General features: G+C 37.3%; 183 protein-coding genes, 2 tRNA genes and 2 riboswitches (2 of these 187 only partly in view). Of the genes, 96 read left to right on the top strand and 89 right to left on the bottom strand.

What is annotated here, in order from left to right; translation table 11 throughout:
• The 3 genes in view from AAY42_RS08900 to AAY42_RS08890 are tightly spaced (at most 7 nt apart) and all read left to right on the top strand, a layout consistent with a single transcriptional unit that may run on beyond the window.
• Positions 1-2,383: the final stretch of a T9SS type B sorting domain-containing protein gene (locus AAY42_RS08900; RefSeq protein WP_055394335.1), read on the top strand. The gene continues 4,292 nt to the left of window position 1, outside the view; 2,383 of the gene's 6,675 nt are visible here — the last part of the coding sequence; the start codon falls outside the window, past its left edge; it ends in the stop codon at positions 2,381-2,383.
• A 7-nt stretch (positions 2,384-2,390) separates the two neighbouring features.
• Complete coding sequence (locus AAY42_RS08895; protein WP_055394333.1) at positions 2,391-3,383, top strand: PorP/SprF family type IX secretion system membrane protein; 993 nt, start codon at positions 2,391-2,393, stop codon at positions 3,381-3,383.
• Position 3,384: 1 nt separating this feature from the next.
• A complete protein-coding gene (locus tag AAY42_RS08890; protein ID WP_055394331.1) occupies positions 3,385-5,331 on the top strand; it encodes an OmpA family protein in 1,947 nt (648 codons plus the stop codon).
• 6 nt (positions 5,332-5,337) lie between these two features.
• Here AAY42_RS08890 and AAY42_RS08885 read toward each other — a convergent pair whose 3' ends face one another.
• On the bottom strand, positions 5,338-6,588 hold the full coding sequence (locus AAY42_RS08885; RefSeq protein WP_055394329.1) for an NRAMP family divalent metal transporter: 1,251 nt from the start codon (positions 6,586-6,588) through the stop codon (positions 5,338-5,340).
• A 91-nt stretch (positions 6,589-6,679) separates the two neighbouring features.
• On the opposite strand from AAY42_RS08885, the gene AAY42_RS08880 reads away from it, so the two are divergent.
• The 15 genes from AAY42_RS08880 to AAY42_RS08810 all read left to right on the top strand — a co-directional run bounded on the left by AAY42_RS08880 (position 6,680) and on the right by AAY42_RS08810 (position 26,950).
• Positions 6,680-7,699: an alpha/beta hydrolase gene (locus tag AAY42_RS08880; RefSeq protein WP_055394327.1), complete on the top strand. Its 1,020-nt coding sequence runs from the start codon at positions 6,680-6,682 to the stop codon at positions 7,697-7,699.
• Between the two features lie 104 nt (positions 7,700-7,803).
• Positions 7,804-8,631, top strand: a complete 828-nt coding sequence (locus AAY42_RS08875; RefSeq protein ID WP_055394325.1) for a zinc metalloprotease — start codon at positions 7,804-7,806, stop codon at positions 8,629-8,631.
• Between the two features lie 284 nt (positions 8,632-8,915).
• The gene (locus AAY42_RS08870; RefSeq protein WP_055394323.1) at positions 8,916-9,560 is read left to right on the top strand and encodes an RNA polymerase sigma factor; all 645 of its coding nucleotides are present in this window, start codon (positions 8,916-8,918) and stop codon (positions 9,558-9,560) included.
• Positions 9,561-9,691: 131 nt separating this feature from the next.
• A complete protein-coding gene (locus AAY42_RS08865) occupies positions 9,692-10,750 on the top strand; it encodes a FecR family protein (protein ID WP_055394321.1) in 1,059 nt (352 codons plus the stop codon).
• 134 nt (positions 10,751-10,884) lie between these two features.
• Complete coding sequence (locus AAY42_RS08860; protein WP_055394319.1) at positions 10,885-14,223, top strand: TonB-dependent receptor; 3,339 nt, start codon at positions 10,885-10,887, stop codon at positions 14,221-14,223.
• Between the two features lie 12 nt (positions 14,224-14,235).
• Positions 14,236-15,639 carry a RagB/SusD family nutrient uptake outer membrane protein gene (locus AAY42_RS08855; protein WP_055394318.1) on the top strand — a complete coding sequence of 468 codons (1,404 nt, stop codon included), beginning with the start codon at positions 14,236-14,238 and terminating at the stop codon, positions 15,637-15,639.
• 159 nt (positions 15,640-15,798) lie between these two features.
• A complete protein-coding gene (locus tag AAY42_RS08850) occupies positions 15,799-16,953 on the top strand; it encodes a dipeptidase (protein ID WP_139063700.1) in 1,155 nt (384 codons plus the stop codon).
• 51 nt (positions 16,954-17,004) lie between these two features.
• On the top strand, positions 17,005-19,005 hold the full coding sequence (locus tag AAY42_RS08845; RefSeq protein ID WP_055394316.1) for an amidohydrolase family protein: 2,001 nt from the start codon (positions 17,005-17,007) through the stop codon (positions 19,003-19,005).
• 14 nt (positions 19,006-19,019) lie between these two features.
• Positions 19,020-20,141: an FG-GAP repeat domain-containing protein gene (locus tag AAY42_RS08840; protein WP_082433380.1), complete on the top strand. Its 1,122-nt coding sequence runs from the start codon at positions 19,020-19,022 to the stop codon at positions 20,139-20,141.
• Between the two features lie 23 nt (positions 20,142-20,164).
• Entirely contained in the window at positions 20,165-22,207 is a 2,043-nt protein-coding gene (locus AAY42_RS08835; RefSeq protein ID WP_175288743.1) for an amidohydrolase family protein, read from the top strand.
• A 2-nt stretch (positions 22,208-22,209) separates the two neighbouring features.
• Positions 22,210-22,686: a RidA family protein gene (locus AAY42_RS08830; protein ID WP_082433378.1), complete on the top strand. Its 477-nt coding sequence runs from the start codon at positions 22,210-22,212 to the stop codon at positions 22,684-22,686.
• A 31-nt stretch (positions 22,687-22,717) separates the two neighbouring features.
• Positions 22,718-23,608 (top strand): BPSS1187 family protein, encoded by an 891-nt coding sequence (locus AAY42_RS08825; RefSeq protein ID WP_055394311.1) that lies wholly within the window; start codon positions 22,718-22,720, stop codon positions 23,606-23,608.
• Between the two features lie 74 nt (positions 23,609-23,682).
• A complete protein-coding gene (locus AAY42_RS08820) occupies positions 23,683-24,486 on the top strand; it encodes an aspartate/glutamate racemase family protein (RefSeq protein WP_082433376.1) in 804 nt (267 codons plus the stop codon).
• A gap of 2 nt (positions 24,487-24,488) precedes the next feature.
• Positions 24,489-25,940, top strand: coding sequence for an SLC13 family permease (locus tag AAY42_RS08815; RefSeq protein WP_055394309.1), 1,452 nt, complete (start codon positions 24,489-24,491; stop codon positions 25,938-25,940).
• A 68-nt stretch (positions 25,941-26,008) separates the two neighbouring features.
• Positions 26,009-26,950, top strand: a complete 942-nt coding sequence (locus tag AAY42_RS08810; protein WP_055394307.1) for a pyridoxal-phosphate dependent enzyme — start codon at positions 26,009-26,011, stop codon at positions 26,948-26,950.
• A gap of 7 nt (positions 26,951-26,957) precedes the next feature.
• On the opposite strand, the gene AAY42_RS08805 is transcribed toward AAY42_RS08810, so the two are convergent.
• Genes AAY42_RS08805 through AAY42_RS08795 form a run of 3 tightly spaced genes read right to left on the bottom strand, consistent with a single transcriptional unit; the run spans position 26,958 to position 32,588 of the window.
• A complete protein-coding gene (locus AAY42_RS08805) occupies positions 26,958-29,240 on the bottom strand; it encodes a heparinase II/III family protein (RefSeq protein WP_055397813.1) in 2,283 nt (760 codons plus the stop codon).
• Between the two features lie 38 nt (positions 29,241-29,278).
• A complete protein-coding gene (locus AAY42_RS08800) occupies positions 29,279-31,588 on the bottom strand; it encodes a chondroitinase-B domain-containing protein (protein WP_055394305.1) in 2,310 nt (769 codons plus the stop codon).
• 49 nt (positions 31,589-31,637) lie between these two features.
• Positions 31,638-32,588, bottom strand: coding sequence for a sugar phosphate isomerase/epimerase family protein (locus AAY42_RS08795; protein WP_055394303.1), 951 nt, complete (start codon positions 32,586-32,588; stop codon positions 31,638-31,640).
• 256 nt (positions 32,589-32,844) lie between these two features.
• Here AAY42_RS08795 and AAY42_RS08790 point away from each other — a divergent pair, with 256 nt between their 5' ends.
• The 4 genes from AAY42_RS08790 to AAY42_RS08775 all read left to right on the top strand — a co-directional run bounded on the left by AAY42_RS08790 (position 32,845) and on the right by AAY42_RS08775 (position 38,152).
• Positions 32,845-33,444, top strand: a complete 600-nt coding sequence (locus tag AAY42_RS08790) for a TetR/AcrR family transcriptional regulator (protein ID WP_055394301.1) — start codon at positions 32,845-32,847, stop codon at positions 33,442-33,444.
• Between the two features lie 188 nt (positions 33,445-33,632).
• Complete coding sequence (locus AAY42_RS08785; protein ID WP_055394299.1) at positions 33,633-36,011, top strand: efflux RND transporter permease subunit; 2,379 nt, start codon at positions 33,633-33,635, stop codon at positions 36,009-36,011.
• A gap of 28 nt (positions 36,012-36,039) precedes the next feature.
• The gene (locus AAY42_RS08780) at positions 36,040-36,822 is read left to right on the top strand and encodes an outer membrane lipoprotein-sorting protein (RefSeq protein ID WP_055394297.1); all 783 of its coding nucleotides are present in this window, start codon (positions 36,040-36,042) and stop codon (positions 36,820-36,822) included.
• 124 nt (positions 36,823-36,946) lie between these two features.
• The gene (locus AAY42_RS08775) at positions 36,947-38,152 is read left to right on the top strand and encodes a hypothetical protein (RefSeq protein WP_139063697.1); all 1,206 of its coding nucleotides are present in this window, start codon (positions 36,947-36,949) and stop codon (positions 38,150-38,152) included.
• Positions 38,153-38,250: 98 nt separating this feature from the next.
• Here AAY42_RS08775 and AAY42_RS08770 read toward each other — a convergent pair whose 3' ends face one another.
• The 27 genes from AAY42_RS08770 to AAY42_RS08640 form a co-directional block, all read right to left on the bottom strand.
• Positions 38,251-39,144 (bottom strand): 3-keto-disaccharide hydrolase, encoded by an 894-nt coding sequence (locus tag AAY42_RS08770; protein WP_055394293.1) that lies wholly within the window; start codon positions 39,142-39,144, stop codon positions 38,251-38,253.
• A gap of 6 nt (positions 39,145-39,150) precedes the next feature.
• Entirely contained in the window at positions 39,151-40,002 is an 852-nt protein-coding gene (locus AAY42_RS08765; RefSeq protein ID WP_055397812.1) for an alpha/beta hydrolase, read from the bottom strand.
• Between the two features lie 42 nt (positions 40,003-40,044).
• Positions 40,045-40,608: a DUF5946 family protein gene (locus tag AAY42_RS08760; RefSeq protein ID WP_055394291.1), complete on the bottom strand. Its 564-nt coding sequence runs from the start codon at positions 40,606-40,608 to the stop codon at positions 40,045-40,047.
• Positions 40,609-40,722: 114 nt separating this feature from the next.
• Positions 40,723-41,913, bottom strand: coding sequence for a DUF4861 family protein (locus AAY42_RS08755; RefSeq protein WP_055394289.1), 1,191 nt, complete (start codon positions 41,911-41,913; stop codon positions 40,723-40,725).
• 5 nt (positions 41,914-41,918) lie between these two features.
• Positions 41,919-42,713 carry a gluconate 5-dehydrogenase gene (locus tag AAY42_RS08750; RefSeq protein WP_055394287.1) on the bottom strand — a complete coding sequence of 265 codons (795 nt, stop codon included), beginning with the start codon at positions 42,711-42,713 and terminating at the stop codon, positions 41,919-41,921.
• Between the two features lie 4 nt (positions 42,714-42,717).
• Positions 42,718-43,557 carry a 5-dehydro-4-deoxy-D-glucuronate isomerase gene (gene kduI, locus AAY42_RS08745; protein ID WP_055394285.1) on the bottom strand — a complete coding sequence of 280 codons (840 nt, stop codon included), beginning with the start codon at positions 43,555-43,557 and terminating at the stop codon, positions 42,718-42,720.
• A 28-nt stretch (positions 43,558-43,585) separates the two neighbouring features.
• Positions 43,586-44,344: a DUF6250 domain-containing protein gene (locus tag AAY42_RS08740; RefSeq protein ID WP_055394283.1), complete on the bottom strand. Its 759-nt coding sequence runs from the start codon at positions 44,342-44,344 to the stop codon at positions 43,586-43,588.
• 106 nt (positions 44,345-44,450) lie between these two features.
• Positions 44,451-46,865, bottom strand: coding sequence for a glycoside hydrolase family 3 N-terminal domain-containing protein (locus AAY42_RS08735; protein ID WP_055397810.1), 2,415 nt, complete (start codon positions 46,863-46,865; stop codon positions 44,451-44,453).
• Positions 46,866-46,917: 52 nt separating this feature from the next.
• Complete coding sequence (locus AAY42_RS08730) at positions 46,918-48,726, bottom strand: arylsulfatase (RefSeq protein ID WP_082433568.1); 1,809 nt, start codon at positions 48,724-48,726, stop codon at positions 46,918-46,920.
• Positions 48,727-48,945: 219 nt separating this feature from the next.
• The gene (locus AAY42_RS08725; RefSeq protein WP_055394282.1) at positions 48,946-50,475 is read right to left on the bottom strand and encodes a glycosyl hydrolase family 28 protein; all 1,530 of its coding nucleotides are present in this window, start codon (positions 50,473-50,475) and stop codon (positions 48,946-48,948) included.
• Positions 50,476-50,505: 30 nt separating this feature from the next.
• Positions 50,506-53,250, bottom strand: coding sequence for an endo-acting ulvan lysase-like protein (locus tag AAY42_RS08720; protein WP_055394280.1), 2,745 nt, complete (start codon positions 53,248-53,250; stop codon positions 50,506-50,508).
• Between the two features lie 115 nt (positions 53,251-53,365).
• Positions 53,366-54,094 carry an SGNH/GDSL hydrolase family protein gene (locus tag AAY42_RS08715; protein ID WP_055394278.1) on the bottom strand — a complete coding sequence of 243 codons (729 nt, stop codon included), beginning with the start codon at positions 54,092-54,094 and terminating at the stop codon, positions 53,366-53,368.
• Complete coding sequence (locus tag AAY42_RS08710; RefSeq protein WP_055394276.1) at positions 54,091-55,797, bottom strand: FAD-dependent oxidoreductase; 1,707 nt, start codon at positions 55,795-55,797, stop codon at positions 54,091-54,093. Before AAY42_RS08710 ends, AAY42_RS08715 begins: the two co-directional genes overlap by 4 nt.
• 30 nt (positions 55,798-55,827) lie before the next feature.
• Positions 55,828-57,960, bottom strand: coding sequence for a right-handed parallel beta-helix repeat-containing protein (locus AAY42_RS08705; protein ID WP_055394274.1), 2,133 nt, complete (start codon positions 57,958-57,960; stop codon positions 55,828-55,830).
• A gap of 9 nt (positions 57,961-57,969) precedes the next feature.
• A complete protein-coding gene (locus AAY42_RS08700) occupies positions 57,970-58,221 on the bottom strand; it encodes a hypothetical protein (protein WP_055394272.1) in 252 nt (83 codons plus the stop codon).
• Positions 58,205-60,316 (bottom strand): hypothetical protein, encoded by a 2,112-nt coding sequence (locus AAY42_RS08695; RefSeq protein ID WP_055394270.1) that lies wholly within the window; start codon positions 60,314-60,316, stop codon positions 58,205-58,207. The genes AAY42_RS08700 and AAY42_RS08695 overlap by 17 nt, the downstream gene beginning before the upstream one ends.
• A 129-nt stretch (positions 60,317-60,445) precedes the next feature.
• Positions 60,446-62,413 (bottom strand): hypothetical protein, encoded by a 1,968-nt coding sequence (locus AAY42_RS08690; protein ID WP_055394268.1) that lies wholly within the window; start codon positions 62,411-62,413, stop codon positions 60,446-60,448.
• Between the two features lie 4 nt (positions 62,414-62,417).
• Complete coding sequence (locus AAY42_RS08685) at positions 62,418-64,718, bottom strand: heparinase II/III family protein (RefSeq protein ID WP_055394266.1); 2,301 nt, start codon at positions 64,716-64,718, stop codon at positions 62,418-62,420.
• 240 nt (positions 64,719-64,958) lie between these two features.
• Positions 64,959-66,929 carry an alpha-L-fucosidase gene (locus AAY42_RS08680; protein WP_185112166.1) on the bottom strand — a complete coding sequence of 657 codons (1,971 nt, stop codon included), beginning with the start codon at positions 66,927-66,929 and terminating at the stop codon, positions 64,959-64,961.
• A 28-nt stretch (positions 66,930-66,957) separates the two neighbouring features.
• A complete protein-coding gene (locus AAY42_RS08675) occupies positions 66,958-69,759 on the bottom strand; it encodes a heparinase II/III domain-containing protein (RefSeq protein ID WP_082433566.1) in 2,802 nt (933 codons plus the stop codon).
• Positions 69,760-69,787: 28 nt separating this feature from the next.
• A complete protein-coding gene (locus AAY42_RS08670; protein ID WP_055394264.1) occupies positions 69,788-71,770 on the bottom strand; it encodes a glycoside hydrolase family 97 protein in 1,983 nt (660 codons plus the stop codon).
• Position 71,771: 1 nt separating this feature from the next.
• Positions 71,772-72,593 carry an alpha/beta hydrolase gene (locus AAY42_RS08665; RefSeq protein ID WP_055394262.1) on the bottom strand — a complete coding sequence of 274 codons (822 nt, stop codon included), beginning with the start codon at positions 72,591-72,593 and terminating at the stop codon, positions 71,772-71,774.
• On the bottom strand, positions 72,590-73,921 hold the full coding sequence (locus AAY42_RS08660; protein WP_055394260.1) for a sugar porter family MFS transporter: 1,332 nt from the start codon (positions 73,919-73,921) through the stop codon (positions 72,590-72,592). Before AAY42_RS08660 ends, AAY42_RS08665 begins: the two co-directional genes overlap by 4 nt.
• Positions 73,922-73,944: 23 nt before the next feature.
• Entirely contained in the window at positions 73,945-75,069 is a 1,125-nt protein-coding gene (locus tag AAY42_RS08655; RefSeq protein WP_055394258.1) for a glycoside hydrolase family protein, read from the bottom strand.
• Positions 75,069-76,814, bottom strand: coding sequence for an alpha-L-fucosidase (locus tag AAY42_RS08650; RefSeq protein ID WP_055397802.1), 1,746 nt, complete (start codon positions 76,812-76,814; stop codon positions 75,069-75,071). Before AAY42_RS08650 ends, AAY42_RS08655 begins: the two co-directional genes overlap by 1 nt.
• Before the next feature lie 74 nt (positions 76,815-76,888).
• Positions 76,889-77,767, bottom strand: coding sequence for a hypothetical protein (locus tag AAY42_RS08645; RefSeq protein ID WP_139063695.1), 879 nt, complete (start codon positions 77,765-77,767; stop codon positions 76,889-76,891).
• A gap of 3 nt (positions 77,768-77,770) precedes the next feature.
• On the bottom strand, positions 77,771-78,991 hold the full coding sequence (locus tag AAY42_RS08640) for a glycoside hydrolase family 88 protein (RefSeq protein WP_055394254.1): 1,221 nt from the start codon (positions 78,989-78,991) through the stop codon (positions 77,771-77,773).
• An 803-nt stretch (positions 78,992-79,794) separates the two neighbouring features.
• Here AAY42_RS08640 and AAY42_RS08635 point away from each other — a divergent pair.
• Together AAY42_RS08635 and AAY42_RS08630 are read left to right on the top strand one after the other, a co-directional pair.
• Positions 79,795-83,034, top strand: a complete 3,240-nt coding sequence (locus tag AAY42_RS08635) for a SusC/RagA family TonB-linked outer membrane protein (RefSeq protein WP_055394251.1) — start codon at positions 79,795-79,797, stop codon at positions 83,032-83,034.
• A gap of 23 nt (positions 83,035-83,057) precedes the next feature.
• Positions 83,058-84,842 carry a RagB/SusD family nutrient uptake outer membrane protein gene (locus AAY42_RS08630; protein ID WP_055394248.1) on the top strand — a complete coding sequence of 595 codons (1,785 nt, stop codon included), beginning with the start codon at positions 83,058-83,060 and terminating at the stop codon, positions 84,840-84,842.
• Between the two features lie 275 nt (positions 84,843-85,117).
• Here AAY42_RS08630 and AAY42_RS08625 read toward each other — a convergent pair whose 3' ends face one another.
• From AAY42_RS08625 to mutS, 17 genes are all read right to left on the bottom strand, one after another.
• Entirely contained in the window at positions 85,118-89,308 is a 4,191-nt protein-coding gene (locus AAY42_RS08625; protein WP_055394246.1) for a hybrid sensor histidine kinase/response regulator transcription factor, read from the bottom strand.
• A 289-nt stretch (positions 89,309-89,597) separates the two neighbouring features.
• Entirely contained in the window at positions 89,598-90,149 is a 552-nt protein-coding gene (locus tag AAY42_RS08620) for a GNAT family N-acetyltransferase (RefSeq protein ID WP_055394244.1), read from the bottom strand.
• A 201-nt stretch (positions 90,150-90,350) separates the two neighbouring features.
• Positions 90,351-91,067, bottom strand: a complete 717-nt coding sequence (locus AAY42_RS08610) for a DJ-1/PfpI family protein (protein ID WP_245625605.1) — start codon at positions 91,065-91,067, stop codon at positions 90,351-90,353.
• A 347-nt stretch (positions 91,068-91,414) separates the two neighbouring features.
• On the bottom strand, positions 91,415-91,936 hold the full coding sequence (locus tag AAY42_RS08605) for a GNAT family N-acetyltransferase (protein ID WP_055394240.1): 522 nt from the start codon (positions 91,934-91,936) through the stop codon (positions 91,415-91,417).
• Between the two features lie 149 nt (positions 91,937-92,085).
• Positions 92,086-92,640, bottom strand: coding sequence for a dihydrofolate reductase family protein (locus AAY42_RS08600; protein ID WP_055394237.1), 555 nt, complete (start codon positions 92,638-92,640; stop codon positions 92,086-92,088).
• 125 nt (positions 92,641-92,765) lie between these two features.
• Entirely contained in the window at positions 92,766-93,218 is a 453-nt protein-coding gene (locus tag AAY42_RS08595) for a DoxX family protein (RefSeq protein ID WP_055394235.1), read from the bottom strand.
• A gap of 62 nt (positions 93,219-93,280) precedes the next feature.
• Complete coding sequence (locus AAY42_RS08590; protein WP_055394233.1) at positions 93,281-93,847, bottom strand: Crp/Fnr family transcriptional regulator; 567 nt, start codon at positions 93,845-93,847, stop codon at positions 93,281-93,283.
• A 125-nt stretch (positions 93,848-93,972) separates the two neighbouring features.
• The gene (locus AAY42_RS08585) at positions 93,973-94,446 is read right to left on the bottom strand and encodes an SRPBCC family protein (RefSeq protein ID WP_055394232.1); all 474 of its coding nucleotides are present in this window, start codon (positions 94,444-94,446) and stop codon (positions 93,973-93,975) included.
• A 155-nt stretch (positions 94,447-94,601) separates the two neighbouring features.
• On the bottom strand, positions 94,602-95,489 hold the full coding sequence (locus AAY42_RS08580) for a PhzF family phenazine biosynthesis protein (RefSeq protein WP_055394230.1): 888 nt from the start codon (positions 95,487-95,489) through the stop codon (positions 94,602-94,604).
• A gap of 57 nt (positions 95,490-95,546) precedes the next feature.
• Positions 95,547-96,074: a sigma-70 family RNA polymerase sigma factor gene (locus AAY42_RS08575; RefSeq protein WP_055394228.1), complete on the bottom strand. Its 528-nt coding sequence runs from the start codon at positions 96,072-96,074 to the stop codon at positions 95,547-95,549.
• Positions 96,075-96,189: 115 nt separating this feature from the next.
• Positions 96,190-96,807 carry a hypothetical protein gene (locus AAY42_RS08570; protein ID WP_139063693.1) on the bottom strand — a complete coding sequence of 206 codons (618 nt, stop codon included), beginning with the start codon at positions 96,805-96,807 and terminating at the stop codon, positions 96,190-96,192.
• Between the two features lie 190 nt (positions 96,808-96,997).
• A complete protein-coding gene (locus tag AAY42_RS08565; RefSeq protein WP_055394224.1) occupies positions 96,998-97,621 on the bottom strand; it encodes a hypothetical protein in 624 nt (207 codons plus the stop codon).
• Positions 97,622-97,928: 307 nt separating this feature from the next.
• Positions 97,929-99,752 carry a glycoside hydrolase family 2 TIM barrel-domain containing protein gene (locus AAY42_RS08560; protein ID WP_101956442.1) on the bottom strand — a complete coding sequence of 608 codons (1,824 nt, stop codon included), beginning with the start codon at positions 99,750-99,752 and terminating at the stop codon, positions 97,929-97,931.
• Between the two features lie 129 nt (positions 99,753-99,881).
• A complete protein-coding gene (locus AAY42_RS08555) occupies positions 99,882-100,967 on the bottom strand; it encodes a hypothetical protein (RefSeq protein ID WP_139063691.1) in 1,086 nt (361 codons plus the stop codon).
• 149 nt (positions 100,968-101,116) lie between these two features.
• Positions 101,117-101,201 (bottom strand) — tRNA-Leu (locus AAY42_RS08550).
• Between the two features lie 46 nt (positions 101,202-101,247).
• A tRNA-Gly gene (locus tag AAY42_RS08545) sits at positions 101,248-101,320 on the bottom strand.
• A gap of 121 nt (positions 101,321-101,441) precedes the next feature.
• Complete coding sequence (mutS, locus tag AAY42_RS08540) at positions 101,442-104,024, bottom strand: DNA mismatch repair protein MutS (RefSeq protein WP_055397790.1); 2,583 nt, start codon at positions 104,022-104,024, stop codon at positions 101,442-101,444.
• Between the two features lie 151 nt (positions 104,025-104,175).
• Here mutS and AAY42_RS08535 point away from each other — a divergent pair, with 151 nt between their 5' ends.
• Positions 104,176-104,724, top strand: coding sequence for an RNA methyltransferase (locus AAY42_RS08535; RefSeq protein ID WP_055394221.1), 549 nt, complete (start codon positions 104,176-104,178; stop codon positions 104,722-104,724).
• A 105-nt stretch (positions 104,725-104,829) separates the two neighbouring features.
• On the opposite strand, the gene folK is transcribed toward AAY42_RS08535, so the two are convergent.
• Positions 104,830-105,975, bottom strand: coding sequence for a 2-amino-4-hydroxy-6-hydroxymethyldihydropteridine diphosphokinase (gene folK / locus AAY42_RS08530; RefSeq protein ID WP_055394219.1), 1,146 nt, complete (start codon positions 105,973-105,975; stop codon positions 104,830-104,832).
• Positions 105,976-106,045: 70 nt separating this feature from the next.
• Between folK and sppA the strand changes: the two genes are divergently transcribed.
• Genes sppA through AAY42_RS08515 form a run of 3 tightly spaced genes read left to right on the top strand, consistent with a single transcriptional unit; the run spans position 106,046 to position 111,248 of the window.
• The gene (gene sppA / locus AAY42_RS08525) at positions 106,046-107,806 is read left to right on the top strand and encodes a signal peptide peptidase SppA (RefSeq protein ID WP_055394218.1); all 1,761 of its coding nucleotides are present in this window, start codon (positions 106,046-106,048) and stop codon (positions 107,804-107,806) included.
• Between the two features lie 4 nt (positions 107,807-107,810).
• A complete protein-coding gene (locus AAY42_RS08520; protein WP_055394216.1) occupies positions 107,811-108,518 on the top strand; it encodes a queuosine precursor transporter in 708 nt (235 codons plus the stop codon).
• A 36-nt stretch (positions 108,519-108,554) separates the two neighbouring features.
• Positions 108,555-111,248, top strand: coding sequence for an AsmA-like C-terminal region-containing protein (locus AAY42_RS08515; protein ID WP_055394214.1), 2,694 nt, complete (start codon positions 108,555-108,557; stop codon positions 111,246-111,248).
• A 70-nt stretch (positions 111,249-111,318) separates the two neighbouring features.
• Here AAY42_RS08515 and AAY42_RS08510 read toward each other — a convergent pair whose 3' ends face one another.
• The 3 genes from AAY42_RS08510 to AAY42_RS08500 form a co-directional block, all read right to left on the bottom strand.
• Positions 111,319-111,735, bottom strand: coding sequence for a carbohydrate-binding protein (locus AAY42_RS08510; protein ID WP_055394212.1), 417 nt, complete (start codon positions 111,733-111,735; stop codon positions 111,319-111,321).
• Between the two features lie 163 nt (positions 111,736-111,898).
• Positions 111,899-112,657 carry a flavodoxin family protein gene (locus AAY42_RS08505; protein ID WP_055394210.1) on the bottom strand — a complete coding sequence of 253 codons (759 nt, stop codon included), beginning with the start codon at positions 112,655-112,657 and terminating at the stop codon, positions 111,899-111,901.
• 133 nt (positions 112,658-112,790) lie between these two features.
• A complete protein-coding gene (locus AAY42_RS08500; protein WP_055394208.1) occupies positions 112,791-113,585 on the bottom strand; it encodes a DUF2797 domain-containing protein in 795 nt (264 codons plus the stop codon).
• Between the two features lie 98 nt (positions 113,586-113,683).
• Here AAY42_RS08500 and AAY42_RS08495 point away from each other — a divergent pair, with 98 nt between their 5' ends.
• Together AAY42_RS08495 and AAY42_RS08490 are read left to right on the top strand one after the other, a co-directional pair.
• Complete coding sequence (locus AAY42_RS08495) at positions 113,684-115,210, top strand: GH3 auxin-responsive promoter family protein (RefSeq protein WP_055394207.1); 1,527 nt, start codon at positions 113,684-113,686, stop codon at positions 115,208-115,210.
• A gap of 183 nt (positions 115,211-115,393) precedes the next feature.
• On the top strand, positions 115,394-115,933 hold the full coding sequence (locus AAY42_RS08490; RefSeq protein WP_055394205.1) for a dienelactone hydrolase family protein: 540 nt from the start codon (positions 115,394-115,396) through the stop codon (positions 115,931-115,933).
• Between the two features lies 1 nt (position 115,934).
• Here AAY42_RS08490 and clpX read toward each other — a convergent pair whose 3' ends face one another.
• The 6 genes from clpX to AAY42_RS08460 form a co-directional block, all read right to left on the bottom strand.
• Positions 115,935-117,170 (bottom strand): ATP-dependent Clp protease ATP-binding subunit ClpX, encoded by a 1,236-nt coding sequence (clpX, locus tag AAY42_RS08485; RefSeq protein ID WP_055394203.1) that lies wholly within the window; start codon positions 117,168-117,170, stop codon positions 115,935-115,937.
• A 93-nt stretch (positions 117,171-117,263) separates the two neighbouring features.
• Complete coding sequence (gene clpP, locus AAY42_RS08480; RefSeq protein WP_055394201.1) at positions 117,264-117,944, bottom strand: ATP-dependent Clp endopeptidase proteolytic subunit ClpP; 681 nt, start codon at positions 117,942-117,944, stop codon at positions 117,264-117,266.
• A 90-nt stretch (positions 117,945-118,034) separates the two neighbouring features.
• A complete protein-coding gene (gene tig, locus AAY42_RS08475) occupies positions 118,035-119,357 on the bottom strand; it encodes a trigger factor (protein WP_055394199.1) in 1,323 nt (440 codons plus the stop codon).
• Positions 119,358-119,450: 93 nt separating this feature from the next.
• Positions 119,451-119,801 carry a phage holin family protein gene (locus AAY42_RS08470; protein ID WP_055394198.1) on the bottom strand — a complete coding sequence of 117 codons (351 nt, stop codon included), beginning with the start codon at positions 119,799-119,801 and terminating at the stop codon, positions 119,451-119,453.
• Between the two features lie 45 nt (positions 119,802-119,846).
• The gene (locus AAY42_RS08465) at positions 119,847-120,617 is read right to left on the bottom strand and encodes an alpha/beta fold hydrolase (RefSeq protein WP_055394195.1); all 771 of its coding nucleotides are present in this window, start codon (positions 120,615-120,617) and stop codon (positions 119,847-119,849) included.
• On the bottom strand, positions 120,617-121,333 hold the full coding sequence (locus tag AAY42_RS08460) for a pyridoxine 5'-phosphate synthase (protein WP_055394193.1): 717 nt from the start codon (positions 121,331-121,333) through the stop codon (positions 120,617-120,619). The genes AAY42_RS08465 and AAY42_RS08460 overlap by 1 nt, the downstream gene beginning before the upstream one ends.
• Positions 121,334-121,418: 85 nt before the next feature.
• Here AAY42_RS08460 and AAY42_RS08455 point away from each other — a divergent pair, with 85 nt between their 5' ends.
• The 8 genes from AAY42_RS08455 (at position 121,419) to murI (ending at position 129,504) form a co-directional block, all read left to right on the top strand.
• Entirely contained in the window at positions 121,419-122,075 is a 657-nt protein-coding gene (locus AAY42_RS08455; protein ID WP_055394191.1) for a CBS domain-containing protein, read from the top strand.
• Position 122,076: 1 nt separating this feature from the next.
• Positions 122,077-122,958 (top strand): NAD kinase, encoded by an 882-nt coding sequence (locus tag AAY42_RS08450; protein ID WP_055394189.1) that lies wholly within the window; start codon positions 122,077-122,079, stop codon positions 122,956-122,958.
• 112 nt (positions 122,959-123,070) lie between these two features.
• On the top strand, positions 123,071-123,754 hold the full coding sequence (gene porG / locus AAY42_RS08445) for a type IX secretion system protein PorG (protein WP_055394187.1): 684 nt from the start codon (positions 123,071-123,073) through the stop codon (positions 123,752-123,754).
• A complete protein-coding gene (locus AAY42_RS08440) occupies positions 123,755-124,495 on the top strand; it encodes an isoprenyl transferase (RefSeq protein WP_055394185.1) in 741 nt (246 codons plus the stop codon).
• Positions 124,467-127,139 carry a BamA/OMP85 family outer membrane protein gene (locus tag AAY42_RS08435; protein WP_055394183.1) on the top strand — a complete coding sequence of 891 codons (2,673 nt, stop codon included), beginning with the start codon at positions 124,467-124,469 and terminating at the stop codon, positions 127,137-127,139. Before AAY42_RS08440 ends, AAY42_RS08435 begins: the two co-directional genes overlap by 29 nt.
• 101 nt (positions 127,140-127,240) lie before the next feature.
• A complete protein-coding gene (locus AAY42_RS08430; protein ID WP_055394181.1) occupies positions 127,241-128,077 on the top strand; it encodes an OmpH/Skp family outer membrane protein in 837 nt (278 codons plus the stop codon).
• 44 nt (positions 128,078-128,121) lie between these two features.
• Entirely contained in the window at positions 128,122-128,631 is a 510-nt protein-coding gene (locus AAY42_RS08425) for an OmpH/Skp family outer membrane protein (protein WP_055394179.1), read from the top strand.
• Between the two features lie 90 nt (positions 128,632-128,721).
• Positions 128,722-129,504 (top strand): glutamate racemase, encoded by a 783-nt coding sequence (gene murI, locus AAY42_RS08420; RefSeq protein ID WP_055394177.1) that lies wholly within the window; start codon positions 128,722-128,724, stop codon positions 129,502-129,504.
• Between the two features lie 43 nt (positions 129,505-129,547).
• On the opposite strand, the gene AAY42_RS08415 is transcribed toward murI, so the two are convergent.
• From AAY42_RS08415 to AAY42_RS08405, 3 genes are all read right to left on the bottom strand, one after another.
• Positions 129,548-130,813, bottom strand: a complete 1,266-nt coding sequence (locus AAY42_RS08415) for a Kelch repeat-containing protein (RefSeq protein WP_055394173.1) — start codon at positions 130,811-130,813, stop codon at positions 129,548-129,550.
• A gap of 199 nt (positions 130,814-131,012) precedes the next feature.
• Positions 131,013-131,510, bottom strand: a complete 498-nt coding sequence (locus AAY42_RS08410) for a dihydrofolate reductase (RefSeq protein ID WP_055394171.1) — start codon at positions 131,508-131,510, stop codon at positions 131,013-131,015.
• Positions 131,510-131,896, bottom strand: a complete 387-nt coding sequence (locus tag AAY42_RS08405) for a 2TM domain-containing protein (protein ID WP_055397788.1) — start codon at positions 131,894-131,896, stop codon at positions 131,510-131,512. The genes AAY42_RS08410 and AAY42_RS08405 overlap by 1 nt, the downstream gene beginning before the upstream one ends.
• A gap of 54 nt (positions 131,897-131,950) precedes the next feature.
• On the opposite strand from AAY42_RS08405, the gene AAY42_RS08400 reads away from it, so the two are divergent.
• Entirely contained in the window at positions 131,951-133,030 is a 1,080-nt protein-coding gene (locus AAY42_RS08400; RefSeq protein WP_055394169.1) for an aminotransferase class V-fold PLP-dependent enzyme, read from the top strand.
• A 164-nt stretch (positions 133,031-133,194) separates the two neighbouring features.
• Positions 133,195-133,491 (top strand): isoamylase early set domain-containing protein, encoded by a 297-nt coding sequence (locus tag AAY42_RS08395; RefSeq protein WP_055394167.1) that lies wholly within the window; start codon positions 133,195-133,197, stop codon positions 133,489-133,491.
• 24 nt (positions 133,492-133,515) lie between these two features.
• Here the strand turns inward: AAY42_RS08395 and AAY42_RS08390 are convergent, their stop codons facing one another.
• The 5 genes from AAY42_RS08390 to AAY42_RS08370 are packed head-to-tail and all read right to left on the bottom strand — an operon-like array spanning position 133,516 to position 138,204.
• Positions 133,516-133,797 carry a DUF427 domain-containing protein gene (locus tag AAY42_RS08390; RefSeq protein WP_055394165.1) on the bottom strand — a complete coding sequence of 94 codons (282 nt, stop codon included), beginning with the start codon at positions 133,795-133,797 and terminating at the stop codon, positions 133,516-133,518.
• Between the two features lie 3 nt (positions 133,798-133,800).
• Positions 133,801-134,769 carry an L-histidine N(alpha)-methyltransferase gene (egtD, locus tag AAY42_RS08385; RefSeq protein ID WP_055394163.1) on the bottom strand — a complete coding sequence of 323 codons (969 nt, stop codon included), beginning with the start codon at positions 134,767-134,769 and terminating at the stop codon, positions 133,801-133,803.
• Positions 134,770-134,785: 16 nt separating this feature from the next.
• Positions 134,786-135,946 carry an ergothioneine biosynthesis protein EgtB gene (gene egtB, locus AAY42_RS08380; protein ID WP_055394161.1) on the bottom strand — a complete coding sequence of 387 codons (1,161 nt, stop codon included), beginning with the start codon at positions 135,944-135,946 and terminating at the stop codon, positions 134,786-134,788.
• Between the two features lie 37 nt (positions 135,947-135,983).
• Positions 135,984-137,477: a sensor histidine kinase gene (locus AAY42_RS08375; protein WP_055397786.1), complete on the bottom strand. Its 1,494-nt coding sequence runs from the start codon at positions 137,475-137,477 to the stop codon at positions 135,984-135,986.
• A 13-nt stretch (positions 137,478-137,490) separates the two neighbouring features.
• A complete protein-coding gene (locus AAY42_RS08370; RefSeq protein WP_055394159.1) occupies positions 137,491-138,204 on the bottom strand; it encodes a response regulator transcription factor in 714 nt (237 codons plus the stop codon).
• Positions 138,205-138,432: 228 nt separating this feature from the next.
• On the opposite strand from AAY42_RS08370, the gene AAY42_RS08365 reads away from it, so the two are divergent.
• Complete coding sequence (locus tag AAY42_RS08365) at positions 138,433-140,172, top strand: hypothetical protein (RefSeq protein ID WP_245625604.1); 1,740 nt, start codon at positions 138,433-138,435, stop codon at positions 140,170-140,172.
• A 122-nt stretch (positions 140,173-140,294) separates the two neighbouring features.
• Here AAY42_RS08365 and AAY42_RS08360 read toward each other — a convergent pair whose 3' ends face one another.
• From AAY42_RS08360 to AAY42_RS08335, 6 genes are all read right to left on the bottom strand, one after another.
• Positions 140,295-141,677 carry a M1 aminopeptidase family protein gene (locus AAY42_RS08360; RefSeq protein WP_055394157.1) on the bottom strand — a complete coding sequence of 461 codons (1,383 nt, stop codon included), beginning with the start codon at positions 141,675-141,677 and terminating at the stop codon, positions 140,295-140,297.
• Positions 141,678-141,783: 106 nt separating this feature from the next.
• Positions 141,784-142,608, bottom strand: a complete 825-nt coding sequence (locus tag AAY42_RS08355; protein WP_055394155.1) for a thymidylate synthase — start codon at positions 142,606-142,608, stop codon at positions 141,784-141,786.
• A 186-nt stretch (positions 142,609-142,794) separates the two neighbouring features.
• Entirely contained in the window at positions 142,795-144,258 is a 1,464-nt protein-coding gene (locus AAY42_RS08350) for a NupC/NupG family nucleoside CNT transporter (protein WP_055394153.1), read from the bottom strand.
• 9 nt (positions 144,259-144,267) lie between these two features.
• Positions 144,268-144,900, bottom strand: coding sequence for a bifunctional nuclease family protein (locus tag AAY42_RS08345; protein ID WP_055394151.1), 633 nt, complete (start codon positions 144,898-144,900; stop codon positions 144,268-144,270).
• Between the two features lie 90 nt (positions 144,901-144,990).
• Entirely contained in the window at positions 144,991-145,959 is a 969-nt protein-coding gene (locus tag AAY42_RS08340; protein WP_055394149.1) for an electron transfer flavoprotein subunit alpha/FixB family protein, read from the bottom strand.
• Positions 145,960-145,979: 20 nt separating this feature from the next.
• Positions 145,980-146,726 (bottom strand): electron transfer flavoprotein subunit beta/FixA family protein, encoded by a 747-nt coding sequence (locus tag AAY42_RS08335; protein ID WP_055394147.1) that lies wholly within the window; start codon positions 146,724-146,726, stop codon positions 145,980-145,982.
• A gap of 171 nt (positions 146,727-146,897) precedes the next feature.
• On the opposite strand from AAY42_RS08335, the gene AAY42_RS08330 reads away from it, so the two are divergent.
• The 4 genes from AAY42_RS08330 (at position 146,898) to AAY42_RS08315 (ending at position 153,610) form a co-directional block, all read left to right on the top strand.
• Complete coding sequence (locus AAY42_RS08330; protein ID WP_055394144.1) at positions 146,898-147,875, top strand: pyruvate dehydrogenase complex E1 component subunit beta; 978 nt, start codon at positions 146,898-146,900, stop codon at positions 147,873-147,875.
• A 158-nt stretch (positions 147,876-148,033) separates the two neighbouring features.
• Positions 148,034-150,529, top strand: coding sequence for a DUF5686 and carboxypeptidase-like regulatory domain-containing protein (locus tag AAY42_RS08325; RefSeq protein WP_055394141.1), 2,496 nt, complete (start codon positions 148,034-148,036; stop codon positions 150,527-150,529).
• A gap of 73 nt (positions 150,530-150,602) precedes the next feature.
• Positions 150,603-151,130, top strand: a complete 528-nt coding sequence (locus AAY42_RS08320; RefSeq protein WP_055394139.1) for an inorganic diphosphatase — start codon at positions 150,603-150,605, stop codon at positions 151,128-151,130.
• Between the two features lie 113 nt (positions 151,131-151,243).
• On the top strand, positions 151,244-153,610 hold the full coding sequence (locus AAY42_RS08315; protein ID WP_055394136.1) for a sodium-translocating pyrophosphatase: 2,367 nt from the start codon (positions 151,244-151,246) through the stop codon (positions 153,608-153,610).
• A gap of 59 nt (positions 153,611-153,669) precedes the next feature.
• Here the strand turns inward: AAY42_RS08315 and AAY42_RS08310 are convergent, their stop codons facing one another.
• The 3 genes from AAY42_RS08310 to AAY42_RS08300 all read right to left on the bottom strand — a co-directional run bounded on the left by AAY42_RS08310 (position 153,670) and on the right by AAY42_RS08300 (position 157,486).
• Positions 153,670-155,790, bottom strand: a complete 2,121-nt coding sequence (locus AAY42_RS08310; protein ID WP_055394134.1) for a pyrroloquinoline quinone-dependent dehydrogenase — start codon at positions 155,788-155,790, stop codon at positions 153,670-153,672.
• Between the two features lie 210 nt (positions 155,791-156,000).
• Positions 156,001-156,705, bottom strand: a complete 705-nt coding sequence (locus AAY42_RS08305; RefSeq protein WP_055394132.1) for a TonB family protein — start codon at positions 156,703-156,705, stop codon at positions 156,001-156,003.
• A 163-nt stretch (positions 156,706-156,868) separates the two neighbouring features.
• Positions 156,869-157,486: a deoxynucleoside kinase gene (locus AAY42_RS08300; RefSeq protein ID WP_055394130.1), complete on the bottom strand. Its 618-nt coding sequence runs from the start codon at positions 157,484-157,486 to the stop codon at positions 156,869-156,871.
• A 211-nt stretch (positions 157,487-157,697) separates the two neighbouring features.
• On the opposite strand from AAY42_RS08300, the gene AAY42_RS08295 reads away from it, so the two are divergent.
• The 19 genes from AAY42_RS08295 to AAY42_RS08205 all read left to right on the top strand — a co-directional run bounded on the left by AAY42_RS08295 (position 157,698) and on the right by AAY42_RS08205 (position 185,324).
• On the top strand, positions 157,698-158,603 hold the full coding sequence (locus tag AAY42_RS08295) for a GLPGLI family protein (RefSeq protein WP_055394128.1): 906 nt from the start codon (positions 157,698-157,700) through the stop codon (positions 158,601-158,603).
• Positions 158,603-161,290, top strand: a complete 2,688-nt coding sequence (locus AAY42_RS08290; RefSeq protein ID WP_055394126.1) for a carboxypeptidase-like regulatory domain-containing protein — start codon at positions 158,603-158,605, stop codon at positions 161,288-161,290. The genes AAY42_RS08295 and AAY42_RS08290 overlap by 1 nt, the downstream gene beginning before the upstream one ends.
• 170 nt (positions 161,291-161,460) lie before the next feature.
• Entirely contained in the window at positions 161,461-162,717 is a 1,257-nt protein-coding gene (metK, locus tag AAY42_RS08285) for a methionine adenosyltransferase (RefSeq protein ID WP_055394124.1), read from the top strand.
• A gap of 74 nt (positions 162,718-162,791) precedes the next feature.
• A riboswitch (SAM riboswitch) is annotated at positions 162,792-162,900 on the top strand.
• Between the two features lie 181 nt (positions 162,901-163,081).
• Positions 163,082-164,374, top strand: coding sequence for an O-acetylhomoserine aminocarboxypropyltransferase/cysteine synthase family protein (locus AAY42_RS08280; RefSeq protein ID WP_055394122.1), 1,293 nt, complete (start codon positions 163,082-163,084; stop codon positions 164,372-164,374).
• Positions 164,375-164,455: 81 nt separating this feature from the next.
• Positions 164,456-167,842 carry a bifunctional aspartate kinase/homoserine dehydrogenase I gene (thrA, locus tag AAY42_RS08275; protein ID WP_055394120.1) on the top strand — a complete coding sequence of 1,129 codons (3,387 nt, stop codon included), beginning with the start codon at positions 164,456-164,458 and terminating at the stop codon, positions 167,840-167,842.
• The gene (locus AAY42_RS08270; RefSeq protein ID WP_055394118.1) at positions 167,842-169,011 is read left to right on the top strand and encodes a trans-sulfuration enzyme family protein; all 1,170 of its coding nucleotides are present in this window, start codon (positions 167,842-167,844) and stop codon (positions 169,009-169,011) included. Before thrA ends, AAY42_RS08270 begins: the two co-directional genes overlap by 1 nt.
• Positions 169,012-169,070: 59 nt before the next feature.
• A complete protein-coding gene (locus AAY42_RS08265; protein WP_055394116.1) occupies positions 169,071-169,481 on the top strand; it encodes an RrF2 family transcriptional regulator in 411 nt (136 codons plus the stop codon).
• 179 nt (positions 169,482-169,660) lie between these two features.
• Positions 169,661-170,284, top strand: a complete 624-nt coding sequence (locus AAY42_RS08260; protein ID WP_055394115.1) for a phosphoadenosine phosphosulfate reductase domain-containing protein — start codon at positions 169,661-169,663, stop codon at positions 170,282-170,284.
• A 4-nt stretch (positions 170,285-170,288) separates the two neighbouring features.
• The gene (locus AAY42_RS08255) at positions 170,289-172,379 is read left to right on the top strand and encodes a HEPN domain-containing protein (protein ID WP_055397782.1); all 2,091 of its coding nucleotides are present in this window, start codon (positions 170,289-170,291) and stop codon (positions 172,377-172,379) included.
• Complete coding sequence (gene cobA / locus AAY42_RS08250) at positions 172,372-173,148, top strand: uroporphyrinogen-III C-methyltransferase (RefSeq protein WP_101956469.1); 777 nt, start codon at positions 172,372-172,374, stop codon at positions 173,146-173,148. The genes AAY42_RS08255 and cobA overlap by 8 nt, the downstream gene beginning before the upstream one ends.
• Before the next feature lies 1 nt (position 173,149).
• Positions 173,150-174,211 carry an NAD(P)/FAD-dependent oxidoreductase gene (locus AAY42_RS08245; protein ID WP_055394113.1) on the top strand — a complete coding sequence of 354 codons (1,062 nt, stop codon included), beginning with the start codon at positions 173,150-173,152 and terminating at the stop codon, positions 174,209-174,211.
• A 143-nt stretch (positions 174,212-174,354) separates the two neighbouring features.
• Positions 174,355-174,456: riboswitch (SAM riboswitch) on the top strand.
• A 77-nt stretch (positions 174,457-174,533) separates the two neighbouring features.
• Positions 174,534-175,535 (top strand): homocysteine S-methyltransferase family protein, encoded by a 1,002-nt coding sequence (locus tag AAY42_RS08240; protein ID WP_055394111.1) that lies wholly within the window; start codon positions 174,534-174,536, stop codon positions 175,533-175,535.
• A 14-nt stretch (positions 175,536-175,549) separates the two neighbouring features.
• Positions 175,550-178,252, top strand: coding sequence for a methionine synthase (metH, locus tag AAY42_RS08235; protein ID WP_055394109.1), 2,703 nt, complete (start codon positions 175,550-175,552; stop codon positions 178,250-178,252).
• Positions 178,253-178,255: 3 nt separating this feature from the next.
• Positions 178,256-179,209, top strand: coding sequence for a methylenetetrahydrofolate reductase [NAD(P)H] (gene metF / locus AAY42_RS08230; RefSeq protein WP_055394107.1), 954 nt, complete (start codon positions 178,256-178,258; stop codon positions 179,207-179,209).
• 19 nt (positions 179,210-179,228) lie between these two features.
• Complete coding sequence (locus tag AAY42_RS08225) at positions 179,229-180,329, top strand: acyloxyacyl hydrolase (protein WP_055394105.1); 1,101 nt, start codon at positions 179,229-179,231, stop codon at positions 180,327-180,329.
• Complete coding sequence (locus AAY42_RS08220) at positions 180,326-181,078, top strand: head GIN domain-containing protein (protein WP_055394103.1); 753 nt, start codon at positions 180,326-180,328, stop codon at positions 181,076-181,078. Before AAY42_RS08225 ends, AAY42_RS08220 begins: the two co-directional genes overlap by 4 nt.
• Positions 181,079-181,123: 45 nt before the next feature.
• Positions 181,124-182,179, top strand: coding sequence for a serine hydrolase domain-containing protein (locus AAY42_RS08215; RefSeq protein ID WP_055394101.1), 1,056 nt, complete (start codon positions 181,124-181,126; stop codon positions 182,177-182,179).
• A gap of 47 nt (positions 182,180-182,226) precedes the next feature.
• Entirely contained in the window at positions 182,227-182,931 is a 705-nt protein-coding gene (locus AAY42_RS08210) for a helix-turn-helix transcriptional regulator (RefSeq protein WP_055394099.1), read from the top strand.
• Between the two features lie 65 nt (positions 182,932-182,996).
• Positions 182,997-185,324 (top strand): outer membrane beta-barrel family protein, encoded by a 2,328-nt coding sequence (locus tag AAY42_RS08205; protein WP_139063689.1) that lies wholly within the window; start codon positions 182,997-182,999, stop codon positions 185,322-185,324.
• Here the strand turns inward: AAY42_RS08205 and gldA are convergent.
• Complete coding sequence (gldA, locus tag AAY42_RS08200; protein WP_055394095.1) at positions 185,321-186,214, bottom strand: gliding motility-associated ABC transporter ATP-binding subunit GldA; 894 nt, start codon at positions 186,212-186,214, stop codon at positions 185,321-185,323. The two genes, AAY42_RS08205 and gldA, sit on opposite strands and share 4 nt — an antisense overlap.
• A 353-nt stretch (positions 186,215-186,567) precedes the next feature.
• On the opposite strand from gldA, the gene AAY42_RS08195 reads away from it, so the two are divergent.
• The 5 genes from AAY42_RS08195 (at position 186,568) to AAY42_RS08175 (ending at position 191,300) form a co-directional block, all read left to right on the top strand.
• Positions 186,568-187,395: a prephenate dehydratase gene (locus AAY42_RS08195; RefSeq protein WP_055394092.1), complete on the top strand. Its 828-nt coding sequence runs from the start codon at positions 186,568-186,570 to the stop codon at positions 187,393-187,395.
• Complete coding sequence (locus AAY42_RS08190; RefSeq protein ID WP_055394090.1) at positions 187,395-188,537, top strand: pyridoxal phosphate-dependent aminotransferase; 1,143 nt, start codon at positions 187,395-187,397, stop codon at positions 188,535-188,537. The genes AAY42_RS08195 and AAY42_RS08190 overlap by 1 nt, the downstream gene beginning before the upstream one ends.
• 3 nt (positions 188,538-188,540) lie before the next feature.
• Positions 188,541-189,401 (top strand): prephenate dehydrogenase, encoded by an 861-nt coding sequence (locus AAY42_RS08185; protein WP_055394088.1) that lies wholly within the window; start codon positions 188,541-188,543, stop codon positions 189,399-189,401.
• Positions 189,402-189,410: 9 nt separating this feature from the next.
• Entirely contained in the window at positions 189,411-190,493 is a 1,083-nt protein-coding gene (locus AAY42_RS08180; RefSeq protein ID WP_055394086.1) for a bifunctional 3-deoxy-7-phosphoheptulonate synthase/chorismate mutase type II, read from the top strand.
• Between the two features lie 132 nt (positions 190,494-190,625).
• Positions 190,626-191,300 (top strand): head GIN domain-containing protein, encoded by a 675-nt coding sequence (locus tag AAY42_RS08175; protein ID WP_055394084.1) that lies wholly within the window; start codon positions 190,626-190,628, stop codon positions 191,298-191,300.
• A 71-nt stretch (positions 191,301-191,371) separates the two neighbouring features.
• On the opposite strand, the gene AAY42_RS08170 is transcribed toward AAY42_RS08175, so the two are convergent.
• Positions 191,372-191,812 carry a hypothetical protein gene (locus AAY42_RS08170; protein ID WP_055394083.1) on the bottom strand — a complete coding sequence of 147 codons (441 nt, stop codon included), beginning with the start codon at positions 191,810-191,812 and terminating at the stop codon, positions 191,372-191,374.
• A gap of 117 nt (positions 191,813-191,929) precedes the next feature.
• Entirely contained in the window at positions 191,930-192,370 is a 441-nt protein-coding gene (locus AAY42_RS08165; protein ID WP_055394081.1) for a hypothetical protein, read from the bottom strand.
• 96 nt (positions 192,371-192,466) lie between these two features.
• On the opposite strand from AAY42_RS08165, the gene rsgA reads away from it, so the two are divergent.
• The 13 genes from rsgA (at position 192,467) to AAY42_RS08100 (ending at position 207,547) form a co-directional block, all read left to right on the top strand.
• The gene (gene rsgA, locus AAY42_RS08160; protein WP_055394079.1) at positions 192,467-193,417 is read left to right on the top strand and encodes a ribosome small subunit-dependent GTPase A; all 951 of its coding nucleotides are present in this window, start codon (positions 192,467-192,469) and stop codon (positions 193,415-193,417) included.
• Complete coding sequence (gene dtd, locus AAY42_RS08155; protein WP_055394077.1) at positions 193,418-193,870, top strand: D-aminoacyl-tRNA deacylase; 453 nt, start codon at positions 193,418-193,420, stop codon at positions 193,868-193,870.
• 80 nt (positions 193,871-193,950) lie between these two features.
• Positions 193,951-195,861, top strand: coding sequence for a DUF3857 domain-containing transglutaminase family protein (locus tag AAY42_RS08150; RefSeq protein WP_055394075.1), 1,911 nt, complete (start codon positions 193,951-193,953; stop codon positions 195,859-195,861).
• 11 nt (positions 195,862-195,872) lie between these two features.
• Positions 195,873-197,894 carry a DUF3857 domain-containing protein gene (locus AAY42_RS08145; protein ID WP_055394073.1) on the top strand — a complete coding sequence of 674 codons (2,022 nt, stop codon included), beginning with the start codon at positions 195,873-195,875 and terminating at the stop codon, positions 197,892-197,894.
• A 54-nt stretch (positions 197,895-197,948) separates the two neighbouring features.
• On the top strand, positions 197,949-199,973 hold the full coding sequence (locus AAY42_RS08140) for a DUF3857 domain-containing protein (protein ID WP_055394071.1): 2,025 nt from the start codon (positions 197,949-197,951) through the stop codon (positions 199,971-199,973).
• A gap of 40 nt (positions 199,974-200,013) precedes the next feature.
• A complete protein-coding gene (locus tag AAY42_RS08135) occupies positions 200,014-200,340 on the top strand; it encodes a nucleotide pyrophosphohydrolase (protein WP_055394069.1) in 327 nt (108 codons plus the stop codon).
• Positions 200,341-200,392: 52 nt separating this feature from the next.
• Positions 200,393-201,622 carry a 3-phosphoshikimate 1-carboxyvinyltransferase gene (locus AAY42_RS08130; protein ID WP_055394067.1) on the top strand — a complete coding sequence of 410 codons (1,230 nt, stop codon included), beginning with the start codon at positions 200,393-200,395 and terminating at the stop codon, positions 201,620-201,622.
• A gap of 85 nt (positions 201,623-201,707) precedes the next feature.
• Positions 201,708-202,757 (top strand): tRNA preQ1(34) S-adenosylmethionine ribosyltransferase-isomerase QueA, encoded by a 1,050-nt coding sequence (gene queA, locus AAY42_RS08125; protein WP_055394065.1) that lies wholly within the window; start codon positions 201,708-201,710, stop codon positions 202,755-202,757.
• An 81-nt stretch (positions 202,758-202,838) separates the two neighbouring features.
• Positions 202,839-203,882, top strand: coding sequence for a dual-specificity RNA methyltransferase RlmN (rlmN, locus tag AAY42_RS08120; RefSeq protein WP_055394063.1), 1,044 nt, complete (start codon positions 202,839-202,841; stop codon positions 203,880-203,882).
• A 98-nt stretch (positions 203,883-203,980) separates the two neighbouring features.
• Positions 203,981-204,958: a polyprenyl synthetase family protein gene (locus AAY42_RS08115; RefSeq protein WP_055394061.1), complete on the top strand. Its 978-nt coding sequence runs from the start codon at positions 203,981-203,983 to the stop codon at positions 204,956-204,958.
• A gap of 129 nt (positions 204,959-205,087) precedes the next feature.
• A complete protein-coding gene (locus AAY42_RS08110; RefSeq protein ID WP_055394058.1) occupies positions 205,088-205,657 on the top strand; it encodes an RNA polymerase sigma factor in 570 nt (189 codons plus the stop codon).
• Between the two features lie 11 nt (positions 205,658-205,668).
• A complete protein-coding gene (locus AAY42_RS08105) occupies positions 205,669-206,382 on the top strand; it encodes a hypothetical protein (RefSeq protein ID WP_055394057.1) in 714 nt (237 codons plus the stop codon).
• Positions 206,383-206,476: 94 nt separating this feature from the next.
• Positions 206,477-207,547 carry a hypothetical protein gene (locus tag AAY42_RS08100; protein WP_055394054.1) on the top strand — a complete coding sequence of 357 codons (1,071 nt, stop codon included), beginning with the start codon at positions 206,477-206,479 and terminating at the stop codon, positions 207,545-207,547.
• A 54-nt stretch (positions 207,548-207,601) separates the two neighbouring features.
• Here the strand turns inward: AAY42_RS08100 and AAY42_RS17945 are convergent, their stop codons facing one another.
• The gene (locus AAY42_RS17945) at positions 207,602-207,838 is read right to left on the bottom strand and encodes a zinc-ribbon domain-containing protein (RefSeq protein ID WP_082433366.1); all 237 of its coding nucleotides are present in this window, start codon (positions 207,836-207,838) and stop codon (positions 207,602-207,604) included.
• Between the two features lie 85 nt (positions 207,839-207,923).
• Positions 207,924-209,021, bottom strand: coding sequence for a leucine-rich repeat domain-containing protein (locus tag AAY42_RS08095; protein ID WP_055394052.1), 1,098 nt, complete (start codon positions 209,019-209,021; stop codon positions 207,924-207,926).
• A 283-nt stretch (positions 209,022-209,304) separates the two neighbouring features.
• Here AAY42_RS08095 and dnaG point away from each other — a divergent pair, with 283 nt between their 5' ends.
• Complete coding sequence (gene dnaG / locus AAY42_RS08090; RefSeq protein WP_055394050.1) at positions 209,305-211,278, top strand: DNA primase; 1,974 nt, start codon at positions 209,305-209,307, stop codon at positions 211,276-211,278.
• A 55-nt stretch (positions 211,279-211,333) separates the two neighbouring features.
• On the opposite strand, the gene AAY42_RS08085 is transcribed toward dnaG, so the two are convergent.
• Together AAY42_RS08085 and nadE are read right to left on the bottom strand one after the other, a co-directional pair.
• Positions 211,334-211,963 carry a response regulator gene (locus AAY42_RS08085; RefSeq protein ID WP_055394048.1) on the bottom strand — a complete coding sequence of 210 codons (630 nt, stop codon included), beginning with the start codon at positions 211,961-211,963 and terminating at the stop codon, positions 211,334-211,336.
• A gap of 161 nt (positions 211,964-212,124) precedes the next feature.
• A complete protein-coding gene (gene nadE, locus AAY42_RS08080; protein ID WP_055394046.1) occupies positions 212,125-212,913 on the bottom strand; it encodes an NAD(+) synthase in 789 nt (262 codons plus the stop codon).
• Between the two features lie 66 nt (positions 212,914-212,979).
• On the opposite strand from nadE, the gene gldB reads away from it, so the two are divergent.
• Positions 212,980-213,969: a gliding motility lipoprotein GldB gene (gene gldB, locus AAY42_RS08075; RefSeq protein ID WP_055394044.1), complete on the top strand. Its 990-nt coding sequence runs from the start codon at positions 212,980-212,982 to the stop codon at positions 213,967-213,969.
• On the top strand, positions 213,969-214,304 hold the full coding sequence (gldC, locus tag AAY42_RS08070) for a gliding motility protein GldC (RefSeq protein WP_055394043.1): 336 nt from the start codon (positions 213,969-213,971) through the stop codon (positions 214,302-214,304). The genes gldB and gldC overlap by 1 nt, the downstream gene beginning before the upstream one ends.
• Before the next feature lie 821 nt (positions 214,305-215,125).
• Here the strand turns inward: gldC and AAY42_RS08060 are convergent.
• The 5 genes from AAY42_RS08060 to AAY42_RS08040 form a co-directional block, all read right to left on the bottom strand.
• Complete coding sequence (locus AAY42_RS08060; protein ID WP_055394038.1) at positions 215,126-215,620, bottom strand: hypothetical protein; 495 nt, start codon at positions 215,618-215,620, stop codon at positions 215,126-215,128.
• 87 nt (positions 215,621-215,707) lie between these two features.
• The gene (locus AAY42_RS08055; RefSeq protein ID WP_055394035.1) at positions 215,708-216,139 is read right to left on the bottom strand and encodes a hypothetical protein; all 432 of its coding nucleotides are present in this window, start codon (positions 216,137-216,139) and stop codon (positions 215,708-215,710) included.
• Between the two features lie 135 nt (positions 216,140-216,274).
• Positions 216,275-216,652, bottom strand: a complete 378-nt coding sequence (locus tag AAY42_RS08050; protein WP_055394033.1) for a DUF2200 domain-containing protein — start codon at positions 216,650-216,652, stop codon at positions 216,275-216,277.
• A gap of 154 nt (positions 216,653-216,806) precedes the next feature.
• A complete protein-coding gene (locus AAY42_RS08045) occupies positions 216,807-217,343 on the bottom strand; it encodes a hypothetical protein (RefSeq protein ID WP_055394031.1) in 537 nt (178 codons plus the stop codon).
• 145 nt (positions 217,344-217,488) lie between these two features.
• Positions 217,489-217,935 carry a hypothetical protein gene (locus tag AAY42_RS08040; protein ID WP_055394029.1) on the bottom strand — a complete coding sequence of 149 codons (447 nt, stop codon included), beginning with the start codon at positions 217,933-217,935 and terminating at the stop codon, positions 217,489-217,491.
• Positions 217,936-218,021: 86 nt separating this feature from the next.
• Between AAY42_RS08040 and AAY42_RS08035 the strand changes: the two genes are divergently transcribed.
• Positions 218,022-218,399, top strand: coding sequence for a hypothetical protein (locus AAY42_RS08035; protein WP_055394027.1), 378 nt, complete (start codon positions 218,022-218,024; stop codon positions 218,397-218,399).
• A 15-nt stretch (positions 218,400-218,414) separates the two neighbouring features.
• Here the strand turns inward: AAY42_RS08035 and yihA are convergent, their stop codons facing one another.
• Together yihA and AAY42_RS08025 are read right to left on the bottom strand one after the other, a co-directional pair.
• The gene (yihA, locus tag AAY42_RS08030) at positions 218,415-219,023 is read right to left on the bottom strand and encodes a ribosome biogenesis GTP-binding protein YihA/YsxC (RefSeq protein ID WP_055394025.1); all 609 of its coding nucleotides are present in this window, start codon (positions 219,021-219,023) and stop codon (positions 218,415-218,417) included.
• A gap of 4 nt (positions 219,024-219,027) precedes the next feature.
• Positions 219,028-219,792 carry an alpha/beta fold hydrolase gene (locus tag AAY42_RS08025; protein ID WP_055394023.1) on the bottom strand — a complete coding sequence of 255 codons (765 nt, stop codon included), beginning with the start codon at positions 219,790-219,792 and terminating at the stop codon, positions 219,028-219,030.
• Between the two features lie 266 nt (positions 219,793-220,058).
• On the opposite strand from AAY42_RS08025, the gene AAY42_RS08020 reads away from it, so the two are divergent.
• The 10 genes in view from AAY42_RS08020 to murC are tightly spaced (at most 15 nt apart) and all read left to right on the top strand, a layout consistent with a single transcriptional unit that may run on beyond the window.
• Positions 220,059-220,514 carry a division/cell wall cluster transcriptional repressor MraZ gene (locus tag AAY42_RS08020; protein WP_055394021.1) on the top strand — a complete coding sequence of 152 codons (456 nt, stop codon included), beginning with the start codon at positions 220,059-220,061 and terminating at the stop codon, positions 220,512-220,514.
• Complete coding sequence (rsmH, locus tag AAY42_RS08015; RefSeq protein WP_055394019.1) at positions 220,507-221,409, top strand: 16S rRNA (cytosine(1402)-N(4))-methyltransferase RsmH; 903 nt, start codon at positions 220,507-220,509, stop codon at positions 221,407-221,409. The genes AAY42_RS08020 and rsmH overlap by 8 nt, the downstream gene beginning before the upstream one ends.
• Positions 221,410-221,424: 15 nt before the next feature.
• Positions 221,425-221,742, top strand: coding sequence for an FtsL-like putative cell division protein (locus AAY42_RS08010; RefSeq protein WP_055394017.1), 318 nt, complete (start codon positions 221,425-221,427; stop codon positions 221,740-221,742).
• Positions 221,742-223,751, top strand: coding sequence for a penicillin-binding protein (locus tag AAY42_RS08005; protein WP_055394015.1), 2,010 nt, complete (start codon positions 221,742-221,744; stop codon positions 223,749-223,751). The genes AAY42_RS08010 and AAY42_RS08005 overlap by 1 nt, the downstream gene beginning before the upstream one ends.
• Positions 223,748-225,211: a UDP-N-acetylmuramoyl-L-alanyl-D-glutamate--2,6-diaminopimelate ligase gene (locus tag AAY42_RS08000; protein WP_055394012.1), complete on the top strand. Its 1,464-nt coding sequence runs from the start codon at positions 223,748-223,750 to the stop codon at positions 225,209-225,211. The genes AAY42_RS08005 and AAY42_RS08000 overlap by 4 nt, the downstream gene beginning before the upstream one ends.
• Positions 225,212-225,219: 8 nt before the next feature.
• A complete protein-coding gene (gene mraY / locus AAY42_RS07995) occupies positions 225,220-226,440 on the top strand; it encodes a phospho-N-acetylmuramoyl-pentapeptide-transferase (protein ID WP_055394010.1) in 1,221 nt (406 codons plus the stop codon).
• Entirely contained in the window at positions 226,441-227,775 is a 1,335-nt protein-coding gene (gene murD / locus AAY42_RS07990; RefSeq protein ID WP_055394008.1) for a UDP-N-acetylmuramoyl-L-alanine--D-glutamate ligase, read from the top strand.
• A 4-nt stretch (positions 227,776-227,779) separates the two neighbouring features.
• Positions 227,780-228,985, top strand: coding sequence for an FtsW/RodA/SpoVE family cell cycle protein (locus AAY42_RS07985; protein WP_055394006.1), 1,206 nt, complete (start codon positions 227,780-227,782; stop codon positions 228,983-228,985).
• Entirely contained in the window at positions 228,972-230,060 is a 1,089-nt protein-coding gene (gene murG, locus AAY42_RS07980; protein ID WP_055394004.1) for an undecaprenyldiphospho-muramoylpentapeptide beta-N-acetylglucosaminyltransferase, read from the top strand. Before AAY42_RS07985 ends, murG begins: the two co-directional genes overlap by 14 nt.
• A protein-coding gene (gene murC, locus AAY42_RS07975) for a UDP-N-acetylmuramate--L-alanine ligase (RefSeq protein WP_055394002.1) crosses the window boundary here: on the top strand, positions 230,057-230,686 show its 5' portion. 723 nt of this gene lie beyond the right edge of the window; 630 of the gene's 1,353 nt are visible here — the first part of the coding sequence; it begins with the start codon at positions 230,057-230,059; the stop codon falls past the right edge of the window. Before murG ends, murC begins: the two co-directional genes overlap by 4 nt.

Raw genomic sequence — 230,686 nt, 5'->3', positions numbered from 1 at the left:
CGGTACACTTTCTTTTGATGGTACAGATAATGAAATTGAGACAATTTCCATTTCTCTATTGAATGACAATATTATAGAAACTCCGGAAACCTTTCTTGTGCAATTATCCTCGCCATCAAATATATCGGTTACTTTTACAGATAATGAAGGCTCGGCCTCAATTAGTGACGATGATAGTTGTGCTGCAGGTAATAGTGCGCCAGTGCTGGATGGTTTGGTCTTGACAACTTTCTGTGATGCGTTTGTTCAAGATTTAGATGATTATACTAATAGCTCAATACCTTTAGGATCAGACTTAAGATGGAGTACCAATTCAGATACAGATGCAACAGCAGATTACTTGCCAACGAGTACGGTCAGTTCTGCAGGTACGTATTACGGATTTTTCTATGATGCCTTGAATGATTGTGCCAGTCCAACCCTTAGTGTTACCTTAATACAAAACGTAACACCTTCTGCAGGAACTCCAACTAATACTGCTGCCTGTAATGATTCAGGGGAGGGAATTAGCATAATAGATTTGGATGACCAATTAACAGGCGCAGATGGAGGTAACTGGTCATTGGCAAGTAGTCCGGGAGGAGCATCAATAACAATCAATGTAAATAATGTAGATTTTAATGGGCAACCTTTAGGTGATTATGTATTTACCTATACAACTTCCAGTGCGGTAGCTCCCTGTGTTAATCAAACGGTTGATTTAACCATTACTGTAATAGATTGTGCAATTCCATGTGATGCAGGTACCACAGCACCTAGCTTGGATACCACTGAACCCACTGAATTTTGTGATTCAATAGCTGCAGATTTAAATGAATATGTAACCAATACAGCTCCGGCAGGAAGTGTACTCACATGGAGTACCAATCCAGATCCGTTAGAAACTATTGCGCATAGGAGTAATATGATAACAGGACCAGGGTCTTATTTTGGTTTCTTTTACGACGAAACCAATAATTGCGCAAGCCCTACTCTTGAGGTAACTATAACCTTGAATAGGACTCCCACAATAGATAGTGCCACAGGGGATTCACGCTGTGGAGAAGGTATTTTGACTTTAATGGCAACGGTTAGTGACGGAGGAACCTTAAATTGGTATGATAGTGCTAATGGAGGAACTGTTTTAGGGACAGGAGAATCTTTTGATACTCCTTCAATTACTGAAACAACTTCATTTTTTGTTGAAGCCACTGCAAATGGCTGTGCTTCAGAAAGAGTAGAAGTTGCTGCTACAATAAATGATGAGTCCTCACCCGGGGTTCCAACCAATACGGTAGCTTGCAATGTAACAGGCAATGGAGGACCTACCCTTGTTGATTTGGATACTACGCTTACAGGTGCAGATTCTGGAATCTGGGCAATAATTACAGACCCAAGCAACGGAACATTAGTTATAGGTTCCGATAACAATGTTGATTTTGAAGGTCTACCGGATGGTAGTTATGTGTTTGAATATACCACAAATGGAGCCACGGCTCCCTGTGTTAATAGTTCAGTACAAATTACCATTTCAGTAAGTGATTGTTTTAGTGACTCTGATGGTGATGGTCTCTCTGATAGTGAGGAAAATATTTTAGGAACAGATCCCAATGATATCGATACCGATGGTGATGGTTTAACAGATGGTGAAGAAGTTCTTGGGCAGGATGATCCAAGTACAACCGCAATCCCGGATGGGTCTACCAATCCTTTGGATGGTTGTGATCCTTTCTTGACGATTGCCTGCAACCCGGAAGATATAGATTTGGCCATTACCAAAGAGGTAGATAACGATGCGCCTTTATTGGAAAGCAATATCACATTTACTATTACCTTGGAAAATACAACCATGGACAGGGTTTTGGATATTATTGTCAATGATTTGATAGGAGCTGGATTTGAATATGTTACTCATACGGCTTCAAAAGGGGTATATGATCAAACTACAGGAGTTTGGTCAATTTCGGAATTAACATCAGAAGAAATCATTACTCTAGATATTACCGTTACAGTGTTAGTTCCAGGAGAACTCCAAAATACAGCTACAATTGTAAGTTCATTTCCAAATGATGGGGTTGAATCCAATAATACAGATATAGTTTCAATTCGAGTGAGTGAAAGCCCTTGCAAGGATCCTGGAACCATTTGTAATATCTTTTCACCGAATGGGGATGGCATAAACGATACTTTGGTGTTTATCGATCCGAATAATGAGTATTCAAATAATAATTTCCAAGTGTTTGACCGCTATGGGAATAGCGTATTTGAAATGCAAGGCTATGATAGTACTTGGGATGGTACTGGAAGCAATGGTGATTTACCAAAAGGGACATACTTTTATATTATGGATCTTAACGGAGATGGTTCTGAAATTGAAAAAGGTTGGATTCAAATTATAAGATAAGTTGAGTATGCCAAATAAAATTGGTTTAAAGTTATATAGAACATTCATACTACTATTTTTAGGTATTGTAGGAGTTTGTTGCGCCCAAAAAGAACCCCAGTACACCCAATACATGTACAATATTGGCAGTTTTAACCCCGCTTATGTAGGGACTGTGGAAAGTCCTGAAATAGCAGGCCTTTATAGGGCACAATGGATAGACATTCCCGGTGCACCAAGAACCATGCGTTTTGGTGCGAACATTCCTTTTTCGAACGAAAAAATGGGTCTTGGGTTTAATGTGGTTCATGATGAGTTGGGACCATCAGGGCAAACATATATTGATATTTCGTATTCCTATCAGATTAATCTCTCCGATATTACCAAACTCTCCTTTGGAATGGTTGCAGGGGGTTCGCTCTTAAATTTGGATTATTCTGAAGGTACCGTTGTAAATCCATCTGACCCGATAATACTAGGTGAAAATCTAAGTAATTTTTACCCCACTGTAGGTGCTGGAATTTTTCTTTATGAAGACGATTGGTATATGGGGCTTTCAATCCCTAATTTTTTAACCAACGGTCTTTATAATGATGAAGTGGCAACTGTGGTTGAAGACAATATACAGTTCAATGCAATAGGGGGTTACGTTTTTGAATTGTCTGAAAGAACAAAATTTAAACCAGCTTTTTTAATCAACTACCTTCAAGGTTCACCGGTCAATGTAAATTTATCCGCTAATTTTCAGTTTATCGATGCACTTACAATAGGTGCTTCATACCGATTTGACAATGCAATTAGTGGTTTGGCAGGGGTACAGGTATCCAATGCCTTGTTTTTAGGGTATTCATATGATTACAATACAAATGGACTGGGAGAATTTAGCGGAGGCTCACATGAGGCAATATTGAAATTTTACATTGGACGAGGTGGTTTTGGAAGCGGAAGCTCCAAAACAAAAAGTAAGGACAAGAATTTAAAAGGTAAACCAAAACAGATAGATTCTCCAAGATTTTTCTAATATGGAAAAGGCAAAAAGAATAAGTATTACAGTATTGATTTCCTTTTTTGGTATGGTCATTTGTTTTGCCCAAAGTAAAAAGTCAAAGGGAGACAATTACTTTTTTCAATACGACTATCAGAAGGCGATAAATGCATATGAATCTGATTTGACAAAAGGCACAATTTCAAATCAACAATTTGTGAATTTGGCTGACGCTTACTTTCATGTCAATAATTTTGAGAAGGCTTCGGAAATTTATTTATCAGTATACAACAAAGATACTGTGATTGGCAACCATAGACTTAATAAATTATTGGAGAGCTTATCAAAAACTGCCAATAAGGAGCGTTTAGAAACATTTTTGCAAAGTATGTCTTCAAGGTTTCAAAAAGAATTTTTGGAAAATTTTGAGTTTAACACTCAATTGTTGGAGAACAATAGAGCTATTGACCAAATGGATTTTCAAATCTTCAATTTAAATGGGAATAGTCCCCAATCTGATTTTTCACCTTCGTTTTATGGAGAAAAGTTGTTGTTTTCAAGTGGTAGGTCGCAGATTTCCAAGAGAAGATACGCTCCTGCAGGTGAAGGATATTTAAATATTTATGAGGCCGGTATACAGGCCAATGGTCAAATATTGACGGCGCAACCTTTTTCTGAAATTAGCAGTTCTAACTTTCATAAAGCAACACCTTATTATTCCCAAGAGTTGCGAAGTTTTTTTTATGTGATGTCAAACACGGAAGATGGTGAATTGTCTTTTGATGACAATGGAAAAAATGCCTTGGCAATAGGAATGCAAATTAAAGATGGTAGATTTCAGTTGTTGCTCAAAGATTTGAGTACTTCTTTTTACTACCCATTTTATGACCAAAAAACGGAAAGACTGTATTTTTCCGCAAATTTTGAAGAAGGTTTTGGTGGTACGGACATTTACTATGTGCATACCAACCGGGGTCAGATTATGTCAGCTCCAATCAATCTGGGTCCAAGAATAAATTCAGCAGGGAATGAAATTGCCCCATATATTTTTGAAAACAGTTTCTACTTTTCTTCGGATGTTTTTTATGGATTAGGTGGAATGGATATTTATAAGTCGAACGTTGAAGGGGATACGTTTAGCATACCGGTTAACCTTGGAAAAGGGGTAAATTCTTCAGATGACGACTTTGGTTTGATCATACGGAATGATGGAGACGGTCTTTTGGGATATATTTCTTCAAATAGGCCTGGAGGAAAAGGGAAAGATGATTTATATGGATTTAAGGTTGATAAAAAACCAGGTCTTAAAACCTTAACATTCAAAGGAAAAGTAATAAAGGCCTATGGAAATTCTGATGTTGTGGACAAAGTGGCCGTTCGGTTATGGGATTCAAACATGGCGCTATTGGCAGAAACCTATTCGGATGATAATGGAAATTACAGACTTGAAATTCCTTGGGTAAAAGAATTGGTGTTAGAGTCTTACAAAGACCGATATTCCTCAGTTACCAAAAAATTCTCGGAAGAGGAACTTAAAGGTGTTGAAAATATAAATTATAACATTGAAATTTCGGCGTATGAAGATTTAGTGGAAAAGAAAGAGGGTCAGGCCGTGGTAAAACTTAAAAAATTCTTCTTTGGGAGAAGTCGTGCCCAACTTACTCCAGAAATAGAAACAGAATTGGATAAAGTTGTTGCCTTTGTGAAAGATTTTCCATCTGTACAACTTCGAATAGAAACGTATACGGATAGCAGGGGAGGCAGCAGTACTAATTTTAGGTTAACCCAAGACCGTTCGGATGCGATTAAAAACTACTTAGTCCAAAACGGAGTTTCATCTTCCAATATTCTGTATTCCGTTGGCTATGGCGAAAACAAGATTATAAATAATTGTACGAATGGTGTTTTCTGTTTGGAAATGCTGCATCAACAAAACCAGAGGTCATTAATAGTAATTCTTAATGACAATATTCTTTTTGAATAAATCAATTCAAAAAATAATCCAGCAATAGTATAAGGCAAAAAGGGATAGAAAGACTATTCCCAAATACGTCAATATTCGTAAACCAATTTTTGGCCTATGTTCCTCAGGTATATCATTACCAAGTACTGTTTTTAAATTCATCCATCCTATAAGCGGTGCCATTACAAAGGAAACAAAGGTAGCCAAAGCAACAAGGGTGCCCATATTTGCGCTGAATTGCAGGATTACGAACCAATTTAATACAGCCATAAGTATAACAACAATAGCAAAGAAATTCTTGTTTTGAAATGCTATTTTCTGTGGAAAAAGTTTTTTTAGGACATCAATACTAACCCTTGAAACTGCATCATGGGCAGTCATACATGTGCTGAACATTGTTGCAAAAGCAGCTACGGCTATAAGTATGTAAGCCCATTTGCCAATATTGACGGTAAAAAGGTTTACAACTTGATCGGCAAAAACAACAGCATTGCCACTAAGTTCTGTGCCGGTTCCGTATAAGGTCATCCACCCAATAATCAAAAACAAAACAGCAAGAAGAGCGGTAAGAAAGTAGCCAAGATTGAACTCTTGAAGTGCTAGCTTTAACGTTGGTTTTTCCTTCATGGTTTTGGTGTTTTCAATACTCCAAAGACTAACCCATCCAGATGCTTCAACTGCTGTAGGCATCCAACCCATAAGGCCTATTAAGAAAAGTACTCCGACCTCATTAAAAATTTCAGGACGTTGAAAAGAATCTGCACCCGGAACCTGCCCCTTTTGTAGAACCACCACAGTAGTTATTATTAAGCTTACAAATAAAATGGAAATAACGGCTTTTAATGAGTTTTCCAAGAATTTATACCTACCGATTATAAGTACCGAACTTATAAAAACAAAAACACCGAGAGCAACAGTACTCAAACCAATACTTGAAATTTGAAATAAATTCATCAAGAGTCCAGCAGTCACCACATAGAGGGCTGCCAAAAGTGTGAATATGGACACAATGGTGACCATGGCATAAATCCAAAGGTATTTTTTTCCCAAGTTTAAATACCCTTGGATAAGGCTTTTTTCTGTAACAGCTGTGTAACGAATTCCAAATTCAAAAAATGGATATTTTAAAATGTTTGCCAGCAGTATGGGAATAATCATTACCCACCCGTATTGAGCTCCAGCTTTTGTTGAAAGTACCAAATGGGAGGTGCCAATGGCCATGCAGGCAAACAACAATCCAGGGCCTAGGTTTTTTAATAGAGTTTTGAGTTTTGACATAAAAGCTAGAAGTACGGCCAACTAAAATAGTATATTTATATAATTTCTTAAGAAATTATACTTTAAATAAGAATTACGTTAAAATATTTAATTGAAAATCCGCTCTAAAATTGGGAAAGGACTATTGGTATCAATTCTTGTAATTGTGCTGGTTTATTCCTTCGGTCCCAAGGTAGATAAACCACTTTTAAATGTAGAATTGCCAAAGGTTCCTTCTGATTTGATTCAATTAGAAGAATGGGTCAATACCAAGGAAACTGCAGTTGCCAATATAAAACCGAATAATGAGTCACAGATAATATGGTCTGATAGTATCCCGACAAAAACTGAATACAGCATTGTTTATTTACATGGGTGGTCTGCAAGTAAAATGGAAGGCAATCCAATTCATATTGAAACTGCAAAGCATTTTGGTTGTAATTTGTATTTACCTCGTTTGGCTGGGCATGGTTTGGATGAGGAAAAGGCCATGCTAAATTTAACTGCGGACCAGGTTTTGAATTCTGCGAAAGAAGCTATAGCAGTTGCAAAACAGCTTGGTGATAAAGTGATTATAATGGCAACATCAACAGGGGGAACATTGGCATTGTACCTTGCTGGTGGTGATGCGGATATTGCTTCAATTTTATTGTATTCGCCCAACATTGAGATATATGATAAAAACGCCAAGCTTCTAACCGGCCCATGGGGTTTACAATTGGCAAAAGCGGTTAAAAAGAGTGACTATCATGAATTTGAAGCCAGTGCGGAAAAGAAGAAATATTGGACCACCAAGTATAGAGTGGAAGCCTTGACTCACTTACAGGCTTTGGTTGATAATACGATGATTTCGGAAACTTTTCAAAAAGTGGACCAACCCGTTTTTCTGGGGTATTTTTATAAAAATGATTCCATTCAGGATAATGTGGTTTCGGTACCCGTAATGCTTAAAATGTACAATGAATTGGGAACAGATGCCTCATTAAAGCGAAAAAAAGCTTTTCCAGATGTTGGAGATCATGTGATGACTTCTTCAATAACATCAAAAGATTTAGAATCCGTACAGCAAGAAACAAATCGTTTTTTAGAAGAAGTTTTAAAACTTAAAAGCTCCGAACGCGTTTTTAATTAAATCAAGTCTTTGGGGAACAAGCATATTTCACATGTAAATAGTGTCTATAAAATCCCATCTTTTTACTTCTTATAATAGTATACTCAAATACTGATTTGTAAAAGATGAAATTTCCATATAGTTTGGGTTGGCAAAGCAAACGATTTTTAAAACTTGTTTTGATTTTAGTATTTCTTTCTGGATGTTCGGAAAGTCCCAACGACCCTACAAATATTGACCCTGAAGTTATTATTGAAGAAGAGGAGGAAGAGGGCTATTCTACAATAGAACTGAATCTAAGGGTTCATTTAATGCAAGATATAACCATGGTTCACCCTACGGGATGGATAATGGAGAGTTGGGTTACTCCAGAAGATGTTACAAAAACTATTATGCCCGAATTAAATTCTATTTGGGAGAAGGCTGGGGTTCATTGGAATGTGGAATCCATTATTGAAGAAAACGTAGTTAAGGGCGAAACCTATCAAGAATCTTTGGTTTTTATAGTCAATGCGGTAAGGAATTCCAATGGAAATTCCGACCCGGAACGTTTGCCACACTTATACTCATTAATGCAACCAGAGCACAGGAGCACGGAAGAACAATTGGAAAAGAACTTATTTCATATCTATTTATTTCCATTTATTGGGAATACTTCCCAAGGGAATGCAATGTCAGGTTTTGGTTACCATAGTGTTGTGGGTACCTATACAAATAAGCATAATGGTGGCGGTGTTCCTGAAAAAACATTATTGACCGAAAGTCAAAGCTATTTCAATAGAGGGTCCTTATCCAGAACTATAGCACATGAAATTGGACATGTCTTGAATTTGAACCATAATGAATGTAATGATAGATGTCTTATGGGAGGTATAAATTCAGATGGTTATTTGCTTACGGAAGGTCAAATAATCACTTCACGAATAGAGGCCGTAGGACGCTCGTTCGATTAAAAGTTCTTTGCGTTGTAGATTTTCAGAAAATCTACAAAACCCGTAAGAATTTAGCCTTTTTATTTTGATTTAAAAATCGCACAAAAATTAAATCTATATTATCATATGTTTAATATAAAGTATTTTTTATGTGTATATTTTTAGATACAACGATTTTTCGTGTGTATTTTAACGAAAAACATATTTTTCATTGAAAATATAATAATCTTGTCTACGAAACATAGAAATTTTACTTAAAATATATAGAAACTAGCTACAATTATTAACCCTTTTAATTCTAATTTATGCAAAAAGATAGTGAACTGGCACTTGCCTCAGATACTAATTTTAGCATTCCTGAAAAATTAGATGAGCTAGTATCCGAAATAGGCAAGAACAAAATGTTTGTTGTAAAAAGTTCGGAAACAATTATATGGGAAAATTTAAAAAATGGAGATGAGACTGCACTTGGGGAGCTTTACAAGCTACATATAGACGCATTATTTTCATATGGAATAGTTCATTCGCAAGACAGGGGTTATGTCATGGATTGTATTCATGATTTGTTTGTGGATTTATACAAGTATAGAAAGAGCCTATCAAAAACAGATAATGTAAAATATTATCTATTCAAGTCGCTTAAGCGAAAAATCAATAAAAAATATCACCGAAAAATTATTCCGGTTTCCATGGAATATGATTTTCTGCTAAACGATACACTGAAGAACTATACCAAATCACATGAAGAAGAGATAATTAATGACGAACGTAGTTCTGAAAAGAGCGCAATGCTGTCAAATGCATTGAACACCTTAACTAAAAAGCAAAGAAAAGGGCTATATCTCAGATTTAATCAGCAAAGAACTTATGAGGAAATATCTGAGATAATGGGTGTTTCCGTACAGAGCGCAAGAACTACAATTTATAGGGCTTTAAAAACATTGAGATAACCGCATCTGTCATGTTGATTAATACAAAAACACAAAATATTTGTCTATATAATTCCCAATTCCCCCTTACTGTTTATGATGCTGAATTTGAAGTTAAAATCTAAAAAGCATCAAATTATTCAACATAAAATATGAAAGAAAAAAATCCTAATAAAATAAAGTTTTTACCCATTACGGAAGAGGAAAAAAAGGATTTGGAGGATAAAATTTTCGTTTCAATACAAAAACGAAAATCAAGGAAAAGAAAAACCCGATACCTCATCGGAGTAGCCGCTTCAATAGCGCTGGTTGTTGGTGTTGGATTTCTTTTTTATGAGACTCCCACAAAAGCACCCTCAATTATAGATTTTGTGAATGCATCCAGTGGGGTGGAATCTAAATCTGATAAGGTGGTTTTAATGTTGGGAGAACAGGATAGCTTAAAAATAGACGAAGAAATTACCACGATACACTATTCCAGTACGGGACAGAATGTAACTATTGGATCTACCAAAACCATAAATCAAGAGATAACTGAGGATGCCAAGATGGTATACAATACATTGCTTGTACCTTATGGAAAGCGATCGAAGATTGAGCTTTCAGATGGTAGTATGGTGTGGCTAAACTCAGGGTCGAGAATGGTGTACCCGGCAGTTTTTAATGGAGATAAAAGAGAGGTATATATTGAGGGAGAAGCGATTTTTGAGGTTGCACATAGGAAGAGCCAACCCTTTATCGTAATATCCCAAGATCAAGAAATTGAGGTTTTGGGTACTGTGTTTGGTGTCACCAATTACTTAGATGAGAACTCAATAAATACGGTGCTTAAGAGTGGTAGTGTACAAATTAGCTATCACAATAATTCATCTTCATCAATAGAGACGGATAAAATGAAGATATCACCCGGAACAAAGGCCAGTTACAACAAGAATACTAAAAGCATTATTTCTGAAAAGGTGAATGTGGATACTTATTTCTCATGGAGAGAAGGATTTCTGGTATTTAATAAAAATAACCTTGAATTTATAATGAAAAGAATTTCAAGATACTACAATGTTGAAGTTAACATTGAAGATGAGGTCTTGACCACAGAAACCTTTTCGGGTTATTTGGATTTGAACGAGGATATAGAAAAAGTAATAGAGAGCATAAAACAGAGTACGAACATGGATTATGAGCTCAAGGAAAATGAAATAATAATCAATTAAACCCAATAAAGTCTATGAAGTAAATTATTTGAGTTAGTAGTTAGTGAAAAGCCAGAAGATGCTCCAACATCTTCTGGCAATTAAAATCAACATTGCTGTATTGTACAGCAACATTAAATAACCAAAACAAAAATATGAAAAATACCTTACGCGTCGGAATTCTAACGATTATGAGAATATTTCTATTGTTTATCGGTGTTGGACTTTCATCAGTTTATGCAAACTCTGTATTGGCACAAAACAAAATACAGATAGATGTAAAAGACATCTCTGTGCAGGAATTTTTTGAAGAAATTCAAAGCAAGAGTAACTATGTCTTTTTTTACAAGGATGATGTTTTAAATACCAATAAGAAAATCTCATTGAAACTTAAAAATGCAAAAATGGCAACTGTATTGAACAGGGCATTTTTAAACACGGATCTAAGCTACAAGATTATTGGTAAGCAAGTAGTCGTAAAAAAAACACCGGATGAATCTTCCATTGATTCTTTAGAGGAAAATGAAATGGCCCTCCAGCAGACTGTAAGTGGAAAAATCAGTGACTCCAATGGAGAGCCCTTGCCTGGGGTAAATGTACTCGTTAAAGGAACCACTACCGGTACGCAGGCAGATTTTGATGGTAATTATAGTATCAATGCTTCAGATGGAGCCGTATTGGTTTTTTCTTATCTAGGAATGCTGTCCCAAGAAATTGCGGTGGGTAATCAAACCACAATAAATGTAATACTTAAAGAAGATGTAGCTTCTTTAGAAGAAGTTGTTGTTGTGGCATATGGTACCACAACCAAAGAATCAATCACAGGTTCTGTAGGAGTCGTAAAAAGCGAAACTTTTGAACAAGCTCCTGTTTCAACTTTTGAACAAGCCTTAAGAGGAAGCACGGCGGGTTTGCAGGCAACTGCAGTAGATGGCGCACCCGGAGGAAATACCCAAGTAAGAATAAGGGGTATAGGTTCGATTAATGCATCCAGCGAACCTTTGTATGTTATCGATGGGATTCCAATCCAAGCAGGAAGTATTGGAACCATTGATAATGATGGGAACAGCACAAATGTAATGGCTGCCATTAACCCTAACGATATTGAATCCATATCCGTGCTAAAAGATGCAGCTTCAACTGCAATTTATGGTTCAAGAGGGGCGAACGGTGTTATTTTGATTACTACAAAATCAGGGAAATCCGGAAAACCAAAAATCACGTTTAAGGCACTGACTGGTTTTAATTCACAAGCATATAATAACATCCTAAAACCATTAAATGCAGCACAGTATACAGAGTTGTATTTAGAAGGATACATCAATAGGGGGGATACACCTGCAGAGGCGCAAGCTAGATTTGATGCAACCTTTCAGCAATTGATAGATCCTACTACTGGGGAGCCAACGGATACCAATTGGTTGGATGCCATTACAAGAACAGGAATAACCCAGAGTTATGACCTAAGCGCAAGTGGAGGAACAGACAAATTGAAGTACTTCTTTTCAGGAGCCTATTTTGATCAAGAAAACTATATTATAGGGTCAGGATTCAAAAGACTAAGTGCGCGTAGCAATGTAGAATTTAAGGCAACGGACTATTTAACAGTATCTAATAATATATCCGTATCCAACCTTACATCAAATACCTTTTTTGATGGAGGGTCTTTTAACAATCCTTTTAAAAATTCATTGGAACTTTCCCCACTCATTCCCATTTATGATGAACAGGGTAGGTTCAACGGAGATCATGCCAATTATTTTCCCCTTGGTGGAGCAAACCCAGTGGGTAGTTTAAGTGGAGATGATTTATGGGAAAACAAACAAATACGTGTTATTGACAATTTTGCAATATCAATAAATCCAATAAAAGATTTAACCTTTCGTTCGCAATGGAATTTCGATTTACTTTCACTAAACGAATCTAGATACCAAAACCCAAGATATGGAGGAGGGAGAAATGCAGGAGGTTCTGCATATGAAGCACAAACAGCAATTAGAACATGGGTGGGTACCCAAACTTTGGATTACAATATAACATTTGGGTCTGCACACAACCTAAGCTTATTGGCAGGTTATGAGGCGCAAAAAACGACAAGTGAACGGTTTAGTGCTTCTGGGACACAGTTTCCCAACGAAAGCTTGAGAACATTAAACAGCGCATCGGCAGAATTTGCTATTAGTGGTTCAAAATCTGAATATACTTTCGCGTCTGTATTTTCAAGGGCAAATTATAACTATGATAACAAATATTTTCTTTCTGCCAGCATTAGACGTGATGGGTCATCAAGATTTGCACCTGATAATAGATGGGGAACATTTTATTCCGTAGGGGGAAGTTGGGTAGCATCAAATGAAAGTTTCTTAAATGATATTTCTTTTTTGGATTTACTTAAAGTAAGAAGTTCATGGGGTGTTATTGGAAACGCGGGAATTGGCAATAATGCATATCAAGGATTTTACAATTATGGACAAGATTATGACGGAAGTCCTGGTGGATTCCCCGCTCAGATAGAAAGTGAACAGTTAGGATGGGAGACTCAAGAAAATTTTAATATAGGTCTGGATTTTAGCATTTTCTCTAAAGTAAGTGGTACAGTGGAATATTTTAAGCGGACATCTTCCGATTTGATATTGAATGTACCTATCTCACGTACAACAGGATTTACAAATCTCACCCAAAATTTTGGTGATATGACCAATTCTGGTCTAGAACTGAGTTTAAATGTAGATGTTATCAATAATGAAGATTTTTCATGGAATGTTGGTTTCAATACCACATTTTTGAAAAATGAAATCACAAAACTTGAGTCGGACTTTAACTCAGGAGCATACCGAAGGGAAGTAGGTCAAGATTTTCAATCGTTTTATTTATTTAATTGGGCGGGCGTAAATCCAGATAATGGAGACCCACAGTGGTATACCGATGCTACCAAAACAACAATTACGAACGATTTGAGCGAAGCTGAACGGTTTTTTGATGGTAAGACGGCAACTCCAGACTTTTTTGGAGGTTTTAATACACTTCTTACCTACAAAGGAATCAGTTTGAGCGCTAATTTTATTTACTCTTATGGAAATCACATATTTGATGCTAGAGCTCGTGGTAGTCTAGCAGATGGTAGGTTAACACCAAGAAGTACGGCAACATTCATTTACGACAATAGATGGGTGCCTGGTAAAACGGATGCATTGGCACCAAAATTCATTTGGGGCGGTAGTCCTGGCAGTGGAGAATCCAATAACTCCAGATGGCTATATGATGGCAGTTATCTAAGATTAAGAGATTTGACTGTGGCCTATGATTTCCCAGAAGAAATTACCTCAAAATTAAATCTAAGTTCCATAAGGATTTTTGCTAGGGGAACCAATATACTGACGTTCGTAAAAGAGGATATTCTTTACATTGATCCTGAGCAAGCCATTAATGGTAGCTATACTGGCCAAACACCAGCACTGAAGACAATAGCTCTTGGTTTAGATATTCAACTTTAAAATTTGAAAGAAATGAAAAAATATATAATAGCACTATTGACAGTAGTTTCATTCACTATTTTGTCTTGCTCAGAATCTTTTTTAGAACTTCCACTGCAGCAAGCTGTAGAGAATTCCGAGGCTTTAACAAATCTCGAAGACTTTGAATCTTCCATAACAGGTTTGTACAATGAAATTTCTGGTTCGGAGTATTATGGACGCTACATGCTTTTAATTCCAGATGTCATGGCGGATGATGTTAAACAAAATGCGCAGGCCAACAGAATTGAGGATTACGCAGAGCATATTGTTAGAGTTTCAGATGGTGATGCAAATAGTTTGTGGACCACAATGTATGCAGGAATAAATGGGGCAAATGCAATTATCAATTCTGAAGTAGTTGTACCAGATGCAGTACAAGATGAACAGAATCATATTATAGGTGAAGCTTACGCATTAAGAGGTTTAATTTATTTCGATATGGTTCGATTTTTTGCGCAGCACTATACATTTACTGCCGATGCCAGTCATTTGGGAGTTCCAATTGTATTGGAATTTGATTCTACTGGGGAACCATCCAGAAATTCTGTCAACGAAGTTTATAATCAGGTGATTTCAGATATGACTATGGCAATTTCATTAATGGATAGCGATTCCAGAAGTGGAAATTCCAACACATTGTCTTCAACATCTGTAAAAGCATTATTGGCAAGGGTATACTTGTACAAGGAAGATTGGAGCAATGCCGAAGCTATGGCAACAGATGTAATAGGTTCAGGTGAATATAACTTGGTTTCAAACGCTAATTATTATGATTTGTGGACCAATGATAACAGTTCGGAATCCATTTTTGAAATATCGATGACCGAAGCTGATAATGTTGGAGGTGGAGGTCTGGCTGGATTATATCTGCCCGAAATATTTGGAGATTACTTGCCTTCTAACGATGTAGTTTCTTTATATGAAACTGAAGATGCAAGATTAAGCACTTTTGAAGAAGATCCCCTACTCATAGGCGAATTTGCCCCATATAGGATGATTAAATACCCAGATATCAATGGTTTTGACAATGTTAAGGTTATTCGTTTGGCTGAAGTGTATCTCATAAGAGCAGAAGCTAGGGCGGAATTAGGAACAAATGTTGCCGGAGCCCAAGATGATTTAGATGCGGTGCACCAACGCGCAGTTGCGGCAGCAGCTGATAATGCGGATACTGGAGATGCTCTGGATGATGCCATTTTTCTGGAAAGAAGATTGGAATTGGCATTTGAAGGACAAAGACTGTGGGATTTAATGCGGAAGAAAATGGATGTTGTGCGTACCAATTGTACATCTCAAACATGTTTGATTCCATATGCTAGTGAAACGGTTATACTACCAATACCACAAAATGAAACGGATGTTAATCCGAATATCGAACAAAATCCTGGATATTAATTCCATGGATAGAAGTGTTGATAAGAATACATTGAAGAAACTTTTAAAAGTTTCTTCAATGTATTTCAAAAATGTTTATATATATGTAAATCCAATAAATGACACTATGGATTTTCGCTCAAAAGAACAGAGTAATGCTAATGATAACTTCGCATAGTTTTGGAAAAAAATCGTAGAAATCTTACAAAATTGTTGTCCCTAGGGCTTTTGTTTCCAGGACAGATTGCCTATTCTCTAACTTCAATCTTGGAATCAATACCAACAGGGAATGGGGAAAGCTTATTGGAAACATCATTATCCAAACTTCAGGATAGTACTATTGACGAGCTTTATAAAAAGGCTGTAGTAATAGATGGATTGATCATTCCAAGAGGTTGGAACAAAGAATCTTTTGAGGCTCTTGCGCAGTCTGGTTATACCGGTTTTAGTGCGTCTTTGCCATCAAGCAATCTAAAGGTGGCCATGGAAGCCTTGGCCGATTGGAGGAACCGGATAGAGGAGCATGGGGATAAGCTAATATATGCGAATGAAGCAGAAGACTTTGTTCAGGCAAAGAAAGAAAATAAGACAGCTGTTTTATTGGGCTTTCAAAATGCCACTATGGTGGAGAAATCTGTGGAGAATGTTGATACACTTTACAATGCTGGAACACGTTGGATACAATTGAGTTACAATCAACGGAATCTTTTGGGGGACGGATGTACCGAACGCACCAATGCTGGGTTATCAGATTTTGGTGTTGAGGTAGTTGAACGCATGAACGAATTGGGCATAATTGTAGATTTATCCCATTGCGGAAGACAAACTACCAATGATGGTATAAAATTTAGCAAAGCAGGAGTTTCTTTCAATCATACCATGTGCGAAGCCCTTTATAAAAATCATCCACGTTCCAAAACCGATGAACAGATCAGGGCTATGGCGGACAAGGGAGGTATGATGGGTATTATCTGCTTGGGCTATATGATTGGTCCTGACCCAGGAGGTAAAACAACTTTGGAAACGTATGTGGACCATATTGATCATGCGGTTAAGATTGCTGGAATTGATCATGTAGGTGTAGCGGCAGATTTTGCAATTCAGGGATTGGAAGCTACTGGTGCTACCCGAGAAAATTGGTATGTACCACGTTTAACCCGATTTAAACCCTCGTATCAAGTACGTTGGAAGCCGTGGATTCCGGAATTGGAGAGTCCGAAACGCTATTTGCATGTAGCACGGGTCTTGGACAAAAGAGGGTATAGTACTGGGGATATTGAAAAAATATTGGGTCAGAACTGGCTGCGGTATTATCGGGAAACCCTAAAATCCTAATGCTCCCACATTAGATATCGGTATACAAGTTAAGAACACTTTTATTTGATCATGAAAAACGGTATTATCAGTTCATTTTTGGTTGTGATTTTTGCCATTGGTTGCAAAAAGGCATATAAGTCTGAGGTAAACAGCTCTGAAAAAGTCCTGTATGAGGTTGTTTTTCGGGAAAATCTGGCTGGGAAATATGAAAAATGGCCAACTGGGGAGAACAGTTTTGAATTTTACTATACGTATACAGATAGAGGTCGTGGCCCGGAGTATTCGGAGAAAATTACGTTGAACGACCAAAACTTTATTTCAAAACAGACTATAAAAGGTGTCAATTACCGAAAAGTACCTGTAGATGAGAAATTTTCCACTGGAAACAGTGCTGCAACCTGGTCCAATCCGAAAGAATCCACCCAAGGAGATTTTTATGGTAGCGAACTCTATTTTCGGTATGATGGCTCCCCTGCGGTCTATGAAATTCTTGCCCGCTTGTTGATTACCTCGCCCGACAAAAAAGTGGAGCTATATCCAAGAGGTTTAGCAGAACTTGTTGAGATATTCCCCCAAACACTTTCGGACAGTATATCACTTGATTTGTTGATGATTAAAGGGTTGGACATGAATCCTACATATTTGTGGATGGATGGCAATGAAATGGTTGCCAGCATTTCTGGAAATCTGCATGTGATTCGTGAAGATTACAAGGAAAAACGAACAGCACTCAAAAAACTACAGGACAGTGTTGAGGATGTTTATTTGATGGACATCACTCAAAAACTAACCGTACCCATCAACAAGGTGGTTATTCAAAACGTAAATGTTTTTACCTCGGAAGGAAAGCTATTGCCCAACCAAGACGTCTTTGTTGACGGGGAAACCATTGAGGCCGTACGTCCGTCAGCACAAAAAAAGATACCTGAGAATACCCGAATCATTAAAGGTGAAGGCAAGACCTTAATGCCCGGCATGTTTGATATGCATACGCATAACAGCAAGTTCAGGGGCTTGTTGCACGTGGCTGGTGGTATAACCTCCGTTCGCGACTTGGCAAACAACAAGCAGCTCAAAACACTGAGTGACCAGTTCAATGCCAACGAGATTATCGGCCCGCGTATCGTGACCTTCTGTGGCATCATTGACGGACCGGGGCCCTATGCCAACCAGCGCAATGTGATCAACAATCTTGAAGAAGGCCTTGCTGAAATTCAAGTGTATAAAGATTTGGGCTATGACCAAATCAAATTGTACAGCTCAATCAAGCCGGAATGGGTCAAGCCAATGGCTGATAAAGCACATGAACTGGGCATGCGTGTATGTGGGCACATTCCATCCTTCATGACCGCCTCACAGGCCATTGACCAGGGGTATGATGAAATTCAGCATATGAATATGTTGTTCCTTAATTTTCTGTCGGATACCATCGATACCCGAACGCCCTTGCGGTTTACCATGGTGGCCCAACATGGGGCCAATCTCGATTTAACTTCCAAGGAATATCTTGATTTTGTCGATTTACTCAAAAAAAATGACATTTTGATAGATCCTACGATCTCTATATTCGAGAACATGTTCGTTTCTCAAAAAGGACAACCCAGCCCTACCTATAATACAATTATGAATAGGTTGCCGATTATCAACCAGCGTGCATTTTATGCAGGCGGACTTCCCAAAAACGAGGAGACCGCCCCTTTGTACAAAAGGAGTCATGATAATATGCTAAACGTGGTCCATGACCTTTTCCAAAAAGGGGTTGATATTGTTCCAGGCACTGACGGCCTGCCTGGGTTTTTGTACCACCGGGAATTGGAACTCTACGAGAAGTCGGGTATTCCTGCGTCAGAAGTTCTAAAACTGGCCACAATAACATCTGCGAAGCTTACGGGCGTATCGGAAGAATATGGCTCCATTGTGGCAGGTAAAAAAGCGGATCTCATTCTAATTGATGGAAATCCAGTGGATACTATTAGCGATATAAGAAATGTAGAATGGACAATGAAGGGTGGAAACCTTTATTATGCCAAGGAATTGTACGAATCAATGGGAATTCAACACTTTAATTGATGTAAATAGACACTATGAAACTTAAGATATTTTTCCTGTTTTCCCTTTCAATGCTTATTGCGAACAGTCAGACCAAAGACTTTTTTGCCAGTGGCAGGTTGATTTTGGGAACCTATAAGGAACGCACCGCTTCCATTGGATTGGGTGATATTGACAACGACGGGGATATAGATGTTTTAGTGGCCAACGGAAGGCACTGGCCGGGTCAAAACCGTATTTTTTTAAATGATGGGAGAGGAATTTTTACAGTTTCAAAAATTTTGGGTGATGAACAAGAAACCAGTTATTCAACGGAACTAGCCGATTTTGATAATGATGGCGATCTGGACGTGGCTGTTGGTAATGATATGGCTCCCAATTACATTTTTATAAATGATGGAAAAGGGAATTTTACTAAAGCTTCTAGTTTTGGAAAAAAGTATGACCACACAAGAAATATTGTAACAGCCGACCTTGACAACGATGGCGACATAGACATTTTGATTACAAACCGAAGTAGTGAGAACGAAATATGTTTGAATGATGGTACTGGAACATTTTCTACTTCCATTGGTTTTGGAAATAAGGAAGACTCAACCATTGACGTAGAAGTAGCCGATATGGATGGTGATGGTGACCTCGATCTTGTTTTGGCCAATAGAGATGACCAACCCAACTTTGTATACTTCAATGATGGGAATTTGAAATTCACAAAAAAAGTACCCTACGGAACAGGTACCGATATTACAAGGTCTGTTGCCATAGCGGATATGGACAAAGATGGATTCTTGGATATCGTTACCGCAAACATTGGAGAGCCCAATGTCATTTATTTTGGCAATAAGGACCAAACCTACGAAAGGAAAGTAACGTTCGATTCCAGTTCCGATAAATCATATTCCATAAGTGTAGGTGATTTGAACATGGATGGCAATACAGATATTGTAATAGGGAATTTCGCCGCTCCCAACACGTTTTTTATAAATACTGACAATGGTGGTAAATGGGAAAAAAATACATTAAGCAATAAAGAATTCAATACTTATGACATAACGATTCATGATTTAAACGGGGACAAAAAGCCTGACATTATGGAAAGCAATTCAGATGAACTAAATCTCTTTTATTTTAACCGGTATACACCTAAGTTTCCTTGAAAAATCAAATGAAAAACATGAAAATGAATAGTATATATTCTCGATTTGTCATTTTTGGAATTGTAGCATTGTCACTTTTTAGCTCCTGTATTTCAGAGCCTTCGCGATGGGATGATATCAATGAAGAAGGAGCATTTTTGGTTTTCAGACGACAATCAAGCATTGGAGAGGAGACCTATAGTATTACATCCACTAAAGATTCCATCATTGTAAAATCCCTACAAGGAGAAAACGAAAGAGGTCGAATTACTGGTGTGGTATCCGAATTACGTTTGTCCAAGGACTTGATTCCTTTTTATTACAATAATCAACGAATAGCGAATGATGACACTACCAATATTTTGAAAGTGGAACGTTCTGCTGATAAGATTTCGGTTTGGGAGAAAGACTTCGATGTTGTAACCAAGGAAATTACAACAGATTATTTTCCATTGCATAGCAATATTCCTGCGGGTATAGAAATCATGCTTTATCACTATTATTTTGAGCATGGCGAGAAAAACATACCTACACTTCCAAGAGGCGAGGTATCCATTACACATACAGGCAAGGATACTATAAACATAAAAGGTGGGGAAATTGTTTTAGACCGCTATGTTACCGAAGGGATTAACTGGGGAGGAAGAACCGTTTGGTTAGATGAATCAAAGAACCTCATTGCCCTGGTAAAGGCCAATACACAGATTCGTGAAATGATCAGAAAGGGGTATGAGGAAGCCTTGCCCACTTTTATTGCCGGAAATGTTACGGAACAAATAGATCAGCTGTCCGATTATACCGAAGCACTAAAGGGCCCTGATTATCCGGTAATAGCTTTGGTTGGGGGTGATATACTTGATGGCTTAAGTGAGCATATCAAAAAAGATATGATTCTTATTATTGAGGATGGCAGGATAAAAGAAATAGGAAAAAAAGGAGTCATAAAAATACCCGAAGGAGCTAAGATAATCGATGTAAAAGGCAAAACATTGATGCCAGGTTTGTGGGATATGCATGCGCATTCCAATCAAGTGCAATGGGCTCCAGCTTATTTAGCAGGTGGGGTTACAACAATTAGAGACAATGGCAACGAGTTAGAATTTGCAACAGCCTTTAGGGATGCCATTACAAAAGATGGAGCAATGGGTCCCGATATTCTCCTGGCAGGTATGACAGACGGGCCTGGTATAAGAGGAAATGGTGTTATTAGGGCTAGATCTGTTGAAGAGGCAAAAAAGGTAGTAGAACTGTACCATAAAAATGGATACAAACAAATTAAAATATATTCTTCCGTTGAATCAGAAATAGTCCCTGTACTTTCTGATGAAGCCCACAAGAGGGGAATGACTGTGACAGGACATGTTCCCAGAGCCATAGGAAATGCAAAGATAGCTATTGAAGGTGGTATGGATATGTTAAGTCATCGTTCTTTAATTTTGTCCATACTTTTTCCGGATGTAGATAAAATAGCTCAGAGTAGACTGTATTTGGGGAACCATGATGTAAGTCAAGAACGGATAGATAAAGCCATCAAATTTCTTCTAAAACATAAAACAGTATTGGACCCAACTGTTGCTTTGGAAGTTGTAAGGTACCTTCCAAAGGGTACACCTGGGGAAGTCGTAGAACCTGATATAGGAAGAATTGCTTATGAGTTATTTGAGGGAAAACGATTTAGAAGCGGAGTTTCTCCTGAAAGGGCAGAAAGTGCTAAGGCTGATTATACTAAAGGCATGGAAATATTAGGTCAGTTCTATAAAGCTGGAATACCAATAGTGGCTGGAACGGATAATATTGTTCCTGTGTTTGGATTGTATCTAGAGATAGAAACCTATCAAAAGTTGGGTGGGCTTACTCCTCTGGAAGCTATTAAAACAGCTACAATTATTCCTGCAAAGGCAATGGGAATGGATTCGGAAACAGGAACTTTGGAAATAGGAAAAGAAGCTGACATTGCAATTTTAGAGAAAAACCCTCTTGAAGATATTACTAATTTAAGAACAGTATCAGCGGTGATTACAAATGGAAATTATTATGAAAGTGAGCCATTATGGAAAGCTGCAGACTTTAAACCAAATCGACCTTAAAAATGAGCGATAAAAATTATGACCCAGAAGCCCGATTAAAAACATTGAATATTGAGCTTCCCGCAGCACCTAATCCCGTGGCCAACTATGTTAATGGAGTACGAACGGGAAACCTTATATTCTTGGCCGGAAAAGGACCAAGATACGCAAATGGGGTAGAGATTACTGGAAAATTGGGAGATGATATTTCCATAGAAAAAGGGTATGAAGGAGCTCGATTGACCGCCATTAACCAGATAGCTGTGCTTAAAGAAATGCTCGGCGATTTAAAAAAGGTAAAACGCATAGTTAAAGTACTGGCTTTTGTTAATTCGACTCCTGATTTTATAGAACAACCCAAGGTCATCAATGGCTTTTCAGACTTAATGGTTGAGGTTTTTGGTGAAAAAGGAATCCATGCTAGGGCTGCTATTGGTGTGGCCACATTGCCAAGAGCGCAGGCGGTTGAAGTGGAATGTGTTGTAGAGGTAGAAGCTTGATAAAGTTAACTTAACCTATTGAACAAGGGCAATGAAGTACTATTTTCTTTTATTGATTTTTATGTGGCTTTTGCCCATCAGTTCTATTGCTCAAGAGGATACGTTATTTCCCAGTCCGAATATTGTTTTGAACGTTAAACCTTCAAAAACGGATTCAAGGATTAAAAATGCGGACACGCCCCATTTTATAGCCTATAATCCAACTATTAAACAAGGAAAACTACTGCTTTTTTTACCAGGAACGAATGGTATTGCTTTAAAAGGGCCAAAGCAATTGTTTTACACGGCTATTCAACAAGGATATTCGGTAATCAATCTTTCGTACATAAACACTCCGGCAATAGCACGAATATGCAAGGAGGGTAATTTAGTGCAAAATTCCAATTGTGCCGAAGAATTTAGAAATAGGAGGGTATATGGGGATACAATTTTTTCACTTATCGATGATAAACCGTATGATGCTATTGTAAATCGTCTTACCAAGCTTTTAATATACCTTTCTAAGAATGATAAAGAAGGAAATTGGAGCCGTTATTTGGAAAATGGTAAGCCAGGGTGGCAAGAAATTGCACTTGCAGGCCAGTCCCAAGGTGGTGGAATGTCAGCATTTATTGCAAAGACCCACCTTGTTGCCAGAGTCATTGATTTTTCTGGCGGATGGGATTATTCGGCAAAAAATAAAATAGCAGACTGGTATTCAAAAAGTAGCGTGACACCCATGGATCGTTGGTATGGCACCTACCACGTAAAAGAACCAATGGCGGCAACAATACTCAAAACGTATAAAGCAATGAATATTCCAGATAAAAATATTTATGCTTTAGATTTGGAGGTGCCTATTGGAAAAAGAGCACATTCAAATGGGGTTAGAAATATAGGGTATGCTAATGAATGGATTGAACTGCTTGGGAAAGGCAATTGATGTCTTGACTATTTCAGTTTTAATTAGGTAACCATCGTTAAAGAATTATAACGCCATTTTTAGAATATCGGTTTATGAAAAAATACTTTTTTTGCCTTTTGATTTTAGGCTATGTATCATGTAAACAGTCAATAACCAACACAACTGAAAAAAAGATAGGTTTAGAGACGGATAATGAAAAAATGAACGTATTGGGGTTGATTGGTGGAACTTCATGGCATTCAACAATAGATTATTACAGTATGATAAACCAATCTGTAAATAATCATTTTGGAAATAATACAAACCCTCCTTTGTTGGTTTACACACTTAATCAGGCCGAAGTCCATCGGTTCCAAAAAGAAAATAAATGGGATTCCATTGCACATATGCTGGTGAATGCAGGTCTAAACCTGAATAAAGCAGGCGCAAATGCAGTACTTTTTTGTGCCAATACCCCGCACAAGGTGTTTGATGCCGTTCAACAAAACCTCGATGTCCCTGTAATCCATATAGCAGATGCCACGGCAAATGAGATTCGTGAAAAGGGACTGAAGAAGGTATTTTTTATTGGAACCAAGTATAGTATGGAAGAAACTTTTATCACTAAACGCATTGAAGAAAATGGCATTGAAATTATAGTTCCCAAAGAGCAAGAGGTTATTGGTGAATTGCACAGAATTATCCATGAGGAGCTTACCTACGGTAAAATAGTTGAACAATCAAAGGAATATGTGCTGAACATTATCAAAAGCTCAATCGACCAAGGAGCAGAGGGTGTAGTTTTGGGATGCACGGAATTTCCTCTAATGATTTTTCCAGAAGACCTAGATGTACCTATTTTTAATACGACGGAAATTCATTCGAAAGCGGGGGTGGATTTCATTTTAAAAAATTAACTATGCAAATTTCAAAACAGTTTATAGGTCGAATTCTTGGACCTCTTTCTTTTTTTTATATTCTGTTTTTTTTTCATCCCGAAGGGCTAAATACTTCTTCAAATGCTGTGTTGGCAACTGTTGCATGGGTGGCAATTTGGTGGGTTACCGAAGCTGTTTCTATTTATGTGACCGCTTTACTGCCGCTAATACTTTTTCCATTGACTGGTGGATTGGACCTCACCACAACGGCGACTTCGTACGGTCATAAATACATTTTCCTGTACATGGGTGGATTCGTTTTGGCCATCGCCATTGAAAAATGGAACCTTCACAAAAGGATTGCATTATCAATCATCAATGTTATCGGTACAAATGTTATCAATATCATTCTTGGTTTTATGCTAGCCACGGCCTTTTTGTCCATGTGGATTTCCAATACGGCGGCTACCGTAATAATTTTACCAATAGCTATGGCGATTGTCTCCCAACTGAACGATAATCCTGCAACCGTTGAAAATGAAAATAAAATTTTTGGAAAAGCTTTAATGTTGTCCATAGCCTATAGTGCATCTATCGGGGGTATAGCAACATTAATAGGAACACCGACCAACCTAGTTTTGGCTGGGGTGGTGGAAACAACTTTTGGAAAAGAAATAACCTTTTCCGAATGGTTTGGTTTGGGCTTTCCAATTGCTGCCCTGTTATTGTTTTTGTGTTGGTGCTATTTAACACGCTTTGCTTTTAAATTTAAACAAAAGGAATTTCCGGGTGGGAGAGAAGAGATTTCCAAAAGGCTGAAAGCATTGGGTAAAATGACTTTTGAGGAAAAAATGGTGTCAGCGGTGTTCGCGCTTACCGCCTTTGCATGGATATCAAGGTCCTTTTTGCTCAAAAAGTTCATCCCAGCCATTGACGATACCATCATTGCCATGTGTTCCGTAATTATACTTTTTTTACTTCCTTCAGGTGAGAAAAATAAAAAACTGATTCTATGGAAAGATGCCGTGAAATTACCTTGGGGAATTTTACTCTTATTTGGTGGCGGTTTGGCTTTGGCCCTCGGATTTGAATCCAGTGGATTGGCCGAGTGGATTGGAGGAAAATTAACAGCACTGGAAACATTGCCATTTGTATTGCTGTTACTTATTTTGATAGCTATTGTAAATTTCTTGACCGAGCTTACCTCAAATATTGCAACTACCGCTATATTACTTCCGGTATTGGTTTCATTGGCCCCAGTACTTGGTGTACATCCCTATTATTTAATGATTGGGGCTACCCTAGCAGCATCTTGCGCCTTTATGCTTCCTGTGGCAACACCACCCAACGCTGTTGTTTTTGGCTCGGGCTATTTGGAAATGGATGATATGGTCAAAAAAGGGTTTTGGTTGAATATTATATCTATCCTAATTTTAACTGTAGTGGTATATTTTGTACTTCCATTGGTTTGGGATTTGGAAGCGCCGCTATAATAACAAAGCGAGTCCCTATCTTTATACTATAGTCTTTGTTTTAAAATAAACTAGAAGGCCTTCAGATTATGCATAAAAAAGACCTTATCAAAGCTCACAAAAGAATTGGGCCCTACATTCATAATACCCCGGTCCTTAGTTCCAAGTTGATCAATGAAATTGCTGAGGCCTCCCTTTTTTTTAAATGTGAGAATTTTCAAAAAATGGGAGCATTCAAGATGAGAGGGGCGACCAATGCAATCATGCAATTGTCAAAAGAGCAGAGAACCAAAGGTGTAGTAACGCATTCTTCAGGTAATTTTGCCCAAGCACTTTCTTTGGCTGCTAAAAGTTTGGAAGTAAAAGCATACATTGTTATGCCTTCCAATGCACCACAAGTCAAAAAAGATGCGGTAAAAGGTTATGGGGGAGAAATAATTATATGCGAACCAACGCTTAAAGCCAGAGAAGCTGCAGCGTTGGAAATTGAGCAAAGCAAAGGAGCTACCTTTTTGCACCCTTCCAACGATATGGATGTTATTTTAGGGCAGGGAACGGCGGCAAAAGAACTATTGGAGGAGTATCCAGATTTGGAGAGTATTTTTACACCCGTAGGTGGGGGTGGTTTAATAGCAGGTACTGCTTTAGCAGGAAAATACTTTGGAAATGGTTGTAAGGTAATTGGAGGTGAACCCTTTGAAGTAGATGATGCGTACCGGTCTTTACAAAGCGGCGTTATCGAATCAAATAGGGCTATGAATACAATTGCTGATGGACTTAAAACCCAGTTGGGAGATGTAAATTTTCCGATTATTCAGGAAGATGTTGAAAGAATAATTCGTGTAACGGAAAAAGAAATTGTTGAGTCCATGCGATTGATTTGGGAGCGTATGAAAATTGTTTGCGAACCTTCTTCAGCGGTTGCCTTAGCCGCCTTGTTAAAGGAAAAGGAATTCTTTACGAACAAAAAGATAGGAATCATTATCTCTGGAGGAAATGTGGATTTGGGCAATCTTCCTTTCTTCTTATGACCAAAAATCAGTTACGTATAAATTGGATAACAACTTGACCACCCGGTTTAAGGATTCTTTTTTCTTTCTCAATTTCAAAACTGGCAGATGAAATGGAAATTGCTTTATTCCCAATGTTGGATATCGTCATACCATTGCTTGTGATGTTAATGTAGACATCACCGATTTCATTGAATTCAATCTGCCATTCGTCCTTGGTAATTTTTGAAACATTCAAACAATATGAGGCGTCAGCCTTAGAAAGTGTGCTTGGATTTTTTCCTTCTAGTTCCCAATTTTCGGAATTGATGCTCCAGTCACCGACGCTTAAATTTTCATTGGTTTCATCTATTCGATTGCTATATCCTTTATAGGGATAAATGACCGTGGCAAAGCTGAAATTTTTCTGATTTTCTTTGGATACTACAGACCACTGCTTGCCTCGTGCCCCTGAACTCTCCACTTTATCCGCTGGGTTTAGCTGAAGAATGTCACATCCGCTTGCATCATTAAAAGTGGAGCGGATGAGATTAGCTCCTTGTTCTGTGGTATAATGTCCTTGCCATACTTGTTTGTAGATATGTGATGCGTCAGATTCAAAGTTATCTTTAATGATCCATAAATCATCTTTAACGAAAATCACTTGCCTAGAGTAAGAGACACCCACATTTTCAAATCCGTCATGGCTGCCAACAAAAAGGTCAAAATCAGTATTGCTTTCCCAGGTTATTGTTTTTGGGTTTGGTAGTTCTGCGAATTTTCCAAAGCCACTTCCCCCTTTGTTGGAGGTCCATTGTTTTCCTTGGAGTTCATTATCCACTAAGGCCACATTTTTGACCATAGAGTTCTTAAAAAGTTCAAAATCCTTTAAGGAGTAGCGCACTTGATAATTTGGCAAAATCACCTGTCCATTTGCAATAGCTTGTATGCCCAACATATCCCCATGTTGATGATCTGGTTTATCTGGATCTAGTCCTGCGCTTATGGTCATGACCTTATCATTTTTGTTCCACCCTTGCCGCATTATATAATAATGGGTGTCAGGAAATAATAAAGAACCATAATCCGGTTTTTCTTTGTCTATATTTTCCAACAGATCCAATTGCTTTTTTTGTAAAAACCAATACATGCTATCATCTACATGATTATCTGCAAAGTAGCCCAGTTCAGGGTCTTCAAAGAGCAGGTAGCCCAATGTCATCACACCGGCAATTTCATTCTTTTCTCCCCATGGTATTTCGGTATCGTCCTGAAGCACCGGAGCAGTTTTATCGGGATATGCAATTTTAGCCAATGTGGTGAACAGTGATTGTAATTTTTCTTCCCAAACAAGGCCAACCTCAATCCCACTAATTTTAGCTAGTTGATAGACATAAAAATAATTGTTGATATCACTCATATGGTAATGCACAGAGCGTTCAAATTGAAAACCATCGTCATTGATTTCTCTCAAAAGATGCTCCTCCAACCGTTTCATGGCTCTTTCAAACCATTTGTCCGTTCCTTTGAAATCACGAAGTAAAATGGATAACATGGCGAGCGCCGACATGCCTCTTGTTTGGTGATTTCCGGAATTAAATTTAGCATTGCGCTCGTACAAATGTTCCCCGTGTTGTAGCAAAGTAGCTATGGTGTATAACTGATCTTGGTATGAATACTCCTTTTCACCCAAAAACATAGTATGGATTCGGAGCCAATTTAAAATACGGTATCCAGATCTGAATACCTCATAGACCCCATTTCCATCTTTAATTTTTTCGTAAGCACCAATGGAAAGGGCGTGGTTCAGGGAGCGCATCTGCTTTTCAAAATATGAAATATACTTTGGGTCTTTTCCATCATTAAAATACAGAAATGCGATATCCACCATTTTATGTTGCCTTGCCAAATGGCGTAAAGCATAGGCATTTACCGCTTCCCCATTTAGATAATTAAATGGCAGGGCCCATTGTGTGGAATCTTGGTATTTACCCATGTGATGCAAGGCTCTATTTTTATGGCTATTTTGATTTTTATAGATTCCATTGTACAAAACAAATCGGTCATCAACGGTTTGCCAATCATAAAAAAAACGCTCTGAAAACTTCGCTCTTAGGTATAGCGCTAGTTTCTCTGTAGTGAATTCACCTTGTTTTACCAGCTGACTTTTTACATCATCCTTTAAATAATGGGATAGTTTTTCAATCGAGACTACTTTATCACTGGGAAAGTCCTGGGCAAGAACGTTTGTTTGCGCCATTGCTCCAAGAAGCAAGTATACCAGCATCGACCTTAAAGAATAAGGTCGTTTAATCTTATTTTTTGAAAGCATATGAATATGTGACTTTTGATTTCTGATTGAAATTTGAATCAATACATCAATTTCAACTTTAAGTTTTCCTCAACAACCAATTTTCCTGAATTACGGATTTCATTATCCGAATGTGTATTGTTTTTGGCGCCCCATAAAAGTGCAACCAGTTTAACAGGATTATTGGTAAAGGTGTTTTTTGAAATATCAACATTGATTATTCCATAAGTGTTCAATAAAATGCCGTTGTCTTCCTTGGCACCACAATTTGAGAAAGTACTATTACTTACCATTAATGTTCCACCAACCGTTGACTCGTCATACCCGCCTCGGTAATAGTCTATAACATTTTTGCGTATGTTATCAAATTGGCAATTCTCAATGGTCACATTTTCTGCATTATAATCACCTTTATCATCGGTTTCGGCAGATAGTTCTATTCCATTTTCACAGTTTTTCAATGTAGAACCAACAAATGAAATATATTCTGAAAATGATAATTTATAGCCTTTCAGGACATAATCAAAATTACTTATTTCACAATTTGATACCTTAAGATTGTATAGGCTCGACATATTTTTCTTGAGGCTTGCAAAGGCATATTGGGTGTCTTCCCCTTTCAATGCAAGATTGCTCAGAGTCAGTTCTCCTTTCGGATTCATTTCAAAGGCGGGGGTTTCCGCTCCACCAGAATAAATGATGGTTGCCTTGTTGTTTTCATCTTTGGATTGAATCGTTATCTTTTTATCAATTGGAATGGATTTTTCAATCTGATATGTTCCTGCTTCCAAGGATATGATACTTCCTTCATCAGCCTCAGCTATTTTGGAAGCTAAATCATCATTTTGTGATACCATGGATAAGGTCTTTGTATCAGTTGTATTGTTAATAGAATACCAATCAGTTCCATATTTTGATTTGTCTAGAATTTTAGAATCGACCACATCTTTATTTACAACTGCTCCAACAGCATTTTTGTCCGCTCTTGAATTTCCAAATAGATCTTTATCAATAGTCTCAAATTCAAAACCAACAAATACATCTTCCTGAATATCATTCGATGGAACCATGATATTTTCGGTTAAGGAGTTCATTTCAAAAGAAATGGGTTTTAGCCCATCCAATGTATTAAATGTTGTTCCTTGGTTATTTATAATATTGTTTTTAAAGTTGATTCCCTCAATCTTATCATGTGCAACCACGGGGCTTTCATCGCCAATTGTATTATAGATAAGGTTGTTGGCTACAGTACTTCGTATGGGTACCGCAGAACGAATTTCAGAAGCGGGAAGCACATCTTTTTGACTAAGATTAGATCCTACTCCAAACTGCAATGGAGATTTGCAGTTAATCCATGAATTATGGGCTACAACAACATCTGTTACCTGTTTGTATCTATTTAACGAAGATTTTGGTATGCCGTTCATTACGGCCAGCGGACTTCTGAAATTTTGTCCTTTTAGATTTAGCAGATAGTTATTTGTAATCCAATGCCCCGTACCAATAATTCTAATACCGCCTATGTTCTCATTGTCTTCATCGCCTATAAAATAGTTGCCATCGATAGTGCAATAGTTACCATGTCTTGTCACTAAAGAGCCTTCAGATTTGTAAAAAACATTGCCTCTGAATTCATTGTAATTGGCCTTGCTAGAGATGATTTCAACCTCTCCGTTACAGTGCTCAAAAAGATTGTTGGCCACCAAAGTGTGGCTTGGAGTCATTGAAGTGGAACTTGTACCAATTTGTATGGTCTCTGCGCTCGCTCCACCTTTTGGAGGTCTTGGACCAAAATGGTTATTAACTATTTGATGATAATTTTTGATGCTTTCATTTCCGTCAAGATCCACTCTAACAGTCGGCCCACGATTGGATTTTCCGGCAATATAGCAATGATCTAGTGTATTGTTCCTTCCATGAAATAGAACCCATAAATCGGTTTGGTTTCGTTGTAATTTATTAAAACCCTCAATAACGCAGTTTGTAACTTGGCAATTATTGGCTTTGTTTTCATCAATTTTGAACTCAATTACCGAGAAGGAAGGAGAATAACCATTTTTGAAATATAGACCGTCTACAATCAGATGTTCACCACCAAACTTTAAGTCTGATTTTCCTTGAATAATTACTTCACCGGGAGTTTCTGCCTTTAAAGTTATTGGATTATTGGAAGTTCCTTTTCCAACAAATCGGATTTGCAAATCATTCCATACACCATTTGCCATAACAATTTTACTGCCAGGACTGGCATTTGCAATTGCTTCTTCCAATTCTGCAGGAGTGCTGACCTTTACTGAGCTATTGTTAATAGGCTCTTTACAGGCAATAAACAAATAAGCGAGTAGTGCAAAAATTAAATGTTTTTTCATAAAGCGGTATAGTGTTTTTTGATTGAGTTAATATTAGTTATCAAGACAGTTAGGCCTGTTCCCACAAAGTTTGAACGGCGTTAAGGTCTTTCTTCATGGCATCAAATACCACTTTTTTATCTACAGTAATTTTTGACAATCCTTTTTCGGCACCACCTAACGGATATTCAAGGTGTAGGGAAACGGGTGGTTGTAGACCATATTTTTTCAGTAACCTAAAATAGGTTATAAAATCTACCATACCCTCTCCAATAGGGGTGTTTAAGGCTTTCAATTTTCCATTGACCTTCCCCCATTTAAAATCCTTTAGAACAATCACTTTAATATGAGGCTGCAAAAGTTTTAAACCGTTTTGCCATGAATAACCACCTTCGGCGATTGCATGTCTAATATCATATTGAGTCCCAAAATGGTTGGAATCTGCTGTTTCCAATATTTTTTTTATCTCCCAAAAAGCAGATCCAACATCTGTACCAGCATGGTTCTGATAACAACCAATAATATTGTTTTGCTTATTGAGTTCGCCAAGTTTTTTTATTTCCTCTTGATAAAACTCTAAAGAGGCATCCATGGTTTTGCCTTCTTGATATTTGAACCAATGTGATCGGTAAAATTCAACTCCTGATTTAGCAGCCGTTTCAATGATATCCACATCCAAAGGATTGTCCACACTTTCAATACTGGTGGTAATCATTTTACAGGAAGAACCACCAGTTTTTATATTATTTATGGCTTTTGGCAGGTCGGTTTTTACCAATTCCGGAAGCACGTGTCCTTTAGGACGTACGGTTAAATCAACTCCAGAAAACCCCATTTCAGAAGCCATCTCTCCAGTAGTTTTATAGTCCAAAAATTGAAGGTGTTTGGAAAAAATACTAATGTTTAGTTTGTTGTTACTGTCTTCACTTTGTAACCATGAATTAAAGGGGAAAGTAAAGAAAGGGGCAGCGCTTGCTGAGGCAGTAATTTTTTTGACAAAATCTCTACGGGTAGAGTCCATAAGGAAAGGTTTAAAAAATTGGTTAACCAATTTTGGATAACGAATATAGGGAATAAATGTGACAACACTGAAATTGGTTAACCAATTTTTTTATCGAATTTCGAGGAATGTAAAAAGAGAATAAAAAAAACAAGGAAATGTAAATTTCTGAAAAACAATAGTTTAATTAATACTATTACTTTAAAATGTTAATTTTGATGAAAAACAACGATAGGCTTTTGTTTTACTAGACGACTGGTCATATCTTTGACGGCAGATGGAGGTTAAAACTATTAAAGGTGAATTAAAATGTGACACTCTTTTGGAAAAAGGAATGCAAATTCTTTGGTCTAAAGGGTATAATGCTACCAGTGTTAATGATATAGTACAGGCAGCGGGTGTCCCAAAGGGTTCGTTTTATTTCTACTTTAAGAGTAAAGAAGATTTTGTGGTAAAAGCTATCGGCAAGTATTTTGAAATCATGTGTCCGCCAGCTTTGGAAATTCTTGATGACAAATCGGTTTCTCCCAAACAACGAATCTTGAATTTTTATGAGTACCGAACTAAAGTTGTAAAGGAACATTTTAACTGTAAAATGGGATGTTTGGCATCCAACCTGTCAAATGAAATGGCCGAGCATAATGAAGAAATTAGGAAGGCGATCCAAAAGAAGACTGAAGCATTGAATGAGCATATTGCTTCGGTAATTCGAGAAGCACAGGAAGCTGGTGAAATTGATGACAAGATTAATGCAATTGATTTGGCTGCGTTTATTGAAGATGCAGGTAGGGGTGCTATGGTATCAATGAAGGAACAAAATAGTTCTTACCCGGTTGATAATTTTACAGCCATGATACGAAGGCTTATTGTGAAATAATTTTTTTTAATGAATTTAATAGATGACCAGTCATCTATTAAATAGCCAATATTTTGAATATATAATAATATTTACTGTAAAAACAATAGTTGACCAGACAACTAGTAAAAAATAATAATTAAAACCTTGTCCAATTAAAACAATCCAAATCGTCTCAAAAAAGAAACCTATTAATAAACCTTAAATAAATGAACGCAATCCAAAAGACAAAGAATGCAACAAATGCATTTGCCAGAAACTGGGCCAATTTTGTAATTAAATATAAATGGCCTGTTCTATTATTGACCATTTTATTGGCCGTGGGACTTGGCTCCCAAGGGAAAATGGAATTTGATGGAGATTATCATGTTTTTTTTAGTGAATCCAATCCAGAACTTGAGGCATTTGATGCACTACAGGAAAAATATACCAAGGATGATAATATCATTTTAGTCCTAGCTCCTAAAAACGGCAATGTTTTTACTAGGGAAAACCTCATTGCCATAGAAGAATTGACAGCAGATGCATGGAATACCCCTTATTCGTCTCGAGTAGATGCCGTAACCAATTTTCAGCACACAAGCGCAAATGCGGATGATCTTTACGTTGACGACCTTTCCTATGATTCAGCAAGTAAAACAGATGCAGAAATTCTGGAAATCCGTGAAAAAGCACTTAAGGAACCGCTCTTGGTTCATAGGATTATAAATGAGGAAGGAAGTGTAACCGCCATAAATGTTACGGTACGTTTACCTGGTGAAAATAGTGCTGCAGAAATTCCTGAGGTAACGATAGCTACCCGAGAAATGATATCCAAATTTAAGGAAAGCCACCCTCAATTTGATGTCTATACAACAGGATTGGTTCCATTAAACACTGCATTTTTTGAAGCATCACAGCGAGATTTAATGCTTACGCTATTGATGCTGTTAATCGTTGTGGTCGTAACATTTGTATTGACCCGAAATATTTTTGCCACCATTGCAACCTTGATTGTGGTACTATTCTCGATTATGAGTGCGGTAGGATTTATTGGCTTGAATGGAATCAAATTAACACCACCTTCAGCCGTTTTTCCAACAATGATATTAACGTTGGCGGTAGCGGACAGTATCCATATACTTATCACCTATCTTCAAAAGGTTCGTAAGGATGGATTGGAAAAAAAGGAGGCGTTGGTTGAATCCATGCGATTGAACTTTATGCCCGTATTCATTACCAGCTTAACAACCGTAATTGGATTTTTGACCCTGAATTATGGGGATGTACCACCGTTTTGGGATTTAGGAAATATCGTTGCCTTTGGTATGTGCATGGCTTTTTTATTTTCTACTACCACCTTACCAGCCTTGATGGCCATTTTTCCAATTTGGAAATCCAAAAAAGTGCGTGAACAAAGAGAAGAAAAGATGGGGTGGTATACCAAGTTGGGAATGTACGTTGTAAAACAACCGGTTAGGCTTACTATAATTTCAATTGTAGTTATTGCTGTATTGACCTTTTTGGCAGGGAAAAATGTGTTTAACGATGAATTTGTTGAATATTTTGATACGACGGTTCAATTTAGACAAGACAGTGATTTTATAAACGAAAACCTAACCGGGTTTTACAATGTTGAATTATCAGTTGGAAGTGGAGAAAGTGGAGGAATCAATAATCCCGAATACCTACAAAAACTTACCGAATTTGAAGATTGGCTGGAAGATCAACCAGAAGTAGTGCATGTCAATGCATTTAGTGAAGTTGCTCGGAGGGTAAATCGATCTATGCATGGAGATGATGAAACTTTTTACAGGGTTCCTAAGAATAGGGAAGAGGCTGCGCAATATCTTTTATTGTATGAACTTTCGCTTCCCTTTGGTTTGGATTTGAACAACCAGATAAATGTGGACAAATCAGAATCCAGAGTTACCGTAACCCTTGAAAACAATTCTAGTGCGGAAATGATAGCATTTGCCGAAAGATCGGAAAAATGGTTGAAAGACAATGCGCCAGAATCCATGCATGCCCTTGCGGTAAGCCCTACCCTAATGTTTTCCAAACTGGGTTTTAGACAGGCTGATAGCATGGTAAAGGGAAATATTATTGCACTTATCCTTATTTCACTAGTACTGATGATAGCCTTAAAGAATTTGAAGTTGGGATTATTGAGTATTATTCCAAATGTTACCCCTGTCCTAGTTGGATTTGGTCTTTGGTACCTGCTTAAGGGAACCATCAATACTGGGATGGTAATTGTTTTTGGAATGACTTTGGGAATTATTGTGGACGACACCGTTCACTTTATGAGCAAATTTTTAAGAGCACGAAGAGAGATGGGATACGATGCGAAGGCAGCAATCATTTATGCCTTTGAAACTGTGGGCAAAGCCTTAGTAACAACAACGGTAGTGCTATTGGCAGGTTTTACCGTATTGTCCACTTCCTCTTTTGCCCTAAATAGCTATATGGCACGAATAACTGTAATCATTATTATAGCTGCATTAATTATTGATTTTATCCTCTTGCCTTCATTATTGATTTTGGTCAGCAAAGAAAAAGAGAAGGCTGTGAAAATATCCAAAGCTCAGGTACAATTGGACAAATAAAAATTACAAACACAAACAATTATACAAAATGAAAAGAATAAAGTTTTTTACCCCAATAACAGCTTTAATGCTAGCAATTACAGGTGTTAACGCACAATCAAATGAAGAACGGGGGTTACAGATTGCAAAAGCGGCTGAAAAAGCAGATGAAGGATTTGGAAGCTCAATAGTGGATTTAAAAATGACACTCAAAAATAAGAATGGACAAACGAGTGAGCGTTTTTTAACCAATCGCACATTGGAATTGATAGAGGATGGTGACAAATCTTTAATCGTTTTTGAAAGCCCAAAAGATGTAAAAGGAACCGCAACCTTGACATATACCCACAAAATAGGGGCAGACGATCAATGGCTGTACCTGCCCTCTATTAAAAGGGTGAAAAGAATATCATCAAACAACAAATCGGGCCCTTTTGTGGGAAGTGAGTTTGCCTACGAAGATCTGTCTTCCCAAGAGATAGAGAAATATGCATATAAATTTCTTAAAGAAGAAGGAGATTTGTTACACGTTGAGCAAGATCCTGTAGACCCTAAATCTGGTTACACAAGGAGGATTGTAACGTATAACAAGAACAAGGGATACCGTCTAGAGAAAATTGAATTTTATGACAGAAAGAACGCATTGTTAAAAACGTTGACGTATAGTGATTACAAGCTGTATAAAGACAAATTTTGGAGAGCTGCGACATTTAAAATGGTCAACCATCAAAGTAATAAAGAAACCCTATTAAAGTTTGGGGAATATAATTTTGGTGCGGAATTGGCGGAAGAGGATTTTACCGAAGTAGCATTAAAAAGGGCAGGGAGTTAGCCTGCATCACATTGTCATATAATATCAAAGCCGGGGTATATCTATTGCTAGCTTTTAGGTGTGATAGTGTAAAGCTTGCACATACCTCGGCCTTGATTTTCAACCACACTTCAATTGATTAAGAATGAGTAGACCACATATTTTTTTGGTTATATTTTGCATGTTGGCAGTCTTGCTGCGGGCTCAAAATGAAGAAAAACCCAAGGTCATCCATGAGCTTGAGTTCGAATTGGAAGCAGAATACCGCTATTTTATGAGCGAAGCACAGTTTACTGGACAACTAGATCATTATCCTTCCTTTGCCATACGCCCAGAATACGAAGTAGCATGGAATGAGGGTTATGAAAGTATAAATTTTACAGGGTTTTTAAGAGTGGACCGTGATGATGAACGCACCCATTGGGATATTCGTGAACTGTATTACCAAAAGGCCAAAAACAACTGGGAGTTTAGCGTTGGGTTAAAGAAAGTATACTGGGGTGTTGCAGAAAGTAACCATTTGGTGGATATTATAAATCAGACTGATGCCGTTGAAACCTTTGATGGCGAGGAAAAATTGGGACAACCAATGGTGCAATACAGTTACATCACCAATAAAATCGGAACTTTTGATTTTTTCTATTTGCCCTTTAATCGAAAGCGAACTTTTCCAGGGGAGAAGGGAAGATTGCGTTTTGGGACCGTTATTGATGCGGATGATATTGGCTATCAAAGTGGTGCTGAAGAATGGAGACAAGATGTAGCTATTCGCTGGAAGCATTATTTTGGGGTTTTTGATGTGGGTCTTTCACATTTTTATGGTACTGGGCGTGAACCACTTTTCATTTTTGACCAGTTTGGAAATATTGAGTCATTTTATCCGGTAATTCATCAGACTGGATTGGATGTACAGATAACACACAACGCTTTTCTGTGGAAATTGGAAAGTATCTATAGAAATACCGATGCCCAAGATTTTATGGCACTTGTTGCTGGATTAGAATATACTTTTAGCAATATTGATGGGAACGGATTGGATATTGGTTTGTTAACCGAATATCTGTATGATGAAAGGGATGAACTTTCTTTAAATGCTTTGCAGAACGATATTTTCTTCGGGAGTAGATTGGCGTTTAACGATATTCAGGATACCTCTATATTAATTGGGGGGGTGGCCGATCTGGAATCCAGTAGTAAGATTTTTAGCTTGGAAGCATCAAGGCGCTTTGGATCCAATTGGCGGGCTGAGATAGAAGCAAGGATATTTAGCGCTATTGGGGATGAAGAATTGATTCTGGGAAATTTTAGAGAGGATAGTTTTTTACGGCTGACTATTTCCCGTTTTTTTTAGCTGCTCTAGGGACAAAGATAAATTCATAAAGAGGCCAGATTCAAACCTGGCCTCTTATAAAAGATTATAGTATACTTGCCCTAATTATTTGCGAGTATTTATCTCAGTTGCTTTGCAAAGGCCTTAGGAAGTTTATCCACCTTGGCTATTTTTAAGTTTTTATAAAACACCTCTGCAGCTTCAGACTGAATTTGTATTTTTCCCTTTGTCAGGGAAGTTGGAGTACCTTCTTCATCAAATTGAACTGAATTTTCCAAGACCATAACTACTTTACCATTTACAATATGGTAGGCTTTGTCTCCAATACAAATGAGTTCCAATAAGTTCCATTCATCATTTGGTTTTTCGTAATTGATGCTTTTTTTACATCTACCGCCTGGGCCACTTTTAAAGGTCTTGATTTCGCCATTTGGGTCATAGGCCCACAATTCTTTTCCATTTTCATCAACCTTTGAAGCTCTGATGTCCATAGCTACACCTGCCAAAGGATGAAAATCACCACAATCACTCTCTTGAACCTGCATTTCTGGAGCTTTCATCCATACGTTCCAAAACTGACCATGGGGTTCTTGGCAGTGGTACAAAATGCCACTATCCCTTTTGTCTTCCAATCGGGGCTCCCATTGTTTGGTGCCCCATTTGAATTCAGTGCTAAAATGATAATTTTCAAACTCTGATTTAGTGCTCAATCCGGCATATATTTGACCTGTGATATGGAGTACCTGTTCCCCGTCCATTTCTTTTACGGAAAATACATTTAAGGGGTCTTTACCCAATCCAATGGGCGTACCTTTCATGCCATTTCCTTTCTCATATCCTTCCAATTCTACAGAATAATGCGGAACTCCCATAAATATGTCCCATTTGCTCAAATCCTTATCCAGTAATAATTCCCAATCGGTTTCTATTGATTTGTTAACGGATTCAGTTTTAAGTGCTGTACATGCTAAAAAGATTACTCCCAAAGCAGAAAAAATGTATTTGGTTTTCATATTAGATTAATTTATGTTGATTGTTCTTTGCATCCATTTTTGGGCCATAACGGGCCATGTTTCAGCGGCAAGATTTCCTTTGCGCAATCCGTATCCATGACCACCATTTGGTAGCATATGCAGTTCCACCGATTTTTTATGGTCCCGAAGGGCCTTTGTCATTACGAGCGCGCTGTTTCCATGACGATCATCAATTGTTCCGAATATAAAAAATGGTGGGGTATCAATATTCAAGTTTAATTCTGGGGAGATACTCTTGTTCTCGCCTAAATCTAAATAGGCAGGATAGATGAGCATTGAAAAATCTGGTTTGGGGGACTCATTGTCAATTTCATCTATTTTGTCGTAAGAGTTCTTGGTGTAATTGGTAGAAGCTCTTGCACATAAGTTTCCTCCTGCGGAAAAACCGATGACCCCTATCTTTTCCCGACCAATATGATATTTTTCGGAGTTAGCACGTACAATTCGTATGGCTCTTTGAATATCGTTCAAGGCACCCTTTTCATTATTTGGAACACGATAGGATAGAACAAATGCTGTATATCCTAATTCGGCCAACCATTCGGCAACCTCGTATCCTTCCTTGTCAATTGCCAATATAGCATAACCTCCACCAGGGCAAACGATTATTCCAGTCCCTAAGTTATTTGCAGTTTTTGGTTCGTAAACAAGCAACTCTGGGTTAGTGACATCGGTAATCCGTATTACATTTCCAGAAGTGTTGTCCACTTGTTTTGGTGCATGTTTTGCCTCTTCTTCATTGGGTACTGCATCAGGCCACAAATAAATTCTTTCTGTGCTCTGTGAAGACATCATTTGTGAAAACGAAAAAAGAAAACCAAGCAAAAATAGTTTCATGATTTTTTTTTCTATTAGGATTGAATTCATCATTTTACCCAATTATAATTGCTCTATTATTCTTAATTGTTTTTTGTTTTTATTGATAAATCCTATTGCAATCGTATCGACTAACTCATGGTGGTCACTCCAAGACTGATATACTTCCAAAGCCCATTTTTTAATCATTCGTTGACATTCAATTTCGCTTTTTGAGTTGCTCAAAACATCCGTTGTCGTAATTTTCCCTCGCTGTAAAATTGGTGGGGGCTTTAAGAATTCATTAGTTCTATTGATTTTATATTTGTTCAGGTAATTACTTAGTATTGGTGATAAATCATAATTCCAGATAACCTTGTAATCAAGCATTAAGTGCTGCCTTGTTAAATGAAAATGATTGTTCCATCTCCCATGAATTTCCGAATGTTGAAGTGTATGGGCATCTACACTCAAAAATCTATACAAATGATTTTCAATCTGGGTATAGTTTATTAATTGAAACCCCAGATTGAAAATTTCAATACATTCATGTACTCCACGAGTTGTTCCTGCTCCACAAAACTGACATGCACCTCGCTCCTCGAGGCTAATGCCATTTTTCTCCGCCATGTCTATATAATCTTTCATTGTCGTTTCAAAATAAAAGATTTTTCTTTATGATGTACTGGGTTTAAATAAACATGCCCACTTGTTGCTAAATCTTGATTGATCAAAAAATTAATATTCAATCTTGCCCAAACTTTACAGTTTATTAATTTCTAATGGGTTGTTTATTTTTTTTGCAAAATTGGATAGATATGCATTCCACTCAGATTTTGTAGTGAATTGGTCACTTTCTTTCCAGCTAAAACCTGAATAATACACTACTTTGCCATTAGTGGTATTTAGATGGGCGTAAAGATTGCTTAAATCGTTGATGTTGGTTTCATATTTTTCAAACCCAACAACTGCGCCTTCATCAATTACAATACCCTGTCCTAATTCTGAACCTTCATGTGGCTCCCAGTAACTTGCCCATCCTTGTTCCATGTCTACGCTGGTCGTTCCATCTTTTTCATGCAAGGTCAATCCAACAGAAATGGTATCTGTTCCCGCCAATTCAATCTCAAACCTTGAAAGATTACTTCCATAATCCAAAGAAATGTGCTTTGTTTCGGATATTGTATTTCCATCTGCATCCCAATCTGCATAATCAAGAACAAAACTAGTCCTGATTGGGCCAGTGGAGATTGTTTTCCAGCTAGTGAAGTTTTTGGAAAAATAGTATGATGAATCAACTTTAACAGCAGTGCCTCCCACACCGCGACTTGCTCCAACATGAAAGTTGTCAAGTCCTTCACCATCATCTTCATGATAACTGCCACTGGTTTCCAGTTCTTTTTTGTACCATTTGTTGATAATGGGATAATCCACCTTTTTGAGCCAGGCATCTACACCGCTGGAAAGTGTTCCTCCCGGGATACTATCCTCTATCATTTTTTGGGCGGTTGGTCCAAACATTCTAAATGCAACCCGGTTGTTTTCCCATGCATAGTCATCAGTACGTTCTGGAACAAATCTTGAATAGCAATGCGGATCGGTATCCGTTTCCAAAATTTTCTCTTTTAAAACAACTTCAAATATCTTTTCTGAATTTGCTTTGATACTGGGTTGAAACAATAATACATCATCAATGCCATCACCGTCACTATCGCTAATTTGCGAAATCACTTCTTTCTTTGTTGCGGCATCTATGACAGCAAAAATTTTCGAGGCCTCAACCATTGGATCACTATCCTCAACAAGTTCTTTTAAATTAATTTCAACGGTCTCAAAAGAACGGTCCATGTCCAAACTATTTTTTACCACAAACTGTGGAGGGGTCTTTTCGGAACATCCTACTATTAAAAGTGCTAAGACTGTTAAAAGCGATAGTTTTGGATAATGTATCATGATTCTTATTTTTCGTTTGATGGTTTTCCTATGGTTGCTAAAATTCCTCCGTCAACATATAAAATATGTCCGTTTACAAAATCACTTGCTCTTGAAGCTAAAAATATGGCAGCTCCTCCCAAGTCATTTGGGTCACCCCATTTTGCGGCCGGAGTTCTATTTACAATAAATTCATTGAACGGATGTCCGTCTACACGGATAGGAGCGGTTTGCGATGTGGCAAAATAACCTGGACCTATCCCATTTACCTGAATATTGTGTTTTGCCCACTCCGTTGCCATGTTTTGGGTAAGCATCTTTAAACCACCTTTGGCTGCAGCATAGGCACCAACAGTGTTTCTGCCCAACTCACTCATCATGGAGCAAATGTTGATGATTTTCCCTTGTTTTCTGGCAATCATGCTTTTTACAACATGTTTGGAAACAATGAAAGGACTCACCAAATCTACATCGATGACCTCCTTAAAATCCGCAACTTCCATTTCTTCCAAGGGAGTTCTCTTAATAATCCCAGCATTGTTTACCAGAATATCTATTGCCCCAACTTCAGATTGTATTTTTTGAATGGCTTCAGCCACTTCTTCTTCCTTGGTTACATTGAATTTGTATCCATGGGCTATGATGCCTTCAGCTTGGTAATACTTTAGGGCATCATCAATTTTTTGCTGTGATGAATTACCGTTTACAATAATGGTTGCTCCTGCCTGCCCAAGTCCTTTGGCCATTGCCATTCCCAATCCATGGGTGCTTCCGGTGACCAATGCAACTTTTCCACTAAGATTGAATAGTTCAATTCCCATACTATTACCTTAAATCGGTTATTTTGGCTGTATCCATATCTCCATAATCCATGTTTTCGCCTGCCATTCCCCAAATAAAGGTATAGTTTGATGTTCCAGAACCACAGTGAATGGACCACGGAGGTGAAATAACGGCTTGATGGTTTTGCATCCAGATATGTCTCGTTTCCTGGGGTTGTCCCATAAAATGGCAAACGGATTGTCCTTCTGGAACATCTAAATAAAAATATACTTCCATTCTACGATCATGCACGTGGGCCGGCATGGTATTCCAAACACTTCCGGTTTTTAGTTCTGTCATTCCCATCTGTAACTGACATGTGGTAACAATGCCACCAATGATCATTTGACTTACGGTTCTATCATTTGAAGTTTCCAATGATCCCAGCTCCAACTTATTGGCCTCCGCAAGACTCACTTTTTTTGTTGGATAGGAAGTATGTGCAGGTGCAGAGTTGATATAAAATTTTGCTGGTTTGTTAGGGTCATGGCTTTTAAAGATTACTTCTTTGGCCCCCATACCAATATATAAAGCATCTTTATGACCAATTTGATGGGTTGTACCATCAATCTCTATACTTCCACTATCTCCCACATTTATAATCCCCATTTCTCTACGTTCCAAGAAAAAATCGGCTTTTAAAGGATCAATAGTTTCTAATTTTAGAGGTTTTTCAGGTACTGCCGACCCAGCAATGTAACGGTCATAATGGGTGTACGTAAATGTAATGGCTCCAACAGTCATTAAATCATCAATCAAAAATTCCTCTCTAAGCGCAGTTGTGTCATATTTTTTAACGGCTTCAGGACTTGAAGCGTAGCGTGTCTGATATGTTGTTGACATTGTAATTTGTTTATGTTTGTTGTTTGTATTAATTCTTGGTAATCAATTCAGATACTTTGAAATTATCTATAGTCATGTGATTGTTTACAGTTCTAAAACCAAAATAACCAGAGGTATATGGACTCTCATCATCATAATCAACCATTAAAATACCGTTTCTATAATATTGAATAATATTGTTGAAGGCAATTATTTTAATATGATAAACTTGATTGGGTGACAATAAAAAATTAGGGTTTGTAAAATCATGTTCTGGAAGCAATGGCCTTTCTCCGTTACCTACATATCTTCTAAAGCGGGTTTTTGAATTATTATGTCCACCAACTCCCATGTAGTAGAGCCTAAGGCTATCGTAATTTGAGAATTTACCACCTCGTTCCAAGGATTTTTCGAATAAATTCTCTGGATGCTCCATATCTTTTGCCATCCAGAAGCAGTTCATATCGGAAACACGGTCATTTGGGCCACCATTTTTTATGATGAAGGTGTCATATTCAATCATTATGGCCCCGTTTAATTTTTTGTTGAACCACATTGTGCAACCGGAGGCATCATCAATCTCCAATTTTTCATTTTTGATTTCTGCTTTTCCACCTTCCCTTTGTTCAATGACCCAATTATCCAAATCACTGCCAAAATCATCCTGATGAATCAATTTTGAACTTACCTTAACCGTATCGTTTATTTGGATGACATTCTTGTGTTGAGCACATGAAGGAAACAACATCATCCCAAAAAATAATAATGGAAATACGGAAATATAAACTTGTGTTAAACGTGTTTTCATTTTAAATGAATGGATTTTAACTCCTATATGCAATTTTATAAATAGTCTGTAATACGACTATAAATCATGGTTCTTATTTGATAAACGATGATTCATTAAAGAGGCATTATTTCATAATCTCAAATTTATCGCTAAGATGGATGTTTTCAGAAGAACTTCCGACCAATACTTTGAAGGTTCCTGGTTCAACGGTCCAGTTCATATTTTTATCCAACAAAACCAAATCCTCAGGCTGTAAGCTAAAGCGTATTGTTTTTGTCTCTTTGGGTAAAAGATGAACGCGTTCAAATCCACGCAGTTGGGATTCATAAGTGGTTACGCTACTTACTTCGTCTTTTATGTAAAGTTGCACAATTTCATCACCTTCACGTTTCCCCGTGTTCGTTACATTAAATGAAACCTGGATTTCCGCCTGTGAATTTAACTTTTTTGGAGTTACCGCCAGATTGGAATATTCAAAAGTTGTATAACTGAGGCCATGACCAAAAGGGTATAATGAACCCATAACCCGAGTAGTGATGTTTGCATTGGGGCCAGATTTTGGTTGCCCCCCGTGAGAACCGGGTTTAAAGGGGAAATTTAGCGGAATCTGCCCTACGGATTTTGGAAAGGTCACCGAAAGTTTTCCTCCCGGATTATAGTCTCCAAATAGGGTTTCAGCAACAATTTCACCAGCCGTTGGACTCGGAAACCAAGCATCCAAAATGGCTAGTACAAATTTGTTTTCCCAGTTTAAAGTTAGAGGGCGTCCATTTATAAGAACCATGACCACGGGTTTTCCAGTTGCATATAAGGCTTGTAAAAGTTGTAATTGCCTACCAGGTAAATTCAGACTTGTACGTGACATGGTTTCCCCAACCCGCTTATCATCCTCTCCCATCACAGCAATAATAATATCAGATTGTTTTGCTTTTTCAACGGCAGCATCAATATCGGCTTGTTCTTTTTTGGACAAAGGGTAGGGGATAATTTCGGATTCCGGCCAGTTTGGATCTATTATATCACACCCTTTTTCATAGGATACCTGAATTTTTTCAGCTCCATAGTTCTTTATTCCCTCATAAATGGAAACTGCAGGATTTTCCGCAGGACCATATCTACTATACATAAAGCTGACTTCTTTTGCCAATGGACCTGTAACCAAAATATTTTTGGTTTTAGAGACATCCAATGGAAGCAGGTTGTTCTCATTTTTCAATAGCACCAATGATTCGCGGTTGATCTGTCTTTCAAAATCCTTGTCCGCATCTGTATGGACCAATTTGTCCGCTGCCGAAGTATCCTCAACATAGGGATGATCAAACAAACCCAATTTGAACTTTACCCTTAAAATATCCTCCACACGCGAATCAATAGTTTTCATGGATAGCCTTCCTTCCTCAACCAGTTCGCGCAAAGGCTCTATATAAGACTCTGGAGTTCTAAAAGTTGTTCTGATATTGAGCCCAGCCTCAACAACTTGTCTCACGGCTTCCTTATAATCTTCTGCAACATTGTGTTTTGATTCTAAATATTCAACCGCCTCACTATCTGAAACCACGTAGCCCTCAAAACCATACTGTTCCCTTAATAATTCAGTCAAGAAATATTGACTTCCAGTAACCGGAATACCGTCATAATCATTGTAGCTGCTCATAATTCCGAGAGGTTTGGCTTCTTGAATAACCCGTTTGAAAGGGTAGAGATGAAGTTGGTGCATTTCTCTAGGTGCTACATGTGGGTCGGTTCTGGCCTCACCATCACGTGCTCCTTTTGGTACGCTGTATACAGCAAAATGCTTTAAGGTCGAGGCCACTCCTTGGGATTGGATGCCAAGAGTCATCTGTTTTCCCATTTCCGCAATATGAAAGGGATCTTCGCCATAGCATTCAACCGTTCTTCCCCATCGCGGGTCTCTTGCAATATCCAAAATTGGAGCATATACATTGGTATACCCCAAAGCTTTGGCTTCCCTGCCAGCTATTTGGCCTGCTCTATAAACTAATTCCTTGTTCCAAGTACTACCAATGCCAATCGGCGCGGGGAGGGGAGTGGCTTTTTTATGACAAAGACCATGTATTCCTTCGTTGGTAAAATCCACGGGAATACCGAGACGCGTTTCTTCAACAAACCATTTTTGAACGGTATTGATGGCTTCAGCATGCGTGCTAAAGGGATAAGAATATGTTGTATGCGTCTTTTCCTGGTTCCAAATGGTGTTTAAATGTTCATCAATATTGCCAATACCATCTTTCCAAATTTTTGATTTCCAAGCTGCCGTGGGCAATTCATCCTCCAGCACCCTGGCATACCCATAAAGGGTGGCCATTTGACAGGTTTTTTCATTTAGGGTCATTTGAGATATAAGATCCGAAACACGGGATTCTATAGTTTGTGATGGATCTTCATAAATGTCCTTTTTTCCATTTTTATTAAAATCGATCCAGTCTTTATGATAGATTTTAGTAGTTTTTTCCGTTTCATTTCCAAGGGATAAAAGAAAAAAACTAGTTAAAAGCAATGTTATTTTTTTGCTGGTCATATAATGATACGTTCTTTTGATATTAAACAATTTAAAATAGTATTTGCTGGCACTATAACTTTTTAATTTCTGCAAAATAAGCACCCAGTTCGGTTTTGTCTTCCAATACAAACCACGTTTGAAGATTAGTATTTCCCGCTTTTAGTTTGACTGTAAATTCAACAAATTCTGCATTTGGGTCTACAGTTTTGGAAAGCATAATGTTTTGAATTTCAATTCTGGCTTGCTGAATATGCAATGCTTTACTTTTTTTACTTTCGCTAACACTGGTACCAGGAATTGCAGGGCGTATAGGGGCTTTTGCATTCAGGGCTAAATGCGTTTCTTCTGGCCAGCGACGCAGTTTAATGCTATACGTTCCATTTTCAGCAACTTTCAACATCCAATAACCGTTGTCTTTATATCCTTGACGTATATGTCGCTGATGCCAGGGACTTGCCTCCGCATCTGTATGCCAATCATGACAGTACAGTTTTGTCGGATTTTCGGCTTCATGACCTATAATTATATAGGGCTGATCTTTATAACTTGGGGATATTTCCTCCCACCATTGATTATAGGCATCCTTAAATTCTCTGATTTTTTCAGGATGGGCGTCGGCAATATTGGTTCGTTGCTCTGGATCTGTTTTTAGATTGTACAGTTCCACACCATCAATTAGCCGCCAATTTCCTTGCATGAGGGATGTTCTTCTCCAGGGTTCTGGAATTTCTGTTCTTTGCGAATTGGTAATAACAATTCTATCCTTAAAATCCTGATTATCTCCATTAATCAACGGAACCAAACTTTTACCATCAAACTTTGTTTGTGGGTCAATATTTAGATTGCACAAATCAACTAAGGTTGGAAGAATATCATAATGTGCTGTCAATTCATCAATGTCTTTTCCTGTTGAAATATTACCATTCTTCCAATGCATAAATAGAGGAACACGATGTCCTCCTTCGTATTTACTTGCTTTTATTCCTCGCATTCCGGCATTAAATCCTTTGGAAACAAAACCATCCAATCGATGTCCCTCTACCTTTGCTCCCTGAGCGGTTCCATTATCCGTTGTAAAAATTAGGATGGTGTTGTCCATGAGACCAACCTCGTTTAAATAAGCTTCCAACTGTCCAAGGTTTTCATCAATATTGGCAATCATTCCATAAAATGCGGGGTGATGTATTTTTTCATTGTTTCTGTAGGGGTCCGTATACTTGTCTTCCACAAAATAGGGCGAGTGGGCAGTATTTGTGGAAAGGTAACAGAAAAACGGTTTTTCTTTATTTCCCTCAATAAATTTGATTGCTTCTGAAAACCAAATATCCGTGCAGTACCCCTTGAATTTTTCCAGTTTGCCATTGTGTAAGTAGGTATCATCAAAGTAATCATTGTCAAAAAAGTCCATGGTTTGTTCAATACCTCCACCTCCATGTACCAATACTTCATCAAACCCTTTATCTTGGGGTCTAAATGGATAGTTGTCACCCAAATGCCATTTTCCGAAGATTCCGGTAGCATAACCATTTTCTTTAAAGATGTCCGCCATTGTGGTTTCACGTTCCAGTAGTAGGGAACGGCCATTTACTGTATGCCAGACGCCCGTTCTATTGGAATGATGTCCGGTAAGCAAAGCTGCTCTGGTTGGGGCACAGGTAGGACTAACATGGTAATCGGTGAACCGGACACTTTTGGCATGCAGGGCATCTATATTTGGTGTTTTTATATTAGGATTGCCCAAGGCCGCAATATCTCCATATCCTTGATCATCCACCAAGATTAAAATGACGTTGGGTTTGCTATCATTCCTTGTCGTTTTTTCTTCTTTGCAAGCACCTAGGACGATGAGCGAAAAAATTACACAAACGTTAACCTTCATAGCATATTTTTTCATTTCTAAAGCATTCATGGTTTTTGGTAAAAGGTTTCATATCCCAGTTCATCTTTCATGGGCTGTATTATTGTTTTATAGGGTTTTCGGATTGATTTTTTTCCTTTTTGTACCTGGATTTATACATGTCAAACGCCTTTAGCGGATAATGAATTTAGGTTGTGAAATTTATAGGCTTTCATCATTGACTTACTTCTAAATTATGGGTTACTTGATTTCAATCTTATTCACAAATTCGTTAATCGTTACTTGCTCTTTTATCACCTTTTTGCCATCCAATACAACATTGTCAAAAACTATTCCCTCTATAGTGTGCGTTTCATCATATCCGGTCAACTCCATGCTTGCATGATTCCTAATGATGTATGGTTTCCAATCAGACCCATCTTGAAATCCGGTAAGTGTGGTATCAATAGGTGCAGAAACGGCCATTATATCTTTGAAAGTTACATTTCGAACATTGCCACGCTCTTCAGTTTCTGTCCAACGGGTTTTACCTATCCAAACAGAAATTAATCTACGAGCTTCCTCTATTCTAATGTTTTGAAAAGTTATATCGCTAATAACGGCATCATCGCAATGGTAAACACGCAGTGCCGTTTCACGTCCCACATCATGGATTACATCACAATCCTCAAATAAAACGTTACTAACATTCTCTCGAACTTCAGCGCCAATACTCAGCGAATGTGCCAATTCGTTCCAAATTACACACTTGCGGGCATGAATATTTTTTACTTTTCCGCGACCTTCAAATGATTTTACAACCACAGCATCATCCAATGTCCTGAAAAAGCAATTTTCAACCAGTACATCTCGGCTGTTAGAAATATCCACACCATCAGAATTTCCTCGCCAACCCAGTATTTTAATATTATCAACATGTATGTTATCAGAGGCTTGCAACGGTATTGTCCAATGGCTAGGGTCCCTTATAATTACCCCTTCAAGGTTTACATCATTGGATTTTTGGGCAAATATGGTGTATCGTCTTTTCGGTCTAGGTATGGCAGATTGATCAATAATTCCCCTACCTCGGATGGTAATATGGTTTCCTTCTATAAAAAAAGTTGGTGGATTTCTTTTTCTACCTCGTAATTCAACTTCTTTCTCTTCAGAATCCATTCCAGCTTTTATATAAGCTCCACCTGCTATATAAACCGTGGTGTTATCTTTAACCTTTACACTTTTAACATCATGGACTCCAGGTCCAAAATATATAATGTTAGGATCATTAGGGTCTGGAATATTGTCCTCAAAAGGGTTTGCAAAAATGTGTAAGGATTCATACCAATCGCCATTTATTTCTAGGGTTAAATTACCTGGGGTTTCTACTGTAAATGAAATTGTATTGCCTTCAATGGTTGGTTCTATTCCAAACGAAGTTGGTAATATTTTCACCGAATTTACGACTTCGGGATAGGTTACTTTCACCTCTGTTCTCTCGTTCATATCAAATGACGCAAATGAGGCCAGTCCAAATTCGCTTCGTGAATGGTTGAGACGTGGAATTGGTTCACGTGCTGGAATTTTGAAGTTGTAAACCGGTACTTCTTTGCCCTCAACCGCTACTTTAAAGTCTTGTGAAAGTTCTATACCGTCAGGAGCAGGATATACTTTAACATGATGTGAAGTATTTCCTTTTTGTGTTTCTTTCTTACATGAAAACAGAATACATATTCCTGTAACTAAAGTTACAGCTACTTTACTTAGATTAGGTTTTAGAATGAGATTCATAAGACTTTCATTTTTTTGGTTAAAACCTATTTAGTTTAATATGATTTCCCTGATTTCCCCAGCATCATATTTCTTTTCATGATTTTTATCCGAAATAACTACGGGAACCTGATTATGCAATAAAATTTTATCTTCCTTTTTCTCCAAAACAACATTGCCTTTTATCTCTGTAGCTATTGAAATGCCATTGGCTTCAAGCTGGGTCCCATTTCCTAAAAACAGAACAAAATCACCATTTTTTTCATTCCCTATCAGCGCATAAGTTCCATTGGTGGACATGTTTTCAAAACTTGCTGTTTTAGCTCCCTCTGATGAAAAGATAAAATCTTGCCTTCCGGATTTATGGGTAATGTGTAGTCCGGCAAAAGCTTTATTGCCATTATCATCATCAAATCCTTCAATAGATGAAATACTTTTTCCCTCGCTGGAGGTAAAAGGTTCATACACCGAAATGAAGGGGTGTTCCCAAGCCTCTCCATGTTGACGGGCAGTAAATGTTAGGTAGGGTTGTTTGTCTACCTCATAAGGTAACCCATGATTACCTCGAAACGCTTTATTTGGTGGTGACTTAATGGAGAATACCTCACGCCCATCCGTGCCTTTCATCCATAGGTTCATAAACACATCTTCTTTTCCTTCAGGGAAATCTATTTTCCACTCCACTTGATAATCTTCAGAGGTACGTTTCGATTTTTTGTCCCACATATAATCCAAGGCATACAAATGCCCCCCTGCAAAGCCCATTTCTTCAGTTGGGGATAACATTAAAGGACTTCCGCTAGCATCCATAACCTTCATGGATTGCCCTAAATTGTGGTAGTAGTAATCGTGAAATTTATCTCCTTTTCGTTTTTTACGGGAACGAAATACATCAATATAATATCCTGAGGTTTCGCCTGTTTTTACCGTGCTAACCAATCGATTTTGGTCACTTTGGGTTTCTGGTTCTAAAAAAAAGACATCTGAATAGGTGATATTTGGATAGTAGCCCTCCTTTTGCCCGGATTTTGGGTATTCTGCTATTAAATCAAAGGCATGATAACTTAACATTTCGGTATAGGAAGAGGCACCATCTACCATAACTGTATTGTGCGCTGGGAATTGCGAATAGTACTCGAGATAAATTGGCTGAAGGTAACCTGCTCCTTTTCCAGGGTCGGCTCCTTGTACAAAACCTTTTCCATACAATTCCATATTGATGCCATTGGCGTGCATGTGATTACCAAGTGAGCCATTCAATGAAACCATCATACCGTTTTTACCTTCACCTATGCGCTGCACATGCCAACTCACGTTTGGTGCATAGAAGGTTTGCGTGATATAATCACTTAAATTCCCTTTTCCATACTTAGCGTTGAGCTCCAATGGTTTACTTGCAAAGAATGAACCTATATCAGATTTAGGCTTTCTACTACGATTTGATTGTTGAGCATCTTGATTAAATAAACGATATAGCCCAGTAAACTCTTTTTCCAATGCTTGGTCATTATTCTTTTGTGCTGTACGAATCATATCGCTTATGGCTCCCGTACTTAGCGATCCATAATTGCTGTCTCCAAAAGCGACGGTCTGCCCATTAGGAAAGAGATATTGAGGTAATACGCTAACAGCCTTTTTCATTACTGGCATGTAAGGCAGAATGTTATGATCAAACGTATTGTCAAAATCATTGATAAAGTGAGTCAAATCTCTTGTTACCCCAAATGAATACCCTGGACACTCTGCCCAAACCCCATTGCTTTTATCATATCCATAGTCCATGAATTTAGTCATTGACCACTGTCTTGGTGATGTGACATTCAAAATATAATTGATATAATACTCGCGTCCTTTTTCATCTTCATAGAATTTGTTGTCCCGTAAAACCATAGCTGCTTTAAGGATGATTTTTGCCTGATGGAGATTCCAGTTATTTTGAGGGACTCCATTTTTAATAATCTGGTCGGTCCACTTTTTTATGGTTATATCATAGGTTTCAATTTTATCTGGGTGGTTTAGTTCGATGTATTGATGCAAAAAGTCATAAAGTTCAGATGCATAAATTAAAGTGCTTTCGTGAATAACCTGAAAACACTCCAACCCAACCAAGGTTTGAATATGCCCATTGAGCAAATCAATGGGCTCATTTCGATAGTACATGCCCATCATGTAGGTATCAAAAATATCGAAGGCAAACTTTGCAAAACGTTCATCTTCTTCAAGCCAATACAAAAATGCTGCGTCACGGGCCAACCCCATAATCTTTTGGTTATGCCGATGAATTTGCCCTCCGGTTTTAGACTGGTCTACCCACTCCAACGGATTTCCTTCCTTGGTCTTGTTACGAAGATAAAGTCCCCGCTCGTCATCCATGTATGGAAGAATGTCTTCTAAATCTGGCATGGCATAATTGGTGGTATAATCGCGAGACCCTGTAAAGCGAACTGTAGGAACGGGTGCTTCACCGTCGGCATGCGAATAATTAATACCATTAATGTAAACGTTGGTGGCTTTTGTTTTCCAGTACATCATAAGGCGGGAGACCATCCATTCTGGATTTGTTGCATGACGCTCTACATGTTCATCAATACGCTTGTGAATTCCAGAAAGTACTTCTTGTGCCCAAGCTTCTTTTTTTATGGTCTTTTCTAAATCTTTTTTGCCTTTTTGGGAAATGTACAAACGGGGGTATCCCTGCTCAAGATTTTTTGGTAATGGGATAGTATTGCTTTTTTGAGCATAAGATGCACTTCCCATAAAAATAAAAATGGTGATTGCTATAAGTTTTTTCATCATACCTTGCGTTTGTTATAAATTACCTAGGGCCTGATTGGTTGTAAATGATTTTTTTTATTCACTATAATTTAAATTTTATTGAAGTCTAGTTTGATTTGTTACCGCTTATAATCCACTATTCATCTTCAAAATATTCAAGTATCAATCTAGAAAGTACAGCGGGATAATTATCACCAACACTGGTGCCTTTATTTTTTGTGCCAGCTCCGTTGGTTATGGAATCCCCAAAACACACAATTTTCTTTCCTGCTTTCAATAATTTGTTTTCCTTTAAACAATGAAATACCAATTCTCCAATAAAGTGATAGCCTAAAACTGTAGGGTGTACCCCATCCCGAACTTTACTGTTCATTGAGTTTCTGAAAAACAAATCTTTATTATGTTTGGGGAGATTCATTTCACTGAAAACCTTATACAGATCTAAATGTTTCAATTCGTGTTTTTTCGCAATCCTAACCGTTATTTGCCGCACGGTATCTAATTTTACATTGGGCACTTCAGTAAACATTTTCCTATCATGTCTTTCAAAGAGGTAAACCGAATCTACTGGTGGTGGTGATATCAACAATATTGCAGCCCCTTTATCACTTATTTTTTGAACGATCTTCTGCAGATTATCCTCATAAGTTTTATAGGGAATCATCTTTTTGGAATTCAACATATCATTGGTACCCACCATTAAAATGACCAAATCTGGTGCTTGTTGCAAAACATCAGTATCTAAACGTTTCAATAGATTTACTGTGCTATTGCCACCTACACCAGCATTTACAACTTGCGCATGTATGTTTGAAATGCCAAGGAAACCTACAAAAAAAAGAAGAATGCATGTTTTCTGTTTCATTCCGAAATTTTTTCTAGCTGTGGCTCGTATTCTAAAATTTGACCATCTTCCCGGAGTTGCCTACTCAATGATTCAAAAGGAATATCATACATACTCTTATCTTCCTCAAGCGCCATTCCTGCCAAGGTTCCGGCACTTTGACCAAGAATCATAAAAACCGGTTCCATACGGATTGAACCATAAGCTATATGGGAACTGGAAACAGCAACGGGCACAATTAGATTTTTACATTCTTCCTTTTTTGGTAGTATGGTGCCTAAATGGATTTGATAAGAGGCGTCTGCGTCAACACCCAAATCTCCTTCATTTTGAACATACCCCTCTTTAGTAATATAACGTTGTACATTGTGGGAGTCCATGGTATATGAACCCATGCCAATTGGTTTAGTTACTTCCTTTTTTCCCAGGATTTCATTTTCGGTCATTACAAAATCACCAACCATACGCCTAGCTTCGCGAACGTAAATCTGATAAGGCCAATGATTGTTATCTATAAATTCATCTTTGGCAAGTCCCCACTTTTTGATATTTACCCTTAATCGTTCTGGAACACTTTCATCATGTCCCCAGAAATAGAGTAATCCTTTGTGATAACTTATATGTTCATCTAGAATTTCTTTTCTTTTTTCATAGGATGCTTCTGGGTATTCATAATTCATCCCAATATTATCTGAACTAAAGGGACCTACATTATTTACATCCCTTTTTTTATTGGGTATTTTTCCTCCACCGAACATGGATGTTCTTCCCCCTCTAAAAATACGTCTCAACAGCTCATATTGTGCAGGGTCATAATTTTCCGGTTTTTCAAAGGGAACAATATTTCCTTCAGCATTGGTGGTACATAAGCGATAATTATAGGCCTGTACACGATGGTCTCCAGTTCCATTTTCACCGGGATTTTCAGTTGAGATTCTAGGAAGTACCCCGCTAGTGGAATCTCCAGGAATTACATACGGACTGATATTTAGTTGTTGAAAATTGTGACTGTGGTGATACTCGCCTTTTTGAACCCCATTCCATTGTTCATTGTAAACACTATTCGCTTCACGACCCACATGATAATTTACTTTGGCTGCTGCCATCAAATCACCTTCGTAAGTGGCGTCTATAAAGACCTTTCCTTTGTATTTTTCACCATCCAGCATGGTAATGGATATAATTTTGCCATCTTTTAGTTCAACTCCTGATTCTCTATTGAGCCATTTGTTGCGAAGTACCTTGATCTTATTCTCTTTGACCATATTTTCAAAGATTTTTTCCGCAACATGTGGTTCAAAAGTCCACATGGTTTTTAAACTATCATCAATAGCGGTAGTTCCTTGACCTTCATTACCATATTCATTCCTTGGTTGCCAATTCCAGGCGCTTTTATCCTGATAATGCTCATAGACACGTTGATAAAATTCTTTTGAAATCCCTCCAATAACACTTTTATTGCCCAAATCCGTAAATCCAAGTCCGCTTGTTGACAGACCTCCAATATGTTTTTCAGGACAAACTATTAAAACGGATTTGTCCATTCGTTTTAATTGTACTGCAGTAGCAATTGCTGCTGAAGTTCCGCCATAGATGATAACATCTGCATCAAGGGATTCTTTTTTTTCAGATGGAGCGCACCCTAATTGCAATAAAAATGAGAACAAAACAAATACTATTATTTGATTGAGTTTAATTTTCACAATATGTATTGGTTTTTTCATTATCCGTATAGTTTATAAATCCTAGCAAAATTATCGAGGCCCTGTTTGACCGAGTGGAAATGGTTTGAAGCCTATTTTCAATGCAGGACTGTCATCCGGTAAACTAAAATCTCCGTTTTCAGAATCTGCAAAGCCAGGATCTGCAATTATAGAATTTTGGTCATTACCAAGTGTTTTCCACTCTTCCCAACTCATAACTGCTTCGTTAGGTTCGTAAATCCGGCTTGGAAAACGGTTCTGCGCACCCAAAACCTTACCAGTTGTTGACCATACCAAATTGCTATCGGCCACAAAACCATCTCTTTGTTCCACCATATACTCATAACCCCCAGCATAAATAGGTGTGCCATCACTGAGCAAAATATTATTCTTTAATATATACGCCGTATGTGGTTGAATTTTTGCCATCATGATGACACTAGTATCGGCAAAAGCGAAAATATTATTACTAACAATATTGTCCTTACCATAGTGCTGATTAAAACAAGCATGGCGACAACGATAGGCCAGATTATTTTCAACCAGTATGTTGGTGGTGCCCTCGTCACAATAAATGGCCCAACCTCCATATTTTCCAGCCCAGATATCATGAAATTCATTATTGCGAATAATGGTTCCTGTTTGATTTCCTAAAGTATAAATACCGCCCAAATCACTAAGTACAGAACCATCGCCATTCGTTAGCTTACCGATATGATGAATATGATTGTATTCAAAAATATTGCCAGTAGCAAGTGCTGGCCCGTAGCCCCAAGTCCATCCGGTGGAAATTCCAGAATAATAAAAATCATAGATTTCGTTATGATGGATGTGGTTATCTGGGCTTTGTCCTATCCAAATACCAACGGCGCAATGAAAGTATTTACCGCCATCGTAAATACGACAATCTGCTATTTCATTATTACTGGTTGCATCGGTTGGTTTTTCCAATACGGGAGGTAATTCTCCTCCAATATCTTCAGCTGCGACTTTTCCTTTTGGACGTATTTTAGGACCGATTAAAAACCCACCAGCCCCCAAATCGTGAATGTCACATCCCAGAATTCTGTTATTTGAACATCCAAGTGAAATTTCAATTCCATAGTTGCCAATAGCTGTAACTTCACATTCCTCAAAAAGACAATTTTTTGCACCCGTTAAAAACACGGCCCCATCCATTCTAATGTCAGCTTGTCCATAACCGGATTCTTCAACATCTCTGGGTAAAATCCAAGTGGTATGACTAAAAGTCAATCCTTTAAACTGAACATGTTCAACCAATTTATTGTTAGCTGCATCACCTTCTAAGCGAAGCACATTGATCAATGAAGGAATTGTTGCCACAACCTCCGTCTCTCCCTCCAACGGAAAATAGTACAGTTTTTTATCCTGTCTGTCTAGATACCATTCACCCGGCTTATCCAGCATAACACGACCTCCCTCTAGATAGTAATCGTCATCTGCTTCAATGGCCCTACCACTTTTTTTTGTTGAGACAATCTTTTTGTTTTGTCTATCAATCCTGTCAATGGGCATATGATACTCTAACCATTTGTTAAATACCACGGCCACTCCATCATCTACGCCTTCTAAGTAATGTTCATCTTCTTCAGTGTATAAAAAATCATAAGTGCTGCGTCGCCTTACTTCCTTAGTGTCAGCTCCCTGATTCATTGGCACCTTTAAATAACCACTATTAGGAGTTCTTGCTTGAATTGCACGATGGCTGTTTACCCATAACTGTTCAAACGGGGCATATCCTTTAATTTTGGAAACATCTGAAACCAGCACACTATGACCATTAAGTTCGGCTTTTGTCCATTCACTAATCTGTAGTCCACCACTAAGTATTGGCTTTTCATTTTCATGAGCACGGTAAGTAATCGGAAATTCCTCAGTTCCAGAATCTTCAGCGCTTAGAACGAAAGGTTTAGAAAGCTGGTAAGTACCTCCTTGAAGGTATACGTTCACAGGTTTATTAAGTTCTCCTTTCTGTTTGATTTCCCTTATGGTGTTGCGTACTTTTTCTAAAGTGGCAAATGGACTTTGAATACTTGTTCCGTTTTGGGAGTCGCTACCATCTGGTGAGACGTAGAAAGCTATTTCATTGGATGGATACCTATCATTATCGCAAGACGATACTATAAAGGCCAATCCGGCGATCAATATTAATATGTATTTCATAATTTTAGTTTAGTCTTTACCTGCAATAGTTACATTCAAATCGGCAAAATCAATCGCTTTCATCCAATCCACATGTCCTACCCTGTTGGTCCAAATCGGATTGATGTTTTGAAGCATCGCCGTTTCAGTATACTTTTTCCAATAGTCTCTTGCTTTCAATAGTTGGGAGACCGTTTTATTCTGATAGTTCTTATTTTTTGTTTTCCTATATAAGGCTAACTGAGTTGCCCAATTATGACAAGTTTTATTGAACTGAAGCATTTTTTGCTATAATAATATCTTTATCTATATCTGTAAGGTGTTCTCTCCAGGAAAACTCCTTGTCAAATTGATGAGGCATTACCGCTACGTTATACCTTTCAACCAACTCTACCATGTTGTTCCAATATATTTTCCCATTTTCAAGAATCTCAACTGCCTTGGTTTGTCCTTCAACATCTTTGCCTGTCCTGAAACTTTCCAAGGCTACACCAGCCCGTATTTTTGAAGCAAAATAATGTCCGTAGTTAGCCCAAAATTCAAGATCTGTCAATTCAATTTCCAAGTCTGCGGAAACTTCATTTTTTCTTTGGGCCTTTAAAATTTCCAATATTCTTGCAGACTGATTTTCTGTTTTTTCAGCTAATTCCAGTGGATTAACTTGAGTTTCTTTATCATAGTTACCAACAACAAAATCACGAATATTCACATAGGTAGAATCCAGAACATTGCGGGAGATGAACTTATCAATATCAATGAACTTTCCGTTATTTGTTTTAAACCCCTCTGAATAAATAGTTGCATCCCAGGTACTTCCAAAAAAGGAGGCAAGACGGTTCGGGTTCTTTGAAGCCAGTTTCCAAGCCTCTACTAGTTCCGTACCATCATCTAAACCAAACTTATCGGCGAATGCCATGGAGAAATAGTCATCCGAGGTTTGTCGGTCGTACAAAAGATTTCCCCATACCTTATAAAAAAGCCACTGCCTTTGAAAAGCGTAATCCCATGTACGGTATTCTTCTTTTGTTATAAAATCCTTTGCCGGAATGTAAGTTTCTGAACCAATTATGCAACCTCCAACATATTTTTGACTATTCAAATCCAAAAATTCCCTGATAAAATCTGGGTCTCCCCAACGCATCACGAAGAAATCTTCATTCCTCATAGTCCAAACTGCTTTGTACTTTTCGGAATACGGCTCCCAGTATGTGTCTGTTAACATTCCGCCATGGACGATCGACAACTTTGGAGAAGAATGGGCATGAGACCAGTTGAACTTAAATTCAATCCAGACATCATCATCCATTCCCATATTTTCCACTGCATTTCGTGTCAATTTCTCCGCTGAAGTGCTGACCGTTCCACTATTTTCTTTACCCGCAGAAAGTGGTGCCCTATATATGAGCCTTGCCTTTCGGTTTGCTGCCTTTAAGCCAGCTATCATTGTTCTATTGGCCCAATCACTCCTTTCTTTGGATGTCATTCCTCCCATGCGCTCACCCAGAGTAATTCCGATACCTGTTAGGTCTTCATACGTATTGATTGTCTGGGTCACTACCTCACGCGTGTAATCTTCTACGTCCTGATTGTTTTCTCCCTCTCCAAAGTGATTTTTTCCTTTTTCAGAAGAGTAACTCCCAACATTATATTCTTTCGCAAACTCCTCCGGTAGGAAGATATTCCAGTTGACAATGTAAGTATCAATACCTCGGTCTTTTGCCATCTTGAAAAGATGCTTCCAGAACGTCTCCCATTCTGCCATTTCTTCATCATTGAAAGGTGATGCCTTTGGAAACGAAGTAGATTTAACCATATACATATAGGGATGCATGTTCCAAAGTGTAAGGGCATTGAATTTATTTTCAACCATCATATCCAGAAATGTTTCCCAGAATTTCAAGTCTTTACAAGTCTCGGTGTGTACTGAAAGGTTTTCTCCACTGCGGTAAGAATACCATGGCAAGTTGAATTTGATAGCTCTAAAGTCATGATGTGCAGTTACGGATTTAGCTTCAAGATTCCCCCAATTTTTACCATTAGATAATTGCTCTTCAATATGCAATAAACCATAGAGTAGTCCTCGGTTACATTCAGATGAAATTTTGTAACCATCACCTGACTTAATCAAGTCAAATCCATCGTTTTTCTCCGAATCTAAATCTTTCTGGGGGACAATAACGAGAACGATATCAGCCTCCTTTTCATTACTGGAGAACCGAATCTTACCTTCATTTTTGGCTAGTTGAGTGTTTATCTTTTCAATGCCATAGCTTACCTCATCTTGAATATTTTGGTCGGCATAAATAGTTATATCAATTGGTTTTTCATTACAACCAAGTAAAGAAATCAGAAATAATAGGATTATTGGGTATTTCATGATTTGAATGTTTTTTTGTTTATTCCTTTGCCTTTTAATTCGGCTTTATCCAAGTAATAACCTATTTGCGATAAAGAGACCATTTTAATCATTGATCATTACTGGTAAATGGTTTATTCCTCTAAATATTTATAAAATCGGCGTGTATTTGACCGTAATTGAACCTTCTTTGATTGGTTCTGTAAAATCAACTCCAATTCTGTATGCAGGGGCACCTTCTCTTAAATGTTTGACAGGTACAAGCTCATCCCTAATTTTTAAAGCTCCTGTGTCACTAGAAACTGCTGCTTTTAATTTTTGATTTCCCTCGTGTAAGACGACTGTATTTGCATTAATGATTTCATATTCGGATAGTGTCATTATTGCTGTTCCAAATGCAACCGCCTCTGTTGAGGAAAACTCATCTATTATGGAAACAGCACCCACACCAGACTTATCATTTTCCATGGTTCTAATCAACTTTGTTAGTGATGGAACCTCATAGGCTGATTTTATATCCATCACTACTCTGTCTAGATTTTCTGTGAACTTGGTAGCTGTTATTGTTCCCTCAAATTCCCTACCATTGGATTGGAGTGTATGATTGATTCTTGGCACTGGATGGCCCCACGAGCTTCGCGCCGGGTTATCAGGAGCAAATGCCCCGGCAATGTAAGATGGGGCTCCAATATCTCCAGACATGATTTGGTCATCCAGCACAATGGTATATGTTCCCACATCACTGTGGTTATGGTTTTCCGAATTATGTCCAGCCTTAATGGCTATGGATAATGGAATGTTCTGCTTGCCACGAGAAATTACCATCCCAACATCATCAAAATAAGTGTAATCCTGTAACTCGGATGCTGGTTGAACATCCTTTTTAGTTTTATCCACCAAAGCTTCATACTCCCATTCAATTAATTGAAAAGCTGCTGAAAACGAATCATGGGTTTTTCGTTTTCCAGAATCTACAGGCATACCTGCCCCATATTTTCTTGCCGACATATTATAAGCAAAACCACCATCATTCGAAACCTTGGAAACACCATCGGAAAATGGTGCACAAATACCCGTGTGAATTTGGTAAGTTTCTGGGAAGTTGCCCACATTCTTCAATTTTTCAGGATTACCAGCATCGAATAGGTTAATTCTGCCATCGGTATAATCATGTAAAATTTGAGCCAAATAGAGATAGTGCCCAAAACCATAATTCCAATATCCTGCCCCTTCAGAACAATAACCATCTTCGCCAAAACCGGATAGGTAATGTTTCATGCTATTAAGTGCAGAGCCCACTGCTTCCAGTCTTTCATCCTCATTAGTAGACGTTGCAATGGCAACAAACATAGATCCACTTGTGCACACCGAATTCCAATTGCTTGTACTCTTGATCCATCTATTGTTTATATCGTTCTTTTTACATGAGGTTAAATACGTATCCACAATGCGCCATTTTAGCTGCTCTGTAATTTTTTCATTTACATTCTTCGACAGCTTTTCTCCCACTAAAACTTGGGCCAAAGCCAAATCAGAACCAAATCTTCTAGCGCCAAGATCTATGGAGACACGTCTGCCTTCCAAAACTCCATTTTCATTGTCATCATGGTTTGGGTGCAACCATGATTTCATATCCATGATCGCATTTAGGTAGGTGTTTATTTGCGATAGAAACCTTCCCTTGTTTTCAATACATTCGGCGAGAATAAAATGTTCCAACCGTTCCATGGTTCTATAATACCTAGGTTTATAAATTCCTCTGTTTCCTTCAAGATTGGCTCTTCTGTAAATGGAATCTGCAATAGGTACCTCAGGTTTTTCATCCAATTCGGAAAGCGCAAGTTTTAGATAATTTTTGCCAGATGCCATGGCAGCAATCTTATTCCAATATGTTCTATCTGAAATGGGCGGTGCGGGTTGAAACGCTTCTTTGGGCAACACTGCTTTTAGCATTTCGATTTGCTCACTGGAAGGGTAAATAATATCTTTTGTGGCAGAAGCGAAATATTTATTGATATCCAGAAGATCCTTGTCTAGCTTGATACAGCTTAATAGTATGGTTGCCAATATTAGGTTTCCAAGGACGATACAAATTATTTTACCCCATTTGTTCCTCATGTTGCTATTTTTTGGTCAGCTGTATTAAAAGTAAATTGTTAGATGGATTGAATTGGCCATTTTTAACAGCACCATTTACTAGTGCTTTTGTATCCCCTTTCGGAGTGTGGAACCGAAATTTGGTATTGAATTGCCCTTGAAAAGTCACTTTTGGGTTTGTTCCAAAATCTTCAATTAAGGTTGTGTATTTTGAAAGTGCATGGGTTAAAACTTGATTGTCCCTCCTTAAATAACTACCATGACCAACAAATAATTCCTTGATATCGTTAAGGTTTGTTTTATCTACACCTTCATCAAATTTTAATACCGTCAGGTAGGCATCAGTTTCCCAACCATTCATGGTATTGGCGCTATTTCTGTGTTTTAATCGCCCATCTGCCAATAGATTGAAGTACATTTCCGTGGTTTTACCATTTTGTGTTATGGAAACTCCTAAAAAATCTTTGCCGTCAAAACGTTCTATAACTGGAAGGTTGTTTTTGTTCTTCTCATTTTCCAATATAATGGCGGAAATAAACTTTGTTCTTGCCGTTTTTTCAAAATGACTGATGGACCAATAGGGTTCCCTATTTTCAGGATGATGGTCTTCATAGCCCAATTTTTCGGTTAAACGCATGTGTTCGGGGAAGTCATGAGGTCGTTCTCCCCCTGGAGGAAAAGTTTCCGGATAAAGAGGACGAACTAGAACTTTGGCATCTTCATCTGTAATGGTAAGATCTATACCTCCTTTTAATTCGGACTCCCCATTATAATGTAGTAACCATTCAAATTGCCCAGGTTCGTGTGCCAACAAATCATCAATAACCAGAATAACATCTCCAACCCAAATAAAACTTCGGTAATTACGAGCCAAAATTTGTGAATAAGGGCCTGTTGCATTGGCTAATAGGTATTTAAAATCTTCCCCTTCAATTAGGTTGTGTAGTGAACCAGAATTGACCACTCCAAAATAGGGGTCATTTCTGTTTTGGGCTTTTCCATCAAAGAAAACTACATTGTGTGCCTCACTCTGGCAATAGTATTCGGTATATAATGGATTCAAATAACTGGCATTCCCTGAATCTATGATTAGATTTTTCCCATTGTGGAATAAAATATAGGATCCTGCATCGGCATGGGCATGATTCCAAGAAAATCCTGATTTTACAGCTAACATAGTTGCATTATTGTCCCATGAATTACGCATTGTGGCCCAACCCATGTCTTGGTAAAGATGGGATTTAGGTCTATTTGGTAAATAATTGGAATCAAGAGAAGGCAAGTCTGGTCTTAATGCTAAAGCAACTGGCGAATTAGAGTTTCCTGATTCAATAGTATTTGCATGATTGATATACCATGCATATTGTTTATTTTGATAACCCAAGTTCCAGAGCAAGGTTAGTATGCGACCACCATTGGCTCTAATATTAGAATCACCAAAATTGACCGCCAAATTTCTTTTACCTTCAACATAATATGTTGTATTCATAAAAAAGTCACCTACCTTATCTAAAATGGGAGATTTATAGATAGGTTCGTCAGGCCATACATTACTAAACCCATTTAAAAATAATAAGTATTGTGATGTTGCATAAGAAGCATAATTAATACTTTCATAAAACCCGCCATCCCTGTCAAAAGTAGATGGTTTGTTTTGTAGTACGCTCCCAGAAAAATTAATCCATTCAATTGCCGATTCCTCAATATCCTTTGCCCATTTTATTGCTTCGGGTATTTCGTCCCTCACGGCTAAAGAAGCAAAGCCTGCCATATAAACGCAAGCACTCCACCAGTTGTGTCCCATAGTATCAAATGTGTGATAACTGGTATCTGGGTTTAACCAATCTTCTCTTGCAGGATTGATTCCCAATCGAATAATATCTTGAGCAATTTGTTGCTGCTCTGTTTCTGATAGATAGCTATAAATACAGTCGAACCCCATTGCAATATCATAGCTGGTGTGGGAGGTGCCCAATCCACCTTGCCATGGGGGGGTCCTTCCCAATAACGCCTTGCCTTCCCAAGTTTTTCTAGATGTATAATTAAGAAGAACCTCTTTTGTTTTACGTGCAAACTTTTCATCACCGGTCATTCTATAGACCAATCCTAATAGGAGACAATCCCCTGACTTTAGTTTATCTTTTTTAAGTAAGCTCTTAGCCTTTTTGTACTGTTCATTCCACTGATTTTTTATGGATTCACTGTTCTTTATTTGCTCCTTTAGGCGCGAGATATTTTCGTTAGTATATAAAAGATATTTTCGCTCTTGTGCATTTGTAACAAAGACAGAAAACACGCAAATGGTAAGTAGTATCCTCAATTTCATTTTTAAAAAAATAGTGTAGATTCATACTCCATAAATAGCTGTTCTTCAGAATATTTAGGAGACATCTCGATTGATTGCTCAATTATAGGGCTATTTCTTAGAAAAGATTATAAACCATAATTCATTATCTATAAATTATGGTTTATTGGAAGTGATGGTGAATTGATTTCAAAATATGTGAAATATTTTTAAAGCTTTAATTGCTCCAAAAAAGGTTCTTTACATCTGAAACTACGTCTTCTATAAAGCTTTTTCAATGGCTTCTTTGACCAAAGGACCCATTACATTATAGCCTTCTGCATTAGGGTGAACAGTATCTCTACCTAATTCTTTTTTTAATCCTTTTTTATCGTTAACCATTTTTGAATAGTAATCTAAATACACCAAATTATTAGCCTGGGCATAGTTTTTAATGAGCCCGTTGAGTTCAGTAATTTTTTCAACAGGCGCTATGGAAGGACTCCAAGAATAACTACTCGCTGGTAAAACCGAAGCTAAAACTACCTTAATGTTATGTTTTTTTGCCATTTCTGCCATTGTGGAAATATTCTTCGCAATTTCTGGTACTGTAATCAATCCTCTATTTCCTGCAATATCATTGGTTCCTGCAAGAATAGTTACAACATTGGGATTTAAGTCAATGACATCTTGTTTAAAACGTGCTACCATTTGTGATGTGGTTTGACCGCTAATGCCTCTACCAATAAAATTATTTTGAGTAAAAAAATCTGGATTAGCTTTTACCCATCCTTGGGTAATAGAATTTCCCATAAAAACAGCTTTTACATTTTTTGAGGATTTCATAAGCTTTTTATTGGCCTTTTCATATCTACCAAGATTAGCCCAATCTGTTGGTTCCAATTGTACTTTTATAACTGTAACTGGGATGTCTGGGGGCAACATGGGTAACTCTATAATGGCCCCTCTAGATGTTGCCGTTGTTTTCAATATAGCCTTGGAACCTGTTAACAATGATGCTTTTTTAACCTTAAATTTTTTATTTAGGGTAAGGATTCCACTTTTTGGCCAATCAAAAACATGTACATAGACAACATTGCCTTTTTTAGTATAACGCCCCCATTTTGGTTTTTCAACAGGACTTGCAGATACCCCATAAATGGCTTCTCCATTTTTTTTGGTCCACTCTCCCATGGCTTTTAAACGGCGAATACTCTCTGCTGGAAATCTGCCATAACCATCAGGGCCTATGTTCAATAAAAAGTTTCCTCCTTTAGATACGATGTCCACTAATTTCTGAATTAAATCTTCACTGCTTTTCCAATTATTATCGGCTGGTTTGTATCCCCATGACCCGTTCATGGTCATACATGCTTCCCAATCAGAATCAATTCCTGTATCCGGAATTTCTTGCTCTGGTGTCCCAAAATCTCCTGCAAAATTGCCTTCTTTGTCCATCCCTTCCATACCGTTTCTTCCTTTATCAACTCTGTTGTTGATAATGGTGTTTGGTTGAATATCACGAATAAAACTGTACAATTCTTTTCCCATTTCAGTGGTATAATCTGAAATCCAATCACCATCAAACCACACTACGCCAATGTCCCCGTAATTGGTCAATAACTCCTTTACCTGAGGTTTCATATAGTTGTTAAAGTACTCTGGGAATTCTGGATTCACCACCGATGGGTCGTCATGCTGAGCGATGTTGTAATTTGGATATAAGTTTCCTTGCGCCTGCGGATGGTGCCAATCTACAATGGAATAGTAAAAACAAAACTTGATGCCTTGTTTTTTACAAGCTTCCGATAATTCTTTTATAATATCACGTTTAAAAGGAGCTCTATCCATTATATCGTAATCTGACACTTTGGAATCCCACAATCCAAAACCTTCATGGTGTTTAGAAGTAATTACAATATACTTCATGCCGGCATCCTTGGCCATAGAGACCCACGCATCGGCATCAAATAGTACTGGATTAAACATTTCAGGAAATTTTTCGTAATCCTCAACAGTAAAATCTAGCTTGTCCATGGCCCATTCGGCACCTCCTCCGGCAATTTTTGTTCCACGTTCGCCTCCAATAATAGAGTATGCTCCCCAATGAATGAACATTCCAAACTTGGCATCTCGCCACCAAGCCATCCGTTCATCATCAGATAATTTTTCTTTTTTGGTTGATATTTGTGCTGGACTTTGGTACGAAGCCAAAAGAAATAGTAGTAGTAATGTTGTTATTTTTTTCATCATTGCTGTGTTTAATTTGTTTGGTTTTGTCTTATTCTTTTAGCAATAACTTGGCATTGCTGTATGCTTTTGATAACTTGATTTTCATTTTATTTGGGTTGGACCTACTAACAACAGCCTTTCTGCTTGATACTAGTTTTCCGTCTTCAAACAATTGCAATTCCGCCATTTTTCTATCTTTTCCAATAGGAATACCAATAGTCACAGGTTTGTCATTTTCTATTTGATATCCTTCTTCTGTTAGTTCTATGGAAACTGTCGCAGCCTCAACGGATGTAATGATACTCCAATCGTGATATTCAAACTTTTCCATTCCTGAAAGGAACAAGAATCTTATCTCGTTACTTTCTTTGAGTTTACGAATTATGGAAACCAACCCTTTTTGATAAAAATATTTCCGTTCGGCAATATCACTGACCGAAGCGTTTAAGGTAATGTGGTCCACCGTTTTTTTATCCTTTAGTTCTACTTCTATAAGCTGTGTGGTTGGATATTTTTCTATCGTGGAAAATGCAACATTGGAAATGGGGTTTTCATTTCCTTCAATGTAAGGATTGAATACCAAAGCAAACGGATTCTCCCAAGCTGCTTTTTCTCTTTTGATGATAAACGCGGGCAAAGGCTCATTTATCAATTCTTTTGGTGCAGTACCACTTGTGATAGCTTTGGATGGTGGCCCATTTACGGAATAGATTTGCTGTTTCTCGTCTCCTTTGATCCAAACCTTCATCAAATTATCAGGTTGGTTCTTCTCGGTGATGCGAAAAAATGCCTGGATATCATCTGAAGTGACAAATTTCTTTTTGTCCTTAAAGTAGTCGTAACCTTTAGCATCGCCCAGTTTACTACTTAATTGATCGGTGAGGCTCAAAGCGAATTCTTTTCCTTTACTGCTTTTAAATGTTAATGACTGACCAAGATTATGATAGAAGTATTCGTGTTTTTGCTTGCCTTCTTGTTGCCTTTTGGAACGAAATACATCAACTACATAGGGTTTTTCGGTAGGTGACTTTACGATAGCTGTAAATCGTTGTTGTTTGGAAATCGTTTTAGGTTCTAGAAAGGAAACTTTGGAAAAGGTGACTTTATCAAATGTTGCGTTTTCCTCGGATTTGGGAAAACTATAATCTAGTTTAAAGGGATGGTAAGACCGCATAGCATAATAATCCGAGATTCCATCCACAATTACCGTATTGTGTGCCGGGAATCTAGAGAAATATTCCCTGTGATGCGGATGCCAATAGCTTGGCCCTCTGCCCATATCTGGCCCTAAAACGTAGTTGTTAGCGAACAGTTCTATAGCGATCCCGTTGGCATGGGCATGGTTGCCAAAAGACCCAAAGGTAGATACCATTACAGAATTATCATCACTACCCATTCTTTGATTGAACAAGCTCACATTTGGTGCATAGAAGGTTGGTGATGTTAGTTTTTCCAAGGTTTCGCCTTGGTTGGATAAACTGTCTTTTTCTAAAGCATCTACATAAAAAAACAATTCAAAATAATTGCTTGCTTCTCTAGTGTATTGTCCATTGGAAATTAGTTCATTCAATAGTGTTGATATGATTTTCCCTTTTTCACTGGTACCGTACTTTTTATAATTGGCCAGTAATAGCTCAAAATTTTCAGGGGGAAGGATACTATGCTTTGAATCACCAAAACCTACTATATAACCTGAAGGAAAGAGGTATTGAAAAGCTGCGAATACGGCTTTTTCCACAATCGGATAAGTAGCAAGTTCATTGGTGTTGGTAGCATTGTCCAATAAGGTTATAATACGTAATAGTGTCGTAATCACATGCACTGAATAGGAGGCAGATTCGGGCCAGATTCCATTTTCAGCGTCATATACTAAAAGGGATTCCTTTAATGCCAATTGACGCTCCGTGGAAACGTCAAAAGTGTGTTTTAAAAAATATTCCCTTCCCTTTTTATTTTTATAGCTACTGTTGTCATCAAGTACCAAGGCGATATAGGTTAAGAAACGAGCTTGGAAAAGGTTCCAGTTGTTATCAGGAATACCGTTGACTATAATTTGGTCACCCCATCGTTGAAAAACAGTGATGGTATTATCTAGATTCTTGTTTTTGTCTTTAAAATAGTCGTGGAGAAAATCATAGCTGGTTACTAGTGAAACTACGATGCGCTCGTGAATTACTTCAAAGGTCGCCAAGCCTGATATTCGTTGTTGGCCAGAATTTTCTATATCAATGGGAGCTTCCCTATGATACATGCCATCAATATAGGTAAAGAATACAGGTGATGCGAAATCAGCATATTTTTTCTCTCCGGTAACCCAATATAGAAAAGCTGCATCTGACACTAACTCTAGTATTCTATCATTGATTTTTTCAATAATATTTCCTGTTTCTGATGGTGCTACCCATTCCTTTTTTTGATTATCTTTTCTTTCGAGATATATACCCTTGGGGTCATCCGAATATGGAATTATATCTTCTAATTTGGGAGATTTGTAATCCGTTGCCCAATCACGAGAGCCTGAAAAACGGACAGTGGGCACTGGTGCAGTCCCTTCAGAATGGGAGAAGTCGCCTTCATTTAGAAATACTTTGTTGTGCTTGGTATTCCAATTCATTTGTAAACGTGACACTAACCATTCCGGGTCTTCTTCCCATAGTTCGATGTACTTGGCCAATCGTTCTTTCTTTTCTTCAACAAAAGCTTTTTTCCAAGAGACAGTTTCAATCGATTTTATAAAATCACTTCTGGATTGATCCTTGATATAGATCCTAGGATGTTCCCCATGCTGGCCCAGAGCTGGATAGCACAAAAAAAACCACAACAATGGAGTTAGAAATACTTTCAATGACATTTTCCTTTTTATTGGATTCATCTACAGTTTAGCTATTGGGGATTATTTGAATTGCGAAACCATTATTTGCTTTAAGGTCTAAATTCAGTATAAATGAACTATCAACATCCAGTTGTTCAATCTTTACACGGGTTCTGGTATTAATAGTTTCATCATCCGTATATAGTTTTGCACTATAGTTTTCATTGGTATCTAAAAATGAGAAGTCAATTTTCAAGGATCGGGCAGTTTCACCATTAATCCCTCCAACGTACCATTGCGCTCCTTTTCTTCGTGCAATGACTCCTATTTCGCCTATTTCGGCATGTAATACTTTTGTTTCATCCCAAGTGGTGGGTACGGCATCAAAGAATTCCAATTCTGGTTCGATACCAATGTGTTTGGTATCGCCCCACAAACCATCTGCTTTTTCGGGAGAAGCTGCAGGCTTATCATACCAATACAAAAATTGCAACGGACTAAAAAGGCAAACCGTTTTTGCCAATTGTGAAGCATGTGATCCCATTTCGCTTACACGGTTGTTATAGTAACATACAGTATTGTCTGCTGCTCCAGCCAACATTCTTGTATACATGGTTATTAAGGTATGGGCATTGGGAACAGTTTCCTCATCGCCACGAATGCCTTCCTGGGTCAAAAAATTAGGGTAGGTTCTAGAGAAACCGGTTGGCCTGTACTCGTCATGTACGTCTATGATCATACCATGCTCGGCAGTTTTTTTAACAGCTTCGTGCAACCAGGCCGTTGCATCTTGATCTCCAACTCGTACAAAACCATATTTAATACCTGCTACTCCCCATTTTTTATAAAGTGGTAGCACCTCATCCAATTGTTTTTCTAAAGCTCTACGGTTTACATACAACATTACTTTTACCCCTTTTTCGTTGGCATATTTGCAAATAGCCTCAATATCAAAAGGACCTTTTGATCGTTTTGGATCTAGAGTAATAGTTGTTGCATCAGATGAATTGTCCATTTCATTTCCGTACCAACCGGCATCAAAATGTACATATTGCATATTATGGCTAGCCACAAAATCGATAGCCGCAAATCCACCATCCGTAGTTAATGTGGTTTCCCTAAGTACCTTTCCAGGTGTAATCCAAGAGACATCTTTAATTGCTACAGGATCGTTTAGGTTTTGGATAATGTAGTTGTTTTCGAGCAACTTACCTTCGTTTTCTGCCATCATAACCACACGCCAAGGAGACTGAAAGGGTAATTTTTTATGAACTTTTGTCCCTTCTTTTATTCTTTCAGAAATAATTGCGCCACTTATGGTATCTTGTTTTTGTTCTCCCATTTTACCATCTAATGTGGATAAAATGCTGTATTGGGAAGATGTACCCTTATTGAAACTTAAACGGGCATAATCGACCAGCTTTGCTTCGGCTAAAGCAACCTTTAGGCTATCTCCCATATCAATTAAAAGAGGGCGTTCGCTACCTTCCTCCAATTCTGTCAATGGTATTTTTTTATATTCGCCTTGAGCTGTTAGAGTCCCTTTTTCGCGTTTTGGGGTGGACCAAACCGGGTAATTATCGTTAAAGTTGTAATGAATGTTTTCATCCAACCCTATCTCGGTGATATCGTTTTGCTCGGGAACTTCATAAGCGTAAGAAATACCCTCATTATAGGCCCTACAAATAATATTGAGCTTGGCATCTTCTATTTGTAAGTAAACTTTTAGTTGATTGTAATTATCAGGGATTATGTTTAGCTCACTAAAATTGGAGTTCCAGACATTTTCTACGCTGGAATTTTCAATCTTTAGGATAGATACATCCCCAGAAAAGGAAATTTCTTTTGAAACAAGCTCCAATGTAGAAGGCAATAACACTTCATGGTTGTTGTATTGAACAGAAAAATCAATACCATTTTCCTTGTTGGGGAAAAGTGTGAATACTTTCTTTCCATCAGGTGATTTTACCTGAATGACTTCTAGTTTATTACAACTAAAAAAAATCATGGAAATCAGTAAACTTCCAATAAGTGTTGCTCTACAATTCATGTTATTTGGTTTCCTGGGTAAAAAACTCTTTAAAAAACAGCATTTGATAGATAATGGAATTGCTCCAATATGGGCCATCATGTCTACCGGGCCGTTCAATATAATCGTGGGGAATCTTACGTTCGATTAATTTTTTATGCAATCTTTTATTGTCTTCATAAAAGAAATCATCCACACCACAATCGAAGAGAAATTTTAGTTTTTTATCACCTAAAAGATGTACAAGGTTAATGACAGAGTTCTTCTCCCAATGCTCCGGATACTCTGAATAATTGCCCAACCTATCAGGAATGCCCCACTTTAAGGCGTATGGCCTAATATCCACTCCACCACTCATACTGGCTGCCACCCCCCAAACATCAGTATGCTTAAAGGCCAAGTACAAAGCGCCATGGCCACCCATACTGTAGCCCGTAATTGCTCTATTTTTATGGCTTGCAATCGTATTGTAGTTCTTGTCTACACCTGCAATCAATTCCGTTGAGATATAAGTCTCATATTTATATGTCTCATCAATGGGACTATCAAAATACCAGCTTTTTGCCTCACCATCCGGGCATACAATAATCACATTGTGCAAATCTGCCAAAGCTTTGATATTTGGAGCTTTTCCTAGCCAGGCTTTATAGTCACCTCCGGCGCCATGTAACAAATAGACCACTGAAAGCGCTTTCCCTTCTTTTGAATAAGAATCTGGCAGTATGACCACATTCTTTATTTCTTTATTCATCGACTTGCTATGAACAACAAGTGTGTCCACTTTTGACGCAAAAATTTGCAGTGAAAAACTTAGACAAATCAATAAGCTTACTATTTTTTTCATGTATTCTTCTTTAAGATTATACCTTCCAGTTCTTCCAATGTTTTTCCTTTGGTTTCAGGCATCATAAAGGCTACAAATAAGAATTGAAGTACCATCATTCCTGCGAAAACTAGAAAGACTACTCCGGCACCAATCATAGGATGATTGAACAAGGTTGGGATTAAAGAAGGAATTAAGGCGGCCAAAATCCAGTGGGTCGAACTACCAAATGCCTGACCCGAAGCCCGTAAATGATTTGGAAATATTTCAGATATAAACACCCAAATTACGGCACCTTGGCCAATGGCATGGGCAGCAATAAACAGAAATAAGAAAATGGGAACTGCCATTCCGGTCCACCCTAGGAAAAAAGCGGCGGAAACCAAGCTCAAGGATATAATATACCCAATGGAACCAATATACATCAATGTTTTCCTTCCAAATTTATCGATTAGAAAGACACCCAATAGCGTAAAAACAAGGTTTGTTACTCCAATACCCACGCTACTTAGCAAAGCAGTACTTTCCCCCAAACCAGCTTCCTCAAAAATACGTGGGGCATAGTATAAAAAGGCATTTATGCCAGAAAACTGGTTAAAAAATGCTATTAAAAATGCTAATGTCAGAGGAAATCTATACTTTTTGATAAAAATGGTTTCGGAGGTATTTGACTCCGATGAATTGCTTTGGAAAGCAGTAATCTGTTCTTCAATAGGGATATCTGGATTAATAATGGCCATTACCTCTTTTGCCTCATCAGTTTTGGATTGTGATAACAGCCATCTGGGGCTTTTGGGCACTTTCAACGCAAATAAAATATAGAGAACTGCTGGTATAGCCTCTACACCGACCATCCATCGCCAGTCATTTTCGCCAATACCACTTAAGAGATAATTGGAAAGAAATGCAATTAAAATTCCGAATACAATATTGAATTGATATAAAGCAACAAGGCGCCCCCTATCTTTTGCAGGTGCAATTTCAGAAATGTAGGCGGGTGCTGCGATAGTTGATGCCCCAACGCCAATACCTCCAATGAATCGGGCAAACGCAAATACCCAAGGGTCATCTGCTAAAGCTGATCCTATTGCAGATATGGCAAACAAAACACCAATGAAAATCAAGGTGTTTTTACGCCCGTATTTATTTGTTGGAAATCCCCCAAAAATAGCTCCAAGTACTGTGCCCCAAAGAGCAGCACCCATTACCACCCAGCCATGAAAGGAATCTGAAGATTCCCAAAGGGCTTGTAATTTTTTATCGGCCCCGGAAATAACGACTACATCAAATCCAAATAAAAAGCCCGCAAGTGCTGCGGTTATGGACCATAATATTATTTTTTTACTCATTTTATAGTGGTATTAGTTGGTTTTTATTTTAAAGGTATGACCATATTCCAAGTTTTTGTGCCGTTTCCAAATCCTCCAGGACCATCCATAGTGGCAAAAAAGATATGTGTTGGCTTTCCATTTTCTACAAAAACAAAAGGACGTTCCAATTGCCCTTGCTTTATGGTTTTACCATTCTCCCATTTTACTGTTTTGGTATAGGCTCTTGGGTTTTCATCTACCTCCCAATGAATACCATCTTTAGAATGCGCTAAAAGCCCATCGCCTTTTCCTCCAGTTATTAGTCCTCGTTGGTCTTTAGCCACTAAATGGAATCCTTCGTCGTCACTCCATAAATGTGGGTCTTCCACTTCGCCTAAATGCTCCATAGAAAATAAAGGTTTGGTGCCCACTACTGTGTATTCACCATCAAACGAAGGTGCTGTGGCTACTCCAATACTCATATCACTTTGCTTTATGCCTTCTTCTTGATAGCTTCTTCCTTTAAAAAGCAGCACCACCGAACCGTCTTCTTTAATTAAAGGTGAAGGGTTCGAGGTTAAAAAGCTATAATATGAATCGGGTTTTACATCTAAAATTGGTGCGTCCAATCGTTTCCATGGTCCGTTAGGACTTTTAGATGTAGCCACTCCAACACGTTTTCCCCATCTGCCCGCAATACACCATTTACTTTTTAAATCAAATTCTGAAATATTTTCCTGGGTTACTTCCTCAAAAGGATGGGTAGACCCCATATAGTATAAAATGTAAGTATCCTTGTATTTTACGATTTTTGGATTGTGACACGATCTACCATCCCAATATTGAGCCCCTCGGTATCCTAAAGCTACATCCTTAAACTGATAGGGCCCTTCGGGGATCTTGGAAACTGCATGGACAATCTCGGAAGCAATCATCCAACCTGGATGGAAAGGCAACATTTTGGGCCAACGTGAAGCATACATATGGTATTGTCCATCATCTCCCTTTATCACTGAACTACCCCAAACCCAGTAATCTTCCATTTCCAGGCCACCATGTACGGGAGCTTCTTTTAGATTGTCAATGATTGCGTTTTGTGCTGTGCATGATACAGAAAGTCCGATGAAAAGTAGGACAGTATACTGCGTGGTATAACGAAATATATATTTTATGGAGTTTGGTATCATTACTTTGTATTGATGGGTTGTAGCGTTACTTCTCTTAAATTAACGGGATTCCATTTTCTTGCAATGGGCATAAAAGAAATTTCATATTCACCTGGTTTATCTATGGTAAAACTTCCCATTGCCAATTTCTTGAATTTTTTTGGATTACCATCAACAGAAATCTTTAGAATTTTCGATTTGCCATTTATGGAAATGATGACCTCTGTATCCTCTTTACCGGCAACTTGCCCCATCAAATTAAAAGTTCCAGGGTTTTTGACAGTAAATTTCCAATATACCCTAGCTGTTTCACTATCCCAGTTGCCTATGCAATCTTTACGTTCATCATATTGCGCTCCTGGCCCTTGCAAATTTTCATATTGAGCCCGAAAAGCTGGTAAGGCGACTACTCCTTCTTTATCCTGTTCCAACTGTTTTTGAGGAAGTGCATTGGGCATTTCTTTTAGTTTTAAAACAATTACGGAAGCTATACTATCAGGAGCATTTCCAGAAAGTTGTACTTGAATTCCATTTTCAAAAGAAGTTGTTTTAAAAGTTCTTTTTTTATCAGTTAACAAATAACAAGCCTCCACATTATTTTTAAGTCTGATGGGAAGAGACGCACCATCTGCCCAATCATATACATGTAAATATAATAACCCTTTGCTATCAATGGTTTTCATGGTAATTCTGCCCCATTTTGGTTCTTCAGTGGTTGGACTTGCTTGGGTACCATAAATAGCTTCACTGTTTTTGTCCATCCATGAACCAATGGCCTTTAGACGTTCGGTTGCTTCAGATTTTAGTGTTCCTTCTGCAGTTGGGCTCACATTGAGCAAATAATTCCCGCCCTTACTACTTTGATCAATAAGATTTCGAATTAGCGTAGCAATGGATTTAAAATCATCATCATCACTACGATATCCCCAACTTCCACTAATGGGCTGGCATAATTCCCAATACTTTGCTTCTGGAGTATACCTGGGGCCATGCCGTTCAAATGTCTTATGGTCACCGGGATAATCTTCGCCCAATCTATCGTTAGTAATGATTTTGGGTTGTAATGCCGAGGTAATATGATACAAGCTATCAACGACTTCCTTTGTCATTTTTCGGGGGGTATCCCACCAAAAAATTGCAATTGGACCATATTCCGTCAATAATTGTTTTACCTCTGGAAGCGCCTTTTCGTAGACGTACTCGTCACTACTGACCCGTTGGAAGGTTTTATCCCAATTGTTGCCCATACCCCCTGGATGATGCCAATCTTGAGCTTGTGAATAGTAGAACCCAAATTTTATGCCCTGTTCTTGACATTCTTTTGCTAATTCTTTCAAAATGTCACGTTTAAAAGGAGTGGCATCCACAATGTTGTAATCACTGGCTTTGGAATCGAACATAGAGAATCCATCATGATGCTTTGCGGTAATAACCATATATTTCATCCCAGCCTCTTTTGCCAAATTCACAAATTCTTTAGCATTGAACTTTGTTGGATTAAATTCACCAGTCAATTTTTCATATTCAGCAATTGGGATTTTCCCTCTGTTCATTATCCACTCAGCACTATTAGGTTGGGCTTTACCCTTATAAAAACCAGCAAGTTTGGTATAAATGCCCCAATGGATGAACATACCGAACCTGGCTTCAGACCACCATTGCATACGTTCTTGTTGCGATGTGTTCTGTACTGCTGAAGCATCTTGTGCATTAGTGAAATATACTTGGGAAGCAACAAAAAGTACTAAAAGTAACTTACTGTTCATGGTTAAAATAGCTTTATTATGTGTTTTAGGTCGATTTTTGTTTAATCCCAAACTATCCTTACCAAAAAATGATTCTAATGTGTTGGATTTTCTATTAGTTTCCTTGCATCTGAAGGATCGGTCTTTTCTTTTCCGGTAAGCAGATATACTACCATTCCAGCATCAGAAGGGTCAAAATCACCCTTTTTGACACACGTAAGAAGTCTATCATATAGCCAGTCCATTTGTTTTTTAATTTTTGGAGAAGTATCTCTTATAGCAGAGGTTTTCACCCAATTATATTCTTGTATGGGCGCTTTAAAACCTTGATAACCATCACCTCCATTTTGGTCCAAAATTTTATCCATAGCAAGCCCATTTGATTCAAAATTTTCTTTGATTTCATCCCATGTCCATCCAGAATGGGGCTTTTCCCAATCATAAGGTTTATCTGCATGTTCATTGTTCCATTTGGAATGTGAAATAAGCCTAACATATTTTAGTTTTGATGGATTTGCATTTTCGAGGGCTCTTCCAACCACATGCATTGGCCCCGCGGCTATTATATTTAAGGGACTATGCTTATCGGATTTATCAATTTCTTGGGTAATTGCGCGTATTGCACTTGTTGAATCTGCAACTGCTTCTATAAAATTGGAGTTTTTAAAATTGAAGATTTCCTTTCCCTTAAGGACACTTTCCAACATTTGGGCCTTCCCGTTTTCTTTTTCTTGGTTACTGCCCCAGATATGATCACTGAATGTATACACTACAAGACTATCCTGCAACCCAGCCGAAGCTAATAATGCCAGTGTCAATGGTGTAGCGGCCCAATCATCATGGTCATGTTCATTACCGTCAGAACTTACCACAATTCTTCCTTTTGTATAGGGTATAGTGGATTGGGCTGTGGATGATAGGGAAATCAATCCAATCATTAAAATTATTACCCCACTTTTAGCCGATATATACATTTTTTAGGACTTGACCAGTTCTTGATTCTTTTTGGTTTCTTCTATATTTTTTAACCGTAATAGCGCTTCCATAAAGTAATAATCGGCATAGATAATTGGAACATCTATTTCTGAATTGTTTGGATGGTGCCCCGTAGAGTGTAACAATAAGGCTTGGTTTGTATCACCGCTATAGTACGCTTCGGAAGAAAGTATTTCGACAAAACGCCTAGCCGCATCAATATACTTGTCCTTAAGGGCATTGTCTTTAACCAATTTGGATAATTCAAGCATTCCGCAAGCTGCTATTGCTGCTGCCGAAGCATCTTTGGGGGCATTGGGAATTTTTGGGTCGTCAAAATCCCAAAAAGGAATACCATCTTCGGGTAAACGCTTTAAAAAGTGATCTGCTAATTTCATTGATGTTTCCATAAAATCAGGATTCCCTGTCTCTCTATACGCCATTGCAAAACCGTATATGCCCCAAGATTGGCCTCTGGCCCACATAGAATCATCTGCATAACCTTGATGCGTTACCCCTTTGATAAATTCTCCGGTCTCTTCATCGAAAGACCCTACATGGTAGAGCGAACCATCTGGTCTTAGAAGATTTTTCATGGTTACCTTGGCATGACTTTCTGCAATTTCATATAAATTTTTGTCACCACCGTTTTTGGAAGCCCAAAACAGCAATTCCAGATTCATCATATTATCTATGATGGTATTGTGACGATATTTTTTCTGTGTTGGCCAAGAAAGAATGGACCCTACTTTAGGATTGTATAGGGTAGCCAGGGTATCTGCAGCTGCCAAAAGCACATCCTTGTACTCCTTGTTGCCCGTTAATCTGTAGCCATTTCCAAAACTGTTATAAATCATAAAACCGATATCGTGGTTTCTTGCAGGGCTATAGGCTATGGATTTTATAGGGGCGGTAAATCTTTCAGCTTCCTTTTTAATTGATTCATCTCCAGAATATTCATAAGTATACCATAAAAAGCCTGGCCAAAACCCGCTGCACCAATCTTTTACTCCAACAAGTTCCCAATTGGTTTTATTTTTAGGAATATTTCTTGCAAAACCATCTACATCTTTCAATTCTTTGAGTGTTTCCTTGGTTTTTGAAACATTTAGGTCCAGAACGGTTGTAGAATCAAATCCAGATACCTTTTTTTTATTGGTGCCACAGGAGTGTAGCATTAGTACTGTGATGAATATGGAAAAAGCTTTTATTTTGTTGTTCATTTTAAATTATCTTAAAAAAAGGGTTCCTTTTTTGTATTGTTATTGGATTGTATTTGAAAGAATCACTTGGGTAAATTCTAACTATTTATAAATGTGATAATTGAGTATTTATGAGAGCGTAAATAAAGTTTTAACAAGTTTAAATAGAAAGGTTGCCAACTCTAATAAATTATCATTCAAAAGCTATAAACTATCATTCTTTCGGAGGGCGTTTTGACTAAAAATCCACCTATGAATTACTTCAGCATCAACAATAAGATTTTTAAAGTTCGAAATTGACCTAAGGTTTACTATGGATATTGAAAGCTATCCTTTATTATTGAAATACCTTGAAATAAAAAAGGTTGGGCCACAGTAGTAAGAATCATTGAAAACTTGATTTTTTCAGGAGCCATATCATTTCATTTTTATTGCAAACCCTTTTAAATACAGGGTTTTATCTGGAGTTATATTGATATGGAGATTATCTATTGCTATTCAATTGAAGTTATGATTTTAGTAGGTGGCGGATATTTTATGGTTGAGATTTAAAAAATGGTTGGGGTTAGGTTGGTTAAAAATTAATCAAAATTTAACCTTAAAATAAGATGAAATCCTATAAGATTTTTCTTATATAAATCTTCTTCCTATATGATTTTATAGTGCATTTTTTATAATGAACTATAATTTATCATCATTGAATAATAATTTATCATTTGGAGTGCTAATTATCTTTAACATTGGCTTAACAATTGTCAATACGGCAATTTAAGCACTGAGATTTTTACAATACATCAGTTTAAGAACCTTTAAAATGAAATTTTATGATTAAACTACACAACCAAACAAAACTGAAAATTTTCACTAGGCTATGCTGTATAGTAGGCTGTTTAGTTTTCGGTGTTGAACAAACACATGCATCAGCAGTAGCGAATACTGCGAAAGAGTTATTTACTGTAAAGGACAATCAGGACAGAACAATAACAGGGACAATAACAAGCAGCGATGATAATAGCCCTCTTCCTGGGGTTAATGTTATAGTTAAAGGAACCACAAATGGTACGGTTACCGATTTTGATGGTAATTATGCCATAACGGTTTCGTCTTCCGATAGTATATTGGAGTTTTCATCTATAGGTTTCGCAACCCAAGAAATTGCAGTAGGTGGCAATAGTACTATTAATGTATCATTGGATCCGGATCTTACCAATCTGGATGAAGTTGTGGTCGTTGGATATGGTACCGCAAAAAAGGAAACCCTTACTGGTTCAATAGAACAAGTAAAATCCGAAGTTTTCCAGGATATAGCAACTGGTGATCCTGCACTAGCACTTCAAGGTAGAACTCCTGGCCTGGTAGTTACCCGTAATTCATCTAGACCTGGTGATGAGGGGATAAACTTTCTTATTCGGGGAGCTTCTTCCATTAATGGAATACAACCTCTTATTGTTATAGACGGTATTCCTGCAATAAATTCAACAACCTTTAATGAAATGAACCCTAATGATATTGAAAGCATTAGTGTTTTAAAAGGTGGATCCGCATCGGTTTATGGTTCTCGTGCCGCTGGTGGGGTAATTTTGGTAACCACTAAAAAAGGTAGAGGAAAAGTTACCGTTGACGTAAACACCATTTTACGTATTGGTACTGTAGGTATTCGTCCACCTTCACCAACAATGTCACAATATGGACAATTATATTTAGCAGCAGTTGATGAAGATATTGCATCTGGTAAACCTCCGCGTTATTTCTTTTGGAATGATCGTGAGACGGTGGCAAGAATTGCCAGTGGCGAAGAAGGATATTATGATCTTCCCATTAATGGACGAATCTGGTTAGGTAATTCAGCCAAGGTTGATGAAATGTTTGGTAACTCGTACTCTAGTCAACATAACGTTAGTGTATCTGGTGGAGATGAAGTAAGTAATTTCCGTATTTCAGCAGGATACGACAAAAATGTTGGAGGTTTGATAGTTGCGGATGATCTTGAGGATAGATACAATTTTTCAGTAAACTATGGTATTGAGATTAGTGATAGACTAAGTCTTAACACGAATATCAGCTATCTTCACAATACTTTTTCAGGACCTGCGGAAGGTTTGGCCAGGGAAGCTGCTACGTGGGATGCACCCTTATTTCCTACGCTTAACCCTCAGGGGCAATATTACGCTAATTTTGGTGGTGTTAATATTACTGGTGATAGAAATGCTGTAGCACATGTTAGCGAAGCAGGTAGAATTAACAAAGCAGTTGAGCAAATAGGAATATCTGCACAAGCCACTTATAAACTAACGGACAATCTAAATCTTACAGGATCTTATGCAGTTAGAAGGCAAAATAGCGAATACCAACAATATCAGGTGTCTGTTCCTCTTTACAGTTGGGACGGGGATTTCTCAAATAATATAAACAACAATACTTTTATTGAGGAGGGGACTGGACCAGAAAACAATGACGGTAACATTACCTATAAGAACTTTAGAGGAGCTTTAAACTATACCAATAGTTTTGGGGACCATAATTTTTCTGGACTGTTGGCTGTTGAAGCTGAGAAAAATATACTTAATGAGTATAACATGAGGAGAAATGGGTTTATTGATTATGGGGTATACGATATAAATTTAGGAGCAACAGATCAACAAGTTACTACAAGTGGTGGCGGAAGCGAATGGGGCTTTTTCGGTTATATTGGTCGTCTAAATTATGATTATAAAAGCAAGTATTTATTGGAATTACAAGGAAGACGAGATGGTTCATCAAGGTTTGCTGATGGACAAAAATGGTCCAATTACGGTAGTATTTCCGGAGGTTGGGTTATAAGCTCTGAAGACTTTCTTAAGGATAGCGATGTTGTATCTTTCCTAAAGATTCGAGGTGGTTATGGTGAATTGGGAAGTACTTCCGGTATCGGTGATTTCGGATACCTGTCAACAGTTCAATTTGGATCTACTGTTTTTGGCCAAACCAATGCAGGTGAGCAAGTAACTTCAAGGGCAAGTGGTTTAGTTAGTACCAACACCACATGGGAACGTATTGCAACAACAGAAATTGGCCTGGATTTTGCGTTATTTAATAGTAAGGTATTTGGTGCCCTAGATTTTTTTAAGAAAGAAAATAAAGGAATGCTTGTTAGGCCGATTACCACAGCTATACTTGGAACTTCAACTGCTTTTACCAACATAGGTACTTTGGAAACCAACGGATGGGAAGCGCAATTGGGATGGAGAGATCAAATTGGTGATTTCGATATAAGCGTAAGTGCAAACATGAGTGATGCCAGAAATGAGATTACCAAGTATGATGGTGCCCAATCCATTGTTGCCGGTTTAAATGACGTGGATGATTCGGAAAATATTTTGGGTAAACCTATCAACTCTTTTTATCTGTATGAGACGAACGGTTATTTTTCTACTCAAGCAGAGGTTGATGCCTATTATGCCAGTCTTGATGCTGGGGGAATTTTACCATCACAAACTTCAAACGATGCATTACGACCAGGAGACATGCGTGTTGTGGATTCCAATGGAGATGGAAGTCTTACTACAGATGATTTAACATACCATGGAGATAATGCTACCCATTATGTATATGGTTTAAACTTTGACATAAAGTATAAGAATTGGGATTTTACCGCATTTTTTCAAGGTGCCATAGATCATCAAATTTATAGAACAGGTTATTTTGCTCAACCTTTTCAAGCAGAATGGCAGAACCAATCGAATGCTTGGTTGGGTAGAACATGGACAGAGGATAACCCAAATGCGGAGTTTCCTAGGTTGACTACACAGCGCGGATTATCTAGATGGAATTATCAATTTAAAGATCATATTCTACAAAACAATAGATACATTAGGTTAAAATCCCTTATTATAGGATACAACATTCCAGGATTAAGAATAGGGAATACACCAATTAATACATGCCGTATTTATTTTTCAGGAAATGACTTATTTGAGTTTACTAGCGTAAAAGATGGTTATGACCCAGAATTCCAAGAAAGTTCAAATAATAGTGCATATCCATTTATGCGTACGTGGGCATTAGGTTTAAGAATATCCATTTAAGATAACTACTAAAATTATATACAATGAAAAAAATTATATATATACTATTACCATGCGTTATGGTGCTCTTTGCATCTTGTGCAGACGAATTTATAGACTTAACACCGCCAGCTGCAATCACAGACGCAGTTTTTTATAACGAAGCTGAACACTTTGAGCAAGGATCTAACCGGTTTTATACAGACTTACTTGGATGGGGAGATCAAGGGATTTATGCAGATCACGGGTCTGATTTAGTTGGTTATGTTGAGGACAGTGATATGCAAATCTATGGTAGGGGAGATACCCAGCCAGATGAAAATGATGGGTATTATTCAAGTGCCTATGTAGCAATTAGGGACATGAACCTTTTACTGCAGCGAGCAGAGACGTATGAAGGAGAAGAAAGTATTGCAGAATATGTAGCTGCCACAAAATTTCATAGAGCTTGGCAATATTTCTTTTTGGTACAACGGTTTGGTGGTGTTACGCTGGTAACAGAACCATTAGCTGCTGATTCTGAGCAATTGTTTGCCCCACGTAATAGCCGATATGAAGTTGTAGCCCAGATTTTAACGGATTTGGATGATGCTATTGCTGGTTTGCCCAATGAAGCTAATATAGCTTCTGAGGATAAGGGTAAAATTAGTAGGGAAGCTGCCATGGGATTCAAGGCTGAGGTTTTATTGCATGAAGCCACTTGGATGAAATATGTAGGAACCACAACTGATGGTGATGGTACTTCTTCCGGTGCTGGTAGTGCAGGGAATGACCCTTCAAACATCAATGCATATTTACAGGAGGCTGCTACATTATGTAAATCAATAATGGATTCTGGTACCTTTGAACTTTGGGATTACAATGATGACCTTGATGATTTAAGTTCAAATTTCCTATTTAATCTGGAAGATAGTGGGTCCAACCCTGCTGGATTAGACAAAGCGTCAAACAAGGAGTTCATATTTTATGCTAAATACGATTTTACGTTTAGACAAGCTTCAACACTTTTGAGTCATGTCTATGAAGGAAGGGTAAAACCCAGTAGAAAAATCATAGACATGTTTTTATGTACCGATGGCTTGCCTATTGATCAATCTCCATTATTTCAAGGATATTTTAATAAGGCAGATGAATTCTTAAACAGGGATTATAGGATGAGAGCTTATTTTACGTATCATAGAAATCTTGGTGAGCTACCTGAAAATGAAGATGAGGTTTTAAATGGAACAAATAATTTTGGATATAGAAATTCAAAGTTCATGAGTTGGCTTTGGGGAACCGATGAGGCGTATAGAGCAACAACTACAGAAGCATATGACATGCCATTGCTTCGTCTGGCTGAAGTATATTTAATGTATGCCGAAGCTTTGTATGAGTTAAATGGCAGCCTTACGGATGTAGAAATGAATGAGTCTATCAATTTGGTTAAGGATAGAGCAGGATTACCACCAATCAGCAATACCTTTTTAGCTACCAATGGCATGGATATTGGCGCTGAGATTCGAAGAGAGCGTGCAATTGAGCTATATGCAGAAGGAGCTACAAGGTTCAATGATTTAAAGAGATGGGGTATTGCCGAGCAAGAATTAAACCAAACCATTTTCGGTGCTGTTATAGAAGGTACCGCATATGATGGAAACCCTGATTTATATGATCCTTCTGGTTATGGCTTCCCAGAAGAAACCACCACAACTGGAGTTGGTGATAGAAGATGTCTAGTAGTATATCCTTCATCACTTCGAAACTTTACCCGTGAAGATTATTTATTCCCCTTACCCACAGCTCAAACAGGGTTGAATGAAAATTTACTGCAAAATCCAGGGTATTAAAAAGTAAGTATTAATTTGAGTTAGTTTGTTTAGTTTGAGGCAGCTGTAGAGAAAACTACAGCTGCTTTTTTTTGCGATGATATTAGTCTAAATTTAGAATATTAAGACCCTTTTGCAACCTTTTATGGTTCCGTGTAAATCACTTCTTCTAAAAGTTGGATTTAGTTTTAATATCCATTCACGTATCCATCTCTTTCTCCTAAAAAACGAGATATATAGATCTAATAGTTCTAAATAATTGGATGAAGTATTATGGACAAATGTATAAAGACAGTTTATTTAACGGGAATTGTATTTGCTTCCTTTTTTTGATCAATAAATTCCGAAGGAGTCAAACCAAATAATTCACGGAATGTTTTGCTAAAATAGGCGGAGGAATTAAAGCCGGACATATGGGTTACTTCCTTGATGGAATAACTGTTTTTCAGCAACAATTCTGAAGCATATCGTAATCGTATGGTGCGGATAAAATAACTAGGATTGTTACCCGTGAGAGAACTTATCTTTCTGTAGAACTGAGATCGGCCTATTCCTAATTCATGCAATAAATCTTCTTGTTTAAAATCTATGTCATCAATATTATCCAGAATAATCTTGGTTGCTTTGTCCAAAAACACTTCATCCATATTGTTGGAAGTAACCTCACTTGAGGGGAATAACCCTCCAATTTCAGAGAATCTTTGTCGAAGCCTTTTTTTAGCTTCCAATAAGTTTTTGATTCTGGCTTTAAGTACACTGGTTACAAAAGGTTTGGCCAAATAGGCATCCGCTCCATTATTATAGCCCTCAATACGGTCATCCTCCAAACTTCTTGCCGTTAATAGTATCGTTGGAATATGACAGGTCTCAAATTCAGTCTTTAATGATTTGCACATTTCAAATCCATCCATAATGGGCATCATCACATCACTTATAATTAAATCTGGAAAGTGCTTTTTTACCATATGAATGCCTTCTTCACCATTTTTGGCTTCCAAAACACTATAATGATCCTGAAGGTCATTTTTTAAATGCAATCGAAGCTCTCTATTGTCCTCAACCAGTAAAATTGTCGATTTCTTTATTTCACTTTCGTTAGTGCTTTTGGCTTTGGAAATAAGTTCATCATTGGCAATAGACATTTCATATTCTACAGATTTCATTGAGTTGATCAAAAACTCATCTTTAATGTTTTCAACTTCCTCAGGTTCGGCTTTGATATCCAAAGGCAATCGTACTACAAACTTGCTTCCCTTTTTATATTGACTTTCCACAAAAATTTGCCCACCGTGTAGTTCAACTAAAGCTTTGGTGAAATTAAGTCCAATTCCAGTACCGGCCTTTGTAATATCCACATTGTAAAATCGGGAAAAAATGTTTTTCATTTGCTCTTTATCCAAACCGACCCCTGAATCTTTTACGGTAATTTCAACGTAATTCTCTGATTGTTCTTTTTTAAGGAAGGGAAGGTTGGATTTATTTTTGGTCTCTGATATTTTCTTTATGGAAACCATGATTTCACCTCCAGGATTTGTGTACTTAATGGCGTTGGAAATAAGATTGGTTATAATTTTTTCAACCTTATCAAAATCAAAAAGGGAAGTTATGTTTTCCGAAGAGGACGTAAACCTGTAATCAATTTCCTTTCTAGTGGCCAAACCAATAAACAGGGAAAAAATATCTTCACTAAACTTTATGATATCTCCTTTCTCCAACCGTAAGGGAGCCATGCCCACATCCATTTTTCTGTAATCCAACAATTGATTTACCAAATGCAAGAGTCTTCTGGCACTTCTTTGGATTGATAAGGCTGAGTTTTTTACTGTTTCAGGATTCGAAGTAAGACTGGATAAGATTTTATCGACCGGATTAAGTATGAGCGTCAAAGGGGTTCTAAATTCATGTGATACATTTATAAAGAACTGAAGCTTCATTTGATCTAGCTCATGTTCTTGGGCCTCCTGTACTTTTTGCGTATAGTAACGCAATATTATCCAGACTATAGAGAGACCCGCAATAAGATATAGTATATAGGCCCACCAAGTTTTCCAAGGTGGGGAAAGAATTTGAAATTCAACTGTTGCTTTTTGTGCATTTTCCCATTGTCCATCCAATGAAGCTTTTACCTCAAAAGTATAGTCGCCTGGCACTAAATTGGAGTAGTTTACATCTCTTCCGTATCCTATGGTCTCAAAATCGTTGTCCAGTCCATTTAATTTGTAAGCATATTGTACCTGCTCTGGGTTTTCAAAATGTAGCGCCAAAAATTCGAAGGCAATGTAGTTTTCATGATGCTTTAATTTTAAGTTTGAGGCATTTTCCAAAGATTCACTGAGCAAGACCCTATTATTAATGGTATCCCCTACAACAACCTGTTTGTTATTCAATTTTAGAGATGTTATTTTGGGTAAAAGGGCAACAGTTGCATCCAATTTTATATCATCGGGATGAAAAATATTAAAACCGTTGATTCCTCCAGCCAGTATTCGGCCATCCTTGGTTTTTTCGATTGACTTGCTTTGGTATTCCGAGCCTTGAAGCCCATCATGGATATTAAAATTTTTGAACTGGTTTGTCTCAGGGTTCAACATGGACAATCCACTTTTGGTCGTAATCCAAAAGTTATGGTTGTGGTCTTGTTCTAAGCCAACAACCAGGTTGTTGGGAAGTCCATTTTGTGAAGAATACGATTTCACTACGTTAAGTTCCGGGTCTAACATGTAAATCCCGCTATCGGCGCCAATCCAAATATTACCTAGGTGGTCTTCGGTAATATGATTGATCAAATTGCCCTCTATCCCTTTTTCCTTAATTTCAGAAAAAGGAATATCCTTTGGAATAAATTCTGGCAATTGGTTTAAATCAACAAAGTTCAACCCCAACGAAGTGCCCACAAAAAGACGGTTTTTAGAGTCAATAAACAGATAGAAAAGCATGTTGCTGGCCAAACCATTTTCCTTTACAGAGATGTTCTTATAATTGAAAAACTTTTTGGTGCTGGGATCATATAGACTTAGACCTTCGGTTCTTAAGCCTAGCCACAGTCTATTTTTGGAATCCTGTACTCCACCCCAAACAGAATTTTGGCCAATTGAAAAAGAATTTTCAGGGTTGTGCAAAAATCGTTCAGAATTGCCCGTTTCTGGATCAAACTTATTCAAGCCTCCATCTAGCGTGCATACCCAGATGGCACCATCATTGTCTTCAAACGTATATAGGATTTTGTTTGAACTTAAGCTTCTCGAATTATTAGGGTCGTGGCTAAAGTGTTGGAAAGAATATTCCTTTTCATCAAAAAGATTTAACCCACCATTATAGGCACTTAACCAAATTCTTTCTTTGGAATCTTGCAGAACAGATTGGATTATCTTCTCATTTAACCCATTTGGATTGTCAGGTTGATAATAATAATGTCCAAAGGAATACTGGGAGAGATCTAGTTTACTTATGCCCTTATCGTAACTTCCTATCCAGAAAATCCCGTCGGACCCTTCATATATTTTTGAAGGTTTGTTGTTGGGTAACGAAAATGGATCCGAAAAATTATTGGTTAAGTTCTGTATAACGGAAACAGTATTTTTTTCCAACAAGAACAGACCATATCCATCTGTAGATGCCCAAATCAATCCATCTTTGTCCAGATACAGATCTCTAACGGCTATACTATTCTCGGTAAATGATCTGTGGGTGAAAGTATTCTCTTTTCTATCCCAGAAAATCAAGTTTGAAAGATCATTTCCAATCCAAAAATCGTTGTCGGAATCAACAAAAATATTTTTTGGAATATGGTTTAGCTCATACTCTTTTTTGCTTTCAATCTGTATTCTTTCAAAATTATCCTTCTTTGCATTGTATCGGTTTAGATACTGTCCATTGGTGCCCACCCAAATAACATTGTCATTATCTTTTACAATAAAATTTACATTATTGTTGTCTAGGGAAGACAAATTGGATTCATCATTGAAGTAATAGAAAATCTCCAGTTTTTCAGGATCTTGCTCAAAATCTTTTAAGGCAACCTTGATGACCCCATTATTAGTGGCAACCCATAAGGTATTTGTTACGGTATCGAACAAGAGATCATTTATAAACTTTCGTGGATTGTTGGCGAGGCTTAATTGTCTGTACAGATTGATACGTAAAAAACTATTCGTCTTTTTGTTGAAACAGTTTAGGCCATTGTTGGTGCCCACCCATAAATTTCCAAGTAAATCTTCCTCAATGGCATTGATTCTGTTATTGCTGATTGAGGTGGAATCGTTTAAAATAGATTTGTAAATTTCAAATTCATAGCCATCATATTTGTTTAGGCCATCTATGGTTCCAAACCATAAAAAGCCTTCCCTATCCTGAAATATGGTCAAGCATGTACTACTCGATAATCCATCTACCGTATCTAGATTTTCAAACTTGAAGTTATTAAATTGCCCTGTGGCTAAAAATTGCACAAAAAAACATAGGACAATGCCATATATTTTTACGTTCATTTAGGTTTAGTTATTTCTGTGAAACATGCATTTTTTGGTTTACCAAAAAGTAAAGCCAATAAACTTTTAAGATAAGAAAATTTGCTGTAATGGCTGAGTAAATAATGCAATATATACAATGCTGTTGAATTATGTTCATAGCCCAACATGACTGTGCTTGACTTCCTAAAATTAAATTGAAAAGATGGTGTTTGAAGCGATGTGTCAAAATCAAAAAAGCCAAGATTTTAATCTTGGCTTTTAGAAATTTCAACTTTCGAAAACTTGTTGGTTATCGCTTTAAGAGTTTTCAACTTCGCCCACTATTTTTGAGCACCGATTCCAGGCTCAACAATTTATTCATTACCAAGTTTTCATAGGTATTGGACTCCATTGGGAAATCGACCTTACCTATAGAAGTATAACCTTGTCTTTGGTAAAAAGCTATTGCTCTAACATTGTTGATATAAACCTCAAGATTAAATTCCTTAAATCCATTTTTAAGCACCTCTTTTTCAGCCTCATTCATAAGTCTGAACCCAACTCCTTTTCCGTAAAACCTTTCTAAAACATATAACTTGCTTAATTCCGGAACAGCTATATTTCTTATTGGACAGGTACTGTCATAAAGTATTTCAGCAACTCCAACCGGATTCCCATTTTGATAAGCGATTATCAATCTGCTTGGATTATTCTGTATTAGATTTTCTATGTTTTCTAAAGAAAACCTTTTTGTAATGAAATTCGCAAATTCAAAGGTAACTCCTTCAACTGCGTATGTCTGAATATAGACAGTTTTAAGTAAAACAGATATTCTTAAAGCGTCCGATAGTTTTGCTTTTCCAAATGAAATTCCGTTCATTTTTAGTTCAGATTAATATTGATTTGCAGTTTTCCCGAACAAAGCCCATTGAGGGCAATTGTCAAAAGGGGAACGTAATTCTTAAGCGAATTTATGTTCCAAAGGGAAATGTCCACAACGAAATCCAGCCGATTTATTTGTTTAAAAGTTTGAAGTTAACCAAAAGTGGCAATGAATAATAACCCTTCTTTACAGTAGTATTTACTCCGCAACGAAATCATCGTTATCCTTATCCTCAATCCAATTGTATTCAATTTCCCTAGCTATTTTTCTTGCAAAATCAATCCCATGCCTATCTGCCAAGAAACCGAATGCCATGTCCATACCTGCACTTACACCCGAGGAGGTATAGTATTTCCCGTCTATTTTCCATCTTGCTTTTTTGTCCCAGTCAACCTTGATACCTTGAGATGAAACCCATGAAAAAGCCCTTTTATTGGAAGTGGCCTCCTTACCATCTAAAAGACCGGTTTTTGCAAGAAGTGCACTTCCAGTACATACCGAAAGCACGTATTCACTTTCTTGCGCCAGTTCTTTGATTTTATGAAGAAGTCTTGAATTATTGATTTCTTTTCTGGTGCCCATACCACCGGGAACCAATATTATTTCGGGATTGTTTCTCATGGTGTCTAGTTTTTCGGTCATAATTGGAACTCGGTGTCTATTGGTGATCACTCCTCCTTCAAGTGAATAAAACTTGAGCGTATATTGATCTGTTAGACGACCGAAAATTTCTGCGGGTCCAAAGACATCTAAAGTCTCATAGTCTTCGAACATTATAAAAGCAATCTCCATATTTTTTTCTGTTTCAATAGTATTATCCTGTTTCTGAGCGTTTACATAGGCTATTCCAATTAACATTTGTAGGGCAACAAATAATCGGAACAATGGAATTTTCAATTTGAGTTTTATGTTCATATATCGATGATTTTTTAAGCTATTAGTATTGCCAATGGTTTTTGTTTATGGCGTTGTGGGGCGCTGTCTTGCGGTGAGGCCATCATCTCGCCCCATAGGTATAAATATAGTTGATGGTTGTTCCTTTTGCTAGTTTTCTGTCATAAATGTAATGGGGAAGGGACATTGCTGTCAACGGTCTTGGATATGGCAAGTAGGTCAAGACAAGGGAAACGTTTTGTAGCCAAAGCTTTTCTTGCTTTAATCTTTTTCACTTTAAAAGTCAAATCCAAAAGATTTGGTAGACTTAGTACACACTCACAAGTCATTCAATTTAGCACTTTATTGCCATTATTGGCAATTGGCTTTTATTGATTCAATATTTTCATCATTCTGTGCATTCCCTTAAGTTCTTCCTTAAAATATGGTACATCCAAAGTCGTTTTGCTGTGAAATTCAAATCCAAGCTTTTCATAAAAGGCAATTGCACTTTTATTGGTGTCAATTACACATAAGAAGAGATTTTTTTTCCCACTCTCCCTAATCCTACTACTAATTTCTTTTAAGGCTAATTTTCCAATTCCCATTCCCTTGCATTCTGGAAGGACATAGATTTTTTCCAATTCTGCACTATTGCCAAAGGATAAATTTTTGGTGGGTTCCATCTTAATTTTTATAAATCCGACCACTTTTAATTTGTGTTCAATAAAATAATACTCGATGTTTTCATCGTTCAAATCCGAAGTAAGCCTTTCCATACTAAACTCATTATCCAAATACCATTCTAGTCCGCCATCGTTCCAGTGGTTATGGAAATTCAGGGAATATGCATCGATACAGATTTTTTTTAAATCGTTGATGTTTCTTATTGACGCTTTTTTTAATTTCATTTGTGAATTATAGCTTATGCTTTACGGTTTTGGCCAAAAGTATTTGCGTGGTTTAGCATTAATCTTTGCAAGTACAAACCAAACTGAAAATCCACTAGGATTTTCAGGAGAACGCGAGAACTGTGCCACTACTTATAGCCACTGTTTTTTTATTCCTTTTTTATCTGATATACTATTTCAACCATTCCATCCTTAAAGGCGGTCACGTCTTTTAAATGCAATGAAATTTCTTTTTCAATGTAGTCAAAAAAGAGTGTTCCGCTTCCCAAAAGAGTTGGGATTATGGTTATGTTTATCTCATCAGCTAGTCCAAGACGAAGGAATTCCTTTGTCAGCATAGTTCCGCCGACCATCCATATATTCTCGTATTGGGTTTTTAACCGGTCAGATACAATTTCGTTCAAGTCGCCTGATAGAAATTGTACACTTTTTTTGTCCGTTTTTAGGTTCCTATTTGTTAATACGAAAACCGGAATCTCTCCATATGGCCAACCAAGTTCAATGGCGTGTTCGTAAGTCCGTGAACCCATAATGTAACAGTCTATTGATTCAAGGAATTTGGCAATGTATTCCTTTGTCAGCTCAACTCCTTTTTCGTAAGTATCTTTTGAGTGCATCCAAGAAACACTTCCATCTTTCTTGGCAATAAATCCATCAAGACTGGAAACCATGTGGATTGTTATTCTTGATTTTTCAGTTTTCATTACTCAAATTGCAATTAATCTAACAAAAGCGAACCGAAATTTAGAAAAATCCGCAGGATTTTATGAGCCTCAGAGGTACAAGCAATTAAGTATTCATATTGTTAGTCACTGCCTTTTCCTTGAGATTACATTCGGATTGAACAAATATAAGTCCAAACTATAAAAAGGATTTGTAAAGGAATTCTAAACCACAAATATGGAAGACCATGTCCGTCAAATGTTCCTTTTTGATAATTCACATGATGAATTGACGCATAAATGTTAGCTGGTAACATTAGCAGAAGAAAAATTAGTAGTGCCCATCCAGATATATATTTAAACCTAGGAATTAGAAGTCCTATTGCAATTAAGATTTCAAATAATCCTGTCAGGTAAACAAAACTTTCTTTAAAAGGAATAAATTTAGGAATCATCATTGACATTCCTTTTGTAAATACAAAATGTCCAATAGCCGTAAATACGAGCATCGCTGACATAGCAATTCTGGCAGATATAGCAAAATCGTATTCTTTTTTAAAGATTTTAACTGCAAAAATGGAGATGGTAAAACTTAATAATAGTACTAGTAGTGGTTTCATGTTTTCGGAATTATTGAAAAATAAAGATCAGAAAGCACCGAAGTAAAAGCAATGAACCCAAGTTAAGTAATACGTCGTCTTATTCTACTTAATGCTTGTGGCGTTACGCCAATGTATGATGCAATATATTTTAATGGAATTTGTTGTAACAATTTTGGCCTGTAAGAGAATAAGTCCAAATATCGTTCTTCTGCTGTTTTACTCAATAAGGAAAGTTCTCTCTTTGATTTTATTAGAAACATATTCTCAGCCATTTTTCGTCCCATAATATTTCCGACAGATGTTTTTTCGTAGACTTCTTTCAAGTCTTTGTGCGAAATTTTCCATAAAATGGTATCTGTTAAGGTTTCAATTTGGTATTCAGAAGGGGTTTGTGTTAAAAATGAATCATAACCTGTTACAAATTCATTTTCGAATAAAAAGCCAAAAGTCAGATCGACTTCTTCTCCTGGAACATGAAAACGAACTATTCCTTTTGTTATAAAAGACAAATGGTTTTCAACCGCTCCTAATTTCAATAGGATGGAATGTTTTTTGAGCTCTACTTCCTGTAATTTTGAAGAGAAAAACTGCCAATCAGAATCATTGATTGGAGTGATATTTTGAATAAAATTTCTGATTTCATTCATCTGCGAAGTGCTCTTATTTGCTTGTGTATAAAGGTCTTGGCTATGATTAGTGCGTGAATTAAAAGCACTAAGCTTTCAATTAAACATTAAATCCCATATTAATTATAGCTCTTGTTGTGTATAATTTATTGCTTTGTCATTAGTTCTTTTGGAAAGGCATCGTCTACTAATCGCAATTGAATTTTATGCTCTAACCAAGCTTTTAATCCAGATAGGACAAATGTAAATCCCTTGGTCGAATCTTTAATTTGGTTTAATAGCTCGTCACCATTTCCAAGGAAGTTATAATTTTGAATGGTCAAAAATGTCAGATTATCGTTTACTGAATTAAATTCCCATACTACGGTTGATTTTTGTATTCCTTGTCCCCATTCTATGAGTATTTTTTGATTCTCTATAATCTCGAGAACATTCACAGGGACAACCAAATTATACATTTCCCATTTCCATTCTAGATGTACACCTTCTTCAAGTTTTCCTGTACTATGGGTATACCAAAATTTAGCGGTTATATCAGGATTAGTAAATGCCTCAAAAACCTCTTTGACTGGCCTGCGTATTCCTAATTCCGATTTGGCAAAGTTGACAGTTTCTTTCATTGCTACCTATTTAATTTTATACAACAGTTAGTATATAGCAAGTGGGGTAGAAAACAAATGATTATTTCAGTTTAGCCACTTTGCATAAAAATAAATCAATCTTTGGATTATACACTAATCACCTATTTGCTATTTATAGTGTTACGCACAAGCATTTAGATATTTATTTTAACCTCTAATTGTCTATTTAGTACTCCTTTTCCACCAGCCATTAAGTCTTTAATTTTTCCTTTCTCTATTCGTAGGTTAACAATAATCAAACTTGGAGAAGGCTCTTTCATAAACTTACCCTGTTGAATATGAAAAGCACTTTTTTTAATTTTTAAAACATCAAATAAATAACATGCAAGCGGTCCGGCTGCCATTCCTGTCCCTGCTTCTTCTAATATTCCATAATGCGGTCCAAACATTCTTGAGGTAGCATCATATTTAGTATTTTCCGTATTGTTAGAAAACACATAGTAACCGATTAAATCAAACTCTTCGCTAATTTCGCTTATTAGGTCAAAATCTGGAACTATATTTTTTAAAATTTCCTCGTTTTTAACAGGAATCAATATATATGAGTTTCCAGTATTTACAAGTTGAATTGGTGCTTTGGGTAGAATATCATTCTTTTTTAATCCCAAGGATTTTAAGATTACACTTTCTTTATTACTAACATCAACATATTTTGGAGCCAACTGCTCCATAAACGCAAGGTCCCCAATCATTTCTATTTTTCGTTTCCCATCTATGGTTTCTTTTGAAGAGCTATCATTCTTTAAAGTGCCTATTTGTTTTAAATAAGAAAATGCTGCCACTGTGGCGTGCCCACAATGCGCTATTTGTTTGTTTGGTGTGAAGAAATCCAGTTTAAAATCTTCAGTTTTGGATTTTGAAACAAAAGCGGTTTCTGATAAACCTACTTTTTTAGAAATGTCAAGCTTATTTTTATCAGATAAATTATCTGCATTTAAGACCACACCTGCTGGATTACCGCCTTTGCCGTTTTCAGCGAAAGCACTAAGAATTTGTACTGTAACTACTTTTGAATTGTCCATTTATATTATGTTTTATATCTAATGGACGTAGCTAATTTGAAAAAGACGTAGCTAATTTTAATTATTTTCGAAGTCTAGTAATTTTCCTTTGCTATCAGATTCTACATTTGGGCAATCCAAAATATTTTCCCTTAAAATCTCCTTGGCTTTTTGAACTCTTGACTTTGTGCCAGAATATGAGATTTTCAAATGTTCTGCTAGCTCTTTTTGAGAGTAGTTTTTAAAGGATGTCAAAATAATTGCTTCTTTATGAGCAGCTGATAGGCTTTCTATTTTTTGATTGATACAGTTTGTTAGGTTTGAATAATCAAAATTATCAGCTTCCGTTTCTGGAATTTCTAAATCACTTATTGATATGTTGTTATTTACTTTTCTGAAGTAGTCAATAATGGTGTTTCTTGTAATTTGATAAACCCAAGAAGTGAGTTTGGAAGTATGCTTTAGCTGATGAATTTTAGTTTGAATTTTTATGAAAACCTCTTGATGAATATCTTTTGAGGTTTGTTCATCTTTTACTTTTCCTAAAATGAACTTATAAAGTTCTTCATTTAGGTCAATCCAAATAGCATTGATTTCAGTTTTCACAATTTTTGTTTTTTGCTTGCAATTAATGGGCGTTGAGCTCTTTTTAATCCCAAACTCCCAAACCTTCTAATATTCATGAAATGCCCTATGCCTTTATTTAGTATTGTATACTGGCCTATTTACCATGCAAAATTTGTCTCACTCCATATTCAGGGCTTGAAACGATTTCTTTCTTGAAATTCAGTAAAATATTCTTAGCGCCAACCATGGATGCTTGAGCTAAAAATACTACATCTACCTGATCCTCCAATGATTTAATCGAATTCGCAATTTGAGTCTCATACTCTAATTGATTTCCATTAACAAAATGAACCCAATGCTCGGAGCAATCACAGTTAATAATTTCTATTTCCTTGTTCAGCTGTCTTGATGTTTCAACCAATAAATTTGTGCTTATTTCCTTAGTCGAAATAGCTGTATAGACCAATCCTATTTTGTGGAATTTGTTTACAATATATTGAACAATTGGTCTGTCAATTCTAAATACATTATCCAACGTATCACTTTCTTCTCCAAAAGTGGAACAAGTGCAGATTATTAACTTTGGATTGTCCTCTTTGATAAAATCAATCTGTTTTTTAAATGCATCTGAATCTGTCTTGCCATTTGTTATCGCTAATTCAAGGATTTCTTCATTTACAAAATGTTTAGTCGGAATGTTTTTATCAATTGAGTTAACCAATTTTTCAAATCGGTCGATATGAATTTTCGAAGTGTGTAAAAATGCTATCATTTCTATTTTGTTTGTATTGAACGGCCTCGCGTATGATTAGTTGCGAGGGTCAGCATCTAACCTTGCAAATGCGCACCAAACTGAAAACCTACAAGAATTTTCAGAAGCCCGTCCTGAGCGTAGTCGAAGGATAGGCGATATCAAGCAATTATTTATAACCATTGCTGTGTGAAGTTATTGTTACGATGATTTAATGAATACAATCACTATTATAAAAATCAACTACTTGCCAAACGTTATTCAATTGTTTTAAGTTAATTCCTTCTTTTAGTTTTGGACAGTTGAAAAAATAGTTCAGTAAAACTTTTTTCTTTAATCCTAGCAATCCTTGGTCTGCTCTTATGAAAAAGGGGTCTTCCTCTTTCTTTAGTAAAGCCATAGACCACAAGGTTGCATTTCCTTGTTCAAACCATTCTAGTTCATAGTGGCTAAGCTTTCCTTGGCTCACAATCCTTAAGAAATGTTGTTGTCCATCTTTGTTATCAATATTATAGTTAGGATTAGCTAATGTAATTTTTTGAGACGATTGATTCAACCAAAAACTTTTGTAATTAACGTTGTCCTTCCTAAAAGCAGAAACATCTTTTCTCTTGTATTTTTTTCTTTTTCCATCAATAGTCGTTAGCCTTATTTTTTTATAAAATTTTCGATGAACTCCTTCTTCATCTATGTATTTCACATTTCCATATAAAGTGTCTGCACTATATAGCACTATATAATCTAATTGTTGGTTACCCTGTGCAAGCAAGGACGTTTGTTGGAATAGAAGCAGTGCAAATGCAGTATAGATGTATAGCGTTTTAAATTCGTTCATAATTCTATTTAATGGTGGTATTCGAACCAATTATAATAAGATTTTGCCTATTTCTAAATGCTAATAAAGAGGTATATATTCATCTAGTTATTTATTTTTTACTCTCAAGATTAAATATTTTCATCCTGATTGGGTTTAATTTAAAAGAAGCCTTAATAGCACACAACAGTCTGGACTATAAGTTGTTGGGGATTTTACACCTATACTTTTTGGTTTAGCACAGTCATTTGATTTATTTTTTTGTTTAATCACTTAAACCTCAATTTTTTAGCTATTGTTGACATTAATTATTTATCATTCATAGTTGTCATTCGAAAACTATTTCATCTATATAAATAGTATGACTCATACCTTCACCAATCGTAAAAATTACAAACCCAGAACGAATACAGGTTAAATCGAGTCTTTTTGTATTAATGGTATATTTTTTCCACTTGTCCGTAAGGATTAGTTCAATAAGCTTTTTGCTAGAATCATAAAAAGGTTTATCTCCTTTTTCAATAAGTCCAAAACCTACTTTTGCTTTTAGGTTGTCATAACTTGCTTTGGCCCAAAAGCTGAAAGTTTCTGCTCCACTTATATTATGGCCGCCTAATATATCACCCCAATCGTTCGCTGGGTCTACGAATCCAAGGCCATACCATTCATTTTTTCCTTTAAAATCTATCTTAATGGCTGTTTTTCCCGATTTTACCGTTTCTGTATTGTCTAAATCTACATTAATAGTGTTATAATCTCCCATGTATGCTGATAAAACGTACGGTAAATTTTCGTTGTCTTTGTAGACGTGAAATGGCAATTCTACTTTTGGAACTAAAAATTTCCGTTTAGCTGCGTTTTTATCAATAACTGAAATAGATGTTGTAGCTATACCCACATTATTAAAGGTGTCGTTCACCATTGCATAGACTTTTATACCACCATTTTCTTGCGGAAGTTGAATCTCTAAACCATCAGAAAGGTTACCACGAAAATTAAGAGGTACTAATTGGTCACGCCTTTTCCTGCTGCCTGTCCGTTGATTGTAATAAAAGGTAACTGCTAAATCTTCTTCTTCAGTATCTAGAGCATCGAGTTTTACACCAACCCAAGTCCCACTTTTTACGTTAGTATCCAATAATTGAAATGACGTAATGGAAGGAACATTGTTTTCAGCTTTTTTTCCTGTATAAGCTTCTCGAATTGCCCAATATTGTGGACGGGTCATTCCTTTGAAATGGGTCAATAACCAAGGTGCTAAATGTTTATCATCAGTAGCGTATTGAAATATATAGACTCCTAAACAATTCGGTTTTGGTTTGATCCATTCATTATAACCATTAACAATTACGTCATATTTCTCTTTATCTGTTGGTTCTAACTTTACTCCATTTAGGTCTTCTTCTATTTCCCATTCCCCCCTAACCCCAAATTCGGTTATGACATAGGGCTTAGTTACCCCTTTTTTTGATAATTCTTCTGGCAAAACATTAGCTCCTTTTCCGTAGGTGTTGATTCCATAAATATCAATAGATGGAACATATTTTTCCCACCAGTCTACTCCAAAAGTCCAAGCTTCAACAGATGCAACAGGATGATTTTCATCTATTCTCTTGATTTGAGAACAGATTCTTTCCAATAGTTTTGAGTAAGCAATTTTTTCTTCGTCGGTAGCTGTATTTAGGTAAACTTCGTTGCCAACACCCCATGTAAGTATTGCCGGATGGTCTTTATAGGTTTTTACGATTTCAAGAGCGTCTTTATACATGACTTCTTTACCATCTTCATCATTGCTATAGTCGAAACTATCGTCAGCCTCCATACCCGCTCGGCCATGTCGCATCCAAATACCTAACATTACTCTTATTCCGTGTTTATGGGCTGCATCCAACATTTTCATGGTGTTTTTATCTGTGCCCCATGTCCTAATTGTATTAACACCTAAAAAATTGAGTTCTTGGAAGTATTTGTCATAGTTGGCTACATCTTTATCATAACCAAAAGTAGCTCCCTTTACTTCAAATGGCTTTGTGTCTACAATAAAAGTCCATTTACCATTCACATTTTCAACAGCTATTTGTGCTTTAATTTCTATTGCGAAAACAGTTGTAAAAAGAAAAAGTAGCGTTGTTCTTAATAGAATATAATTCATGTTTTTTTAATTAATGCCAGAGGTCTCGGTTATGAGTAGTTGCGATTGGTATCGAAGTTAGCAAAAAGAGCACTGCGTAGTAGAAATTCGTTAGAATTTATCGAAAGTCCCTTGAATGGCTAGCAATTACTAATAGCTATTGTTAGCTGTAGTTTTTTTTCTGCGAAACTTTAATTTTCTCTCGAAACCATTCATTTCAAGTATTTCATAATCAGATAGGATTATAAGTTCGGTTTCAGAGAGACTATCAATTTTTAATATACTGGAACGAATCGACCTTTCTTTTCTTGTTAATGTATCGATGTCAGTAGTGTCTTTATGAATAATCACATTTGGAAAAATCATTAAATTACCATCACCACCTAATATCCATTTTCTGGCAAATTCAATATTATTTTTAATAGTTGTTATTGAATCCTTTGTGACATTCATATATACAATTTTAGGTGGCTCATAGCCGAATGGGAGAAGGGGAGGATCGATTCCTTCGATGTTTTCAAGGTCAAATAAAAACCATTCACCTAAGATGTTTTGAGGTATTGATAAATGTTTCTCTTTAAAAATGTAATTATACTTTTTTTCATGAGTAGCTGATACATGGACTGAATGATTTGTTATGGAATCGATTGAAAGCGTGTTGCGATTTAGAGCATCGAGTACAATGAATGAACGCTTTTTGTTTTTCAAAATACTCCAATGTCCAACAACTACTTGGCCTGATTTTCTTAAGTACTCAACATAAAGTCCATTATTCATAAACTTGGTATTAACCATGAAGGATTTATTTCCAATCCACTCGTAAGATTCGTTGAATGGCGTCCAGCTTATTTCGTCATTTGGCTCCTCAAGACGTTTGAATATTGTTTTTGTGGTGCTTTCATTCCAAAAATTTACTACTATGCTGTCTTTTGATAAAATTTGAAAGTTAATGTTGTCAAATTTGTCATGGTTAATTTCAAAACCAAGAGGGTTATAGTCAATAGTTGATTTGATTTTAGACCCGCTAAAACCAATTTTTGGAACTGTATTTGACCAAAAAGAAATACTATCTCCTACAATTTCAATGAAATTTGTTTGGTCCGAAACGTGAGTAATCGAATCTTCATTAATTTCATAAGCGCTTATCCAAAATCCATCTATTTCAGATTTTGAACTATTGCAGGAATTACCTAGCAACAAGATGAGAATAATTGGTATGAGATGATTCTTTTTCAAATTAAAGCTAACGGTTAGGCTATGATTTCGTTGTGGAAAATCAGATCTGATTTTCCATCATAGCCCGAAGTTAACAAATAAGAGAGGATTTCCCGATACTTACATAAAATAAAAAACCCTGAAAATCAATTGATTAACAGGGTTTTGCGTACTCGAGGCGGGACTTGAACCCGCACGGCCATAATGGCCATTGGATTTTAAGTCCAACGTGTCTACCAATTCCACCACTCGAGCATGATATTGGTATCAGCATAAAAAAACGCTGGCAAGCAGCGTTTTGAGCGAAAAACGGGATTCGAACCCGCGACCTCCACCTTGGCAAGGTGATGCTCTACCAACTGAGCTACTTTCGCATTTTAAAGAACATCAACAAACATCAGTTTTTGCCGATGCGGATGCAAATTTAATACATTTCTATAAAATTAAAAGCATTTTAATCGAAAAGGATTACTCCTTTTTCCAATGGGCAAAGCTTTAAGAACTTGCCTTTTTCTTTTTGCTAAGGAGGCGCTTAATCTCGTTAAGTTTCATCAAGGCTTCAACTGGGGTGAGGGTGTCAATATCCAAATGTAAAATCTCTTCCTTGATTTCCTCGAGCAATGGATCGTCCAAATTAAAAAAGCTCAGTTGCATTTCGTTTTGTGCGGATTCCAATGTATTGGCAACCTCGGAATTGGAATGGGATTTCTCCAATTTTTTAAGAATTTTATTGGCTTTTTGAATTACTTGTTGGGGCATTCCGGCCATTTTGGCCACATGAATTCCAAAACTATGTTCACTCCCTCCTGGTACCAATTTTCTAAGGAAAAGCACGTTGTTTTTCAATTCTTTTATGGAAACATTGTAATTTTTGATTCGGGCAAAAGTACCGGTCATTTCATTGAGCTCGTGATAATGTGTGGCAAAAAGCGTTTTTGCCCTAGATGGATGTTCATGAAGATATTCAGAAATGGCCCAAGCTATAGAAATACCATCATAAGTGCTGGTTCCTCTTCCAATTTCATCCAAAAGCACTAAACTGCGTTCAGAGAGATTGTTGAGAATGGACGCTGTTTCGTTCATTTCCACCATAAAGGTAGATTCACCCATTGAAATGTTATCACTGGCGCCAACCCTTGTAAAAATCTTGTCCACTGCACCTATTTTTGCAGCGGTGGCAGGAACAAAACTTCCCATCTGTGCCATAAGCACTATAAGGGCGGTCTGCCTTAAAATTGCAGATTTACCGCTCATATTTGGCCCAGTGATCATGATGATCTGTTGGTCATCTCTATTTAGCAATACATCATTGGTAATATAACTTTCTCCAAGAGGTAATTGTTTTTCAATTACAGGATGCCGTCCATCCTTAATGTCAAGTACAGTGGAATCATCCATCTGGGGCATGGCGTAATTGTTCTCTTTTGCCAATTGGGCAAATCCACAAAGACAATCCAGTTGGGCAATCAGATAGGCATTATCCTGAACAGTTCCAATATATTCTTGCATCCACATTAAAAGTTGCTCAAATAACTGTTGTTCAAGGGTGTAAATGCGTTCTTCGGCACCCAATATTTTAGCCTCGTATTCTTTAAGTTCTTCCGTGATGTATCGCTCCGCGTTCACCAAGGTCTGTTTGCGTATCCAATCTTCTGGAACCTTGTCTTTGTGCGTATTTCTGACCTCAATATAATACCCAAAAACATTATTGGAAGCTATTTTTAGGGAAGTGATTCCGGTGATTTCGGTTTCGCGCTCCAACATTTTGTCCAGATAGTCCTTGCCAGAAAAAGCCAAGCCCCTTAACTCGTCCAATTCCGTGGAATAGCCTGCGGCAATAGTTTCACCTTTTAAAAGGTTTACAGGAGCTTCCTCATTAAGAACCTCTTTGATTTTGGTTCGAAGTGCTTCGCATTCATTCAATTGTTCGCCAATGCTTTTCAGGGACTTGTTGGGGCTTTCCAAGGCCAATTGCTTGATGGGAACAACAGCTTCGAGCGAATTCTTTAGCTGAACGACCTCTTTTGGGTTTATTTTGCCTGTAGCCAATTTGGAGATTAAGCGTTCCAAATCGCCCATCTGTTTGATCCAATGCTGCGCTTTTTCTAACTTTTCTTCCTCAGTTTTTAAATAAGCAACAACTTGATGGCGCTGCTGAATCTTTTCAATGTTTTTTAATGGAAGTGCCAACCATCGTTTTAAAAGTCTCCCTCCCATTGGGGAAATGGTCTTGTCAATGACGTCTAAAAGCGTTACCGCATTTAGATTGGTAGAGTGGTAAAGCTCTAGATTACGGATTGTGAAGCGATCCATCCAAACATATTCCTCTTCTGCAATTCTTTGGAGCTTGTTGATGTGCTGTAATCTGCTGTGCTGTGTTTCGGATAAATAGTGCAGAACAGCTCCAGAAGCAATTATTCCGTTGGATAAATGGTCAATGCCAAAACCCTGCAGGGTGTTGGTCTTAAAATGGCTGGTTAGACTTTCATTGGCATAATCTTCCTGAAAAATCCAGTCTTCCAGAAAAAAACTGTGAAAATGGGAGCCGAAAAGCTCTAAAAATGAAGCTTTGTGGTTTTTGGAAACCAAAACCTCATTAGGGCTAAAATTTTGAAGTAGCTTGTCCACCTGTTCGGCAGAACCTTCCGCGGTTAAAAATTCTCCGGTGGAAATATCCAAAAAAGAGACCCCATATTTATTTCGTCCAAAATGTACGGCACACAAAAAATTATTGCTCTTTGCGGATAATATATCGTCATTAAGGGCTACACCCGGTGTTACCAACTCGGTAACGCCTCGTTTTACAATACTTTTGGTTTGTTTAGGGTCTTCCAGTTGGTCGCATATGGCCACGCGCTGCCCTGCCTTTACCAGTTTTGGCAAATAGGTATTTAAAGAATGGTGCGGAAACCCGGCCAATTCGGTTTTGTCCCCTCCATTATTTCTGTGGGTAAGGATAATACCCAAAATCTTGGAGGCCTTTATGGCATCTTCACCAAAAGTTTCATAAAAATCCCCCACCCTGAATAACAACAATGCATCAGGATGTTTGGTCTTGATGGCATTATATTGTTGCATCAGTGGGGTAACTTTCTTTGTCTTAGTATTGGCTGCCAAAGCGATATTATTCTTTTACATTTGCCCAGAATTGGGTAGAAACGAATGTACCCATTTCTCCATGTTTCAAGAATTTTTGTTGATATTTTAGGGATTATAGTTGAAAAATAATATGCGTAAACTTGAAAACAGCGAGTTGGATAGATTGGATGTGGCTGGTTTTAAAAAGGCCGAAAAAAATCCGATCATTATAGTTTTGGACAATATTCGAAGCTTAAATAATATTGGATCTGTATTTAGAACAGCGGATGCTTTTTTGGTAAAGAAAGTATTCCTCTGCGGAATAACAGCGACCCCACCCCACAAGGACATTAGGAAAACTGCTTTGGGAGCCACAGAAAGTGTGGAGTGGGAGTACCGGCAGAATACTTTGGAACTGGTTCCAGAGCTTAAACGGCAGGGAGCACGTACAATTGCTGTGGAACAAGCTGAAAATGCAACAATGCTCAATGACTTCAACGTAGGGAATAACGAAACCGTGGCATTAATTTTTGGAAATGAGGTGAAAGGGGTTTCACAAGAAGTGGTCTCGGCTTGTGATTTAGTCCTTGAGATTCCTCAGTTTGGAACAAAACATTCATTGAATATTTCAGTAAGTGCAGGGGTAGTTGTATGGGATATATGGGCTAAACTCAGGGCCTCTAAAACAAAAAAGCCCTGAAAATTCAGGGCTAAACATATAGTTTGAGTTAGTTAGTTTCTCTTTTAGAGAGGCGCTAATAAAATAAAACCTTTTATAATTTCCAAACATTTTGCTAAAATTCTCTTAAAAAAGTAACTGCAGAATTTTTTCTTCGAGCCGTTCCAAGACGGTTTCATAATCTGCAGAATCGTTTACAAAATCTAAGTCGCTCAAATCCAAAATCATACTATTTTGGTTTGGATGCCCTTTTATAAAATCCATATATCCACGATTTATTTTTTCCAAATAAGAAGTGTCAATGTTTTGCTCGTAATCCCGACCCCGTTTTTTGATATTCGCCAATAGTCGTTCTGTATTTTGATAGAGGTACAAGTAAATTTCGGGTTTTTTCACCTCTTTGTACATGAAATTGAAGACCTTTTTATATAAATTAAATTCTTCTTCCTGTAATGTAATCTTTGCAAAGATTAGGGACTTGAAAATATCATAATCGCTGACCATAAAATTTTTAAAAAGATCAAACTGCGAAGTATCATCCGTAAATTGTTGATACCGATCAGCTAGAAAGGACATCTCCAAAGGAAAGGCATATCTGGGTTGGTCTTCATAAAATTTCGGCAAAAAAGGATTGTCTGCAAAACGCTCCAAAACCAATTTTGCATTAAAATCTTTTGCAATCATTTTGGATAGCGTTGTTTTTCCGGCTCCAATGTTTCCTTCAATAGCAAGAAACTGAAGCTGCGAAAAAAGTTCCAAACGATTCTTAAAAAGTTTGTATGATGTTTTCTTCAGTTGACTTCGGTCTTTACATTGCTGCAATAAATTGCGAATGTCTTTATTGAGAACCGGATGGTAATATTGCGGGGCAATATCAGCCAAGGGTTTTAGAACAAAATTCCTGCCTGCCATTCTTGGGTGCGGGATGGCCAATTCTTTTGAATCGATAATTTCATTTCCATAAAGAACAATATCAATATCCAAGGTTCTGGATTGATGTCCTTTTTGTTGTGATCTTTCCCGTCCAAAATCCTTCTCAATTTCCAAAAGGACCAAGAGCAATTCTGGTGGTGGTAATTTAGTATTTACAGAAATGCAGGCATTCAAAAAATCCTCTCCTTCAAAACCTACAGCTGGATTTTCATAAATTGAGGATACAGCGGTTACCTCACCAACTTTTTTTTGAATACGAAAAACAGCTTTTTGCAGTGTGGGATATCTATTGCCCAAGTTACTGCCCAATGAGAGATATGCTGTTTGTGTCTGACCCATAATCAAGAAAACAAAGTAAACAAAACAATACAACAATGGTTATATTTGACCTGAAAATAAATTTGATTGCATGAAGTTTTTGAGAAATCTATTGGCTGCCATTTTAGGATGTTTGATTGCTTTTGGAGTGTTATTTGGAATGTTTGTCATTTTTGCGGCTTTGATGGGAAATGCAGATGATGGGGTTGTAGTGAGCAAGAATTCCATATTGGAGTTGAGTTTTACAGAACCTATAAGGGATTATGTGGGTAGAGATGATTCTGACCCATTTGCGGCATTTTGGGATGACGAGGTAGGTTTGGATGATATTCTTCATGCCATTAAAGTGGCTAAAGAAGATACTAATATTGAAGGGATTAGTTTCACCACAAGTTTTTTGCAGGCAGGATTGGCTCAGGTTCAAGAGATAAGGAAAGCCTTATTGGATTTTAAATCAACAGGAAAGTTTATTTACGCCCATTCTGATTTTTACACCCAAAAAGACTACTATTTGGCAAGTGTGGCAGATGAAATGTACCTAAACCCGGTTGGTGCAATGGATTTTAAAGGATTGGCCACTGAAATATTGTTTTTTAAGGATTTGCAGGAGAAAATGGGCGTTAAAATGGAGGTGATTCGGCATGGAAAATATAAAAGCGCTGTAGAACCCTATTTGTCAAATACAATGAGTCCTGAGAATCGCATGCAGATAAAAGAACTTATCCAATCCCTTTGGGATACCATGATAGCTGATATTTCGGATTCCAGAAACATCACTGATGAGGATTTGAACATAATTGCGGATACTCTGGGTGGAAGAACACCAAAATATGCGGTAACATCCGGTCTTATTGATGGCAATCTTCATTTTGATGAATATGAAACATTGTTGATAGATAAAATGGGGCTTGAAGAAGATGCTGAGATCAGCTATGTTGAATTTAGGGACTATATTCAGGTAGCAAGAAAAAAAAGACTGCTGAGCGGAAAGGATAAAATTGCCGTGGTATATGCGCAAGGGGAAATTTATTACGGAGAAGGAGGGAAAGATTTTATTGGCCAAGGTTTGGTGGTCAGAGCCCTTCAAAAAGCGGTAGAAATTGAAAGCGTGAAAGCTATTGTTTTACGCGTAAATTCCCCAGGCGGTAGTGCCTTGGTTTCAGATATTATTTGGAGGGAAGTAGAACTTGCAAAAGAAGTAAAACCCGTTGTGGTTTCTTTTGGGAATGTTGCGGCCTCAGGCGGCTATTATATTGGAGTAGGTGGGGACAAGATTTTCGCTGAACCTACCACAATTACAGGCTCCATTGGTGTTTTTGGGACTATACCTAATGCCCATGAGCTGGCCGGAAATATTGGTATCAATGCAGAGCAAGTTGGGACGAATAAAAATTCTGTGGATTATTCGTTGTTTGAACCCTTGAGCGATTCATTCCGTGATGTGGTTCAGGAAGGGGTGGAAGATACCTACGAGGTGTTTTTGGAAAGAGTGGCTGCGGGAAGAAATATGAGCATTGCTGCTGTAGATTCCTTGGCACAAGGAAGAGTTTGGAGTGGGGTAGATGCCAAAGAAAATGGATTGATTGATGAACTGGGCAATTTGGATGATGCTATTGCCGCCGCTGCGGAAATGGCGGAATTGGATTCCTACGGAATACGCAAGTATCCAAAATACAAATCTGATTTTGAACGGCTTATGGAAGATTTAGGAGGTGCAAAAGTAAAAATAGGAGAGGCGCTTATCCAAGAAGAAATTGGAACGGAAGCGTATCAGTTTTTAAAGGAATTTAAGGAGATTACAAAGCAAAAGGGAATCCAGGCCAAAATGCCCTTTAGTTTAAACATCAAATAAGAAGATGACAATAAAGGACAAGCGTCTAGCATTTTCCATCTATCTATATTTAGGTGCATTGTTCATTACCTCATTAGTGGTTTCTAACCTTATTTTTCAAAAATTCTTTTATTGGAAACCCTTTGGCGATGTCACTATTTTAGGAGCTCCACTTTTTGAGGTTTCGGTAGGTATTTTACCGTATCCACTTACCTTTTTGATTACGGACTTGATTTCGGAAATTTTTGGAAAGAAAAAAGCAAATCAAATAGTGGTGGCCGGTATTTTTGCCTCTTTCTTTTCCTTGGCGATTGTTTACACTGCTTCTGCAGTTTCAGCTACAGATTGGTCGCCTGTATCCAATGAAATGTTCAAATCGGTTTTTGGAAATACCATAGTAGCTGTTTTTGCATCAATGATGGCCTATTTATTGGCTCAATTTGTTGATATACAGATTTATCACTTTTGGAAAAAGCTTACAAAAGGGAAATATTTGTGGCTTCGAAACAACTTTTCCACATTTTCCTCCCAGTTCATAGATACCTTTACCGTGGTGCTTTTGCTCTGTTCCTTTGGGGAAATTCCATGGAGTCTGTTTTATGGTTTGGTCATTAGTGGATTTGTCTTTAAAATTTTTATTGCTGCCTTGGACACCCCTTTGCTCTATTTGTTCGTATATCTAATGCGAAAAAGATTTAACTTAAAAATAGGGGAGGAAATACATCTAGATTAGTAGCTTCTTCTTTATTTTGTTGGAAAACACCCAAATATGAAGAAAAAAGTCCTAAAAATTACAGGAATAACCCTACTGACCATTATTGTACTTCTTGTTGCCCTTCCGCTACTTTTGAGTGGAAAGGTATCTGAAATCATAAAAAACAAGGCCAATAATAACATCAATGCTACCTTGGATTTTGATGAAGCCTATATTAATTTGCTCAAAAACTTTCCCAATGCAAATGTGGAATTAACGAATGTTTCATTGGTAAATAAGGCGCCTTTTGTTGGAGATACCCTGTTCGCCTCTGGACAGATTGAATTAAAAATGTCCATTAAGGAACTTTTTAAAACTGCGGAGGATCCTATTACCATCAAAAGTTTAAAACTGGATGCAGCAAGACTACATGTGAAGGTGGACGAAACTGAAAATGCCAATTATGACATTGCAAAAGAAAGTGAAGAGAGTGTTGAAACTTCTGCTGATGAAGCTTCTACCAATTTCACCTTGGCATTGGATGCATATGAAATTACCAACACAGAAATAATATATGATGATTTTGCCACAGGGATGCACTTGGTCATATCGGAAATGAACCATTTTGGAAATGGAGACCTTTCCCTAGAAACTTCGGAACTTAAGACCACTACAGATGCGCTGGTTTCTTTTGAAATGGATAGCACTAAATATCTAAACAAGAACAAGCTGTTTTTGGATGCAATTATTGGCATTGATTTAAAAAATAGCAAATACTCCTTTTTGGAAAATAAGGCCATGATCAATCAATTGCCATTGGTTTTTGATGGATTTGTGCAAGTAAATGAGGAAAATCAAGAAGTGGATGTCACTTTTAAGACACCTTCATCAGACTTCAAAAACTTTTTGGCGGTGATTCCGGAAGCCTACTCAAAAAACATTGAAGATGTCCAAACAACGGGTAATTTTGAAGTAAACGGTATGTTCAAGGGAATTGTGGATGATGAGCATATTCCAACCTTTAATATCAAAATAAACTCAGAAAATGCATCTTTCAAATATCCAGATTTACCCAAATCAGTTAGCAATGTTTTTATAGACACGGAAATCAACAATTCCACAGGGATAGTAGAAGATACCTATGTAGACATTAAAAAACTTTCCTTCAGTATAGATAAAGACAAGTTCAATCTAAATTCTAAGATTACGGATTTATTGGGAAATACCAAGGTAAACGCCCATATGGACGGGAGAATTAATCTTGCGAATCTCTCGCAAGCATATCCAGTACCGTCAGACTATAACCTAAAAGGTTTGCTTACGGCTGATGTGACCACGGCATTTGATATGGCCTCTCTGGAAAATGAACAATATCAAAATACCAAGACCAACGGTACAATGAAACTTTCTGGTTTTGAGTATGCATCCGAAGAACTTAAGAATCCGGTGGAAATAAGCACGGCAGCATTGACGTTTAATCCTGAAACGGTGTCTTTGAATTCGTTTGAAGGAAAAACAGGTAGTACGGATTTTAGTACTACTGGAACATTGACCAATTTATTAGGGTTTATGTTCAATGATGAGAATGTTGAAGGTGATTTTAAACTTTCCTCCAATACATTTGCTTTGAATGATTTCATGGTTGATGATGCGATTGATGAAGAAGGCACTGGGGATACCACACCATCGGAAACAGAGGAACGAATTAAGATTCCTTCATTTTTGGATTGTACTATTGATGCCTCAGCAAATACGGTTTTTTATGACAACCTAAGCTTAAAGAATGTTACAGGCACATTGATTATTAAGGATGAAGCTGCTACTTTGAAAGATTTAAAATCAGACCTTTTTGGCGGAACATTGGGTGTTGCAGGTACGGTATCTACCAAAGACGAGGTTTCTACTTTTGACATGGATTTGGGAATGAGCAATTTCAACATTAGCGAATCTTTTCAATCATTGGATTTGCTAAAAACCTTGGCGCCGTTGGCCAATGCCCTTCAAGGTAAAATAAATTCTGATATAAAAATTTCAGGAAATTTAAAAGAAGATATGACCCCTAATTTGGGAACTGTATCCGGATCTTTGCTTGCTGAATTACTTTCCACTAAGGTAGATGCCACAAATGCCCCTTTGTTATCGGCTTTGGATAGTAAACTCAGTTTTTTGAATACTGAAGATTTGGATTTGAGCGATTTAAAAACTGCTTTGAGTTTTGATAATGGTTCGGTAAACGTGAAACCCTTTACCGTAAACTATAAAGATATTGCTGTGAATATTGATGGTAGCCATACGTTTGATAAACAATTACAATATAAAGCAACCCTGGATGTGCCTGCAAAATATTTGGGCAGCGAGGTAAACAAGCTTATTGCACAGTTGGATGATTCGGATATGGAAAATTTGACGATACCTGTGACCGCCAATATTGGAGGTAATTATACAAGTCCGACCGTTAAAACAGATTTGAGTTCTGGTGTTTCCAAATTAACCACCCAATTGGTGGAAATACAAAAACAAAAGCTATTGAACCAAGGGAAAGACACTGCTAAAGATTTGATTTCGAATGTTTTTAAGAATGATGATACAGATTCTACCCAAACCAAATCATCCGGAGTTAAAGACGCTTTGGGATCCTTATTGGGCGGTTCCAAAAAAGACAGTACTTCGGCTGATTCTTCTGCGGTTAAAGAAGACCCCACTAAAAAAGCGGTAAACTCTGTTTTGGGTGGACTCTTTGGAAAAAAGAAAAAGGATACAGTAGAGTAGAAGCTTCAAAAACTTGGAAAAAGCAAAGGGCAATGCACATGCATTGCCCTTTGCTTTTAGTCGTTTGATACTATTCCTTTATTAAAATGTATTCATAGATTCCTACATCGTTTTTACTGGCGGAAAAGTGCAGTTGGTCTTCATTTAGAGAATATTCATAAGACCCATTAAGGATTAGGTTCCAATCAAAATCGGCAGTCCATATATTTTCATCAGAGAATTCAATGGTATTGTTCCCAAACTCAAACGCTCCATTTCCACCTGCAGGAAATCTGTTCAGTCCTGTAGAACTGGTATATTGTCCATTAGTAAAGGTGACCGTAACAGGATTCGATATTGTTTCTCCATTTGTGTATTCAACCGTGAAAACACCAGAAAACACCCCCTCCAGCTTAGCTGAATTTTCATTTCCACCATTGTCACTATCGCAACTTGAAAAAAATAGTAGCAATGCTAAAGAAAGTATTGTTGTTATTTTTAGATACATAGATTGAAATTTATAGCTTCAATAGCTAGACCTAAATTTGAGCGAATGGTTGCGTACTTTTTCGTTAGTGATCAGTTAAATATTACTTAACTTAGGTTGAGAGATACAAGGAATTATTCTGAAAAAACTTTGAATTTTTTATTTAAGAAATAATCGACTTCAATTATCGCTTGTGTTCTGGACTGTCAAATCCAGCTTTGCAACCTGCTTCCCATTCGTCCGGTAAGTTTCCATAGGCCGGAACACCTCCATTGTCTTTGAGCATTCTGGCCAAGTGAAGACAGTTCCACACCAAAAATGTGGTGTTTCTGTTTGTAAAATCGTTTTCTAATCCTCCAGAGCCTTCATCCATATAGGAAGGGCCAGGGCCTGCTTCTCCCATCCAACCGGCATCTGCCTGTGGGGGAACGGTATATCCAATATGTGAGAGTGAAAACAAAATATTCATAGCGCAATGTTTAACACCATCTTCGTTTCCCGTTATAAGTGTAGCACCAACTTTTCCATAATCCCTGTATTGGCCTTTATCATTAAATTGATGCGTGTACCCATACATTCTTTCCAGCGTCCTATTGCAAACAGACGATTTTTCACCTAACCAGACAGATGTGCACACAATCAAAACATCACAGGCATCGACTTCTTTTTGAATCAGTGGCCAATCATCCTTATCCCATTCTGGCGTTTTGGACATATCCAGACCCAATCCGGCAGGAATTACATAATCAACAGGTCTAATAACCTTTGTTTTGGCTCCATTGGCTTCAAAAATATTCTGTGCCACTTTTATCAATCCTTCAGTATGCGATAATACAGGGGTTCTATTTAATGTGCAGTTGAGGAACAACACTTTAATGTCATCATATTTTGCAGGAGGTGTTTCGCAATGTGATGCGGTGATTTTTTTTAATTGATCGCTCATCTTGATTGGTTTTTATGTTTGGTTCTGACAAAATTGCCATTGACCCTTTATTTCCAAAGTCTAATTAATGGTCGTCATTTTTATTCAAAACTTTCGGAGGAGGTTTGATTCGAAGAATCCTCGTTGTATATATTCAATTAATACCTATCCCCACATAATACCCCTCATTACCACGGATATTAAAAACGGTATTGTCATCAAAAATTAGGTATTGTCCTTTTAGCCCTTTTAAAACACCTGTATAGCTTGGGGTTTTGTCAAGATTTAAGCTTTTTACCTTTTCTGGGTATTCCAGTACAGGAAAGTCCAATTGTGTTTCTGTGTTTTCGCCCAAAAAGTACTCTGAAGCCTCTTCAGGAATACTGGATTGTAATTTGTTGCGCCATTCTACCAAATTCACATCTTCAACCCGGTTCGTCAACATTTTTTGCCAACTGGTCTTATCACTTACATGTTCTTTTAGGGCAACTTCAGTAATTCCTGCCAGATATCTATTGGGAGCCTCAACAATTTCAATGGCCTCATGGGCGCCTTGATCTATCCAACGAGTGGGCACTTGGGTTTTTCGGGTAACCCCAACCTTAACATTACTGGAGTTTGCCAAGTATACAATATGTGGCTGTAACTGCACTTTTTTCTCATACTCTAAATCTCGGTCTTCCTTATCCAGATGTGCAGTACTCAATTCTGGTTTCATGATCCAATCCCCGGCCAATGGTGTTTCGTAGAAACACGATTTACAAAATCCCATTCGGTAAATCGGTTTTTCTTTTCCACAGTTAAGACATTGGAACTTAATAAAATCAATTGTCAGTTCTTTGTTCAATAACTGGTTCATATTTAGAAAATCGTTTTCAAAGACCAAATAATATTGAATTGGATTTCCTATTTCAGTCTGCATTTTGCGCAGTACTCCCTCGTAAAGCATAATGGAATGGATATGTTTAAAGCTTATTTGAAAATGAACGTTAGATACCCTATTTTAGCTAATGCACCTAACTAAATTCTAGGTTAAAGATACCTAAAATGCCAATACCTTTATTTAACTCCATTGCTTCTTGGCTTTTAAAAAAGCGATACCATCAAATTGAACTTTTCTTAAAGTATCCGTTGGATGTACAGGATGAGGTACTACGGCATTTGGTCGATTTTTCTAAAGATACCATGCTGGGAAAACAGTATGGATTCAGTGATATAACTACCTATGAAGATTTTGCCAATAGGGTGCCAATTGTGAACTACGAAGCTATTGCTCCACTAATAGAAAGAGCTAGAAAAGGGGAGCAAAATTTATTCTGGCCAACTGCCATTAAATGGTTTGCCAAAAGCAGTGGTACTACAAACGCCAAAAGTAAGTTTATTCCCGTTAGCACCGAAGCCTTGGAAGATTGTCACTACAAATCGAGCAAAGACCTACTCTGCTTATATCTGAACAACAACGAGAATTCCCAGTTGTTCAATGGCAAAAGTCTTAGGCTGGGAGGCAGCAAGGAACTTTATGAGGATAATGGTACTTTCTTTGGGGACCTTTCGGCTATTTTAATTGATAATATGCCCCTTTGGGCCGAATATAGCAGTACACCAAGCAATAAAGTCTCCCTAATGAGTGAATGGGAGTCTAAATTGGAGGCAATCATCGAGGAAAGCATTCATGAGAATGTAACAAGTTTGGCTGGAGTACCTTCATGGATGTTGGTACTGCTAAATGATGTATTGGAAAAAACCGGAAAGAACCATTTATTTGAGATTTGGGAAAATTTAGAGGTTTATTTTCATGGAGGAGTAAGTTTTGCTCCCTATAAGGATCAATATAAAAAGCTGCTTCCAAGAAGAAGTTTTAATTATTATGAAACCTATAATGCTTCCGAGGGATTTTTTGCCATTCAAGATCGAAACAACTCTGAAGACTTATTGTTGATGTTGGATTATGGCATTTTTTACGAGTTTATCCCTATGGATACCTATAAAAAGGAAGAAGTTGCATTGCCACTTTGGGAGGTAAAGTTGGGTGTAAACTATGCAGTAGTTATTACTACAAATGGAGGTTTGTGGCGATACAAGATTGGAGATACGGTACGATTTACATCCATAAGTCCATATAGAATACGAATAACAGGGAGGACCAAGCACCATATCAATGCTTTTGGAGAGGAGCTAATAATAGAAAACGCTGAGGAAGCATTACGGCGCGTGTGCCAAAAGACAGATTCTAAGATTATGGACTATACGGCGGCACCGGTTTTTATGAAAGGAAGCGAAAAAGGTGCCCACGAATGGATTATTGAGTTTAGAACGCCACCAAGGGATATTGACTACTTTACCGAATTTTTGGACAATGCCCTAAAATCTTTAAACTCCGATTATGAGGCAAAACGATACAATAATACCACCTTAAGAATGCCAAAAGTACATGTGGCTCGCACCAATTTATTTCATGATTGGTTAAAATCGAAGAACAAATTAGGCGGTCAACATAAGATTCCAAGACTTTCCAATGAGCGTGCATACATTGAGGAATTATTGCTACTGAATACAGATGTCAAACAAGGTTGAAGATACCCTCTTGATTTTAAGTAATTCACGAAAACGTTTTCGTATAATCTTACCTTTTATCGAACGATTTTTTCTTTTTAACAAATAAATATGAATTTTGGGCGTTAATTACTGAAGTTTGAAACAAATATTTTAGTTCCCTTCTCTTAAAATAAACTAATCATCAAACTAAAGAATTGACTTATGGCAGAAAAATTAGTTGTCTTATCAGATATGTGGGGCGTTAAAAAAGGCCTTTGGATAACCTCTTATTTTGGATATCTTCAGCAGTACTACGATATTGCTTTTTATGATTGTCAACAGCTTGGGAACATCGATGTTCCAGTTTCTACTGAAAAAAATGTCCATAATGCATTTGTTGAAGGTGGAATTGATACTGCGGTTGCTCATTTATTAAAAAAGGAAACAGAGGCAAGTCACTATTTGGCTTTCAGTACCGGAGGAACTATTGCTTGGAAAGCGGCTTTAAAAGGATTGCCAATGAAATCCTTAACTGCAATATCGCCAACACGAATTAGATTGGATGATGCAAAGCCAAACATTCCATTGAATTTGATTTTTGGTGAACGCGACGATTTTAAACCGGGTTCTAAATGGGCTCAAAAACTTGAAGTTGACTTAAATATTATTCCAAATTTTGGTCACCAATTGTATTCTGATGAAAAGATAATTGCGGAAGTTTGTTTAGACCTTCTGGAAAAAGTAACAAAAAAAGCAGTCTAATTTAAGAGACTGCTTTTAATTTTTTAATGGTTTCGTGAGAAAGCTTTTCCTCTGCGTAAGCTTTTGTAACCTTAAACTCTTTTTCGTCACTACTCGGAAGCGAGAACATAGCATCGGTAAATACGGCTTCGCATAAAGAACGCAGTCCTCTGGCACCCAATTTATATTCCACAGCCTTTTGTACAATATAGGTGAGAGCCTGTTCGGTAATACTGAATTTTATCCCATCCATACCGAAAAGCTTTTCATATTGCTTTATGATAGCATTTTTTGGTTCCGTAAGAATGGCCCGTAATGTTTTTGTATCCAAAGGATTCATATGGGTCAGCACGGGAAGTCTACCTATTATTTCCGGAATAAGTCCAAAATCCTTTAAATCTTTTGGAATGATATATTGAAGAATATTTTCATTATCCAATCTATCTTCCGCTTTGGATGCACTATAACCAACAGCCTGCATATTCAATCGCTTGGTGATAATGCGTTCAACACCATCAAAAGCGCCACCAGCAACAAAAAGAATATTTTCAGTATTTACCTCGATGAATTTTTGGTCCGGGTGTTTACGACCTCCCTTTGGAGGAACATTTACAACGGTGCCTTCCAATAGTTTTAGAAGTCCTTGCTGCACCCCTTCACCAGAAACATCTCGGGTAATGGACGGATTATCACTTTTACGGGCTATTTTATCTATCTCATCAATAAAAACAATACCTCTTTCTGCTTTTTCCAGATTATAATCGGCAGCCTGTAACAATCTGGTCAAAATGCTTTCCACATCTTCTCCAACATATCCAGCTTCCGTAAGCACGGTGGCATCTACAATGGCCAAAGGCACATTGAGCATACGGGCTATGGTTTTGGCAATAAGGGTCTTACCTGTCCCTGTTTGCCCAACCATTACTATATTACTTTTTTGAATTTCAATATCGTCCTCTTTGCTTTTGGCTTGTAAAAGACGCTTGTAATGATTGTAAACAGCAACGGACATCACTTTCTTGGTTCGCTCTTGTCCTATGACAAATGTGTCCAAGAAATCCCTGATTTCCATTGGTTTTTTTAAAACCAATTCTGAGGAAAGGTCTTGATTTTTGGATTGTTTGGATTCTTCCGCAACAATACTATGGGCTTGTTCAATACATCTATCACAAATATGGGCATCCAGACCAGCTATTAAAAGATTGGTTTCCGGTTTTTTTCTACCACAAAATGAACACTCCAAATTTTCCTTTGCCATATACAATCAGCATATAAAGTTGAACCACTAATAACGTAAAAAAACACGATTTGGTTTACGCCAAACCACTGTTTTTAACTTATTTGTTCGGATTTAGGACTTTTCCCTTACTAAAATCTCATCAATCATCCCATATTTCTTTGCTTCCTCAGCCTTCATCCAGTAATCGCGATCACTGTCTTCATAGACTTTATCAAAGGTTTGCCCAGAGTGGTTTGATATAATTTGATATAGTTCGTCTTTTATCTTAAGAACTTCTTTCGCCGCAATTTCTATATCACTTGCTTGTCCTTGCGCCCCAGAGAGCGGTTGATGGATCATGACTCTAGAGTGGGTCAATCCACTTCTTTTGCCTTCATGACCAGCACACAGCAATACAGCGGCCATTGATGCGGCAATACCTGTACAAATGGTTGCTACGTCTGGCTTAATAAATTGCATGGTATCATAAATGCCTAAGCCAGCGTAAACACTTCCACCAGGGGAATTAATATAAATTTGAATGTCTTTGACAGCATCAGCACTTTCAAGAAAAAGTAGCTGTGCCTGAACAATATTGGCAACCTGATCATTTATACCAGTGCCTAAAAAAATGATACGGTCCATCATCAATCTTGAAAAAACATCCATTGCAATTGCATTAAGTTGTCTTTCTTCAATGATATTTGGTGTCATATTCATGGGGTACATACTACTCATTATCTGATCGTAGTACATACTGTTTATTCCATGATGTTTGGTTGCGTATTTTTTGAATTCTGTTCCGTAATCCATGGGATTTTATTCGATTTTGCTTAAAAAAAAGGTGCCGAAAATTCAACTTTCCGGCACCGTAAAGATACTTAATTTTCTTTTAGCTTGAATTTAGCTGTAGGCTTCCTTTACAAAGTCATCATAGGTAACTTCTTTTACCTTCAGATTGGCTTTTTCCTTGTAAAAATCCAATAACTTCTGACTCATTAATTGTTCCGAAAGTCTTTTTACTTCATCTTGGTTGCTCATCACTCGCATTGCGATATTTTCCAATTCTTCTTCTTGAGGATCTAAATGACCATATTGAGCCATTTGTGATTTGATGAAACCTTTGGAAAACTCCTTTAATTCATCCATTTGGACTTGAAGGTCATTCTCTTTAATGATTTTACCCTCAATCAATTGGTAACGAAGACCTTTTTCAGATTTTTCAAACTCTTCCTTGGCCTCATCATCAGAAAGTGGGTTCTCTCCACTGATTTGAATCCATTTTCTTAGAAAATCTGCTGGAAGGTCAAACTTGGTGTTATCAATCAGTTTCTCCGTAATATCGTTCAACAATTTTTGATCAGATTGCTGCTCAAATTGTTTTTCAGAGTCTTCCTTGATTTTTTCCTTTAATTCTTTTTCAGATTTCACATTGTCCTTTCCAAACAATTTGTCGAACAATTCTTGGTCAAGGGTTGCAGGTTCACGCTCATTTACTTCTTCAATGGTAAATGAAACTTCAATATTCAACTTTTCTGCCTTTTCCCTATCAATTCCAAGCGCACTGGAAAGCAAGTAATCTTCTTTGAACAAACCTTTTGTTTTCAAGGATACAGATTCTCCAACTTTTTTACTTACAAGTGCATCAACAGCCTTTTTGCTTTTAATTTTGTCAAGCTCAATGGTCGTTTTATGCTCTATTTCTTCAGCTTCATTGGTGAAAGTTCCTGTAACTTCATCCAATTTACCAACTTCAGCTTTAGAGATTAATTTACCATATTGTTTTTGAATACGCTCTACCTGCTCTTCAATCATTTTCTTGTCAGCAACAATCTTATACTGGGTAATTGCCTTTTTGGTTTTCACCTGGACATCAAAACTTGGCGCCAGACCTAACTCAAATTCAAAATCAAGATTGTCACTTTCCCAATCAAAATTCTCCTGTTGTTTTGGTAATGGATTTCCCAAAACGTCCAATTTTTCCTCTGTAAGATATTTGTTGAGGTTATCCTGTAGCAACTTGTTTACTTCGTCAACCAAAACGGCCTTCCCGTATTGTTTTTTTATCAGACCCATGGGTACTTGTCCCTTGCGAAAACCGGGTATATTGGCCTGTTTTCTATAGTCCTTAAGGATATTTTCTACTTTATCCTGATAATCTTCTTTGTTTATGGCAACTTTTACAACTGCATTAAGCTCGTCAATCTGCTCTTTTGTAATATTCATCTCCTACCTAATTTGCTATTCAAAAATGGGTGGCAAAAGTAATGCATTTTCCGTTTGAGAGCAACTTTTTAAAGTGCTGAATTCCAAACAAAATCATTTCTTTTTATCCTCTTTTAAAATAGAGTGTAAAATTGACTGTAAAAAGGAGAGGAGTAAACTAAAAAGTATGGCCCACCAAATGCTGGTAACATGAAATCCTGAAATAAAATCAGCTGCTATTAAGATGATAATAGCATTGATAATTAAAAGGAAGAGCCCAAGCGTAATTATAGTAATTGGCAGTGTTAGGATTACCAAAATAGGTTTGACGACAAAGTTTAGTATACTCAGAACTAGTGCAACAATAATTGCGGTTGTGATGGAATCTACACCAACACCTGGCAGCACATAAGATAAAATAACTACTGCCAATGCATTTAAAAGGAGTCTTAAAATTAGTTTCATTAGATTAAAATGTTAAGGGATTCATTTAAGATACTGAAATAAATTTTATGTGTTGAGAAACTCAAGTGACTTTTCAAAAAACTGTTTTGGGTTTTCGGCATGAAGCCAATGTCCGGCATTGTCAATGGTTTCTATGGTAGCTTTTGGAAAATGTTTTGTTATCTCAGGATAGTCTCGAGGCAAAATATATTCCGAGCGATCACCTCGAAGAAATAAGGTTGGCCCATCATATGAGGCTATAGAGCTTATATTCTCCCCAATTTCGTCCATTTTGTCTTTTAGCACTTCAAAATTGAATCGGAGGCCCAGCTTGCCTTGTTCCACCCAGAAGAGGTTTTTTAATAAAAATTGACGTATTCCCGTTTCCCGGATATGGTTTGAAAGTTCTTCATCTGCCTCTTTTCGGGAAGAGATTTTGCTGAAATCCAATTTGGCTAAGGCGTCGATTATAGGTTGATGATGGGGAGGGTAATATTTGGGAGAAATATCTGCAACAATCAACTTGCTTACCAACTTTTTGTTTGTTGTGGCCAATTGCATTGCCGTTTTTCCTCCCATCGAATGACCAATTAAATGTGTGTTTTCAATTTGAAAATGGTCCATGTAATTTACAATGTCCTCACTCAATATATAGTAATCAAAATCAGGTGAATGAAAACTTTTTCCATGATTGCGCTGGTCAATAAGATGCACTTGATAACCATTTTGCGCAAATTGATTCCCAAGTGTTTTCCAATTATCGGACATGCCCAAAAAGCCATGTAAAATAAATAATGGCTTTCCTTCGCCCAATATTTTTGAATGTAACAACTCCATTATTTTAAACGATGTAAGTACATATTAATCACATTTTCCAACCCAAGATATAGGGATTCACAGATTAACGCATGCCCAATTGAAACTTCAAATAAATTGGGAATATGTTCTTTGAAGAATTTGATATTGTCCAAACTAAGATCATGGCCAGCATTTATACCTAAACCTAGTTTGTTGGCCATTTTTGCGGCATCAATAAAAGGTTGAATGCTTTCAGTTTTCTTTCCTTCAGAAAATTCTTTGGCAAAACTTTCGGTATACAACTCAATTCTGTCTGTTCCAGTTTCAGCCGCCCCTTTTACCATATCAACATCTGGATCCACAAAAATTGAAGTGCGGATTCCATAGTCTTTAAAAGTTTTTATCACTTCGATTAAAAAATCTTTGTGTTTTATCGTATTCCATCCTGCATTTGATGTGATAGCGTCTTCAGCATCAGGAACCAGGGTAACCTGGGTTGGTTTTATAGTAAGGACCATATCCATAAACTTTGGTATAGGATTTCCTTCAATATTATATTCCGTAGTCACTACCCCTTTTAAGTCATGGGCATCTTGATAGCGAATATGGCGTTCATCTGGTCTAGGATGAACGGTTATGCCTTGGGCTCCAAAAGATTCAATGTCCGTAGCTGATTTCAACAAATTAGGCACATTGCCACCTCTGGAGTTTCTTAAGGTTGCCAATTTATTGATGTTGACACTTAATTTAGTCATGGAGTTGCATTTTTGATTAGCAAAAATAAGCATTAGGCACACCTTTTGCGATTTAAAATTAGTATTTTGCAACCAATAAAAAGTAATGCAAATCCAGAATCAAATAATAAGCACTGTACCTATTTTTGAGGTCTCTGAGACTTTGAAGGAAGTTATTCAATTTTTTGAGGAAACAACATTTTCACATGTTGCAATTACTGAGAATGGATTTTATATTGGGTTGTTATCTGAAAACGATTTACCCTGTTTTGAGCCCGATAAAAAGATTGAGGATTTTCGATTTGAACTGGAAACCTTTCATGTTACAAAGGAAACAGCTTGGTTAGATGTATTGGAAATGTTCTCTAGAAACGAGGCTAACATTCTCCCAGTATTGGACGAGAACAAGGTAATCGTTGGTTACTACGATTTGGAAGATGTAGTTGCTGTATTTATAGATACTCCATTTTTTAAAGAACCCGGAGGAATTCTTGTAGTGGCCACGGGAGAAAAAGATTATTCTTTCAGTGAGATTGCCCAAATAGTGGAAAGTAATAATGCGCGTTTGCTGGGGGCTTTCATTACAGATTCCCAAAATGATGTGGTGCAAATAACCCTAAAGGTTGGAACAATGAATCTCAACGAAGTGGCTCAAACTTTTAGAAGATATAACTACACCATAATCTTTGGAAATAGCGATGATCAGTTCCTGGAGGATTTAAAGCAACGATCAGATTATTTAGAGAAATACCTTAACGTTTAGCATGAAAGTCGCAATCTATGGACAGGCCTTTCAAGAGCAGGACAAGGTTTATGTTGCTGCACTTTTGGATGAATTAAAGGGAGTTCACGCCTCTGTTTTTATAGAAGAAGATTTTCTTCAAATAATAGCCAAACATATTCCGGATTGTGACTATGGAACTTTCTCCCAAACTTCAGGATTGGACAGTTCATTTGATATGTTTGTTAGCTTTGGAGGAGATGGCACCATGTTAAGAGCGGTTACTTATATTCAAGATTTAGGAATACCAATAGTTGGAGTAAATACTGGGCGACTTGGGTTTTTATCTACCTTTAAAAAGGAAGACGTTCGGAAAGTTGTGACAGAATTTACAGCCGGACATTACACTATTGAAGAACGAACTTTGGTTGAGGTGAGTTTAAATTCTGATTTAAATACATTTGGTGACCTTAACTTCGCCTTGAATGAAATTACGGTCAGTCGTAAGGATACTACTTCCATGATTGCTGTCGAAACTTATCTGAATGATGAATATTTAACATCGTATTGGTCAGATGGATTGATAGTTTCCACACCAACAGGCTCAACCGGATATTCATTGAGCTGTGGTGGTCCAGTAATTGCGCCATCTGCAAAATCCTTGGTTTTAACGCCGATTGCCCCCCATAATCTGAATGCAAGGCCTTTTGTGATTTCAGATGATACTACCATAAGGTTAAAAGTTTCAGGTAGGGAGGAAAACCATTTGGTGTCTCTGGACTCTAGAATTGCCACAATTACCAACGGGACGGAAATCAGAATAAGAAAATCGGATTTCACTATAAAAATGATAGAATATAAATCGGAAAGTTTCTTAAAAACACTTCGTAAAAAACTACTCTGGGGACAGGATAAACGCAATTGAACCTGTCAAAAACAATAAAACAGGTTAAAAACTGTTTATCAAAAGAGAACATACATAACAATATACCTTATTGACCTTCCTTTACCTCTAACATGTATAATTTTTGGATAGTATGCGAATAGTTTTGGCTATTTTTTTATGCTGTATGATTAAGGTCAATGCTCAGACCTATGAGATTGGTTTGTTTGCCGGTGGTGCGAATAATATTGGCGATGTAGGACGCACAAACTTCATTTTGCCATCAGGTCCAGCTTTTGGGGGGATTTTTAAATGGAACCAAAGCAAAAGATATGCATGGCGCGCAAGCGTAACATATGGTAGCTTTACAGCAGATGATTCAAAATCAAGCATGTCTTCTAGAAAACAGCGCGGATATGTAATGGACAATTCGGTTTTGGAAGCTTCCTTGGGTCTTGAATTTAACTTTGTTGAGTACAATTTACACAAGCTAGGACCTGCCTTTAGCCCTTATCTTTATACAGGCTTCACATATTTTAGATACGATTTTAATTATTTTGATGCCCTCCAGGTGCAGGATATTAACCAAAAAGAAGGTAGTTTTGCAATTCCAATGACGGTTGGGGCAAAGTATCGACTAAATCAATTTTTGATTCTTGGCGCTGAGATTGGAGCTCGGTATACATTTACGGACAATTTGGACGGAAGTAACCCCGAAGGTTCCAATTTTGAGCAGTTTAGGTTTGGAAATATTTTAAGCGATGACTGGTATGTCTTTTCAGGTTTTACATTAACGTATACCTTTGGACGTAAACCCTGCCAGGATTGTTTTGAATAAATGCACACATTAGAGGACGTAGACAAAAATAAACTTCCAAAGCATGTAGCTGTTATCATGGATGGTAACGGTAGATGGGCCAAACAACGCGGTAAACTCAGGGTTTTTGGTCATCAAAATGGAGTAGAGGCGGTTAGAAAGACTGTTGAGAACTGCGCAAAACTGCAAATAGGATTCTTAACGTTATACGCTTTTTCCACAGAAAACTGGAATCGCCCCAAAATAGAGGTTGAAACTTTAATGAAACTTTTGGTTGCTTCATTACGGAAAGAATTGGACACTCTCAACAAAAATAATATCCAATTAAACGCAATTGGAAATATTAATTCCTTACCACCCAAAGCCCAAAAAGAACTTGCCGAAGTTATTTCAAAAACATCCAAAAATACGGGTATGACCCTTACGTTGGCGTTAAGCTACGGATCCAGGGAAGAGATAAAAACTGCTGTTAGGGAGATTAGTCTCAAAGTTAAAAATAATATAATTTCACCTGAAAACATTGATGAAGCCGTTATAAATACTCATCTTTACACGCATTTTTTACCAGATGTGGATTTGCTTATTCGTACCAGTGGGGAACATAGGATAAGCAATTTTTTACTTTGGCAAATAGCATACGCCGAATTATATTTTATTGATGTATTTTGGCCTGATTTTAGTGAACATCATTTGGTAGAAGCAATATTGAATTACCAAAATAGAGAACGACGATTTGGAAAAACTAGCGAACAACTCAACTAAGGAAACAAAAAATTCCACCCTATTATACTTAAAATTACTCCTCTTTACCTTTCTAACTGCCGGTCAAAGTTTCGCTCAGGAGACTTCTTTTGAGAATGGAAAAACTTATATTCTAGGAGGATTAACTGTTACAGGGCTTCAAAGTTATAACGAGCAAACCGTTAAAACATATACTGGGCTTCGTGAAGGACAACCCATTAAGATACCGGGGGACGAAATAAGTTCTATCATTAAAAAATTATGGAGTCTGGAATTGTTCAGCGATGTTGAATTTTACTATACAAAAATAGAGGGCGACAAAATATTTTTGGAATTAAGTATTTTGGAACGTCCAACACTTTCAAATGTCACGGTTTATGGTGTTAAGAAACGAAAGGTGGAAGATATCCTTACAGATACCGACCTTAAAAAAGGAAAGAAAATAACTGAGAGTTTAATCGCCAACACTAAAAATTACCTTCAGAATAAATATAAAAAACAAGGGTATTTAAATGCAAATGTTAATATAGCCACGGCTGCAGATACATCTGGAACCAATACCCAGAGTATGGTTATCAATGTAAAAAAGGGCGATAAGGTAAAAGTTAAGGATATTGTTTTTACGGGTAATGATAAACTTTCGGGCAAACGACTACAAAAGGCCCTGAAGAAAACCAAAAAGAAAAAGATATACCGTTTTTGGAAAAAGTCGAAATATATTGAAGCAGATTATAAGGAAGATCTCTCGAATTTGGTGGATACGTATGCGGAGCGTGGCTATAGAGATGCGCGTGTCCTATCGGATACCTTTGTAAAGGTTGATGAAAACAACATTGAATTAAGAATTAATGTTGAAGAAGGGGACAAATATTATTTTGGAGATATAAATTTTGTTGGAAACACGGTATACACGGACCGACAGTTGGGCCAAATACTTGGTATTCGCAAGGGATCTACATATAATGGTGTACTTCTAAAAAAGAGGGTGGCAGATGATTCAAAACCTGATGGACAGGATTTGACCAATGCGTATCAAAACAATGGCTACCTGTTTTCATCCATTAATCCGGTGGAAATTTCAGCAGCAAATGACACCATCAATTTTGAGATACGTATCATAGAAGGGAAGGAAACTTTTCTAAACCATGTTACGGTAGCAGGAAACGATAAGACCAATGACCATGTAATTTTTAGGGAATTACGCACTAGACCCGGTCAAAAATATAGCAAGGACAATATTGTGCGAAGTATCAGGGAATTGGGGCAGTTAGGCTTTTTTGATGCAGAACAGATTGTGCCTGATATCCAAAACCCAGATCCAAATGCTGGTACAGTTGATATTGCATATAGCTTGGTTGAGTCTGGTTCAAGTCAAATTGAGCTACAAGGTGGCTTTGGTGGCGGTGGATTTATAGGAACTTTGGGATTATCCTTTAGTAATTTTTCTCTAAAAAATATTTTTAATGGAGAGGCATATAAACCGGTTCCAATGGGAGATGGGCAAACATTTGCACTTCGGCTACAAGCAAGTAGAACCTTTCGTGTTTACAGCTTAAATTTTTCTGAACCTTGGTTAGGTGGTAGAAAGCCGGTAAGATTTAATCTTTCACTTTCAAGAACACAACAGTTTTCTACAACATTTGGTACAGATGGAAGATTGGATGTGGATAAAGACCGTGGGTTCTCGATAACTGGGGTCTCTGCTGGTCTTGCAAAACGTGTGCAGTGGCCAGATGATTTCTTTACTATTTCTCACTCATTGAGCTACCAGTTATATGATTTTAATGATTTCAATAATGGCCTTTTCAATTTTGGTAACGGAAGTTCTAATTCGTTGAGCTATACTTTTGGAATAACAAGAAGTTCGCAGGGACCAAGTAGAATTTTCCCAATGACAGGTTCTAATTTTGAACTTACTGCAAAATTCACTCCGCCATACTCACTTTTTAGTAAAAAAGACTTCAAACAGATTAAGGAGGATATCGACACTACAACTGAAAGGCTTTTTGAGATTGGTACCAGCCCTACCAGTGTTGAGGAACAATTAGAGTTTTCTGAAAAAAGTGATGAACTTGAGAGATTGGAAGAAGAACGCTTTAAGTTGTTGGAATTTTATAAAGTAAAATTTAAGGGAGATTGGTATACAACCTTAGTGGATAAATTGGTTTTGAGAACTAATGCAGAATTCGGCTTTTTAGGAAGTTATAACAATGATATTGGAGATGTACCTTTTGAACGTTTCTTTGTAGGTGGAGATGGTTTAGGAAACTTTACTCTTGATGGAAGGGATATAGTTCAATTGCGGGGGTATGAAAACAGTTCCCTAACACCATACATAACAAATCCCATTACGGGAAGTTTGGAACAAGATGGTGGTACTATCTACAATAAATTTTCATTGGAACTGCGCTATCCACTTACGTTAAAACCATCTGCTTCTATTTATGGGCTTTCTTTTTTAGAAGCCGGTAATGCATTTAACAATTTTAATGAATATAATCCGTTTGAATTAAAAAGATCTGCCGGAGTGGGGCTACGTATATTTATGCCGGCATTTGGTCTCTTAGGTATTGATTTTGGTTACGGGTTCGATACGGACTTGGTACCTGGATCAGTTGGACCTAGCGGCTGGCAAACGCACTTCATCATCGGGCAACAGTTTTAACCAAAAGAAAATATAGCCTTTTCTCGATTTCTAAATAGCTCATTTTAAATGATTTCAGTATTTTGGCACGATATTTTCTATGTAAAAAAGCGGAGACAAAAATGAATATCAAAGTTCTTTTGTTAATAGTTGTTTTGGCGGTATCCAATTATACGTTCTCACAAAGAGGAGTACGTATAGGTTATGTGGACATGGAGTACATTCTGGAAAATGTGGAAGAATATAGGGATGCCACAGAGCAATTGAATACCAAGGCCGAAAAATGGAAAAAGGAAATTGAGCTAAAGTATAGCGCTGTTGAGCAAATGAAGAAAGATTTAATGGCGGAAAAAGTGCTATTAACTGATGAGTTGATTGCGGAACGTGAAGAAGAGATTCAGATTTTGGAAACCGAAATGATTGATTATCAACAGAGTCGTTTTGGCCCACAAGGAGATTTGGTGCTTCAAAAACAACGATTGATTCAGCCTATACAGGATCAAGTGTTCAACGAAGTCCAAAAAATAGGAGGAAATAAAAGATACGATTTTATTTTTGATAAATCAGCAGATGTTGTAATGTTGTACTCCGAAAAAAGACATGACATTAGTGACTTGGTTTTAAGAGAGATAGCTCGCACTAGAAAAGTGAGTAAATCTAACAAAAAGGAAAAACAACAAAGTCGCTTGGATAAATTTACTGAGGAAGAGTCTGAGGCCGATAAGGAGATAAGCGAAGCCCTGAAAGAGAGACAGGCAAATGCAGCGGATGCCAAAGAGGCCAAGACAAAGGAATTGGAAGATAAAAGAGCAGAGGCCTTAAGATTAAGGGAAGAAAGAAAGAAAGCGTACGAGGAGCGAAGAAAAAAATTATTGGAAGAGCGTGAAGCCAAGCGAAAGGCCAAATTGGAAGAGCGAGAAAAAACGCAGGAACAAGAGAAGGATTCAATACAACAATAATATTGAAACACTAACATTAACATTCAAAATAGTAACTTAGAATCATGAAAAATGTAAAGAAAATTGCTGTAGCATTAGTTTTATTTGTCGCTGCTACAAGTTTTGTAAATGCTCAGAGTAAAATTGCGCACATAAACGTTCAGCAATTATTGTCGGAAATGCCGGAGATGATAGCAGCTCAATCAGAATTAAAAAAATTGGAAGAAACCTATAGTGCCGATTTAAAAGGGTCAATGACCGAATTTCAAAATAAAGCAACTCAATATCAAAATGAATCTACCTCTAAATCTAGGGAAGAGAATGAAAAACGAGCTATAGAGTTGCAGGAAATCCAAAAAAATATTCAGAATGCAGAGCAGGCGGCAATGCAAGAAATGCAGAAAAAGCAACAAGCCCTGTTTGCACCAATTTCTGAAAAAGCAAAAGCTTCAATAGAAAAAGTTGCTGCTGCCCAAGGGGTTGATTATGTTATTGATGCTAGTCCAGGACTTAGTCTTATCGTGGCCAAGGGTCAGGATCTTTTGCCATTGGTAAAACAGGACCTAGGGTTCTAAAACTACATTAAAAAATATATTTTAAACCGTTTTCCAAAATTTTGGAAAACGGTTTTTTTGTTGCATTAATATTAGTGACTACTTTTGAACATGCAGCAGCCTATTGGCATTTTTGATTCAGGAGTGGGAGGAACCTCCATTTGGAAAGAAATCCAAAAAATGCTCCCCAATGAGGACGTAATTTATCTGGCAGACAGTAAAAATGCACCATATGGGACAAAACCGAAGGAAGAAATACTTCGGTTGAGTATTAAGAATACTGAACTCCTACTTGAAAAAGCCTGTAAATTGATTGTGGTAGCGTGTAATACGGCTACAACAAACGCCATTGATTATTTAAGAACCACTTATGAAGTTCCATTTGTTGGCATAGAACCAGCAATTAAACCTGCCGCCTTGAAGACAAAAACAAAGAAGGTAGGGGTTTTGGCCACCAAAGGAACATTGTCGAGCAGTCTTTTCCATAATACTTCCAAATTGCATGCATCCGGTATTGAAGTCATTGAACGGGAGGGTACAGGCTTGGTTGATTTGATTGAGAGTGGACAAGTAGATTCGACAGAAACTTACCTTTTGCTACAGAAGTATATTGCTCCAATGTTGGAGGCCGGAATTGATTGCTTGGTATTGGGCTGTACACATTATCCCTATTTAATACCCCAAATTAAAAAAATAGTCCCACCGAACTTAAATATTATAGACTCTGGAGAAGCGGTTGCTCGACAGACCAGAGCAGTGTTGGAGCAACAAAACCTAGTGGCCATATCACGAAAAAGTCCTTCAGAACATCAGTTTTACACGAACAGGGAACTCGAAATATTGGAGAGTTTTGTGAAGGGACCAAATATCAAAACGGACTTTATTGTTTTTTAGCGAACAGTTGATATTCTATCACAATACATATAAAACCGGTCACTTATTCTTTTATCCAAACCCTCCCATTAGTATTTGTACTCGTATTAAATGTAGGGAACCATACTGCCCCATTGTGAATGGCAAAATCGGTGCTAACAGCACTGGGAAAACCTTCTTGTAAAGGGACGCTATTGATTGACCAGCTAATGCCGTCTGTGGTATAATAATCTGCTTCAAATGTAAGCATCCACATACGGTCGTCGAGCACAAAAACGCTTTGATTGGAACCAAAAGAGATGCCCGGTTGTGGCTCCGATTTTGTCCAGGTATTCCCATCTTTAGTCCACCACATTTCATTAAAATTGCTTCCATTTATCCTTCCGCCAATAACCCAAAGTTTGTTATCAAAAGCCACAAGATTGTGCCAATACTCTACTTCAAAGGACATCATTGTGGTATTGGCAATACTCCAATTCACGCCATCCTCACTTACCCATACATTCGTATTAATATCAAAAACTGCCGGGTCTGTAGTATTTCCACCAATGATCCAGAGTTTATCGTCATAGGCAACCACCTCATGATTATATAGTTCAGGGAGGCCGCCATCGGTTGTTTCCTGTACCCAGTTGACACCATCAGTACTGGACCAGATATCTTTTCTAAAGATAACACCGTCTACCCATCCTCCTATAACCCAGAGCTTGTCTTTAAAAACTACCGAGGCATGCAGCAATCTGGGTGTAAAGGATGTGCTGTTGGTGACGTCGGTCCAATTCACCCCGTCAGTGCTCTGCCAAACCACTTCATTACGCGCAAGACTGTTACCTAATCCACCGCCCAAAACCAAAAAATTTCCATTAAAATACTCCGTGGTTTGATACCATACTTCACCAAAAGAAGCATTAGTTGTGAGGTTCTCCCCTGCAAGCATGTTACGGGTAGTAAAACTAAAGGTACCGCTAGATGTAGTACCGCCCTTACCGTCGTTAGCTATCACCCGCCATTGGTATTCTTTTGTAAGTTCCAGGCGCTGCTCTGGTTGATAGGAAGAGGAGGTGATATTACTTTCTACCAAAGTGGATCCATCTTCGGTATCCATATATACTTCGTATGTAATCTCATCTCCGTCGGCGTCTGTAGATGCTTGCCAAGTGAAGACAGGTAGACGATCTACCCCAGTACTGCCATTTGCCACCGACAATAAATTAAAGCCTTCCGGTGGAGTGTTTACGTCAACCTGGGTCCCATTATCGTCACTGCCACAACTGGTAATAAGCGTCAGACTAAAAAGTAGTATCGTTGATTTATGAAATAGGTTTTTCATGCGCTTGAATTTATAGGACTAAGGTATCGTGACTATAAAATGCATGCTAAAACCCTAGTGCCATTTCATAACACCATAGTTTCGAATGTCCTGTATTCCAGAAAATGATATTGGTTTTTGGAAAATAAAGAAGGGAGGTTTACTGAAGTTCTTTTAAAAGATTTGAATCACAAACGTGCCTTGATAGGGTTTTGTTTCATCAATAGTATAATCTTTTTGTATAGGTCATATAGGTAAAATCAAACGCATGCTTGTCATCTTTGGGATGGTACTCTTCCTTGACCAGATTCCAAGACGCATCAATTTCTGGAAAAAAAGTATCAGCTTCAAAGGATGAATGAACCCTAGTCAACTCAATATCCGTTGCAAATTCCATGGCTTGTTTATAAATTTCACCACCTCCAATAATAAAAGAACGTGCATCAGTAGCCGCATGTTCCAAAGCCTCGGGTAAAGAATGCACCACTATACAAGGAAATTTTGGCACATATTCCCTATCCCTTGTAATTACGATATGTTCCCTGTTGGGCAACGCCTTTGGAAAACTTTCAAGGGTTTTTCTCCCCATAATAATTTTATGTCCAGTTGTTAATGCCTTAAACCGCTTAAAATCGTCGGGTAGATGCCATGGAAGATCATTGTTAATTCCTAGTGCATTATTTTCAGCTGCCGCAGCTATAATTATCAATTGACGCACTAATCTTTTTTTTTATTGATTTTGGAAAGCGGGAAATCCGTTTCAATTTCTTTTTGAATTTCGGCAATACGCTCTTTTTGTCTAGCGACTAATATTTCGCGTTGTTTCCGCTCCCAACCTTGCCCCATAAACTTATGAGTGATGAAAACATTGAATGCATGTATAACAAACAAAAAAGCCCAAAATGTAATGCCCCAGACAAACCAATCATAACCCTCCCCATATTTTAGGATTTTGTTGATTAGAATCAAGAAAACACTTCCAATCAGAAAAATCACAAAATGGGAAAAAAGTCTTTTTTTCTGCTTAATCCGTTTTTGAGCATTCTCCAACAACTCATGTTGTTCTATATCTACCGTTTTTTTCTTCTTCTTTAAGGATAACATTGAATGGCTATCTTTAACAGCAAATATAAATGAATTAGCATCAAACTCATTTAAATGCAAAAATTGAGAAACAAATTTCCCGTCCTAAAACAATGCATTTATGCAAATACCGCAGTTACAGGATTGTTAAGCGAGGATTTGATGGAATGGAGGCAAGAACATGATTTAGATTATTTGATTGGTGGGAGCCATATGAAAGGGAAGAGTTTTGAAGAAACCCCACAGATCAATGCTACTGTTGGAAGGTTTTTTAATTGCAAGGCCGAAAATGTGGCTTTGGTACCCAATTTTACTCTGGGGTTGAATATGTTATTGGAGGGGTTGCCCAAAAACCAAACTATATTACTTCTTAAAACGGATTACCCCTCATTGAATTGGTCTTTTGAAACCAGGGGCTTCACATTGGACTATTTGGAAATCGATGCAAACCTTGAAGCTCGGATTTATGATAAAATAAAAGCGGGAAGCATTGATGTTTTGGCACTTAGTCTTGTACAATGGATCAATGGCATCAAAATAGATCTGGATTTTTTAAAACGTTTAAAAAACGAATTTGAAGATCTTATAATTATTGTCGACGGCACTCAGTTTTGTGGAACATCGCAATTCAATTTTCAGGATTCTGGAATCGATATTTTGGGTGCGAGCGCCTACAAATGGCTTTTGTCAGGTTACGGAAATGGTTTTGTTCTGGTCAAGGAAGAGGTTAAAAAGCGATTTCAACTTAAATCCATTGGGAACGGCTCGGTGAATAGGGACATTACAAAAAGGAATGCCATTCCTTTTTGTAAACATTTGGAACCGGGACATTTGGACAGTTTAAATTTTGGGAGTCTTAAGTTTTCCTTGGATTTTTTACACAATATAGGTATTGAGCATATTTCCAATCAAATACAGACACTATCGCAGAAGGCCAAAACCGGTTTTTCTGCATTGGGATTATTAGAGGACCAGGTATCAAACCGGAGCATACACAGCACTATCTTTAATATTAAGGGAGATCAACGATTGTTTGAAAAATTAAGCAATGAAAATGTGGTCTGTTCGCAACGTGGAGCTGGTATACGGTTAAGTTTCCATTTCTATAATACAGAGAGTGAGATTGATACAATTTTGAGCATACTCAAAGCTTAGATGACAAATATCATTTTTTTTGAAAAATAAGCTGCTAATTTTGCAAAGATAATCCTATTGTTAGGAGCATTTTATCAATATGATAAATCGAACGTAACTTGTTGTAAGTAAGTGGTTTTATCTATTGTTTTGTAATTAATTTCAATAAGAAAAATCAAAGTGTCATGGCAATTAAAAAACAATACCTGAAAAGTAAGCCAGTTTGCAAGGTAACCTTCTCTGTACCTGCTGACGAAGCAAAAAAAGTTGCCGTTGTTGGTGATTTCAACAACTGGAACCCTAAAGGAAGTAAATTAAAAAAGCTGAAAAATGGAACATTTAAAGGTACTTTTGAGTTTCCAAATGAAAACAGTTACGAGTTCAGATATTTAGTGGACGGTAACTACATCAACGATGCCGAAGCAGATCGTTTTCAATGGAACGATTATGCAGGTACGGAAAATGCGGTACTTGAAGTATGAAGCTTAAAGGTCATCATTGAAATTCTATTTTTCAATGGTGACCCCTTTCCAAAAAGCTATTCTTCCCTTTATATTTCTGGCTAGTTCACTTGTTTCTGGGTAATACCAAGCAGCGTCAATATTTTCCTTTCCATCTACTTCTAGGCTATAATATGAAGCAATGCCTTTCCACGGACAAGTCGTATGTGTGTCACTAGCTTTAAAATACTCTTTTTTTATGCTTTCTTCGGGAAAATAATGGTTGTTTTCAACCATAACAGTTTCATTACTTTCAGCAATGACTGTATTGTTCCATATTGCTTTCATAAATTATTTTTTAAATATATAGTTTTTGTATTGCTGCTCTTTATCTGAAAATACCTCAGTAATTGTAAGCCCTGCTTCCTTAGCCAACCACTCCACAGTATCATCATCATATTTTTGAGAGATTTCCGTGTGAATTGTTTCCCAGGCATTAAAACGTATTTCAAGTTTTAAGCTTTCAATTTGAACCATTTGTTCTTCCTTGGAAACCAAATAGCTTTTGGCAGTGCCAGTTTCTGGATCATATACCTCCCAATGCATAAATAGGTCCAAATCAAAGTTGCCGCCCATTTCTTTGTTGATACGAGTTAAAATATTCTTATTAAAAGCCTCGGTTATTCCTGTTTTGTCATTATAGGCATCCAAAATAGCTTGGGGATGTTTTTTTTGATCGAATCCCATGAAAATTAAATCCCCTGGATTAATGGAATCCCTCATGTCTCTTAAGAATTGAACAGCTTGGGCATGCTTTAGATTTCCAATATTGGAACCCAAAAAAAGAATGATTTTTTTTCTATCATTTGCATTTCCAATATCCCTTAACGTATCAACATAGGTACCCTGTATGGTATTGACTTCTACCTTTGGAATTTCCTTTCTTATTGAATTCTCCAATTGATTCAACGCGTTTTGACTAATATCTATTGGTCTGTAGTCAAAAGAAATATTGTTTTTCACAAAGTGACGAAGCAATACTTTTGTCTTTTTACCGTCTCCGGCTCCAAGTTCATATAAACTAAAAGGTTCTCCCGATTTTGAAAACAATGTAGCAATGTTCTCTTTTTCTTTATCAAGGATAGCGAATTCACAATCAGTTAGGTAATATTCGGGCATAGCCATGATGTCCTGAAAGAGTTTATCACCTATTTCATCATAAAAATATTTGGAAGATAAATGTTTCGGATATGTAGTTAATCCTTCGTAGACTTCTTGCTCAAAAACTGAGGTAAAAGTTGAGATATTGGTATTTTGCATATGGTATATGTCGCGATTATTTGGCTAACCTTAATCCGGTGAATTGCCATCTTAGTTGTGGATGGAAAAAATTTCTATAGGTATGCCGCGTATGTTTTATAGGGGTAGCTACAGAGCCTCCCCTTAGCACTTTTTGACTCACCATAAATTTACCATTGTACTCTCCCAAGGCTCCATCCACTTTTTTGTAATTAGGGTAGGGGAGATAAGCACTCTCAGTCCATTCCCATCGTTTACCCCAAGGAAAGAAAGTCTGTGCAGCTTCCCATTCAAACTCTGTTGGTAGGCGATGTCCTTTCCATTGTGCATAAGCAAAAGCTTCAAAATATGAGATATGGGTTAAAGGGGCTTCTCCCTTCACTTTTTGAAGTCCTTTAGCGGTGTAATTATGCCATTCATTATCAATTTTATGCCAATATAAAGGTGCAGAAATCTGATTTTGGTTCACCCAATCCCATCCTTCCGCGTGCCAGATATCAAAACGTTGATAACCTCCTGCTTCCATAAATTCAATGTATTCCCCATTGGTCACCAATTTGTTGGAAATTTCATAGGAATGAAGATATACTTTGTGTCTTTCCAATTCATTGTCATAACAAAAATCATTGGAATTATGTCCAATTTCATAAACACCTTCATCAATCGTAATCCAGTCTTTTTGATGGGTTTCAATAGGGTGGTCTATAAATGCTGTGGAATATGCGGGCAAAAGAGGATTGTTTCCAAGAATAAATTTGATGTCCGTCAATAACAGTTCCTGATGCTGTTTTTCGTGATGGATGCCTATTTCCAAAAGGGCATTGATTTCTTCATTTTGATTGGTTTCAAAAAGCTTTTTGATTCCCTCAGTCACATAATTTCGATACTCATATACCTTTTTTACGGATGGTCTAGATAGATTTCCCCTGTCAGAACGGACAACTCGTTTTCCAACCGTTTCATAGTAACTATTAAAAACAAAAGAGAAGTCCTCATCAAACAAAACATAATTTTCGACATGTGGTTTTAGGATAAATTCCTCAAAAAACCAGGTAGTATGTCCCAAATGCCATTTGGGAGGACTTACATCCACTACTGGCTGTACTACATAGTCCTCAATTTCTAGGGGTTGACAGATATCTTCGGAGTGTTTTCGGGTTTCCAGAAAGAAATCAACCACGGAATCGGTAAGAATCATAAACAGGTTTTACTCCTTAAAGATAGCGAAAAATGGACTAGTTCACTGCATATACAGGAAGGCTAAAACTAAATGAAGTGCCCTCATTGGGCTTGCTCAAAACTTTGATGCTACTGTCATGAATCTCCATTATTTTCTTTACAATGGCCAACCCTAATCCAGTTCCCTCTTTTTCTTGACCTGCCTTAGTTTGGCGATAGCGCTCAAAAATCAGAGCCTGATTGTCCTTTTTTATTCCAGGTCCAGAATCCTGGATTGTAACTTCAACATGATCGTTTTCAGCTTCAATTTTTACGATAACCTCACCACCTTCAGGAGTAAATTTTAGGGCATTGTCCATTAAGTTTTGAATGGCTCTTTCCACAAGGGAGATATCGGCAAAAACCAGAGGAATACTTTCGTTCATGGAAAGTTTTAGATCAATGTTCTTCTGTTCTGCCAATAACGAATAATTTCTATGGATGTCGTTTGCCAGTTCACTGATCAAAAAGGGTTCTTTTTCAGGTTGGATCTGGTTGGCCTCAAGTTTTGAATATTCAAAGAGCTGTGAAACCAGTTTGGATAGTCGTTCACTGCTTCGGGACACCGTTTTTAAATATGCTGCACGTTCCTTAGCAGAAAGCTCAGCATCTTTCATATGCAATGTTTCAATATAGCCCTGTATTATGGATAAAGGTGTTCTAAGATCATGCGAAATATTGGCAATGAGTTCCTGACGCAATAATTCAATGGATTTTATTTTTTCAATATCCGATAAGATGGTATCTGCCATACTATTATACGTACTTGCAACATTGGCCAAATCTGTTTTTTCAGCATTTTCAATTCGGTATTGGAGATCTCCCTGTTGAAAACGTTTTGCGGCATAAATGATTTTCCGAAGGCTACGGGTGAGGTACCAAATGGCTAGTACTCCCAAAAGCGTTGCAAAAATTAGCGTTAATAATGAACCTCCAAGGCCCAAACGCATAAAATAACTTTGAAATAAATCGCTCCGTGTTGCCAAAAAATCTTCACCGGCCAAAACAATATATACGTAGCCTTCATTACCATCTTGGTTAAAACGGGCTGCGGAAAAAATAGTCTGTTTTGTCAAATCCTTTGGATCGTCTCCCAAAGTATAGTTTGCTCCCTTCTCATCAATAAATTTCTTAATGGGTTGAAGGTTAATCTTTTTCTCTTTTGTTTCTGGGGCATCATGATCTAGTACCACTGAATATTGCACACTACCGGAGTTATCCAAAAGATAGACCTCTATGGCACGGTTTACGGCCATCATATCATGCATAATATCCCCAAAAAGAGGCTTGTTTACATTTCCCGTAGAATCAAAAGGATGCGTGTTCTTAAATTTTTCATCGATAAGATCCTGTGCAAGATTGGCATGTAACCGCTGTGTGGTCTCGTAAAAATACTTATTGGATAGATATATGGAGGTAATGGTATACCCTATGCCGGCAAGTAATAAAATGGCGAGGAAGGAGAGGGTAAGTTTAAGAATGAATCTGGTAGAAAGGATGTTGTTTTTCATTTGTTTGCTTTGTTCAAGTTTCCCTAAGTTCCTCATTAAATTTATAGCCCACACCCCATGTGGTCAGAATAAATTTTGGATTGCTCATATCCGGTTCAATTTTTGATCGCAAGCGATTGATATGTGAGTTCACCGTATGCTCATACCCTTGAAAATCATAGCCCCAGATCATGTTCAACAATTTGGTACGGTCATAGCTCTTACCGGGGTTGGAGGATAAAAGGACCAGAAGTTCAAATTCTTTGGGTGAAAGTTCAATTTTTTTGCCGTCCAAAAGCACTTTGCGCATATCAATATCAATGGAAAGGATATCAAACTGCATCAATTTTGGGTTCTTTTCAGAAGAAGGGGAAGCAACATCCATTTTTTGCCTTCTAAAAATCGCTTTTACCCGGGCAATAAATTCTCTAACGCTAAATGGCTTGGTCAGGTAATCATCAGCACCAACTTCCAGTCCCAATACCTTATCTATTTCTTCTGATCGCGCCGTAAGCATCATAATGGGAGACTTAATTTCTTGTGCTCGTATCTTTTGGCAGATTTCAATGCCGTCCATTTCTGGGAGCATTACATCAAGAATAATAAGATCAGGTTTTTCGCTGATGGCTTTTCTCAATCCAATATCACCCCTATTGGCCGTGATAACCAGGCAGCCCAAATCTTTCAGATGTATTTCTAAAAGTCGGATAATCTCAATATCATCCTCAACAATTAAGACTCTCTTCATATATATACAACGAATTAAAATGTAAAGTATCACGGAAAGTTCACCGTTTCCTATAAAATTTATAATGGATACTGCTTAAAAAGTCTGGTTTTTGGACAAATCTTTACAAAAAGACATCATTTTTAATTTAAATAATTGATTGTCAGTATATAAGAAATTTTGATTTTTACGTGATACTTCTGCAACAACTTCCTTCTTCTTTTGCCATGTAATATAAAAAACACGAAAATGAGTAACTTAAAATTATTCGCACTACTATTGGGCATGTTAGTAATATTGATCTCTTGTGATGATGATTCTGATGATGGCCCGGTGACCTTGGAGGCCGGAACCCTATCTGGCGGACCTTTTACATTTACTGTTGATGGAATTCCGGATATGGTCAGTGGAATTACCATTGACAATAGTAACCGGGTTGGGAGTAATTCAACCTATGTGATTACAGATGATTCAGGGAATATTTTAGGACTTCCACCCAGTTTAGACGCCGTTGAAGGTGTTGATTTTGATGAGGCTGGAGCTGGAATATGCCTTATTTGGTATCTGGTTTATGAAGACGGTCTTGCCGGTTTGGAAGTGGGTATGAACACCAGTGACTTCTCCGGGGATTATGATCTTTCCAACTCCATTACGGTTACTAGAAATGGATTGAATGCTGGAATGTTATCTGGTGGTCCTTACAACTTTACAGTGGATGGTATACCCGATATGGTGAGTAGTATTGTCTTGGATGACTCATCACTCAATGGTGATGCACAGACTTATGTGATTACAGATGACCAAAAGAATATTTTGGGTATTCCCCCAACGTTGGAAGCTGTTGAAGGTGTAGATTTTGATGGTGCAGGTGTAGGTTCCTGTTACATTTATCACCTTACATATTCAACAGGTTTGGGAGGTCTTGCAATGGGAGGAAATCTTGATGATTTAACCGGAGAGTTCGCGTTATCAAACTTTGTTGTGGTCAACAGGAATGCATTGGATGCAGGGGCAATTTCTGGTGGGCCATTCACTTTTACGGTTGATGGAACCCCAGATATGGTCAGTGGAATTACCTTGGATGACACCAATTTGACAGGTTCAAAACAAGGTTGGGTAATCACAGATGACCAGAACAATATTTTAGGCTTGCCTCCAACAATAGATGCGGTTGAGGGTGTAGATTTTGATGGAGCTGGAACAGGTGTTTGTCTAATATGGCACATAACCTACGAAGAAGGACTTACAGGATTGACGGGTGGTAACAACGTATCCGATTTGGTTGGTTTCTATGCGCTCTCTAATTCCATTACCGTTACTAGAGAAGGTCTTGATGCCGGGGCCATTGCAGGAGGACCTTTTACTTTTACCGTTGATGGAACTCCAGATATGGTCAGTGGAATTACTTTGGATGATACCAATTTAACAGGTTCAAAGCAAGGATGGGTAATCACAGATGATCAGAACAATATTTTAGGCTTGCCTCCAACAATAGATGCGGTTGAGGGTGTGGATTTTGATGGAGCTGGAACAGGTGTTTGTCTAATATGGCACATAACTTACGAAGAAGGACTTACGGGATTGACTGGGGGTAACAACGTATCTGATTTAGATGGTTTTTATGCCCTTTCCAATTCCATTACCGTAACTCGGGAAGGATTAAATGCCGGAGCACTTTCAGGAGGACCTTTTACTTTTACGGTTGATGGAACCCCAGATATGGTAAGCGGGATTACATTGGATGCTACCGGACTTACCGGCACTAACCAAACCTATGTAATTACTGATGATGCAAATAATATTTTAGGAGTACCACCAACTTTGGATGCGGTTGAGGGTGTAGATTTTGATGGAGCCGGTACCGGAGTTTGCTTGATTTGGCACCTAACCTATGAAGATGGTCTAACTGGCCTTGAAATGGGGAAAAATGTGTCTGATTTTGATGGATTCTACGGACTCTCTAATCCTATTACAGTGACAAGAAACTAGTTTGAAAAAGAAAATTTGTTTACTAGTCACGGGCACCCAAGCGAAAGCTTGGGTGTTTTTTTGTTCTTGAAATTATAGTTTCAATATGATGTGGAAGACAACCAAATTTATGGTAGTCATGGTTAACCGTGTTTTTTTCTAATTTCATCAATAATATTCTGCTTAAATTCCGGGTTTTCAACAAATTCCTTTTCAAATTTTTCAAATGCTTCTTCTTTTATCCCATTTTTTATTGCGGATTCTTTCCAATGCATTAATGTGAGGGTTTCACTCTTCGCAAATTCCAATAAAGATTTTAAGGTTAGATTCATTTTATTTCGGCCAAATCTATCTTCAAAACATTTAAGCATTAATGGAGCCAAGATATATCTATATTTTTCATCAATCTCATCTCTATTTTCAATTTTATTTAAAGGAATAAAACTATCATTCTCAATATTCTTTATCTGCTTAAGTAAAACTTGTTTTAGGAATTCTTTTCCGCATAAATCCTCAGCTACATTGTATGAGAGATATTCGGCAAACGATTCTAACCAAAACCAACTTAATTTACCGGACATCACATTGTTTCCAAAATAGTTATGGCCAAACTCATGTCCAAAATATCTATAGTAGTCATTTAAAAAGTTTCCGTTGTCATCTAATAGTTTATCAAAATTCAAGCCTGTAAAAGCAAAAGTAGGGTAGGTATTAAACCCCCAGCTGCTCCCTTCTCTACGTTTATTAATGGCTTTATGATTGATTAAATAAATCTTATCTGTGAATTCTAAACCTAAATTTTTGGAAAGTATAGACTTTATGTTTGCTGTATTATTAAAGACTTTTTCCGATGTTTCCTTTGATACATCTGTGTTAAGAATATAATCCCCGTTGCTTTCAATAAAACTATATGTGCCTGCAAACAATAACAAGGGGTGTGCTTTTCTTGAAACAAACCGAGAAGTTTCTCCTTTTTTTGGAGCGTTTCCATTAACAAAAATGGTATTGCCGCCCTTAATGGTAATGGTCAAATCATAAGTGTAACTATTTAAAATTCTATCATTGGCGGCATCATAAATAACGGGGTACCATTTGGTTTGCTCACTGGCCCTAAGGGTTTGATTATTAATGGCGATCATGCCTTTATAATCAAATTTGTTGAAGTCATTCGAGTAAACCGGAAAAGCGCCTCTATATGTCACATTAAATTTTGAAGGAATAGTTGATGTTGAGTCATTTTTAAAGGTATAGGCTATGGCCTCTCCCTTGATTTTACCATTATAATACCCTTCATAGTTGATTAACTCATTCTCACTGTCTTTAAAATATTTAACATTCATTCCCTTATTTAGTAAAATGGAATAATCACTTAACTTGGGGATGTTGGCCAGATTAAAATTGCAGCTAAATAAACCTGAATTCATATTGATTTCGACGTTTCCTTCAATATGAATCTGTGCAGGTACTGTATTAAAACATAGTAGAGCGCAAATAAAAGCGAATATGGCAAAGTTGTTTTTTTTCATAAATCAGTTGTGTTAATTACCTTTTTATATGAAGACAATTTTTTTTTAAAAAGGTTACAACTGGTTTTATAAAAGTGACTTAAAATTTAGACAGAAAAGACAATGGTTACACCGCTACAACCCCTTTTATGTGGGGATGCGGGTTGTAATTTACTAACTCAAAATCATCAAAAGTAAAGTCAAAAATATTCTTCACGGCGGGGTTAAGGTGCATTTTTGGCAAGGGTCGTGGATCGCGGCTGAGTTGTAGTTCAACCTGCTCCATGTGGTTATTATAGATGTGTGCATCACCAAAGGTGTGGATAAAATCCCCGGGCTGATAGCCACAAACTTGGGCCATCATCATGGTAAACAAAGCATAAGATGCAATATTAAATGGTACGCCCAAAAAGATATCAGCACTACGCTGGTACAATTGGCAGGAAAGTTTTCCGTCTGCAACGTAGAACTGAAAAAACGCATGGCAGGGTGGTAAAGCGGCCTTACCTTGGGCCACGTTTTCAGAAAAAGAAACAGAAGTATCTGGTAAAACGCTTGGGTTCCATGCAGAAACCAGCATTCTTCGACTATTGGGATTATTTTTTAAGGATTCAATGACTTCTTTGATTTGATCGATTTCCTCACTGTTCCAGTTACGCCATTGATGTCCATAAACAGGACCTAAATCTCCGTTTTCATCCGCCCATTCATTCCAGATGCGTACTCCATTTTCCTGTAGGTAGCCAATATTGGTATCCCCTTTTAAAAACCAGAGCAGTTCATGCACTATAGATTTTAAATGGAGTTTTTTTGTGGTTACCATTGGAAAGCCTTCGGAAAGGTCAAACCGCATTTGATAGCCAAAAACACTTAAAGTCCCTGTTCCAGTTCGGTCCCCTTTTTGGTTTCCGTGTTCCAATACATGTTTAAGTAAGTCGTGGTATTGTTTCATTCTTTCATCAAATTACCGCTTGTCATTTCGAACGAATATAATGAGGAGAAATCTTCAAAAAAGCATCTCGACTGCGCTCGATGTGACAGAAAAATTAAATCCATACTAAATTACTTCAAGAATAAGATTTATGGCAAGAATATGATTGGACTTATAAAGATTTTATCAACGGATAATAAAATGTAACTACCCAAGAATCATTCCTGCAATGGTAGCTGATAGAAGTGAGGCCAAAGACCCCCCCAATACGGCTTTCATTCCAAATTGGGATAAGGTTTTACGTTGACCCGGTGCTAAAGAACCTATTCCTCCAATTTGAATGCCAATAGAAGCGAAGTTTGCAAAACCACACAACATATAGGTGGCCATAATTACGGATTTATTATACGTAAAGTGAAGATTGCTGGTGACAGATTTAAGTTCTGCCAATTGAATGTACCCTATAAATTCACTTGCGGCCAATTTAATACCCAACAATTGTCCCATAAGCATTACATCTTCATTAGCAACGCCAATTAGCCACATTAAAGGTGCGAAAATGGTACCCAAAACAGCCTCCAAAGAGAAACTATCATAAGGGGAGTTGGCAGCAATCCAATTATTAAATGTAGTAAAATCGCCAACCCATCCTAAGATTCCGTTGATCATAGCAATAAATGCCACGAACACCAATAGCATGGCCCCTACATTCAAAGCCAGCTTTAAACCTTCAGTGGTGCCATTGGCTATAGCATCCAGAATGTTTGCGCCAATTTTTTCCGAGGATACCTGAACTTCGGTATTGATACTTTCGGTCTGAGGGTATAAAATTTTGGAAATAATAATTGCCCCGGGCGCCGCCATCACTGAAGCTGCCAATAAATGTTTTGCAAAAACTAAACGGAGAGCTGGGTCGTCACCACCTAAAAAACCTATATATGCGGCCAATACGGCCCCAGCAACTGTTGCCATGCCGCCTATCATGACCAAAAGGATTTCGGATTTGTTCATTTTTTCCAAATAGGCCTTAATGAGCAAAGGTGCTTCGGTTTGTCCTAAAAAGATATTTCCCGCTATCGAGAGACTTTCTGCACCCGATATCCCTAAAGATTTTGTTAGTAACCAAGCCAATGCCCTTACCACTTTTTGGATGATTCCCATATAAAATAGCACTGAAGTCAAAGCAGAAAAGAAAATAATAGTGGGTAATACTTGAAAGGCAAAGATGAATCCGAAAGTATCCATATCTACGACGAGTCCTTCAAAAAGGAATTGACTTCCTGCCCTTGTAAAATCCAATATACTAACAAAAACCTGTCCTATTTTTTCAAATATATATTGTACAAATGGTACTTTGAGCACACCAACAGCAATTAGGAGTTGAAGTGCAAGGCCAATGCCAACGGTTTTCCAATTGATGGCTTTTCGGTTGGAACTAAAAAGAAACGAAATGAAAATCAGTACAGCCATTCCCAGCACCCCTCTCCATAATGTGGTAAAAGTAAATCCTTGATTGGGTATCAGTTGTGTTGTTTCTTGTGATGGGATATCATCAATTATGGTTGTATCAACCGCAATATTCAGGGAATCTGCTGAAAGTGTGTTTTGTCCATATGAAAAGGCACAAATAAATAATAAAAGTAGTAGGAAACTTTTGGTTTTTGTACCCATGTAAAAGGCTTATTTGCGCTTGGAGATTTCGTCCCGTAGTTTGGCAGCCTTTTCATAGTCTTCATTGGCAACTGCTTTATCCAATTCTTTATAAAGTTCTTCCAGTGTAAGTTCTCTATACCCCTGTGACGAACTTCCCGATTCTATCTCAACGGTTTCCCCTTCTTGAAGAATCTCATCAACTACAATACTGTCATCATCTTCGTTCTCCTCATTTTCTTTTGATGAGAATTTTAAGAAGATACCAGCTTTATCCAAAATGGTCTTGTAGGTAAAAATGGGTGCATCAAAACGTAAAGCCAACGCAATGGCATCACTTGTGCGTGCATCAACAATCTCTTCCACTTTATCCCGCTCACAAATTACGCTGGAGTAGAACACACCATCTACAAGTTTATGGATAATAACCTGCTTGACCACAATAGCAAACCTGTCCGCAAAATTCTTGAACAAATCGTGGGTCAACGGTCTAGGTGGTTTTATTTCTTTTTCTAGGGCAATTGCAATGGATTGTGCTTCAAAAGCACCAATTACAATAGGGAGTTTTCTATCTCCATCAACTTCATTTAAAATAAGGGCATATGCGCCATTTTGCGTCTGGCTATACGATATCCCCTTGATTTTTAATCGTACTAAACTCATATTTATCTTCCTAAAACCAAAAAAGGCTGTTCAAATAGCGGCATAACCAGTTATCTGAACAGCCCCTTGTAATGGGCAAATTAACAAAAATTAAGTGTTTTGGGCTTTAAATTCCTTTAATTTTTCGATGAGTTTAGGAACAACTTCAAAGGCATCACCAACGATTCCGTAATCTGCGGCCTTAAAGAACGGAGCCTCAGGGTCGTTGTTGATTACAACTTTGGTTTTTGATGCACTCACTCCGGCTAAGTGTTGAATAGCACCAGAAATACCTACGGCAATATATAGATTACTGGCTACGGGTTTCCCGGTCTGGCCGACATGCTCTCCATGTGGACGCCATCCTAAATCAGAAACTGGCTTGGAGCAGGCCGTTGCCGCACCCAATACCTCGGCCAATTCTTCAATCATGCCCCAATTTTCAGGTCCTTTGAGGCCTCTGCCACCTGAAACCACTACATCTGCATCAGCAATAGTGGCTTTACCCACAACTTTGTCCACTTCCACGGATTTGGTAGTGAAATCTGAATCGCCAAGTGTTGGGTCAAAATTTTCAATAGTTGTGGTTGCATTGTTTTCATGAACTCCAAAAGCATTGTTTGAAACTCCAATAATCTTGATTTCTGAAGTAATTTCGGTATGTGCAAAACCTTTGTTACTAAAAGCGGTTCTTTTCACTACAAAAGGTGAAATGCTATCTGGTGCAGCAACTACATTTGGTACGTAGCCCGCGTTCAATTTGGCGGTGACAATTGGAGCCAAAAACTTGGTATCTGCACTTGAGCTAACTATAAGGACCTTGGCTCCTTCAGCTTCCGCTGCTTGGGCAAGTATATTTGCATAGGCTTTTGCATTAAAAGTGTCCAATTGGTCATTGGTGACTTTAAGCACTTTTGAAACTCCATAATTTCCAAGAGAAGCATCATCATCTGCGTTTATTGATATTGCTGTAACAGACTCTCCCAGTTCTTGCGCTACTTTATACGCATAGGATGCAGCTTCTTGTGCATTTTTTTTGAACTTTCCTTTGTCCGATTCGGTATATACTACTACTGACATATTTTTTTAGATTCTGATTCTTAGATTACTTTAGCTTCGTTGTGTAACAATTCGACAAGTTCTTCAACATTGCTTGCATCTACTAGTTTAACGGGTCCTTTTGCTGCCGGTTTTTCAAATTTTTGGTCTTGAGTGGGTTTTGGCGCATCAACGGGCTCAACAACGTTCAATGCCTTTTTGCGAGCCATCATAATTCCTCGCATGTTGGGAATTCTTAAGTCACTTTCTTCAACCAATCCTTTTTGACCGCCAATTACCAAGGGCAATGACGTGCTTATTTTTTCTTTTCCTCCATCTATCTCCCTCATCGCCGTTGCATTATTTCCATCAACCTCAAGTCCAATGCAAGTGTTTACAAAGTTCATGTCCAACAGTGTTGCCAAGATTCCGGGTACCATACCTCCATTATAATCTATGGACTCTCTACCCGCAATAACTAAATCATATCCACCATTTTTAACAACTTCGGCCAATTGCCGTGCAACAAAAGAACCATCAGTTGGTTCAGCATTGATTCGTATAGCTTCGTCAGCACCAATGGCTAGTGCTTTTCGGATTGTAGGTTCAGTTTGGGCACCGCCCACTGTCACAACATGTACTGCTGCTCCTTGTTTTTCTTTGAACCACATGGCACGGGTCAATCCAAACTCATCATTGGGATTAATTACAAATTGTACTCCGTTTGTATCAAACTTAGTATCCCCTTCAGTAAAATTAATTTTTGAAGTGGTATCCGGTACATTGCTAATGCAAACTAAAATCTTCATATACTCTTTAGGTTTAACGCTTCAAAGATAGCTATAAAAATCCTAAATTTATTATGCATGCATAATAAATTTTGTTTCTTTTTTTACTTTTTACCCCTTACTTGTTCTTATAGATTTTCCTATTTTTGCTTGCATTTTTAAGCGTATAAACTAATATTCTAGTATTACTTAATGAAAACACTACAGTTTAGAGAGGCTATCCAACAGGCGATGTCCGAGGAGATGCGAAACGATGATACCATATATTTAATGGGTGAAGAGGTTGCCGAGTATAATGGTGCCTACAAAGCCTCCAAAGGTATGCTGGACGAGTTTGGACCGGAACGTGTAATTGATACCCCTATATCTGAGTTGGGCTTTTCTGGTATTGGTGTTGGTTCTGCAATGATTGGCAATAGACCTATTATTGAGTTTATGACCTTTAACTTTGCCTTGGTTGGCATAGATCAGATTATAAACAATGCTGCCAAGATAAGACAGATGTCCGCAGGCCAGTTTCCTTGCCCTATTGTATTTAGGGGACCTACTGCTTCGGCAGGACAATTGGCCGCAACCCACTCACAGGCTTTTGAAAGTTGGTATGCCAATTGCCCAGGATTAAAGGTGGTAGTGCCATCGAATCCTGCTGATGCGAAAGGATTATTAAAATCTGCCATCCGTGACAATGACCCTGTTATTTTTATGGAGTCTGAACAGATGTATGGAGATAAGGGAGAAGTGCCTGAGGGAGAATACACAATTCCAATTGGTGTTGCTGAGATAAAAAGAGAGGGAAAGGATGTTACCATTGTTTCTTTTGGAAAAATCATCAAAGAAGCCTATAAGGCTGCCGATGAACTGGAAAAAGAAGGCGTAAGTTGTGAAATCATTGATTTGCGCACGGTTCGCCCAATGGACTATGAAGCAATATTAAGTTCAGTAAAGAAAACCAATAGATTGGTGATTTTGGAGGAAGCATGGCCTTTTGGGAATGTTTCTACAGAAATTATTTATCATGTTCAAGATAAGGCATTCGATTATTTGGATGCACCTGTGGTAAAAATAAACACCGCAGATACACCGGCACCGTATTCACCGGTATTGTTGGCAGAATGGTTGCCAAATCATACCGATGTTATCAAAGCTGTTAAGAAAGTGTTATATAAATAACTTGCTTAAGTTTGTAAGGTATATTAGCCTCGTCAACCAAAGTTGATGAGGCTTTTTTTAAGGAATAGTTTTTGATAAGAAATTACATTAAAACAAAATTGACCAGGCATATGTGAAATCCATTAGTTGGATTGTTCGGTATGCAATACTATCAAAACATGAAAAGACTCCTTGTTTTTTTACTTTTTCTTTCTTTTTATTCTGTTTTCTCCCAAACCAAGGTTGGCGGTATCATTTTAGATGAATTTGGTGACCCTATAGCTTTTGCGAACATCATTTTTGAAAATTCTTCCGAAGGAACCATTACAAATGACAATGGTCGTTTCTATTTGGAATCAGACAACACATACAAAACAATCATAGTTTCTTTTATAGGCTATGAAACCGAGGAAATACAGCTACAGCAAAAAGTAAACTACAATATGGAGATAACCTTGTCGGAATCTACCGAGCAACTGAAAGAGGTTGTGGTGTATACCGGTAAACAATCTAAAAAGGACAATCCAGCAATTGATATTCTAAAGAAAATCTGGGCCAAGAAACGTGAGAATGGCGTTCGGAAGTTCAAACAATACCAATATGATAAATACGAAAAGATAGAATTTGACCTTAATACTATTGACAGTGCCCTAATAAAAAGCAAATTATTCAAAGGATTGGAGTTTGTATTTCAGGATTTGGATACATCAAGAATAACAGGTAAAACCTATTTGCCCATTTTTTTAAACGAGAGCTTTTCAAGAATTTACGGAGATAATATCATAAATGAGGAAAAAGAGGATGTTTTAGGTAACAAAAATGCTGGTTTTAGTGGAAATCAGTCAATTACTGCCTTTGTAGAAGATTTGTACTCAGACTATAATATCTATGATAATTACTTGAAATTCTTTGACAAGAGTTTTACCAGCCCGTTGGCAAAGACCGGTGTGGACACCTATAATTATGTGCTGTCTGATAGTACTTTTATTGACAATAAATGGTGCTACAATATTATTTATTACCCCAGAAGAACCAATGAGTTGACGTTTAAGGGTGATTTTTGGGTTAGCGACACTACTTACGCCATTAAGAAAATCAATCTTCAGGTAACCAAAAGTGCAAACATCAACTGGGTAAAGGAAATTTATATAGAACAGGACTTTGATGTGGTAAACGATTCGGTCTTTTTACTTACCCGGGATTATATGCTGAGTGATTTCAGTTTTTCGAAAAAAGAAAAATCTAGAGGAGTTTATGGCAAGCGAACAACTGTCTATGATAACTATGAGTTCGATACCAATCGTCCGGAAGAATTCTATAAGGCAGAATCGGACCCCTATGACCCGAGGGTGTTCAAGAGAGATAGTACCTTTTGGAAAAATGCACGTTTGGAAAGACTCAATGAAGACGAATCCGGAATATTTAAACTATTGGACACCCTAAAAACGGTTCCAAAGTTCAGAACTTACTATGATGTTGTGAGCATTTTGGGTTCTGGCTATGTTGAGATTGATAAATGGAATATTGATATTGGAAATATTTACAGTGTATTTGGTTTTAATGATGCTGAAGGAACGCGGGTTAGATTGGGTGCCCGAACGTATTTTGGACAGAACGATACATGGCGATTGGAAGGATACATGGCCTATGGGTTTACAGATAAAAAAGCCAAACATGGTTTTTCGGCCAAATTTTTGTTGGATAGAAAGACTAGATTAATAGTGTCTGGGGGAAATCGTAGGGATGTTGAACAACTTGGCATAAGCCTCACAAGCACCAATGATGTATTGGGTAGGAGTATTGCTTCATCCTCCTTGGTTACAGTTGGTGCCAATGATCGTCTTACGAATATTAATCTTTCAACCCTTAATTTTGAGATGGAACCTGCCAAGAATTTTAGGATAAGGTTTGGAAGTTCTTTGCGCACATTAAGTTCAGCTCTACCAAATGCATTCAGTCTGGATTATATTGATGATGATTCATCCACCGGAATTTCATCCGAAGTAAAGCAATTTGATATCAATACTACATTTGTATATACTCCAGGAAAAAGAACTATAGGTTATGGTGTAGAACGTGTAGATATAAATGATGACCATAGCACGATTCTCTTTAATTATACTAAAGGAATACGTGGGTTTTTGGAAAGTGATTTTGATTATGAACGCATACAATTTTCATATAGGCAACCTTGGCAAATTGGTGGTTTTGGAAGATTGACCAGTAGTATAGAATTAGGGAAGACCTTTGGAGAAGTACCCTTGAGTCTGTTAAGCGTAGTGCCCGGAAATCAAACACTCTTTACATTATATAACACATTTCCCAATTTAGATTTTTATGAGTTTGTAACCGATACGTATGCTACAGTTCATTTAGAGCATAATTTTAATGGTCGTTTGTTTTCGAGAATTCCTTTGTTGCGGAAGATGAATCTTAGGGAAATTGTTGGCCTTAGGGGCGCATGGGGACAACTTTCAGATGAAAATATAGCCTTAAACTCACCATCAAACATTCCATTAATAGCTCCGGATAAGCAGATTTATTGGGAGTATTCCTTCGGAATAGGAAATATTTTTAAAATCTTTAGAATTGACTTCAATTTTAGAGGGAATTATCTTGATAATCCAAATGCACGTCCTTTTGGAGTCACTGGTACCTTCGGATTTAATTTTTAATTTACATAAAGAAAGCAATTTCTTTATTCTAGTACCGTTTCACTAGTTATTTTTGCAAAACAAAAACCTTATAATGTCCGAAAAAGAACAAGTAACCTTTGATGTGCTTATAGAAATCCCAAAAGGGAGTAGAAACAAATACGAATACGATTTCACTCTTCATAAAATCCGATTTGATAGAACATTGTTTTCCTCAATGATGTATCCGGGTGATTATGGTTTTGTTCCAGAGACCCTTGCATTGGATAAAGATCCATTGGATGTTTTGGTTTTGGGTACAGAGCCCACTTATCCAATGGTAGTGATGGAGGTAAAACCCATTGGCGTTTTTCATATGACCGATGAAAAGGGACCAGATGAGAAAATAATTTGCGTTCCTGTAAGTGACCCTGTTTGGAATAAGAAGGAAGATATCAGTGATATAAACCCACACCGTAAGAAAGAAATCGAACATTTTTTTAAAGTTTATAAAGATTTAGAAGAAAAGAAGGTAGATACTGGTGGTTGGGGAGATGTTAAGGAGGCTGTTGAAATCTATCACCAATGTGTTAAGCGATACGATGAAAGCGAACACAAGAAGAAGCGCACTTTTACAATTTAAACGAATTTAGCAGCGAAAAAATGCCCTTTTGACAATCAAAAGGGCATTTTTTTTATTAGTCGGTATTTTACTACTTTTGCTGCCATTCAAAAAGTATAAATAACTGAACAACTATGGAATTAATCGTAAAGTTTTTGCCCGCATTTGGTGTTTTGGCACTCTTATATGTTTTTATTAAAAGCGGATGGGTTTCCAAACAAGAAGTAGGTGATGCTAAAATGGCAAGGATTGCCAAAAACATTGCCGATGGGGCAATGTCTTTCTTAAAAGCAGAATATAAAATTTTAAGCATTTTTGTGATTGCAGTTGCGGTTTTGCTATACCTAAAAGGTAGCAACGAGGCTGGATCCAACGGAATGGTAGCAGTTTCCTTTATAGTTGGAGCTATTTGCTCAGCCTTAGCAGGTTTTATTGGTATGAAGGTCGCTACAAAAGCTAACGTAAGAACTACACAGGCAGCTAAAACATCTTTGGGAAAAGCTTTGGAAGTTGCTTTTGCTGGAGGGGCCGTAATGGGCTTGGGTGTTGTTGGTCTTGGTGTTTTGGGACTGAGCGGATTGTTTTTAATTTATCAAAGTATTTGGCCTGGGGCTGATAATCTCGGTTTAGTATTGAATGTATTATCAGGATTCTCACTAGGAGCATCGTCAATAGCACTTTTTGCCCGTGTTGGCGGTGGGATTTATACAAAAGCTGCCGATGTGGGAGCTGACCTTGTAGGTAAAGTTGAAGCAGGTATTCCTGAAGATCATCCATTAAATCCAGCTACAATTGCAGATAACGTTGGGGACAATGTTGGAGATGTTGCAGGTATGGGAGCGGATTTATTCGAATCTTATGTTGGTTCCATAATAGGGACAATGGTATTGGGAGCATTTATTATCACTCCAGATTTTGCAGGTTTAGGCGCGGTTTACCTTCCATTGGTATTAGCTGCTGTAGGTATCATAATGTCAATTATAGGTACCTTCTTTGTAAGGGTAAAGGATGGTGGTAATCCACAGACAGCTTTAAATATTGGTGAGTTTGGATCGGCAGGTTTAATGGTAGTCGCTTCTTATTTCATCATTAATGCCTTGATTCCTGAGACGGTCGATGGATTGCCTTTTGGAGCTATGGGTATTTTTTGGGCAACCTTAGCTGGCCTCATTGCTGGTTTAGGAGTTGGTAAGATTACAGAGTATTATACGGGTACAGGTACAAAACCGGTAAATTCTATTGTAAAACAATCGGAAACTGGTGCAGCTACAAATATTATTTCAGGTTTAGGTGTTGGTATGATGTCAACAATGATTCCTATTCTTTTGATCGCTGCTGCGATTTTGGTTTCACACCATTTTGCAGGTCTTTATGGTATCGCAATCGCTGCTGTTGGTATGCTGGCAAATACAGGTATCCAGTTAGCAGTTGATGCGTACGGTCCAATTTCTGATAATGCAGGTGGTATTGCTGAAATGGCAGAACTAGATCCTGAAGTTCGTGAGCGTACCGATAAATTAGATGCGGTTGGGAATACAACAGCAGCTATTGGTAAAGGATTTGCAATAGCTTCTGCTGCCTTAACAGCCTTGGCTTTATTTTCTGCCTTTATGAAAGTTGCAAATGTTACTTCTATTGATGTTTCTAAACCAACTGTAATGGCGGGACTCCTTGTAGGTGCAATGTTGCCTTTTGTATTCTCTGCACTTTCTATGAATGCAGTAGGTAGAGCTGCAATGGCGATGATTGAAGAGGTTCGTCGTCAATTTAGGGATATTCCGCAGTTGAAAGCGGCCCTAGAAGTAATGAGAGCTGTTGATTCAGATATGTCTAAAGCGACCCCTGATCAGCGTGCCACTTTTGATGCTGCCGATGGTTATGCTGAATATGATAAATGTGTTGATATTTCAACAAAAGCCTCAATAAAAGAAATGGTATTGCCGGGTCTTTTGGCGATAGCAGTTCCTGTGGCAGTAGGATTTATTGGCGGAGCGGAAATGTTAGGTGGTCTATTGGCCGGTGTTACTTCAGCTGGGGTTTTAATGGCAATTTTCCAATCCAACGCAGGTGGTGCTTGGGACAATGCTAAAAAAATGATAGAGTCTGATGGTCGAAAAGGAACAGATGCCCATAAAGCTGCTGTTGTTGGTGATACTGTTGGTGATCCATTTAAAGATACTTCTGGACCTTCATTGAACATCTTGCTGAAATTAATGTCAGTTGTTGCATTGGTTATTGCTCCAAGTATTGCAATTAGCGCAGATAAAATGATGGCATATAACGAAACCAAAATTGCTACCGAAGTTGTTGAAAGGCAAATGGAGAAGCAAATTCGTGTTGAAATGAGCAATACCGCTGATGGACTATTTAAGGCAGTGGTAACATCAACAAATGAAGTTGCCGGAGAAGTAAAAGAAGAAATAAAAGAGTTTACCGGAGCTACTAAGGAAGAAGTTAAGGCTCAGGTTGAGAAATATTCAAGCTCAATTAAAATTGAGTAGTTGATTAAACTTTAAATAAAAACAAAAAACCACGCTTTTGAGCGTGGTTTTTTTTACCGTTATTTTAGAGCAAAAGCAATTATCTGATTTCCTTTTTTGGTATTCAATTTTTCGCCACCACAGGCAATCGCTATAAACTGTTTTCCATTGAGTTTATACATGGCCGGTGTTGCAAAAGCTGCAGAAGGCAACTCATATTCCCAGAGAAGTTTCCCCGTTTTTTTATTAAAGGCCCTAAAATAGCCATCCTTTGTTGCTGCAATGAACAATAGCCCATTTTCTGTAATAATTGGACCACCATAATTTTCACATCCAGTTTGGGGAAATCCTTTTTCTTTTAATTCAGGGGTATCTCCAAGTGTAATGGACCAAATAAAGTCCCCAGTATTCAAATTAATGGCGTGCATGGTCCCCCATGGTGGGGAAATGGCAGGAAAACCTTTACTGTCCTGAAACCTTTTATACCCTTTAAACTTATAGGGAAGGGGGTAAGATGTAGAAGTAGAACTTGTGTCCACTGCTGTTTCTTGATCAAATAGGAATTGTATCAATGCTTCTTTTTCAGCTTCAGGAATTTGCGGAAAACCAGTCATCATTCCCTTACCATTAGCAATCAATTCTGAAACTTCCACTTTGGATTTGGTAGACTTTATATTCAAAAGAGAAGGATAACTACTAGCAACATTGCCTTTTCTATCCTTTTGATGGCAGACTACGCAATACTGTCCATAAACTCGTTCACCTATGGTAACATCTTCCATCACCTCTTCATTTTCCACCATTTGAATTAACCATGGCATTTCATTAGAATTCACATAAATGATACCCTCTTCAGGGTCTGCTCCAGTTCCACCCCATTCAGCGGCGCCATCAAACCCGGGAAATATCAAGTTTGGATTAAGGCTTGGTGGGTTATACTCACGTTTATCAGAATTTCTTAAAATTTGCCTCAACTCTTCCTGATTTTTAGCGTAAGGACTAATATCGTCCGCCGTCAAATCCTTGGACAATCGAGCAAAGGGTTCTGGTTTTATGGGAATAGGCTGGGTTTTCCATGCTGTCTCTCCGTTTAAGGTTGATGCTGGTACAGCTACTTCTTCAATATCAAAGAGGGGTTCTCCGGTAGCACGATTAAAGACGTAAACATATCCTTGTTTGGTCACTTGGGCAACTGCCTTAATTTTCTTACCATTTCTTTCTACGGTGATAAGATTGGGGGGTGCTGGTAAATCCCTATCCCAAATATCATGATGTACAAATTGAAAGTGCCATATCCGCTTTCCGGTTTGAGCCTCTATGGCCAAAAGGCAATTTGCGTACAAATTGGAACCTTTACGAAGGCCACCATAAAAATCAGGCGAAGCGGAACCTGTGGGAACATATAGAATTCCAGTTTCTTCATCTACAGCCATCCCTGCCCAGTTATTGGCTGCACCAATAATGTCACTTTTGTAGGCAACCTTGTTTTCCCATGTCTCATATCCTTCTTCTTCGGGATGCGGTATAGTATGAAAAACCCATTCAACATCACCTGTTATCACATTGAAGGCCATAATGTTGCCTGGCGCGGAACCCACATCTTCGCCCAAGCGAATGGGCATTACAATAAGATCTTTGTAAATGGTTCCGGGGGTATTGGATATTACAAATTTATCCCTGGCATGTTCAGGCATTCCAGAGCGTAAATCAATTTTACCATTATCACCAAAAGAGGAAATAAGCTTTCCGGTTAATGCATTAAGGGCATATAGATTAGGTCCTGCAGTGTACAAAATTCTCTTATCATCCCTTTTGGACCAATAGGAAACTCCTCTACTGGTAGAGGTTGGTAATTTTAGGGAATCCCCAAACCTCCAAAGCTCTTTTCCAGTGCCTGCATGAAGTGCTACGGCTCTCAATGCAGCAGTAACTCCATATAGCATGGAATCCACTATTATGGGATTCATTTGCATTTGACCATAATCTGGGGCAGAGTATGACCATGCAACTTTTAGATTTTTTACATTTTCTGGTGTTATTTGAGAGAGCGTGGAATAGTGGTTGCGGTCAGGTCCACCCAAGTAAGATGACCAAGTGTCATACGCTTTTTTTTCTGGCTTATCTGAAGATTCACAAGACAAAAGTATAAAGCAGAGAACGAAAAGGGATATTGGTAATGGATGCTTTTTTTTAAGTATCATCTTTGGAGAAATGGTTGATTCCTTCCGAAGCTAGGGAAAATTGACCAATTTCTTAAGCGATTTCGGAAAATCAACAGTACGTGAAAACTTTAAAAAAGGGCCCACTTTAATATGCGCCCTTTTTTATTTACTTCGTTTATAAGTTCGAGGGGAGTCGAGAACTATTTTAGATTTAGATATCCCAATCGCGCTCGATGTGACATTTTGGTTTTATTGAAGCTTAAATGTAATGGGTATAGCAAATGGAACCTTTACTGGAGTGCCGCGCTGTTTTCCAGGAGTCATTTTTGGCAGTTTAGAGATGATCCGTGCCGCTTCGGTTTCTAGAATTTTATGAGGTCCGCGCATTTTTACGTTATCAATATTTCCATCTTTTTGAATGGTGAAAACTATGTTTACCTTTCCTTGTAGATTCATTTCAACAGCATTTTCTGGATAACGGAAGTTCTTTCTGATGTGTTTTTGCATCATTTCTTGAAAACAGGCTCGTTTGTCATCTGCTCCTTCACAACCGGGAAAAATGGGGACATCTTCAATTACAATAAACGAGACTTCATCAGGAATATCATTGTCAGCAACTTCGATATCCTCCAACTTAGCAATTTCTGTATTTTGGTCCGTCTCCGTCGATTCAATGACGGTTTCAACGATTTTTTCATCATCAGGAACAATTTCAATGACCGGTGGTGCTTGAATTTTAGGTGGTGGGGGAGGAGGTAAATTGATAAGTATAGGTGGGAGTATTTCATCTATATCATCAGGTTTGTCTAAATTTTGTACAACTTCAGGAGTTTCATAAAATGTTTTCCAGTCTAAAGCAACATAAGTTAACAACATAACTGCAGCTAGTCCTATAGAAAAGTATAGGACACTGTTTTTTTTTAATTCCAATTCTTGATTTTTCTTTGGTGTCATAATTTTCAAATTTTTGCCTTTCAAAAGAAAGGTGTAGTTAATACTTAAGGGTGTTTGAACCCAATCTAAACTACCTTGAAAATTATCTGAATAAAAGGCGGAATGAGTGAACCGTCCTTTTGGTTGAGTGAAAAATCCAATTATTTAATATGAAGAGCGAATCTTATTCAAATAGGCCGTGAATCTCCGCATCAATCTTATTGATTACAGCACCTAAATCTTCAGGCTCATCAACAAAATTTATGTCGTCGACATCTATAATAAGGAGTTTGCCTTTTTCATAGGTATTTGCCCAAGCTTCATACCGTTCGTTCAATCTACTTAGGTAATCAATGGAGATGCTGTTTTCATAATCCCTACCCCTTTTATGGATTTGATTCACCAAATTGGGAATGGAACTGCGCAAGTAAATAAGCAAATCTGGTGGCTGTACCAAACTTTCCATCAGTTCAAAAAGGCTGGAATAGTTTTCAAAATCGCGATTGGTCATTAGTCCCATTGCATGCAGGTTGGGAGCAAAAATGTGGGCATCCTCATAAATGGTTCGGTCTTGAATCACTTTTTTACCACCTTCGCGAATTTTTAATATCTGTCTGTACCGGCTGTTCAAAAAATAAATCTGAAGATTAAAGCTCCAACGTTCCATTTGTGTGTAGAAATCATCTAGATATGGATTGTCCACCACATCTTCAAAATGGGCCTCCCATTTATAATGTTTTGAAAGTAAATTGGTTAAAGTTGTTTTTCCTGCTCCAATGTTTCCGGCAACGGCAATGTGCATAGTGCTAATGGTTTAGTGCGAAAGGTACTAGTTTAAATAAAAATCGGAGCATGCAATATACAAAGTATATCATCTATACCGAAAACCTTTCGTCAAGATTCTCCTTTAAATTCAAAGCAATAAAATAATTACTCTTGGATTATGGATTTTTTTTGATTTTGTATTAAACCTTCTATCAATTTTTAGGTCTAATTCAAAAATCAGAACCACAATGAGTAAACAACTGTTAATCCTCTTTTTGGGATTTTACTGTTTTAATTTAGCCAACGCCCAAGATTTTCAGGGTAAGGCCATCTACCTAAGCAAGACCACTGTTGATATTGATTTAGATAGCCGGCAAATACCGGAAGAACAAAAACAACGCATTAGGGAACGTATTAAAAATAACTCGGAGCGTAGCTATGAGCTAGTCTTTGACCGTACCGCTTCGCTATATGTTCAGGAAGAAAAGTTGGAAGTACCAACTACAAACGGAGGGAATAGAAGAGGCCCTCGTTTCTCCCTTGGCCAAGGAACCGGGAAATACTATAAAAATGTTCAAAGTCAATCCTATGTGAATGCTTCTGAAATGCTTGGGAAGCAGTTCTTGATCAAGGATAGTTTGAGGAACTGGGCATGGAAATTAGGTTCCGAAACCAAAAAAATCGGGAATTATACGTGTTATAAGGCCACGGCCACAAAAGAGGTGGATACTCTTGATTTTAGACAGTTTCGAAGATTTGGAAGAGGTGATAGACAAGGGAATACTACGGCGGAAAACGATACTATTCAAAAAGACAGCACCAAAAACAACTCACTCTTGGCTCGTATCGATACTCCAAAAAATGTTGAAATTGTAGCATGGTATTCACCAGAAATCCCGATTACTCAAGGACCAGGCCCGTATTGGGGCCTTCCAGGATTGATTCTGGAAGTGAATGATGGTAGAACGGCAATCCTATGCAACAAAATTGTTTTGAACGCCGAAGAAAAGGAAGAGATAAAAGCGCCTTCAAAGGGGAAAGCAATTACTCAGAAAGAATATGATGAGCTTTTTGCCGAAAAAATGAAAGAATTTTCAGAACGTTTCAGAAATGGTAATCGCGGCGGTGGTAATGGTAGAAGATTTGGTGGTTAATGCAAAATATTCATAAAGTATTCCTTGCAATACAGTTGCTGTTGGCAACTGTTGCATCAGCCCAAAACATTACAATTACCGGAACGGTTCGTGATTCTCTGCAAAATCCTTTGGATGTTGCTAATGTTGTAGCCGTTAATCAAGCAAATCAAGCATTGGATGCATTTGGAATTACAAACCCTCAAGGGCTTTACCGTTTAAAAGTAAAGGCCAATTCCAATTATATAATCAAAATAAGTTATCTGGGTTTTCAAACTAAAGAAATCCCGATCACAACAACTACCCAAGACCTAGCGAGGGATGTGATACTTTTTTCACAAACACAAGATTTAGATGAGGTTGAGGTGGTTTACGAAATTCCGATTACTATTAAAGGAGATACCATAGTTTACAATACAGATTCTTTTGTTTCTGGAACCGAAAAGAAATTGGCCGATGTACTTGAAAAGCTTCCTGGCATTGAAATAAATGATGATGGGGAGATAGAAGTGGAAGGTAAGACGGTCAACAAGGTAATGGTGGAAGGAGAAGACTTTTTTGATGGTGATTCTAAATTGGCGGCAAACAATATTCCTGCAAATGCACTGGATAAAATTGAAGTTTTGCGCAATTATAGCGAAGTTTCCCAATTGAGCGGTGTTACCAACAATCAAGATAATGTTGCACTCAACATTAAGTTGAAAGAAGGGAAAAAGAAATTTTGGTTTGGTGAAATTACTGGAGGTATTGGATTGGACGAGCGCTATATTGCTCACCCAAAACTATTCTATTACAGTCCAAAATATAGCATTAATATTCTAACAGATTTAAATAATATTGGAGAGTTGCCTTTTACCTCGCAGGACTTTCGTGCCTTTGTTGGCGGACTCCGTGGAGCAACGCGTTCAAACAACGGAACAATTTTTAGCACGGGATCAAATGATTTGGGACTATCAACCTTACAGAACAATCGTGCAAAAGAGATAGATTCCAGATTTGGAGCTGTTAACTTTAGTTATAAACCGTCGGAAGCTTGGCGTTTAAGCGGATTTGGCATTTATTCCTACAACAATACGCTGATGGAGACGGATGCAACCAGGACATTTATAACCACAAATCAGATTGAATCTACCGTTACAAATACCAAACAAATATCTAAATTGGGCTTGGTCAAATTTGCATCTGATTACAAACCTTCGGAAAATTTACAGTGGAATTACGATGTTATCTTGAAATTATCTGATGAAAATGAGAATGTAAATATTTTGTCCGTTTCTGATGTAACCGATGATATTGAGGAGAACAAGAAGCAAAAGCCACTTGGCATAACCCAAAATTCCAATCTGTACTATACGTTGAATGAGAAGAATATCTTTGCTTTGGAAACACAATATGTACATTCCAACGAAGATCCATTTTATAATGCCATTCGTTCGGTGCAGCCGTTCGAAGACATTGTTCCTTTTGATGAAAATCAAGGCATTTTTAATGTGAATCAAGAACAGCGGGTGCTTACCAATCGTCTTGATGCCAAGTTGGATTATTTTCTGATTACAGGACCAAAAAGCAATCTAAATTTTACACTGGGGACTACGCAAAGCAGCCAGAATTTTGATTCCAGAATTTTTCAGATTTTGGACAACGATGCTGATTTGAACTTTCAGGAAGATGAACTCAATAATAGGGTTGGATTTAATTTTTCGGATATTTTCCTAGGGTTACATTACAAATTGATTGTAGGGAAATTAACGATAAACCCTGGATTGAGTGTACATAACTATACTGCAACAAACAATCAGCTGGGAACTGAAGTGAAAGATGAACTTTTCAATGTGGTACCCAATCTCTTTATGAATTACCAATTTAAACAATCAGAAAGCCTACGGTTGAACTATAGCGTACGGCGTAGCTTTTCGGATATCAATAATTTTGCTGAGGGGTATGTATTCAATAATTATAATGCACTTTACCAAGGCAATCGGGATTTGGAAAGCGCCCTTTTTCATAATGTCTCTATGAATTTTTTTAGTTTCAACATGTTTAATCTACAGAACATTTTTGCCAATGCCAGTTACAGCAAACGTATTGATGCGTTCAAAACAAATACAGTTATAGAAGGAATCAATCAAGCAAGAACAACAATAAACTCTAATTTGGCAGATGAAACCTTGAGCGGGTCAGGTAGTTTTCAACGTACTTTTGGTAAGATAAAAGTGAGTACTAGAGCTTCTCTATCCTATTCCAATACAAATAATATTGTGAATGATGCTCCAAGAAACTCCACATCCTTAAATCAGAATTATAGGTTTTCAATAGGGAGCAGCTTTAGAAATGCTCCAAATTTGGAACTTGGTTATCGATATAATATAAACGATTATAAAGCTGATGAAACCGAATCTACTTTCTTTACCGACCAACCTTTTTTAAGATTTGATGCCTCGTTTTTGAACGGATTTGTCTTATTGGCGGATTATGACTATTATTTTTATCGAGATAAAGCGGATACGGTAGAAAACCAATATGGATTTCTGAATGCAAGCTTATCCTATCAGAAAAAAGACAGCAAATGGGAGTATAGTATTAATTCGACCAACTTGACCAATAATGAAGAGTTGAATCGTGATACCTATAATGACCTTTTCTTTAGTACGTCATCTTATATAGTACAGCCAAGATATGTCTATTTAAAGGTAAAATATGAGCTTTAGCAATACATTCATTTTATGTTTTGCGAATACTGCCATTTCTCATACTTTTACACCTCGTTTAATATAGAGGATAGATTTGACTGATTGCAACCTCGCTAAAAAATGCTAAAAAGTGGTGTAAACTTCTTTAGGCTTCCTCGTCAAATCTTATCCAACTTTAAAAAAGGATAATGGCATATTTGTTTACTTCAGAATCAGTAAGTGAAGGACACCCAGATAAAATCGCTGATCAGATCAGTGATGCACTTTTAGATCATTTTTTGGCGTTTGATCCGGAAAGTAAAGTTGCTTGTGAAACTTTGGTAACCACTGGTCAGGTAGTTTTGGCTGGTGAAGTTAAAAGTCATACTTATTTGGATGTGCAGAACATAGCACGTAGTGTAATCAATAAAATAGGTTATACCAAAGGCGAATATCAGTTTAGTGGAGATTCATGTGGTGTTATTTCCTTAATCCACGAACAGTCCCAAGACATCAATCAAGGTGTGGATAGGGGGAGCAAAGAAGAACAGGGAGCTGGGGATCAGGGAATGATGTTCGGATATGCAACCAAGGAAACCGAAAATTATATGCCATTGGCATTGGATATTTCCCATAAGATACTTCAAGTTCTGGCAGATTTGCGTAGAGAAGGGAAAGAGATAGATTACTTAAGACCGGATGCCAAGGCACAGGTGACCATTGAATATTCAGATGATAATGTGCCGCAAAGAATAGATACCATAGTAGTGTCAACCCAGCATGATGCTTTTGATGCTGATGATGAAAAAATGTTAGCCAAGATTAAATCTGATATAGTTTCCATATTAATTCCACGTGTGAAGGAGCAATTGCCATCAAAAATCCAAGAATTGTTTGATGATAAGATAACCTATCATATTAATCCAACTGGGAAGTTTGTAATTGGAGGGCCACATGGGGATACAGGACTAACAGGTCGAAAAATCATTGTGGATACTTATGGTGGAAAAGGAGCCCACGGAGGTGGCGCATTCAGTGGAAAAGACCCGAGTAAAGTAGACAGAAGTGCAGCATATGCAGCCCGTCATGTTGCAAAAAATCTGGTAGCGGCAGGAATTGCAGATGAGATTCTGGTTCAGGTAAGCTATGCTATTGGAGTTGTGGAACCAACATCGATTTTTGTTGATACATATGGCACATCCAATGTGGCCTTATCAGATGGAGAAATAGCGGAAAAAGCCTCTGAATTATTTGATATGCGTCCTTTTGCCATTGAGGAACGCTTAAAATTGAGAAACCCAATTTATCTGGAAACAGCTGCCTACGGTCATATGGGGAAACAACCCCAAACATTGACCAAGGTTTTTGAATCACCATATAACGGAAGAATAGAAAAAGAAGTGGAATTGTTTACTTGGGAAAAACTGGATAGTGTGGAAAAGGTAAAAGAAGCTTTCAATTTATAAAAATTGAAAAAAGATTAGGAAATTCAATGTTTCCGTCTGTATATTTGTACAACAAAGTTCAAACACGTATTGAATAGTTATCAAGAAAGGTGGAGGGAATAGACCCTGTGAAGCCTTAGCAACCCTTGGCGCCCAGTGCCAAGAAGGTGCTAAATTCTATCCCAATTTGGGAATAGATAACAATATCGAATTTTACTTTCGATTTTACTTTCTTATAACTTTTTGATTTATCCTATCGGTTTTAGTACTGAAAGGGTTTGGCTTTTTAAATTGAATTTTATTGATCAATATCAATAAAAGAAACTTGTGTTCCAACATATGTTGGAATCTTAAAATAGAATAGAAATTTAAAAAACTGAAAATCATGAGTGATCAAAAATTAGCAACCAACGCATTACATGCAGGGCATGACACCACACAGACAGGTGGAACAAGGGCCATACCAATCTATCAAACAACCTCGTACGTATTTAATGACACGGATCATGCAGCTAATCTGTTTTCATTGGCAGAATTAGGATTCATTTATACCCGTTTAAATAATCCAACTAATCAGATATTACAAGAAAGACTGGCTGCCATTGAGGGTGGAGTTGGAGCCGTAGTTTTTGCATCAGGTACAGCGGCTATATCTACTGGATTATTGACACTTCTAAAAGCTGGTGACCACATCGTGGCTTCAAGTAGTTTGTATGGAGGTACATTTAATTTATTGAATGTAACATTGCCACGACTGGGTATTACTACAACCTTTGTGGATGCATCGGAGCCTTCAAACTTCAAAGAAGCGGTAAAAGAAAATACTAGGGCATTCTTTGTTGAATCTTTGGGTAATCCAAAATTGGATGTATTGGATTTAAAGGCAATTTCCAAGGAGGCCAAAGCTGCCAAAGTACCATTTATTGTGGATAATACTGTAGCAACCCCTGGCTTGTTAAATCCAATTGATCATGGAGCAAATCTTGTTATCCATTCTTTGACAAAATATATTAATGGTAATGGTACCTCTTTGGGCGGTGCTATAATTGATGCCGGGACTTTTGACTGGGCCAATGGTAATTTCCCTGAATTTACAGAACCATCTGCAGGCTACCATGGTTTGGTTTATAGTGAGGCGTTAGGTGCGGCGGCCTTTACGTTTAAATTGATTTTGGAAGGCTTACGTGATTTTGGTGGAGCGTTAAGTCCATTTAATGCCTTTCAAATTATCCAAGGATTGGAAACTTTGCCAATTCGAATCAAACAGCATAGCGAAAATGCTTTAGAATTGGCAGAATGGTTACTGGGCCGGGACGAAGTGGCTTGGGTAAATTATCCAGGACTAAAAGGGAACAAATACTACGAACTTGCTCAGGAATATTTGCCCAAAGGGCAAAGTGGTTTGGTGACATTTGGTGTTAAAGGTGGTTTTGAGGCTGCGAAAAAATTGACCGATGCCACCAAGGTTTTCTCATTGTTGGCAAACATTGGTGATACTAAATCTTTGATTATTCACCCGGCAAGTACAACGCATCAACAATTGACAGAGGAACAACAGGAAAGTGCCGGAGTATCCCAAGATTTGATTAGACTGTCTGTTGGTTTAGAAGACATATCAGATTTAAAGGGTGATTTGGAACAGGCTTTTGCAGCCATAGACAAATCTGTATTGGCATAAAGAATGAAACACCCTTCCTTTTGTAAAGTGGAGGGTGTTTTTTACAACCAAGAAAGGATGTTTATTCCTTAAAAAAACACTATGCTCCATAAACTTTATATCAAGAGCTATACTGCCCTAAACGGCAAACAATTTGACCTTGAATTGTCTTATGAAATTTTTGGTCAACCTTTGCATTCCGCACCCATAGTTTTGGTGAATCATGCGCTTACAGGAAATTCCAATGTAACGGGTGAGGGAGGATGGTGGTCCGATTTGATTGGAGATGGAAAATGTATAGATACCAATGTATATACTGTTCTAGCTTTTAATATTCCTGGAAATGGATATGATGGTTTTGTGGTTGAAAATTATAAAGATTTTGTTGCTGGAGATATTGCTCAGATTTTTCTATTTGGATTAGAACAACTAAAAGTTGAAAAACTCTATGCAATTATTGGAGGCTCATTAGGCGGAGGTATTGCATGGGAGATGACGGCTATAAATCCCAAAATAACAGAACATCTTATTCCTGTAGCTTCAGATTGGAAATCCACGGACTGGTTAATTGCTAATTGTCAGATTCAAGAACAATTTTTGGTAAATTCCAAACAACCGGTTCATGACGCCCGCATGCATGCCATGCTCTGTTATCGTACTCCTGAGTCTTTTAAGGAACGTTTTAAAAGGAGTACAAATGAAGAACTTCAGGTTTTTAATGTGGAAAGTTGGCTGATGCATCATGGAGAAAAACTACAAGAACGATTTCAGTTGTCTGCTTATAAGTTGATGAACCAACTGCTCAAGACCATTGATATAACTAGAAATGGGAATGAAGCTTTTAATGCACTCCATAAAAGCAATACCAAGATTCATATTATTGGGGTAAACTCGGACCTATTTTTTACTGCAGAAGAAAATAAGGAGACTTTTAGGCATTTGGCCCAAGCTAATGCCAATGTCACCTATGGAGAGGTACAGTCACCACATGGACATGATGCATTTTTGATGGAATTTGAACAACTTGAAAAGCTTTTGGAACCAATTTTCCAGAAGAATGGAAAGACAGAACGAATCAAGATTTTAAAGTTTGGAGGAAAATCCCTTGCAAATGGAGAAGGTATTGAAAGAGTTTTAAAAATCATCTCTGAAAAGGCAAGCAATAAAGAGCATTTTGCTGTGGTACTTTCCGCTCGGGGAAAGGCGACTGATGAATTGGAGGCCATGCTGAAGAAAGCAGCAAAAGGGCATGATTTTGATAAAGACCTCAAGTTTTTTTCAGAATATCAAAAGGACAATTTTGCTGAGATCGATATTACCGAAGAGCTTCAAACCATAGAAAAAATACTTAATGGAGTTTTACTGACCGGTGATTATAGCTTGAAAACCAAGGATGAACTGTTATCCCATGGAGAACTGATTTCGGGGAAAGTAGTTACAGCTATTTTGAATTCATCAGGAACCAATGCACAATTGATTGATTCCAGAAAACTGATTAAAACGGATGATACTTTTACAGATGCAGAGGTTGATGAAGCCATTTCAAAAGAAAATGTTATTCGATGTTTTCGAAATCTAGATCCTGAAACAATCCCAATTGTAACAGGATTCATAGCTTCAAACAGTGAAGGAGTCACAACGACACTGGGAAGAAATGGAACAAATTATTCCGCAGCGCTTATTGCTAATTTTTTGGATGCCGCTGAACTTCTCAACTATACTCACGTCGATGGTATTTATACTGCAAATCCAGATTTAGTATCAGATGCCAAGCTAATAGATGCAATATCTTACGCCGAAGCCAATGAATTGGCAAATTTTGGTGCCAATATTTTGCATGCCAAGACCATAATACCTCTCATTGAAAAGAATATTCCACTTAGGATATTAAATACGTTCAATGCGGATAACCAAGGAACATTGATCGGTCCAAAAACAGAAGATGGAGGTATTAAATCTTTATCCGTAATTGAAAATGTTGCTTTAGTTAACTTGGAAGGTAGGGGGCTTTTGGGAAAAGTAGGCATAGATGCCCGAATCTTTAAAACCTTAGGACAGAACAATATCAATGTGGGAATTATTTCTCAAGGTTCATCAGAAAGAGGGATTGGTTTGGTAGTTGAGTCAAAAAAAGCACAAAAAGCAAAGAAGGTTTTGGATGCAGAGTTTGAAACTGATTATAGCTCATATGATATTAACCAAATTAAGGTTGTAGACGATGTTTCCGTTATTTCAATTGTGGGAATGGATTTGAGCGCGTTTCACAAACCTTTTAATGCCTTGGTAAAAAACCAGATTATTCCGCTTTTGTTCAACAACACCGTATCTGGAAAGAACGTTAGTTTAGTGGTTAAGAAATCAGACTTGCATAAAGCCATCAATGTTGTTCATGGACAGATTTTTGGGATTGCGAAAAAAATTAACTTGGCCATTTTTGGGCATGGAAATGTTGGAGGAACACTAATAGACCAAATTTTGGATTCTGAAAAAAACATTGTGGAGCGCAAGGGAATCGACTTGCGAATTTTTGCAGTGTCAAATTCCAGAAAATTGTTGCTTGATGCAAAGGGAATCTCAACGAATTGGCAAGATACCTTGGAAGCAAAAGGAAAAGCATATCAAATAGAAGATGTTATTTCCTTTGCCAAAGAACACCATTTAGAAAACCTGATTGCGATTGACAACACAGCAAGTGAAGCCTTTGTGTCAAACTATGAACTTTTTATAGAAAATGGTTTTGATTTGGTCTCGTCCAACAAAATAGCAAATACTTTAGGGTTTGATTATTACAAATCGATTCGTGGCCATCTTGAGAAGAATCAAAAACAATACTTATACGAAACCAATGTTGGGGCTGGTCTTCCGCTAATCGATACTATAAAGCTACTGCACTTATCAGGAGAAAATATTACCAGAATAAAGGGTGTTTTTTCAGGATCCTTAAGTTATATTTTTAACACATTTTCGGAAGAGGAAACCTCATTCTCAAGTATTGTAAAGGATGCTATGGAAAAGGGTTTTACAGAACCAGATCCACGAGAGGATTTATCAGGAAACGATGTGGGACGAAAATTGTTGATTTTGGCTCGTGAACTTGATCTTCAGAATGAGTTTTCAGATATAGAGATTGAAAATCTTATTCCCGAAACATTACAATCAATCAATTTTGATGATTTTATGAGCAAGATTGAAGCCATGAATGAAAAGTTTGAGGAAATCAAACAGAATCAGGAAAAAGGATATGTGTTAAGGTATATTGGTGATTTGCATGGTGATCTGCAGCAAGATAAGGGCATATTGGAAGCTAAATTGGTTTCGGTTCCCAAGGAAAGTCCTTTGGGACAGGTTAAGGGTTCAGATTCCATCATAGAAATTTATACAGAATCATATGGAGAAAATCCACTAGTGATTCAGGGAGCAGGAGCAGGTGCTGCGGTTACGGCCAGAGGGGTTTTTGGAGATATTTTAAGAATAGCAGAAAAAATATAATGAAGCATAAAAAGCAATTTGAAACTGAAGCAATACGTACGCAATCGGAGCGGACACAGTTTTTGGAGCATTCCACTCCAATGTATCTGACTTCCAGTTTTGTTTTTGAGGATGCCGAGGATATGAGAGCTTCTTTTGCAGAAGAAAAGGAACATAATATATATTCTAGATATTCCAACCCAAATTCTACAGAGTTTGTAGAAAAGGTTTGTAAGATGGAAGGTGCAGAAGCAGGTTTTTCGTTCGCTTCCGGAATGGCGGCTGTTTTTTCCACATTTGCAGCGCTATTGGAAAGTGGTGACCATATTGTTTCCGCCAAAAGTATTTTTGGTTCTACCCACACTTTGTTCACGCAGTTTTTTCCAAAGTGGAATATTGGTACTAGCTATTTTGATATTAATGATTTAGGTGAAATTGAAAAGCTAATTACACCGACTACAAAGATTATTTATGCAGAATCGCCAACAAACCCTGGTGTTGATGTGCTTGATTTGGAGGCTTTAGGAAATATAGCCAAAAAGCATAACCTTATTTTCATTGTTGATAACTGTTTCGCGTCTCCCTATTTACAGCAGCCCATTAAGTTTGGTGCAGATTTGGTGATTCATTCAGGAACAAAATTGATGGATGGTCAGGGAAGGGTTTTGGCTGGAGTAACGGTTGGAAACAGTTACCTTGTGGATAAAATTTATCGTTTTTCAAGAATTACAGGCCCAGCACTTTCGCCATTTAATGCCTGGGTATTGTCCAAAAGTCTGGAAACTTTGGCCCTGCGAGTAGACAAGCATTGTACCAATGCATTGCGATTGGCGGAATATTTAGAAGACCATAAAAAAATTGAATGGGTGAAATATCCTTTTTTAAAATCCCATCCAAAATATGAAATTGCCAAAAAACAGATGAAAGCAGGAGGATGCGTGGTAGCATTTGAAGTGAAAGGTGGGCTGGAAGCCGGTAGGAAATTCTTTGATGCCATTAAAATGTTATCACTTTCCGCCAATTTGGGAGATTCCAGAAGTATTGTTACGCATCCTGCTTCAACTACACATAGTAAATTGACCAAAGAAGAACGGGAATCTGTTGGAATTTCAGATGGTATGGTTCGAATTTCCGTAGGATTGGAACACATTGATGATATTATAGCAGACATAAAGCAGGCATTGGAGTAATTGTGTCTTGCCACATTATTTTGGAGATAGGAATTGTTAATTTTCCCTATATTCGTAAGATGCTCTCCAAGAAGACTAAATACGGCCTTAAAGCGCTTACTTACCTCGCTTCAGTTGATAGTAAAGAACCCATACAAATTGCGGAAATAGCCAAACACGAGAACATCTCGCAAAAGTTTTTGGAAAGCATTTTACTCTCCTTAAGACGAAATGGATTTTTGGGTTCCAAGAAAGGAAAAGGAGGGGGGTATTATCTGATTAAAGACCCCAGTGAAATTTTAATGACCACGGTCATGCGAGTCTTGGAAGGGCCAATAGCTATGGTACCTTGCGTAAGTCTCAATTTTTACGAGAAGTGTGATGACTGTCCGGATGAGCATGAATGTTCAGTACATAAACTAATGCTACAAGTACGTGATAGTGCCTTGGAAGTATATCGCAGCAACACTTTGGCAGACTTGTTAGAGTAGCTCAAGATTCTTTATTTTCTTGAAATTTATTTGATAAATTTTTAAAAAATCTAGACATATTTATTAAAATCTATAAAAACGATAGGGTAATAGTGATTTTATACCCCCTTTAACGATTCCATTGAAATAAAATAGGTATGTTTGTATTTCCTAGTAAATCGATAGGATAATAATTTGTTATGAAAATAAATCTTGATTTGGAATACTGGAACAATGTTCTTAGGGAAAAATCTCCAGGAGAAATTATTGATTGGGCTTTATTACTTTCTTCAAAAAGAATAGTCACCACAAGCTTTGGTAAATACTCAGCAGTACTTTTAAACACTTTTTTTTTAAAAAATAAAAGTATTGATGTAATATGGTGTGATACAGGTTATAATTTATCCGAAACTTATTCCCATGCTTCTTTTCTAATGGAAAAGTTTTCACTTTGTGTTCATTCCTATGTTCCAAAACAATCTAGGGCATTCACAGAGTTTAAATTGGGTATGCCTAGTGTTGATGAGCCTGGACATGAGGAATTTACTGAGATAGTAAAACTTGAGCCTTTTGCTCGTGCTTTAAGGGAACATAATCCTGATATATGGTTTACAAATATTAGGGTTAGACAAACTGAATATAGAAATTCTAAGGATATTTTGAGCTACAGTAAGGATGGTATTTTAAAAATCAGTCCTTTTTATTATTGGTCCGATGAGGATTTGGATATTTATTTGGAGAAAAATAACCTACCCAAGAACGAAAACTATTTTGACCCTATTAAAGCACTGACAAATAGGGAATGTGGAATTCATTTACAATAAAAACATGCAAAGCTTTAGAACAGAAATAGAGAATCCCGTTGTTGAAAAGGATATTTTAGAATTGGAGAAAAAAATCCTTCAATTTAAGGGAGGGAAAATTGATGAAGAAAAGTTTAGGAGTCTTCGTTTAGCGAGAGGGGTCTATGGGCAACGTCAACAAGGCGTACAGATGATCCGTATTAAATTACCGTACGGAAAAGTAACTTCTAATCAATTACTTCGTATTTGTGATGTTTCCGATGAATATTCCAGAGGAAGATTACACATTACCACCCGTCAAGATATTCAGATTCATTATGTTGATTTAGATCGTACCCCAGAATTGTGGGCGCAATTGGAAAAAGATGATGTTACCTTGCGCGAAGCCTGCGGAAATACAGTACGAAATGTTACAGCAAGTGAAACAGCCGGAATCGATGTTGATGAACCTTTTGATGTATCTCCATATGCGCATGCTGTTTTTCAGTATTTTCTACGAAACCCTATAGGGCAGGAAATGGGTAGGAAATTCAAGGTCTCGTTTTCTGCCAGTGATGCTGATACCGGACTTTCTTATATGCATGATTTAGGTTTTATCGCTAAAATTAAAAATGGAGAAAGAGGCTTTAAAGTGCTGTTGGCGGGTGGATTAGGTTCTCAACCACGTCACGCGGATGTGCTGTATGACTTTTTACCATCGGATAAAATAATTCCATTAATGGAAGGTACTATTCGCGTTTTTGATAGATATGGAGAACGCAAGAGTCGTGCAAAAGCAAGAATGAAGTTCCTATTGAAAGATATTGGCTTGGACGGATTCAAGACACTTTTGGAAGAAGAACAATTGGCAATTCCACATCAGTCTTATCCCATAGATTTTGAAAACTACCCAAAGCCAGAAATAGTAAGTGTTGATACTCCTTATGTTCAGATTCAGGATACTAAAAAATTTGAGCAGTGGAAATCGACCAATCTAATTCCTCAGAAACAAAATGGCTACGTTGCCATTGGAATAAAAGTTTTGTTGGGTGATTTTTATACGGACAAGGCCAGGGAACTGGCAAACTTGATTAAAAACTATGCAGCTGGTGAGATACGATTGTCGCTAAGACAGAACATCCTAATTCCATATGTAAAAGAGGAATTGGTTCCGTTTTTCTATTTGGAACTTCAAAAATTGGGATTTGTAGAAGCTGGCTATAACAAAGCATTGGACATTACGGCATGCCCGGGCACAGATACCTGTAATTTAGGTATTGCGAGCAGTACAGGAATTGCAGAAGAATTGGAACGTGTTATTAAGGCCGAATACCCACAGTATATCAGCAATCCAGATGTAGTTATTAAAATAAGTGGTTGCATGAATGCCTGCGGACAACACAATATGGCAAATATTGGTTTTCAGGGAATGTCCGTGCGCACAAAAGATAAATTAGTTGCTCCTGCCTTGCAAGTTTTGTTGGGTGGAGGAAATTTTGGAAATGGGAAGGGCAGATTTGCGGATAAAGTCGTTAAAATTCCAAGTAAAAGAGGTCCTCAGGCGTTGCGTCTAATTTTGGATGATTTCAATGCCAATGGAAATGGAGCCTCGTTTGCAGATTATTATTGGGATAAAGGAGAACATTATTTCTATGATTTCCTAAAACCGTTAACCGATATTGAAAACCTTACCCAAGACGATTTTATTGATTGGGGGAATGCAGAAAAATATAAGAAGGAGATTGGTATAGGAGAATGTGCTGGGGTAATTGTTGATTTGGTGGCAACTTTATTCTTGGAAAGTGAAGAAAAAATTCAAAATTCGGAAGAAGCACTTGCTCAAGAAAAATGGGCTGCAAGTATCTATTATTCGTATCAATCTATTGTGAATTCTGCCAAGGCACTATTGACATCGGAAAAAGTAAAAACAAACAATCATGCCAGTATAATTAAGGATTTTGATAGATTATATGTTGAATCTGGGAAAATAGCTTTTTCTGGGAGCTTTGAAGATATTACGCTTCAATTGAACAAAAACAAACCTACCCAAGAGTTTGCAACTAATTATTTGAAAGATGCAAAACAAGTTTTGGAACAATTGGAAGCATATAGAAAATTGGAATTGGCTCATGCATAAGGGAAGATTGACAGTAGTTGGAGCCGGTCCAGGAGATGTGGATTTAATTACCCTAAAGGGCATTAAGGCATTACAAAAAGCAGATGTTGTGTTGTATGATGCTTTGGTAGATACAAAACTATTGGATTATGCACCCGATGCCGAAAAAATCTTTGTGGGTAAACGAAAAGGATGTTATGCCTATCAACAAGAACAAATCAATGAGTTGATAATCAATCGTGCACGTTCAAATAAGCATGTAGTACGGTTAAAAGGAGGAGACCCCTTTGTTTTTGGAAGAGGAGCAGAAGAAATGGAGTTCGCTGCCAAACATGGTTTGGAAGTTAATGTTGTTCCCGGTATTTCCTCTTCAGTATCTGTGCCAGCCTCTCAAGATATACCTGTTACCAAAAGAGGAGCTTCTGAGAGCTTTTGGGTGATTACTGGAACTACAAAAGATCATAAACTATCAAAGGATGTTGCCTTGGCAGCAAAGTCAAACGCAACAGTTGTGATTTTGATGGGAATGTCAAAACTGTCTGAGATTATGCAGCTTTTTAAAAGCGAGGGAAAGTCAAATATACCCGTAGCTATTATACAAAATGGTACTACGGATAAAGAAAAAATGGGTATTGGTACTGTTGCTTCTATTGAGTACAAGGCAAGGGAGCAGCAGTTATCCAATCCCGCAATTATTGTTATAGGTGAAGTGGTAAATCATCGACAAAAAATAGTGAATATTAAAAAAGAGTACCAGCAGAAAGAGGAAGTGTTATTAGAAAAAGAGTAAGATGATTAAAACAGATATACTTATCATAGGAGCAGGTCCAACAGGACTTTTTACTGTATTTGAAGCAGGTTTGCTAAAACTGAAAACCCATTTAATAGATGCATTGCCGCAACCAGGAGGTCAATGTTCAGAAATTTATCCAAAAAAACCAATCTATGATATTCCGGCGTATCCGGAAATTTTGGCTGGTGATTTGGTGGATAAGTTGATGGAGCAAATAAAGCCATTTGAACCTGGTTTTACCTTTGGAGAACGTGCAGAAAGTTTGGAAAAACAAGAAGATGGGTCTTTTATCGTAACCACAAACAAAGGAACTCAGCATCATGCTCCAGTTGTGGTTATCGCTGGTGGTTTGGGTTCATTTGAGCCAAGAAAGCCCCTCATCCCAAATATTGCCGATTATGAAGACAAAGGTGTTTCCTATATTATAAAGGACCCTGAAATATATCGAAACAAAAAAGTGGTTATTGCAGGTGGTGGAGATTCTGCCTTGGATTGGGCCATTTACTTGGCAGATGTTGCCTCAGAAGTTTCTTTGGTTCACAGAAGAAATGAATTTAGAGGAGCATTGGATTCTGTTGAAAAAGCATCGGAGCTGGCAAAATTGGGTAAGATAAAACTCTTTACCGAAGCTCAGGTGACCGAATTACATGGTGAAAATGACCTTAGCGGCGTTGTCATTGCATATAACGACAAAGAAAAAGATAACCAGTATTTGGAAGTGGATAATTTTATTCCACTATTTGGACTTTCACCCAAACTGGGACCTATTGGAAACTGGGGTCTGGAGATTGAAAAAAATGCAATCAGAGTAAATAACGCAAAAGATTACCAAACCAATATTCCTGGGGTTTTTGCAATTGGAGATGTGAATACGTATGAAGGAAAATTGAAATTGATATTATCTGGATTCCATGAAGCGGCTGTAATGTGCCAGTATGCCTATAAAATTATCAATCCAGATAAACGATTTGTGATGAAATATACCACTGTTGGGGGAGTTGAAGGTTTTGATGGCACTAAAAAAGAAGCCAAAAAGGAAGTGGTGCAAAGCATAGTCTAAGTTTTGTTAGATTATTTTGAGTTAGTCAGAAACCTTCCTTAGTTCCACTTTGGAAGGTTTTAACTTTACAAAAAAAGAGATTTAAGTTGTTTTTAAAGACAAAGAGTGGTTATTTTGTTATCTAGTTCATTTAAAAATTGAAATTGTTATCAAGAAAGGTGGAGGGATTAGACCCAGTGAAACCTTAGCAACCCTTTAGCCGTAAAGAAGGTGCTACATTCTACCCATTTTGGGATGGATAACGTAATAAATACGCATCTACTGTATTTCCTACACTTTTCTTGATATACCGATATGACCCTTTTAAAAGGGTAATAGTATTATGAAAAGTATTGAAGAAATTTTACAGGAACGGATTTTGGTGTTAGATGGTGCCATGGGGACCATGTTGCAACGCTATAAATTTCAGGAAAAAGATTTTAGGGGAAACCGATTTAAAGATTGGGAACACCCGCTTCAAGGAAATAATGACCTGCTCTCATTAACTCAACCTGAGGCTATAGCTGAAGTACATCGAAAATATTTTGCCGCCGGAGCGGATATTGTGGAAACCAATACCTTTTCGGGCACTACAATTGCCATGGCAGATTACCATATGGAAGAGTTGGTGTATGAACTCAATTATGAATCAGCCAAAATAGCCAAAAAGGTTGCTGATGAATTCACTGCAAAAGAACCACATAAGCCAAGATTCGTAGCTGGTAGCATTGGCCCAACAAATAAAACGGCCAGTATGTCACCAGATGTCAATGACCCAGGGTTCAGGGCTGTATCTTTTGATGAACTTAGAATAGCATACAAAGAACAGGTAGAAGCGCTATTGGATGGTGGTTCGGATATTCTTTTGGTCGAAACTATTTTCGATACATTAAATGCAAAGGCAGCACTCTTTGCCATTGAAGAGGTAAAAGAAGAACGAAATAGTACTGTTCCGGTAATGGTGAGCGGTACAATCACAGATGCATCCGGACGTACCTTATCAGGTCAAACAGCAGAAGCCTTTTTAATTTCCATTTCTCACATTTCTATTTTGACCGTTGGATTCAATTGTGCATTGGGAGCCAAACAGCTTACTCCCCATTTGGAGGTTATTTCGTCAAAAACTGGATATGGTGTTTCAGCACACCCCAATGCCGGTTTACCCAATGCGTTTGGTGAATATGATGAAACCCCGGAACAAATGGCAGACCAAATCAAGGAATATGTGGAAAAGGGCTTGATAAATATTGTTGGCGGTTGTTGCGGAACTACACCAGAGCATATTGAGGCCATTGCAGATTTGGTAAAGGAGTACAAACCAAGAAAACTCGCAATTCCAGTATAAAGAGTAATCGATTTATGACTACGAACAAGGAACAACGTTTTTTAAAACTCTCGGGGCTTGAACCCTTGGTAATTACCCCAGAGAGTAATTTCGTAAATGTCGGGGAACGTACCAATGTTGCAGGATCTAAAAAATTCCTTCGCTTAATTAAGGAAGAGAAATTTGACGAGGCATTGGATGTTGCGCGTCACCAAGTTGAAGGAGGTGCCCAAATAATAGACATCAATATGGACGATGGTCTAATTGATGGGAAAGAAGCTATGGTTAAGTTTTTAAATCTAATTGTAGCAGAACCGGACATAGCACGTGTCCCCATAATGATTGATAGCTCCAAATGGGATATTATTGAAGCAGGGCTTCAGGTGGTGCAGGGAAAATGTGTAGTAAACTCGATAAGTCTAAAGGAAGGGGAAGAACAATTCGTCCATCATGCCAAATTAATAAAGCGCTATGGAGCCGCTGTTATTGTAATGGCTTTTGATGAGGTTGGACAAGCTGATAACCTAGAAAGACGTAAGGAAATTGCAGAGCGTTCCTATCGCATTTTAGTTGATGAAGTAAATTTTGCTCCAGAAGACATCATCTTTGACCTTAATATATTTCCTGTTGCCACAGGGATGGATGAGCACAAGCTCAATGCATTGGATTTTATTCAAAGCACAAAATGGGTTCGTGAAAATTTACCGCATTGTAGTGTAAGCGGTGGAGTCAGTAATGTTTCGTTTTCTTTTAGAGGAAACAATCCCGTTAGGGAAGCCATGCACTCCGTTTTTCTATATCATGCCATTAAAGCGGGAATGAATATGGGTATTGTAAACCCGGCCTTGCTCGAAGTTTATGACGATATTCCAAAAGATTTATTGGAGCATGTAGAAGATGTTATCCTAAATAGAAGGGATGATGCCACAGAACGCCTGTTGGAATTTGCCGAAACTGTGGTTGGCAAGGTTAAAGAAAGCAAGGTCGACTTATCGTGGCGTGAAGAACCATTGCAAAACCGAATTACCCGCGCCTTGGTAAAAGGTGTAGATCAATTTATTGAGGAAGACGTTGAAGAAGCGAGAGTTTCTGTTTCCAAACCCATAGAGGTAATTGAAGGGCATTTAATGACCGGAATGAACGTGGTAGGCGATTTATTTGGAAGCGGAAAAATGTTTCTTCCGCAAGTGGTCAAGTCTGCTCGGGTAATGAAAAAAGCGGTGGCCTATTTACTGCCCTATATTGAAGAAGAGAAATTAAAAAACCCTCAAATTGAAGATGCAAAAGGTGCCGGGAAAATTTTGATGGCAACGGTAAAAGGAGACGTACACGACATTGGGAAAAACATTGTTAGCGTGGTCCTTGCCTGCAACAACTATGAAATTGTAGATATGGGGGTTATGGTACCGCCAGAAAAAATCATCAATAAAGCCAAAGAAGAACAGGTAGATATTATTGGGCTTAGTGGCTTGATCACTCCATCTTTAGATGAAATGGTTTTTTTGGCAAAAGAAATGGAGCGACAAGAATTTAAGGTTCCATTGTTAATCGGAGGGGCAACCACAAGTAAAGCACATACAGCTGTAAAGATAGACACACAATATAGTCAAGCTGTAGTGCATGTCAATGATGCTTCCAGAGCGGTTACAGTTGTTGGGGATTTATTGCAAAAGGAGACTTCGGATAACTACAAAAAATCCATCAAATTGGATTATGAAAGCTTTCGGGAAAAATTCTTAAATCGAACCAAACAGAAAGAATATCTTTCGTTGGAAGAGGCTAGAAAAAATAAACTTAAGATTGAATGGAATGCCGAAGACATCAAAAAACCAAATCAACTCGGTATTCAAGTCATTGAAGATTTTGATTTACAAAAACTGACCGGTTTTATAGATTGGACACCATTTTTCAGAAGTTGGGACTTGCATGGGAAATATCCCGCCATCCTAAAGGACGAGGTAGTGGGAGAACAGGCTTCAGAGCTTTTTCGAGATGCACAAAAACTATTGAAAAAAGTGTTTGAAGAGAAACTATTGACAGCAAAGGGTATTTTTGGGCTGTTTAAGGCGAATTCAAATGACAATGATGATATAAATCTTCTTTCCGGGGTAGATGGAAAATCAAAATTTACATTTAGAACCTTACGGCAACAACTTAAAAAAAGAGCAGGAGTTCCGAATATTGGCCTCTCTGACTTCATAGCTCCCGAAGATATGGGAATCCAGGATTATATGGGATGTTTTTGTGTTAGCACAGGATTTGGAACAAAAGAGTTGGCTACTGAATTCGAGAAAAACCTTGATGATTACAATTCCATAATGATTAAGGCCTTGGCTGATCGTTTGGCGGAAGCCTTTGCAGAATATCTTCATAAGGAAGTGCGTACCAAACATTGGGGATACGCATCAAGCGAAACCCTATCCAATGATGATTTAATTGATGAGAAGTATACTGGAATCAGACCAGCCCCAGGATATCCGGCGTGCCCTGATCATTTGGAGAAAGTGACTATTTGGGAATTACTAAATGTAGAAGAAAAAATTGGGGTGAAGTTGACAGAAAGTTTGGCCATGTGGCCAGCTGCCAGTGTTAGTGGCTACTATTTTGGGCACCCGAAGGCCAAGTATTTTGGCTTGGGTAAAATAAAACAAGATCAAGTGGCAGACTTTTCCAAAAGAAAGAATATCAAATTAGAGGAAGCAGAAAAATGGCTTGCTCCAAATATTGTTGAAGCATAAATTATGAAGGTTACCGACCATATTAAAAACGCAAAGGGGAAGACTCTTTTTAGCTTTGAAATAATCCCTCCAGTTAAAGGCAGAAATATTCAGGAACTCTACAATAATATTGACCCTTTAATGGAGTTTAACCCACCATTTATTGATGTAACAACTTCAAGGGAGGAGTATGTATACATTGACCGTGATGGATTATTAGATAAGAAATTGACCAGAATGCGTCCGGGGACCTTGGGTATTTGTGCTTCAATTACGCATAAATATAATGTGGACACGGTTCCTCATGTCCTTTGTGGTGGATTTACGCGAGAAGAGACTGAATATCTTCTGGTGGATTGTCACTATTTGGGTATTGACAATGTTATGGCATTACGAGGTGACGCCATGCGGGAAGAGAAGTATTTTGAACCTACCAACGGAGGGCACAAATTTGCTTCTGATCTAGTGCATCAAATTCAAGAAATAAACTGTGGGAATTATTTACATGATGTGATTGAAACAGATAATTGTGCCAACTTTTGTATTGGTGTTGCAGGTTATCCTGAAAAACATATGGAGGCTCCATCCTTAAAATCTGATTTGAAACGATTGAAGCAAAAAGTAGAATTGGGAGCTGATTATGTGGTTACACAAATGTTTTTTGATAACCAGAAATATTTTGAATTTGTGGAAGAAGCACGAAAAATGGGCATTGATGTTCCCATTATTCCAGGAATAAAGCCAATAGCTGTAAAACGACATTTACAATTGCTTCCACAAGTATTCCGAGTAGATATTCCTCAAGATTTGGTGGACGCTGTGGAATCCTGCAAAACTAACAAGGAAGTTCGTCAAGTAGGTGTAGAATGGTGTATTGAACAATCCAAAGAGCTAAAGGAAGCTGGAGTACCTGTATTACATTATTATTCCATGGGGAAATCAGATAATATTAAAGCTATTGCTAAGCAGGTGTTTTAATTTCCTACTTTTGCGCCTCATGAAGCGCCTACTTTATTTATGTGTCTTTTTATACGGTTGCTATGGGTTTTCCCAAGAACGGGAAGTCCCTAAAAAGTATGTCTTGGATGCAAATCAGTTTTATGGGTCAATTTTACTGCATAACCCTGCAATCTCGCATTTAATTACGGATCACCCAGGGGGATTTATTTTAGGATTGAGTAGAAAAAGGTTCGGACATGAAGAATGGGAATCTTTGTATGGATACCCAGATACCGGAATTTCCTTTGTTTATCAAAACACAAACAGTTCTATTTTGGGAGACCATTATGGATTATATGCCCATTATAATTTTTACTTTTTAAAGCGCAATCTGCAACTTCGTGTAGGTCAAGGGGTGTCCTATAATACCAATCCGTACGACAAGAATGAAAACTTTAGGAACAATGCCTATGGTACGCACATATTGAGTTCCACAATGTTGATGTTCAATTATCATAAGGAAAATCTTGTTGCAGGATTGGGCGTAAAAGCAGGAATTTCACTATTACATTATTCCAATGCCAATTTTAAGGCCCCAAATACATCAACAAATACAATGGCATTTAATATTGGGGTGACCTATGATTTAAATGCTGAAAAATCCTTTGAATTTATTCAACCTGAAACTACAGAAAAAGTTACTGAACCCATTCGGTACAATTTTGCTTTGCGAAGCGGGGCAAATGAAAGTGACATCATTAATTCTGGGCGTTATGGTTTTTTGATTTTCTCCGCTTATGCTGATAAAAGACTCGGAAGAAAAAGTGCAATACAATTTGGAACTGATGTGTTCTTTTCCAATTTTTTAAAGGAATTGATTCGCTACCAATCCATTTCATTTCCAGAGCTCAACGTGGCAGCTGATACGGATTATAAACGTGTAGGGCTTTTTGTGGGTCATGAACTTTTTGTGAACAAAATGAGTGTCATTGCGCAATTGGGCTATTATGTATACTATCCTTTTGATTTTGAAGGGCAGGTTTACAATAGAATTGGACTCAAACGCTATTTTGGGGATAAACTCTTTGGAGCTATCACACTAAAATCGCATGGAGCAAAGGCAGAAACCCTTGAATTTGGAATAGGTGTACGACTATGAAAAAAGTAATACTAACATATTGTATTTTGTTTTTGATATCCTGTAATGGTGATAACGTCCCCGATTGCTTTCAAAATGCTGGAGATTTGGTTCGAGAAACAGTAGAGTTGCCCGAATTTACCAAAATCACCGCCTTTGAAAATGTTAACGTGGTTGTGAAACAGGGACCTGACCAATTAGTGGAAATTGAAACAGGAGAATTTCTCAGGAATGAAGTGTCGGCAAAAGTAGAGGAAGGCAGGCTTATATTAAGAAATGAGAACGACTGTAATTTTGTGAGAGATTATGGGGTTACAACGATTTATGTTACCTCTCCTGAAATTACTGAAATAAGAAGTGGTACAGGATTTTCCATTTCCAGTGATGGAGTATTGAATTATCCCAACCTTACTTTGCTATCCGAAAGTTTTAGTGAACCTGAAGCGGAAACAACAGATGGTTCTTTTGATCTAAACGTTGCATCAGAGAACATTAGTATTGTTGTGAATGGGATTGCTTTTTTTCAACTTCAAGGAACAACTTCTAATTTAAGTATTTTTATTGCTGCGGGAGACCCTCGGATTGAAGCAGGAGAACTGGTTTCTCAGAATGTGAGTGTAAATCACAGAGGGTCTAATGATGTACTAGTGAATCCGCAACAAAGAATCAGTGGAGTAATTCGGGGAACTGGAGATGTTATCAGTAATAACAGACCCCCCGAAATTGAGGTGGAGGAACTTTTTAATGGCAGGTTGATTTTTATAGACTAAAGTCTCTGGATTTCTCATTACATTCGGAATGACAAATCTCTCAAATTGAATTCACTGCTATCATACCTCAAAAGTCTATTCGATACCAATCTAGTTATACCCCTTGACAATCTTCAAGGATTTAAAAAGTACGATGCACTGCTTCATAACCTAGCAGCCGAGAGCAAAGTTCCGGGAATGTCAGTGACTATTTTAAAGCAAGGACAAACTGTACTTGAAAAAGGATACGGATACGCAGACTTGGAGAGAAAAACCAGGGTAGATTCCAAAAGCACAGTATTTCGCATTGCCAGTATATCCAAATGCATTACGGGGATTGCGTTGGGAAAAATGGTTGAAGAGGAAATTGTTAATCTGGATGCTTCATTTTATGAATACGTTCCTTACTATCCAAAAAAGAAATATGACTTCACGTTACGACAATTGGCTGGTCATACAGCAGGTATTAGAGGATATCGTGGTAAGGAATATGCTTTAAATAAGCCCTATTCAATTAAAGATAGTATTGAAATTTTTAAAGATGACCCATTAGTTTTTGAACCCGGTAAAGGTTATTTATACAATAGTTTTGATTTTGTATTGCTTTCTCTAGCAATGCAAGAAGCTAGTGGAATCCCTTTTGAAAGCTATGTAAAAGAAAAAGTTTTTGACCCTTTAGAGATGTCAAATACTTTTCATTCCGGTCAGGTCGAGCGCAGTCGGAAAACAGCTGAATTTTACACAAAAGCTGCACTTGGGTTTAAAAAAGCAACCCAAGTCAATAATTTTTATAAGTTGGCAGGGGGTGGATACTTATCCACAAGTGGTGATATTGCCAAATTTGGGCAAGCAATTTTGGAACAAAAACTACTAAAATCAGATACATATAAAAGTCTTTTGACATCGCAAACTGTAAATGAAAAATCGACTTATTACGGATTGGGTTTTCAGGTCAGTACGGATAATTTTGGACGAAGTTTTGTTGGACATGTTGGAAATAGTATTGGAGCCTATTCCAATTTCTTTTTGTATCCAAATGAAAATCTAGTGGTTTCCATATTGATAAATTGTACAGACCCAAAAATTCAGAAAGACCTTGATGAATTGCCCCTTACTTTTTAATTTGCATAAGAACTAAATAATAAGGAATTTTAGAAAAACGTACCTTCTTGAAAATCATATATGCTTTTATTTTTGTAATAACGTTGGTTGGGGCATCTCCCAAGTCGGACTATTATGATGAACCAGCACAGTCAACCCATGAGCGTTTTGATGACCTGAGTTTAAAGGAATGGAAAAAATTCAAGCATTTTGAAAGTCAGTTGGAAAATTCAAATACTTCGCGGGCACAGCAGTTTAGAGAACTAAAGAGTTATACTCGCGATTCACTCCAAATATTGACCGTAAAATTGGTAGCTATAAAACTTTTGTACGAAAAAAACCTTTTGGAGCGCGATATCCAGGAAAATACAGAATACTATAAGGATTTACTGGTTGAATTAAAGGCAAGCACCATAGCACGTGCGGATTATCTTTTTTTAGAGGATAAGGTGAACGGCATAATTACAGAAAGTCTTGAGCAAAAAGTACAAGACCTTAAATGGTTCTTGTATGCAGGTGTTTTTTTAATTGTGGGTTTAAGCTTCGCCCTTTTACAATCACGAAAACCAAAAGAGCAACATTATCAAGGGTTGAGTAGACAAGAAACCACCATACGAAATCTTATACTTCAGGGAAAGAGCAATAAGGAAATTGCAAATGAGCTTTTTATTAGCCTCAGCACGGTTAAAAGCCATATTACCAATATCTACAGTAAATTAAATGTTACCAATAGGCAAGAATTGTTACAAAAGAGTACGGGTACTAGTACCTAAATCAGACCTCCAATTCTTTATATCAATACTTTTCGGACTTTATTTTGTTTCAAAATCTATGCGTTTTGAAATGTTTGTATTCTGTATTGTTTTGTTTTTTAATTTCATCGGTTTGGGGTCAAAACAACTATTCTTTATCTGGTTTCGTTGCTGATGAAAATGGTTATGCTATAGCTATAGGGGATGTTTTGTTATATGATGCCAATCAGGAGAACTTGATAAAATATACCCAATTGATTGATGGGGATTTCCATTTGGATGACCTCGAAAAAAACAATTATCATTTAAGGATTTCGGCTCTGGGGTATCAGAGTTTTGAAAAGGCAATTCCTCTTAATGAAACTGGCAAATTGAAAATCACTTTGAAGGAAAGTGTTACTAAACTTGAAGAAGTTGAAATTGTTGCAGCCAAAAACCCTATTACAAACAATAATGGGAATTTAAAAATAGATATTACGAACCCGGTGTTTTCTGCAATCCCAGACCCTTTGGATGCTTTATCCATGCTACCCAATGTCCAAATAGCTGCAAATAGAGAATCCATTTCAATCATTGGTAGGGGAAATCCCTTGATTTACTTGGGAGGTCAGCGAATCGATTTTGAGGAATTTAGGGCACTTTCTGTTGATGCAATTGATAGCATCGAATTAATTTCAAATCCATCCGCAAAATATGAAGCTGAGGGTAGAGCCGTTTTGTTGATTACAAGAAAGAAAAATGTAAAAGAAGGCATGAGAATGAGTGTTGGCGAGACAGCTTCCTTCAGACAAAATTTCAATAATTATTTGGTTTCAAATGGAAGTTACTCCAATGGAAAATGGACAGTTCAAGGAAATTTTGCTTACAATGATTTAGGACAATGGGAAAGTCATACGTTTGCATTTAGAATTCCTGAGGAAGATATTTTTTCAGATTATTTGGTATTGGTACCACATAATAAGCGTGAAGAATTAAATGGGGGACTGGGTTTGTTTTATCCTTTAAAAAATGACGATTATATTTCAATTAATTCAACCTACAAATTACAGACCAACAATGCTCCCATAGAAACGGAAACTTTTATACAAAGTGAAGGTGTGGAAGACAACGTTTTAACCGATACAGAAAATGATAATAGGAAAGAATATTTTAGTGGTAATTTTAACTATAATAAAAGTATAGCCAAGGACCTAAATCTTTTTTCGGGATTCCAATATTCTTCATTTAAACAAACTTTAGAATCAGAAATTTCAAATAATCTAAATGAGGATGGATTTGGTTTGGATGAAACCAGAGATCAATTCTATAAAATAAATTCCTTGGCATTTAGATTGGATTTGGAGTACACTATTTTGAATGATTTAAAATGGGAATTTGGTACAAATTGGAATCAGGCAAGTGCAGATGCTTTTACGGAAATACAGGAAACATTGATTCCTGAAAAAAGTATAATAGATTTTGACTACAAAGAGCGACTTTATTCAGGATATTCCACTTTTTCAGGAAATTTTAAAAAACATATAAATTATAACTTTGGGTTAAGAGTTGAGTATAACCAAGTAAAGGGAGAAGTTGAAAATGAGGCTTCCCCACTTGCTGAGCGAGAAAACACCAATTTTTTTCCTAAAGTTGGACTAAACATTGAACTTGATAGTACTAAAACACTTTCCTTGAATTATGCCAAAAGTATTTCCCGTCCAAAATTTAGCAGGACAAGCTCGGTAAGAACATTTATAAATCCTTTTTTGGAAGCTGAAAACAACGTGAATCTTTTACCAACGTTGACCAATGAACTCACGGCCAATTATCAATGGAAGAATAAATCTATCAACGCCTCTTTTTATAGAAAGACAAACCCAGTAAATTATATAATACGTTTTGATGAGGTTGCAAATAGAGCGATTTTTTCACCAGTTAATTTGGACAAAGAATCTGGTTTCAATATTGGATTGACTCTTCCATTTTCCTATAAAAAATGGACTTCAACCAATACAGTAAGTCTTAACTATAACAAAATAGAAGATGATACGGCAGATGTTGGTACTACAAACCCATATCTATACGCCTATTCAAATCAGCAGTTTAAAATTGGCAAGGACACCACAGTTGCTTTTGGAGGTTGGCTTTTAACAAGAAGACAGGAAGGTATTTTTAAACGCAACAACATGCTTGTTTTAAATGCGACTATTACAAAAACCTTGTTTGAAAAACTACAGTGTGCAATTCGATTGAATGATATTACTCAGGCAATGAATTTCGAAGAGAGCTATGCCATTAATGGGGTGGAAGCCGAAGGAGTCTATTTTGTAGATGCCCAAGAGGTTGCTTTTTCCGTGAAATATAATTTTGGGAACACCAAGAAATCCAAATTCAAAAACAAGGATGTTGATGAGAACCTGAATCGGATAAACTAGCTTGTCAACTCTGTAAACAAACTCTCAAGATTTTTATTCTTTTTACTCAATTGCAATGTTTTGAGTTGATTGTCATGTGCAAAATCAAAAACAGCAGGTCTCATATCTTTTGATGTGCTAAAGGTAATTTCATAAACAAATCCTCTCGTGTTTTTTACTTGGGATACATTAGGTAGTTTCTTCAATAACACCTCTTCAACCCTATAATCAAATTCTACTTCTATAATTTGTTGTTCAACCTCACGAAGGTCTTCCAATTTTTTGTCCGCAACCAATTCTCCTTTATTGATTATGATTACCCGATCACAGACAGCTTCAACTTCCTTCATAATGTGTGTAGAAAGTAGTATCGTCTTCTCTTTACCAATTCTCCTTATAAGTTTTCTAATCTCCACTAATTGATTTGGGTCAAGTCCCGTTGTAGGCTCATCAAGAATCAAAACCTCGGGATCATGCAACAAGGCAGCAGCCAAACCAACCCTTTGGCGGTACCCTTTGGAAAGCTGTCCAATTTTTTTGTGAGCTTCAGGTGTAAGCCCTGTTTGTTCTATTACTTCAACAATTCGTTTGTTTGAGACTTTATAAACATCTGCATTAAATGCCAAATATTCCTTTACGTACATTTCCAAGTACAGTGGATTATGTTCAGGTAAATAGCCAATACTTTGTTGAACCAGGCGTTTGGTTTTTTCCACATCAAATCCGTTTACGGTTGCATTTCCGTCATCCGCTTTGTAATATGTTGTCAAAACACGCATCATTGTAGACTTTCCTGCTCCATTTGGACCTAAAAAGCCAACAATTTCCCCTTTTTCAATAGAAAAGGAGACATTGTTCAGTGCCTTCTGGTTTCCAAAACTTTTGGTGATGTTGGTAACGGTAATGGACATATTTAAAATTTCTACCTCAAAAATACGGTTTTAGAACAATGAAAAAACCTAAAACATAGTTCCATTGGCGAAAGTCTCAATATTTTAAATCCTTAAAAAAAAGCCACTTCTTCAAAGTAATATGCAATAGATTTTAAAAATTCGCTAAAAATCAAAAAAATTCAAAGATTAGCTTTTGTTTTTCAATTGAATACCTATCTTAGCCACGATTTATAACAAAATGACAAAAACGTATTTCTGGAACGGTTTTTATTTTTACTTCTTTTTTAAGGGAGGTACGGGACTGTTCTAGGTATACATGAAGTATATAAAACAACGAAAGTCCCGATAAAAATCGGGACTTTTTTTTTGCGATGAGTTTAAAAGTAGCCATACAAGGAATTAAGGGATCTAACCATCACCAAGTAGCAAAGGATTTTTACGGTGATGATATAGACTTGCTCGAGTGCCTCTCTTTTGATGCTATCATAGATCATTTATCAAATGGTAAGGCAGATAAAGGAATCATGGCCATTGAGAATTCTATTGCAGGATCTATAATTCCCAACTACAATCTTGTATATCACAATAATATGCACATTATTGGGGAGCACTACCTTAGTATCCACCATAATTTAATGGTGTTAAAAGGAAACTCACTTGAGAATATTAAAGAGGTACACTCCCATCCCATGGCATTGTTGCAATGTAAAGAGTTCTTTAAGAAGCACCCCGGCATTAAACTGGTGGAAGATGTGGATACCGCTGAAACGGCTAAGCGTATCCAGGACAAAAAATTGCAACATATAGCTGCCATTGCACCAAAAATGGCAGCTGAATTATATGACTTAGAGATTATTGCGCCTGAAATTCAGACTATAAAGAATAATGCAACACGTTTTATTATTCTAAAAAAACAGAACAAGGTGTTGCCGGAAGAAGAAATCAATAAAGCTTCCTTGCGATTTATTACGGATCATAAACGCGGAAGTTTGGCAACAGTATTGAATGTTATGAGCGATTGTAATTTGAGTTTGACAAAGATTCAGTCACTTCCCGTAATTGAAACACCATGGAAGTATGCCTTTTTTGTGGATGTAACTTTTGATATGTATGGGCATTTTAAAAAAGCAAAGTCACTTTTGGAAATCATGGCAGAAGATTTTAGGGTTTTAGGGGAATATAAAAATGCACTTAGGTAATGATTGCTGCAGATAGATTACAGTCGGTTCAAGAATACTACTTCTCAAAAAAACTAAGGGAAGTACGTAGCCTTATGGATGAAGGTAGACCCATTATCAATATGGGCATTGGTAGTCCTGATTTGCCACCATCAAAAGAGGCAATCAGTACTTTGCAGAATGTATTGGAAGATAGTAAGGCGCACCAATACCAAAGTTATCAGGGCTTACCTGAACTTCGTAAAGCGATGGCAGATTTTTATGGATCACGTTTTAATGTGCATGTGAATCCTACCAATGAACTTCTGCCACTTATGGGTTCAAAGGAAGGCATTATGCATATAAGTTTGGCTTTTTTAAATGTTGGTGATGAGGTTTTGATACCCAATCCTGGCTATCCCACATATACCTCGGTAACAAATTTAGTAGGTGCAAAACCGGTAATGTATGATTTAACTGCAGAGAACGGTTGGCTTCCAGATATGAACGCATTGAAGCAAATGGATCTATCAAGGGTAAAACTAATGTGGATAAGTTATCCCAACATGCCTACCGGAGCCAGAATCAATGAAGCCAAAATGCAGGAGCTCATTGCATTTGCAAAAGCCAATGACGTACTGATAATCAATGATAACCCATATAGTTTTGTTTTGAACGATAATCCAACCAGTATTTTGCAAGTGGAAGGAGCAAAAGAAGTGGCATTGGAGTTGAATTCGTTGAGCAAAACCTTTAATATGGCAGGGTGGCGCGTAGGAATGGTATTGGGAAGTGCAGAGCATATTACAGCAGTTTTGAAAATAAAGAGCAATATGGATTCCGGTATGTTTTATGGAATCCAGAAAGGAGCAATAACTGCCTTACAAAGTGGTTCGGATTGGTTCAATGATTTAGATGAGGTTTATGAACGCAGGAGAGAACTTATGTTTGAACTGGTTGATAAGATTGGAGCAACTTATGATGACAATACTGCAGGTATGTTTGTTTGGGCAAAATTGCCAAAAGGGGCCAAGACCTCAGAAAAGTTTATTGACGAATTATTATACGAGAAAAACATTTTCATAGCGCCTGGAACCATTTTTGGAAGCAATGGGGAAGGTTATATTCGCTTTTCACTTTGTGTAAAAGAAGAAAAAATTAAAGAGGCCATCCAAAGATTTTAAAAGATGAAAGTAGTTGTCATTGGTATTGGGTTGATAGGAGGTTCCTTCGCAAAGGATATCAAGAAATTATATAGCGAGGCATCTATTTGGGGAATGGATAAAAATGATTCCCATCTGGATGAAGCCATAAACTTGGGCATTGTTGACCAAAAGGCGGACAATGAATCTTTGACCAATGCGGACATAGTGATCGTAAGTATTCCTGTTGATGTTTTAGTTCAAGAATTGCCCAATATTCTAGATAAAGTTGGAGATGAGACTGTGGTGATTGATGCGGGCTCTACAAAAAGACTCATTTGCCAAGCTGTTGCAAATCACCCAAAACGTAGAAACTTTTTGGCATGCCACCCAATAGCAGGAACGGAATTTTCAGGTCCTTCAGCAGCAATTAATAGATTGTATGAAGGAAAGACCAATATTATCTGCGAGGTAGAGGAAACTGCTTTTAAACTTCAAGAAAAGGCATTGGAATTATTTCAAAAAATGGGAATGCGAATCCGCTATATGAAACCGGATGCACATGATAAGCATATAGCATATGTATCCCATTTATCACATATCAGTTCATTTATGTTGGGAAAGACTGTAATTGAGAAAGAAAAAAATGAGCGTGATATTTTTGACATGGCGGGGAGTGGTTTTGAGAGTACCGTGCGGTTGGCAAAAAGCTCTCCTGATATGTGGACGCCCATTTTTGAGCAGAATAGAGAAAATGTAGTTGAAACATTACAAGAGTACATCCAAAATTTGGAGTCCTTCAAAAAAATGATAGAAGCGAATGATTTTGAAGGAATCTACAACGAAATGAATAATACCAATAAAATAAAACAAATATTAAACGGAATACCACTTACGAAAAATTAGAGCATATCTATGGAAAATTCAAAAGAAATGAGAACATGGTTAAATGATATGGCTTTGCCACATCCTTTGGTAATAGCAGGACCATGTAGTGCGGAGACAGAAGACCAAGTATTAAAAATTGCACACGAATTAAAGGATACCGATGTTAATTATTACCGTGCGGGCATATGGAAACCAAGAACCCGCCCAGGTAATTTTGAGGGAGTTGGTGCACTTGGTCTAAAATGGTTACAGCGGGTCAAAGAAGAAACGGGCTTAAAAACTGCCACAGAAGTAGCAAATAAAGCCCATGTAGATTTGGCATTGGAGCACGATATAGATTTGTTATGGATTGGGGCACGCTCCACGGTGAGTCCTTTTATAATGCAAGAATTGGCAGATGCTTTGGAAGGAACCGACAAAATAGTATTGGTAAAGAACCCTGTTAACCCAGATTTATCTTTATGGTTGGGAGGTATAGAACGATTGCATACCGCTGGAATTAAAAAATTGGGTGCCATTCACAGAGGTTTTTCTACCTATGAAAAAACCAAATACCGAAATATTCCAGAATGGCAGTTGGCTATTGAATTTCAAAACAGATTTCCAGATTTACCACTGATCAGTGACCCTTCGCATATTACCGGTAAACGCGATATGATTTTTGATGTTTCGCAAACGGCTTTAGATTTGAATTTTGATGGCCTAATGATAGAAACACATTTTGATCCTGACAATGCTTGGAGTGACGCTGCACAACAAGTAACTCCAGAAAAACTGGTTCAGATTATGAAAGATTTAAAAATTCGTAAAGAAACGGACGAAGAAGCGGAATACAATGCCAAGCTAAGTAACCTGAGGGCCCAGATTGATGTAATTGATAGTCAATTAATTGATACTTTGGGGAAGCGGATGAAAATTTCCGATGGTATTGGCGCGTTGAAAAAACAAAAAAATGTTGCGGTACTTCAATCAAACAGATGGAACCAAATATTGGGAGCTATGATTCTTGAAGGAGAGTCCAAAGGATTGAGTGAAGAATTTGTTTTGCGCATGTTCAAAGCGGTTCATCAAGAATCCATTAATCACCAAGAGAAGATTATCAACTCATAATCCGCTTCGAATAGTTAATAACAATGTCATTTTGGGCTTGGAGATAAATCTCCTTGTTTAAAATGGCATTTTTTGTTTATAAGTGTAACAATTTTATAAAAGGGCCATCTTTAAGGAGTAAAAAATACTATCATGAAAAAAATATTTACACTAGGACTTTTTTTGATTTCAACGGTTATATTTTCCCAACGCATAATTGATACTGAAGTTGGTGACTTTTATGAGATAAAAGTTTTTGATTTAATCGAAGTGAATTTAATTCAGTCAGATGAAGATAAAATTTTAATTAAGGGAAGAAACGTTGATGATATTCAATGGGCAAATAAGGATGGGGTTTTAAAATTACGTATGCAGCTGGATAAAAAATTTACAGGAGAGGATACATTTATTGAGGTGTATTATACCAATCTTGATGTCATAGATGCAAATGAAGGTGCAAGAATAACATGTAATGAAATGGTGAAAAAAAATAGGATTAAGCTTAGGGCACAAGAAGGTGCAAAAATCCATATTGGAATGGACGTTGATTTTGCCGAAATAAGAGCGGTTACGGGAGGAATTGTGGAAGCTCAGGGGTTGGCTAAAAACCAAAGCATAGTTTTGAATACGGGTGGAATTTTTGAAGGTAGGGATTTAAGAACGGCAACCACCGATGTTAAAATTTCTGCTGGTGGTGAAGCCGATGTTTTTGCATCAGAACAGGTAGATATCAATGTAAAAGCGGGAGGAGATGTCCATGTTTACGGTAAGCCCAAAAAGGTAAATAAAAACACCTTTGTAGGCGGAAGAGTATACATGGTTGATTAAACCCCAGTTTCTCAAGAAAATAAAAAGCCCTTTGATGATTCAAAGGGCTTTTGTATTAAAAAATAAGGAGTTTACTTTTTAAAGATGTATCGGGTAATAAAAATACCTTGACCATCACCTTCGCCTCCATCACTTTCAACCGCACTACTAACAAAGGCCAATTCCCAACCGTTGGTAACCATGTCGTTGATCATCGACGATAGAATGGCGTCGTTGGCTGCAATATTCTGAAAACGTATTCCACCAATGTTGAAAAAGTTCAACAGTTTGGTTTCTTCAAAATTCTTTACCCTGATTTTCCCTCTTTTCGATTTGTTCCGTGTATTGTCATCCTCTGTTTGTACACTGGTATATTCCCTGTAATCTTTATCCTCCAGAGCGTTTACAATTCTGGAACGTCCAAGACCGTTAGGTACAATGGATTCTACGCTGGTAATTACTTTATACTCTTGTGCGCTTAGACCAAAATTCATTGTCAACGCTAAACTTACAACTAATAAAAATTTCTTCATGATTATTTTTCTTTATGATATCTGAAAGACAAGTATGAAGATCAAAAGGTTGCATAAGGCATATAAAAAAAGCCCTTTGATGATTCAAAGGGCTCTTGTATTATTAAAATAAGGAGTTTACTTTTTAAAGATGTATCGAGTAATAAAGATTCCCTGACCATCGCCTTTACCGCCTTCACTTTCAACGGCGCTATTTACAAAAGCTAGTTCCCATCCATTGGCCACCATGTCATTGATCATTGAAGTGATCAAAGCATCATTGGCAGCAATGTTTTGAAAACGGATACCACCAATATTGTAAAAGTTCAATAATTTGGTTTCTTCAAAATTCTTTACACGGATTTCGCCTCTTTTAGATTTGTTCCGTGTATTGTCCTCATCGGTTTGAACACTGGTATATTCCCTGTAATCTTTATCTTCCAGAGCATTTACAATTCTGGAACGTCCAAGGCCGTTGGGCACAATGGATTCTACACTGGTAATAACCTTAAACTGTTGTGCATTCATTTCAAATGTTGCAGCTAGGGCTATTACTGCGATAAAAAAGATTTTTTTCATAATGATTGTGATTGGTTAATAATTAAACTGTTTAACAACATAATACGAATCAATTATAGGATTATTGTTTCTTTGCAGTGAAAATATTAACAAATTGTGAAAGGAACTGTTTATAAATCTACTGGAAGCTGGTATACTGTTAAGTCGGAGGAAGGTAGTTTTTATGAATGCCGTATAAAGGGAAAGTTCCGTATTAAAGGAATTAAAAGTACCAATCCGGTTTCTGTTGGAGATAAGGTGATTTTTGAACTTGAGGAGATTGGAGATGAAACAGTTGCCGTTATTTCCGGGATAGTAGAAAGAAAGAATTATATCATTCGCAAGTCGGTAAATTTATCCAAACAGACCCATATTATTGCAGCCAATTTAGATCAAGTCTTTTTATTGGTTACTTTGAACAATCCGCCAACTTTCACCAGTTTTATAGATCGTTTTTTGGTTACGGCCGAAGCCTATGAAATTCCGGTTGTGCTTCTATTCAATAAGATGGATGTCTATGATCCGGAAGAAATGGTTGAAGTAAATTACTTGGTTCAATTGTATCAAGAAATTGGATATACGTGTATTGAGATTGCTGCAAAAGAAGGGGACAACGTCCATTTAGTTAAAGAAATGATGATAGATAAGACAAGCATGTTTGCAGGGCATTCAGGTGTGGGAAAATCTACTTTGGTCAATGCCCTGGAACCAGGACTCAAATTAAAAACGGCCCAAATTTCTGATCAGCATTTACAAGGTCAGCACACAACAACTTTTGCAGAAATGTATGATTTGTCCTTTGATGCACGGATTATAGATACCCCTGGAATAAAAGGCTTTGGAATTGTAGATATGGAAAAAGAGGAAATAGGTGATTATTTCCCGGAATTCTTTCGATTAAAACCCAATTGTAAATTCAATAATTGTTTACACTTGGATGAACCCAAATGTGCCATTAAAGACGCTTTGGAAAATAATGAAATCTCATGGAGCAGATATCGCAGTTACGTGCAAATGATAACCGGGGAAGAAGAGAACTATAGGATTGATATTTATAAAGAAAGATAGTTGAGAGCTGTAATACAAAGGGTTTCTAGGGCAAGTGTAACGGTAGATCATGAAATTATTTCAAGTATAGAAAAAGGCCTGCTTGTATTTTTGGGAATTGAAGATGCCGATACCAAAGAAGATATTGAATGGTTGTCTAACAAGATAGTCAACCTTCGCATTTTTAATGACGAAGAAGGAGTTATGAATCGTTCTGTCTTGGATGTTGATGGAAATCTCATTGTGGTAAGTCAGTTTACATTGCATGCCCAGACCAAAAAGGGTAACCGACCTTCCTACATAAAAGCGGCAAAACCTGATATAGCAATCCCTTTATATGAAAAATTCGTCTTACAAATTGAAAATGATTTAGAGAAAAAAGTAGGAACAGGAATTTTTGGTGCTGATATGAAAGTTGACCTATTAAATGATGGCCCCGTGACTATATTAATGGACACCAAAAATCGAGAATAAGTTCTTTTTATCGGGTTATTTTATGTAGCTTGTAAGAAATTCTGTTGTTTTGCGTTGTGAATTTACAACCAACCCAACCAATGCGCTCACTCTTTATTTTCAGTTTCTTATTTACACTTTCAATTTCCCATGTAGAGTCTCAATATCAAGCTCTTTTAATTGATAAATCTTTAACGGATAATGCGAACGCAGTTGTTCGTTTGGATGAGATGAAAATTAATGTTTTGGCTACAGATAAAATGGTGTATACCGTTAATCAGGTTATCACTGTTTTAAACGAAAAAGGCAATAGGCATAGTTTAACAAGGGTAGGTTATGACAAGGAAAAAAAAATTAAAAGTTTAGATGTCTATGTTTATAATCAGACAGGTAAGGAAATAGAGCACATTAAAAAGAAGGATTTTCAAGATGTGAATGCTGCTGATGGTATTTCGTTATATAATGACAGTCGACTTTTATACCATGAATATACGCCTACATCGTATCCATATACTATAGCCGAATCGTATACCATTGAAACTTCAGATACTGGTTTTTTTCCACCTTGGTATTTTTTATCCAATTATATGGTAAGTGTAGAAAAAAGTTATTTTGAAGTTTTGTATGCGACACCAGAACTTAAGCCAGATGTTAAGGAGTTCAATTTGGACGGTATCTCTGTAGACAAAATAGTTGAAGAGGGAAAAATTATATACAAAGCGGAAAATATAAACGCAATCAAGTCAGAGTCTTATAGCCCTTCTTTTCGTGATATTGTACCTAGATTGTCTTTAAGAATGAAAAAGTTTAATCTCAAAGGAGAAGAAGCTAGGGTCAATAATTGGAATGAGATGGGTGTTTGGATTAACAATGCACTGCTTAAAGATAGAGCTATTTTAAGTGAGGCAACAGTTGCCAAAGCAAAGAATTTGGTCAAGGGCATTACGGATGACCTTGAAAAAGCAAGGGTTATTTATAAATATGTTCAAGACAATACAAGATATATCAGTGTCCAGGTTGGAATTGGCGGATGGGAGCCTATCAGTGCCATAGATGTAGATAACGTAAAGTATGGAGATTGCAAAGGACTTTCAAATTATATGCATGCGTTGTTGAATGCAGTGGGTGTAACATCATATTACACCGTGATACAGGCTGGAAACCAAAAGATTGATTTTGATTCTGAATTTTCGGCATTACAGGGGAATCATGCCATATTGGCGATACCCTACAATGACCAGTATTATTGGGTGGATTGTACTTCGCAAATTATTCCATTTGGCTTTGCAGGTGAGTTTACGGATGATAGGCTAGCGTTAGTCGTAAAACCAGAAGGAGGGGAGATTATCAAAACGGTATCCTATTTAAACGGACAAAACCACCAAAAAACTGTAGCAACCTATAATTTAAAGGATGATGGGAGTATTTCGGGCGAGGTTTCCATAAAAACTAAAGGAACGCAATACAACCAACATTTTCGCATAGAAGAACAATCAAAGGATGATGTGATAGAACATTATAAGGATTATTGGGATAACATAAATAATCTAAATATTGAAGAATATCAGTTTTCAAATGATAAGGACAGTATAGTTTTTACAGAAAGGATTAAAGTTTCGGCAACCAATTATACAAGCAAAACGAACAATAGAATATTATTTAAAATAAATGCTTTTAATAATAATGATTATGTTCCTAATCGTTACAGAAGCAGAAAGCAGGCTGTGGAGGTTCAAAGGGGCTTTTTAGATGAAGATGAGTTTGAGGTGCAGCTTCCAGAGGGTTATTTGGTTGAATCAATTCCTTCTCCCGTGAGTATTGAGAACGAATTTGGACACTATAAAATAACAATGGATCATGATTCTGAGAATGGGCTAATAAATTATAGAAGAAGTTGGCTTTTGAAAAGTGGACTGTATCCAAAAGAAAAATACGGAGCGTACCGAGATTTTTTCAAAAAAGTTGCAAGCGGTGACAATGCCCAAATTGTACTCCTAAAAAATAACCAATAATAAACATTCAAATGAATTTTTCACCTAAACGGGCTCTTGTTGTAGTCTTGTTTTTATGTTGCACCAACCTAACTTTTGGACAGAATTTTAAATTTGGAAAAGTTTCTTTAGAAGAGCTCAAAGAAGAAAAAAATCAGGATGATTCATCAGCGGTAGCATCTGTATTATACCGCAAGTACCATTTAAAATTTAAATATTTAGATGATATAGGTTTTGTGGTGGAAACTAGAGTACATGAAAGAGTAAAACTATATTCCAAGGATGGTTTTGATTATGCAACTGTTTCCCAAAAATTATACAATAGCGAATCCAAGCATGAATCGTTGACAGGAATTAAAGCTTTCACATATAATCTGGTAAATGGAAAAATAGAGAAACATAAGCTACAGAAATCTGGGATTTTCTCTACAGAGTTAAGTAAGTTCTATGATGAAGAAAAATTTACATTACCCAATGTAAAGGAGGGTAGCGTTATTGAATATGAATACCTTGTTCAATCACCATTCTATTATTCAATAGATGAGATTCCCCTGCAATACGATATCCCCATAAAGCATCAAGAAGTTTCCATAGAGACACCTGAGTACTTTGTGTTTAAACCATCTCAAAAAGGGTATTTAACGTTAAATCCAAGGTATGGTTCCAAACCAGGAAAAATCAGTTTTACATCTAAAACAAGATCAGACAACAATGGTGCGCTAAATACTAATTATAGTACCCAATCAATTGATTACAAAATTTCGACAACTGAATATGTAATGGAGAATGTACCAGCTCTTAGAGAGGAGCCTTATGTAAACCATATGGATAATTATAGGAGTGCAGTGAATTATGAGCTGAGCTATGTTCAATTTCCACAATCTACTCGAGAAGACTATACAACCACATGGGCAAAAGTAGTTAAAACGATTTATGAAAGTGATCGGTTTGGTAAGCAGCTAAAACGTTCCCGGTATTATCAAGATGACCTTGCAACAATTTTGGATACCCATATCACAGATATGGAAAAGATGGTTACAATATTTCAGTATGTAAAAGAACGAATGAATTGGAATGATTACTTGGGTTATTATTCTGATAAAGGTGTGGAAAAAGCCTTTAAAGAGAAATCTGGAAATATTGCGGATATTAACTTAATGCTGACTTCAATGTTGAGCCATGCTGGCTTAAAGGCAAATCCGGTTCTAGTAAGTACTAGGGACAATGGAGTTCCAATGTTTCCAACAATGGAAGGCTTTAACTATGTAATTGCGTCTGTGGAATTGGATGATACTATTATTCTTTTAGATGCAACGAACAAGTATGCTGAGCCCAACATTTTGCCATCGAGGGCTTTGAATTGGTTTGGAAAGCTTGTGAAAAAAGACCATTCCTTTACAACAGTTTCACTATCTCCCCAAAAAACTTCGGATATAGATGTGGTAATGAACATTACTTTGGATGAAAATGGAACAATTAACGGAAAGTGCAGAAACACCCATAGTAGCTATCATGCCTATTCTTTCAGAAACCATTTTGCCACTCAGGAAGAAGAGCAATATCTTGAAAACCTTGAAAATAAAAACAACGGTATGGAGATTTCTAACTATACGCTCAAAAATAAAATGGAAATGGGCAAGCCTGTTATAGAGAGTTTTGATTTCACTATGGATGGGCAAGCCGATGTTATAGGTGATAATATTTACTTCCAACCCTTATTTCATAAGGCGACTACTGAAAATCCATTCAAATTGGAAGAAAGAAATTATCCAATTGACTTTGTATATCCAATCCAAGAAAGATTCAAAATTAATATTTTAATACCAGAGGGGTATCAATTGACGTCAAAACCAAACAATACAAACCTTGTGATGGATGAAAAAATGGGCTCGTTTAGTTATGCAGTTGCAGCCAATGGTAAATATTTGCAAGTAGCAGTCAGATTTTCAATTAACCAGGCCATTATAGGAGCAGATCATTATCTACAATTGAAAGAGTTTTTTAAAATGGCAATAGAGAAACAAACAGAAAAAATAGTTTTATCAAGAATTTGAAATTGAATATTCAGAACTGATAAATTGGGTAATAGATCTAAACCTAAATAAATAATGGGTACTAAAATAAACTCACTAAAAGACAAAACGACACTAGTCAATAAAAATATGACCTTGATTAAACAGAACATTTTTATAATTCTGTCCTTTTTCTCAATTAGTTTATCAGCACAACAGGATTTTACGTTTGGCGAACTCTCAAATACCCATAAAAATTTCACCAAATACGAAAAGGACACCACTGCAGGCGCAGTATATCTCTATGAAAAAGGGAAAAACTTTTTTGAGGTGCGGAAGAATTACGTTAAGCTGATTACTCAATATCACGGCATAATCAAGATATTAAAGAAAGAAGGTTTTGACCATGCAACCATTCAAATGCCCTATTATCATACTGATAAGAGGACCGAGAAGATTGAAAAAATTAGAGCTTTTACATATAACGATGGAGTAAAGGTGGGACTGGGAAAAGAAAATGTTTTTGATGTAGATCTTTCAGACAGGTGGTCTGCCAAACGGTTCACATTTCCAAATATTAAAGTGGGATCTGTACTGGAGTATACTTATGAAATTGAATCCCCATTTTTCTTCAATCTTACAGGATGGGAGTTCCAATCGGATATTCCCAAAGTCTATTCGGAATACAATGCGGAAATCCCTGGAAATTACGTATACAACCGCTCCTTGAATGGTGAGTTTGAACTAGATGTCAATGAAGCTGACATCAAAAGAAATTGCTTTAGTATTCCGTCATCCAACAATAATGCGGATTGCGAAGTGCTTAAATATGCTATGAACGATATTCCTGCCTTCCCTGAAGATGAACAGTTTATGCTTGCCAAAGACAATTATATATCACAATTGGAATTTGAAATGTCCGAGTATAGAGGGTTCGACGGTAAAATTGATAAATACACCAAATCATGGAAGGATGTGGATAAGGAATTTAGAACCGATAAGGATATTGGGACACAGCTTCGAAAAAAGAATTTTTTTGAAAATCATGTCCCAGAAAATTTATTGACCAAAGGAGACGAAATCACCAGGGCCAAAAATATTTTCGCTTTTGTGCAAAAACATTATACGTGGAATGAGGAATATGGTTTGTGGAGAAATAATAGGGTGAAGCAGGCATTTTCGGAAAAGATTGGCAATGCAGCGGAGATTAACATTACATTGATCAATTTACTTAACGCCGCAGATATCAAGGTGGATATGATGCTACTGGCCACACGAGGATTTGGATTGCCTAAGCAACAACATCCTGTAATGAATGACTTTAATTATTTGATTGCAAAAGCAGAAATTAGAGGTAAGACCTACCTATTGGACGCCGTGGACGATGAAATTCCATTTGGAATAATCTCCTATCGTTGTCTAAATTATATTGGAAGGGTAATGGATTTCAAAAATGAAAGTTATTGGTACGAAATTAAGCCATCGCATCAAAGCAAGAGAATTGTAAGGGCCCAAATTACCTTAGATTTTGAACACCAGAAAGCCGTTGGGATTTTTGATGATATCAGTAGAGGATATGAAAGTGTTTTTCAAAAAAGGAAAATAAATTCAATGTCCGATGAGGATTTTCTGGATGAAATTGAAAACGACAACGAAGAAAATATTCGGATAATATCACATGAGATAAAGGCAGATAACCCTGAAAAGAGCTTGCTTTCGCAAAGATTTCAATTTGAAATAGAAGATTTGGAACAGTCCAAAACGATATACTTCAACCCATTTTTAATTCATTTTTTCAAGACTAACCCCTTTGTTTCCGAGGAGCGGCATTTTCCAATAGATTTTGGGTATCAAAGAAATTATGGGTATGCGGCGTCTATAAAAATTCCGGAGAATTACAAAGTGAAGGATTTGCCCGAAGCATTGAATTTGGCACTTCCCCAGGATTCTGGTCTTTTAAGGTTTAAGTGTTCAGAAAGTAATGGGGTTGTTAGTGTTTTCTTCGATTTAAAGTTAAATGCACCACAATATACCAGTGAAGCCTATACTCTTGTTAAAACGTTTTTTGCAAAAGCGGTTGATGTTCAAAAGCAAAGTTTAATCGTTTTGGAAAAAATCTAAGGTTTGGAACATTTCGTTTTTTTTTGCTAATCTTGTTGATATGAACATAGAAAACGCCCAAAAAGCTGTTGATGATTGGATTAAAAATCATGGAGTTCGCTACTTTAACGAACTTACCAATATGGCACAACTTACTGAAGAAGTGGGTGAGGTGGCCAGAATAATTGCTAGACGCTACGGAGAACAAAGCGAAAAAGAATCGGATAAAACCAAGGATTTAGGTGAAGAATTGGCAGATGTACTCTTTGTGGTACTCTGTTTGGCCAATCAGACAGGAATAGATTTACAACAAGCATTCGACAAAAAGTTAGATTTGAAAACCAAGCGGGATCATGACCGTCATCAGAACAACGAAAAGCTCAAATAAGGTTATATTTGAGCTTTTATTTTTTGTTCAAATCAACAAAAGAATCTAACATTTGAAACTACAACTTTCGTATCCGCAAAGGAAGAAAATAAACAAGGCAATACAGATTACGGGTTCTAAGAGCGAAACCAACCGTTCATTATTGCTTCAAGCGCTTTTTCCAAATATAAAAATTGAGAATCTTTCCAATTCCGATGACGGAGAGGTAATGCAAAAAGGATTGGAAAAATCGACTGGGGTTGTGGATATTCATCATGCAGGAACGGCAATGCGTTTTTTAACAGCATATTTCGCCTCCCAAGAAGAAAAAGAAGTTGTTTTAACAGGTTCTAAACGAATGAAAGAACGCCCCATTAAAGTACTTGTGGAGGCGCTCCGTGAACTAGGAGCAGAAATTAAATATGAGAATAAAGAAGGTTATCCACCAATTAAAATAACAGGGAAAAAATTAGAACAAAATAAGGTCTCGCTACCGGCCAACATAAGCAGTCAATACATTTCCGCTCTTTTGTTGATTGCCCCAAGTTTAGAAAACGGACTTGAATTGGAACTTATCGGAAAAATAACCTCGGTTCCATATATAAAAATGACCTTGGCACTGCTAAAACAAATCGGTGTGGATGCTTCTTTTAACGGGAACACGATAAATGTCAATCCAAAAAACAAGGTTGAAGACACTACCTTGATAGTGGAATCAGATTGGAGTTCAGCAAGTTATTTCTTCAGTATAGCAGCATTGTGTGAAGTAGGTACAGAGATTCAACTATCCGCTTATAAAAAGGATTCATTGCAGGGCGATAGCGTTCTGGCAGAAATCTATAAGGATTTTGGCGTGGAGACATCGTTTTCAGACAATCAAATTGTAATAGCCAAAACAGCAGAGTGCAAATTATCAACCGTAAATTATGACCTTTCCAATGCTCCGGACATTGCACAGACAATTTCAGTGACCTGCCTAGGGTTGGGCATTGGCTGTCATCTTACCGGATTGCATACACTACCTATAAAAGAGACCGATCGTTTAGCAGCCCTAAAAACAGAACTATCAAAATTGGGTGGAAAAGTTGATATTGATTCGGAAAGCTTGACTTTACTGCCTTGTGATAGAATTACTTCCAGAGTCGAAATTGATACCTACAATGATCATAGAATGGGCATGGCCTTTGGTCCTTTGGGAATCAAGACAGATGTATTCATCAATGATGCTGGGGTAGTTTCCAAATCATATCCAGATTTTTGGAAAGACCTTAGAACATTGGGTTTTTCTGCTGAGGAAGTCTAATTAACATTTAATCACCAAATTACTTGACATCCCCTATGTCAAGATTGTATATTTGCCATCTTTGAAAAAAACCTAAACAAGTCACATGAAATTATCAAACTTCAATTTTGAATTGCCCACTGAATTATTGGCAGAATATCCAGCGGAAAATCGGGATGAATCCAAACTAATGGTAATTCACAAGGATACAGGAAAAATTGAGCATAAAATGTTCAAGGACTTAATCAATTATTTTGATGAAGGAGATGTAATGGTCTTGAACAATACCAAGGTTTTTCCAGCGAGACTCTTTGGAAATAAAGAAAAGACCGGTGCTAGAATTGAAGTTTTTCTGTTGCGCGAGCTAAACCAAGAACAACGTCTTTGGGATGTATTGGTAGATCCAGCAAGAAAAATAAGGATAGGGAACAAGCTTTATTTTGGTGATGATGAGAGTGTGGTTGCTGAGGTCATAGATAATACAACTTCTAGAGGTAGAACATTACGCTTTCTATATGATGGTTCCTATATTGATTTTAGAAGAAAACTAAGAGAATTGGGCGAAACACCATTGCCAAAATATATTAAGCGAGGTGTAGAACCAGAAGATGAAGAACGGTATCAAACCATATACGCCAAGTACGAAGGCGCTGTGGCGGCTCCAACAGCTGGTTTACATTTTTCAAAACACTTGTTAAAGCGATTGGAAATAAAAGGTGTCGATTTTGCAGAGGTAACCCTACATGTTGGTTTAGGTACTTTTAACCCAGTTGAAGTTGAAGATTTGTCCAAACACAAAATGGATAGCGAAGAATTGGTGATTGATGAAAAAGCTACCGAGGTTGTAAACAATGCCCAAAAGGAAAAAAAGAAAATCTGTGCTGTAGGAACAACCGTGATGAGAGGACTTGAAAGTGCAGTTTCATCTGGACATACGTTGAATACGTTTGAAGGATGGACAAACAAATTTATTTTCCCTCCCTATGATTTTAGCATTGCCAATTGCATGATAACAAATTTTCATTTACCAAAATCTACCCTTTTGATGATGGTGTCGGCATTTATGGGGCATGATTTGATGAAAAAAGCTTATAAACAAGCTATTTTGGAGGGTTATCGTTTTTATTCCTACGGAGATGCTATGTTGATTATCTAAAACAGAAACATTTAAACAATACTAGATCCCGCTGATTAATGAATTAAATCAGCGGGATTTTTTCTTGACTATCTTTAGCTTGTGGAAATCAAAAAAAAGGACATAAGAGCACTTACCAAAGAGCAACTGCGCAATTTTTTTGTAGAGCAGAAGGATAAAGCCTTTAGAGGGAATCAGGTGTACGAATGGTTGTGGCAGAAATCCGCATATTCTTTTGATGTTATGACCAATCTTTCCAAAGAAACCCGAAACATGTTGGAGGATAACTTTGTGATTAACCACATTAAAGTGGACCAAATGCAGCGTAGTAGTGACGGTACAATTAAAAATGCCGTAAGACTTCATGATGGATTGGTAGTTGAATCTGTTTTGATTCCAACAGCATCAAGGACCACAGCCTGTGTATCTAGCCAAGTTGGTTGTAGTTTGGATTGTAAATTTTGTGCCACCTCAAGGTTAAAACGAATGCGGAATTTAAATCCGGATGAAATTTATGATCAGGTGGTCGCAATTGACAATGAAAGCCGATTGTATTTTGATAGACCTCTTAGCAATATTGTTTTTATGGGGATGGGAGAGCCTTTAATGAACTACAACAATGTGCTAAAAGCGATTGATAAGATTACGTCACCAGAAGGATTGGGGATGTCTCCCAAGAGAATTGTGGTTTCCACGTCTGGAGTCCCTAAAATGATTAAAAAGATGGCTGATGAAGAGGTGAAATTTGGGTTGGCAGTTTCACTACATTCAGCAATTGATGAGGTAAGAACATCCATAATGCCATTTAATTCAACATTTCCCTTAAAAGATTTAAGGGAGGCATTGGAATATTGGTACAGCAAGACTAAAAACAGGATTACCTATGAATATGTGGTATGGGAAGGAATAAATGACACTCGGGAAGCAGTTGATGCATTGGTCAAGTTTTGCAAGTTTGCTCCATCAAAAGTTAATATAATAGAGTATAATCCCATTGATGATGGTGAATTTCAACAGGCATCCAATACAGCAGTTGACATGTATAAAAATATCTTGGAGAAAAACGGAATAACGGTCACCGTGAGGCGTTCCAGAGGAAAAGACATAGATGCCGCATGTGGACAATTGGCGAATAAAGATGCTTAATGGATATTTTGGCATACTTAGTCGAAATCAAGAAACAAACCCCATATTTTTCCCTACTTTTAACCTTCAAAACCAAATTAAGTAAAGGCTGATTTTCATTGAAGGTAGTTTCGCAAATTAGAGAGCCCATTGAGCACGAAATGGAACTTTTTGAAGAAAAGTTCCTGACGTCCATGTCTTCCAAAGTGGCGCTTTTTAACAGAATTACATATTACATCATCAATAGAAAGGGCAAACAGATGCGCCCCATGTTCGTTTTTCTTACTGCCAAATTGATTAATGAGGGCGTTGTAAATGACAGGACATACTGTGGGGCTTCAATTATTGAGTTGATTCACACGGCCAGCTTGGTCCATGATGATGTGGTTGATGACAGTCATAAGCGTAGAGGTTTTTTCTCAATAAATGCGCTCTGGAAGAATAAAATTGCCGTTCTGGTGGGTGATTTTCTTTTTTCAAAAGGAGTTTTGGTGGCTTTGGAAAATAAAGATTACGATTTGTTACATATCATTTCCAACGCGGTACGGGACATGAGTGAAGGAGAATTGCTTCAAATTGAAAAAGCACGCCTTTTAGATATTACCGAAGATGTCTACTATGATATTATCCGACAAAAAACGGCTACTTTGATTGCAGCCTGCTGTAGTATGGGTGCTTGTTCCGTTAAACCAGATTCCGAAGATGTGGAGACTTTTAGAAAGTTTGGGGAACTTTGCGGAATGGCCTTTCAAATTAAGGATGACCTTTTTGATTATGGGTCAGAAAAAATTGGGAAACCTACGGGTATCGATATCAAAGAGCAAAAAATGACTCTTCCATTGATTTATGCTTTAAACCAGAGTGACAAGGAAAAAAAGCGCTGGTTGATCAATTCAATAAAAAATCATAATAAGGACAAAAAAAGGGTAAAGGAAGTTATTGCCTACGTTAAAGAAAAAGGTGGGCTGGAGTATGCTGTTACCAAAATGCTTTCCTTTAAGGACGAGGCTCTGGGACTTTTGGATAACTATCCGGATTCAGAGTATAAAAGTGCCCTTTCACTTATGGTCAATTACGTGGTTGACCGTAAAAAATAAAAAAATTAGACCATTCCTCCCTTATTCTAAAGTAGGTTGAAAGCTTTCGAATAAAAAAATCTTTTCAACAGACAACCTTTTTGATAATTACCGCGTCTATCTTTATAACAAGTAAACCGAGAACCACTTTTGAAGATTATCTCTTTGTATACGAATGAGAAGCTTTTAATTAAAAAAGCAATAGCTGGAGATCAGCAAGCGCAAAAATCGTTGTACGAAAAATTTGCACCCAAAATGTTAAGTGTTTGCAGGCAATATATCAAAGACCTTCAGTTTGCGGAAGATGTAATGGTAAATGGTTTTGTAAAGGTTTTTCAAAATTTAAAATCATTTCAGCATAAAGGAAGTTTTGAAGGGTGGATTAGAAAAATTATGGTGCGCGAAAGTATTTCATATCTCCGCAAAAAACAGTTTGTTGTATATGATGATGAACTGTGTGAATTGAAGGCAAAAAAAGAAGACAACAAAACCACTTTATTGGATGTGGAGTATGTACAACAATTGATAGATAAGCTTCCCGAAGGATATAAAATGGTTTTTTTACTGTATGCCATTGAAGGTTATAAGCATAATGAGATTTCCAAAATGCTCAAAATTTCAGAAGGAACCTCAAAATCACAATTGTTCAAGGCAAGAAAAATGCTCCAAGAAAATTTGACCCTGAAAGGAATGTCACCTAGAGTTAAATCTCGGGATTAAAGAAAATTGATATGGAAAAATTGGAAAAACATATTAAAGAAAGGTTGGAAGAACGTAAAATTATACCCTCTCCAAAGGCTTGGGATAAGATTGCATCACAAGTGGCGGTAGATGAAAAACCAAAACAAAAAGGGTGGTATGTTTATGCGATTGCAGCAAGTTTAATTGGTATTCTTCTGTTTTCAGCGGTGTTTTTTATGTCTGAGCAGCCTAAAACAAGTATTCAAGTCGTGGAAGAGAAAAAATCAAAAGGGATGGAAACTCAGCAGAAGATAGATGATTTTAACTCTCAAAATGTTGGGCAGGAAAAGCTGGTCAGTACCAAAACTGATGCGAAGTTGAGTATCGAAGAAAAGCCTGAAACTATAAAGTCAGATGCTTTACCTGTTCAAATTGAAGTAGTTGAGGAAACAACAAAACAGTCTTTGCAGGACGGTTTTCTTGAAGAGCCAGACAATTTAATAGCACAAAAAGTAAATGAAATTGTAACCCAAGTGGAACTTTTGGAAGCCCAAAAATCTGAGGTGACGGATATGGAAATAGATTCTCTTTTACGAGCTGCGCAAAGACAAATTCTATCCGAACAGTTATTTGCAAAAGAAGGTCCTGTGGATGCCATGGCATTGTTAACCGAGGTTGAAGATGAGTTGGAAGGCTCATTTAGAGACCAAATTTTTGATGCCCTAAAAGATGGCTACTTCGCGGTAGCCAACCGAAACAATTAAAATATTCATCAATCAAAAAAGCTTTTTAATCCCTTGTGCCTCTCAATTAGTATGAGAGGTAAGGGGTGAAAAGTGATAAAAATCAAAAATCAAAATGAGAACAATTACATTGTATTTAGCGGCATTTTTTTTATTTCTACTTTCCAATCATGTTGTTGGTCAGGAGAAATATGAGAAAAAAATAGAAGCATTAAAATATCGGAAAGAAAAAATAACAAAACAAGAAAAAGAAGCACTCAAGTTTGAAGTAGAGGAAATTAACAGGCGATATAAAGATGGTGATATTACAAGTGAGGAGGCCAAAACATTAAAAGAAGCTGCCGCAAAAAAACGGGCGTTGAACATTGAGAACCGAATTAGCATTGTGAATAACCAAATTTCACTTTTGGAACGAAATGATGGTAATACACTTGTTGAAATTGGAATGGATTCCATTTATGGAGATCGTGTAGGATTTTCAATAAACATAGACGGGGAGCCCGTATTTTTTTCTAGCTCCAAAAGATGGAAAAGAGATATTAAGTATGACAGGCGCACCTATTCAGATTTTGTTTTCGCCATTGGGCTAAATAATGCTTTAATAGAAGGACAATCTTTGGATGACTCGCCCTATAAGATTGGAGGAAGTCGATTTTTTGAAATGGGGTGGCAATGGAGAACACGGGTTTTTGAAAAATCCAATTGGATGCGGTTTCATTACGGTTTTTCATTTCAGTTTAATGGTTTAAAACCGGATGACAACCAAATTTTTGTTCAAAACGGTGATCAAACAGTTTTGGAAGAATTCGAGTTCGAGTTGGATAAATCCAAACTGCGTATGGACAACCTTGTCTTTCCTGTGCATTTGGAGTTTGGGCCCTCAAAATTTAAAGAAACAGAGAAAAGTATTCGCTACTCTATTCAAAATCAACTAAGAATTGGGATAGGTGGCTATGGTGGATTTAATTTGGGGACAAGGCAAAAACTAAAGTATACTAGGGATGGAGAAAAAGTAAAAGATAAATTTAAAAGGGATTACAATACCAGCGATTTAATTTATGGATTAAGTGCTTATGTAGGTTTTGATGGGATGCAGCTCTATGCCAAGTACGACTTAAATCCCATATTTAAAGATGCTGCCATAGAACAAAATAATATTTCCTTGGGCCTTCGGTTTGATTTATAATTGACCAAAATTTATGCTTTGTCGCATCGGGAAAAGTCTCGATGTGACAAACATTTATAATGCTCTCTCCATTTCTGGAGTAAACTCTTCCTTATAAAAACCTCGCTTGCAATGAGAGCATTCTGCAAATTGCGAAGTCTTCAATTTAAAGACAGGAATCCAAAATAAATGCACATAATTGGGTTGGGAAACCACGGTCAATGTCCCTGTTTGTGAGCAATGAGGACAAGAAACATGGTGTAATGTCCTGATTTCCTTTTTTCCAAGTCTAGTGCCGAAGAAGAGAATCATGATAAAATAAGGTTACTATTTTGTGTTTCTAAGGTACTAAATAGTATGAGTAGTTTTAGAAAACGTAGTATTGAAAGTTTGACCGTCAATCCAGTACCCTTATCCTCATTTTCGGGTTTAACGATTTGAGTCTTTTTATCTGTTCGTTTGGAATGTTAGAGCTTAATTCAATTCTCTTTAATTTTCTGCAATTGAAAAGGGGTGAGATATCTTTAATTTGTGTTTTCGATATTTTAATGGAACTGAGGTTTGAACAGTTTTTTAGAAAGGAAATATTCTTAATCCTAGTTTTTGATATATCAATATTGGTAACTGTGGTTATGCCCATTAACATATCCAGATTTTCCAACTGGGTAGATCTAAGGAATAAAATTTTCAGTTTTTTCATGTTTGTCAATGCCGAGAAATCACTTAGGCCGGTACACCAGGAAGCATGAATCTCTTCCATATTGGAGTTGTTCTCCAAAAAATCCAGAGAAGTCAAATTTGGATTATCCGACATTTTAATCTGTCTAAGATTGCTAAGGGATTTCAAAAAAACGAGTTTCTGATCAATAGCTTGCTCGTTCATGTAAATATTTAATGACTTCAATTCTTTTAAGTTTGCCACTGGTCGATAATCTTCAAACGTATGTTCAAAACCATAAAGGGAGAGTTGCCTAATTTCTGGTGTATTTTCAAGGAAGGAAATGGAATTGATTGCACTTTTATAAAAGCTTATATTTTGTAACTTATTAAGACTGCCCAATGCCTCGGTATTTGTAACATGGGTTCCATAAAAATCAAGTGTGGATAATAAAGAAAGATTCTGCAGAGGCCCGAGGTCAATGGGAGATTCTTTAGAGGCTTTGGAGGTATTGATTTTGAGTCTTTGAAGTGATTTTAAATTAGAAATTGCTGAAATGTTTTTAATCTGCTCGTTATGTCTGGCAATTTCCAATTCACTTATCCAACTTAATTTTTCACAGATTATATCAAATTCTGATTGACTGATCATTTTACCGACTACTACTTTTCTATTTTGTTTGTTCGGCATGCTGTTGATGGCCTTAATGGCATCCGGATTTATATGGTATATTATAAAAGAGTGTGAACTTATTTTAACATCAATTCCTTCTTTCTGGGCATGTATGGTAAAATGAACTAGAATAAATAGAAATCCCAAAGAAACTATTTTTTGCATTTTCTTCTTTTTGGAAAATTACCTGTAGGTCTAGTTCGTTGAAAACAGTACATTTTGTCAAATTCTTATGATGGTGCTCTTACGGGCAAAATGAACAAATGACACATAAAAAGCCTTAGAAATTGAATCCGTTGACGTTTACATGTTTACACGAATCCAAAATATGTGAATCTTTGTGGGTAGCCTTTATCCGATTGATGGATGATAGTTTTGATTTGATTAAAACGGCTTTATCAAAAAATTCATTTTTTAACTACCTTTAAAGGCTCGTTACCTTACAATATTGATTTCAAAGACCACTATAGACCAAGTATATGAAACCGCCCGTTTGGAGGAGGTTATTGGTGACTTTGTGCAACTGAAAAAGTCAGGCTCAAATTTTAAAGGCTTAAGCCCTTTTTCAGATGAGCGCACCCCAAGTTTTATGGTTTCGCCCGTAAAACAGATTTGGAAGGATTTTAGTAGTGGAAAGGGAGGGAATGTAGTTGCATTTTTGATGGAACACGAACATTTCACGTACCCTGAAGCCATTCGGTATTTGGCAAAAAAGTACAATATAGAGATTGAGGAGACGGAGCAATCCGATGAACAAAAGGAGCAGGCCAACGAAAGGGAAAGTATGTATCTCGTCTCGGAGTATGCCCGAAAATATTTTTCAGAAATTTTGTGGGAATCCGAACCTGGAAAGGCTATAGGACTAACCTACTTTAAAGAACGTGGTTTTACGGATGATACCATTAGAAAGTTTGGATTGGGATATGGTCTGGACCAATGGGATGCATTTACCCAAACGGCACTGGACAAAGGATACCAACTGGAGTTTTTGGAAAAAACAGGCTTGACAATTGTTAAGGAACAGACTACGGGTGAGCCGAGAAAGTTTGACCGATTCAAAGGAAGGGTACTGTTCCCTATCCATTCCATGAGTGGTAGGGTTCTTGGTTTTGGTGGCCGTATTTTGACCAATGACAAGAAGGCAGCCAAATATTTAAATTCGCCGGAAAGCGAAATTTATCATAAGAGTAAAGTTCTTTATGGCATTTATTTTGCAAAACAGGCCATTGCCAAAGAAGATAATTGCTACTTGGTTGAGGGCTATACAGATGTCATTCAAATGTATCAGCGAGGCGTTGAAAATGTTGTGGCATCTAGTGGAACCGCCTTGACCCCTGAACAGATTAGACTCATCAATAGGCTAACAAAAAACATTACGGTACTTTTTGATGGTGATGCAGCAGGTCTACGCGCTTCACTTCGGGGTATTGATCTTATTTTGGAACAGGGCATGAACGTAAAGGTGTGCACTTTCCCCGAAGGGGAAGACCCAGATAGTTTTTCCAAAAACAATAGCTATGAGGATTTGGTACTCTACCTGGATGAAAATGCCAAGGACTTTATTCAGTTTAAGACATCCCTATTAGCACAGGAAGCAGCCAACGACCCAATAAAAAGAGCAGATACCGTTAGGGATATTGTCAATAGTATCAGTAAGATTCCCGATCGTATTAAAAAGGAAATTTATATTCAGGAATGCGCCAAAATAATGGAGATTTCTGAAGAGGTTCTATATGATACCTTGGCTCAAATTGACAAAAAGGGCTTTGCAGAGGCGAGTAAAAAAATAAAACAAGAACAAAAGGCCTTCGAAGTTGTAAAAAATGACCAGGTTGTAGAAAAGGTTGATGTACAATACGAGCTGGAGCGAAAAATTATTGAAATGCTCCTTTTGTACGGAAATCTGAAACAGGAATTTGAAGATTTGGTGCTAAAGGAGAATGAAGAGGGGGAGTTGGTATTGGAACCTGAAAAGATTGAAGCCAAGGTCTATGAAAAAGTATATTTAGATCTTCAAGAAGATGAAATTGAACTTACCAATACCCAATTCAGGACTATTTATTATAAGCTTATTGAAGATTTAAATGAGCGGGAAGAATTTACAGTAAACACATTTATAGCAAACCTGAATCAAGAAATGGTGAGTGAGGTATCTTCCATTTTAATGGAAGAAGAACGTTATGTGTTGCATGATTGGGAAAGAAAGGAAATATATCCAAAGGAAAAGGGACAAGGTATTGCACAATTGGTGGGAGAAACCATATTGACCCTACGTTGCAATCTAATTAAAACTCGAATTCAAAAACTACAAAAGGGTACGGAAGGAAACAATGGGGATAATTCAGAAGTTTTGGAGGAAATTGTCAACTATCTGCAGTTGAATAAGTTATTGAACGCCAAATTGAACAGGGTACTTTCCTAAAACAAAAATCCCGAACCAAAGTGTCCGGGATTTTCAAAAGTTTGTAATGGTTATTTTAATATAACTCTAAAGCTTTGGCCTGTTGTAATAAATCAACCAAATTATCTACATTCAACTTTTTCATTAGTCGCGCTTTGTAGGTACTAACCGTTTTTTCATTCAAGTTTAGTCCTTCCGCAACTTCTTTGTTACGTTTTCCACTGGCAAGAAGCTTTAATACTTCCACTTCTCTAGAAGATAGTTTTCTAAAGAACCTTCTTGGTTTTTGAGTACCCTCATCAAAGGCCAGACGCTGTGCAAGTTCATTGGTTATAAACATATTGCCTTCGCTTACTTTTCTAACTGCTGAGATAATGTAGTCTAGATCCGCTGTTTTGGAAAGGTAACCAAATGCTCCAGCACGTATGGTGCTCAAGGCATATACATCTTCAGACTGTCCGCTATACATCAACGATTTAACATTAGGGAACTCTTGTTTTAGTTTTCTAAGGGCGGCAATACCATTCATTTCTGGTATATCCATTTCCAACATTACCACATCAGGAGAAATTTTTTCCAATGTTTCGAAAAGCTCCGAAGTTGTGGAAACATCGGCAATGACCTCAATATCTGAGCTAGCTTCAAGGACTTGTTTGATTCCAAGTCGGACTATTGGGTGGTTGTCAGCTATTAATACTTTTATCATTTGGTTTGAGTTTTGTTCTTAATCTTGTTTAGTACTTAATTACTTACGTTGCGTAGCAGGCAAGTTAACAAATTGAGAATGTAAAACTGTAATTTTTTTCTTAAAACCTTAGAATTTATGGGTTTTTTTTCGTCTTAGACTGGGTTTTTTGCGTTGAATGGTCATTTTAGGTGCATTGGGATTTCACAAATGGGTATAGGAATCATCTTATGCTTGTTAGAAGTATTAAACTTTTTGAAGATACCGAATACTTCTTTTTTTCTGTCAGAAAAATCATCAATTGTTTTTCCTTCATCATCCATTTTCATTGCCCATTCCAATTCGGGGTATGAGGCACCAATCTGATCTTCATCAGTTCTGCTATCGCCCCAAAGACCATCTGTGGGAGCTGCTTCCATAATATCCTGGTTAACACCCAATACCCGTCCAATCTCATATACTTCCGTCTTCAATAGGTCGGCAATTGGGCTCAAATCCACGCCACCATCTCCATATTTGGTATAAAAACCGATTCCAAAATCCTCAACTTTATTCCCAGTACCGGCAACGAGATATCCTTTTAGGGCCGCAAAATAATATAAGCTGGTCATACGGAGCCTTGCCCTTGTATTGGCAAGAGACATAAACCGATGCTCTTCATCTTCAACTTTCGGAAATGCAGCAACAAGACTGTCAAAAACGGGGGTAAGATTCACAGGTTGGCGATTTACTTTCGGAAAGTGCTCCATTAACCAATCAATATGTCTATCCGCTCGCGTAACTTGATTCTCTCCCTGATGAATGGGCATTTCAAGACACAAGAGATCAAGCCCAGTCTTTGCACACAGGGTTGAGGTAACGGCCGAGTCTATTCCGCCAGAAACACCAATTACAAATCCCTTGCAATTTGCATTCGTTGCATAATCCTTTAACCAGTCTACAATATGGTCTATCACCTTTTCAGTTTGCATGTCTTACTTTTTAGATTCAATAAATTACCTTTGTGCCCTGTAAATTTAAACGCTGGAGTGTTAAAAATGAAAAGCTTGGTGAAATACTTTGATTTATCCTTATTTGGCTATTCAATTTTGCTAACAGTATTGTTGTTGTCTGGGTGCAAAAAGAAGGATAAAACAGCGGAACAGATATCCAAAGTTCCGATAGATCTTTCCATTCACAGATTTGACAGGGAGTTCGCCTCCGCAACCCAAGAAAGCATACCAAATCTAAAATCAAAATACCCATACCTTTTTCCGGAGCAGTTTGCGGACAGTATATGGATCGCTAAATTGACGGATACCATTCAAATTGAACTATCCGAAGAGGTAGAAAAAGTATTTGGCTCTTTTGATAAACAAACTGAAGATTTAGAATCGTTGTTTCAACATGTATCCTTCTACTTCCCGGGCTTTAAAACCCCAAAAGTGGTAACCCTTACCTCAGATGTACGATATAACGACCGTGTAATTTATGCGGATACACTTTTATTGTTGGGTTTGGATAATTATTTAGGGGAAGACCACCATTTTTATAGGGATATTCAACGGTATATTGCAAAGGGGCTGGACAAACAGTTTTTAACTTCGGATGTGGCCAGTGCCGTTGCCAAAGAAGTGCTCAAATATCCAAGGGACCGTTCTTTCTTATCGCGAATGATATATTATGGTAAAGAATTGTACCTAAAAGACAAACTGCTTCCAACACTACCCGATGCGCAGAAAATAGGATATACCCCTGAAGAGATTGAATGGGCCAATGCCAACGAAGAGCAGATTTGGCGCTATTTTATTGAGCGAGAACTTTTGTACAGCTCAGAACCCAACTTGGATAGACGTTTTTTGGATCCGGCGCCCTTTTCAAAATTTCAATTGGAGTTGGACAATGAATCGCCCGGTAAGCTGGGAAGGTATGTGGGATGGCAAATAGTCCGTGCCTTTATGGATAAGAATGATATTACTTTACATCAGTTGTTGAGCTTACCTGCTGATGAAATTTTTAAGAAATCAAATTACAAACCAAAGAAATAATGGCGGTAGAGCATACTTCTGAAATAAAACTGATTGTGGGACTGGATGAAAATAGGGTTCCTGAAGAATTAAAGTGGTCAGCCCAAGATGGTGGCATAGCCAATGAGGAAGCCAAGGCCATGATGCTTTCGGTTTGGGATAGCAAGAACCGGGAATCTTTAAAAATTGATCTATGGACCAAGGATATGCCCGTGGATGAGATGAAAATCTTTTTTCATCAAACACTGGTTACTATGGCAGATACTTTTATGAAGGCCACGCAAGATGAAAAGATGACCGCTACCATGAAAGATTTTTGCGATTATTTTGCGGAAAAACTCGAATTGAAAAAGTAATCCGCTACGGAATTGGTTGGTCCAAGTTGTTGAATTGGTCTCTTTCCTTACCATTAAGTTGTAATCCCCGCTCTATTTTGTCTTTTGTTGGTCGCAATATTATTAGGTAAAGAATCCCAATCCCGGAAAATAATAGAAAAATTGAGTTTTTTTTCATAAGAAATACAACAATCCCGAAATAAATAACCGCTTCCACTAAAACAAACCTTATTATCGATATAGTTTGATACTGAACTAATCTTTGTTTTAGACTATACTTTCTGGAAATATTTTTTACAATCTTGATAAAAATAATGTTCCCCAAAATAATACCAACTAATGTAAAAGTGCAGACTAAAATAAGGTATAGGTTGTCGATTTCCCGAAAATTAAAATATATGGGCTCAGTTTCACGATAGGCGGTTATTCCAAAAGAAAATGCTCCTGCGATCAAGACCAAATGTAAAGTGGATAAGTTCCTGATAAATTCACATACTATTTTTTGGTTGGAATGACTTTTCATCGAATGATTTGGTTTTTCTTAAATCTATAAAGGACATCATAAATAAGTGGTATTTCCTTATTAATTGACAATGGAATTGTTTGAAGCAAAGGATATATAGTTTGACTTGATATTTATATAATCCATAATGGAGTTGTTGGTTTCTTATTGTCAATTTTGACTATGCTTGGTGAATTAATCCATATACAAATTCAGGAAAGCAAAACACTATTGTGGATAGTATGCATAAAGTATTTGGTCGCTCAACCTACTGAAAGTAAACTTTGCAATATCACCTTTAAGGTATTGACGGAAAAACTCGAATTGAAAAAGTAATCTGCTATGGAATTGGTTGGTCCAAGTTGTTGAATTGGTCTTTTTCCTTACCTCTAAGTTCCAATCCCCGCTCTATTTTGTCCTTTGTGGGTCTAAGTAGGTATAAAAATAGGATTAAGACGCCGGCAATATATAAATAGGTCAGGTTTTCCGTAAGTTGAAATGCGACCACTCCAAGAAATGCAGGACCTTCAATAAACGCGTATCGAATTAAGGAAGCGGTTTGGAAACCAGCTAGTTTAGCTTTTAGTCCATCTGCTTTGATGGCCGATTTTAAAAGCTTGTTAAAAAGCAAATTCCCCATAAAAATTCCAGATAAGGTCACAATTGGGACTATAATAAAGAATACATCTTCCGTGTTGGAAAAATCTTGAATGGCATTTACGGATTGGGAATAGGCCACAAAACCAAATAGAACCGGACCCATCATTAACCCCAAATGGATGATGGATAAGGTTTTGATAAAGTTGTTGGGGGTTTGGGCGGTATTGTTTTTCATGGTATTTTCTGATTGCGCTGAGTGTGGTTGAAAGTTAATTGAATCTTCCTTAATTGCGGTTATACATTGCTGGCAACTGGCTTTTAATCATTTGTATAATTCGGGAGTTACAGAAATTTTCGTGACTAGCGCACCTTTTTTGTCATAATATTTATAGTCCATAATTATATTATTATCTCTGTAAAATTTTAGTTCAGGACTATTTTTTATGTTTTCAATTAAGCTCGGTTTTATGTATTTACTTACAGTGTCCAAATTCACTTCTGATTTTTCTAAGTCAAAAAGTGTATAATGATAAATGAAGTTCGTTTTTCCTTTGGTTGAAGCACTATCTAATCGAGAAAATTGGTCAACTTGTATTGGTGTTTGCTTATTTAATTCCAACGCAGCGTTTTCCAATTCAGATTCCAAGTCTTTCTTAAAAAGTTGTTGAACCCCATAGTATGATAATGCAAAAGCAATCATTCCGACAATTATTCCGATTGTTTTTCCTTTTTTTGATTTTTTATCTTTGTTCATTTTTGATTAAGTTATTTTTCAGCTTATTACACAACTTGTCTATTGCTATGTAAATAAATCATTATCCCTCCATTCTGGCAGAAAACTGATGTATTTGAATTGTATAAACTATGCTTTAATGCAGTTTAGGAGTGTTCACTTTTTTTCTTCACGCAAAATTTTCTCCATTTTACGACCTCTTGCCAATTCATCAATCAACTTTTCCATGCGTCTACATTGTTTATACAATTCAAATTCATCGGCTATTTCTTCAATTCGATAACCACAAACCACTCCTTTGATCAGGTGTGCGTTTGGATGTATTTTAGCTTTTTGAAAAAATGTTCTAAAGGTTGCTTTCTCATCAATAAGTGCTTGTAAAGCATCTTGATCAAAACCAGTGAACCATTCAATTACTTGATTGAGCTCTTCTTTTGTTCTTCCATTTTTCTCCAACCTATTCAGGTAATGTGGATAAATGGATGCAAATATCATAGTGGCAAGCTTTTCATTTTTTTCAGCTGTAACTTTCATATCGATTAATTTAATTGGTGCCTGCGGTATCGGCTATGAGTAGTTGCGTGTTATAGTGGTTAACTTAGCAAGTATAACCCAAAATGAAAAATTCGCGAGGATTTTCGTAAGTAGGCGAGAACAAGCAATTACTTATATCCATTGTTGTAAGCCGTTATTTTTTTGTCATATAATAAAATTCACGTTCTAATTCGTGCTTCATTCGTTTTGTGCTTTTCCTCATTATAAAGTAGGGGATTCCAAACATAAAAGCCGCGTGTATGAGTATAAATGGTAATGCAAATCCAGCACCATTTCCTTCAATATTATCAGTCATAAAAAATGTTCCGATAAATATGGAATAAAAAACAATTGCAAATAGATAAAAGGGAATCATCATTCCACTAAATCCGTTTATTTCAGTTTCAATTATTAGTTTTTCATTACTCTGTCTATAAGTTCCTCTTGCGACTGCTAAATTCATATTCATATCGAAAAATCTTCTCCTCCTCTTTATTTTGAATCCTTCATATCCAACTTGTCCTTTATATTCATTTTTGCTTGAAGAAAAAACATCAAAAGTGTCAGAAAACATTCCTGTACTTCCTTCATCAACGTGTTGTCTAAACTTTGCTACAAATTCAGTTTTTTGAATTTCAACATCTGTTATCAAATGCTCTATGAGTTTTATTTTTTTTAAAAATTCTTTCACGTTTGTTTTTTAATGGCTTACAACGGTTGAGCTAAAGTTTATTGTTTTGCTTTTTTTTGTTTTGTCCAAAGCTAAATCCATAAGATTTAACGACTTCATAAATATACGCAGACCTTTAGATTTAGTCCTAAAGTCCGCATTACGTTTAGGTTTTGTTAGGCAAAGTTTTTTTCAGTTCTAGATATATAGTCCCGTTGGATTTTCCACCAGAAGAGAAGTATATTTTGTCCCCAGATTCTTTAGTTATCAAAATCCAAGGTTTAGTGTTAGAATTTATAATCGCTTTTATTTTTTCTCCACCATTAGTTCTGAAATAACCTTTTTTCCGATTTCCTGTAGAGAATCCATTGATTCTTTTCCGAAAACTGGGCCTTTTATCTATCAGTTCTATTGATTTAATTTCCGATGGTGAAATTTCCTCTCCATATAATCCAGTTATTTCCAACTGTCCGTTCTTCAGTATTAAATCATTTTCGGTGTAACCTATTCCAACAGGCCCGATAGTTAATGTTAATACTCCAATAAGCGCATAGAAAATAATTTTCTTATGCTTTGTATTAAGATTCTGATAATTCTTTACTGAAGAGTTCATTTTAAATTTTGCCTAACTTATTTATATCCTTGTAAAATAAATCATTATCCTTCCATTCTGCCAGAAAACCACTGTATTTTTATAAAATGAACGAGAAAATTACCCAAAAACTTATTTTCATATACAATGCAAATTCGGGAAAGCGAAATGCCCTAATGGACAGTATGCATAAAGTATTTAATCCTTCAACATACGATTGTAAACTTTGCGATATCACCTTTGGTGTAATGACCGAAAATAAAACGTGGAAAAAATTCAGACAAGAGATCGAGCTTCAAATGGAATTTTTGCATAAGGATGAGTTTGCAAAAAAATATGCCAGTAAGTTTGGGCATAAATTCAATTTTCCCATTGTATTGATTGAAGGGGAGCAGGGTTTAGAGATATTGATATCCAAAGAAGAACTTAATCAGTTGGAAACAGCCAATGGATTGGTTGATTTGGTAAAGGAACGGGTAAAGTGAAACCCGTTTATATAGTTAAGAGGCAAAGTGCTCTTTATTTATAGCGTCAATATAACCCAACAGTTCAATACGCCCAGCACGGTTGGAAGATGATGTAATAAAATGTGGAGGAGCTTCTTCCCAAACGCCATCCAATAATTTCTGTAGATAGGTCTGTGCCTGTTTTTCAACCACTGCTGGTTTAAGCTTGTCCGCTTTGGTAAAGATTATCGCAAATGGAATGCCATTGGTTCCCAACCACTCCATAAATTCCAGATCTACCGGTTGCGGATCATGTCTAATATCAACCAAAACAAAAGCAGAAACCAGTTGTTCGCGTTTTTCAAAATACTCCGTAATGTACTTTTGAAAAACCTTTTTATCTTTTTTGGAAACCCGAGCATACCCGTAACCGGGCAAATCTACCAAGAACCAATTTTCATTAACCTTAAAATGGTTAATAAGCTGGGTCTTTCCAGGTCTACCAGAGGTTTTGGCCAAACTTTTGCGCTCCATGAGCATATTGATCAAAGAAGATTTCCCAACATTGGACCGTCCAATAAAGGCGTATTCCGGTAAGGGTTCATTGGGGCATTTGGCCACATTGGAATTGCTCATTACAAATTCGGCCGAAGTAATTTTCATAGCTTTAGAAATTTCGCTTGTTAAGCCAAGCTTCCAGAATTTTATTAAAATCCTCGGGATGCTCCATCATGGGTGCGTGACCACATTTTTCAATCCAGAACAAATCTGAATCTGGGAGCAGTTCATGAAACTCTTTGGCAACCTCAGGAGGGGTTACCGTATCATTTTCGCCCCAGATAATGCAAGTTGGGGTATTCATATGGGGGAGGTCTTTAGACATATTGTGCCGAATCGCACTTTTTGCAATAGATAAGGTCTTCACCAATTTCATACGGTCGTTGATGGTGGCAAATACCTCGTCCACAATTTCTTTTGTGGCAACTTTTGGATCGTAAAAAACGTCTTCGGCCTTCTTTTTTATAAACTCATAATCGCCACGTCGGGGATAACCATCGCCCATTGCTTTTTCATATAGACCGGAGCTTCCAGTAATGACCAAGGCCTTTACCATTTTGGGAAACATCTTGGTATGTAAAAGACCAATGTGTCCACCAAGAGAATTGCCCAAAAGGATTACATCTTTTAAGCCCTTGAACTCTATGAAATCTTCCAAAAACTTTGCAAAATTCTTAACGGTGGTCTTAAGCATTGGCATATCATAGATTGGGAGTTCTGGTATTAAGATCTGATATCCCTTTGAGGGGAAATATTCAGATACCCCTTGGAAGTTGCTCAATCCACCCATGAGTCCATGCAGTATAATCATAGGAGTACCTTCTCCTATTTCAATATATCTGTATTTACCTTCCTCGATAATTTGCTCTTCCATCTAAGATTAGTTGGTCCTAAGTGGGCAAATATAGGCAATTCAACTCACACATATTCTAGGTTTTCAATCCCCTAAAATATCACTTATACTATCCGTGATAAAATTTTCAAAAATCCCAATTGCGGACAGAACAATCAATTTTTAAGTGGAAACAGCACTTTTTGTATGAAAAGTGGAATATTTATTAACAAATGTGTCTTTATGTGGAGAAATGTGGAAATAAAATCTATATATTTGAGTTATAGTTACTAACCAATTGATTTCTAGTGACCCATATCATAGGACAACATGACTGTAAAGCTGATACCAAAGGAAGGGTAATATTGCCTATTTCCTTAAAGAATCAGTTGCTGCCCGTTTTGAACGATGGCTTTATAATAAAGCGGTCCGTTTTTCAGCAGTGTCTTGAGTTGTATCCTAAGACTGAATTTGATGAGTTGATGCAGAAGGTACTGAAGAAAAGCAAGATCAATAGAAAGTATGATGCCTTTGTGAGAAACTTTGTGGCGGGAATGAAAGAGGTCTCGATTGATGGGGATACCGGAAGGTTGCAGATACCAAAAAATTTGGTTGCCTATGCCGAAATTGGAAAGGAAGTGGTGCTAAATGCTGTTTTTGATAAGATAGAGATTTGGAACAAGGACAAGTATGAGGAGATTTTGGCTGAGAGTGAAAAAGACTACGCGGACTTAGCGGAGGAGATTTTTGCTGACGATGATTAGTCCATACCATAATCCAGTGCTACTGAAAGAATCAGTGGACGGATTGGATATAAAAGAAAATGGAGTTTATGTAGATGTCACTTTTGGTGGCGGAGGGCACTCCAAGGAGATATTGAAAAGATTGGGTGGTGAAGGAAGGTTGTTTGCATTTGACCAAGATGAGGATGCCTTGGCAAATACTATAGATGATGACCGATTTCAACTGATCAATCAGAATTTTCAATTTCTAAAACAGTTTTTAAAGTTCTATGGCATTCGGAAAGTTGATGGAATCTTAGGAGATTTTGGAGTTTCTTCCCACCAGTTTGATGAAGCGGAACGTGGTTTTTCAATTCGTTTTGACGCTGATTTAGATATGCGGATGAACAGAAACAATGAATTATCGGCACATCAAGTGGTCAATTCATATTCCCAGGAAAGTTTAGCATCGGTTTTATTTCAATATGGTGAATTGCGCAATGCAAATGCCATTGCAAAAACCATTGTTGAATCAAGATTGGAAACTCCTATTAAAACAACAGAGCAGTTGAAATTGGTTTTGAAGCGATTTCTGCCCAAAATGAAAGAGAACAAGATTTTGGCCCAGATTTATCAGGCAATACGGATTGAAGTGAACCAAGAGATAGCCGTGCTCAAGGAGTTTTTGCAACAAACTCCAGAGGTTTTAAAAGAAGGTGGGCGATTAAGTTTGATCAGTTACCATTCCCTGGAAGATAGATTGGTGAAACGATTTATCAGGGATGGGAAATTTGAAGGAGAAGCAGAAAAGGATTTCTATGGAAATATAAATGTTCCACTAAAAAAAGTAGGAGGATTGATTACGCCATCAGCCAATGAAATAACATTGAATAACCGAGCACGAAGTGCAAAACTTCGCATAGCGGAACGGATTTAGAATATAGAGAACAAAATGAAAAAAGGACTACTGGACATATTAAAGGGAAAATTCTTGGTAAGTGGAGATGCGCCAAAAAATTGGATGTTCCTGTTTTTTGCTTCCTTTTTGGCTGCTATGATGATTTCCAGTAGCCACAAAGCGGATAAAAAAGTCCATGAAATTGCCGCCTTAAGTGAAGAGGTCCGAAAACTTAAAAGTGAGTTTTTTGAACATAGATCTACTGTCCAACAATTAAAATTGGAATCAACATTACGGGAATCAGTAGTGGCTGAAGGGTTGATTCCATCAGTGAATCCTCCGCAGAAAATAAAAGTTAAATCAGATAAGTAGTGGCAATAACAGAAAAAAATATCATGAATAGGCTGTACCTGGTTGCAGGCTGTCTTGTTGTTTTTTCCATTTGCGTGGTGGTGAAGTTGGTAGATATCCAAATGATCAAGGGTGAGGATTATAAAGAGCTTGCCCTGAACAATACGGAGAAGATGTTCACTATTGAACCCAATAGAGGCAACCTGTATTCTGATGATGGTAGCCTATTGGCGGCTTCTGTACCAAAATATGAAATCCGTTTTGATGCCAAAACCGTTTCCAAAGAGAACTTCCAGGATAATGTAGCTGCGCTTTCAGATTCCTTGGGAAATCTTTTCGATAAACCTTCATCCTATTACAGACAACTTTTCAGAAAGGCTAGGGCAAATGGCAACCGGTACAAATTGGTAGCCAGAAATGTGGACTATCTGGATTATGTGCGCATAAAACAGTTTCCGTTGTTTGAGTTGGGTCCCTACAAAGGTGGTTTTATTGAAAAACATCGGGTTGTGCGCGAATACCCTTTAGGTAAAATGGCAGCTAGAAGTATCGGTTATGAAAAAGTTGATGAGAACGGCTATTATACCAGAGTTGGTTTAGATGGAGCTTTTGGGGAACAGTACTTAAGAGGGAAAGAAGGAAAACGATTAAAGCAAAAGATAGCCAAGGGGCAATGGAAGCCTGTGGGGCTGGACAATATTGTAGAGCCCCAAGATGGGCTGGATGTAGTTTCAACTATCGATATTAATATTCAAGACATTGCTCATCATGAACTTTTGGGCCAATTGGAAAAATATCAAGCGGACCATGGCTGTGTTGTAGTTATGGAGACCGCTACGGGGGAGATAAAGGCAATCTCAAACTTGGGAAGAACCTCCGAAGGAAAGTATTATGAAAAATTGAACTACGCGGTAGGAGAATCCCACGAACCTGGATCTACTTTTAAGTTGATGTCGATGATTGCGGCATTGGAGGATAAGGTAATTGACACAAGTACCGTCATTGATACCGAAAAAGGAAGATATCGAATCTATGACAGAGTGGTAAAAGATTCAAAATGGGGTGGTTATGGAAAGATTTCTGCAGCAAAGGCCTTTGCTGTTTCGTCCAATACGGCTTTTGCTAAAATCATTCATGAAAACTATAAGGAAAAACCTGGGAAGTTTGTGAATCGTCTAATGAACATGGGTCTTCACAAGAAACTGAATTTGCCTATAATAGGAGAAGGCAAACCGGTTATACGGTATCCTGGCGATAAGGGATGGTCAGGAATTTCTTTGGGGTGGATGTCACACGGCTATGAAGTGTCCATGACCCCAATACAAACTCTGGCATTTTATAATGCCATTGCAAACGATGGTGAATTTGTAAAACCTAGATTAATAAAAGCTGTAAGAGAGGGTAGTAAGGTGATTGAAAAATTTGACAAAGAAGTGACCAACCAATCAATTTGTTCCAAAGAAACGGTATTAAAAGCTCAGCAGTTGTTGAAGGATGTAGTAGAAAAAGAGTATGGAACCGGGCATGGACTTTATTCCAAAAACTTTTCAATGGCTGGAAAAACGGGAACCTGTCAAAAGAACTATGTGGCCAAAGACCCGGATAAACTTGCGTACATCTCATCTTTTGCGGGTTACTTTCCTGCGGATAATCCAAAATATTCCTGTATCGTGATAATACACGAACCAGATAAAAGTGTGGGGTATTATGGAGCGGATGTATCAGGACCCGTGTTTAAATCCATGGCGCAAAAAATTTATGCAACATCGCCTATAGTTGATGAAGTAATGGGGAAAGCTGCCAACGAAGAAATATTGGAGAACGATTATGAAAAGTACTATGCCCAAGCCCAAAAAAAGTACACCAAAGTGCCGAATGTTAAGGGGATGAGCGGCATGGATGCAGTTTCTCTTCTAGAAAACTTGGGATTACAGGTTGAAGTGCGAGGAAATGGAAAAGTGAAAAAACAATCTATTGAGCAAGGGGCGGATATTAATAAAGTTGGAAAAATAGTACTGGAACTTTCATGAAATTGTTGAAAGACATATTATATGGGGTTAGCCTTTCCGCTGTTAGTGGAAATACCAATGTAATGGTAAACCACCTTCATTTCGATTCACGAAAGGTTGAAATGGATGATGTTTTTGTGGCTATCCGTGGTTTGATCACAGATGGTCATGACTACATTCAGAAAGCAGTGGAATTGGGTGCCAAAGCCATCATTTGTGAGGAGTTGCCGGAATTGCTGGTTAATGGCGTTACCTATTTAAAAGTTGAGGATTGCAATAGCGCTCTTGCTGTTATGGCAGCCAATTATTTTGATAATCCTTCCAAAAATTTAAAACTGGTGGGAATTACCGGAACCAATGGTAAGACCACGGTAAGTACTTTGCTTTACAATCTATTTAAAAAAGCAGGTTTTAAAGTAGGGTTGATTTCTACCATCAAGGTTTTGGTGGATAACAAAGAATACCCAACTAGCCATACTACGCCAGATGTGTTGACCATAAATGGACATCTGAACCGAATGAATGAAGAAGGGGTAGAATATTGTTTTATGGAGGTGAGTTCGCATGGAATCCATCAAAAAAGAACAGAAGGATTGTATTTTGAAGGCGCGATTTTCACCAATCTTTCCCATGATCATCTGGATTATCACAAAACTTTTGCGGAGTATAGGGATACCAAGAAAAAACTGTTTGACAATTTGCCAAAAAATGCCTTTGCATTAAGCAATATTGATGATAAAAATGGTTTGGTGATGCTACAGAACACCAAGGCCAAAAAATATACCTATGCGCTTAAGTCTTATGCGGACTATCGGGCGCAAATATTGGAAAAACAATTCAACGGCCAATTATTGAAGATTGATGACAATGAATTGTGGTCCAAATTAATAGGAGATTTTAATGCCTACAATCTACTGGCCATATATGCCACTGCAGATATTTTAGGCCTTGAAAAATTAGAAACCTTGAAGCTTATCAGCGAACTGGAAAATGTGGATGGTAGGTTTCAATATTTTATATCAAAAGAAAAGATAACAGCAATAGTTGATTATGCCCATACGCCGGATGCGCTAAAAAATGTGTTGATTACAATCAATGCATTGAGGACTGGAAATGAAAACGTCATCACCGTAGTGGGGTGTGGTGGTGACCGTGATAAGTCTAAGCGTCCGGTTATGGGTCATATCGCTTCAGAAATGAGCAATCAGGCAATTTTCACATCAGATAATCCGAGAACTGAATCCCCTACTGAGATTATTGAGGAAATGGAAAAAGGCGTAGAGCCCCAAAATACCAGAAAAGTATTATCCATAGAAAATAGAAAGCAAGCAATAAAAGCGGCCTGTAAATTGGCTTTGTCCAATGATATCATTTTAGTGGCGGGAAAAGGACACGAAACCTATCAGGAAACGAATGGTAAGCGCGTGGATTTTGATGATTTTAAAGAAGTGAAAGCGGCTTTGGCCAGTTTAAATAAATAATGTAGTCCATGTTATACTACTTGTTCGAGTATTTAGAGAATCAGTACCAGTTGCCCGGAGCATCCCTATTCCAGTTTCAGACGTTTAGGGCGGCAATGGCGGTATTGCTTTCACTGTTGATTGCCATGGTCTACGGAAAGCGTATTATCCTGTTTTTGCAGAAAAAGCAAATAGGGGAAAGTATTCGTGATTTAGGGTTGGAAGGTCAAAAACAAAAGGCAGGAACACCAACTATGGGTGGGTTGATTATCATCATATCGACCTTATTGCCTGTAGTGTTGTTTGCCGATATCAACAATATTTATATCATCTTATTGATTATCACAACAATATGGATGGGAGTTATTGGATTTATAGATGACTACATTAAAATCTTCAGAAAAAATAAAAAGGGTCTAAAAGGAAGGTTCAAAATTTTAGGCCAAGTTGGTTTGGGGCTTATTGTTGGTTCGGTACTTTATTTTCATCCAGAAGTCACGATTAAAGAAAAAGATAGCACAAGAATTACTGAAAACTTTAAGGTTGAAAAAGTTTTTGGACAAGACACAAAAGGAGTACGGACCAATGTTCCCTTTTTTAAGGACAATGAGTTGGATTATGCTGATTTCATTACATGGGCTGGGGATGGTTTGGAAGATTATGCGTGGTTGATTTTTATCCCTGTGGTCATATTGATTGTAACTGCGGTTTCAAACGGAGCAAACCTCACGGATGGAATTGATGGTCTAGCGGCAGGTTCCTCTGCCATAATCGTATTGACTTTGGGCATTTTTGCCTTGGTGTCCGGTAATATAGAGTTCTCTGATTACCTCGATATTTTTTATATCCCAAGAGTTGGTGAATTGTTGGTTTTTATAGCGGCATTTGTTGGTGCTCTGGTTGGGTTTTTATGGTACAATGCATATCCTGCCCAAGTTTTCATGGGAGATACTGGTAGTTTGACTATTGGTGGAGTAATTGCGGTGATAGCCATCATTGTAAGAAAGGAATTGTTGATTCCATTATTATGCGGAATTTTCTTTGCGGAAACAGTTTCTGTGATGCTTCAAGTAAGCTACTTTAAACGGACTAAAAAGAAGTATGGTGAAGGGAAGCGGTTGTTTTTAATGGCACCATTACACCATCATTATCAAAAGAAATTATACCACGAGAGTAAAATAGTCACCCGATTTTGGATTATTGGAATTTTATTGGCAATTGTCAGTATTGTGACATTGAAAATTAGGTAGATGGCTCGTTTGGTAATTCTTGGAGGTGGAGAAAGTGGTGTTGGAACGGCAATACTAGGAAAGAAAAAAGGATTTGATGTCTTTGTATCCGATAAAGGAGAAATAAAAAAGGAGTACAAAAAAGTTCTTGAACATTTTGAGATTGAATTGGAATCAGGATTTCATACAGAGTCCAAGATTCTTAATGCCGATGTGGTTATGAAAAGTCCGGGTATTCCGGACAACGTCCCTTTGGTGAAAAAGTTGGTTGAGAATGGTGTTTCTGTTGTTTCAGAAATTGAATTTGCATCAAAATATACCAGTGCAACCCTGATCGGCATTACAGGAAGCAATGGTAAGACCACTACAACCATGTTGGCGCATCACATGCTAAAAACCGATGGACTGGATGTGGGTATGGCAGGGAATATTGGTGATAGCTATGCTAAAATGGTTGCAGAGCAAGATTTTGGGCATTATGTATTGGAAATAAGCAGTTTTCAATTGGATGGAATCATAGATTTTAAACCCTATGTGGCCATCCTTACCAATATTACCCCAGATCATTTAGATCGTTATGAGTATAAGTTTGAGAACTACATCGCTTCAAAGTTTCGAATTGCGATGAATCAAGATGAAAACGATTACCTGATTTACGATGCGGATGATGAAGTGATTAAGGATTGGTTAAAAAAACATCCGGTTCAATCCAAATTAGTTCCCTTTTCATTAAGGGAGAAACCAAAAGAAGGAGCTTGGCTCGAAAATGAAACTATTAAAATGAATATTGAACATAAAACCTTGGAAATGAGTACAGATATTTTAGCTCTAGATGGTCAGCATAATGTAAAGAATACTATGGCCGCGGGACTTGCTGCCTTATTGGTAAATGTTAGAAAGGAAACTATCCGGCAGAGTATCCAAACTTTTCAAGGAGTTCCTCATCGGTTGGAGAAAGTTTTAAAAATCAACCATGTGGAATACATAAATGACTCCAAGGCAACAAATGTTAATGCAACCTATTACGCTCTGGATGGAATTAAAAAACCGATAGTCTGGATAGTTGGTGGTGTGGACAAGGGCAATGATTATAGAGAGTTGATGCCAATGGTGCGAGAAAAAGTAAAAGCTATAATCTGCTTGGGAATGGATAATTCCAAGTTAAAAGATGTTTTTGGAAATGTTATCGATTTAATGGTAGAAACCTACTCAATGGAAGAGGCGGTAAAAGTGGCCTACAAAATTTCGGAGCGTGGAGATTCAGTTTTATTATCTCCGGCATGTGCAAGTTTTGACCTTTTTGAAAACTATGAGGATAGGGGAAATCAATTTAAATCAGCAATAAAAAATTTATAACCAAATGTTAGCGGTGTTTAAAAATTTGAAAGGTGATAAAGCTATTTGGGGCGTGGTGGCCCTATTGGCACTTTTCTCATTTTTACCTGTGTATAGCGCAAGTACCAATCTGGTCTACGTAAATGATGATGGTACAACTATTGGGCATTTGGTAAAGCATGCAGTGCTATTGTTTTTGGGATTTGGAATCATCTATGCCATTCATCGTATACCCACACATTATTTTAAGGGGCTTTCCATTATAGCATTGCCCATTGTTTTAATTCTGTTGGCGTACACCCTTACCGTGGAGACCAAAATTGGAGGGGTAACGGCAAACAGATGGATCAAGTTACCATTCGTAGGTGTGAATTTTCAAACATCGACCTTGGCATCAGTTGTTTTAATGATATGGATTGCAAGGTATTTGACCAAGATAAAGGATGTGGCAATTACATTTAAAGAAAGCATCTTGCCACTTTGGTTGCCAACCGTTTTGGTTGTACTGTTGATTTTACCAGAGAATTTTTCAACTGCTGCCATTATTTGTTTTTTGGTCTTGGTTCTCTGTTTTTTGGGAGGATACCCATTAAAGTATTTGTTTGCAATTGTTGGGACAGGGATTGTGCTGTCCGGAATGTTTTTGTTTGTGCTGTTCAAAACCCCGGAGGTATTACCACAACGGGCAGGAACATGGAAATCTAGAATAGAAACGTTTTGGAGTCCGGAAAAAGCTGGAAAGGATGATTTGCATCAACTTACACTTGCAAAAATAGCAATTGCTGAAGGTGGGGTAGTTGGCAAAGGAGCCGGAAAAAGTGTAATGAAGAATATGCTTTCGCAAAGTACTTCAGATTTCATTTTTGCGATAATCATTGAAGAATATGGACTGTTGGGAGGAGGAGCCTTGCTGTTTTTCTATTTGTTGTTGTTGTTTCGGATAGTGGTGGTCGCAAACTCGGCCAAAACCATTTTTTCAAAGTTATTGGTGATTGGGGTTGGTTTGCCCATCGTTTTTCAAGCATTTATAAATATGGCCGTAGTGGTTCAATTATTTCCCGTAACAGGTCAACCGTTGCCATTGATTAGCATGGGAGGCACATCTATTTGGATGACCTGTATGGCCATTGGAATAATATTGAGCGCAAGCAACAAAAAAGAAAATTTAGAGGAGGAATCCTATGATATAAATGAAAGCAATCCTTTAGAAGTATTAAGTGGGCAACTATAGGTTTATACTTTCTGGAGGAGGCACGGGAGGACATATTTATCCGGCAATAGCCATAGCCAATGAATTAAAAAGGAGGCATCCCAAAGCCGAGTTTTTGTTTGTTGGGGCCAAGGATAAAATGGAAATGGAAAAAGTACCGCAAGCAGGATACAGGATAGAAGGTTTGTGGATAAGTGGATTACAACGGAAACTGACACTTAAAAATTTAATGTTTCCATTAAAACTAGTGAGTAGTTTGTTTAGAGCACGCAAAATAGTCAAACAGTTTAAACCCAACGTCGCTATAGGTACGGGTGGATTTGCTAGTGGACCATTGCTTAAAATGGCTGCCAGTTCTAAAATTCCTTGTGTGCTTCAGGAACAAAATTCCTATGCGGGAATCACGAACAAATTATTGGCAAATAAAGCGAAACGTATTTGTGTTGCCTATGATGGAATGGAGCAATTCTTTCCAAAGGAAAAAATCATCAAGACGGGAAACCCTGTCCGTTCTGATTTAGTGGATTTGAAGGTTGATAAAAGAGAAGCAACCGACTTTTTTGGATTGGATGCAGATAAGAAAACAATATTGATTATTGGCGGTAGTTTGGGTGCAAGAAGAGTGAATCAGTTAATTGAGAAGGAGCTTAATTTTTTCAAAGACCTGAAGGTGCAATTGATATGGCAATGTGGTAAACTCTACTATGAAGACTATAAGCAATACGATTCCAGTTCGGTAAAGGTTTTAGCTTTTTTAAATAGAATGGATTATGCATATGCTGCTGCAGATGTTATTATTTCTAGAGCAGGAGCAGGGTCGGTATCGGAATTATGTTTGGTAGGAAAACCGGTTCTTTTTATTCCATCGCCCAATGTTGCAGAAGACCATCAAACTAAAAACGCAAAAGCGCTGGTATCAAAAGATGCTGCATTAATGCTAAAGGAAAGTGAATTGGATACAGAATTCGAAAACAAGTTTACCAATCTCATGAATTCTGTTGATATCCAAAACAAGTTGAGTATGAACATCAAGGAATTGGCCATGCCTCAGGCTACGGATCACATCGTTGATGAAATTGAAAAATTATTAAAATGAATGTAAAGGACATCCATAATGTTTTCTTTATCGGTATCGGAGGTATTGGCATGTCCGCTTTGGCTCGCTATTTCAAGTATATAAACAAGAATGTTGTGGGTTATGACAAGACCAGGACCTCAATAACCGATGAATTGGTAAATCATGGAATTGCAGTTCATTTTGAAGATGAGATAAGTCAAATCCCAGAGGCATTCAAACAGAAAGACAATACATTAGTAGTGTATACGCCAGCTGTACCTTCCTCACATTCACAACTACAATTTTTCAATGATGCTGGTTTTGAAATAAAAAAACGATCAGAAGTACTTGGTATTATAACGCGAGACACCTTCTGCTTTGCGGTGGCTGGTACTCATGGAAAAACCACTACCTCTTGTATTCTTGCCCATTTGTTAAAAGAAGTCAATACGCCGTTCACAGCTTTTTTAGGCGGAATTTCAGAAGATTTCAATAGCAATTTTGTGTTGGAGGGAACCGAATACTCTGTTGTTGAAGCTGATGAATTTGATTGGTCCTTTTTACAGCTTTCTCCCAATATTGCTTGTATTACTTCTATGGATGCAGATCATTTAGATATTTATGGAACCAGTGAAGAATTGCAACAATCATTTTATGATTTTACA

The organism is Flagellimonas eckloniae (genome assembly GCF_001413955.1).
Taxonomy (GTDB): Bacteria; Bacteroidota; Bacteroidia; order Flavobacteriales; family Flavobacteriaceae; genus Flagellimonas; species Flagellimonas eckloniae.
The sequence above is the reverse complement of the archived record's forward strand: the minus strand, read 5'-3'. Positions and strand labels throughout refer to the sequence as shown.

Coding starts and splice junctions, on each gene's coding strand:
- AAY42_RS08760 (WP_055394291.1), bottom strand. CDS start 40,608: ATGAAAGATTATATAGACATGGCGGAGAAAAATGGCATTAGCCTCGAG.
- AAY42_RS08680 (WP_185112166.1), bottom strand. CDS start 66,929: ATGATGAAAAAAATAACAACATTACTACTACTATTTCTTTTGGCTTCG.
- AAY42_RS08605 (WP_055394240.1), bottom strand. CDS start 91,936: ATGAAATTAAAAAAAGCGTCAATAAGAAACATCAACGATTTAAAAAAA.
- AAY42_RS08190 (WP_055394090.1), top strand. CDS start 187,395: ATGATTGCTGCAGATAGATTACAGTCGGTTCAAGAATACTACTTCTCA.
- AAY42_RS08705 (WP_055394274.1), bottom strand. CDS start 57,960: ATGAAATACATATTAATATTGATCGCCGGATTGGCCTTTATAGTATCG.
- AAY42_RS08865 (WP_055394321.1), top strand. CDS start 9,692: ATGAAAGAAAAAAATCCTAATAAAATAAAGTTTTTACCCATTACGGAA.
- AAY42_RS08405 (WP_055397788.1), bottom strand. CDS start 131,896: ATGTTATCCTTAAAGAAGAAGAAAAAAACGGTAGATATAGAACAACAT.
- AAY42_RS08360 (WP_055394157.1), bottom strand. CDS start 141,677: ATGAAAAAAAACAACTTTGCCATATTCGCTTTTATTTGCGCTCTACTA.
- AAY42_RS08150 (WP_055394075.1), top strand. CDS start 193,951: ATGCGCTCACTCTTTATTTTCAGTTTCTTATTTACACTTTCAATTTCC.
- tig (WP_055394199.1), bottom strand. CDS start 119,357: ATGAATATTACAAAAGAGCAGATTGACGAGCTTAATGCAGTTGTAAAA.
- AAY42_RS08515 (WP_055394214.1), top strand. CDS start 108,555: ATGAAGAAAAAAGTCCTAAAAATTACAGGAATAACCCTACTGACCATT.
- AAY42_RS08140 (WP_055394071.1), top strand. CDS start 197,949: ATGGGTACTAAAATAAACTCACTAAAAGACAAAACGACACTAGTCAAT.
- AAY42_RS08225 (WP_055394105.1), top strand. CDS start 179,229: ATGAAGCGCCTACTTTATTTATGTGTCTTTTTATACGGTTGCTATGGG.
- AAY42_RS08490 (WP_055394205.1), top strand. CDS start 115,394: ATGGCAGAAAAATTAGTTGTCTTATCAGATATGTGGGGCGTTAAAAAA.
- AAY42_RS08135 (WP_055394069.1), top strand. CDS start 200,014: ATGAACATAGAAAACGCCCAAAAAGCTGTTGATGATTGGATTAAAAAT.
- AAY42_RS08010 (WP_055394017.1), top strand. CDS start 221,425: ATGAAAAAAGGACTACTGGACATATTAAAGGGAAAATTCTTGGTAAGT.
- murD (WP_055394008.1), top strand. CDS start 226,441: ATGGCTCGTTTGGTAATTCTTGGAGGTGGAGAAAGTGGTGTTGGAACG.
- yihA (WP_055394025.1), bottom strand. CDS start 219,023: ATGAAAATTACTTCGGCCGAATTTGTAATGAGCAATTCCAATGTGGCC.
- AAY42_RS08040 (WP_055394029.1), bottom strand. CDS start 217,935: ATGAACTCTTCAGTAAAGAATTATCAGAATCTTAATACAAAGCATAAG.
- AAY42_RS08855 (WP_055394318.1), top strand. CDS start 14,236: ATGAAAAAATATATAATAGCACTATTGACAGTAGTTTCATTCACTATT.
- AAY42_RS08255 (WP_055397782.1), top strand. CDS start 170,289: ATGCAAAGCTTTAGAACAGAAATAGAGAATCCCGTTGTTGAAAAGGAT.
- AAY42_RS08505 (WP_055394210.1), bottom strand. CDS start 112,657: ATGAGCGATCAATTAAAAAAAATCACCGCATCACATTGCGAAACACCT.
- AAY42_RS08100 (WP_055394054.1), top strand. CDS start 206,477: ATGAGAACAATTACATTGTATTTAGCGGCATTTTTTTTATTTCTACTT.
- AAY42_RS08750 (WP_055394287.1), bottom strand. CDS start 42,713: ATGGGAATTGAACTATTCAATCTTAGTGGAAAAGTTGCATTGGTCACC.
- AAY42_RS08790 (WP_055394301.1), top strand. CDS start 32,845: ATGGAGGTTAAAACTATTAAAGGTGAATTAAAATGTGACACTCTTTTG.
- AAY42_RS08755 (WP_055394289.1), bottom strand. CDS start 41,913: ATGATACATTATCCAAAACTATCGCTTTTAACAGTCTTAGCACTTTTA.
- AAY42_RS08860 (WP_055394319.1), top strand. CDS start 10,885: ATGAAAAATACCTTACGCGTCGGAATTCTAACGATTATGAGAATATTT.
- mutS (WP_055397790.1), bottom strand. CDS start 104,024: ATGCAACAATATAATGCCATCAAGACCAAACATCCTGATGCATTGTTG.
- AAY42_RS08635 (WP_055394251.1), top strand. CDS start 79,795: ATGATTAAACTACACAACCAAACAAAACTGAAAATTTTCACTAGGCTA.
- AAY42_RS08710 (WP_055394276.1), bottom strand. CDS start 55,797: ATGAAAAAACCAATACATATTGTGAAAATTAAACTCAATCAAATAATA.
- AAY42_RS08085 (WP_055394048.1), bottom strand. CDS start 211,963: ATGATAAAAGTATTAATAGCTGACAACCACCCAATAGTCCGACTTGGA.
- AAY42_RS08675 (WP_082433566.1), bottom strand. CDS start 69,759: ATGTCATTGAAAGTATTTCTAACTCCATTGTTGTGGTTTTTTTTGTGC.
- AAY42_RS08260 (WP_055394115.1), top strand. CDS start 169,661: ATGAAAATAAATCTTGATTTGGAATACTGGAACAATGTTCTTAGGGAA.
- AAY42_RS08870 (WP_055394323.1), top strand. CDS start 8,916: ATGCAAAAAGATAGTGAACTGGCACTTGCCTCAGATACTAATTTTAGC.
- porG (WP_055394187.1), top strand. CDS start 123,071: ATGCGAATAGTTTTGGCTATTTTTTTATGCTGTATGATTAAGGTCAAT.
- AAY42_RS08035 (WP_055394027.1), top strand. CDS start 218,022: ATGAACGAGAAAATTACCCAAAAACTTATTTTCATATACAATGCAAAT.
- AAY42_RS08645 (WP_139063695.1), bottom strand. CDS start 77,767: ATGTATATATCGGCTAAAAGTGGGGTAATAATTTTAATGATTGGATTG.
- AAY42_RS08720 (WP_055394280.1), bottom strand. CDS start 53,250: ATGATGAAAAAACTTATAGCAATCACCATTTTTATTTTTATGGGAAGT.
- AAY42_RS08570 (WP_139063693.1), bottom strand. CDS start 96,807: ATGATAGCATTTTTACACACTTCGAAAATTCATATCGACCGATTTGAA.
- AAY42_RS08665 (WP_055394262.1), bottom strand. CDS start 72,593: ATGAAAAAAATAGTAAGCTTATTGATTTGTCTAAGTTTTTCACTGCAA.
- AAY42_RS08765 (WP_055397812.1), bottom strand. CDS start 40,002: ATGAAACTATTTTTGCTTGGTTTTCTTTTTTCGTTTTCACAAATGATG.
- AAY42_RS08805 (WP_055397813.1), bottom strand. CDS start 29,240: ATGCTTTCAAAAAATAAGATTAAACGACCTTATTCTTTAAGGTCGATG.
- AAY42_RS08175 (WP_055394084.1), top strand. CDS start 190,626: ATGAAAAAAATATTTACACTAGGACTTTTTTTGATTTCAACGGTTATA.
- AAY42_RS08775 (WP_139063697.1), top strand. CDS start 36,947: ATGAGTAGACCACATATTTTTTTGGTTATATTTTGCATGTTGGCAGTC.
- AAY42_RS08740 (WP_055394283.1), bottom strand. CDS start 44,344: ATGAAAACACGTTTAACACAAGTTTATATTTCCGTATTTCCATTATTA.
- rsmH (WP_055394019.1), top strand. CDS start 220,507: ATGATTAGTCCATACCATAATCCAGTGCTACTGAAAGAATCAGTGGAC.
- AAY42_RS08330 (WP_055394144.1), top strand. CDS start 146,898: ATGAAAACACTACAGTTTAGAGAGGCTATCCAACAGGCGATGTCCGAG.
- AAY42_RS08700 (WP_055394272.1), bottom strand. CDS start 58,221: ATGCTTCAGTTCAATAAAACTTGTCATAATTGGGCAACTCAGTTAGCC.
- AAY42_RS08890 (WP_055394331.1), top strand. CDS start 3,385: ATGGAAAAGGCAAAAAGAATAAGTATTACAGTATTGATTTCCTTTTTT.
- AAY42_RS08105 (WP_055394057.1), top strand. CDS start 205,669: ATGGAAAAATTGGAAAAACATATTAAAGAAAGGTTGGAAGAACGTAAA.
- AAY42_RS08835 (WP_175288743.1), top strand. CDS start 20,165: ATGAATAGTATATATTCTCGATTTGTCATTTTTGGAATTGTAGCATTG.
- AAY42_RS08280 (WP_055394122.1), top strand. CDS start 163,082: ATGAGTGATCAAAAATTAGCAACCAACGCATTACATGCAGGGCATGAC.
- metF (WP_055394107.1), top strand. CDS start 178,256: ATGAAGGTTACCGACCATATTAAAAACGCAAAGGGGAAGACTCTTTTT.
- thrA (WP_055394120.1), top strand. CDS start 164,456: ATGCTCCATAAACTTTATATCAAGAGCTATACTGCCCTAAACGGCAAA.
- AAY42_RS08060 (WP_055394038.1), bottom strand. CDS start 215,620: ATGAAAAACAATACCGCCCAAACCCCCAACAACTTTATCAAAACCTTA.
- gldA (WP_055394095.1), bottom strand. CDS start 186,214: ATGTCCATTACCGTTACCAACATCACCAAAAGTTTTGGAAACCAGAAG.
- AAY42_RS08520 (WP_055394216.1), top strand. CDS start 107,811: ATGACAATAAAGGACAAGCGTCTAGCATTTTCCATCTATCTATATTTA.
- AAY42_RS08565 (WP_055394224.1), bottom strand. CDS start 97,621: ATGAACGAATTTAAAACGCTATACATCTATACTGCATTTGCACTGCTT.
- AAY42_RS08780 (WP_055394297.1), top strand. CDS start 36,040: ATGAAAAGAATAAAGTTTTTTACCCCAATAACAGCTTTAATGCTAGCA.
- AAY42_RS08350 (WP_055394153.1), bottom strand. CDS start 144,258: ATGGGTACAAAAACCAAAAGTTTCCTACTACTTTTATTATTTATTTGT.
- AAY42_RS08810 (WP_055394307.1), top strand. CDS start 26,009: ATGCATAAAAAAGACCTTATCAAAGCTCACAAAAGAATTGGGCCCTAC.
- AAY42_RS07985 (WP_055394006.1), top strand. CDS start 227,780: ATGTTAGCGGTGTTTAAAAATTTGAAAGGTGATAAAGCTATTTGGGGC.
- cobA (WP_101956469.1), top strand. CDS start 172,372: ATGCATAAGGGAAGATTGACAGTAGTTGGAGCCGGTCCAGGAGATGTG.
- clpP (WP_055394201.1), bottom strand. CDS start 117,944: ATGGATTACGGAACAGAATTCAAAAAATACGCAACCAAACATCATGGA.
- folK (WP_055394219.1), bottom strand. CDS start 105,975: ATGGGTCAGACACAAACAGCATATCTCTCATTGGGCAGTAACTTGGGC.
- AAY42_RS08895 (WP_055394333.1), top strand. CDS start 2,391: ATGCCAAATAAAATTGGTTTAAAGTTATATAGAACATTCATACTACTA.
- AAY42_RS08240 (WP_055394111.1), top strand. CDS start 174,534: ATGAAAAGTATTGAAGAAATTTTACAGGAACGGATTTTGGTGTTAGAT.
- AAY42_RS08560 (WP_101956442.1), bottom strand. CDS start 99,752: ATGAATTATATTCTATTAAGAACAACGCTACTTTTTCTTTTTACAACT.
- AAY42_RS08590 (WP_055394233.1), bottom strand. CDS start 93,847: ATGAATGAAATCAGAAATTTTATTCAAAATATCACTCCAATCAATGAT.
- gldC (WP_055394043.1), top strand. CDS start 213,969: ATGGCGGTAGAGCATACTTCTGAAATAAAACTGATTGTGGGACTGGAT.
- clpX (WP_055394203.1), bottom strand. CDS start 117,170: ATGGCAAAGGAAAATTTGGAGTGTTCATTTTGTGGTAGAAAAAAACCG.
- AAY42_RS08785 (WP_055394299.1), top strand. CDS start 33,633: ATGAACGCAATCCAAAAGACAAAGAATGCAACAAATGCATTTGCCAGA.
- AAY42_RS08390 (WP_055394165.1), bottom strand. CDS start 133,797: ATGAAAGCAATATGGAACAATACAGTCATTGCTGAAAGTAATGAAACT.
- AAY42_RS08695 (WP_055394270.1), bottom strand. CDS start 60,316: ATGAAATACCCAATAATCCTATTATTTCTGATTTCTTTACTTGGTTGT.
- AAY42_RS08025 (WP_055394023.1), bottom strand. CDS start 219,792: ATGGAAGAGCAAATTATCGAGGAAGGTAAATACAGATATATTGAAATA.
- AAY42_RS08535 (WP_055394221.1), top strand. CDS start 104,176: ATGCGTAAACTTGAAAACAGCGAGTTGGATAGATTGGATGTGGCTGGT.
- AAY42_RS08395 (WP_055394167.1), top strand. CDS start 133,195: ATGGCAATTAAAAAACAATACCTGAAAAGTAAGCCAGTTTGCAAGGTA.
- AAY42_RS08050 (WP_055394033.1), bottom strand. CDS start 216,652: ATGAAAGTTACAGCTGAAAAAAATGAAAAGCTTGCCACTATGATATTT.
- AAY42_RS08725 (WP_055394282.1), bottom strand. CDS start 50,475: ATGAATCTCATTCTAAAACCTAATCTAAGTAAAGTAGCTGTAACTTTA.
- AAY42_RS08820 (WP_082433376.1), top strand. CDS start 23,683: ATGAAAAAATACTTTTTTTGCCTTTTGATTTTAGGCTATGTATCATGT.
- AAY42_RS08185 (WP_055394088.1), top strand. CDS start 188,541: ATGAAAGTAGTTGTCATTGGTATTGGGTTGATAGGAGGTTCCTTCGCA.
- mraY (WP_055394010.1), top strand. CDS start 225,220: ATGTTATACTACTTGTTCGAGTATTTAGAGAATCAGTACCAGTTGCCC.
- metH (WP_055394109.1), top strand. CDS start 175,550: ATGACTACGAACAAGGAACAACGTTTTTTAAAACTCTCGGGGCTTGAA.
- AAY42_RS08660 (WP_055394260.1), bottom strand. CDS start 73,921: ATGAGTAAAAAAATAATATTATGGTCCATAACCGCAGCACTTGCGGGC.
- AAY42_RS08825 (WP_055394311.1), top strand. CDS start 22,718: ATGAAGTACTATTTTCTTTTATTGATTTTTATGTGGCTTTTGCCCATC.
- AAY42_RS08335 (WP_055394147.1), bottom strand. CDS start 146,726: ATGAAGATTTTAGTTTGCATTAGCAATGTACCGGATACCACTTCAAAA.
- AAY42_RS08875 (WP_055394325.1), top strand. CDS start 7,804: ATGAAATTTCCATATAGTTTGGGTTGGCAAAGCAAACGATTTTTAAAA.
- AAY42_RS08220 (WP_055394103.1), top strand. CDS start 180,326: ATGAAAAAAGTAATACTAACATATTGTATTTTGTTTTTGATATCCTGT.
- AAY42_RS08885 (WP_055394329.1), bottom strand. CDS start 6,588: ATGTCAAAACTCAAAACTCTATTAAAAAACCTAGGCCCTGGATTGTTG.
- AAY42_RS08795 (WP_055394303.1), bottom strand. CDS start 32,588: ATGGACTCTACCCGTAGAGATTTTGTCAAAAAAATTACTGCCTCAGCA.
- AAY42_RS08400 (WP_055394169.1), top strand. CDS start 131,951: ATGCAAAAATTGAGAAACAAATTTCCCGTCCTAAAACAATGCATTTAT.
- AAY42_RS17945 (WP_082433366.1), bottom strand. CDS start 207,838: ATGATTCTCTTCTTCGGCACTAGACTTGGAAAAAAGGAAATCAGGACA.
- AAY42_RS08270 (WP_055394118.1), top strand. CDS start 167,842: ATGAAGCATAAAAAGCAATTTGAAACTGAAGCAATACGTACGCAATCG.
- metK (WP_055394124.1), top strand. CDS start 161,461: ATGGCATATTTGTTTACTTCAGAATCAGTAAGTGAAGGACACCCAGAT.
- AAY42_RS08625 (WP_055394246.1), bottom strand. CDS start 89,308: ATGAACGTAAAAATATATGGCATTGTCCTATGTTTTTTTGTGCAATTT.
- AAY42_RS08375 (WP_055397786.1), bottom strand. CDS start 137,477: ATGAAAAACAACATCCTTTCTACCAGATTCATTCTTAAACTTACCCTC.
- AAY42_RS08430 (WP_055394181.1), top strand. CDS start 127,241: ATGAATATCAAAGTTCTTTTGTTAATAGTTGTTTTGGCGGTATCCAAT.
- AAY42_RS08840 (WP_082433380.1), top strand. CDS start 19,020: ATGAAACTTAAGATATTTTTCCTGTTTTCCCTTTCAATGCTTATTGCG.
- AAY42_RS08165 (WP_055394081.1), bottom strand. CDS start 192,370: ATGAAAAAAATCTTTTTTATCGCAGTAATAGCCCTAGCTGCAACATTT.
- AAY42_RS08425 (WP_055394179.1), top strand. CDS start 128,122: ATGAAAAATGTAAAGAAAATTGCTGTAGCATTAGTTTTATTTGTCGCT.
- AAY42_RS08365 (WP_245625604.1), top strand. CDS start 138,433: ATGAGTAACTTAAAATTATTCGCACTACTATTGGGCATGTTAGTAATA.
- AAY42_RS08170 (WP_055394083.1), bottom strand. CDS start 191,812: ATGAAGAAATTTTTATTAGTTGTAAGTTTAGCGTTGACAATGAATTTT.
- queA (WP_055394065.1), top strand. CDS start 201,708: ATGAAATTATCAAACTTCAATTTTGAATTGCCCACTGAATTATTGGCA.
- AAY42_RS08630 (WP_055394248.1), top strand. CDS start 83,058: ATGAAAAAAATTATATATATACTATTACCATGCGTTATGGTGCTCTTT.
- AAY42_RS08735 (WP_055397810.1), bottom strand. CDS start 46,865: ATGACCAGCAAAAAAATAACATTGCTTTTAACTAGTTTTTTTCTTTTA.
- AAY42_RS08670 (WP_055394264.1), bottom strand. CDS start 71,770: ATGAATTGTAGAGCAACACTTATTGGAAGTTTACTGATTTCCATGATT.
- egtB (WP_055394161.1), bottom strand. CDS start 135,946: ATGATTCTTACCGATTCCGTGGTTGATTTCTTTCTGGAAACCCGAAAA.
- AAY42_RS08685 (WP_055394266.1), bottom strand. CDS start 64,718: ATGAAATTGAGGATACTACTTACCATTTGCGTGTTTTCTGTCTTTGTT.
- AAY42_RS08300 (WP_055394130.1), bottom strand. CDS start 157,486: ATGCACATTGCCGTTGCCGGAAACATTGGAGCAGGAAAAACAACTTTA.
- AAY42_RS08340 (WP_055394149.1), bottom strand. CDS start 145,959: ATGTCAGTAGTAGTATATACCGAATCGGACAAAGGAAAGTTCAAAAAA.
- egtD (WP_055394163.1), bottom strand. CDS start 134,769: ATGCAAAATACCAATATCTCAACTTTTACCTCAGTTTTTGAGCAAGAA.
- AAY42_RS08640 (WP_055394254.1), bottom strand. CDS start 78,991: ATGAACAACAAAATAAAAGCTTTTTCCATATTCATCACAGTACTAATG.
- AAY42_RS08465 (WP_055394195.1), bottom strand. CDS start 120,617: ATGGAGTTGTTACATTCAAAAATATTGGGCGAAGGAAAGCCATTATTT.
- AAY42_RS08310 (WP_055394134.1), bottom strand. CDS start 155,790: ATGATACTTAAAAAAAAGCATCCATTACCAATATCCCTTTTCGTTCTC.
- AAY42_RS08460 (WP_055394193.1), bottom strand. CDS start 121,333: ATGACTAAATTAAGTGTCAACATCAATAAATTGGCAACCTTAAGAAAC.
- AAY42_RS08325 (WP_055394141.1), top strand. CDS start 148,034: ATGAAAAGACTCCTTGTTTTTTTACTTTTTCTTTCTTTTTATTCTGTT.
- AAY42_RS08510 (WP_055394212.1), bottom strand. CDS start 111,735: ATGTATCTAAAAATAACAACAATACTTTCTTTAGCATTGCTACTATTT.
- AAY42_RS08315 (WP_055394136.1), top strand. CDS start 151,244: ATGGAATTAATCGTAAAGTTTTTGCCCGCATTTGGTGTTTTGGCACTC.
- AAY42_RS08195 (WP_055394092.1), top strand. CDS start 186,568: ATGAGTTTAAAAGTAGCCATACAAGGAATTAAGGGATCTAACCATCAC.
- AAY42_RS08180 (WP_055394086.1), top strand. CDS start 189,411: ATGGAAAATTCAAAAGAAATGAGAACATGGTTAAATGATATGGCTTTG.
- AAY42_RS08650 (WP_055397802.1), bottom strand. CDS start 76,814: ATGAACAGTAAGTTACTTTTAGTACTTTTTGTTGCTTCCCAAGTATAT.
- AAY42_RS08470 (WP_055394198.1), bottom strand. CDS start 119,801: ATGAAACTAATTTTAAGACTCCTTTTAAATGCATTGGCAGTAGTTATT.
- AAY42_RS08690 (WP_055394268.1), bottom strand. CDS start 62,413: ATGAGGAACAAATGGGGTAAAATAATTTGTATCGTCCTTGGAAACCTA.
- AAY42_RS08095 (WP_055394052.1), bottom strand. CDS start 209,021: ATGCAAAAAATAGTTTCTTTGGGATTTCTATTTATTCTAGTTCATTTT.
- AAY42_RS08800 (WP_055394305.1), bottom strand. CDS start 31,588: ATGAAAAAACATTTAATTTTTGCACTACTCGCTTATTTGTTTATTGCC.
- AAY42_RS08320 (WP_055394139.1), top strand. CDS start 150,603: ATGTCCGAAAAAGAACAAGTAACCTTTGATGTGCTTATAGAAATCCCA.
- sppA (WP_055394218.1), top strand. CDS start 106,046: ATGAAGTTTTTGAGAAATCTATTGGCTGCCATTTTAGGATGTTTGATT.
- AAY42_RS08620 (WP_055394244.1), bottom strand. CDS start 90,149: ATGAACGGAATTTCATTTGGAAAAGCAAAACTATCGGACGCTTTAAGA.
- AAY42_RS08455 (WP_055394191.1), top strand. CDS start 121,419: ATGCAAATCCAGAATCAAATAATAAGCACTGTACCTATTTTTGAGGTC.
- AAY42_RS08145 (WP_055394073.1), top strand. CDS start 195,873: ATGAATTTTTCACCTAAACGGGCTCTTGTTGTAGTCTTGTTTTTATGT.
- AAY42_RS08830 (WP_082433378.1), top strand. CDS start 22,210: ATGAGCGATAAAAATTATGACCCAGAAGCCCGATTAAAAACATTGAAT.
- AAY42_RS08440 (WP_055394185.1), top strand. CDS start 123,755: ATGCACACATTAGAGGACGTAGACAAAAATAAACTTCCAAAGCATGTA.
- AAY42_RS08055 (WP_055394035.1), bottom strand. CDS start 216,139: ATGAACAAAGATAAAAAATCAAAAAAAGGAAAAACAATCGGAATAATT.
- AAY42_RS08370 (WP_055394159.1), bottom strand. CDS start 138,204: ATGAAGAGAGTCTTAATTGTTGAGGATGATATTGAGATTATCCGACTT.
- AAY42_RS08600 (WP_055394237.1), bottom strand. CDS start 92,640: ATGAAAACTGAAAAATCAAGAATAACAATCCACATGGTTTCCAGTCTT.
- AAY42_RS08355 (WP_055394155.1), bottom strand. CDS start 142,608: ATGAAACAATACCACGACTTACTTAAACATGTATTGGAACACGGAAAC.
- gldB (WP_055394044.1), top strand. CDS start 212,980: ATGAAAAGCTTGGTGAAATACTTTGATTTATCCTTATTTGGCTATTCA.
- AAY42_RS08345 (WP_055394151.1), bottom strand. CDS start 144,900: ATGAGTTTAGTACGATTAAAAATCAAGGGGATATCGTATAGCCAGACG.
- AAY42_RS08585 (WP_055394232.1), bottom strand. CDS start 94,446: ATGAAAGAAACTGTCAACTTTGCCAAATCGGAATTAGGAATACGCAGG.
- AAY42_RS08815 (WP_055394309.1), top strand. CDS start 24,489: ATGCAAATTTCAAAACAGTTTATAGGTCGAATTCTTGGACCTCTTTCT.
- AAY42_RS08580 (WP_055394230.1), bottom strand. CDS start 95,489: ATGGACAATTCAAAAGTAGTTACAGTACAAATTCTTAGTGCTTTCGCT.
- AAY42_RS08500 (WP_055394208.1), bottom strand. CDS start 113,585: ATGCTTTACGAGGGAGTACTGCGCAAAATGCAGACTGAAATAGGAAAT.
- AAY42_RS08610 (WP_245625605.1), bottom strand. CDS start 91,067: ATGAACATAAAACTCAAATTGAAAATTCCATTGTTCCGATTATTTGTT.
- AAY42_RS08000 (WP_055394012.1), top strand. CDS start 223,748: ATGAAATTGTTGAAAGACATATTATATGGGGTTAGCCTTTCCGCTGTT.
- AAY42_RS08730 (WP_082433568.1), bottom strand. CDS start 48,726: ATGAAGGTTAACGTTTGTGTAATTTTTTCGCTCATCGTCCTAGGTGCT.
- AAY42_RS08845 (WP_055394316.1), top strand. CDS start 17,005: ATGAAAAACGGTATTATCAGTTCATTTTTGGTTGTGATTTTTGCCATT.
- AAY42_RS08595 (WP_055394235.1), bottom strand. CDS start 93,218: ATGAAACCACTACTAGTACTATTATTAAGTTTTACCATCTCCATTTTT.
- AAY42_RS08305 (WP_055394132.1), bottom strand. CDS start 156,705: ATGACACCAAAGAAAAATCAAGAATTGGAATTAAAAAAAAACAGTGTC.
- nadE (WP_055394046.1), bottom strand. CDS start 212,913: ATGCAAACTGAAAAGGTGATAGACCATATTGTAGACTGGTTAAAGGAT.
- AAY42_RS08770 (WP_055394293.1), bottom strand. CDS start 39,144: ATGAAAACCAAATACATTTTTTCTGCTTTGGGAGTAATCTTTTTAGCA.
- AAY42_RS08495 (WP_055394207.1), top strand. CDS start 113,684: ATGCCAATACCTTTATTTAACTCCATTGCTTCTTGGCTTTTAAAAAAG.
- AAY42_RS08715 (WP_055394278.1), bottom strand. CDS start 54,094: ATGAAACAGAAAACATGCATTCTTCTTTTTTTTGTAGGTTTCCTTGGC.
- AAY42_RS08265 (WP_055394116.1), top strand. CDS start 169,071: ATGCTCTCCAAGAAGACTAAATACGGCCTTAAAGCGCTTACTTACCTC.
- murI (WP_055394177.1), top strand. CDS start 128,722: ATGCAGCAGCCTATTGGCATTTTTGATTCAGGAGTGGGAGGAACCTCC.
- AAY42_RS08245 (WP_055394113.1), top strand. CDS start 173,150: ATGATTAAAACAGATATACTTATCATAGGAGCAGGTCCAACAGGACTT.
- AAY42_RS08450 (WP_055394189.1), top strand. CDS start 122,077: ATGAAAGTCGCAATCTATGGACAGGCCTTTCAAGAGCAGGACAAGGTT.
- kduI (WP_055394285.1), bottom strand. CDS start 43,557: ATGTCAACAACATATCAGACACGCTACGCTTCAAGTCCTGAAGCCGTT.
- AAY42_RS08295 (WP_055394128.1), top strand. CDS start 157,698: ATGAGTAAACAACTGTTAATCCTCTTTTTGGGATTTTACTGTTTTAAT.
- AAY42_RS08290 (WP_055394126.1), top strand. CDS start 158,603: ATGCAAAATATTCATAAAGTATTCCTTGCAATACAGTTGCTGTTGGCA.
- AAY42_RS08415 (WP_055394173.1), bottom strand. CDS start 130,813: ATGAAAAACCTATTTCATAAATCAACGATACTACTTTTTAGTCTGACG.
- AAY42_RS08655 (WP_055394258.1), bottom strand. CDS start 75,069: ATGATACCAAACTCCATAAAATATATATTTCGTTATACCACGCAGTAT.